This window comes from Calothrix sp. NIES-3974 (genome assembly GCF_002368395.1).
Lineage (GTDB): Bacteria > Cyanobacteriota > Cyanobacteriia > Cyanobacteriales > Nostocaceae > NIES-3974.
This window is the reverse complement of sequence record NZ_AP018254.1, coordinates 2,825,905-3,056,590: the sequence shown is the minus strand read 5'-3', so window position 1 is coordinate 3,056,590 and position 230,686 is coordinate 2,825,905. Positions and strand designations below refer to the sequence as shown.

Sequence of the window (230,686 nt, the reverse complement as noted above, 5' to 3'; positions counted from 1 at the left end):
GTAGCTGCTGGGGATCTAACTCCACCGACCGACATAAAGCTTGAAAAATCGACTCTTTGTCTCGTTCCGGTTGATAACCCTGCATAAACCGGTCAAATGCTGTCACCACCCCTAATCCGTAAATTGGATTGTAGCTAAAGTCAACATTTACTGACAAAAGGTGCATTTCCACCATCAACTCTTCCACAACCCGTCGATAAATGGTATTTATCGGACGAGTGTGGAGGGAATAGAAAGTTTTTTTTGTATCAGAGACTGTACGAACGTTATTCACAAAAATAATAGTTAAAGGCAACGTATGTATATTTTCGCTCGTACCAGCACTTTTGCCAAGTTTTAGTTAAGAGGATGTTTGAAAAGCCGATTTTAACACTTAACAAGCTCGTTTTTTGGCAGTAGGGAATCGGGAGAGACGGGACAGTCGCGTCTGCACAATTTTTTGGGGTTGATGAATTTTCTGATCCGAAATTCTGCCTCCTGTATCCTGTATCCTGTATTCTGTATTCTCATGTCCCAACCCAATGGTTCCCGAATTGAGCATCCTCGCTAGCTACATGAGTGGGGAATTTGAAAATAAACAACAAGCAATGGCAGAACCTGCTTGGTATGTGCATTTACGACTATGGCAAGTACCCGTACCATTGTTCACTGAAGATAGTGTAACCTTCTTTCTAGAGCAAGCGAATACAATTAACCTTGACCAACCCTATCGCCAACGCATTCTCCGTTTATATTCCAGCCAAGATCCAGATTTTCCCATCCAAGGTCAATATTACCAATTCAAAGACCCGGTTAGGGTCGCTGGTGCTGGGGAGAAACGGGAATTACTCGAATCCCTAACTCCTGAGTCGATTGTAGCCTTACCGGGATGCTTGCTAAATATTTCCTATCGCCAAACTGCTCTGGATCAGTACGAATTTTCTGCGACCCAACCACCAGAATGTCAATGCAGTTTTGCTTACGGGGAGAAAACTGTTTATGTTGCTTTGGGTTTTGAAGTAAACCCGACTGAACTCAAAACCTATGATCGGGGGATTGATCCCGTGACTGGGAGTGCGACTTGGGGAGCGATTATGGGACCATATTGCTACACCAAGCTCAACCAATTTTGAACAGAAAAGGTAAAAGAGAGAGCAGTTAGCTCTCTCCTGAAGGAAAAATACCCCAATTAATTTAATCTGAATTAACAGGGAGGTTCTGATAAATCCCCTGATTTAGACACGGGGGGGTAAAAACGCAACAGGGTTTTGAGCACCTCTACCAGCAGGATGGATTTCAAAGTGCAAGTGGGGTCCGGTACTAAATCCGGTACTACCCATTGCCGAAATTTGTTGACCTTGTTCAACTGGCTGTCCGGCTTGAACCATTATACGGCTATTGTGGGCATAACGGGTCAAGGTTCCATCGGGGTGGCGAATGTCAACTAAAAGACCGTAACCACCTCTGTTCCAACCAGCTTTTTCAACTACACCCGCAGCGGAAGCAACAATTGGCGTACCTACGGAATTGGCAATATCAATCCCACGGTGCATCCGACCCCAACGGGGACCAAACCCTGATGTGAAGGTTCCCCTCGCAGGCCAAATAAAACCACCACTGACGGGGGTGTTTTCATCAATGGTTCGCGGTAGATATCGATCAACTGCTGCCAAAGGTGGTAACTGGGGCGAAACAGTGATATTACGTGTGTCACCCAAGGATGGTGATTGGTTGACGCTGGGTACGCGAATTGGTACGTTTCCAGCGTTGCGACGATTCCATTCTGGGTTAATGGGTAGCTCTCTGTTGCTGGGCTGTGCTACTGGACGAGGTACGGGTATTTGTACCGGTGTAGCATTGTAGTTAAAGTAGTTGTTCGTCGGATTTTGATTCCGGGTTGGAGCCGCAATCCGGTTTTGACGTACTGTCGGTACGGGAATTGCAACGGGTCTTGTGTTTTCCCTTTGGGTGGGAACGGTGACTGAGCTTGTTCCTGCGTCAGGTGTGTTGATTGTGTTAGCAGTATTTCCAAATTGCTGATCGCCGGATTGCTGTTGACGATACTTTTGCCGTAGACGCTCAATTTCGGCGTGTAAGCTCTGTAAACCTTTGTCGGCTCTGGCTTGCTTATTGGCGTTCTTTCTCCGTTCCATTTCGATGAATACACGGGGAACAGGTGTATCGCCACCCATACCTGTATTCGCGTTTAGGGAAGTTTCCTCTGGGGTTGTAGATGCAGAGTTTGTAGATACGGGGTTAATTGATGCAGATGCAACTAGTGTGCTTGCAGGGATCACTATCGGCTGAATTTTGCTAGCAGCGACAGGAACCTGAGTATTAACTACTGTACTAACTACTTCCTGATGTTGTGTCGTAACCGGAATGGCTAACTTCTGACGGATTTGTAACTGATTGGGGTTGCTGATATTATTAGCAGCAACTAGGGCTGCAACGGATGTGCCGTTGCGATTAGCGATCGCGGCTAATGTATCCCCTGGTTTAACTTCGTAAACTTTTGTCGGTGCGATCGCAACTTCGGTCGTCGGTTCAGTGGTTTTTTGGCTCTCACCAGGCAATTGACGCAAATCTGATTTGACGGATTCGCCCACTGTACTGGTTTTGTTAGCGACCTCTACTTCTGGCGATTCTTGGTTTTCGCTAGAGTTGAGTGCTGCTAAACTGTTACGTAGGCGGTCAGATTTTTGCTGCAACTGCTTAATCGCATACTCCTGCTGGGCTTTTAGCTGGGCATCAGCTGGAGTTGATATACTAGATTTGGTAATCCCCACTACGTTTGTGGGGATAATAGCCTGGGGAGTTTTGATTTGTTTGGTTTTGGCGATCGCAGCGGTAATTCTTGCTCCCTTGGAAGCGACCTCTGCTTCTGTGTTCAATCCCGTTGGTGATTGACTTGTAATTCCCGACTGTGGGTATTGAGATGGCAAACTGCGAGCGGCAAATTGCCACTTTGCTCCAAGCCCAGGCATCTGTGAAGTTGCAACTGGTTGAACGACTACGGAGTTTTCTGGTGTACTCACTTGGGTCACACCTTCAGATTCCGCTTTCGCTGTTACAGGGTTTTTCACACTTAAGTCATCAGCAGCCGAGGTTGTGGAGGCAGTATTTTCATTGCCAACAGGTGCTGCTGCCAGGGCTTGGTCGCTTTGCCGAGTCACCAAAAGGCTGGTTGCGCCCATTGAGATTGCCAAGCCAATCATCGCAGCTTGGGTACGTTTGCGGCGAACACCTCCGCCTTCTTGTACGTTGCTATTTCCTACCGGAGTTTCTGCCCCAGTTGTATTCTCAAGCACAGCCTTTACTCTCTTTTTTAATGCTCGTTTCAAAGACGACCTCCTATGATCGCTAGCGCTTAACTGACCTCGATTTTTTCAGTCGGATACTAAAGTCAATGATTTGGATCACTACGAAAAACAGATCAAGATCACATTCACCAGAGATACTTAGGCAAGATTAACCTGCTTCTCTGTTTTAGACAAGTTCACATTAATCAGAAAATCTTAAATTTAATGTGAATTTATCTAATAATTCCTCACAACCACGTTACTGTGTCTTGCCTGTGACTTTTGAACGGATTTTTCTTGACCTTTCCGAAAAATCCCCAATTAACTGTGAATCGTTAATAACGGGGAGAAAATTCATCGACTCAAGAATAGCCGTTGGGGAAAGTCATTGTACTACAGCTATTGATATATTCACAGCTTTTACAACTAATCAGTCTTCCCACCAGGAGAATTTACGTTGATTACCCCTGAAAACACAACCGTATTCATTCGCAAGTACATTTACCTGGTAAAAAATGTTCGCTCCGGACAAAACGCTCAAAGGTTTTGCTAGTTATGGTTTTCAGGAGTTTTCCATGAGACGAAAATCCGGTTTGAATTTATAAAAGCTATGGCTAAACCCCTGCTTTTGCACAAACCATATATACGAATTTCTTATGGAAACGACCTCCATCCCATCAGTATTTATAACTAAGCAGAATATAATATGCTGCTGAAAGTATACTAACTATCAATACGGGTGAATGCACAGTCGCAAATCTGCGGAAATTTATGACAGCGCTCAGAATGTCTTGTGTTTCCGTTCTGTAATATTACTTAAATAAGCGCAATCCACTGAGATTTTTGACGATAAAAAATAACTTTTTGTGTAGAAAATACATCTATGTAAAGATGTAAACGGCGTACAAGCTAAAAATGGACTAAGTACAAATAAATACATCAAACCACCCATTTACTGGAGATACCCCAGATAGCGTCGAGCCTCAAATAAGCCCACAGCAACGCTTACAGACAAATTGAGGCTACGTACTCCCGACTCTTGCATGGGTATGTAGAGCATGGCATCACAGATGGCGATCGCTTCGGGGGGTAAACCACTGGTTTCGCTACCAAACAACAACCAATCATCGGGTTGGTAGGCAAACTGGGAAAAGTTGTAATTTCCCCTGACACTAAACCCTAAACACCTTCCCCCACGCTGTTTAAGGGTGGTGGCAAAGGTGTCTATGGACTCGTGTTCATAGAGTTTTACGTAGGGCCAATAATCTAAACCTGCTCGTTTAAGATAGCGATCGCTCAGTTCAAATCCCAGGGGTTTTATTAGGTGGAGTTCGGTTCCGGTTGCAGCGCAAGTTCGGGCAATATTGCCTGTATTCGGCGGAATTAAGGGATTTACAAGGACAACTTGGGGCATTAGTAAAGCAGGTCAAGAAAAAAAGCAAAGAAAATATAAAAACAATATAAATACTATTTTTAAATCTACCGTTGGAGAGAAGGCAACTATAGTTTTTATTAATCAATCGTAATGTTGGGTGATTGATTAGAATTTTAAAACGAAGAAAAATAACCCTGTAAACCTTTTGGCAAGGCTTTAGTTACAGAGTACACACTTTTGATGATGGCCGATTGTCGCCGAGTACACAATTAACTTTATGTTAAGAAATTGCCTGAGAACACAATTTTTCTTCTAATTCCCGTTCGCGATCGCTGAGTGTTGCGATCGCTTGCATCAAAACGCTACGGGTACTAAACCCAACTTTTTGCAGTTGTAACCACTTTTGAGCTTCGTTACCATCCCGGAGAATTTTTTGCAGTGGTGAAAGAAAACAACTAAAGCCGTTTTCCTTGGCAATAGGGTACACTTGTTCGTAAATTTCATTAATCCATTGTCGAGCGGACAAGGTTCGTCCGTCTTGCCAATGTTGCAATTGGGCATCTAAGCTGGTAGTGGCAGCACTAATCTCGTTGGCTGCGGTAATTGTCAACAGTTCTGCGGGAGAAAATTGACTATTCACCAGGGGTTCGAGTTGGGGGTCTGCCATCATTTGCAATAAACGCGCTTCCAAAAAAGCTGTAATCGCTAATAGGGCGATGGGGTCACTGACCAAATCACAAATCCGCAGTTCCAAACGGTTTAAATCATAGGGACGCTGATTACCGTTAGGACGGACTGAAACCCACAGATGGCGAACATTTTGCATAGTACCAGCCGCTAACTGAGCCTCTACCCAAGCAATATGGTCAGCATGACTGGCAAATAGGGGAACACGTTCTGGGGTTTGGGGAAAAACTCGCCATCGAGTAGAATGATAACCCGTAGCATGGTGATCGAGGAAGGGGGATGAGGCACTCAGGGCCAAAAATAAGGGAGCTTCTACCCGTATCAATCGACAAGCACGTAGGAGTAATTCTGGGTCATCTATTCCCACGTTGATATGCACACTCGCGGTGACTACCTTTGTCCCGTAGGTTTTTTCAATATAGTCGTGGTAAGGATTATTTGGGTCAGAACGTAGGAAGCGAGATGTATCACCTAATGATAATGTGCTACCAGGAATAATTGTGTAATTTCCCAGTTGTTGCAGATACTCCCGTAGTTTAATCCGAGGTTTTAATAGGCTACACAATAATTTTTCGTAACTATCCAGGGGAGGGGTAATATATTCCACATTACGACTATCTGGTTCACGGACAAACCCCTCTAAAGCCGCAGCAATTAGATGCGATAGACCAACAATGTCACCCCTGTGGGTACCTGTATACATTTCGACTTCAAAACCCTTTAGTAACACGAAAGTTAGTCTCCCCGGATTTGCTTACTTTCAAATTGTATCCAATGCAACGCTTTTTTGCACATTGGACATTTGTTTTAATTTTTTTATTTGCAAAGACGTAGCAACGCTAAGTCTCTAGATGATTTGGGTTTGAACAGACATTGAACATAAAATGTAAACAATTATTATATTTCATGCCCAAATTCACCAAGACCTAGATGGTTAACTGCTAACAGTCAAGCAACCAAATAGATGGTTAAAGTTTAATTTTCAACGGTCAACGGTCAACAGTCACCTGTCAACAAACCAAAAGAGAATACATCAACCTGCGAAATAATATTTATTTTCCCGTCAATTTCACTAAACCAATTCCCCCAAAGTAAAGAAATAACACTGCACCAGCGAGTAAACTTTGGGTCAGGGGGTCCGTCGAAGGGGTGAGGATTGCACCTAATACCACTGAACCAATCATCACATAACGCCATCCTGACAACATTTGGCTGGAACTGACAATTCCTAATGCACCTAACAACATCTGGATGACGGGTATTTGAAAGGTTAATCCGGAGCCAAATAGTAATAGGAGGATTAATTCAAAATACTTTTCGATAGACCACGATTGCTCGACGACATCAGCACCATAGTTGATAAAAAATTTCAGTGCTGCTGGAATGAGTGCGACATAGGCAAATACTAATCCCGCAAAGAAGAGAATACTGGAACCAAAAACCACGGGTGCTAGTAAACGTCGTTCCCGAAGGGTCAATCCGGGTAAGATAAAGCGAACGACTTGGTAGAGGATAACTGGACTTGCCACTAGTATCCCACAGTATCCAGCAACTTTGATGGACACAAAGAAAAACTCCCCAGGTGCAAGTTGAAGGAACTTTACCCCTTGTGCTGGTGCTTCCAATAGTTGGACAATTGGTTTAACGGCAGCAAAACAAGCGATCGCACCAATAACTACGGAGATTAAGCTGTAAAAAATCCGCAGTCGTAATTCTTCCAGGTGCTCGAATAGGGACATTTCCACTTCACCAGGAAGTTCGTCGAGGGGGTCATTCTCCAATGGCTCAATTTCGGGTTGAGTCAGGGGGGTAGTTGCTGATTCTAGTTCGCGTGAAGTTGTCATGAATCCACAAAGCAGCGTTGTTTGTTAACTATTGTATCTGGGACAGACTGTTAAAGAAAGGATATTCTCATCTCCATACTCTATAGAGAATGACTGTACGGCAATAGGGAGAGACGCGACATGTCGCGTCTATACATTTTCCTGTTTGGTTGTGTCCTGACAACATGGTGGACTAGCTTGTAAGTCAAGTGAGTAGGGATTAGTCTACATGTACTGCTTTTACCATTTCACGAATATTTTGATATATTTTCTCCCTTACTCCCTACTCCCGATAATAATTGATTTTTTTCCGGTTTTGATGGGTTAACCCCTGCATATATAAATAAATAGGGAAGTTATGTGTGTTGCCAGTAAGAGTGAATTTTACATTTGCATCAGGGCTAATTTATTTGGAACTGGAGATAATTTTTTATAGTCAATCCTACTCAATTAATCTTGATAGCAATAATACTAAGTTACCCACTGACAATTTTTAATTTCTTCGGCATCTACGATAATGTCAAGTAATTTGAGATTTTGGATTATGTGTCATTGGGTAGATATAAAGAGGGTGTTTGGCAACGAATCATATAATTGGGGATTTGAAATTTTGGATTATAGTCAGTTTTTTTGGAGTTGATGAATTTAATTATTTTAATTGTAGAAATTATGCAGAGGTTTTTCCATCATGAGAGTTTTTTATTTACTGATACTGACTTTGCCAATATTCTTGTGGCATTGGCAACAAGGTGTGAAAATGATTGCCAATTCCTCTTTGGAAACTGGGAAACGAGAAAGTGCAATTATTTTTAATTTGGATATGGCTGCACGGGATGAAAGACCTGCTGATTGTATCTACTCAGGTAGGTGTCGGGGTTAGATGTATTCCCATGATTTAGATTGTATACTTTACACGGTCACGAAATGAGCTTTTTATTTAGATGGTAATGTTTGCAAAGACGTAGTGTTGCGAAGTCTCCACCGTCAACAAACTAAAAGGTAAATATATCAGCGTGCAAAGTAAATGGGTAGGTGGTAAAAATTGTCGTTGAGATCAGGGAGTAGAGACGACACATCGGGTCGTCTCTACGCCGAATGAACGGTTGCGTTACGGTTTTATGTTTAATTGCACCTACCTAATTATGGCTAGATTGTATTTTTATGGGTTCGTAAGTGCTTGCTTCGTGACTTAGTTATTATTGCTATTTTTCCTTTTTTAAAAAATATTTTTACTGATTTATAATTTAAGTATTTATACTAAATATCGTTTTTGTTGATGTTAAATTTATCTCTTGTACTTGGGGATGCGGGTTTTCGACCCGCTTTGTTTATTAGCAAAAAGTTACGAAAAAGATAAAAATTTAAAAAATATTTTTGCTGTTCTCAAGCTTGTAATCAAAGCTTATATCATTTCACTCAAATTTTGATACATTTACTTTCCCTGCATCTCCTGCTTCCCGTCAGGTACACCAAAGTAAAACGGTATTATTTCTCCTTCGCTGTTGTTGTATTGATTATGCTGTTAAATTTAGAAAGATTTTATCAAGCGTGCAATCCCAGTAAACCTCTGGTGATGGGAAATGCGGCTGACCGTCAATATTATATTGATTTTGCTGATGTTCGGGGTGGTAAAATTATAGAAGCGCTGCTACGAACAATTACGAAAATTTCTCCCAATACACCGACTTGTCAGTTGTTTACTGGTCATATTGGCTGCGGTAAGTCAACGGAATTGCTGCGTTTAAAAGCCGAATTGGAACTAGAAGGGTTTCATGTCGTCTATTTTGAGTCTACCCATGTGCTGGATGTGGTGGATTTGGATGTGACGGATATTTTGTTGGCGATCGCTGGTCAGGTAAGTGAGAGTTTGGAAGGGATTAAAATTAATCTTAAGCCCAAATATTTTACGAAATTGTTTGGGGAGATTATCGATTTTCTGCAAACACCTCTGGATTTGGAGGTGGAAGGGGAATTATCGGTGGGAATTGGTAAAATTACCGCGAAAACCAAGGAAAGTCCCAATTTGCGGCGACGTTTGCGGGATTATTTGGAACCACGAACTGAAAATATCCTCCAGTCAATCAATCAGGAGTTACTACTCAAGGCTAATCAAGAACTGAAAAATCGCGGTAAACGGGGATTAGTCGTGATCGTGGATAACCTTGACCGGGTGGATATCCGCATTTTACCCTCCGGACGCACCCTTCCCGAACATTTATTTATGGATCGGGGGGAGCAGTTACGCAAACTCGATTGTCACCTGGTGTATACAATTCCCTTGGCTTTGACTTTTTCTAATGATGCGGTACAACTCCAACAACGGTTAGGAGGGGGTATATCTCCCAAGGTATTACCGATGATACCAGTACGCGATCGCTTTGGGGAAATTTTTCAGCCGGGTTTAGCGTTAATGCGACAAATGGTGTTAGTTCGCGCATTTCCTGACGTGGATGCGGTGGATCGGTTACAGTTAATTCAGGAGGTGTTTGATCACCAGGATACTCTTGACCGTTTATGCTTAATTAGCGGTGGTCATGTCCGGGATTTGTTAGGGTTGCTGTTTGACTGTCTACGGGAACAGGATCCACCCTTTGAACGGGAATGTGTGGAGTTGGTGGTTCAACGTCATCGCGATTTCCGTGCTAACCCCATTGATGGGGATGAGTGGGAATTGATTTTTCAGGTAGTACAGCAACAAAAAGTCAGGGGTGATGTGGAATATCATACCCTGCTGCGGAGTTTATTTATATTTGAGTATCGCGATCGCCTGGGTGCATGGTTCGCTGTCAACCCGGTTTTAGCTGAGACACAGAAGTTCAAATCATGGTTGAAACAAACCCAACACCAACAAGCATCTTAGCTGCTAATCAGCGTAGTCTCAAAAGTTTAGCACGGGCGATTACTTTGTCCCAAGGACAGTTTTCGCTAGTGTTTGCTGGTTGTAATTATGCTGATTTGCGCACCCAGGTAATCCAACAGTTACGGGATGAGTTACCACCGGGGTACAATTTACCGACGGTACAGGTTCCAAAGCGGGTAATTAGTTTATACAGCACCCTCCATAGCCAAATAGGTGATAGTCAACCCCAAGCCATATTTATTGTTGGTTTGGAAGGGGTGGAAAAGCTAGATGATTTTTTGCGGACTTTAAACCATGTGCGGGATGAATTTCGCAAACGTCACCAGTTTCCGATGGTTTTTTGGGTCAATGATGGGTTATTGCGGAAGTTACGGCGCATTGCTCCGGATTTTACCAGTTGGGCGGCGACTCCGATCCGGTTTGAAAAGACAACGGAACAACTGCGTTCGTTATTATCCCATAAAACCAATGATTTGTTTGCCAAAATTCTCGATATTTATAATTCCCCCCCAGAAGTTAAACCGAAACACCACCCCCATTCAACTTTAGGACAGGTGTGGGACTATAGTAGCGATGAGTTTCGTGCTGCGATTCGCGATTTGCAAGCACGGGGAATTGAGCTAGAACCGGAATTAGCTGCAAGTTTGGCCTTCGTGTCGGGTTTAGATGACTATGCTAACGACCGGATTCAGGAGGCTGTGGAGCATTTTCTCGCCAGTTTGGAGTTTTGGCAAGAAGGTAATCATGTTCCTGATTCCCCAGGGAAATTCGGGAAAAATAAGCCGGGAATTTGTCCAGAAGCACCCCCTCCGATTTTTGATTTTGATATTATTAATAACCCTGCCTACCCTCACCTGTTAAGGACGGGGACTGTATTGTATTACATTGGATTGTGTTACTATCGTCAAGCCGAACGTACCAATCCAGATTATCGTCGTTGTTGGGAAGCCGCTAAATCCTATTTTCAACGCTGTTTAGATGTATTTGAAACGGCTAATAGACCGGATTTAATGGCTCAGTTAATCGGTCAGTTAGCTGAAGTTCTCCAACACCTACGTCAGTGGGATGAGCTAGAAATCGTCGCTCAAAAGTCACAAAATTTACACCATACCTATGGTTCACCCATCCACCAGGCCTGTGATTGTGGATTCTTAGCCCAGGTAGCGGTGGAAAAATCCCGTTGGGTGCAAGCAACCCAGTTAGCGCGGGTAGCTCTGTGGCACATAAACGAAAGTATACAACAGCAGGATGACACCCCCAAACACCAATTTCCGCTCCTCTTAGCCCAGGTTTATCGGTTGCTGTTGGCCTATGCTTTGCGAAATCTGGGACGGGAAACGGGTGATGCGGAATACACAAAACAGGCTGAGGAACAAATTCAAACTGCCGTAGCCGAATTAAACCCAGCCCTAGAACTAAGTGATTTTCGCTACGATGTTTATCGTTATATTCGCTTACTCAGAAGATTGCGATCGCTTTATTTTGATGCGGGTAAGTATTTGGAGGCGTTTACGATTCGCCAACAACGGCGGTCGGTGGAACAACAGTACGGTTTACGGGCTTTTGTCGGGGCTGGGAGGTTGCAACCCCAGTACCAGGTGACGAATCCGGTTCTGGGTGCGCCAATGTCTACGGGGACGGTGGCTTTAGAAATTATCGCTTCCGGGAGACAACGGGATATTGATAATTTGATTGGACGCATTAGCCGGGCTGACCAAAAATTAACGGTAATTTATGGTCCTTCGGGGGTGGGTAAAAGTTCCACCGTTAGGGCTGGTTTAGTGCCCGCTTTACAAAATCGGACGATTGGCGATCAATTTGCGATTCCGATTGTGGTTGATGTTTATACCGATTGGGTACGGAGTTTGGGAGAGGCTTGTGCCGTTGTCAATCCGATGATTTTGAAGAGTGAAATAGAACTCTCACCCCCAGCGACACCGATTACCAAAGAGGGAATTTTAGAGCGGATTCGCGACAATGGCGAAAACAACATGATTACGGTGTTGATTTTTGACCAGTTTGAGGAATTTTTTTTCGCAGCCAGTCCCCGTAAGCAAATTCACGAGTTTGATGGTTTTCTGCGGGATTGTCTAAATATTCCCTTTGTCAAGGTAATTTTATCCCTGCGGGAGGATTATTTACACCATTTGTTGGAATTTAAACAGGTGGCATCTCTAGAAACCATTAATGATAATATCCTCGATAAACAAATTCTCTACCCCCTGAAAAACTTTTCCCGCGAGGATGCCAAAAGGGTAATTCAACAATTAACTGCGCGGCAACATTCCGTCAGCAATCAAACCCATTTATACCTGGCTCCCGAATTAGTTGATGCCTTGGTGGAGGATTTATCCAAAGAATTGGGGGAAGTTCGACCCATCGAATTGCAAGTGGTGGGTGCGCAACTTCAAGATGAACGGATTGTCAGTTTGTCTCGCTACGAGCAATTTCGCCCCAATAAGTTAATTGAACGTTATATCAGTGAGCTAATTTCCGATTGTGGTCCAGAAAATCAACGGGCTGCTTGGTTAGTTTTATACCTGCTGACCGATGAAAATCAAAAACGCACCCTGAAAACCCGTGCCCAATTGGCAACGGAATTGGCAGAATTGGAAGATGTGGACAAGCTGGAATTTATCCTCGAAATCCTTGTCCGTTCTGGTTTAGTGGTGCTGTTACCGGAGGTTCCCGAACGTTACCAACTGATCCACGATTATTTAGTAGAACTAATCCGTTCCTTCCAACAAACCGAACTGAGCTTCCAGGAGCGCTTGAAGGAACTACGTCAACAGGTTGCCCAACAGGAAGCCAAAATCGCCCAATTAAACAGTTCTCTGCGCCATAGCCACCAGGATAAAAAACAATTAACCCTAGTGAGTAGCTCTGGTAACGATTTACTCGCTGAAATCAAAGAACTACGGAAACGGGAAGAAACCAGTCGGGTAGAAATTGAGCGACTGCATGTGGAACTGGAACAGCAAAAACTGCAAGCAGAACTAGCAGAAACAGAAAAATTACGTTTGAACCAAGACCGGATGAATCGCGTTCTTAAAACCGCCCTCACTGCGGCGGTGGTGGGAATTGTGGTTTTAAGTGGGTCGATTAGTATGGCGGTCTACCAGTGGCATAAAGCTGTCCTCAGTGCCAGTATAGCCGCAAGTGCATCCAGTGAAGCCCTATTTGCCCTCAATAAGGATATTGATGCCCTCAAGGAAGGATTACGGGCTGGACGGAAGTTACAACAGGCCCTATTTCCCGATGCCGATAGTCAACAAAAAGTCCGGAGCGCCCTTTATCAAGCGGTGTACGGAACGCGGGAACGGGAAGGCAATCGCCTTGATGGTCATCGTTCCGGGGTAAATAGTTTAGCTTTTAGTCCCAATGGTACGATAATTGCCTCGGCTAGTAATGATTATACCGTGCGGTTATGGCGCACCGATGGCAAACTCTTACATACCCTGGAAGGTCATAATCTGCGGGTAACCAGTGTGGCTTTTCACCCTCATGGGCGATCGCTGGTGTCTGGGGGTGCGGATAAAGCCGTGAGAATCTGGAATATTGATGGCAAACTGCTGCGGGTAATTACTACTAAGGATGTGGTGAATGCCGTTGCCTTTAGTCCCGACGGTGAATTTATTGCTGCTGGTGGTGCGGACAATCGAATTCATATTTGGCGAACGAATGGGGAACTAGTAAAAACCCTAACGGGACATGGGGATATTATTCGCACTATAGCTTGGTCAAAGGATGGGGAAATCCTGGTTTCGGGGGATAATCAGGGAACAGTGAAACTATGGCACAGGAACGGTCGGGAATTGGCAACCTTGAGAGGACACAGTAAAGGTGTGCTTGCCGTTGCTTGGTCGGGGGATGGACAAACCCTCGCTTCCACCGGTTTGGATGGGACAATTCGCTTGTGGAATCGGCAAGGACAACCGTTACAAACCCTAACTGGACGTGGTGCCATCACCAGTGTCAGTTTTAGCCCCGATGGTCAAACCATTGCTTCCGGAAGTATGGATAACACAATTAAACTGTGGAGTTTGGAGGGGAAATTACTGGAAACTCTACGGGGACACGGTACGGCAGTCAACAGTATCAGTTTTAGTAATGACGGTCAAACCCTGGCTTCTGCAAGTGAGGATGGTTTGATCCGTCTGTGGCAGTGGAAATACGTACCCCTAGATAAAATTAATGCTCATGCCAAAGCGATTACGAAAATCAGTTTTGCCAGTGATGGTAAATTATTTGCCTCGGCTAGCGAAGATGGATTAGTTAAACTGTGGAGTGGAGATAGGCAGTTAGAAAGGGAATTCGCAGGACATCGGGGGGCTGTGTGGGATGTGAGTATTAGTCCAGATGGTAACAGAATTGCTTCCGCCAGTAGCGATCGCACGGTGAAAATTTGGAGTCGTGATGGTCAGCTATTACACACGTTATCGGGACATACAGATACGGTACTGAGTGTCGCTTGGTCAGCAGATGGTAAAACCCTGGCCTCTGCAAGTAAGGACCGACAAGTAAAACTATGGAGTGACAAAGGGGAATTATTACATAACCTCACAGGTCATGGAAATGCGGTGAATTGGGTTAGTTTTAGTCCCGATGGCAAATTGCTCGCTTCGGCTGGAGATGATAATACGGTGATAATTTGGAGTGCAAACGGCCAACTGATGCACAAATTGCCAAACCACGACCGTCCCGTATTTGGTGTGGCTTGGTCAAATAATGGTAAAATGTTGGCATCTGCTAGTTTGGATAGCTCCGTCAAGCTTTGGAAACCGAACGGTAACTATATCCGTACCCTCCGAGGAACAGGTGAGAGTTTTCTGGTGGTCAACTTCCATCCCCACAATTCCAGTCTTCTGAGTTTAAGCGAAGACCGTATCCTCCTATGGGAAGATAATGGCAAATTACAACTGATAATTAAATCTGACCGCAACGACCTCACCACAGCCAATTTTAGCGCCGATGGCAAAACCCTAGTCACTGGTAGCAACAACGGAACCATCACCTTCCGCCACCTCGATGATTCAACCGTCGAACATTTACTTAGTCGTGGATGTAAACTGCTACAGGACTATCTCCGTAATAGTATGCGAGTTTCCGACAGCGATCGCAATCTGTGTCCAGAGCAAAAATAGGTTTTTTTCTTTCTGTACGTGGTAAATGACGGCTACTTCTGCACGAAGTCGAATTTTCAATTCATATTTGTATTCAGCAACGCCCAAAAATTTTTATCCCCAAATTTTTTGTAAATTGAGGACAAAACCTGGTAAAACATTTTCCCCAGAAAGAGTTGAAGGTAATTTCAATACTTCCACATCTTGTCCCGGACGATAAATTTCTACTTCCTGGCTTTTTCGGTTAATCAACCAACCTAGACGACAACCATTTTGTATGTATTCCTCCATTTTGTCTTGCAATTTTTTCAAAGTATCAGAGGGTGACATAATTTCAATGACAAAATCAGGACATAAAGGAATAAATTTCTCTCTTTGTTCTGGACTCAAAGCCTCCCAACGGGATTTTTCTACCCAAGAAACATCGGGAGAACGGTCAGCACCTGAAGGCAAAGTAAATCCAGTTGATGAATCAAAAACTTCGCCTAGTTGATTTTGGTCGTTCCATGATGCTACCTGAAGAATTAAATTCACATTAGTTCTGCCTGTTTCTCCTCCTGTGGGTGGCATTATAATTAACTCTCCTTGGGCATTGCGTTCTAATTTTAAATCGGGATTTTCTTTACACAATTGATAAAACTGTTCTCTTGTCAGTTTAATTACAGAATTGAGGTTTAATGTAAGTGCTGTCATCGGAGTATCTCCCGTGTTTGTCTGCTGACTAGGTTAGGAACCTATATCCATTTTGACACCGCAATCAACAGGGATGATTAACTCGGATTTCTCACAAACTCCTAAAACTTTCAGTGAGTAGTCCGTGATGGGAGTAGTGGGAAAATTAACCCATTACTCAAGCCTTATCACTCCCTTGTGAGAAATGTAGGTTAACTTAATAGCATTTTGCTGTAATGCCTCAGTCCCTACAATATACCGCATTACTTGCTTAATTTCCTTCGCATCCAGAGCCAATACTTTAGCTGGATTTTGGATGGTCAACAATTGCGGATTATCCGTATTACATCCCTAAACCACATACAGTCAGTAGGATTCCCCTAATGCTATGCTTTTCGCCACTCGTTAACTGCTGAGAAAACTTCTAACCAGAATCTAAGCGATCGCTGAAAGAGTCAAAGCAAATTTTTAAAACAAGTATACTATAAAAAACAGGGATTTTATTAAATTTATTTATTATGATTAAGTGAAAGATAATTTTTATTTATTTAAAATCTTCAAAATGTGAAATGTACCAGATTCTGATACAAAAATGAACAAAGTAAATGTATTTAAAATATCATGCCCTACTTAAAAACATCTCCAGAAATTATTGCAACTATCTCCAGATTGAAAGCAGCAACAACTCTCTGGATTGATACGGAAGTAGCGGATTTCCGGACAAAAAAGCCTAAATTATCATTGATTCAAGTCTCCGACCGGCCGGATGATTTGAGTGGAGAGCATATTTATATTTTAGATATGTTAGAAAAACCGGATATTGTGGATATTTTTATTGAGCAGATTATGGTAGAACAAAATATCGAAAAAGTCTTCCATAATGCCAGTTATGATTTAAAATTTCTCGGTGGAAAAAAAGCACAAAATATTACATGTACGCTGGAAATTGCCAAAAAAATACCCTATTATTTGCTTCCGGTTGCCAATTATAAACTGGAAACCTTAGTCACAGAATTATGTAACTACCATGATATCGATAAATCAGCCCAAACAAGTGATTGGGGGTTTCGTCCCTTGAGTGATGGACAACTGGAATATGCCTATTTAGATTGTATCTATTTAATTCAGTTACATCAGAGATTAATCGAGTTAGCAACAGCAGCTAATCCTCAACCAGAAACTGAAGATTTGTCCCATTTAACAGCCAGATACCAGGAGATATCCACCCAATATAAGCTGTTAGCATCGGAAGTAGAACATCTGGAAGAGAGAATCAAAAAAGTTATGCAAGCTCAAGGGATAGCAGAGACAAATATATTTAAATTAACTTCCTATAAACGAACAACAACAAAGGTAAAATTTGCAGATTTAATGCGTGTTGTCACCAGCGATAACATAGATATAGATTTTCCCATTACCCTAACGCAACAACTGCAAGCAGAAATTGGTGAATCCCTTGCCAAAATGAATCCGGAAATCGAAACAAGTTCATCCGTAAGGTTAAGCATCAAACAGACAGATACAGATGGATAAAATCTATATGTAAATATGCAAATGATAAAAATTGAGTAATGGGTTAATTTTACCGCTACTCCCTATTCCCTACTCCCTAATCACTGAAAATTTCGGGTTAGTGAGAAATCCAGGAAAAGTATATAAAAATGAATTTAGTAATTTTTAGCCATTTTTACAGACAAAGATTGCAATCAAAATATAATATATTTCAGGACGAGGTGAACTCACGGGAACCTGGTTATTTCATCATCAAAAAAGGTAGAAAATGCAAAAATATAGGAACATGATTTTCCTGGTTAGTCTAATACTACTAGGAACATTCGGATGTAGTCAAAAAAATGATGTCCTGATTACGGAAATTGGTGTCACCTCAGCACCTGCTACTGTTAATCCTGGTAATATAACACCCGATTCTCCCCAAGCCTTTTATAATCGTGGTCAGCAATTACAAAGCAAAGGTAACTTACAGGGTGCATTAACTGCCTATAATGAAGCAATTAAGCGCAATCCCAAATTTGCTGCCGCCTATAATCAACGGGGACTGGTAAGATTTGATCAAGGCGATCGCGAAGGGGCGATCGCAGACTATGATCGATCCATTCAACTAAATCCTGCTAACCCTCTTGCCTATAATAACCGAGGAAACGCCCGTGCTGCTCAGGGAGACTATAACCGTGCAGTACAAGACTATGATGAAGCGATTCGTCTTGACCCCCGATACGCGGATGCCTATAATAACCGAGGAAACGCTCGTGCTGCTCAAGGCGATCGCAATGCAGCCATTAGTGATTATAATCGCGCCATTGAAATTAATCCTAATTATGCGATCGCCCATAATAACCGGGGAAACGCTCGTGCTGCTCAAGGAGATCGAAACGGTGCGATCGCGGACTATAATCGCGCAATTGAGCTAAATCCAAATTTTGCCGCAGCCTATAATAACCGAGGAAATGCCTATAGTGTCTTAGGTAACAAGGAAAAAGCAATTCAGGATTTACAACGCGCAGCAGAACTCTTTAAAAATCAAGGTAATCTCCAATTAAGTCGGCAAATTAATGCCCAAATTGAAAGTTTACAACGTTAATATAGACAGATTGTTTATTTTATTATCTCCCTGAATCTGATACTCAATACTCCTCACATTTTCAATTTTCCAACTACTTTCACCCACGCGAATCCGAATTTAACCAATTTTGTAGCAAATGATTAAGAATTTCCTCATACCTTGCAGTTGTTAACTCTGCTGGGATAAAATCCTCAACCAATAGAATATGGCTAGTCTGTTGCAAACAAATAGGAGCAATTACCTCTCCCACTTTTCCGGAAAAAGCCACCTTTGCCAAATCTGGATGTAAATTGCGACGATAAACAATACCTTCATAGCCACACGTTCGTCGTCTATTTTCAGAGATATCATATAAATGAGCCGCTTCATAAAAGCTCATCTCGGCTTCTTCTATTTGATAAAATATTTCCTGTGCCAGTAACTCATAGGGGACAACAATTTGATACAGCACAATTTGCTCAAATTCTCTGATATTTTCTTGAAAATACTGTTCTACCTGGTTTTTAAAAAGCTTTTCAGCTAACTTTTTCGTTAATAAATAACAGTAAATACTCTTCTCCCAATCCTCTGGACTCATTAACGCATCATTTAACCAGTTTAAGGTATCTTGAATATGGATTAATCGTTGAAGATAACGCCGTCTATCGGCTTCTATTTGTATTTCCTCTGGTGTAACAATCAGTTCTAATTCAGATGCTAGTTTCTGAATTTTATCTTGATAAATAATCTGATAACAAATATCCTTCAATTGAAAATTATATTTCAGCGTCGTGACAATTTCCTCCTCTGAAATCTGACGATTCTGAAAGGTAATCATAATTGCCCCCTAATCACAAAAAACATCGTCATAGGATTGTGGATTACCCCTATAGGTAAGTGCAGCTTTATCATAGACTAACCCTGCGTTTCTCACAAATTCCTCAAACTTACAGGGAGTAGGGAGTAGAAGGAAAATTAATCCATCACTCAAGACTCATAACTTACTCGTGAGAAATCTGGATACCCCCTACGTATCTATGGGTTTTGGAATTGAAACCCCATCTAACTTCAGGTGAAGATTGTTTTGAGCAGATTGATTGTAGTAATGAAACCCACTTAATTTGAAAATTGGCTCATCCTCGTGATGCAATGAGGAATTAAAATAAAAAACTTGACCACCGCGACCGACGAGAATTTCTCGTTGTAGGCATAAAAATAAAAATTGGCATAGAAATATTATAGGAAGTAACCGAATTACCAATCGAATCACCACCTAAAGTATTAATTCCTGCACTAGAGACAGGATGAATCATGAGATTTCTCAGGAATGAGAAAAAATTAAAATTACCACCAACAACTTCGGTTTCAGTTTTTTCTTCCACTTCTTCTAGATGCTCTAAGTCATGAATAATCATAGCTACTCTACTGATAATATTCCTCAATTTGAGATTTTTACTTTTTGATTATTAATATTATTTCACTAAAAATTAGATACATTTACCCCCCTGCTTCGCGTGAGCTATCAACCCTTGTTATCTCAGATTTTTATCTTTCGATATGTGGAGTTATCTTTTCAAATTATTATTAGTTTTTCGATAATTAATATCAACATAAATTACTCTCCCTGGAGAAACATCGCTATTTGCTAGTCTTCTCAGAAAGTGCCATCAGGATAAGCTTTGCGAGCGATTAACAACTATCCGATTGCGTTACCAGGAAACCTAACTTTTTAGTTTTTTTCATGACTGTTGAGGGGGGAGAAAACCCCCTCATAATCTGCTCTGCATAATTTTGGAGTAGATGGGAAGCTTTACCCATAATAACCAGCTATAGGTCTTCCTGATTGCATGTACTGAGGTCAATTTGAAATCAATCACAAATAACCTAAAAATTACCTCAGTCAAGCACATTCATTCGGAATTAACTGTCACCAAGCTCAATTAAACCATTGTTACCACTGATAAGTAACTACGGATTAGGTAGTCCTAAACCCAGCGCACCGACACTAAAGCTGCTAATATCAACAGTTACTCCGGTCATGTAGTTACCAGCACCAGTCGCATTCGCATAGTTTCCCATTGCAAAGCCTGTTTGTTGAAGGTTAAAACCTGCTATTTGTACACCAAAATCCCATCCACCTTCGAGGTTTTTACTATCTTCCACGGTTTCGAGATAGGTTAAATCAGAGATAATCATAAAATCCTCCAGTTGCTTTTTAACTATTTTGTTTGCATATTTCCAGGTGTTTGGGCAAACCAAACTAGAAGATATTTTTCGGAACATTTAAATAATATTTTCAGTATTGGATTGCCCATTTTTCATCAGCAATACACACGGTAGATACAAATTAATCTGAAAACTTGAGAGGATAACTGATAGCTAGGGAGTATTTTATAAACCTAAAGCAATCAATTGTCCGCTAGCACTTTGAATTAGGCTTGTCAATGCTGTAGATTGGTTAGCAGCACCACCAGCTCCAGCAACGTTAGCCATCGTTAAAGCAGATAGATTCGCAGAATGGGTTGCAAATTGTGCGCCGATGTTCAATCCACCTTCTACTTTTTTAGTATCTTCAACGGTTTCGAGATAGGTTAAATCAGAGATAATCATAACGCCCTCCAATCTTTAATTTTTCGTTTGTTTTATGAGCTTTATTTACTTTTTCAACTCTCTGGAGTTGATATTTATAATGTACATCTATTCTCGAAAACATGTAGCATTTATTACTGATTATGTCGCCATTTTGGCAGGTTTATCTAAGAGGATGTTTTAAAAGTCGATTTTAATACTTGAATTATCTTTTTTGGGAATAGGAAGAGACGCGACATGTTGCGTCTGTACTCTTGAAGGAATAATCAGCTTTGTAACCCCATGTCCAGAGTCAGGACGATAGTCAAAATAGTGATAATTAATATCTTGACCAACAACCTCTAATTTGAAATTGTTGAAATTGTTGAAATTGTAGAGATGTAGGGATGCTACGTCTCTACGATAATTGGGGTTTGAATACAAAATTGGAATAAACATAATTCATATCCAATTCTGCAATGCCATTTTTTTGGGTATCATTGTGTAGCTTGCTTGTTGCTCTCGCAGTGGGGAAAGAAGTGGAACTCGGCAATCTCAGCAAATCATTAAAATTGAAGATTATGAGATTCCTTCGTCGTTCCTCCCCACTTCGGACAAATTTTTATGTGGAACTTCATATTCAAACGGTATAAGCCTTGAGTAATGGCTTAAATTTCCTACTACTTCCTACTCCTTGTTCACTGAAAGTTTTAGGAGTTTGTGATCAATCCGAGTATATTGAGTCATCAAAATTTAACAAAAATAAATGGTAATTAGCAGCAATCAGCCTTCGGTGTGAGTTAGATTAAACAATAAAGGTACTGGAGTTGGTTTAGCCTATGTGTATTTGTGTCAACTGCCACTACGTAGACCGTTGCGTCACCTATAACGCGGTCGAAACTCAGCACCAACAACCCCATTTAACCGAAAGCCCTGATTTTGAACCAAATGAGCCAAGTATTAATGTCAATATTCGGACTAAAGGGGATGTGATTGAGATGGAATGGGATGTGGTGGGATGTTTGAGTTATAAGCAAGAAATGGGTAAGTGGTCGAAGTTGCGTCCGGGTGAGTTAGTACCAACGTGATGGTAGAGACGTAGCGATGCTACGTCTTGCTAAATAAAAAACAGTTACCAGCACCAGCTGATAACCGCAGGTTGATGAATACATTCAATACCGAAAATTAGGCCCACAGTATTAAACGTAACTCGTAGGGACTGGAAAGGAGTTCATGTTTAGGTAAAACACGCAAAGACAGACCCTGGAAACCTGAACTTTCATAGATAATATCGCCCGTATAAACACTTAATCCCTGGTCGCTGCTACCTTGGTAGTTCATTGCCACGGAGATAGCATTGACAATTTCGCCATTGGCATCGATTGCACCTTGATATAATTCAACACTCACATCCTGATTTGTCAATTCAGCTAAATCGATTTTGGCGGTAACACTGACGGTTTGGTTCACTTGGATATCATCACCCGCAGATACATCGACATCTTTGATTTTGATGTTGTACCAGTTATTAATTACCTTCATGCGCCAATTGGCCAGTTCTTTGACTGGTTGATAGTGATCTGCGGTGAGGGTATGGTAGCGATCGCTCGCTGGGAAGTAGGCTCTTTCGGCGTATTCCTGAACCATCCGTGCTGTATTAAAGAAGGGACAATTTAAGCGGATGGCATCTTTCATTTTGGCAATCCAATGACGGGGTAAATTATCCTCATCACGGTCGTAAAATAGGGGGATGACTTCTTTTTCTAATAGATCATATAAAGCATTGGCTTCAATTTCATCCTGGTAGTTGGGGTCATCATACATTTCCCCGTGACCAATTGCCCAGCCTGTGCGGACATAATCAGCTTCATCCCACCAACCGTCCAGGACACTCAAATTGGGCAAACCATTCATCGACGCTTTCATACCACTGGTTCCCGATGCTTCGCGAGGACGACGGGGTGTGTTTAACCACACATCGCACCCGGACACCATTAACCGGGAAATATACATGTCGTAATTGGGTACAAAAACAACTTGCTTTTGTAGATCGTGTTCGCGGATAAAATGGTTGATTTCGCGAATTAATTCCTTACCGGGGATATCCTTCGGATGGGCTTTACCAGCAATGACAAACTGTAATTTGCGGGTTTTGTCGGCGAGGAGAATTTTTTTAATCCGCTCCAGATTACGCATCCACAGGGTTGCCCGTTTATAGGTGGCAAAACGTCGCGCAAACCCAATTGTGAGCACATTGGGGTCTAGAACCTCCTGGGCTTGAGCAATTTCCATCGCCGAAGCACCGCGATCGCGTAAATGTTTGACCAGGTGTTCCCGCACATACAATATCATATCCAACCGACAGCGATCGTGATTGCGCCACAATTCTTCATCCGGAATTGCGCTCATTCTTTCCCACAGTGGACTATCGGAGGGAGCTGAAGACCAATTGGGACCGAGATAACGGTCGTATAATTCCTGGGTAGATTTGGCGACACAACTACGAGCATGAACTCCATTGGTAATGGCTGCAATTGGCACTTCTTCCACCGGTACATTTTGCCACAAACCCTTGAACATCTGCCGGGAAACAACCCCGTGCAACTGGGCTACCCCATTAGAAAAACCAGCCATTTTTAAAGCCAGAACCGCCATACTAAAGGGTGCCGATAAATCCCCCGTCTCTTCCCGTCCCAGGGCTAAAAAATGCTCCTTCGGTAAACCAAAAATATCCGCATAGTGTCCCAAATAATACAATATTTTATCCGGGGAAAACAAATCAATCCCCGCCGGAACTGGGGTATGGGTTGTAAAAATATTGGTGGAATTAACCAACTGACGCGCGGTGGGATAATCTAAGCCTTCCTCTTGAATTAAAATACGAATCCGTTCCAAGGCAGAAAATGCCGCATGGCCTTCATTCATATGGTAAGCCGTGACGTTATAACCTAACGCCTTTAACATCCGCACTCCACCAATCCCCAGCATAATTTCCTGGTGGATACGCATATCGATATCACCCCCATACAACTGGTCGGTAATATCATGGTCGTAGGGATTATTTGGCTCAATATTCGTATCTAACATGTACAAGGGTACACGACCAACCTGCACACGCCATACCCGTGCATAAACCGTTCTCCCCGGATAATCGACTGCAATCCGTAATTCCGAACCGTCGGGGTTACGCTCCAAGTGCAAGGGCATATTATAGAAATCATTGATGGGATAGCGTTCCTGCTGCCAACCATCCGCATTTAAATACTGGGCAAAATATCCCTGTTGATAAAGTAAACCCACACCTACCAACGGTAAACCTAAATCACTCGCTGACTTGAGGTGGTCTCCCGCTAAAACCCCTAGACCACCAGAATAAATCGGTAAACAATCAACTAAGCCAAACTCCGCCGAAAAGTAGGCATAGCACTCCTTGGGTTTGTTGCTACGTTGCTTTTGCGACCAAGTTCGTTCCTGCAAATAACCATCAAGTTGTTGCGCAGCACGATCCATCTGCGCCAAAAAACCCTCATCTTCCACAACTTCCAATAACCTAGCCTGGCTAATCGTTCCCAGCATTAGCACTGGGTTGTGATGGCTAGATTCCCACAAATCCGGATCTAAGCGACGAAATAAATCTTTCGTTTCTACATTCCAGTCCCAATGCAAATTATAAGCTAGCTTGCGTAACGGTTCCAGTCGCCCTGGAAGCGATGGAGATACATTAAAAGTACGAATAGGCTGCATAAGTTTTTCGCGAAATTCCACGTCGTGCTATGGGTATTGTTGACCGGATTCACCCATTCTTACCAACTATTTATACTCTTTTTATGATGATTCCTTGATTTTATTAATTTTTGTGAAAGATTCTCTGTTTTAGGTGAGGAAAGCAGATAAGCAAAGAAATAGAATCCAATACTTAACAAGTCTTGATGTATTTGGGTAGAGAATTATCCTCATCTTGGCTGGGTGATGTGTGGATGTAAGTAGGTTTGCTTATTATTCTTGTTGAGGCTTGAAGATCAGGGAGTAGTGAGGTAGTGAGTAGGGAGAGACGCGATATATCGCGTCTCTCCCTATTCCCTATTTACTGAAAGGGGTAAAATAATCCAAAATCCAAAATCCAAAATCTAAAATTATTCCTAAGCAAGAGTTTGATGTAGTTTTGATTAATATTTTTCCTGGGTAGGTAATTTCATTGGAACTTTATCTTTTGCTGGAAAACTCAAGATATATAAGTCTCTTAATTGATAAGTTACTCATTTAGGTTGATTGTCACCTGGGAATTACTAAGAATTGATGAACTCTTCACGGAATCCACCAATATTTTCATCTCAAACTATTCGTAAAGATTTTGTGTATCTCCGAAAAATAACCGATGGCAGATGATAATTACGGAATATAGTTGGTAATGAAAACTAAATAAAAATTGCTACTGGCTTTAGTAAGTAGACAAAACAAACAATTCAATCATTATCGATTAGTGGGTTGGAGATAGGCTGTAGAGATAGGGTTATGGGGCTGATTTTTAAATTTTTTTGACATAGCTTTGTTTGTTTGTACCACTTTGCAGAGTCCCTTAATCACAACTGGGATCAAAGGTTTTTTCAAGGTATATAAGGATGATTCTATTGTTTGCATTGATTTGAATCTAGGATTGAAATTCAGATATTTATTGAGTGTTTGCTGGAAGTGTGTTGGCATCGAGTTCAGGCGTAAATTCTACGGATTCAAGACTGCTGAGAGACTAACTTCACTACAGGATAATTTTATGGTTTTTAAAATTTGGCAAACAATCAATTATTTTGTGGCTCAATTCAATCAAATAAATTCACAAAATACACTTGTGGTTGCTGGAGGTGTGCATCTGAATTCGAGCCACTTTAATAACCGTAGTGCTAGTCACAATTGTGAGATTGCTTCCCCACGTCGCAATGACAAAAACCCCCATTTTGATTATGGACGACATTGGGGTATTAGTTATACACATAAATTCCAGCAATCAATCACTAACAACTTGTCTATTGGGGAAGCAAGGAGTGATGGGGATGACTTTGATACCAACATCGATGCCATTTTTGTTCCCGAACCGATTGACCAACCAACTCCTGTGGAACCAGTTGGTCAAAGCGATGACGATTAAACCAATGCCTTTAACATCGCTTGCAATTTCAATTGAATTTCGGCCAATTCCTTAACCGGATTAGAACCAGCAACGATACCAGCACCAGCATATAACCTCGCGCGATCGCAATCTATCAGTGCAGAACGTATACCGACGATAAATTCGCTATTTCCCTGAGCATCCACCCATCCTAAAGGTGCTGCATATAAACCGCGTTCAAAGGTTTCGTAATGACGAATTTCTTCACAAGCGATATTGCGATCAACTCCAGCAACTGCGGGTGTAGGATGAAGTTTAGCCACTACTTGGAGCGGATGTACCGATGGGGGAATTTTGGCATGGATGGGAGTCCACAGGTGTTGAATATTTGATAGCTGACGGATACGAGGTGTAAATACCTGGGGTAGTAGACCTAATTGGGATAGTTGTTGAGTGATAAAATCGATGACTAGGTGGTGTTCGTGGCGCTCCTTGGGGCTATGGAGTAAACGGTGGGCATTTTCCGCATCGATTTGGGGTGTTTGACCCCGTGGTGCGCTTCCAGCTAAGGCATCAGTGATTAAATGTTGGTTGCGAATGCTAATTAATCTCTCTGGACTTGCACCGATGAAGTATTGTCCTTTGCCGTTAGCAGTAGCGAAAATGTAGCAGTTAGGATGCAGATGACGCAAGTTGTTTAGGGATTGACAGAGATTAAAGGGTTTGACAAAATGAACGTCTAACACGTCTGCTAGGACAATTTTATGTAAACGTGCTTGAGCAATGGATGTTAACGCCGATGTCACCCCATCCTGAAACTTTTCTGGGTGGATGAGGGTTGCTTGGGGACATTGGGGATAGATAAATTGCTGGGGTAGGGTAATATATTTTAAAGATTGGATCTGCGCGATCGCATCTTCTAGTTCCTGGATGATACTCTGCAATTGAGAGTGGGGACTAATCAGGAAATTCCCGGTTAGTTGATATTCATGATGTTTCTGGGAAATGGTATAGCGAGGTAAAAAAACCGTCCCTTTGGGAAAGGGATAGGTAATCTCTTGACTATCATGAAAAAAGCTAAAACTACAAAAACAAAGTGGTTGAGCAAAATGTAAATCTGTATTGGGAAAAATGAAACTTTTACATTGATATTTTTTGAGAAACTCTTCAGCCTGCCTAAATCGGTCCCCCTTCGTAATTTCTAACTTTTTTATAGCATCAATTGCAACAATCGCCTCACAATTACTGGGATTCTGCCAATAAAAACTCAATTGATGGCTACACTTCCATTGCTCAAATACAACTAAAGGATCAACAGCAGGTATTTTGAAAGAAATGCTGACAATCTGTGTACAACTATGCTCAATACAATAGCCCTGAGTGGAAAATAGAAATTGATACAGTCTTTTATTATATACAAAAAAGTCAGAATGACATGGTGAAACTGTCATGGGTTCTTGGCAAATAGTAAATTTTTTTGAAGTTATCTTCCTAAAGTACGAACGAACATGGTCGTATTTCTACAGGTAACACAAACCGTCACCCTTTCACCACTAAACCTGGATTTCTCACAAGCTCATGAAACTTACAGGGAGTGGGGAGTAGGTAGTTGTGGGAAGATCAACCCGTTACTCGACGCTTACCGCTCACTTGTGAAAAATGCAGGTAAAAACCATATCTTCTAGCTTCGATGACTAAGAAAGAACACAGGATACAGGGAAAATGCTTTTCCACAGGGAACGATAATATATTGCCTTGGGGTCGATTGACTGCATCCAGGGTGGTTCCATACCCAAATCCACTAATAAATATCAGAATTTTACTTCGCTTCGTCCCCTTCCCCCTAACTCCAGATTCACTTACCACAAAAAAAGCGAAATGTGGGATGAAGTAAATAAATATTCAGAAAAAATCATTCAGCATAGCCAGAAATCCAGAACCTAAAATCCAATGACTATCAAATCAATTTCCTATTCCTCCAAAAACTTCCCCCAGAAAAAACTGTGGATAGCAGCAATTAAATTGCCGATGTATAGCGTGGCAATTATTCCTATCTGGGTTGGTAGCGCTATAGCTTACAGCCAAACAAAAATATTTAATACACAGATTTTTCTCACATTTGCGATCGCCGCAATTTTGATTTTAGCCTGGGAAAACCTGAGTAACGACGTATTTGACTCCGAGACAGAAATCGATAAAAATAAACACCATTCCCTAGTGAACCTCACCCGCAACAAGCAATTAATATTTTGGTTAGGAAATAGCTGTTTGCTCACCGGATTACTGGGAATTTTCGCGATCACTTGGTGGCAACAAGACCTGACGGTAATCGGTTTAATCCTGGTGTGCTGTATTCTGGGCTACATTTACCAAGGGCCACCCTTCCGCCTCGGATACCAGGGTCTAGGGGAAATTCTCTGTTTCTTTGCCTTCGGACCAGTTGCCGTGGAAGCTGCCTACTATAGCCAAGCCCAAAGTTTCTCCGCTGTAGCTCTAATTGCCTCCATCAGTGTCGGGATTGCCACTAGTTTAGTATTATACTGTTCCCACTTCCACCAAGTTGAAGATGATTTAGCTGCGGGGAAAAAATCACCCATCGTCCGATTAGGAACCCAGCGCGGTTCTTACCTTCTCAATTGGTTAACAGCCAGTATTTACGTGATTGGTATCATTTACGTTCTCGTTGGCGATTTTCCCTTGTTGACATTACTTAGTTGGATGAGTTTACCATTTGCCGTCAAACTATGTCTCCACGTCCATCGCCATCATCACCACCCGGAAATCGTCAGCAACAGCAAATTTATCGCCATTGGCGTTCATTTTTGGTACTGTTTCCTATTCGGACTCGGATTTATGCTGTGATTCCTGAATTGGTGAGAAGTCGGGTTTTAGAGAGAAGTCTGGATGAAATTAGATCATCTGGCAAAAAACCCAACTTCTATCAAGACATAGTGGGAGCGTGAGAAGTAGCTTGCTTCCCGTAGGGGTAACGCAACTCAAGGGGATTTATCCCCGCGTTTCCTCATTTGCCGCGTTGATTTTCAATATACTTTTTAACCACCTCAGTGCTAACTTGACCAGTTGACGCTACAAAATATGTTGGTGTCCACAAAGCAGGTAGTTTTTTTAATTCTGGAAATTCTTTTCTTAAATGGTGGGATGCTCGACCCTTAACCCATCTAGCAATATCTGCTGGTGCTTGTCAAAACCAGTGTTTGATGAATTAACGTGAATTCGACGGATTGTAAACGCTACAATCCCTGTGAATCAATGATTTCGCAAGTTAAGGTTTAAAGTAACCTCATCCATTAGTTGAGAACAAAGTCAATAACTGACTAATTCCAGGTTTAATGATTTTATTCTCAGCATACTAGGAGGTTTTTAAAAACTTCTATTTCCTACGAATAATACTGGACAAGAGTTTCAGGCTTTATAACTCATCGAACTCACGTTGAATTAATATCTCAAATTTCTATACTTGCTGGGTGGAGGGCTAAAGGTATTCACCGACTCAACAATCCCTAAAGCAATAAAATTAGTCAGCATCGCCGTTCCCCCATAACTCATCCAAGGTAAAGGTATACCAGCAACGGGTGCTAATCCCACATTCATACCGATATTTACCACTGTTTGGAAAACTATCATCGACAGTGTACCAATCGCCAACAGGGAACCAAAATTATCTTTGGCATTTTGGGCAATCATCAGCAAACGAATACAAATCAGTGCAAATACGCAAATCATGATAATCGCACCAATAAAACCAAACTCCTCACCCACAGCTGAAAAGATAAAATCCGTGTGCTGTTCGGGGACGAAATTCAATTGGGTCATTGGACCATTACTCAAACCCCGTCCAAACCATTCACCTGCACCAATAGCGGTTCGGGATTGGGCTTGTTGATATCCGGAATTTAATGGGTCAGCCTCTGGATTCAAAAAAGAGATTAAACGCCCTTTTTGATAATCCTTCAGAACATACTTCCAAATTAAAATACCAATCTCACCCCCCAGCATATTCATCAACCAAGCGCCAATCCCCCCAATACCAAATCTTTGCCAGGGGAGAGTTTTCCAACCGACTACACCCATTGCTACTGCCCATATTAAACCTAAAATACCGAAAGCTAAACCACCCGGTAAGGTGAGGGCAAATGGCCACTGAATACTAAGTAAAATTGCTGCCACAATGGGGGAAATCATCAAAATCAACCAACCTGGGTTAGCATTTGCCCAGTACAGCATTCCTAATACTATCGCTCCAAATACCAACGATGTGGCCAGGTCAGGTTGTTTAAAAATTAATGCCCAGGGTACAGCAGTGATTGCCAAGGCTCGAAATACTACCGATAAGCTAGAGGCTGTCGTTCTATGTAATATGGATGCTAGGGTAATAATCATGAATATTTTGGCGAATTCGGAAGGTTGAAACCGAAAAAAGCCAATTTGGAACCATCTTTGCGCTCCCAATTCTGTCTTTCCCAAAACCTCCACCGCAATTAGCAAAGCGATGGTCAAGCCATAAGAAACCCAATGGATTCGTTGTAGGTGTTCGTAACGTAATACAGCCAAAATCAAAGCGATAATCGCTCCAACTCCGGCTACGATTATGTGGGTGAGGAATTTTGGTACTTTTAATTCACCAGCTTGTATCTGACTCACAATTTGGCCGATACTAAGTTCACGAAGATAGCTAAGTTCGGTGCTGTAAATCATTAATCCGCCGAAAAGGCTAACACCCACCACCAGCACAAACAATAACCAATCCATTCTTTGCCAGGGTCGAAACCAACTATGGGAGCTAATATGGGATAGGTGGGATTTCTTTCTTAGTAACATTGTGCTAATTCAGACTGCAAGTAAGTTTTAGTATATATGGAGACAGAATCAAGACGAACAGTTAAAAAAACTGTTGCCTATTTCCCTGGGAGAAGGGAGATAAAAATTATAGTTATGTATGTCTCAAAAGTCTTCAGATAATTGGTTCTAAGCGCTGAACTTTCAGCGTTATGTCTGTATTCCTAGGTTGTTCCCCAGGAACCAGACAAAAATGAATTTTATTGGGATTTTGATGATTGTTATGTTAATGCCATAACTGATACCTTACCTGCGATCGCAAGAGCAACATTACGTAGTGCTTTCGCACTGGCTGATTCGGGTTCACCCACAACAATCGGTACTCCTGTATCCCCACCTATGCGGGCGGAAATTTCTAAGGGTATACATCCAAGTAGGGGTACTCCCAATTCTCCAGCAGTTTTGGAACCTCCACCAGAACCAAAAATATCATACTGGCGGTCAGGTAAATCTGGCGGTATAAAAAAACTCATATTTTCCACAATTCCCAAAACGGGTACGTTCATCTGCTGAAACATCCGTAAACCTTTGCGGGAATCCAGTAATGCCACGGTTTGGGGTGTCGTCACAATCACTGCACCAGCCATCGGTACAGCCTGAGTCAAGGTTAATTGGGCATCCCCAGTTCCCGGCGGCATATCCACAATTAAATAATCCAACTCTCCCCATTCTACCTGGTATAAAAACTGGCGAATAATCCCATTCAGCATTGGCCCACGCCAAATCACCGGCTGATCCCGGTCGATCAGAAAACCCATTGACACCAATTTAACTCCGTGGTTAAAAGCGGGTTCCAGAACATCACCCTGGGGAGTGGTACGCACCGCAACCTTCACATCCCCTAAACCCAACATGGTCGGGTCGTTCGGTCCGTAAATATCCGCATCCAGTAAACCAACCTTTGCCCCTGTTTGGGCTAAAGCCACCGCCACATTCACCGCAACCGTACTTTTACCTACCCCTCCTTTGCCACTAGACACTGCAATAATATTTTTTACCCCCGGAACCCCATTCCGGTCAGGTACTCCCTTTTGTTGGGGTGTTTCGGCGGTCACGTCCACCACAACTTCCTGTACACCCGGTAAGGTTTTAACTGCTTTTTGACAATCCTCCACAATAAATTCCCGCAAGGGACAAGCTGGTGTGGTTAAAACCAAAGTAAAACTCACCTTACCACCATCAATTTGCACATTGCGAATCATATTCAATTCGACCAAACTTTTGCGCAGTTCTGGGTCTTGCACAGGTCGTAACACTTCTAGGACTGCGCTGGTTTCAAGTGTCTTATTAATCATCGGTTCCCCTCACTGCCGCAACAGGCTTGACAAATAGTAATTTTTCTTAAATTATCTGGACAATAGTTCTTAATCCTCAATAATCTGCCAACTCAAAACCAAAATCCAGACTGCAAAATTTGACATGTGTTCTGGTTTACATTTGTTTACAAATTATTTGGGGACGAATCGCTATATTTGCATCTTATCGTTGTTATGACCTAGGGAGTACAGCCTCGAACCAGGTGTTAATTAAAGATTTTTATGTAAATGCAAACAAGTTAAAAATACAGAAGCGAAATCGAAATCTTAGAATTTGAGGTGAGAAGTCGGGTTTCGGGAAAAACGCGACTTCTGCTACCTTCCTCCTAAAAATCAAAACACTGGTCGCTGATGGATTTACGATGGGATACGGTTTTTTCGGTAGTATCTTCTACTGCACTAATTAAAGCACGGGCGACCTTATCGGCGTAGGGACGAGAAAATGACCAAATAATTGGGGAAAGCCAACCCCGTAATGTGACGGAGTAGGATAGATAACTTCCACACACGGTTGATTCGATACGGTAGGTGAGACGTTCTTCAATACCGGGAATAGCGAGAACACGAATACTAAGGAGTTCGCGGGGATTCACCCGTTCCACGAAAATACGGATGGGGATGGGGGAAAGCCGGGTAAAGGCTTGAAAGATGAGTCCTGGTTTAGGTACGAGTCCAGAGGGGACATTGGTACTTTTGAAAAGGGGATGCCAAGATACGTCAGCGAGGTCTACAACTTTTTGCCAGAGTTCATCGACCGATGCAGAACTAATTTCCTGATAAGTTCGTACCAAAGAGACACAAACTCGACGGCGTTTACGATGGATGAATTTGGATAACCAAGTTTGCATTTTGTCAATCTCTCCTCCTCTTATCAGTTATCAGTTGTCAGGGTTAGCTTCTGATTGACCGGATTTTATTTAGACAAAGAAGTTTCTTTTGTAGTTCGTGACTCCGTATCTCAAACCAGAATTCTGTTGCGTAACTATTTTGAACACCACGGAAGTAGTTTACGTAGGTAACTGTAATATTTATTTACATACCAATGTTTACATAAATTTAGATTGAAAAGAGCAATAAACGTACATAGTGATACACAATTTGAGGGAAAATGTTATTTAATTGCCTGATTAGGTTTTTTCTCTAATTACCTGGTCATTACTCAGTCGTGAATCGCTCAAAGTATGAGTCAGAATGGGCACGGAAGCAAATTGATCCACCCAGGTTTATTTTCTCACGGAAATGACGCTCAGGTGATTAGAGAAAGGGCGTAGTTGATCAGCGCGAGCTTCAAAAATTGTTTGGTAAAAATTGTAGTTTAGGTTCTGTTTAGGGTTTGAAAATATCTATGTTGACCAACTCCCAATCCCCAATTGCCAAGTCTGAGTCATTCCTACCACCAGCAGATGCGAAGGAGCGCGTTAGTCTTTTTATGCGTCAACTCCAGGATGCGATCGCCCAGGGTTTGGAGAAAATTGATGGTGTCGGTAAATTTCAGGAGGATGGTTGGGAGCGTCCCGAAGGAGGTGGTGGGCGATCGCGGGTGTTGCGGGAGGGTGCTATTTTTGAACAAGCTGGGGTGAATTTCTCCGAGGTCTGGGGAGACCATTTACCTCCTTCAATATTGACCCAGCGTCCGGAAGCTGCGGGACACCGTTTCTATGCCACCGGAACATCGATGGTATTACATCCCCGTAATCCCTACGTCCCCACCGTTCATTTAAATTACCGTTACTTTGAAGCAGGTTCGGTGTGGTGGTTTGGGGGAGGGGCGGATTTAACCCCCTATTACCCCTTTGCCGAGGATGCGAAGCATTTTCATCAGACCTTAAAAGCAGCTTGCGATCGCCACCACCCAGAATACTATCCTGTATTTAAACAGTGGTGTGATGAATACTTTTATTTGAAGCATCGCGGTGAAACTCGCGGAATTGGTGGTTTATTCTTCGATTACCAAGATGGTCGCGGACAGTTGTATCGAGGTCCCGACCCCAACGGGAATGCGGCCAAATACAGTCAGAATATAGGTGAAATCCCCCAACGCACCTGGGAAGAATTATTTGCCTTTGTTCAAGATTGTGGTAATGCCTTTCTTGCAGCATACCTACCCATAGTCGAACGCCGACACTCGATGGAGTATGGCGATCGCCAACGTAATTTCCAACTCTACCGTCGCGGTCGCTACGTCGAATTTAACCTAGTTTACGACCGAGGGACAATTTTTGGTCTCCAAACCAATGGACGAACTGAATCCATTTTGATGTCCCTACCACCTTTAGTACGCTGGGAATACGGCTACCAACCAGAACCCAATACACCAGAAGCCGAACTGTACCACACCTTCCTGAAACCCCAAGATTGGATTAATTGGCATCCCACCCAGGTATCGGAATTCGGTTCACAGGAACATTGAAGAAGTTTCGGATTTTTCCCTGATGCGGTTTATCTATAAAAGGTATAAAATTTTCCAGTAGAGTGGGTGGAAAATTTAGCTAGTCAAAAAATATATTGGTGTTGATGCAGCTACGGTGTAACTACGGTTGCCGTAGCTACTAAGTCAAAAACTTGATCCTACTAGTTTGGGTTGGCGGAAAGATCCAGACCATTTATCTGGTGACTATGCTCTGCGTGGTCACCCAGTAAATGAGGGCTACCGCTTTCGTTCACGAGGCTGGAGCCTCGCAGATTCTGCTCCCACGCGGAGCATGGGAGCTAGGGGAATGGTAGGCGTATTTCCGCCGACTTGTACTTGTACTAGTTTTTGTCATTGTGTAGCCCAACAGCAACATTTATCTTGACTGTCTAGTGTTTTTTACGGATTTTCCCCCCGATAGCTTGAATCGAGAAGCCAGGGATAGAGGTGAGTATTCCATGATTAATATCGAACAACAAACCCATACAACCGAAGATAATCATCCAGTTATCGTTTTGACTCCATCAGGTCGTCTAGACATCACTACTGCATGGCAATTTCGTTTAAAGCTACAAGAATGTATTTCCAAACTGAGCCATCATGTCGTAGTCAATCTTGGTCAAGTTAATTTTATCGACAGTTCTGGATTGACTTCCCTGGTTGCGGGAATGCGCGATGCCGATAAAGTTAAAGGTAGTTTTCGGATTTGTAATGTCCATCCCGAAGCCAAGCTGGTATTTGAAGTGACCATGATGGATACCGTATTTGAAATTTTTGAAACAGAAGAGGAAGCACTTGCTGGTATTCCCCGCAGTGTGGCAACCACATAACCGAAAATTTCTCAACTATCAAGCATCAGCTTGGTCTGTTCCCAGATCCGTCAAAATGAGCCAAGGTTCTATGTAATCCAAATTCCATTGAGTAAGCATTTGTAAGAGTCCCCCTTCTAGGGGGGGCTTTAGACCCATCCCTTGAAGTAAAGTTGATTCCAGAAAATTTGTTTTAAGGTAAGTGACTCGACCCGACCAAGATTTCCTGGTTGGTCAACGGAGGAATTCCATTTTTGGCGATTGGGAAACTCACAGGTTTGATCTGGAGACCTGCTCTACTGTGCGCGGTCTCCCAGTGAATAAAGGCTGCTCTACCACACTCATTTATAATTTATAAGGAAAGAGGAAGTCTTTTATCTTGGGTTTTCATAGGCAGCATCCACCATACTAATTTTCATGGGTGGGAAAAGGTTAGTTCGTAGTAGCGCTTTAACACCCTATATTAAACTTATACTGAAACATTTTCGAGGCTTAAACAGCCAAGTTATTGAATCGTTAATTCCGTTGATCCCAAATTCAGGTTAGGGAAATTAATTTTGATGGATATTGGTAGTGCGGCCATCCTGCCCGCGTTTGAGTTATAAAGAAATAAAGAATATATTCATTATTTTTATTTACCAAACTACCATTCCCCATCCCCAACCCATAACCTGACTTAATATATGCCAACACCGGAGGAATCGCAACAACAAAACCACAATCAAGGTCAAACTTCCCCTACCTGGGAAGTGGATATGGATAATGCTATATTTAGTTTCGCAGAAATTCAAGCTGAATTAAATTACAAACGCGCTCAAACTACCCTACATCATCTGGTTGAGAAATTAGATTTAACCCCCCGTGAATCAGCTGGACTCGAACAAGAAATTCAAGATTTAGAAACCATAGTCGAGAGACTTGACCGGATGGTGGTGCAAATAGCTGCTTTTGGAATGGTGGGACGGGGAAAATCCTCATTACTAAATGCCTTGGTTGGTCAACCTGTGTTTGAAACTGGTCCACTACATGGAGTCACCCAGGATGCACAGCGAGTTAATTGGATTATTAGCGAAGAAAATATTGGTGACAATAATCTGGCTTTACGAGTCCGAGTTGGTGGTACAGGGTCAGCCCAGGTGGAATTAATTGATACTCCTGGATTGGATGAAGTCGATGGCGAAACCCGCGCCCAGTTAGCTGCAAGTATTGCCAAACAGGCAGACTTAATTTTGTTTGTGATTTCTGCCGATATGACACAAATCGAACATGCGGCCCTTTCCCAGTTGAGAACAGCCGGAAAGCCGATAATTTTGGTGTTTAATAAAATTGATCAGTATCCAGAAACTGACCGCATGGCAATTTACCAAAAAATTCGTGATGAACGGGTGCGGGAATTAGTATCACCCGAAGAGATTGTCATGACCGCCGCATCACCCCTAGTACGGACACTAGTATCCTCTCCAGATGGCCAAAGACGGGTGAAAATGCGTCCTGGAAACCCACAAATAGATAATTTAAAGTTAAAAATTCTGGAAATTTTGCAACGGGAAGGTAAAGCTTTGGTTGCTCTTAATAGCTTGATTTATGCGGATACGGTAAACGAACAAATTATCGCCCGCAAATTGAGTTTACGGGAAGCAGAAGCTAATCGTTTAATTTGGCGAGCGGTGATGACCAAAGCTGTAGCTGTAGCCCTAAATCCGGTGACAGTTGTGGATATCCTCAGTGGTGCTGTTGTTGATATTGTGATGATTTTAGGACTATCGAAATTGTACGGCATTCCCATGACGGAAACCGGTGCGGTAAAACTACTACAAAGCATTGGTTTAAGTATGGGGGGAATTAGTGCTAGCGAACTAGTTACCAACCTGGGACTAAGTTCCTTAAAAACTTTATTAGGTGTGGCAATTCCCGCGACGGGAGGAGCTACCTTTGCTGTTTACGCATCCGTAGCAATTACCCAAGGTAGTGTCGCTGGTTTTTCCGCCTATGCCATTGGACAAGTAACAAAGACCTATTTAGCAAACGGTGCAAGTTGGGGTACGGATACACCCAAGGTAGCAATTAGTAAGATTTTAGCAACCTTGGATGAGACTTCAATTCTCAATCGGATTCGCGATGAATTGCAACAAAAAGTGGGAGCAGGAAAGTAATACCCTAAATTGGATTTTAGATTTTAGATTACCCCTTGGGAAGCCGCACTACGTCGGTCTACAAGTCTTGGGGTCAACCGTTTGCAAAAATGGGTTGAAATGCGATCGCAATTTTCGTAGCATCAGCTTTTTAGGACGATTTACTCTACAAACTGCACCAATCCCCATTTTCCATTGGTCAACCAATCTGCGTCGGTTGCTTGCACTTGTTGTAATATTGCTGGTTTAATTCCTGTGACAATTTCTGATTTGAGGGTGCGCAAAGCAACCATTGGTGCAGGTAGATAACAAATAATATCGGCTATGTTAGCAGTAAAACTCCATTTGCGGTCATCTAAAAGACGGCGATAATTGGCATCACCTTTGATAATTATCAAAGAGCTTTCAGCTAAATCGGTTTGTAAGGAATCAGTCAATTGCCAAAAGGCTAAGGGTGAAGTCCAAAAATAGTTATCTGTCAGTAATAAACGCCCTGATTTGATATATTTTTGTAGGCGATTACCAATTAAATTCATATCTGATTTGTTGACAGTCAGAAAGTAATTTATAGTTTCATTTACATCTTTAATCATGGCATCAGAAACAAAAGTTGGATGGAATTTCAGATGTAATTTAACTTGAGTGACTAATCTACTTTTTAAGAAAAAATCAACTAAACATAAATCACAAACTAACTCAAAAGCTGCATTATCAATGATAAAATCTACACGCGTTGATGCAGATTTATGTGAATTTAATAATAAATCAATGACTGGATGTATGTTATTAACTAATATATGAGATTCTTGAGATTGAACATCAAACTTGCTGCGATCACGTTCCTCTTGCACATCAGTAGAACCTGTATTTTTTTGAGTCCCATCATCTGCAACGGCTGACCACAAACTCAAATCAACTCGATTCCCCCAAAGGGAAAAATATAATAAGTTGGTTAATGCTGTAACTTGTAAGGTAGATTGCTGATAATTCCCTGCTAACCATCGGTTAACTTGTTGAGCAAGTTTAATTGTAGAATCCAAACTAGTTGTTAAACTCTGCTGCTTTTGAAGCGCAAAAGGGTCGATATTTTGCCATTGACCCGGTTGAAAATAGTTAGTAATACTCAGAATATAACGATAAAAATAGGTTTCTGCAAAAAACCAGGGTACATCCAGCCAACGCTTTTGCAGATAGGGTTGAATATATTTTTGCCAAGAAATAAAATCGGTTCCTGTATCATCTGCAAATGCTTTAATATGTCCAGAGATTAAATCTTTTGCTAGTTGCTCAAGGTCTTGATTAATCTCCAGAGGAAAATTATTCTCAGTAATTACCCTCCTTGCAATACGGGGCATTCGTTGTGTAATAGTTAACTCCGTAAAAGACCCGTCTTGGGATGCAATTAGCGGATTGGGTAAAGGTAGCTGGGGAATCGAATATTTTTTGGTCACGTAATTTGTAATTCGTAATTTGTAATTCGTAATTACGAATTGCTTGAATCCCTATTGGCAACATAGTTACTTAGGCGTAAGCCATGCCGCATCTGTCCTAGGGTAAGCTATTGTAAATGGCGAATTATCAATTATTCTAAGCAAAGAAATGGAAACTCAAGGACAGAATACAATTAAATTATAACAATTTACCAAAACAACCCTATTAATTCTGTATTTCTTTCCAACCTTCTAAAAATTGCTTCTTACACGGGAGTGGGGTGTAGTAGGAGAATCAACTCAATACTTAACGCCTACTTGTGAGAAATCTAGGTGTTGAATTATGTGATCTTCAATTAGTACCTCGTGTAATCGCTGAATTAGCTAGACTTACACCTGGTAATTTCCGGGAAAAATAAAAGCGATCGCGTTTTCCATTTTCCCCCTTGGTGGGTCTTTATGGCTCAGACTATTAAGGAATGTTGCTTTCTGCTCCACATATGAGACGAGGGTAACGGCCATGGTTTATGTTCAAATTTAAGCCATGAGTTAGAATGCCCTATGTATAAGCCTTTTCTGGAGTTGTTGGAAAAAGAGCTTTATCAGCGATTTGATTTACAACCGCGACCGATTCCCCCCGGATTAGCCCATAAGGTTAGCGATCGCGGTCGGAATCCAGCGACAATCAGCAGTTGGTGCTATGAGTGTCCGCAATTACGCAAAATTCGCTATACCTATATTGATGCGGGTGAAAGTGCGCAAATTTTTAATAGTGTGATTTACCCTAGTTATGAATATGATTTACCACTTTTAGGGATTGATTTTTTATCTTTTGGTAAAGTTAAAAACTTGGTTGTACTGGACTTTCAACCTTTATTTACAGATAAAGTATATCAGGAAAAATATATTGAACCATTGAAAATATTACATGATAGATATATTGATTTAGCTCAAAACTTGGAAATGAAGTTTTATGATGCGAATCGATATTTTTCTAAGTATTTACTATTTGCAAAAACCGATGCGGAAACTGTCAGAACTAGAGTTTTTACTGCCTTTCAAGACTATTTAAGTTTGTATTTGCAAATGCTAGCCCAAGCAAAACCACAAACCTCATTTGATGACATCGCCCGTATTCGCAAAGCCCAGCAAGATTATGACCAATACAGTGCGGAACGAGACCCCGCTTCGGGTTTGTTTAGCAGCTATTTCGGTCATGAATGGTCAGAAAGGTTTTTGTATGAGTTCCTGTTTGAAGATGCTGTTCCCTTGGCTGTTGCAACTAGATAGGATAAGTGTGGTGCGGGAGTAGGACAAAATTATCTATCCTAGTGGGCTGTGACGCATTTAAGTTGTATATTCACTATTAGTGGATGGCTGTAAGTAGGTGGGTGGTGAAAATTGTTGTTAAGATCACGGACAGACGCGATATATCGCGTCTGTACAGGGGTAAGGCTTTTCATTGAATGATTGGTTATGTGGTTTGATGTTTAATTACACCTACCTACTTACCCTGAAGGATGGGTTCTCTTGGTCGCAAGCTTGTGGTGACAGCAGCGAAGTTGTACTACACACGTCTACACCTATAACAAGACCCTAGGTATTTATGTAATTGATACAAGTTTTAGCTGATTCAGATTTGGAGACGCAGCAAGGCTACGTCTCTATAATAATTTTTAAGTTTCAATTGGTTTTTAAAAACACCCTAAATAATCCCAAATCACCAAGATGTTATACCAACCATTTTTAGACTACGCGATTGATTACATGCGATCGCGTTTGCATTTATCCCCCTATCCCATTCCCCCAGGATTTACGGAAAAATCCGCTATCACCGGAAAAGGTAAAAATACGGAGACTGTCCTCACCACCAGTCATGCTTTCCAAACCGATAAACTTCGCCAAATTCGTGCAGCTCATGTACAGGGAGGAAAAGCTTTACAAGTTCTCAATTTTGTGATTTTTCCCCGTCTAAATTACGATTTACCATTTTTTGGTGCGGATTTAGTCACCCTACCTGGTGGACATTTAATCGCTCTTGACATGCAACCTTTATTCCGAGACAATCCCACGTACCAAGCAAAATATACCGAACCAATATTACCAATTTTTCACCAATTCCAACCCCATCTACCCTGGGGAGGGGATTTTCCAGAGGAAGCAACGCCTTTTTTTTCCCCGGCTTTTTTGTGGACTCGTCCCTCGGAAACTTCTACAGTCCAAACCCATGTATTTGAAGCTTTTAAAGCTTATCTACAAGCTTATTTAGATTTTGTGGATACTGCAACACCAGTTACAGACCCATTGTACTTGGAGCAAATCGAAGCTGCTCAATTGCGATATTTACGCTATCGTGCAGAAAAAGATCCAGCACGGGGTATGTTTAAACGATTTTACGGTGAAGAATGGACAGAGGAATATATTCACGGCTTCCTGTTTGATTTAGAGCGTCAAAAACCTCTTCCTAGTAGTTTGGCCACCCAAAAGTGGGCGGTTCAGCCTTAATATAAAGGCGCTATCCCCACAGGGTTGTCGTAAACTAGCGCAACTACCTACCTTTTCTCACCTATCAAAGTTTAGGAAATGTGAGTGCTTCTTACATATATATCCGTGTTCCCCATGTTTTGACAATTAAAAAGCTTGAACCCACTCTTTAATTGTATATTCAGTCCAGATATTATGTTGCCAATAGGGGTCATTTTCCACTAATTGGCGCACAGTTTCCTCGCTATCAGCTTCATAGATAGCAAAGACTTTGGTGACATCTTTGGTGGGGCCGATGGTAACGAGTACACCTGTTTGTTTTTGCTGTGCTAATCCATCGAGATGGGCTTGGCGATAGGGTGCGCGCTTTTCCAGTACATCTTCGCAATAGCTACCCCACATAATGTATTTTGTCATAAAAGCTCCAAAGTTTTGCAGATGAAAATTTTTTGTCACAATTAGATTTCTTGTTCAATGATGGGGTAATACGATGATATTCGACTTTTTCTACCCCCACATCATAGTATATTTTTTGTAAGAGTTTGCACTTACTAGTACAGCTTGGCGGAAATAAATCAACCATTTAACTCATTTAACTTTTTACTTTTGCCTGTTTGTACTAGTAACTTGGAGTCCCTTAAGCAAAGCCGTCCTCTAAGGACGGGGTTTCTACCCAAATTTCTGATGAACTACGAAACAGCACGCAAAGTTCTCATTGAACAAACACACTCTCACGGGGAAAACCCTGATGCTTTACTGACGCGGATGCAACAGGGTAAACCTCCCATACCTGGACAAATTACATCGATTTTATTGGCGCTGAAAGTTGTAATGGAAGCCCTTAGAGATATGGATACCATTGATAAAGAGTTGGCCTATACTCTGTATCAATTGACGGTGAAAACCCAGCAATTATTCGCATCCGGAATTCGAGCAGGAGTAAGTTGGCCACCCCTTCTGAAGGAGGATTTAATCAGGATTAGTAATACCTGTGAAAGTATTTTTGCCGGAGAGTAGAGACGACCCGTCGGGTAGTCTGTAGAAAACCAGGGTCGTCTGTACAGGAAGAATACTTACCGATTTCGTAGTTCAGCTTCCAGTTTGTCAAGGTCAGACTTAAGAAAAACTGTCATTTGTCCGCTATGGGATTTCCCTTCCCGTGGTTGAGCTATTTCCATCCAGTAGGCATAGCGATCGCCTACTCGTAGTTCTCCTTGTAAGGCTTCACGAATGGGGGTTCTAGCCATTCTTGCAGAATTGATGGCGCTCAGGTTAGGGTAGCTATATATAACTTGAGCGCGTTGAAAATCTTGATAAATATCTAACCCATAAATTATCCGTAGTGATTCCTGTAAACGGTTAAAATTGATCCCGTTAATGGCATCAAACATGGCAATCCGTTCCGAACGAATCCGACTGCGATCACGACTGTAGGTAATTTTCCCTGGAGGAAGGACGGAAGCTTGAAAACTAAAGCGTTGTGCAGCAGTATCACTTTTGGTCACAAATAATTTTTCCCCGGTTTTCGGACGTAGGGTCGGATGAGCTTGAATCCAAGCTGTTACTTCTTCGGTTCGCTGTCCTGGTAACGCATTCGCTGTAGTTGGTAGCAATAAGGATGTTAAGGAAATCAGGAAACCCTGTATCAGTAATTTCTGTGTCATTTTTTTGTCAGATTATTTACCTGTATATAGGTTTCCCTTTTTTCAATTATCTTTATCAACGTCGGGTCGTCTCTACTCCCGATTCCCTTTTTGTAAACGTTTCAGGGTTTCTTGAATCGAGGCGATCGCAAATTCGGATATTTGCAAGTTTTGGCTAGTAATAACTTCTAGGGTTTTCTGAAAGTTATCGATCAATTGGCTAATTTCTGCTGCTGATAAGCTGGGAATATGTTGCTGAAGGTAAGCTCCAATTATCCCGAAATTCAGTATTGTGGTTGTTAATATCTGGGTGTCCGATGTGGTTAATATCTGCATTAATACATCTATACTTACAGGAATTTGCTTACCAATTTTGACCAGGCTTTTAGCTGCGTTAATGCGTACATACACGTCCGGGTCGTTGAGGGATAGGGTTAAAGCGATGATGCAATCGCTACAGGTGCAACCAAGTACACACCCAAAAGCCTCCGCAACCGCAGCGCGGACGCGGGAATCTTGGTCGTTGGCGGTGGTAATCAAAGATGGTAATATATCCTTGTCTGTGGCAACGGTAGCTAAAGCCAAAGTTGCCTTGGCGCGAACCTTGGGATTGCGATCGCTGAGTGCATCGATTAAGGCTGATGTCGCATGGTGGGCTGATTTTCCAATACGAGCGATCGCATCAGCAGCATTTCCCCTGACCCATTCGTCATCGTCCTTTAAGGCGGCAATTAAAGCGTCAACGGCAAAAATAGCCTTTTCTCGAAAACAGCCGAGTCCAAACGCCGCATGGGCGCGAACGTAGACAGATTCATCCCTGAGTACCTTAACTAAAGCTGGAACCGTTTCGATAGCGGAACCAATTTTACACAATGCTTCAATGGCTGTCACCCGAATCACCGCATCTTCATTTTCTAACAAATCGATTAATGCAGGAACTGCGATCGCGGCTTTTTTACCGAGATTTCCCAAGGCGACAATGGCATGGTAACGTAGGTCACTGTGGGATAAAGTGACTATCAGGGTGGAAACTGTTGCGAGAGTTTGGTTTTCAGTTGATGGTGAAACGGGTAATGGGTGGTTATTTGTATTGACACGAACCTGTGCGTTATCACTGACAAACGCGTTTTTCAGGATTTTCAGCAGTTGCTTGAGCAGATTCTTCATACATCGGAACGCTGTTGTGATGATGGTCGATTGCACACCTTCCCGAAAGCTTGATTTATCTTGTGTTATCGCTTTTTGCTCAATACCACGCAAACAGAACAGAAAGTTACTTGTTTTTCGGTAAAAACCAATATTTAACTGTCCTGAATCTTGCACAAGCTGATTACAATCGAGTTTGCAGAGCCAACTATAGAAAATATTTATGAATACCTCTGCTTACTACCTACTCTGTCTCTATGGCATGGCACAACTTTAGCAATTATCGGTAAGCTTTCACCCATGTAGATTGCACAATCATATTGACCGTTAACTGTTAACAATTAACAGTCAACAAAACCAAGAAGTAGCTATGCAAATTAGATGGGTTTTCGCTTCAGGATTTATATTGAGTTTTGTTTCAGGTAAACTATCAACTTTTATATTCTTTCTTTTATACAACTTGTTCGCCAAAAATTACGCAAACCCCCAAGCCAAAATAAATATTTTTTTCAAAAGATAATTAGACATGATTAAATCAACGAATTTGGATACATAGCAATCCGATTTAAGTTGTGAAAAATAGCGCACTGTTGACTCATGTCGCGTCTCTCCCTATTGCCGTACAGACGCGACATGTCGCGTCTCTTCCCATTCCCAAAAACGATAATTCAAGTATTAAAAATAACTTTTTAAACAACCTCTAAGAGCAGACACTAGTTCAGGAATCAAATCATATCCGTACCACAACCATCATCAAGATGAAGTCAAAACCTGCGTGGGTTTTTTCTTGCTGTATGAACGGGAAAAATAACTTACTGCAACACCCAAACATCAAAAACTGCCAAAATGGCAGTTATATTTATTGGTAATGACAAAAAATTCCCATCTCCTTACTGACTATTACGGCTATAGTAAGTTGTTTGCGGATAAATACTCAGGATGTGATTTCCTACCTCAAAAAATAAACCATCACTCTCATCACGGGATATTTTTAAATTTGGATATTTAATAATTAATTCCTCCCCATCCATAACCTGTTGACCCATGACATCACTAAGAGAATCCGGTAGAACCCCCGTCGCACCAATATAAAATATCAACGGCGAAATCAATTCGCGATATGTCCTTTCTATATACTCCTGCAAATGGGTATATGCCGTTGTCAAAGCCGCTACCGTTTCTGCTTTTTTTCTACTATCACCATGATATTGAACCGGGAAAGTATGGATAAGGGAACCCATCCCCATGGGAGCAAATTCGGTTTTGATAATATGCAGTGATGCTAACCCCAAAAATTCGTCGAATATCGACTTCACAAACAAATCAATAGCTGTTATTTTGCGCCGTTTAGTCAGTTTTTTTGACTCAAACTGGATATTTTCTGACCATAACATGGACATATTTCCATTTGCGAAAATCTCACCTGTTTCTTGGTCATAGACATCATAGTACTGATGGAAAAACTGATTTGCACTTTTGAGTTGACCTAGGTGCAGAATCATGGAATTACCCAATTCAATTCGATAGCGCTGACGTATAGCTGTATTTCCAGTAACTAACCCAGATAGGGGATGTTGCTCTGGTTGGTGGGGAAAATTAACATATAAGTTCGGCGATAGATAATGATTTCTCAACTGCTCAGTTTGACGCGGAATCCATTTTATCGACTCGTTTTTTAGACAAGCTTTAATCATCCCCATCAACACTTTTGCCACTAGGATTTGTGTTAATAGACCATCGGGGATAGTATATTGACTATCAAAATTTACCAACGGTAAATCACCCAGAAAAACTGTATATTCTCGTTCAAAATCAAAATCGGCAGATGCGGCAATTAGATTGTAACGACGCAACCAATCAAACACAGCTTTGTTACCAATTTTGATACAAAGGCTGGAAATATTTAATTGCCCATCGCGGACAATTGTATAACTATTAAATTGGTTGAGATTATCTAAAAATGCCCCAGCAACATCTGCAACAGGTGTATTGTCTTCTTGTTTGAGTAAACGTACCCGTCGTTGAATTAACAGATTCATGGTCGCACTATGGTGATTATATACCACCTTTCCCATCCGAACATAGGGATGGGATGGAGAATAATCGATATATTCAGTCTTTAACCAGGTTTTTTCCCCGGATTTAAGTAAACCATAAACCTGTTTAATTCCGGTTCTTTCGTAGTTAGTTTGTAACTGCTGTTGATTCAATAATATATGCTGACGATGCTGAGATAAAAATTCCATCACCTCAACTACAGATACAGCAAATTTACCCCTGATATTTGCACAGGGAATACCAATTTCATGATTGACCAATTTTTCCGGATGAAATAGTATCTGTTCTAAATCGTAGGCTAAAACCCGTAGTCCTGTTTTACTTAATGCTTTGACCTGGGAATGCTCCCATAATGTCACATTTCCCGTACTATAAAGTGCGTACTTGGCTAAATTCAATTTCCCATCTGCTAATAATCCCCTCGCGAAAGCATACACCGCAGAATGGTTTTGCTGACAGGGTATTCCTAAATTATCATATTCATCCCCACTCAAGCTTTTAAATCGGTAAATCATTCCCGTTAAACTTCCCTGGGATTTAGCTACCTCCAACACCCAACCCGGTATCTGCAAATCACCCTGACTTCCACAGATTTTCTCCACCGCACTCAATACCAACACCTGATAACAATAACCCGATTCTTTTGGTACTACCCCATCTGTGACTATAAAGGGTGCAATATCTACACAATAATAACCATACACCTCTCCCCCTAATTTGTACAATCTAAACTTAATTTGGGATTCCCCATCCCCAATTTGGGTAACTTTAATTCCACTCTTTGGTAGCTGTACCATTTTTGCCATTCCCCCTGATCTATGGTAGATATGCATCGAAATTATTGCTGGTTTTTTGAAGTGCAGGTATCTTCACCAGTTTGATTTTTATAGTATTATTGTACTACTTGACCAGGGGAATGTCAAATGATAGGGTGAGTATGATAGTTCTCAAACGTCTCAGTCGGTGAGGGCTATTGCCTTTATTCACAAGGCAGAGCCTCATAGATTCCGCACCCACGCGGAGCATGGGTGCCGGGGAAAATAGGAGTTTTTGTGACTGTTTGACTAATCCCACAAATAGAATTTGTGGATGTTACGTCAATGTTGATTTCCACTTATTTCCCGTAATACTTTCCCTAAGATATCCACAGCAACTTGGATTTGTTCGCGGTTGATGATTAATGGGGGACAAAAACGGATGGCAGCTTGACCACAGCCTAGTAATAATAATCCGTGGGAGAAGGCCATTTGCAAAATGCGATCGCGTAATTTGCGATCTAGTTCCCCGTTCTCATCCTTGAGGTCTACTGCTACCATCAATCCCTTTCCTCGTGGTGGGGAAAGACAAGCAAATTGTTGATGTAATTCCCCTAAACCAGCTTGCAGATATTGTCCCATTTCCTTAGCATTGGTCATTAATCCACTGGTTAATAAATCCAGGGTCGCAATTCCTGCTGCACAAGCAACCGGGTTCCCTCCAAAGGTGGTTGCGTGGGAACCGGGAGGCCATGTCATAATTTCTGGACGTGATAAAATGGCCCCTAAAGGTAAACCACTGGCAATTCCCTTCGCACAGGTGATAATATCCGGCATGACACCCCAGTGGGAAATGGCAAATAATTCCCCTGTCCGTCCCATTCCCGATTGGACTTCATCCACTACCATCAAGATACCATAGCGATCGCAAATTTCCCGAATTCTTGAGAGGAAACCATCTTCAGGGACAATGTAACCACCCTCCCCCTGAATCGGTTCAACGACAATTGCAGCCACTTCATGGGCTGGTATAATTGTCTGGAATAGGTGATTTTCCAGGTAATCTAAACTTGTGTGGGTTCCGTAGGGAATATGGGTAATACCTGGTAATAGGGGGCCAAAATTAGCCCTTTGCACGGTTTTGGAACCCGTTAAAGACATGGCTCCATAGGTGCGTCCGTGAAATGCACCTAAAAAAGCAATTACCAACTGTCTACCAGTATAGTACCTAGCTAACTTAATGGCTCCTTCGTTGGATTCTGCACCCGAATTGCTAAAAAATACCCTTGCTCCATGGGGAAAGGGAGCTAAATTCGCTAACCTTTCGGCGAAAACCACCATCGGCTGATAATAAAAATCAGTTCCCGACATGTGTAATAAATTTTCCGACTGGAGTTGAATCGCTTTGACCACATCCGGATGACAGTGACCAGTCGCTGTCACCGCAATCCCCGCAGTCATATCTAAAAACACATTCCCATCCACATCCTCAATCATACACCCCTCACCACGAGCGACCACCAAAGGGTAATCCCGTGTGTAGGATGGAGAAGTCACCAAGCGATCGCGTTCTACCCAAGCTTGGGCACGCGGTCCTGGTAAACTGGTAATTAACTGGGGTATTTGTGGTAAATGTTTATATTTAGGAATACTAATCATTGGTTGAGAATCAGAATAATATGAATTTCAATAATGGGATACAACGATTAATTATCTTGCTCCAGGTTGTGTAGTTAAAAGTATGTAGGTGTTGCAAAAATAGATGTATTATTTTTATTCTCTAAGTCAAATTACATTCTGTTACAAAGGTGACTAATTGTTCCTTTTTGATTGTGTCAAAAAACTCAGCACACCCAAAACCTCCTTCTTGTATATAGTTTCCCAAGCAAGTGAAATACAATCCCAAATGCGCTCCAAAGTGCATCCTTCCTCGTAGTCAAGCTTCCCGTAGGGTAGTTTTCCGGAAAGAAAATCTTCCCAGCAACTTCTCTCCGATATCCTTACGGTGTAAACACAATTACTCGAATCACATTATCAACAACCCCACCCTAACCCTCTCCGAAATCGGGGAGGGAACAAGAATTGAGTGGGTGCATCTACTTTTGGAAGAAACATAATTTATTGTTCCCACTCCCTATTCCCCACTCCCAATTAATCTATGAAATACGGGTTAGCGCTGCATACAACCACCCCTGAACTAGGTTTAGCAATCAATCAGTTGACGGAAGCAACAGAAAATTTCGTGATACTGCGATCGCAAGTTTGGCATTTACAACGGGAAGTATCAAATTTATTACACCAATATTTACTAGATTTTCTCCCACCCCAAACCTGGCAAGATTTAGGACTAATTGCCGTCGCGGCTGGTCCTGGTGGATTTACGGGAACTAGAATTGGAGTGGTAGCAGCACGTACCTTTGCTCAACAGTTAGGTATACCCGTATTTACCATTTCTACCTTGGCTGCCTATGCATGGCACATCAGTCAAAAAAGCTTACAAACACTACCAAATCAGCAAAATATCCTGAATATTGCGGTACAAATGCCAGCCCAACGGGGACAATTATTTGCCGCCATCTATCAAATTAATGTACAACAATCGCAAATGACACCGATTCTATCGGACAGTGTATTTTCCCCCTCCGCATGGCAAGAATACCTGGATCATTACCATGATAACTATCAATTAGTGATCGCGACATCTGGATTAGCTGCAACCGTCACCAGTATTTTACAATTAGCTACTTGGGAATATCAACAAGGTAAGCGTCCTCACTGGTCACAGGCTAAACCATTTTACGGACAAAATCCAGTTTAATCAGGTTTCGGTAAATATGCATGTTTATGCAATTATTCAGGATGTTTAAATCGATTGCTTAAAAGGCTTTTTAGAATTTCTAGTAATACTTGTTTTTTTTTAATTTAACCTGAGAATATTCACCTGAGTAATTGTGCGTAAATTAAATTATTTTCTAGAAGAATATCTGTAGTTTTACTGAACCGTGATCACAAAGTTAATTTATCGGTCATTCCCTTAACAACTTTTGAGGAATCAAGATAAAATATACTAAGTAACAACGCACTGGAGGGTGACAATCTAGCTTCAAAGCTTTATGCAGCAAGGATTATAGAATAGTGATATACATGATTGTGTTAAGCTTCGCTTATTGCCTAGCAACTTCTCTGGAGTATTGCCTTAAAAATACAAATAAATTCAAAACCAAGTTCAACGGAAAAATAAATAATATATCAATCAAGCTGGAAAATGAAGTTTATCTGTTTATCTTTTGATGGCATAGGCTTAAAAATATTGCTGCATCCTAGTTTCAGGAGTTTTCGTCACCCCTTCAGCAAGACGCATCTAATTTATCCCAACATTTAATTTAATTGTTGACTGTATTTCCGGTCAGCAGTTAGTGATAAACACATTGAATATATTGATTGAATATATTGAATGTATAAATTAAATGCGTACAGCTTATCCATTTATTACTGACAAATAATTACCAATCATTATATGCAAAATCCTTATCAAACCCTGGAAAAAAATGAAGTGATGGCTTTAGGAAACTCACTACGGGAAATCAAAACCCAGTTAGTTAAACAACCTTCCCAAACAGGAATACGACGAGTTTGGTATCAGGGAGAAGAACCCTATTTTGATATTATTTTTGAATTGGAAGAGGAGGAAATCACTTGGTTCGAGTTTACACTACGTGGTAAATCTGCATCCTGGGATCGACGTAAAAAGGTTTGGCAAACTGGGATGACAAATGAATTACAAATGCATGATGTGAGTTTTTATGCTGCGAGTAAGACGATTGAGACTGATAAACTAATTGACGTTGAGTTTTTGGCTGTAGTTAAATCAATTTTACAAACGCGATCGCAGGAACCAATTTTTGCCCAGGTGTTACAATTACTTCCGGTTTTACCTGCTGAAGGTTGAGTTTTCCTTAAAATGGGGTTGGGGTTTTTAAATGTACTTTTTCACCGAATTGGGGATGAATAAATTCAATTTCCCTTGCATGTAAACAGAGACGATGATATTGGGAGTTCGGACTATAGAGTTGATCTCCTAAAATTGCCGTACCTAATCCCTGGGGATGGACAGCGTGAACTCGTAATTGATGTGTTCTTCCAGTAATCGGTCGAAATTCAACGCGAGTTAAGTGATTTTGAATATCCACTAGATGGACATAGGTAATACTTGGTTTACCCCATAACCAATTAACTTCCTGATAGGGTCGATTATCTGGGTTTCCCCATAATGGTAATTCAATGGGATTTTTCAGTCCTGGAACATTCTCCACAACACCATCAAGTAAAGCTTCATAAACTTTGGTGACTGATCTTTGTTGAAATTGTTGACTTAGTTGACGATAGGTATCGAGATGACGTGCAATTAATAAAATCCCCGAAGTCTCGAAATCCAATCGGTGAACAGCCAAAAAATTGTTGCCATCACCATAGTAATTACGAATTCGACTGAAAACACTATCTTGGGTATGTAAATAGCGTCCCGGTACAGATAATAAATTAGCAGGTTTATTAATGGCGATTAAAAACTCATCCTCGTAAATAACTTCCAGGTGATGGGAACTGGAAACAGCATTTAATCCAGAGAGCAGAAAACCCATAATCGGTTGACACCTTTCTACACAAGCACCATAAAAATTACCAGGGATTTTGTCTGAAGTTGGTTGACCCCACCAGAATTCCGCCATTGCGATCGCTTTGAAACCACGTTTTGCTGCATAATGGAGTAACTTGGGTGCGCAACAATCACCCGTTCCCGTTGGTAAACCTGATGGCTGAAGTTGTTGGAGTGTTTGCGACTGTCCCAGGAAGTTCATCAAGGTATAGGTCGCGTGCATTTGGGTTTGTAATTGTCGCGAAAGTTGTTTTCGTTGTTGTTTTAAAGTGTGAATTTTTTGGTCTGCCTGCCGTATAATCTCCTGTAAGGGTATAATTAGGGCATCACGTTCTTTTTTGAGTACCTTACGTTCAATTCCATCCCGACAACTTGCATCCGCTAACTCTGCTAAAGCTTGGTCTAATTGGCTACCTGTAATGGTTTTTAAAAACTTTTCCCTTTGTTGATGTCGTTGTTGTTTGCGTTGTTGATGTAACTGATTCAGAACTAATAGTTTTTGGCTAAACTGTTCCTGTAAATCTTGATATTCTTGTCGTTGGGGAATATTTTCAAGTTCCAGAATTTCCTGTCTAATCGCTTCCAACTTGCGTAATACTTCCACCTCATCCGCAACAACTTCCTCCCGTCCAGGAATTGGTGGAACCCAACCCGGAACCTGACTACAACCATTTAACAACCCAGAGAAAGCCTTGAGAACTCTTTGCTGTCCCTTTGCCGATTCGACAATTAATACACCATACATTTTCCCTTCCTGATTGTACTCTGGAGCAGTACCTAACTGCTGCATTAGTGATTTTGCGATCGCTTCTGCTAAACTAGTCCGGGGAAGTCGTAATAATTCACCAGTAGTTACACAATATCCTTGATAATAATAACTAGGACTTGAATCCGGTATAGAGGCAATATCAGGAATAAAATCCGTCAGCAAGTACTCCATAATATCGTTCTAGGAAAAAATTCCCTACAAACAACTTTCCAACCACTTCCATAAATCTGTCAACACCTCTAGATAATTATCATCATCCTGCAACTCATGATAACTATCTGGATACTCCTTTAGCTCTTTCCTCTCCATAGTTAACTGCTGAAAAATTTGCCGATTTCCTTCTGGAAATATCACCTGATCCGCACCTGCAATCACCATTAAAAACGGTAAATCCAACTCTTGAATATGCTGTTTCACCCAATCTTGAACCCGAAAAAACTCACTTGCTAATCTTGCTGTTCCCAAACTATGCCTTAATTTATCCTGTCGATAGGTTTCTACCATCTTCGGGTCTCGAACCGCTAAACTAAAATCAATTCCCGTACTCAAGGAAAAACGCGGATAAACCCGCGATAAAATTTGTCCCAGCAAAATTTTCCACGGAGAAACCGTTGATTTACTCAATGCGGGTGCAAAGGTAATTAAACCAGATAGGGATTTAGCTATCTCTGGATGACGCAACACAAAATCTATTGCAATTAACCCCCCCATACTATGTCCTAACAAAAAACAGGGAATACCAGGATTTTGGACTTGAATTAGCTCTAAAAAGAATTTAATATCTTGACGATATTCATCCCAACTATTGATACAGCACTTTCGAGGTAAATGAGGTACACTTGTTATTAGTGCATCAAAAATTAAAATGAAACCCTACTCAATCGATTTACGAGAAAAAATAGTAAGTGCTTACGAAAAGGGTGATACATCAATTCGAGGAGTAGCTGTGCAGTTTGGTATAGCAAAAAGCTATGTGCAGAAGCTAATCAGGCAAAAAAGATTGGAAGGGCATCTAGAACCCAAAAAGCAAGGTGGAGCAATGAAGGGTAAGCTAGATGATTACGGTAGCGAATTAGCAGAAATGGTTCAAAGTTACCCGGATTTAACTTTATTGGAATATTGCGAGTATTTTGGAGAAAAATATAACATTTGGGTGTGTGCAAGTGTGATGTGTTGTGCATTGCAAAAACAAGAATTAACTCGAAAAAAAAGACTTTACGTAGCAGCCAAGCGAAAACAGAAAGAGTCCAAAAACTGAGATTAGAATATTGGGAGAAAGTAAAACACATAGACCCAGAAAACCTTGTGTTTATAGACGAAATGGGTGTTTTGCTTGGTTTGACTAGAACTCATGCTCGAAGCGATCGCGGGAGTAGAGCTTATGATTTTAAACCATATTACCGAGGTGCAAAAATAAGTGTAATTGGAGGAATTAGCTTCAAAAAAGTCTTAGCTGTGATGACTTTAAATGGCTCAATGAATGGAGAAGCTTATAAAGTTTTTGTAGAGCATTTTTTACTTCCACAATTATGGGTTGGTGCAGTCGTTGTAATGGATAATCTGCCAGCACATAAAGTCGAAGAGATTAAGCCTTTGATTGAATCTGTAGGAGCAAGTGTTCTTTATCTATCTCCTTATTCCCCTGAATTTAATCCAATTGAACATTGGTGGTCACAATTAAAAGCGTTCTTAAAACAGTTTTCTCCTAAAAGTGCATCTGTAGTTGATGGTTTAATTAAAATTGCACTGACATTAGTTGATCCAAAGCATCTAAAAAATTGGTTTACTAATTGTTGCTACTGTACCTCATAAACCTCGAATCTGCTGTATAACCCTGTTGTCCAGGAGATTTACCGTGTCCCCGTAAATCAATCGTATAAATACCAAAACCATGAGGAAGTAGATACTTACTAATATTGCCATACATCCCCCCATGTCCACCTAAACCATGTACAATAATGAGAATTGCTCGAATAGGTGTTTCCGGCAACCACATTTGATAGTATAACTGGGTCTGATCAAAACTGCGAAAAAAGCTTTCTTGGTAGGACATGTCTGACTGGTGATATGGAAATAAAATTAATTTTGAATCTCCTGTCGGAGTTAGGGATTAGTGGTCTGTCCCATTAATTTTAATGAGTAAAGAAAGGCATGTAGTAGCGCTCATAGGGCCTTTCAGTTTGTAAGATGTGTGTATAATATTCTCGATGACGACTACTATACAAATGTCTATTTTTCGCGAAATCAAACCCTTTAATACCTGTGTAATTGGTGCAAGTCAAGGAATTGGTCTCGGTTTTGTCAAATACTTACTCACATCCCATCAAAACAACCAATTATCAGTTAATCATATTTACGCCACCTATCGTCAAGATGATTCCGCTAGGGAATTATTAACTTTAGCAGCAACCAATCCCGAACAAATCACCTGTTTACGAATGGATATCACCGATGAAAACCAAATTGCAATGGGAATGCAATGTATCCGTAATCAGGTGCAAAAACTTCATTTTGCCATTAATTGTGTGGGAATCCTCCATGAGGAAAATCTCCAACCCGAAAAAAGTTTACGACACCTCAACTTTGATAATTTAACCCGTTATTTCCAAGTTAATAGTATTGGTGGGGTATTACTTGCAAAACATTTATTACCTCTATTCAAACACCAAGACCGTAGTGTATTTGCAACTATTTCCGCAAAAGTTGGTAGCATCGGTGATAATTTCTTAGGTGGATGGTACGGTTATCGCGCTTCTAAAGCTGCTTTAAATATGCTGATGCGCAATGTTGCAATTGAATATGCACGCAGCTGTCCGAAAAGTATTGTCGTCACCCTCCACCCCGGTACAACTGATACCCGTCTTTCCCAACCTTTTCAAACTAATGTTCCTCCAGAAAAACTATTCCCTGTTGAACGTACTGTCAGTCAATTAATGGCAGTAATTCAAGGCTTAAAACCGGAAAACAGTGGCCAGTTCTTTTCCTGGGATGGTAGTAATTTACCTTGGTAGGGAAAAAATTAAAAGTCCCACTGGGTATATCCCAGTGGGAGATATAGTCGTGTTACAGATATTAATTATTCGCAATAATTTTTTATTGTCTGAATTAACATCTATTGTGGTAGAGTTAAAATGAATCACAAAGAAAGACCCTATGGTGCCAGGACATCTACCTTTCCTCTGGCTTTTTTCTGCTAGATTTTATTTTTTCACCTAGTGGAGTCAAAAAATCCTGCTTTCGTCTTTAATTATACAGTAATACCCCTAAAGAAAGCAATCGGAATTCAGTAAATTGTGATTTTGACTGCATTGATTCTTACTTAGAGACTTACATATTCGTGAGGGGTAAATTAGATTTTGATATTTTCTGTTTTTTGCCACCACGACCTAGGAAATCCATGCATCAATCCTGACCTTATCTTATAAGCTTAGACAAAAAATCAGCATCTGACTGATATGGATGCTACATAATTAGGATTTCTTCAGATTTATCCTCTAGACGGTGAATAATTGTAATTTTTGCTTGGATCGTTGATGTTTGAAGGACAGGTTATGGAAAAACTAACAAGAGAGTTTTACCGGTAACGCGATCGCAAAGTTGTGAAAACCTACTGCGTCTCTCCCGTCAACCGTGACCTATCAACATAAAAAAGGGGAAATACATCAGCGTGTAAAGTATACCAGCTAAAAAGTAGCGGTTTCACTGTTTACCAAGCGAACGCGACTAGTTTGATTTGCCATAACTTCCACTGTCGAGTAGCTACCATCACCAGCAAAGGAATTTAAATAGAGGTCTTCACCATACTGGGCAAATAGGGTATATTTACCCGGAGGTAGTTCCACAAAAAATCTGCCTTGATTATCGGTTTTCACCTTTTGTAAAACCTGAAACTGTGATTGAATCTGGCTAATTGGGATTCGTGGTGATGTTGCGGGGATGGTATCAGCAAATATCCATACTGTGGTTTCGACTGGTTGGGGGGGAGTTCGCTGTTTGGTTGTCCCGATGGTTGGCATTTGATCACCTGTGATTTGAACGACTTCTCCTTGAATGCCTTGTTTTTCCGATGATTTGACTTCTGTTTGTTCACTCATAGGTTGAGATCGGGGTTGGGGTGTATCATTCAAGTTGGTACTACTGCGATCGCTGATATCATCGACATTTTTACATCCCATTAATAAAAATAGGGAAATAATTATACTGAACAAAAATAATCGATGTGGTCGGAATAATGCCATCGGTTTACTCCACTGATAACAGGATACGGATATCTTTCCCTTTTGGTTGATTGACAGTTGAGAGTTGACCTTTAAGTATTAACTATCTCAACCACAAGCTCAGTTGACGTACCTTGAAAGTATATCTTGGAATTGGCGGTCAGCAAAAGGCAATAGGTGAGAGATTTTTGTGATTTTAACTAACCATTGGCTTGTAGTCCTTGACATTCGCTACACAAACCGAAAAACTCTAAGGTATGGTAAAAAATATTGAATTTGTGGGATTTTTCCAACTGTTGCTCTAGGTTGTGGACAGGACATTGGGGGATAGGAATGGAAGTTCCGCAGCGTAAACATGTTAAGTAATGTTCGTCTTTTTGGGTAAGATTATATACGGCTTCTCCATTGGCAAGGATTCTCACCTGTACCATCCCTTCTAATTTTAATGCTTCTAGGGAACGATATACCGTTGCTAAACCCATACTTTGATTGCGGTTGCGTAGTTGAATATAAATATCTTGTGCGGATATATCTTCTTTGAGGGTTTTAAGTAAGTTTAAAATTTTTTCTTGACTACGGGTACGGATCATTTTCCTATATCCTGGTTGATGATGTTTTACTATTAATTACAGGACTTACTTAAGTGGCATATTATTTTTAGTTCCTAGTGAGGACTTTAGTCCTCAAAGTCAGCGCAAACAACAAATCAGGATTTTGATGACACTTGCATAAGTCCTAAATTATATTCAGATATTTTAGTGCAAATTTATACTGTTTTGTTGACATAGGGCTGTTTTGGTCGGAATTTTGGTATTTCTTTCTCAGAGGATGTTTTAAAAGTCGATTTTATTTTAACAGTACAGTTTATAACGATAAATATGCCCTTTGAGCCTATTGACTGTCTTCAATAAGTGGTTGATCAGGTATTTCTTGACACTTGACCAACATCTTCTCAAGATGTTGCTTGTTCAATAAAGTCACCTTTTTATTTTATGATGACATTGCAGCTAGATTTTTTGGTAATTTGCTACCGAAAAGATATAGGATGAGCGTAGCAGGATTTTGAACAAAGTATGCCCGTGCGAAGAACCTACCGAGCGAAAATTGTGGTGACATTACGTCCTTCTGTCCTCGACCCCGCAGGAACTGCTGTCCGGTCGGGATTGGAAAAGTTAGGCTATGGTAATGTCAGTCAAGTACGAATTGGGAAACATATTGAGTTAATTATCTCTTCTAGTGATGAAGCTAGTGTACGTCAAGATTTGAATTTTATTTGTGATCAAATGTTAGCGAATCCCGTGATTGAAAATTATAGTTTTGACTTGGTTGAGGTGGAATCTCAATCGGGAGTTATTTAGTTACTAACCGGAATTTCTCATACATCCTTCTAACTTTTTGGGAGTGGGGAGTTGGGAGTATTGAGAAATGTACAATTGCCAAAAGTAAATATTTATTTCCAAGTCATTGACAAAGTATGAAATTTGGAGTTTTAGTTTTTCCCGGCTCGAATTGCGATCGCGATGTGGCCTATGTCACCCGCGATATCCTCCAGCAACCAACACGCATGATTTGGCATCAAGAAACCGATATCACCGATGTGGATGCCGTTATTATACCGGGAGGTTTCAGTTTTGGGGATTATTTACGCTGTGGTGCGATCGCCCGATTTTCTCCAGTGATGGCCCAGGTGGTGAACCATGCCCAACAGGGTAAACTGGTTTTGGGAATTTGTAATGGTTTCCAAATCCTGACGGAGGTGAAGTTGTTACCGGGGGTGCTAGTTCGCAATCGGGATTTACATTTCATTTGCGATCGCGTTCCTCTGGTGGTGGAAAATAATCGTTCTCCCTGGACACAAGCTTACGAAAACGGGGAGGTGATCACCCTACCGATAGCCCACGGGGAAGGATGTTACCATGCCGATCGGGAAACCTTGCGATCGCTGGAAGAAAATGGCCAGGTGGTGTTTCGCTATCATGGTGAAAATCCCAATGGTTCGTTAAATAATATTGCCGGAATTTGTAATAGTACGGGAAATGTGGTAGGAATGATGCCCCATCCAGAAAGAGCCGCAGATCGGATGTTGGGAAGTACTGCCGGATTGAAAATGTTTGCGGGGTTACTAGAGAAAGTAGCGGCAATGGTATAGATTATGTAGGTAGAGACGCGACATGTCGCATCTGTACAGGAATAGGGAATAGTTTTAACCCTACGGGTTCCACTTTTTACAAAACCGAAAAAAATTACAAATGCCAGGTTTTTAAGCCTAATAACCTATCTGGAAAGCACTTTTGACAACTAAAATCCCCTTAATTCCTTGTGAAATATAGAGACGCGATACATTGCGTTTGTACTATCTTTCAGCAAGCCCCAAGTAGTTAGCCCCAAAAAAATTAACAAAAAGCATGACACAGCAAAAATCTTCCCAATCACTCCAGCGTCAATTGGGAATGTTAGGAGCGATTACCCTGGGTTTAGGGTCGATTGTTGGCGTGGGTGTGTTCGTGAGTGTTGGGATTGCAGCTGGTGTCGCCGGACCAAGTGTAATTATAGCCGTTGCGATCGCAGCCCTGGTAGCAATATGTAACGGATTAAACAGTGCCCAACTCGCAGCCAGCCATCCTGTCAGTGGTGGAAGTTATGAGTATGGTTACAAATATCTCAATCCCTGGTGCGGATTTACCGCCGGGTGGATGTTCCTCGTGGCTAAATCAGCATCAGCAGCCACTGCGGCTCTTGGTTGTGCAGGATACCTGTTGAACCTTTTGGGTCTATCTACTGGTAATTACTTAGTACCGACAGCTTTTACTATTGTAGTTATACTTACCATAGTTGTACTAGCAGGAATTAAACGCTCCAACATCGTCAATATCGTTATTGTTTCTATTACCCTATTTTCCCTACTGTTTTTTATGATTACCGGTTTACCCGTGGTGTTATCATCCGGCTTAGATAACTTCACACCCTTTTTCCCCAGGGAGAATGATACCAGTAATCCCATCGCTGCCATATTACAAGCTACCGCACTCATGTTTGTGGCATATACAGGTTACGGTCGAATAGCCACAATGGGAGAAGAAGTCAAAGACCCCCGACGCACCATCCCGAAAGCTATGATTATTACCCTGGGGATTACCATGTTTTTCTACATCAGTGTGGTGCTTGTCGGTATTGGTGCAGTGGGAGCGGAAAGATTTGGTACAGTCACCAGCGAGCAAGTTGCACCCCTAGAAATCGCTGCACGTAGTTTTAATATTCCGGGAAGTCCGTTAATCATGGCAGTTGGAGCTGTCACAGCCACATTAGGGGTATTGTTAAACCTTATTTTAGGGCTATCACGGGTATTATTGGCAATGGGTCGTCGTCAAGATATGCCTAGTTTTGTTGCTCGTTTAAACAAATCGAGAACGACACCCTATATTGCAGTGTTGATTATGGGTACGGCGATCGCGTGTTTAGTGCTGATTGGTGATGTCAGAACCACTTGGTCATTTAGCGCCTTCTCGGTATTAATTTACTACGGAATTACAGATTTATCGGCATTACAGATTCCCGAATCACAAAGACTTTACCCCAAATGGATTGCTGTCATTGGTTTATTGGCTTGCTTTTTCCTTGCTTTTTGGGTCGAGCAGAGAATTTGGTCGATTGGCTTAGGATTAATCCTGATAGGAATCCTCTGGAAAGCTATTTTTGGTCTTACAATACGTGATTAGGACAAAATAGGGAAGATTATCTTTGGTGAAACCCTATCCAGTTTGAGAACTATAGTTCTTATTCGTGATTATGAGATTATGCTTCCTGACGCTGCAATGACGAAGAACTCCAGTTTTGATTATGGACGAAGTTTACTTCGAGTTGAGAGGGTGGGGATGAGGTTCATCGAACTCACGTTAATTTCCCGCGAATTGAACGGGTAGTTCGAGAGGGATTGAACCTAACATGCCCTTACGGTAATCTGTTAGTAACTGTCTGGCAGCCCGTTCCACATCGCCGTTATACTTGTGATCAGCTAAAGCGTGGAGATATTCGTCCCCAGTCAGATTACCAGGTTCTAATTCGTAGCGCGATCGCAATGGTTGTTTCGGTAGGTATTCCGGGTTAGTGGCTTCCAGATAGGTAATAATATCTACTAATCCAGCTGCGATTAACTGTTTATCATAGGAAGCTTCACCAATATCATCACAAATAGCCAACTTGAGAGCAGCTTCTTGGTCTTCTAGCTTCGCGGGAATAACTCCCGGTGCATCCAGTAAATCCAATTGGTCAGATATACGTACCCAGCGTAATTGTCGGGTGACACCTGGACGAGCAGCACTTTCAACCACCCGTCGATTTAAAAGTCGATTGATTAAAGCCGATTTCCCCACATTCGGAAAACCAATCACCACCGCACGGATGGGACGGGGTAACATCCCCCGCGACTTTCTCCGTTCATTTAGGGATACTCCCGCTTCTTGAGCGGCTTTAGCAACAGCATTCACCCCTTGACCCTGTTGGGCATTGGTAAAATAGGGCACTTCATCATGACTTTGAAACCATTTTTCCCAAGCTTGACGCACGACAGGTAAAACCATATCGAAGCGATTAATCACCAAAATGCGCGGTTTATTACCTACCCATTCAGGAACATGGGGATGATGGGTGGTTATGGGTATGCGTGCATCCCGCACTTCCAAAACAACATCAACCTTTTTGAGATTTTCCTGTAATGCTTTTTCAGCTTTGGCAATGTGACCGGGATACCATTGGATGAGGTTTAATTTGTAGTTCTGCGTTAATCCCATAGTTGTATCCTGCTTTGCGAACGCAGACCCATGACTTCTATGATTATAGCATGGATTTTTTGGTAAGTAAAAATAATTCGTAATTACGAATTACGAATTATCAATTAGTTTGAATGGTCTGCTGATTTCCACCATCTTTTACTGGTAACGGAAAGAAGTTTTCTCGCAGTCGTTTGTATAATTGGTCATGATCAATTATTCATCATTCATACATATTACTGGTTAACTTGTGTGGGTCGCTAACCAATTTTCTAAATCAGTGATCGCATTAAAATCCAATAAAGCCTCACCCAAGTCCTCCAACTGGGACACCGATAACCGTTGAATCCTTTCCTGCAACTGAGGAGTTAAAGTTCCGACACGACGATGAAGTAAGCCTACTACCATTCTACAGGCTTCTTCCTGTTTTCCAATTTCTTGTCCTTCAATTCGTCCTTGACGTTGCCAACTGGTAACAGTTTCCATAACTTCTTCCTCTTCCCGCAGGCTATTACGTAGCTTATTCCCACGTAGCAGGTATTACAAATTACGTACGCGAAGCGTTGCCGCAGTCTATTACGTAGACGCGAAGCGGCTTGCCGTAGGCTATTACGCATTACGAATTACGCATTACGCATTACGAATTATTATCACTTGCATAAGTAGTCAACCAATTTTCTAGGTCTGCGATCGCATTAAAATCCAATAAAGCCTCACCCAAGTCCTCCAACTGGGACACCGATAACCGTTGAATCCTTTCCTGCAACTGGGGAGTTAAAGTTCCGACACGACGATTGAGTAAGCGTACAACCATCTCTCGTTTTCCTTCAATAAGTCCTTCAATTCGTCCTTCAATTCGTCCTTGACGTTGCCAACTAGTCACAATTTCCATAACTTCTTCCTCCTGTGTTGGTTCGATACTAGCAAGTTGTTGACGGAAAATTGCTTCTTCCTGGGGGTTTAAATCCAAGTAAACATCGATAAACTGGGATATTTGCTCAATTTGTGCTGGATTTAATCCTAAACTCACCAATAATTGCAGTGATGATAATTTCACCCTTGGACGTTCTTGTCTGTCCATGCGCATTTTGGCTATTAACGCACTCGCAACCGGGTTCGGTGTACTGACAAAATCCCGCCAATCTAGCTGGTTTAATTGTACTACTCTGTAGTTAAATTCTAAAACTTTCCAGTCAGGAAATTCCACTGTGTAGCAAGTTGGTTCTGGTGTTCGCGGTGAGTCGTGGGAATAGATGACGATGGGGTAAATTGGCAAACCGTATTTTTCATGTAGTCGAGCAAAGTAGACAAACATTCGTGCGTTAAAATCAGATTGACTGGAGGATTGGTGTTCGACGTGGATGATGAATAGGGAATCTTGATTTTGGAAACGGACACGCACCACTAAGTCGGCGATTTTCTTTTCCCCAACAGTCACATCTGTAAATATCTCCTGGGGGAGAAATTCGATGGTTTGTGGTTGCCAATAGGTGCAAATATCGGGGAAAAATAGCTGGATAAACTCTGGAAAGAAGTTTTCTAGCAGTCGTTTGAATAATTGGTCATGGTCAATCATTCGTTTATATTACTGGTTAACTTGTATGGGCAGTCAACCAATTTTCTAAATCAGCGATCGCATTAAAATCTAACAAAGCCTCACTCAAGTCTTCCTATTGGGGTAGTGATAGCTGTTGAATCCTTGATTGCAACTGAGGAGTTAAGGTACCGACACGACAATTGAGTAGGCGTAAGGTGATTACAGTATAGTGGGTCATGGGGGATTTTCCTCCCAACAGTCATGGAAGAAACTAAAAACAGAGGTCTGCTGGTAACGCAATCGGACGGTTATTAATCGCTGGAAAAGCTTACCCTGAGAGAAGTTTCCGGGAAGATATGTAGTGTTAATTGGCGAAACAAAATAATCACAATGAAGTAGCAGGTAAAAGCACGAAACCAAGATATTACTTGCATCTTTTCCCCATCACTCCTTTTTGCGTCGTTCCTCCTCCCAAGCCTTGAGTAAATCGGGACGACGCTGACGGGTGCGCGCAAGCTGTTGTTCAAACCGCCATTTGGCGATCGCTGCATGATTTCCTGATAATAAAACATCCGGTACTCGCCATTCGCGAAACTGAGCCGGACGGGTATATTGGGGATAATCTAATAAATTATGCTCAAAACTCTCGGCTTGCAATGATTCCACCTTTCCCACAGTCCCAGGTAACAGGCGAATTACCCCATTAATGATGGTCATCGCTGGAATTTCCCCCCCGGTAAGGATAAAATCTCCTAAAGACACTTCCCGTGTCACCAAGTGCAAAACCCGCTCATCTACGCCTTCGTAGTGACCGCAAATGATGACAAGTTGGTCATAATTTGTTGCCAATTCCCGTAACAAGGATTGATTGACGGTTTCCCCCTGGGGACTCATCAAAATCACCTCTCGACGTGGTAAAGTCGGCAGCGACTCCACGGCTGCAAAAATCGGTTCGGGTTTCATCAACATACCCACCCCCCCACCATAGGGTTCGTCATCAACCTTACGGTGTTTATCGGTGGTAAAATCGCGAGGATTGACAAAATTCACTTGGGCAATATTTTTGGCCAAGGCTTTACCAATCAGTCCCGAAGCCAGAACCGATGTAAAACAATCAGGAAATAGCGTAACTATATCAAAGCGCACAGTAATTCGTATTCAAGGACACTAATCTGGAAATTGTCAAGTCGAAACAATGGGTGTTTATTTTGTGGCTAACACAGACAACATAAGTCCATATTCTCAAGCCTGAGATTGCAAGTTATTTATTTCCCCGTGTCATAAACGTTTTAGCGGTAACTTAATTTATGTTTAAATATTCTCACATGTAAATTCAAGCCACGAACATCATCTACTGATTTGCCCAGGCAATTCAGCCCCCATGATGGCGTGCAAGATAATTTATCACAATCACACGGTTAACAACTTCCAGGATGCATCCAACCAACTCCAGAAATTCCAGTTTGTGAAAACCTGCTGACCCCAGCAGCATTTTGACGATTGGGAAACTGTGAACAAGTGAACGACAAGTTTGTGGACTGAGGGAAATATTTTTCCTCGTTCCTGCTCTGGGTTAGACACCCGCAAACAAAATACTATATTGGCACAATCCAAATTGTGCGCTTATCATTGGTGGTTTGAATGTTAAGTTCTGTTTACAAAAAAAAGGAATCGGGGTAATTATCTAGGGAACAGCGCAGGGGAAATGAAATCTATCGTGACTCCATTACTTCCTACCCCACCGAAAAATCCGATAACAGAAACACTAAACCATCCATAACGAGGAAAACCCAACCAAACAAACTTGTTTAGCTCACCTGAAGTTGTTGACAGGAGAAACCAAATGCAGCAATTGAAAGCTAAATGGCTGGAGATGAGGACACCCCAAGCAACAAAAACCGCCGTTCTGGTTATCGGAGGCGCAGAAGACAAAGTACACGGACGCGAAATCCTCCGCACATTTGTAGCTCGTTCCGGTGGAACTGATGCCTACATTACAATTATTCCCTCAGCATCGCGGGAACCTGGTATCATTGGCGGACGCTACATCCGTATTTTTGAGGAGATGGGAGCGCAAAAGGTCGAGCTATTGGACATTCGCGAGCGCGACCAATGCGAAGACCGTCACTTCCGAGAATCATTAGAAAACTGTACGGGGCTGTTTTTAACAGGTGGCGACCAATTGCGACTATGCGGTGTACTATCGGATACTTCAGCGATGGAAATCATTCGCCATCGTGTGAAGACAGGGCAATTGACACTAGCAGGAACTAGTGCTGGAGCTGCTGTGATGGGGCATCACATGATTGCTGGGGGTGGAAGTGGAGAGTCCCCAAATCGCTCTTTGGTGGATATGGCTACCGGGTTGGGTTTTATCCCCGAAGTGATAGTCGATCAACATTTTCACAATCGCAATCGCATGGTGCGCCTGGTGAGTGCGATCGCAGCCCATCCTGACCGTTTGGGTATTGGGATCGATGAAGACACCTGTGCCATGTTTGAACGGGATGGGTGGATGCAAGTGCTGGGTAAGGGTAGTGTCACCGTTGTTGACCCAACCGAAGTCACCCACACCAATGAACCCCATGTAGGGGCGACCGAACCCTTGACAATTCATAATATGCGCCTGCATATTCTCAGTCATGGCGATCGCTATCACCTCTATCAACGAACAGTTTTACCTGCAACCTACCGAATTTCCAGCTGACGGGGGTGCGTATAACAGGTTACACTCTTGTTTGGCCGCATCTTTTTGACCTACACCAGCTAGTTAGGATTAGGAGCGGGCATACCCCCGATGTCTATCCCGCACAACGGGAACACAACAAGGCGTTTCCCCAGACTAACAAGCTAACGTAGATACATAATAGCGAAAAACTGTTTATCAGGAACAGTTAGCGGCTGATTCCAATATGAAACTAGAATATTGACTCCGAATCTCCATCTACCTATTCCCATGAGAATCCTCAAAATCCAGACCTTACGCGGTCCCAACTACTGGAGCATTCGACGCAAAAAGTTAATAGTAATGCGCCTCGACCTAGAAAATCTAGCAGACACGCCATCAAACCAAATCCCCGACTTTTATGAGGGATTGGTGGAGGCACTGCCTAGTCTGGAGAATCATTTTTGTTCCCCTGGCTGTCGTGGTGGATTTCTCATGCGCGTGCGCGAAGGTACCATGATGGGACATATTGTCGAACATGTTGCATTAGAGCTACAAGAACTCGTCGGTATCCACGTCAGTTTTGGACGCACCCGCGAAACTGCAACGCCGGGAGTTTATCAGGTTGTATTCGAGTATGAGCAGGAGGAAGCAGGCAGATATGCAGGTCGGGCCGCAGTCAGATTATGTCAAAGCATAGTCGATCGGGGTCGCTATCCCAAAGCGGAATTAGAACAAGATTTACAGGATTTGCGTGACTTTTGGCGCGATTCTGCCCTCGGTCCGAGTACGGAAGCCATCGTCAAAGAAGCAGAAAAACGTGGCATTCCCACCATGCAGTTAGGGGCAAGGTTCTTGATTCAACTTGGATACGGCAGTAATCAAAAGCGTATCCAAGCAACAATGACGAATCAAACGGGTATTTTAGGTGTGGAGTTAGCTTGCGACAAGGAAGCGACTAAACGCATCCTGGAAGAATCCGGGATTCCTGTTCCCCGAGGAACGGTGATTAACTTTTTAGATGACCTAGAGGAGGCAATTGAGTACGTCGGTGGCTATCCGATTGTGATTAAGCCCCTCGATGGTAACCACGGACGCGGGATCACCATTGATATTCGCTCTTGGAATGAAGCGGAAGCAGCCTATGATGCAGCCCGTCAGGTTTCCCGTTCGATTATCGTGGAGAAGTATTATACTGGCCGTGACCATCGGGTTTTAGTTGTCAATGGCAAGGTGGTCGCCGTAGCCGAAAGGGTTCCGGCTCATGTGGTGGGTGATGGCAAATCAACGATTAATGAGTTAATCGAACACACCAATCGTGACCCGAATCGCGGTGATGGTCATGATAATGTGTTGACCAAAATTGAACTAGACCGGACAAGTTACCAGTTACTTGACCGTCAAGGTTATACCCTGAATACGGTACTCAAGGAAGGAGAAATTTGTTACCTGCGGGCAACAGCCAATTTAAGTACAGGCGGAATTGCCGTAGACAGAACCGATGAAATTCACCCGGAAAATGTTTGGTTAGCCCAGCGTGTCGTGAAAATTATTGGTTTGGATGTGGCTGGAATTGATGTGGTGACATCGGATATCAGTCGTCCCCTGCGAGAAATGGATGGCGTAATTGTCGAAGTGAATGCAGCCCCTGGTTTCCGAATGCACATTGCCCCCAGTCAAGGGATTCCTCGTAATGTTGCCGGTGCTGTGATCGATATGTTGTTCCCCCACGAAAGTGCTAGTCGCATCCCGATTTTAAGTGTGACCGGAACTAATGGGAAAACCACAACCACCAGACTTTTGGCACATATTTTTAAGCAAACAGGTAAAGTTATTGGTTATACCACAACCGATGGTACTTATATTGGCGATTATTTGGTGGAAGCGGGAGATAATACTGGACCCCAAAGTGCCCAGCTAATTTTGCAAGACCCCACAGTAGAAGTGGCGGTGTTGGAAACTGCCCGTGGAGGGATTTTGCGTTCAGGATTAGCCTTTGAAGCCGCCAACGTTGGTGTGGTTTTAAACGTGGCGGCTGACCATTTAGGCTTAGGTGATATTGATACCATCGACCAGTTAGCCCATCTCAAGAGTGTGGTTGCCGAAGCCGTTTATCCCGATGGTTATGCGGTTTTGAATGCCGATGACCCCAGGGTGGCTGCAATGGCGGAAAAAACCAAGGCAAATATTGCCTACTTCACGATGAATGCCGATTCTGGGTTAGTGCGGGAACATATCCAAAAAGGAGGTGTGGCGGCACTGTATGAGAATGGGTATATTTCCATACTTAAGGGGGATTGGACACACCGGATTGAGCGGGTAGAAAACATTCCTTTAACAATGGGTGGACGGGCACCATTTATGATTGCCAATGCCTTGGCAGCTTCCCTAGCTGCATTTGTACAAAATGTATCCATTGAGGAAATTCGCTCTGGTTTGACCACATTTCGGGCTTCAGTGAGTCAAACTCCGGGACGGATGAATTTATTTAATTTAGGTAATTACCATGCTTTGGTGGATTATGCCCATAATCCCCACAGTTACGAGGCTCTAGGTGCATTTGTGCGTAACTGGAATTCCGGCTCACGCATTGGTGTGGTGGGTGGTCCTGGGGATAGGCGTGATGAGGACTTTATCACCCTAGGTAAATTAGCAGCCGAAATTTTTGACCGAATTATTGTTAAGGAGGACGATGATACTAGGGGAAGACCTCGTGGTTCGGCAGCTGATTTTATTGTTCAGGGAATTGAACAGGTGAACCCGGACATTCGCTATGAAACCATACTGGACGAGACCGAAGCTATTAATACAGCTTTGGATAATGCTCCCGATAACAGCTTAGTGGTAATTTTACCGGAAAGCGTTAAACGGGCAATCCATTTGATTAAATTGCGTGGAGTCGTCAAGGAGGAAATCCAACAGCAAGCAATTAATACTACTCAAGATAGTCAGGTAGGGGTGACATCCCCAGTTGTCAATCGGTTGTAAGCAGCAGGTGTGAAGAAGGAAAAAACTTCTTTGCACCTGAAAAATAGGGTTTAGGATACGGGAGACAGGAGGAATACTGTTGATAATCTTGCCATACTTCTACGGAGTCACTTCTTTTTGAGAACTAGTGCTACGTATGTCCACGCGATCGCGTTTCCCTGTATCAGAGACGAAAATGGGTTCCTGTTGCCGAACCCGAATCAAAGACTTTTGGCGATAAACCCTAAAATAGGGCTTGCTGAAAAATAGTAAAGACGCGATATATCGCGTCTCTCCCGACTCCCTACCCTCATAAAAAGACTTTTGGCGATAAACCCTAAATACTTCACTTTTTGACCGCAATGGCTTATGCTGATGACAGACTGAATTAAAATGTAATATCTGTGGGTAGAACTCGCGAACCGCTAGTTAGTCTAATGCTGTACCATGCCTTTAAATGGTCAGTGGTCAGCCCGATGCTACATACGTACTTTCGGGGACGTATTTATGGTGCGGAAAATGTTCCCCAGGAAGGGCCTTTAATTGTAGTTAGTAATCATGCCAGTAATTTTGATCCCCCCATTGTTTCTAACTGTGTGGGTCGTCCTGTTGCCTATATGGCAAAAAAAGAATTATTTGACGTGCCAGTTTTAAGTGCGGCAATTAAATTGTATGGAGCTTATCCAGTTAGTCGTGGGAGCGCAGATCGAGCGGCAATTCGTGCGGCTTTAGAATATTTAGAAAATGGTTGGGCTGTGGGAGTTTTTCTCCAAGGTACACGTACCCCCGATGGCAAAATCACCGAACCCAAACGCGGTGCGGCTTTACTTGCAGCCAAATCCCAAGCACCCCTTTTACCAGTTTGTTTGTGGGGAAGCGAGGAGATTGAAAAACATGGTGGTTTACCCCGTTCCGTTCCCTTGACTATTCGCATTGGCGAAGTTATCCCACCACCCCCATCAGGAGATAAACATGAACTGGAAACAGTGACCCAAAGCTGTACGGATGCAATTAATGCCTTACATGAGTTGGGAAGATAGAAAAAATTCTGTTAACCGTTGACTGTATCAAAAATCCATAGCCCGCAGGGCTTCTCGCAGAGTAATCTCAAATCCAAAATCCAAATGGGTGACTTACATACAGAATTACAAGAAAGTTTAGATGAAGCCGAATGGAACTGGCTGATTCCCCACGCTCAAAGGGATGCGGTGATTGTTGTGTCAGATACATTAAACCTAGTAGATGTGGGATTTGCCATCGCCAGCGATCGCATTCATGAGGTAAATCTTTGGATCGATGAAGCTTTGATTAGCAAACCTTCCCACGAACAACTAGGAGAATGGAATCTCAACCGGGAAAAACGCTTTAATACCCTAATTATTCAACCCTATGTTTTGATTCAAGAAAAATGAGTAATTAGGGTCTGCTGTTTGCGTGCAAGCGCGCTAGCTGTAAAAGTCTTTTCATGAAGGTAGGGAACAGGGAGTAGAGACGACCCGTCGGGTCGTCTCTAAAGGTAATTAAAGGTAATATTTTTAACCCAACTATTCCATTTTTCACAAGACCCAAAAAATTAAAAATGCCAAGTTTTTAAGCCTTGCACACCTATTTGGAAAGCACTTTTTGTGACTAAAATCCCGTCAATTCCTTGTGTAAAATATAGGTGTAAAATATAGAGACCTGATATATCGCTTCTTTACTATTTTTGCTGCCAGCCCTAATTATGAAATAGGGTGAGTAGGGAACAGGGAATAGCCGATATGTACTGCTTACACCAGGACCAATGAAATTGGTTTTCCCCAACTCACTACTTTTTACTCCCCACTCCCTTTCACCTCAATTTGCTGAGGGTTGGATGGTTTTTTCTCCACCGTTAAACCAGTGGCTAACCAGAGGATGGAGCGGACTCCATCGCGGACGCTTTTTTCGATGGGTTCGGGTTTGGTTTGCTGGGAAGGTACTGCAACTGGTTGAAAATTGATCCCGCGGCTGCCTAAGATAATTTCTGCAACCACACTCGCGCGACGGATGTGGTAATCGGAGGTGATTAAATAGACGCTTTTGATTCCTCGTTGCTGAAGTTTGTCAACGGTGGTAGTAAAGTTAGCAACCGTATCTGAGGCTTCTTTATCAAATTCAACTCTGTGACTTTCGATTCCTTGATTGATAAAAACTTTCCGGGTAATTTCTTCGGTTCCATCTCCACCTCCAGAAATTAAAATCGGCAAATTAGGATGTTGACGAGCGAATTTGGCGGTGAATCGCTCGCGTTCAAGTTTTGCGGTGGAACCACCTAATACCAAAATTGCCTGGGGTTTAGTCAATAGTCCTTGAACTTCTTTGTAACCCCAGAGTGATAATAGGGGTAGAATCAGGATGAGATACCGCAGTGAGATTCCTTTCACAAGTAGTCTAATCAAGGTTAGCTCGCATTCTTGAAATTAAATAATACTTGGGTTGTGAAAAAGATTAATAATCAGGTTTAACTTAATTGCCGTACCAATTAGACTTTGCCAATACTTTGTTAATGGCCGCCCAATTTAGACAACTATTTTTAGCAAAGGATGTCCAAAAGGACATGGGGGGTCAAACCCTTGAAACAGAATTATTTTATCGGTAAATGATACTAAAACCAAGCATCGGTCATTACCTTATACAATTTTGGATTTTGGATTACCGTAGAGACGATCCGTCGGGTCGTCTCTACTATGGATTTTGGATTACCTTATGACTCGACCACATTAATTGTTAGGTGTTAGAAAAAGCACGTAATGCAATTTTAGATTTTGGATTACCGTAGAGAAGACCCGTCGGGTCGTCTCTACTATGGATTTTAGATTACCCTATTACTCGACCACATTAATTTTTAGGTGTTAGAAAAGGTACGTAGTTGCCCTAGTCTACGACAACCCTGGGGGTATAGCCCTCTCAAGTAAAGCTTTTTCGGAGCCAGAGCTACTACTACAAACCCTTCAAAACCTATGTGGTCGAATACTAGCCTACCGTGGGTGCGACGCACAGAAAAATAGAGAACGGTTTTGTCTCGGACGAGTTTTTGGCAAAAAAGCGGGACTGGCCAGATTTGAACCGGCGACCTAGCGCTTAGGAGGCGCTCGCTCTATCCAGCTGAGCTACAGCCCCAGATATTAGCTAAATTTAGCTGAATATTTAGTATTACTCATCATAATACGACTTCTAGCTAGAATGCCAGGAATCTGTCCAAGGTTGACCACCTATTTCTAATCCACAAGTTTGACTGTGGGCAGTCAGGATAATTTTTGGCTTGCTGCCACTGAATTCATAAAGTTGTAAATTTAACATTCCCCGCATGGTGTCTCGACAACAGTAGATCAAGCCGTTGTGGGTGGGGGCACGGAGGGGTGTGCCGGGATGGTCGGTTGTACCGGTGAGGACAACCTGGTATTGGGGGTTTTCTGCCTGCATGTACCAGTATCCCCAGGGGGAAATGTGCCACTGGACTTTGCCGTTCCAAGGTACAAATTCGTAGAATTTACCGCGATAGTGGATTCCCACCATTGCGACGGATTCCATCCACCACAACACACCGCGTTTTCCCCCTCCAGCAGTCAGGGCTAGGTCTGGTTCGTTGGTAAAGCTATTACAATTAAGCCAAAACCACTTTTGGGGAAATGCACCGCCCCAGTTTTTTTCACTGTAGGCGGGGGCGTTGGTAAATTCGTACCTGGTTCCGTTCCAATCAATCCAACCGGTAGCCAGACCGTGGGCCATGAGGATTTGCCATCCTGGCTCAAATATTTGTAATGAGGATAACCAGCCTGCCGTTGATTGTTGGCTTTTGTTTGGGTCTCCCCAGTAGTAAATGGGTTGGATTTGGTATTGCCAACGACAGTAATTGCCTGTACCGGGGTCGTGAATTATGCCTTGATTGAGGGTAGCTGTGGCTTGATAGCCTGTTTGGATATGTTGCTGGAATAGGGGTGGGGGTAGATAGGTGGGTGGTTGGGTCAGTTGGGTTTTTCCCCAATGTCCCAGGGCTAATTTGTCCCGGTCAGCCCAAAATGTGGTGACATCGGGAAAGGTGCGACAGAGGTATTCATCATTGGGTGCGAGAATTTGGGCTGCACCACCGCTATGGGGTTGACCTCCCCAGGGATCTTCGATGGAGTACATGAAGGCGAAGGTTTGCTGGATTTCGGGGATGGTGACTCGGTAGTACCATCCTTCAAAGAATCTTTGGGTTCTACCATCCCAGTGGTAGCCACTGTGAGGTGTTTGCTGTAACAGAAGCTGATTACTGTCAGTAGTTAGCATGGGTATGGGGTTCGGGGAGGAGATAGGAGATAGGAGAGAAGAGTTAATTATCTATAGAATATGAGCTTTTCCGGAGGATACAGCTCACAGCTAATACTGGATTTGGAGCGAGGAGTGATCAGCCTTGAGTAATGGGTTGATTTTTCTACTACTACTTCATGTGATTAATTTTAATGGGGAAAAGGCACGTAGTAGCGCTTTAGGGCTTCATATTAACGCTTTTTTGGGTTTGGGGCTAAAGCCTACTACTAACCCCTGATAAATAATTTTAGGAGTTTGATCCAAATCCAGGTTAAATGGTGAAACTGTTAATCTGGCTACAGATTGCATAGTTTTTTTCTAATGTTTTTATTAATGTTTTTTTGAATTTGGTTATAGATATAACTTTAGTAGTGCCATCTTGATTTAATTTACCCGACAATGGACAGAGCTTGCTATGATTTGGTTTTGTTGATTTGCTGGGTTATTGGCAAATTAGCGATCGCATTTCCAAATTATTTTTCTCCCAGGGTACTTTTGGCAGTTCTACCGCTACATGATTGGGTGTTGATGCGATGATGGATTGATTGCTTGCTCATCACTGTTAAAGATGGGTAGGTTCCGGCGATTAATTATACAGGGAATCCAAAATCCATAGTAGAGACGATCCGACGTGTCGTCTCCACTTGATGGTACAGAGCAAACAGGTTTATTTGTGGTGTCAATTCATGATGCGTGTGTAAAGGCTAATGGAGTAATCCCCAATCCCCAGTCAAACCCCCCAGGTTGATCTACGAAGTCGATTCCTGAATTTCTCACAAGTAAGCGGTAAGTATTGAGTTTTTAGTTGATTCTCTGACTAAACCCTACTCCCGACTCCCTACAAGTTTTAGGGACTTGTGAGAAGTCAAAGAATTCATAGATGCCTGTCTAATAAGCGATCTATGGCCAAATTAATCCAAAATCTAAAATCTAAAATTGTTTGAAATAATGCCATGACAAAGCGCCAGATACTCGAATTAATTGAATATCTTTCCTGGGGTTTCTCCGGTTGGGGGGCTGTTGCGGCATTGATTAGCGGGGATTTATCCTATGCTGTGATTCCTCTAATGTTTACTGTTGGTTTTAATTTGCTGAGTCAGCAGCAGTATAAGCGACTACATTTGCGCCATGAGCGGGAGATTGAGGATTTAGGTAGAAGGATTAATTCCGGGGGGGATAATTGGGGGGAGGAGTATGCTCGGCAAATTGAGCAGTTAAGTTTGACGCAGCAGCAGACTTTTAATGCCATTAATCAACGGTTGGCTCAGTTGGATGTGCGTTCCCAACAGTTGAGTGCGAGTCTTAGTTCTGGGGGGACGGATGGACAAACCCAGGCTAGTAATCAAACTTTGAATCAACGGTTAGCCCAGGTGGATAGTTTAGCACAACAGTTGGCCCAGGTGCGACAAGTGCAACAACAGAATTTGGTGGAGGTGGAGCGGAAAATTGATGAGATTAAACGGTTTTTACAAACCCATCAAACCCAACTTCCTGGGTCTAGTAATGAGGCGGCAATTAAACAAGAATTAGCGACGATACAGGAACAATTTGCGGCCTTACAAAACCAATTAAAACAATCTGGAAGTAATCAAAGATTTAGTCAGTTGGATGGGTTAAATCAGCAAGTGGTGGCCCTTAAACAACAGGTGGATGATGTGCGTAAAGCTCAACAACAAAATATTAGTTCCTTTTCCCAGCGATTATCTCAAGTTGATGTTTTACAACAGCAATTAGCTCAAATTCAAGGGGATATCCAAGCTTGGCGTGATGACCAAGAACGGGGGATGGAAGCACTCAATCAGAAGCTTTCCCAGCAAGTTATGACGACAAATAAATCGAATTCTCAAATTCCGGCCAATATTGCTCAAAGGTTAGGACAATTAGATAATTTAGCTCAGGTGGTACGCTCCCAGCAACAACAATTTGAGGAGTTTCAAACGACCCAGCAGCAAAGTTTACATATGCTGAATCAAAAGTTATTTCAATTGGATGAGTTGGTGCGTGGACGTTTAATTAATAGTAATTCCCAGCACAATTCTCGCAATGGAGATAACAGTATTTTGTCGGATTTACAGCAACAAATGCAAACCACCCAGGTTAATTTTGAGGAATTGCGTCAAGCGCAACAAAAGAGTTTTGATGTGATTAATCAACGTTTGGCTCAATTGGATGCATTAGTACGTCAATTTGATGCACGGACAAAATCAGGGTCTGTTGCAAGTGAGGATGTCTCCAGTTTAAATAAAGCTCAACAACAAACCGTCCAAACCCTGAATTCATTAAATTCCCGGATTTCCCAAGTGGATGCAACTACCCAAAAATTGGGGGATATGACCCGACAGGAAATTGGAGAATTACGTCAGGCGATCGCAGAATTAAAATTACAGGTGGAACAGTTATTTGCTGCTTCTTCTTCCCCTACGACTAACCGTCGTCAACCTCTTCCTGGAAATCCCCCAACTAACGATGTCCCTGAAGGAACGGTTATTATCCCCCCAGTACCAACTCCCACTAGTCCACCTGCAATTATTCCTCCTACCCCAAATCCAGTATCCATATCTTCCCCAAAGGTTCTCCGGGGTCATGATGATCGGGTGTTGTCCCTGGGATTTAGTCCGGACGGGAGAAAATTAGCAAGTGTGGGGGTGGGTAATCAAATTCATATTTGGTATTTAGACCGGGATGAACATCGGGTATTTAGCGATGATGGGAAAACATCTACCAATGACAGTATTAATTCCATTGCCTTTAGTCCGGATGGTACAATGGTTGTTACCGGTGGCGATGACCGTTTAGTGAAATTGTGGGATGTATCTACAGGCGAATTAATTCGCACTATCCGTGGTCACGATAGTAAGGTGTATAGTGTGGCTTTCCATCCTGAAGGGGATATGTTAGCTAGCTGTAGTCGCGATCGCACGGTGAAATTGTGGTCAACGGCTACGGGGAGGGAACTGGAAACCCTACGCGGTCATACCGATGATGTGATTGCGATCGCCTTTAGTCCCAGGGGAGAAATTATCGCCAGTGGTGCTGGTGGTTATGACCAAAGTATCAAAATTTGGCATCTGGAACAACACAAGTTTCTGACTATTGCGAAACATACCGATAATGTCTGTGCTTTAGCTTGTAGTCCCGATGGCAAAAGCTTTGCTAGCGGTAGTTGGGATACCACAATTAAACTGTGGTTTCTCGATAGTGGTAAGGAAATTATGTCCCTATCTGGACACACCGACCATGTGTATGCGATCGCCTTTAGTCCCGATGGTCGAATGGTTGCAAGTGGAAGTCGGGATAAAACGGTGAAGCTATGGAGCTTGGATACGGGGACAGAAATCCGTACATTTACGGTACATGATGATGACGTGAATACAGTCGCCTTTAGTCCCAATGGTCGCTATTTGGCTACAGGTAGCAGCGACCATCTGATTACAATTATTCCGTTGTCGGAAATTCTCGGTTCCGGAGGAGGAGGTAGACGTACCCAATTACCAATGCGGATACGTTCTAATGATTAATTGGTTGTTTAATGGGTAAACTAATAATAAATTCGCTTCCCTCTCCTGGGTGGGAATTGACCTCGATTTTACCTTGGTGTTTTTGAATGATTTGATAACTTACGGATAATCCTAAACCAGTTCCTTTTCCTACTGGTTTGGTGGTAAAAAATGGATCGAATATTTTTTTTATTATCTCCGGTTCAATCCCGATACCATTATCTTTAATTTTAATTTCCAGGGTGTCCTGGTCGGTAGAGGTAGTACTAATTAATATATGTTTATTTTGCTGCTGTGGGTTTGTCTCTAAGGCATCAATGGCATTACTGATAATACTCATAAATACTTGATTTAGTTGAGCCGGATAACACAGAATTTTAGGAATATCACCAAAGTTTTTCGTAATTTTAATCCCACATTTAATTTTTTGACTCAAAATTAATAAAGTACTTTCTATACCCTCATTAATATTAACTTCTTTCTTTTCTGCTTCATCTAAACGGGAAAAATTACGCAGTGATGTGACAATATTCTTTATTCTTAAAGTTCCTTCCCGCATTGAATCAAACACTTTCGGTAAATCCTCCGCTACAAAATAAATATCTAACTCTTCCGCAACCGCCACAATTTCCGGATGGGTATGGGGATAATGATGGCGGTATAAATTCAACAATTTCAAAATGTCTTGACTGTATTGGTGGGCATGGGCTAAATTACCATGTATAAAAGTAGCAGGATTATTGATTTCGTGAGCAATTCCCCCAACCATTTGTCCTAAACTCGACATTTTTTCCGATTGAATTAATTGCTGTTGAGTGTTTTTCAACTCATCTAGAGTCGCTTCTAACTCCTCGGTTCTGAGTTTTACCTGAAGTTCTAAGGTGTCACGGGAAATTTCTAGTTCTCGCAGCATTTTTTGGATTTTTTTGTCTATGGGCTTGGCGATTTTTCCACTAAAAAATATACCTAGAGATATAGATAAACCAATGCCCATTAGCATGGATATTATCGTAATATGGAAAGAATCATAAATACTATCGACTGCTTGCTTTTGTAATTGCAGATTGTAACTTTGTACCTGATGAAATAAAGAATTCAAATCCTGCTCTAATATTTCACACTCTTGATCTAATTCTTTTTTTTGATTAGTAAGATGTTGATGATAAACTAGAGCAATGTTGACTTTTTTTTGATAGGAGTTATCTGTTTGTTTGGAATTTGCTAGGCGATTATTTTCTCCCCGTGGGTCAATAATACCAAGATGATGAAATTCACTTTCTAAATCTAGAAAATATCTCTGCTGATTTTGTCTTCGATGCCAGCTTTTGACCAGTTGTTCATATAGTTTTTGCTGAGATTGTGTTCGGAAATCACTTTTGTTGATTTCTGCAAAAACCTGTTTAACATCATCTTCAGCCTTCCCAATCTTTTCTAGAGCTAGCTTGCGAGTCTCCGCATTTAATTTATAGTCTAATAAAGTAGTTTCGGCGGCTTCCATTTTCGCTTTTGCTTCCTGAATCACCCACAATTTATCAATTAATGGTAGACGCTGTTCACTAAATGTCAAAATATATTGACTAAGTTGATAATTAGTTTTCAAACCCACTAAACCAACTATTAATATGAGGATTCCCATTGTTAAAAAAGCCGCAAGAATCCGTAAGCGCAAGCTCAATTTTGATAACAGCATATAAATTTTCTCTAGCCAACAAAAACTCTTATTTACGAATACAAGTGATTAACCTTGACACCAGACTATTATTTAATAGTTGAAAAAGAATATAGATGTGCATAGATGTGCCATCTGTCCAGAGGATATTCAAAATGCCTTGATTCGGGACTTCCAGCTTGCGACAGCACTGACAACATCTCAATTTTTCATAGATCAAACCCTATGCTGATATACTGCTCCCGCTTATTATTCCCGCTAACTAAATCAAAATCTAAATGTTTGTAAATTTATTGGCGAAAAATTCTGTGGAAATTTTGCTGATTCAACATCAAAACTAGTAGAGACGTAATATATTACGTCTCTACAATCATTTGATATATTTAACACCTCCACATATATTTGAATTTAGCAGTCCTTGATCTATTGGTGACAATTTCCTGATTTCGCAGAATCTACCTATGGAAACCTCGTCTATACCTAGCATCAACACTCAAACCTGCAATTCCCATTGTGAGATTAATCCAAAAACATACGCTCTTCTCCGACAATCTGCACCAACTGCTGATTCTATCCCCCATACACCCAGATATTTCCCCCTACACCAGGGACGCTACGAAGTTAAGCCGGGGATGTATAGATTCGGTTATGATTTTGGTAATGGGGATGGGGATCGACATCTATTTCAAATTGATGCAAGTTTTGATTTCTACCATCAAACCAAGTTAACTGCGCGTCGGGAAAACCTTTACAAATACTTTCAAACCTGTAATTACGCTGATAATATTAACAGGGAAGTCATCAAACTGATAGTTTCTCGCTTATTAAGCGAATATCCTCAATATTTTCACCGGGAAGATTTACCCACAGGTGATTTTGCACTCCATTGTCTTCTCACCCAGGAAACTCTGAATTTTGATCAGCAAGGGTTTTTAAAAACCGTTTCACCAGCAAACCCCATTCCCAAATATACCTATGGATTGGATGCGATCGCCTGTCAAATTCAAGAGGATGTCACGGTTATTTGTCGCCATCCAGACACTGGTCAAAACTGGGTGAGTGCTATTCATCTATGTTTTCCCAATCATTGGTCAGCAGCAGCAAAAATCGGTCAAGATTTTACCACTATACATCAACCAGTGGCAGAAATTGCACCGATAAATCGACGCGCAGATAGTTTAGTCAAAGGGATGATTTATGGTCAACCAATGGTTCGCTTTGCGTGGGGAATCAGTACCGATACCTATTTGAATCACCATCCAGAACCAGCACCAGGGTTTGATGCGCAATTTTGGTCTGGACGCAGGTTTTGTCTTGATCAACCCCAATTATATCTCCGCATTGAACGACAAGTGATTTGGGGTTTACCACAGGTTCATGCTGCTTTGTTCACAATTCGCACCTATTTCCGAGATTGCGCTGTAATTTGTCAAGATATCCATCTTCGCAATCAATTAATTAGTGCGATTAAGTCAATGAGTCAGGAATCTCTGATTTATAAGGGTTTATCGGTAAGTAAAGGGGATATTTGTCGGTGGATGGAAGGATTTTAGATTTGAATTCTTACTCTATATCCCAGTTCCCAATTCCCTAAAAACATGGAAAATTTCATGGTTGATGGGTTGGAAGCGAACTTCCTAAACCCAACCGAACCATAAATTTTGAGCAAAAAGTGAATCCATCACACGATTCACCTACACAAACAAGTGGAACTATAAATACTATACTGTTGAGACAAAAAACAGATAATGACGGATTTTTCACAATATTGTCACCAACAGCAACACGCTCAGTCTATCTAAACCGACGTTTGCGTCGTGCTGCAACAGCTTTACGTTTGCGTTTTTCTTGGGGGGTTTCAAAATGTCGGTGATATTTGACATCTGCTAAGATTCCAGCTTTGGACACTTGGCGTTTAAACCGACGTAGTGCTGATTCGATTCCTTCGTTTTCTCCTAAAACCACTTGGGTCATTCGTATTCCTCAATTATTTATACTTTCTATTTTGCCATTCCTCTTGCGAAAATGCGACAGGAATTTATTTGCTGACGGGAAGATGTCGCTTGAATCTTAACATCTCTCCTGCGATCGCCATTTCTAAATTTTTCGTTAAGGGAATTAACGTATATTTTGATGACGATAACGGTTCCCTATTTTAGCAGATAGGGCAAGTTTTACATGCGATCGCCCGTCGTGAATTATTTTCATCCTAAATCTTTGTGGATGAAGGGTTTAGCATCAGCACCGGTATAAGTGGCGACAATGTGACCATCGCCAGTCATTTGATATTTATAGGTGACTAATCCTTCTAAACCAACGGGTCCACGGGGTGGCATTTGTTGGGTACTAATACCGACTTCGGCTCCAAAGCCGTAGCGATAACCGTCGGCAAAGCGGGTGGAACAGTTATGAAACACTCCCGCAGCATTGACTAAACCCATGAATTGGTTGGCGGTTTCAATATCTTCGGTAATAATGGCTTCGGTGTGTTTGGAACCGTAGGTGTTGATATGGGCGATCGCGTCTGCGGTGGTATCGACGATTTTAATGGCTAGGATTAAATCACTGTATTCGGTTTGCCAATCTTCTTCCGTGGCAATACCGATGTTGGGAAAATTGGTTAATATTGCCCTTGTTTGTTCGTCTCCCCGTAATTCTACTTGGGCATTTTGTAAAGCTGTGGCGATACTCGGTAAAACTGTGGGAGCGATCGCGCGATGAATTAGAAGAGTTTCGATAGCATTACAAGCTGCTGGATACTGGGTTTTGGCATCGAGGGTAATGGAAATGGCTTTTTCCAAATCCGCAGTTTCATCGATGTATAAATGACAAATACCATCGGCATGACCCAGTACAGGGATGCGGGTGTTTTCTTGGACAAAGCGGACAAAGGCATTGGAACCACGGGGAATAATTAAATCCACGTATCGATCTAGTTTTAATAATTCCAAAGTTTCTTCCCGACTAGTTAACAATTGCACCACATCCGGGTCGATGGTGGTGGTAGCTAATCCGGTTTTGATGGCTGTGACAATTGCTTCACAGGATTGAATTGCTTCCTTTCCCCCTTTTAGTATTACCCCGTTCCCCGATTTAATTGCCAAAGCTGCAATTTGAATCGCAGCTTCCGGACGAGCTTCAAAAATCACCCCTAACACACCCAAAGGACAAGTAACCCGTTTTAAAATCAACCCCTTATCTAACTTCCGGTGAATCTGACACACACCCAGAGGGTCAGGAATTTTGCCAACATCTCTGACCCCGGCGATCGCATCGCGTAATTTATGTTCGTCTAGTTGTAAACGTTTATAAAGGGGTTTTGCCAAACCAGATTCAACAGCGCGATCGCAATCGGCCGCATTTGCTGCTAAGATATCTGCTTGGGCTGAGGATAATGCTTGGGCGATCGCTTCTATGGCTTCATTGCGAGCAGCTGTGGAGCGCAAAGCTAACTTTTGGGCTGAAGAACGAGTTTTGTGGGCAATATCCACAAGGGAAGACGAACCTATCACAGAAGCAGTCATAATAATCGGGCGAGATGGGAAGTTTTGGCATATATCATTTTACCAGGTTTGGTTGCGACGTTATTTATTCCTCGATGAATGAAATCCCCCGTAGAGATGACCCGTCGGGTCGTCTCTACCAATAATCCCAATTGTCGGATTGTCTCTCAAATGATCAAAATTGTTGGGTCGTCCGAATTCAAATTGCTGTCATTTCCAATTTCTTTCCCGTTCATCAAAATCCTCAAATTGATTTTCTTCCTGATTATTTAAATCAGTTTGATTCTGCTTTTTCTGTCGATGAATAATCTGAAAATAGGAAAAATTCGGAATAATTTTCTGGCAAAATTTGATAATTGTAGTCATCATAATTTTCAGTAATTTTAATTAAAATCAAGGATATTTTCCGACTGTTAAATCAACGAAAAATACCGAGTAATGTCAGCAAGTTACAAGTATCATTTACCAGGCAAAATCTGTGTAGTGAAATACTACTAAAAATCTCCAGTTTTAAGTCAGTTCCAGCCGACAACAAGTCGCTACGCGTTTACATATTGTTTTGACGTAAGCAAACAAGAAAATATTTTATTTCTACTCCCTAATCCCCACTTCCTACTTCCTCCGCATCAAGTGAGTTTATCCAACAATATTAGTTGTTTCTGAGTTATTTTCTCTTCGGTAAGAAGCTATCAACTAAACTCTCCCTGAAAACAAAATTCCCTATCCTACTTTCCATCAAGCTGTGTATCCATTCTCAACTTTACCTTATATTCAGGAACAATTCTGTCTACTATTTGTCTTGACCAGATGAGTTGACACGGACTCAGCATAAAATGAATTTTGTCCGGATCACACCGCAAATATGCGGAAAATTGCTGCAAGCAAGAAGGAGGTCAGGATACAAAACCCTGTTAAGGACAGAATACTCCATGTATACATCACTTGTCCTGAGTACAAAGCACAGGAATATCTGAATCTAAAGATGCAAACTAAGAGTTAATAAATTCTGACTCCTGCATTCTGTATTCTTTCTTGTTCAATTCAACTGTCGCGAATAAATCACACACATGAGATTAAGTCCAGTCGTCATACCTAGCGTTGTTGGTATTACCTTACTTACCAATCCTGTTCATGCTGCACAGTTAGAATCATGGAATTTTGATGCTGCAAAAAACCAAATACATATTACCACCACTTCTAAAACCCAACCCCGTGCATTTTTAATTGCAAATCCAACCCGTTTAGTTGTTGATTTACCGGGAACAAATTTAAATAGACAAACCGTTCGTCGTTCTATTACGTCACCTCAAATAAAAGAAATTCGTGTTGGTCAACCCAACCCACAAACAACTCGATTTGTCGTAGAACTTGCACCAGGTTACACCCTTGCTGCTGATAGATTATCAATTCGTGGTGATTCCGCATCTCACTGGATTGTGAATTTTAACTCCATTCAACCTGGTAATAACACAATTCCCACCAACCCAGATGAACAAATTCCAGTTCCAGTGGGAAGCATTTCACCCTTTGCTGGAGTTGTTTCCCTTGGTAGTGAAATTACTTCCCTCAGTTCACGGGTCAGGTCTCTACTCAATTCATCCCGTTATCAACATCTTGATGCTGGGTTCTTTTTCCTAGATATGGAAACAGGTAACTATATCGACCACAACGGGGAAAAAATCTTCCCAGCTGCAAGTACAATCAAATTCCCCATTTTAGTGGCTTTATTTCAAGAAATTGATGCAGGACGGGTGAAACTGAATGAAACTCTGACTATGTGTCGTGACTTGATCACCGGTGGTTCGGGAAATATGCAATATCGACCAGTAGGAACAAGGTTTAGTTTGCTAGAAACCGCAACCCAGATGATGACCGTCAGCGATAACACCGCGACGAACATGATTATTGATCGACTAGGTGGGTTAAACCGACTGAATCAACGCTTTCGCAGTTGGGGGTTACAAAATACTGTGATGCGCAATATGTTAGGAGATTTTGGTGGAACTAATACCAGCAGTGCGAAGGATTTAGTCCGATTGGGTGCATTAATTGCAAATAATCAGTTACTAACAGCTTCCAGTCGTTCACGGGTTTTGGATATCATGTATCGTGTCCGTAACCGAAGTTATTTACCATCTGGTTTAGGTAGCGGTGCAAGGATTGCTCATAAAACTGGAACCTTAGCAGCTTTGGTGGGTGACACGGGAATTATCCAAACCCCTTCCGGAAGACGCTATTTAGCGGGTATATTTGTCCGTAGACCCCGTTGGGATGACCGGGGTGTGGAATTAGTCCGTCAAGTTTCCCAAATTTTCTACGGTCATGTGAATCAAACTCAAGTTACTAGTCGGTAAATTATTAATGGGATTTATTCCATGTTTCGCAAAATTTTAGGGAATAGGTAGTAGGGAGTAGGGACGACCCGTCGGGTCGTCTCTACTCCCGTCTCCTTCGATTCAAAATCCAAAATCTAAAATGGTCTTAATTCGTCCAGCAACTGCTTCCGAAATTTGGACAATCCGCAAACTGGTATTGTCAGCAAAACTAGATATGACCCAATTGCGATCGCAGCAGTTTTTAGTCATCGAATTCGATGGAAGGATTATTGGCTGTGGACAGTTACGCGAATTTCCGGATGCACAAGAATTAGGAAGTTTAGTCGTTGTCAAAAAGTATCGTCAACAGGGTTTGGCAACGTTACTCATTCAGAAATTATTAGAAATTGCGACAAAACCTGTTTATTTAGAATGTTTAGGACAAAAGCTGGCTGATTTTTATACTCATCGTGGTTTTGTTGAAGTAGATTATCACCACTTACCAAGTTCTTTACAAGCAAAATATAGGTTAAGTCACATTACAAAAAATATCATTCACCTTCCAGTCATGTTTATGTATTATGAAAATAATTCGTAATTTGTAATTCGTAATGGACTATGGCAACGCTTCGCGTACGTAATTTGTACAAAGTAACGTGATTTTGATGAGTTATAAAGCCTGAAATTCTTGTCTAGTACCAGTATCATTTATAGAAAATAGAAGTTTCTAAAAACCTCCTAGGATGTTGAGAATAAAATCATTAAACCTGGAATCAGTCAGTTATTGAGTTTGTTCTCAACTAATGGATGAGGTTACTTTGAAGCTTAACTTTCAAAATCATTGATTCACAGGGTTTGTAGCGTTTATAATCCGTCGTAGCTCGCTACGACCTAGGAGTATTCACGTTAAAGTAATCCAAAATCTAAAATCCAAAATCAAAAATCCCCTCATCCTTTCCCACCAGTGAAAGTGACACCTTCAATAAAATAACGGTTGAAAAATGCATAGATAACTAAAGCTGGTAAGGTAAAGACCATTGAAGCTGCCATGATATAATTCCAGTAACTTATATATTGCCCTTTAAAGCTATTTAATCCCAGGGGTAAGGTAAACATTTCTGGGTCAAATAAAATTACTATTGGTAATAAAAAGTTATTCCAACTACTCATAAAAATAAAAATGGCTTGAGCTGCAAGGGCTGGTTTTGCTAGAGGTAAAACAATATGACGAAATATCTGTAATGGATTTAATCCGTCTAAAGCCGCAGCTTCTTCTAGTTCACGAGGAAAGTTAATAAAGAATTGCCGCATCATAAAAATAAATGTGGCATTTACCATAAAAGGAATTATCATTCCTTGATAGGAATTGAGCCAACCCAAGGTTTTAAGAATTAGAAAATTTGGAATTAGGGTGACTTGGACGGGAACAGCGAGAATTGCAATAATTAAGAAAAAAATTAACTGCCGACCGGAAAATTTTAATCTGGCTAGGGCATATCCTGCCATTGAATTAAATATTAAATTTAAAATGGTAGTACTAACTGCAATCACTACACTGTTAAATAACCACCGCCAAAATAATGGCTCTTCTAAGAATATTTGCCGATAGTTGTCTAGGGTAAAATTTTGGGGAATAAAATTAGGGCTACCACTGGTAATTTCAGCTAAGGTTTTAAAGGATGCTGAAAGTGCCCATAAAAAGGGAATTACAGTTACAATCCCATAAATACTTAACAGCAGGTAAAGTAATATTTTTACGGAGAAAAGTGGGCGAGACATAGGTAAAAGTACAATAATGCTAATTAGTTTTTGGGAATGGAGAACAGGAAATAGGGAATAATTTTACTCTTAATTATTTCTGCTTTCTGGGGCTTCAATCAATCACTTTGTACAAAAATTTTCAAGTTTCTTAGCAACTCTCAATCACAGCAAAAAAACTTATGCCTCATTTTCGGGTAATATCAACTCAGAAGACAAAAATATCCGTTTCTATGCCTTTGTCGCAAGTTGTGTTTGAGTGGCATAGCAAAATCACACACCCCAGAATACTCCTAACTTTCTCCAAAGACAATGGCAAAGTGGCAACAAGGCGAATTAATCGAACTGGAAATTACTGACCTCACTGATACCGGTGATGGTGTCGGTAAATGGCAGGATGAAAATGGTAATCATCGGGTTGTATTTGTCCCCGACACGGTTCCAGGCGATCGCATTTTCGCTCGATTGGTTTTTGTCAAACCGAGTTTTGCCCGGGCTAAAATTAAAGAATTGTTACAATCTTCTCCTCACCGCATTCGCCCCCTCTGTATTGTCGCCGATAAATGTGGTGGCTGTCAGTGGCAACATGTAGATTATCAATTCCAATTGGCTGCCAAACGGAATCAAGTCATCCAAGCTCTGGAGCGGATTGGTGGTTTTGTTTCTCCACCCGTCGATCCGGTACTAGCTGGTGAGGATGGGTTTAATTATCGCAACAAAGTTACCTATCCTGTGGGACGTTCTGCCACCGGAAAGTTAATTGCTGGTTACTACCAAAAAGGTAGCCATCAAATTGTCAATCTCAATCAATGTCCAGTTCAAGATCAACGCTTAAACCCTCTATTGCGGGAGATGAAGCAAGATATACAAAACTTGGGTTGGCCAACTTACGATGAAAAGACCCATTCTGGACTGATTCGCCATTTATGTTTACGTATAGGTCGCCGCACAGGAGAAATATTGGTCACTCTCGTAACAAAAGAGTGGAATATACCAGATGTTGGGTGCATAGCACAAGAGTGGTTAGACCGCTATCCCCCATTAGTAGGAGTGATGTTAAACCGGAATAGCGAACGTACAAATACTATCTTTGGGGATGAGACCCGTTTACTTGCGGGTCAACCTTTCTTAAGGGAAAGATTTGCCGGATTAGAATTTCAAGTTCGTGCAGAGACATTTTTTCAGGTTTATACAGAAACGGCTGAGGCACTCGTGCAACAAATTCAAGCGCAATTAAGTCTACAAGGAGAGGAAACACTACTTGATGCCTATTGTGGCATTGGGACGATGACTTTGCCACTGGCGAAATTTGTCAAGGAGGCGATTGGGATAGAAGTACAGCCACAAGCAGTGATGCAAGCGCAATTAAATGCCCAATGCAATAACATTGAAAACGTCACTTTTCATGTTGGGACGGTGGAAAGGTTATTAACAGAATTATCAATCCGACCAGATATTGTTGTACTTGACCCACCCCGTAAAGGATGCGATCGCGCCGTCATTGATGCCCTATTAGATTATAAACCGCAACAAATTGTCTATGTCAGTTGTAAAGTTGCCACCTTGGCACGCGATTTAAAATTACTCTGTCAAGATGGAATATATAGGTTAACGCGAGTTCAGCCAGCAGATTTCTTCCCCCAAACCGGACATGTGGAAGTTGCGGCATTTCTTGTGTTATCACATTTGTCAGGAGGAAAACATTCCTTCACAAAAACTCGAATTTCCGATTTGTAGCGTAGTGCATAGTAAAAATGCTAAACTTGAATTAAGCTAAAAATATAATTGATTTTGGTTAAAGAAATTCAAGTTGCATCATCTAAACAGTTGATGAATTGGATTGTCCCCATTGAAAACAAGTTAGATTTCGATGATTTCCAACCTCTTGGGATTTTTTCTCGGCTAAGTAAAATACTTGCTGCCTATTAACATCAAACTCTACTTTTTTCAACCCCACAATTTCATTTCATCCTTTGCTCTAGATGTGCCCTAGCATTTTCAAAACTTAGTTGTAAAGACGTAAAGTTTGAAGGCAATATGACCACCTCAACCTGAATCAGGGTGCCTGTGACAGCAAACTGATGTCTCGCTAACTCTGAAAGCTATGGGGTTTTCTGAAGTGATTACTATTTCGTTTCGTCCTGTTGGACGCAATTGGGGCACTATAAGTTTCGCCTCTACACTGTATCTTTGTCCGATTCTCGATTTACTACTAACCGATATTCCGAAGAAATTACAGGCTGAACTGCGTTTAGGGTTGCAAGAAGCGCTCGTAAATGCAGCCAAGCACGGTAATAACCTCGACCCCGGTAAAAAGGTAGTTGTGAGATTTTCTTTGGTTGACAATCAATATTGGTGGATTATTTCCGACCAAGGTAATGGTTTTAGTCCCGATATTGAATGCGATCGCGAGTCATCTGATCAACTGCTACCACCGGAAGAGTCAGAACATGGCCGTGGCTTGTGTATTCTTCACCATATTTTCGACCAGGTAGAATGGAATAAGACGGGGACTGAGCTACGTCTGTGTAAGCAGCTAGAGACTCGTCCGCGTTTATTCGCCAAAGCCCTGCACTAGAGTCATATATACTAACTTGATTTTTCAGTTAATCCCAGTTATTTCACATTATTTTCCAATTTTGTCTTGTTTACGGTGTTGATGTGTTGGTTTAGCTAATTTTAACCATAGTTTTTGTCAGTGAGTGTTTGCTGGCAAACAAATATCTCTTAAGTTAGCAGTTAGCCTTTGGTTTTTTTGATGAAGCCAAAGGCTAATTTAGTTAGCGATCGCCCAGTGGGAGGTAAAGATTATTGGTTTCAGTTGGAATTACAGGCTGATGCCTACCGGACATTACCTAACCTAACATTTAATACCCTAATTATTCTATTAATCTAACATACATAAAACCGTCCGACAAAGACCTTGCTCTAGATCCAGTTTTTTGGTACACAAATGAATAGAGGCGCTACAAGTAACGCCTCTACTGGATTTTGGATTTTAACATTTTGGATTTCCCTAAATATAACATAGCTTTGGAAAAAGTGGTAGGTCTTTTGAAAAAAAAATCAAAAAAAGTAAGCGCTAGAGACATGTGGCAGACATTCACAATATCCGTAGCTGACTGGCTACGTCCCTTTGCTTGATGTACTGTTCATATTTTGATTCGATTAAGATTGCGTTCGTGTTTTCCCATACAGCTGTTTTCTGTATACTTTGTTTGGGATGTGTGTGAAGAATAGCAAATTCAGTATTTACGCGGAAAATCTCTGGAAAAGGATATTATATAAGTGATTGAATGAGGTCGAAAAACATCAGAAATTTTTCCCCAATAATCAAAAAAATCTATACATTTGCCAAGAATTTCGTCGGTATATCTCGGCAGAAAATAAGTATTTTACGTCACAAAATTGTGTATTGAGTATGGCCAAGCGATCGCTGCAAGCATCTGTAGAGGGGATTAGAAAAGCGCGTCAAGCCTTTAAACGTAAAGGTTGGACGCAGGAATATTTAGCAGCAGAAGTTGGGTTAGAAACCCGTCAACCGATTTGGAAGTTTTTTTCTGGGAAACCGGTGGATCGGCAGGTTTTTCATGAGATTTGTTTTGTTTTGGAGCTAGAACCAGAGGAAATTCGTCTCCACGATGACAGTGATGTATCAGTGCAGGACGACGGTTCTAGTAGTGGTACGGTGATTCCCCTACCACCAATTTCCGGAACAGAATCAATGGGTATATCCGCAAATCCAACCCAAATCCTGGATGCACAAGTACAACATGTCCGGTCGATTTTGACAGAAAAAATCCAACATCAATGTGGGTGGTTACGGTTGTTGGATGTTGCTCGTCCGTTGAGTTTGGATGAGTTATACGTGGATGTAAGAATAGTGGAAGAGGTTTCCAGCCATCGCTGGTTGAATTTAGCCACTATTCAAACAGATGACCATCAAGGTTGGGAAAGGCTGAAAGTACAGGTGGATAATTCCCCCTCCACCGCGAACCATGCTCATCTTTTAGCCAGCGATCGCAGTTTACCCATGAATGGGATTGAGGTGGTGGAAAATCATCCTCGGTTAATGGTGTTAGGCAAACCCGGTGCGGGGAAAACCACATTTTTACAAACGATCGCCATCAAATGCAATCAGGGAAGTTTTAAAGCTGATTGTGTACCAATTTTTATTAGTTTGAAGCGGTTTGCCGAAGCAATTACCCCAACTAGTTTATTGGAATTTATTGAACGGGAGTTTAGCGAATCCGGTTTATCTGCTGAGAATTGGCACAATTTTTTCATCTGGGGACGAGCAGTAATTTTACTGGATGGATTAGATGAAGTCGGTAAAAATGCTAACAACTGGGTCGTACGGGAAATTTGTACATTTTGCGATCGCTACTATAAAACCCAGGTGATTGTTTCCTGTCGAGTTGCAGCTCAACTTTACCAATTCCAGAATTTTACAGCCGTCCAAATTGCCGATTTAACCCCAGCGCAAATTTTTAATTTTGTCCAAAGATGGTTTTACTCGGTTGGTAAACTCTCACCTCAGAATGCCAGTGAAAAAGCAGAACAATTTATCCAGAAACTGGAATTACCAGAAAATTATGCCATTCGTGAACTAGCCACCACCCCAATTCTGTTAAATTTAATGTGTTTGGTGTTTAGTTCATTAGGTGATTTTCCCAATGCTCGCGCCCAACTGTATAAACAAGGTTTAGACTTATTACTGGTACGATGGGATGAAACACGGGGTATCACCAGAGACCAAACCTATCAAAATTTATCCCTGCAAGATAAAATTAGGATTCTCAGTCGGATTGCAGCTGTCACCTTTAACAACGGGGATTATTTCTTTTGGGAAAGCCAAATCAAACAAGCAATCGGGGATGTGATCCAAGAAATTCAGGGAACTCCCATTGATGCCAATGCCTTAGAAATTAACTGTCAAGGGATTATTAAAGCCATTGAATCCCAACATGGATTATTGCTGGAACAGGGACGGGGGATATATTCCTTTTCCCACCTCACCTTTCAAGAATACTTCACCGCCTGGGAAATTGCCCTCAATTCCGATCGACAAGCCCTAAATAACCTAGTTAACCATCTATGGGAACCTCGATGGCGTGAAGTTTTATTGCTAACTGCTGGCATGTCACCCCAAGTGCATTATCTATTTGAGTTAATGCAGCAGCAAATGTATACCGTGCGTAACTCCTCACCCCAGCTAGGTAAATATTTGCAATGGATTCACAACAAAGCCCAATCCCTGCGCCAAGGCGAAAATCCCACGGCAATCAGGGCATTTTACTACACCTTAAGTTTACCATCCTTCCATCCCCTAGCCGGAGATCAATCCCTAGCTTTAGCCATCGAACCCAAATTTGCCGTTGATTTAGGTCTAGAAATCGGCTTAGATATGGCCCTACGCCATGCTGTAGCCCTAAGTCAAACTATTATCCCCGAAATCTTTTCCCAAAGGATTATTGCCCTGCGGATGGCATTAGAATTGGATGGATTAGCCCAAATTGACCCCGAACTCCACCAAATCATCCAACGGCTACTTGCTCAACTACCCGACAACAAAGCCGAACGGTCTGAACTCAAAACCTGGTGGCAAACCCACGGAATTACCTGGACAAACGAACTGCGATCGCAGTTAATCCAACATCGCCAAATCGGTTACAATTGGCAAATTACCCCCCAGGAATCCGAGTCAATCCAGCAATATTGGCAAGTTTGTAAAATTATTCATGACTGTCTACTCTGTGCTGTCAATCTCAGTCCAAATCAATCTCAGGCAATTATGGACAGTTTGTTTAATCCTAATTAGGGAATAGGAAAAAAGAATGCGACAGATGAATTTTGTTGGTAGAGACGTAATATATTACGTCTCTATTAGATGTGTTGCTAGTCGAACTGTTTTTGGAATCGGTATTATCAGGGGTTGGGGTAGGTGATTTCTGGAGAGACGCGATATATCGCGTCTCTACGATTATTTTGGGTTTACGAATTTTCTGATCCAAACCGTATTGGTACATCATTTAAATTTTAAAAGGTCTGTTCAAAACCGCTTTCACGACTTTATCCTGTATTCTTGAATTATGCTGTCAAAGGGTGACAGCACATTACCCAGCTTTGATAATGGCTATTCCCCATTCCCCATTACCAACTCCTCACTCCCTCATTTACAACCCCAAAAATGCACCTAATTCTCTACAGTAAACCTGGATGCCATTTGTGTGAAGGATTACAGGAAAAACTCACGCAAATTCAAACTATCAAAATTGACTTAGAAATACGTGATATTACCACTCAAGATGATTGGTTTCAAATGTATCAATACGAGATACCTGTATTATTTATCGTCAATCCAGACAATCCTCAACAGATGCAAATGATACCCCGCCCATCTCCTCGTACATCCGTATCTCAACTGGACAAAATTCTGCAAAGGTATCTCTAGGTATTTGTATATAAAAAAAAATAGGGCAGAATAGGCGCAAGTAATGCAAGAAATGTGTGTGACGAGGTTTTCAGCATGAAATTGCGGGAATTGCTTGTTGGTATTAACGGGATTGAGCAACTAACTGACCATCCGGGTCTGGATGGGGAAGTAACAGGTTTGACAACGAATTCCCATGCGACGCGAACAGGGGATGTATTTATTGGAATGCCGGGAACTCGTGTTGATGGCGGAGAATTTTGGCCAAGTGCCATCAATGCGGGGGCGATAGCGGCAGTAATTTCCCCAGGTGCAGCCGAAAAAATGCCACCAAATGGTGATGGGTGTGTGATTGTAGCTGAGGATATGACTAGGGTTTGTGCTGAGTTAGCGAGTAAATTTTATGGCTATCCTGGTCACAAACTAAAATTGGTGGGGGTGACGGGTACTAATGGTAAAACTACGACAACCCACTTGATTGAACATTTTTTGAATGCAGCCAATTTAAATACGGCTTTGATGGGGACTTTGTATACCCGGTGGAAAGGGTATAGTAAGGAAGCGACCCATACGACACCTTTTGCGGTGGAATTACAGCAGCAACTCGCTTTAGCCAAGGAAGCAGGGAATGAGTATGGGGTAATGGAGGTGAGTTCCCATGCTCTAGCTCAAGGAAGGGTGTTAGGTTGTCGATTTGAAGTGGCTGTTTTTAGTAACCTGACCCAAGACCATTTGGATTACCACAGGGATATGGAAGATTATTTTGCAGCTAAATCCTTGTTATTTAGTCCTGATTACCTCCAGGGTCGAGCAATTATTAATGCTGGGGATAGCTACGGTCAACGTTTACTCACAGCTTTAGGTACAGATAAAGCCTGGAGTTATAGCGTTAATGATGAAAGTGCTAATCTCTGGATGAGTGATTTAAGTTACTCGGCAACTGGGGTCAGTGGTACTTTACATACTCCCAAGGGCAGTTTTGGATTCAATTCACCCCTTGTCGGACAATTTAACCTCGAAAATTTACTGTCAGCCGTTGGTGCAGCATTACACCTCTGTGTGGATTTAGAGGTCATAGCCCAAGCCATTCCTAATTTTCCCGGAGTTCCAGGACGGATGGAACGGGTGCAGGTGGATTCCCATCAAGATATTAGCGTGATTGTGGATTATGCCCATACTCCCGACAGTTTAGAAAACCTGCTGAAAGCCTCCCGTCCCTTTATTTCCGGGAAAATGATTTGTGTATTTGGTTGTGGTGGAGACAGAGACCGTACCAAACGTCCAAAAATGGGTAAAATTGCGGCGGAATTAGCAGATGTAGCCGTTGTCACTTCTGATAATCCCCGTACCGAAGACCCGCAACAGATATTAGACGACGTATTAGCAGGAATACCTGATGGGGTGAATCCTACCGTAATTTGCGATCGCGCGACTGCCATTAGAACGGCAATTTTACAGGCGCAACCCGGTGATGGGGTATTACTTGCAGGAAAGGGACACGAAGATTATCAAATTCTCGGTACGGAAAAAATCCATTTTGATGACCGAGAACATGCAAGGGATGCTTTATTAGTCAGAATGAAGCAATTCTAATTATCAAAAATCATAATTAATCATAATTGTAGAAACGTAGCGATGCTACGTCTCTACGATTGATGATGAATTCACGTTAATTCCCATTGCGATTAATGCGATAAACGTGTACCAAACGATTCAACCAAATTGTTTCCCCCTCCCATTTCATGCCGATTTTTTCTAATACTCGAACCGAAGCTTGATTTTCCGGTTCGACTATTCCTAATATATAATCCAAATTTAAAACATTAAATCCATATTCAATACAAGCTCTAGCCGCTTCCGTGGCAATTCCTTGTCCCCAAAATTCTGGTGCAAACCTGTATCCTAATTCGTTTTCCAGTTTGCCATCAATTAACTCGACCCCAATCCCACAATAACCGATTAATTGATGGGTTTTTTTCGTGATTACAGCCCATTTTCCGTATCCCCATTCAGCATAGGATTCCCGATAACTATGCACTTTGATGGCGGTCATTTCCCTATCCAGGGGAGGAGTTGGGGAAAACTTCATCACTTGGGGATGGGCAAAAATAGGTGCAATTTTATCGATATCTTGTTCACAGAATTCCCGGATAATTAAGCGTTCGGTTTCCTTAATTATTTTCTGCTCCTGATGGTTTTTATCTCGAATTTGAGAGGATTTAGCTATCGTAATTTTCGCAGTTTGTAAACTGGGAATATTCGCATATCTCAGCAATAATTGTTTTTTTGTCAACCACCACAGCAACAGCAAAATAATAGCATGAATCACCAAGGTAATTTGAGCATAGGGTTGAATCTGAAAATCATAAATTGTTAACCAATCCCCCTCAAAACCAGAAAAAGAAAACAACGGATAAATCACCAAGGAAAAAACTAACTGAACAATCCCAAAGGTGTACAACAACTCCTTGCCAATATCAGTTTTGACCCAAAAGATTCCCAGTAAAGCCAAAAAACCCAACAAAATCGAAACTAAATTCCCACTAAAAGCAATCCACCAAGACTGTGCAGGAAGAAAATCCCCCCTCGCAATCACATAACCCCAAAATACCCGCCAACTAAATTCAACCACCGTACCACCAACTTGCCAAGTAGCGATCGCATGACCCACCTCATGGAAAAATACCCCCACAGGCACTAAAATAAATACGGCCACCCGTTGCAGCAAAAATCGATCCTTAACTGTCACCTGTCCATCCCAAAAGGAACCCCAACCACGTCCCAGTCGAATCAATGTATCCACACTGAGAACCGTATTAATCGCTGCGAAAAAATCTAAGGAAGGTTTGTCAAACACAATCGGATTATTTCCCCTCTCTTTGAGGATGTTTTAAAAGTTGATTTTAATACTTGAATTATCGTTTTTGGGAATAGGGAGAGACGCGACATGTCGCTTCTGTACGCTCGAAGGAAAAATCAGCTTGATAAACCCATGTCCAGGGTCAGGACGATTGTCAAAATAGTGATAATTAATACTTGACATACATCCTCTTTGCCTGCACTCCTCCATCCTAACTAACAGGACAGACAATGCCACTCCCTTTATCTATGAAATAAATCCAGTTTTTCAAGGGACTTGTCCACAATTAGAACCGGTTTTACTAGATGGATACCATTGGTCTACAAATAGAACCTGTTTGCCTTTGCTTTTACTAACCATTCCAGAATTTGTAAAAACTCGCCAATAGCTAGGTCTGATATTTTTCTCCACCCAAGATGCTGCATTCCTTTTTGGGAAATGTTGTTTACTCGCCTTCTTCATAGGGTTCAGAGACCGTTTCAGAAATTAAAGACGATTTTCAGCTACAACTACTTGAATTTAGCGTATTGTGCGAATCTGCAATTGGTGAGATAGAAAAGACCTATACATGACATCAGATTTTTATTATGAATTTTCAATTCTGCAAAATTAGCAATCTCCTGTAGAATAGGATTTAATTTTTATCAAAAAACCCTAGTAATACCGTTTTACTTTGGAGTTGATCAGTAGGTAGGTGCAATTAAACATAAAACCGCAACGTAACCGATGATTCGGAGTAGAGACGACCCGACGGGTCGTCTCTACTCCCTGATGGGTCGTCTCTAATCCCTAATCTCAACGACAATTTTCACCACTCACCTACTTACCTGACGGGGAGCTTTCAGAAGCAGGGTCAGAAAATGTATCAAAACCTGAGTGAAATGCTATCACACAAACATCCTTCAGAACTATGAAGTCAGCTAGCTATACTGAATCAGCTAAAACCCATATTAATTGCATAACTACTCTATGGGTTGTTAACTGTTAATGGTTAACTATCAACGGTGAGTAAGCCTACAATTTACGATTAACAAGTAGCTACTCCGTGGGTAATTCCTGAATTGCTCCCTAATTCCCTAATTATAAATTTATAATCGCCAAACCAGATGAACGAACAAACCATTTACGACCAAATTTTAGGTGAATTGACTTGGAATGATGACGATGAATGTTGGGTCAGTCAGGTTCAATTTAACTTAGAACATAGGGTCAATATTACTGTTGATCCAGAAGATGATGAAACTGGTGCGATTATTTTGATGGCAAGACAGTATTTTGTCAAACTCCAAAATCAAGAGGAGATGCATATCCGTCGTTGTATTGCTGAGGAATTGTTAGCTAACTATAACGATAACTGGAATAAAGGTGAAAATATTTCCATACATCAGTTTATTGACATGATCAAACTAGAAGATATTGTCTTTTACGCAAATGGAATGATTCAACTTTTCTATCACGACGGAGATTTATTCGCTGGTCATTGTATTGTGGCATCGATTGATGGACAAGGGGTTTATCAAGGTGCTGCTTTGTTGAGTTAGATTTTGGGGAAATATTGAGAGGCTGTTGAAAAAGTCATTTTTCATACTTGAATTATCGTTTTTGGGAGCAGGAAGAGACGCGACATGTCGCATCTGTACGGCAATAGGGAGAAACGCGACATGTCGCGTCTGTACTCTCGAAGGAAAAATCCGCTTGATAACCCCACCTCCAGGGTCAGGACGATGGTCACAATCGTGATAATTAATACTTGAGAAACATCCTCTGAGGATACGGGAGTTTAAATTAAATCTAGTCAGTATCCTTAAGGTCGTTCGAGAAAATCATAGTCCTGGGTTCTGGGAATGGATAATTTGCGCGATCGCTCATACCGCTTTACTTGAGATTTGATGCCTGATGGGAAGCTTTGTAATGGTAAATTTACCCTTGCAATTACAACAATCAAGTTCAATCTAGATATTTATCACCTCAAATAAACCAGAGCCAACTTGATTTATCTCAACTTGGAATTCAATTCCAAAAATTCTAAAAAAGGGTTGATTAATTATAGGGGTTTCTGTTAGTATTGGTATGAGGCTTCAAGGGCCTAATAGACCCTAATGTATGAGAATGATAATCACCTATAGGGGTGTAAGCCGCTCACCGTAAGTCTTTGAAACAAAAAGGGCTATGGGTTTTACCCCGCATTGGAGGATATTCTGGGTATTAGCATTTAACATTTTTTGGTAGGTTTTGCCAGGAGAACCCCATATCACTTCGCAAAAGTGTTGATATATTGTCTTTTTGGGTTTTCAAGGCACTTCTGATGCCGTTTTACTTTGGATTTGATACCTGACGGGGAGCTTTCGGGAGCAGGGGAAGAAAATTTATCAAAATTTGAGTGAAGAATCAAATAGCATCAGTTATTGCCAGGAGCGATCGCGAGACCAATCAAAACGCTCAAATTATTAACACTGGAACACTGGATATCCGCCATCAGTACATGTATGATGTTACTAGATTGATGTTTGGCAAACCGAAGCGAGGGCTAAAACCTGGGGGGGTTCTGCCAAAATCGCCAGAGCCTAGACAAGATAATAATTACAGCGTTTTGAAATTTCGGTTTATTGATATTTTATATCAATAAGCGCGGCTGAAATGAGGTCATTTTTTCGATCTGTCAAAACTGCTTCTGCAATCCTTATTATTCTGTAAGGGTTCTAGACGGCGGACTTGAAACATTACGATTCCCGGCAACGGGATTGAAACATCGAAACAACTTATTAAAATCAACCTTAGAATATCTTGAAGCATTACGATTCCCGGCAACGGGATTAAAACTGGAGGTCCTTCCATACTTGAAACCTTACGATTCCTGTTCACGGGACTGAAACTCTCAGACAAGCAAAAACAGTTCCCAAGAGAACACGCGATCGCGCCCACATAATTAGGTTAAATTACCAAGGTCAGAGCAGCATGAAATCGTTATCGGTCGAAAGGATTGGCGGGACTTTGGGAGGAAAAGGTCGCGGAGCAAAAAAATGGGCAGAGGAAGATTTTCGATATCTCGAAAATTGCCTGGATACATACCAAAGAACACATAAATAAGTAGGTGCAATTAAACATAAAACTGCAACGTAACCAATCATTCGGCGTAAAGACGACCCGACGGGTCGTCTTTACTCCCTGATCTGAACGACAATTTTCACCACTTACCCCCTACAGACGCGATATATCCCGTCTCTACTTACGATATTAGGGATTGAAACGCGATCGCTTGATTCATCCCCTCAATGTAGATAGGGAGATTCTTCCTTCAAAGCTTTCCGCGCTAACTTAACGTAGGTTTTCACCGTTTCGTAGGCTATTTCCATATCGGTGGAGATTTGCAGCAAGGAATCCCCCATTTCCCTCCTGGCTAAAATTGTCGCCCATTTTGCTGCTATATCCCTAGCTCGGTGTCCTCCCTGTCGTTTGCGTTGCAGGGTAAAAATCTCGGTTAAATCTTCGATACGTTTGGCTAATACCGATTCGATATCGGGGACTTCCTGTACCGATTGGGATGACCATCCTAAACGGGTTTGTCCCAACCCAAAGGTGGTTTTGTGTCCGGTTCCGCAGTAGGGAGCGAAATTGCATAGGGCATAAAATAAACGATAATAATCGGGATTTTGGTTTGCGGTTCGTGCTAAACCGAATTCCACTGACCCTGTAAATCCAGTCACCGCACCTTTTTTCCCCGCAAGCACCTTTTGGGAGGAAATGTGGTGACGGTTGACAATCACTTGTTCATCAATCCAATTAAGAAAATCATCCCCATCCACAGGTAAATTGGAAAAATCATTCCACCGTCGCAGATAGCTTTGGAAAATATTGAAGGGTACAGGTAGGGGAAAGTGGTGTTTTTTGCGACGGAAACTGGTGGGACTAAGAAAATGTAGGGATATAGTACCACCGATATGGTCTTGATGGAGTAATTGGGAATAGGTAGTTTGAGGATGAGCAATGCGACAGGACACAATTTTGAGGGGAATATTGCTCAGTTCCAGATGGGTAGGCAAATTATTTACCCAAGTTTGCATCCAACTTGTCACCCTTGGCGACAACCCCGTCACATACCAATGATAAATGCGATCGCTCAACAGTTGGATTTGGGTTCCGCTACTGACAATATCCCCATCCAGGAGGGAGATGGTAAAGGGTTTTTCTGATTCTCCATCGTGGAGGTATGCAGACAAATCCGGATCGATATTGCGAACACAATTGAGAAACCAAGCATGTAAACCCGTGGAATATTGGGGATAGACCGCAGCATTGACGGGAGGCACTAAAGCAAATTCTAAACCGATAATTTCGGTTTCATCTGACCAGGTGAGGGAAAAGGGATTGGAAGAGGATTTTTTTGGGGTAGGACTGCGAGGCATAATTGATTTTGGATTTTGGATTTTTGATTTTGCGGAAAGTTGGGGAAGAGAAGTTACCGGGAAGATTTTCTTCTTACAAAGTTCTACGGGAGGAGTATCCCCCCGCAGACTTTGCGCTTTTCGGTAAACTTCGGGGGAGATTTATTCTTCCACCAAACTTTCCAAGACGGATTTTGGATTAGACATTTTCGACAAAGAAACTCCAATCCTTTTGTAGTAAGGGCTAATCCTGCATTTCTCACAAGGGAGTGATAAGCCTTGTGTAGTGGGTTGATTTCCTGCTACTCCCTACTCCCCACTCCTACTCACTGAAAGTTTGAGGAATTTGTGAGAAATCCGGGTAGTATATTATTTCTGGAGATGTCTATTGATTTACAAAGTAATCCTGTATATCTAAAAATTACACCATAGCCGATGAGAAAACGTTTTTTATTAGTGCAAAGCAGCCTTTTTTTCAGCTATTCTTCCCTCTCCACAACTCCCTTTTATCTACTGTATCCTGTATTCTATATGCTGCTATAACAAGAATCTCCACAAATAGAAATCATTATGGCTGGACACAGTAAATGGGCAAATATCAAACGGCAAAAAGCTGTAGTTGATGCGAAAAAAGGTAAAACCTTCACACAAATATCACGAGCAATTATAGTCGCTGCACGCAATGGAATCCCTGACCCTGCGGGGAATTTTCAACTCAGAACCGCCATCGAAAAAGCCAAAGCAGCAGGTATTCCTAATGATAATATAGAAAGGGCGATCGCTAAAGGTGCTGGAACCCTAGAGAGTGATGCTGCTCTCGAAGAGATTCGTTATGAGGGCTATGGACCTGGTGGTGTAGCAGTATTGGTGGAAGCACTGACTGATAATCGTAATCGTACTGCTGCGGATTTGCGGACGGCTTTCAGTAAAAATGGCGGTAATTTGGGAGAAACTGGTTGTGTGAGTTGGATGTTTTCCCAAAAAGGTGTTTGTATCGTTGAAAATGTCAACAATGAGGATAAGTTATTAGAGGTGTCCCTAGAAGCTGGTGCAGAATCCTATGAGATGACCGATAGTAGCAGTGCAGAGGTATTTACAGATATTGCGGGATTGGAAACCTTGAATCAAACCCTGAAAGAGGGTGGTTTTCAAGTGGTGGAAGCTGAATTACGCTGGATACCCAGTAATTTTGTGGAAGTCACTGACCCAGACCAAGCGCGATCGCTCCTGAAAATGATTGACATGTTGGAAGGGTTGGATGATGTGCAAAATGTCACTGCTAATTTTGAAATGGCTGAGGATTTGATGAACGCAATGGCTTGATTTGATTTCTCGATAAATATCGGGACTGGGGAGTTGGAATTTGGGAGGAGTCTACGTGTACTGTTCAGCGATCGCAGTCCTAAATGATTTGTAAAATCTTACATCTAGGTTTGTTGACAGTAAACAGCTATACCCGCATTTCCCACAAAACTCTAAAACTCACAGGGAGTAGGGAGTATAAGTAAAATTAATCCGTTACTCAAAGCTTACAAGTTACTCGTGAGAAATCCAGGTATAGACGTAGACACGGGTAGCGCAACCTCTCTAGGAGAAAACTTCCCCTAGGGTACAGCCAAAACCAGTATTTCTTACTACTTAGAGGTTATTTGTCAAGTATTAATTATCACTATTTTGACTATCTTCCTGACTTCAAGAGTACAGACGCGACATGTCGCGTCTCTTCCCATTCCCAAAAATTTTCAAACATCCTCTTAAATCGGATTGCTATCAAATGGTTTTCTGTATTCTGTTTCCGATTCCTTTCTGTGTTAAGAAATCAAGGCGCTAAAGCTTAACTATGTGCCTTTTCTTAGCTATCAAATTAATATAGTCGAAACTAGTAAATACTCAATAAATATACTCAAATACAAGTTAAGTATGGCAAATCACACTTAATATGTAACTATTTATGTTAGCTTCAAAATACAATAGTTAATCTCTCAATAATCTCCCATCAAAATGACATCTCAACTGTTGAACGCACGTTACCAGATAGTGAGAGTTCTCTGTGCCGATGCAGTCCGGGAAATATTTTTAGGTATCGATAAATATCAGCAAGATGCAGGTTTATACCTGATAAAAAAGATTGGTGAAATTCCCCATAATTATCAACTGAATTGCAGTAATTATTTACAGGAAATTTTCGATTTTTTAAAGGATCAACAGGATTTAATGAATCGGGTATATACAAAGCATCAAACTGTACAAAGAATATCGGATTTTTTTGTCGAAAGTCAGCAATTATTTGTCGTTCAAGAATATATTCAGGGTAATTCCCTAGCAGCAGAAATTAGCAGCAATATTTTTAATGAAAATCAGGTAATTGAGTTACTGTTAGAAATCAGTCACAGTCTCCAAACAATTCATCAACAGGGTTTGATCCACGGTAACTTAAAACCAAATAATATTATTCGCAGAGAGTCTGACCAACAACTTGTATTGATCGATTTTGTAAATATTAATGATGCGGTGATTCATCGTGCGAAAAATATCGAGTATATACCGATGGAACAGTTGCATGGAAATCCCCATCCTGGTAGTGATATTTATGCTCTAGGTATTATAATTATTTCCGCAGTCACGGGATTACCAGCAAGTCAAATTGCAGGGGAAGACAGTCCACGTAATTTATTTACTGGGGAACTTGTTTGGCGAAGGTATAATTCACAAGTTAGTTCTCGATTAGCAAAAATCGTGAATAAAATGGTACGTCTGGACTACCGTCAACGTTACCAAAGTGTGGATAATATTATCAAGGATTTAGGGAAAATTATTCATCCTTCTCCTCCTCCTCACAAGGCTTGGTGGAATCGATTCAGTCCTTGGTTTACTACTGGGAAATTACTGTTAATTGCAGCATTAATAAGTGCAGCAATTACTGGAGGATACTTTTATTTTACCACTCCTACTGACAATGTGCAAAAATCGCAAAACTTTATCAATCAAGCTGTAGATAGTTATCAACAAGGCAACTATCAAAAAGCAATCATAGAATTAAACCAAGCCATAAAATATAATCCGGAATCATCCATTGCCTACAATTTACGGGGTGACGCTTATTATCGTCTGGGAAATTATCAAAAATCTCAAATTAACGCCAGTGAAGCAATTCGTCTCAATCCCCAGGATGCGAATGCATTATACGACAGAGGTTTCGCATTGTACAAACTAGGAAACTTTAATGGTGCGATCGCAGATTTCAATCAAGCGATTCAACTAGAAGCTGATAATGCTAATTATTATTACGGACGGGGATTAGCACGGGGTAAAATTCGGGAAATTCAAGGAGCAATTACAGATTTTTCGCAAGCAATTTCTTTAAACTTTCAATTTGAACCGGCATATCTAGAAAGGGGTAAACTTTACCGCAAACAAAGTTTATATCTCCAAGCCATAGCTGATTTTAATCAAGTAATTAGTTTCAACCTTGAGAATATTGATGCCTACTATGAGCGAGGATTTAGTAAATACCAAATTCGAGAATTTCAAGCAGCCATCAAAGACTTGAATCGGGTACTGGAACTCAAACCAAATATAGCCAAAGCTTACACACTTCGAGGAAATATTTACCTGGAACTAAATGAGCATCAAAAAGCAATCAATGACTTGAATACTGCGCTTGCAATGGAACCCAAATCCAGTGAAATCTATCGACAACGAGGTAAATTTTACTTAGAAACAGGTCACATTGAACTAGCTATTCAAGACTTAAATCAAGCAATTTCCCTCGCTCCCAAAGATGCGATCGCCTATAATTTCCGTGGTAATCTTAAACAAGAACAGGGAAAATTTCAAGCCGCACTACAAGATTATCAGCAAGCAATTCAAATCAATCCCGAATATGCCAAAGCCTACTATAATCGCGGTTTAGCCAACATGACCCTAGGTTACATTCCCAACGCGATCGCAGATTTTGAAAAAGCTGCTGCACTCTTCCAAGACCAAGGAGAAAAACAAGACTATCAAGACGCGATCGCGAAACTGAAAAGTCTCAAACCTAACTACCCGCATTTCTCACAAAACCCTAAAACTCATGGGGAATAGTCCGTGACGGGAGTAGAAGGAAAATCAATCCGTTACTCAAGGCTTACAACTTATTATATTGTTTACGCTAATGCTTACTACATATCAGGAGCTGTAACCGTTGATTATTCTAGTTTCATTTATTGCAAAGTACAAGATAATCGATATTACTCATGAGAAATCCAGGACTAGGGTCTGCGGAAAAAGTTTTTATGTACTGCTTACACCAAAAACCGTAGATGTGCGTAGCGCAGCTTCTCTTGGAGATGAAAGTGATTTTTTCCCCACTCCCTCCGTATCCAACGAGGGAATCGGAAGTAGTTAGGAGAATCAAATCAACACCCACCGCTTACTTTTTCATGCGTAGATAATTTAAAACAGTAGCAGCATGTTCCTTCACTTTCACCTTTGTCCAAATATGAGCAATTGTTTGTTCCGGTGAAATCAAAAATGTGGAACGCTCAATTCCCATATACTCCTTACCCATAAATTTTTTCAGTTTCCACACACCATAAATTTCCGCAATTTCATGATTCGGGTCACTGATTAAGTTAATCCTCAAATTATGCTTCTGAATAAACTTACAATGGGATGTTTGAGAATCCGTACTCACTCCGATGATTTCCGCATTTAATTCCTGAAAATCCTGCACATATTCACTAAAATCCTTCGCTTCTGTTGTACAACCCGGTGTATTGTCTTTCGGATAAAAATATAAAACCAACCACTTCCCCCCAAAGTCGCTCAGTTTAACCCTATTTCCATTTGCATCTACACCACTAAATTGGGGTGCTAATTGTCCGACTTTAATTGCTTCCGTCATCTCGTTTTATATCTTATCCATAAGCATTTATACAGCAGCATACCTGATTGTTGACCATCAGGGAAAGAATTTGCGGAGGTTCCTAAATGCAATATTTAATAATTAAAAGTAGAAACCAAAGCCCGAACTTGAGCAGCTGATTCCTGCTGGAGTGCTTCCGAGGCAATGATTTCTGCTTCAGTCAAATTCAGACGGGTAATAGTTTGTTTGAAAGCGGGAATAGCTTTTGGGGTCAAACTAATTTCCTGTAAACCTAAACCTAACAGGATGGGTGCAGCAACTGGGTCAGAACCGAGTTCTCCGCATAAACCGACGCGAATACCAGCCTTGCGACCGGCAATAATGGTTTGAGCTACCATTCGTAAAACTGCGGGATGGAGAGCATCAGCGAGGTTAGCAACTTGGGGATTGGTGCGATCGCAAGCCATGACGTATTGACTGAGGTCGTTGGTACCGATGCTGAAAAAATCTACTTCTTTAGCAAGTTGATCGGCAATGATGACGGCAGAGGGAACTTCAATCATAATGCCGACTTCGATGTTTTCGTCAAATTCAATGCCTGCATGGCGGAATTCATCTTGAATCCCGCAAAATGTGGCTTTTGCCGCTCGTAGTTCCCCTAGGGTGGCAATCATGGGAAACATGACTCGAATTTTACCACTACGGCTAGCCCGTAAAATTGCCCGCAGTTGGGTTTTAAATAATTCCTGTTTATCTAAACAAAAACGGATACCCCGCCATCCTAAAAATGGATTGTTTTCCTGGGGTAAATCTAGATAGGGTAGGGGTTTATCACCTCCCACATCTAGGGTGCGAATTGTCAAGGGACGCTCACCTAAGATTTGTAAAATAGCTTGATAAATTGATAACTGTTCATCTTCACTGGGTGGTTTCTTGCGGTCAAGATAAATAAATTCGCTGCGCAATAATCCTACCCCTTCCGCACCGTTACTGACAGCCACCTCCGCATCCGCTACACCACCAATATTTCCGTATACATGAATGCGAACACCATCAATTGTTACCGCTTGGTCATAGGCTCGCCGACGAGCGCGTTGTTGAGCAGCTTGCCAAGCTTGACGTTTGGCTTCCAAACTCGTAACTACTTCCGGGTCTGGTTCTATCCAAACATTACCCGTTTCCCCATCTAAAGCCAACAGGGTTCCTTCCGGTTGCTGTAAAATGCTGCTGGGGATACCCACGACCGCCGGAATGCCTAAACTACGGGCAATAATTGCCGTGTGGGACATGGCACTACCAGCGGTTGTACAAATCCCCAATACCAAGTTTAAATCCAATTGGGCCGTATCGGAAGGGGTTAAATCCGTTGCCACCACAATCGACGGTTGGGTTAAATGTAAATTCTTGGGAGCGGTTCCCAATAAAATGCGTAACACCCGTTCCCCCACATCAATCACATCCGCAACCCGTGTTTGCAGATAACTATCCTCGTGAACCCGGTACTGATTCGCCAATTCTTCCACCACCCCTTGCCAAGCGATCGCTGCATGGAAACGCAGGGTAAATATCTGCTCTTTCACTGCATCCAATACTAACGGGTCAGCTAAAAATAATAAATGGGCATCAAAAATCGCTGCTTCCGAATCCCCTATTTGGGTTGAAGCTTGGGATAACAACACCTGAATTTCCTGTCGTGCAGTTTCAATTGCTTGCTGTAAACGCTGCCATTCCCCGGACGGATTATCGGTATGGTAGTTTTGGGGACTTAACACCGGGGGATTGTGGAAAAACATCGGTGTCATGCGTACACTCGCAGCACTGGCAAACCTGGCAATCGGTGCGATCGCTACACCCGTTGAAGCGGGAATTCCCTGTAATGCCGACTTCTGCACTTCCTGGGTATCAACCCCCCTTTCCTCCCCATCTGCTGCTAACTCCGATGCTGACCACAGGGTCGATGCATCCTCACCAAAATTACTCGCTGCCAATTCCCCCAAGGCTGCTAATGCCTCATCCGCATCCACTCCCTGAGCGCAAATCCCCAATTCATGACCGTGACGTACCCCCAACATCGCCACCTGGTTGATACTATCTGCCCGGACATATTCGGTTTTACGAGTGATATTTCTGACTTTGATTTGAGATTGAAAGCTGGCAGCTAAAGCCACTAATTGGGCTGCCGGACGAGCATGTAGTCCCAGACGATTACTGACTTTTACATGTATTTCTTTTTCTGTAAATTCTTCCCCAATTGACAGATTCCGATTTTCCCCATGCTGAGGGTGATTGTCATCCACCCCCAATTGCATCGCCTTCACCCTTAAAGCACCCTGAGCTTCCGCCATTACCTGGTGAATATCAGCACCCGTCGCTGCTGCAACTGTGGCCGCGATCGCCCCTTCAACTAAGGGAGCTTCACATAAATATACATTGCGTCGTTGTTCCTCGCTCAAAAACTCCAACGCCATTTCCGCACTTAATAAAGCACTACCCAAATCCATCAACACCAACACACCCGCATCGGTGTAAACAGATTCAATTGCTTGCTGCACTTGTATCGCATCCGTACCCAAAGGATTATCCCCATCCTCAATACCAGCTGCTTGGGCTAAGGGAACCTTCCCTTGCACCATTTGTGCAGCCAGTTCACACACTCCCTGAGCCAGTAACTTACTATGACTAACAATGACAATTCCAACCACCACTACACCATCAACCTGAATGAGAGAGGTTTGCCAATACTGTTACTTTAAGTGGTCAAGCCAATTATTGCATCCGCAACTGCTACATAAAGAATACATATTATTTTGGCGATCGCATCTGTATCACTAATTAATGTTGCAAAAACTGGATGAAGTTGTAGAATATTTAGCGTCCGTGTGGAAGCAGATCAACATCCCATGTCCCACCATCCTCTACGCTACCCGACCTTGGAACCTCAAGTAAAATACCCCAGCGTTGAACGTTTACGCAGCTTTGCGCGACTTTTGGACCGAGCATTCGTCATTCCCGGTACCCAGGTCGGGATTGGACTTGACCCCGTGATTGGGTTAATGACGGCATTTGTACCTGGTGTTGGTGATTTTGTGGGTTTAATGCTGTCATCCTATATTGTTTTAGAAGCAGCACGTCTTGGTGTACCGAGAGCAACTCTAGGAAGAATGGTGAGTAATATCCTGATTGACTCGGTTGTTGGTGCTATTCCCTGGATAGGGGATATTTTTGATTTTGCTTGGACTGCGAATATCAAAAATATGCAGCTGTTAGAAGACCATCTCAAGTTTCCTAGCCAACGTCAAAAAGCTGATAAACTGTTTATAATTGGTATCTTAAGCGTATTATTATTGGTTGCGATCGCTGTTGTGGCCATGTCTGTTATCCTCGTTCGAGCCGTATTGTCTTTGTTTAGTATGTAGGAATATTAGAATGCGGTTGTCAGGAGATTGGAGTTGGTCGCCAATCTGGATTTCTCATGAGTCAGCTATCAGTCTTGCAGTACAGCATTAATTTTCCTTCTACTCCCCGTAGGTTTGAGAAATTCGTGAGAAATACAAGTTTAGGGATTGTTGACAGCCAACCGTCAACAATAAGTGAATACACAATTCAAGTGCTTAACTATAAATCTCCATGAGTGATTGGTGGTATAAAACATTTCCCGAAGGGCGTAAAAATGTCATTATTCAAGATGCCAATGATTATCCAGTACAAATAGCCTATGGGGAGGCTGGTACTGGAGTACCTGTATTTTTACTACATGGGGTTGGAAGTTGGAGTTATAACTGGCGTTGTAGCGTCAAGCCGTTGTCACCCTATTTTCGGGTGATTTGTTGTGATGCCAAAGGTTACGGGTTTTCCGAAAAGCCATTGTCGCGTCGGGAACAACCGGGACATCAAGTGGTGGAGTTAGCACGGGTGATTGAGTCATTGTGTGATGAACCCGTGGTGATTGTGGCGGAATCCTTGGGAGCTTTAACTGCGATCGCTGTCACTCAAACCTATCCCCATTTAGTATCCCGGTTAGTGGTGGTAAATGTACCAATTTTTGCGAATCGTCTTCCCCATTGGGGAATGTCCTTGTTAGCAAAAACCCCTTTGGAAGTGATTCACGCAGTGGATACGTTGCGTTTACCCTATTTATTTGCACCTTTGGTGCGGGAAATCATGGCCATTGAACGTCGCAATCTTCTCCATGACCCGAAAAGTTTGACTGCTGAGGATATTTATTGGATTACCTACCCCTATATCGAGTTACCTGGGACTTTGACCAAGGTTGCGGAGGAATTGCAAATAGCTATCCGCGAAATTGAAAAATATCAAGCAGGTAAACCCAATTGGTTGCAAACCATTCAATCTCGATTGTCGAGTATCAAAATTCCCGTCTTAATTTTGTGGGGGGAAAATGACACCTGGTTTCCCCATTACCACGGTTTAAAGTTACATCAATGTTTACCCAATTCCGATTTACATATTTTACCTCGGTGTGGTCATGATACTTCTTTTGACGCATCCGAATTGGTAAATCAAAAGATTCTCTCGTTTTTGCAAGATTTGGCATAGGAGGAGATAGCATACAGAAGTCGAGTCTCTTTTTCAGAAAAAAAAGAGGGTGAGAGGAGGCATACTGGTTACCTCGTTCTCACCCTGGTACTCACTGCTGAAGCGGTAGGGATTATATTTTAGATACTGTTATTTTGGGGGCTAATGTGGGTCAATGACAGTACCTAGAAAACATAATCCCACGCAGTAAGCACCAATCTTGGTTATTCTAAAATCTGGTAAAATATTTAATGAATAAATTGCGTGAATTTAAGAAAAGAAATAATGGTAGATACACGCAATTTGTGCAATCGTTTCTGCCGTCCTTAACCGTTATTTTTAACTAAGTTAAGGGTTAAATGCACCTCGATAACAACACCCTTGAAGTCGTTTATCTTTTAACAAGATAACCAATCACTTTGTTATTGAGTTGCCAAATTGGCAAGTTTTTAAAAATCATGAAAATCTAAAAATAAGATAAATATGATATTGAAATAAATTCTAAATTTATCAGGGAAAATTTAATTGATTTTGTCCAGCCAAAACATTTTTTGTGAGGGAAGTGTGAGCGTTATGGAATTACAGCAGAGGATGCAAAAAAGCGGTAATGGAATTTTTGTCAATACCTAATCAGGTTTCTATAGTGATGAAACCCTGACATATTAAACTGAGACTATCTGAGATTTTGGATTCTGAAAGGAAAGCAGAAATTGGTCTATACCAGTTTTATTTTGTAACTAGGGCTTGCTGAAAAACAGTAAAGACGCGATTATCGTGTCTCTATATCTTGTAAAGCCTTAGAGGGGATTTTAGTCGCAAAAAGTGCTTTCCAAATAGATATATGAAGCTCAAAAACCTTGCATTTTTAATTTTTTAGAGCCAAGCAAAAGTGGAATTTTTAGGTTAAAAATATTCCCTACTCCCTACTTCCTGTTGGTAAGACTATATTCAAATTATGATTTCATGCTTGCGAAGAAAATCAGCAAAAAGTATACGAGCAAACAAATTTATTTCCTGTTTATTGATATGTAAAAATGAGGTTTATTCAAGAAACCCTGCTTTTAGGAGAAAAAACCAACTTCTGAATCTTCTCAACCAACTACTCCAGCAGATAAGTTATCAGGGGTTCGTAGTTGTGGCTCTAGCCTCAAAAAAGTTTTAATATAAAGGCGTTATACCCGCAGGGTTGTCGTAGACTAGCGCTACAGCTTTTTCTCACCCATCAAAATAAATGTAGTCGAGTACTACATTTCAAGAAATTCCCAACTCCCCTTGACGTAATTTCGCCACCATTTCTGCTCTTGCAGATACTCCTAATTTGCGAAACATTCTTTTGAGAGCTTGTTTGACAGAATTTTGGGTAATCCAGAGTTTTTCGCCAATTTCAGCATTTGTTAAACCCTGTGCGACGAGTTCGGCAATTTCCAATTCGCGGGGTGTAAGACGATTGGTAAATTCAGAAGGGGAATTTTTCTGGGGTTGGCTGCGTAATGTAGCAAGTTTAGCAGACAGGTGGAGACAAAGGGCACTTAAATCAGTTAAATCGTTGGTATTAAAGGCTGGATAGCCACTAGCACGGGCTAAATTGAGCGTACCGATTAAACGTCCGTCACAGACAATTGGACCACTCATAACGTGAGCATGGTCATCGCGGGGACATAGTAATTGCCAATCCCCTGCGGGTAAAATTAAAGCTTCGTGAGCTGGTGCGTGACGTTCAAAGACAAATTGTCCAATGGGATTGTCCTTTAAACAGACATCGGGGATTCCTTGGGAATTTAGGGTGACTTCTGGTTGTTCGTCAAACAGATAAATACCCCAGCGTTGCACCTGGAAGTAACCCTCAATTGTGGCGGTGAGGGCTTGACGTAATTCTACTTCAGTTTGGGATTGTGCGATCGCTTGAAAAACAGTTTGTAGTTCGTTCGCCATCTTCCAATCTCGAAAAAAATCGGGATAATCTATTGATGTATCATCCCGTCGTCTTTAATGTTAACAAATTTATCCTGAAGAAGAAGACGGAATACAGGAGACAGGATACAGAATAAAAGTATAGACAACGCGACTTTATGGGAAGTCGCGCTACTCACATATACAGGTCGTCTGTGTTGAATATTTTCCAGTCAACGGTCAACTATCAACACCACAACCTATAAAAACCAACCATAGGAATGTAAACCCTTACCCAAGAGATTTACACCTAAATAACAAACCCAAACAACAACAAAGCCAGTTGCTGCTAAAATAGCAGGACGACGACCTTGCCAACCCCTGGTAATGCGAGCATGAAGATAGGCTGCAAATACTAGCCAGGTAATTAAAGCCCAGGTTTCCTTCGGGTCCCAGCTCCAGTAGGAACCCCAAGCTTCATTTGCCCAAACTGCACCTGCGATGATACCAATGGTGAGGAGGGGAAATCCTAAACCAATGATTCGATAACTAATATTATCTAAGGTTTCTGCCAAACTTAAACGTTGGGGTGATAATTTGGGATTATCAAGGATGGTGGTATTTCCAGAAATGACCGAAGTTTCCACTAAATTCAAGACTGCGGTACTAGCATTCCCATTGCCGTTACTTTGATAGCTAGCTAATCCGTTACCGTTATTTTCCGCATTTAATCCTAAATCTTCCAGCACAACTTCCCCTGCTTTGCGAAGTTGATACCCATTGCGACGAAATCCACCAGCACCGAAGGAACTACCCTGGAGTTGAATATTTTCACCCTTGGTCACGACTAAAAATGCGATCGCCAGTAATGAACCCACCATCAACGCTGCATAGCTCAACATCATCACACTCACATGCATCATCAACCAATTTGATTTGAGCGCAGGAACCAAGGGTTCGGAAACTTGCATCTCCTGGGGTAAGGAAAGGGTTGCAAATGCTGTAATCATCATCCCCACCGGAGCTGTAAACACACCCACTAAACGACTACGGGTATTAAATTCAGCCAGCAAATGTACAGCAGTGATACCCCAAACCAAGAAAAACAATGACTCGTAGAGATTACTCAAAGGAAAATACCCCCCCTCCAACCACCTTGCTCCCAACAACGAAGCTATTGATAAATTTGCGATCGCTATTCCTGCTGTACTTAACCCCTGGAGGTAAGGTATGTTTGGAAACACAGCCCCCACCCAATAGGCAATCATTGTCAAAAATAATACTGCGAATGCACTGTTGTCTAACCAGTTTTCAAGTACAACCAAATCCATAAAAGTGTGTTCTCCCCAAGTGACTTCCTAAATTTCATGATAGCTAGTCTCTCATGAATATCTTGACTTGACCAAGTATGTAGAAAATCGTTCACCCCAAAATCCCCACCAGCAACCTTCTCCCTGTCAATATCAAGCTAGTGTTCCGTATATTAGCTATTGTAAGTCCTTATAGTTCTGAAGAGGGTAAATAGGGAGTAGAGACAACCCATCGGGTTGTCTCCAGGGGAGTAGAAATGAACTATTTTCTTGTTTGGTTCTATCCACACGGCATGGGGGACTGACTTGAGGATATCTTTTAATTACAAATAGTATTTTGGTTCAGGATTGCATCTTCAAATAATTTTAGTTGAATTCCCGGCAGAGAATATATCTTATTTTTAGAGCAATCTTCAATATATTCAAGAATACAACCAGCAACATACTCAGCTAATTTAACAGGTACTCCATTGCCGATCATTTGCTCTAAATCTGATTTATTACCCCTAAACTTGAATGTATTGGGAAATGTTTGAATATAACTGCATTCAATTGTAGTTAATGGTCGCAACTTCTCATTGATTTCGCAGACATCTCCTTCATGTTTTTGATAATTTTTGGGAATTGGACGATTCACTCCTCGTACTGTTGGACTCGGTTCATAGATACTAAAAATAGCCCTTCTTTTATAGCTTCTGGGATGACGATAAAAGTACTCGATACCTAAACTATCACCTAAATAATCAAAAATCGTCATTGGCTTCTTCGACTGTTTTTTTGTCAAATATAAACTTAGACAATCATCTTCCCCATCAAGCTGACCAATCAAAAAGTATCTCTTTCTCGCTTGAGGAACTCCACAATAGCTAGCATTGAGAATTACAGAAGTTAAACCATACCCACTATTTCTAAATACATCTAAAGCAGTTTTAATCACATGACTTTTGGCGATTCTATCGACATTTTCCATGACAAACCAACTAGGTTTTACATGGGAAATAATGTTGGCAAAACTTAGAGTCAAGTTCGCTCTTCCAAGGCTTTCATCTCTTTTTCCTGCACTTGAAAAATCCTGACAGGGTGGTCCACCAATAATAACATCGGGATTAAACTGGGCAATAATTTCACAAGCTTTATTATCGGAAAGGTCTTGATTAAAAATTGGGTGTTGAAAGTTATCTTGATAAACCTTAATTGCCGGAGACCAACAATCAAAAGCCGCAACTAGGCTAAACCCAGCATTTTGGAATCCCAGTGATAAACCTCCACAGCCACAAAATATGTCTACCGTTCTCATTATACAAATTTCAATAATCAAGTTTAGTCTGAAAATAAATCGGAAGAGTTATAAATTATAGCATCAAATCTCCTCTCTGGACTCAATAAATTTTGAGCGCCGCCGAGAATAATTCTTCTTATTTCGTCTTTCTTAATTCTTGGTTGTTTTAATATCTCTGATTTCATGTAAGCATGGGTTACTCTACCACTAACAGCAAATGCTTTATCATTTTTTGTGTTGTATGACAATGTGTCTATTATTCTTCTATGATTAAAAGAACCGCTAATACTAAAATCATATATCATTCTGAATAGCCAAACAATAGTTCGGGTATGTCTAGTGATAGTTCTGATTCGTCCAAAAGAACTGATTTTCTGTTTAGATAGGTCTATAAATAATCTGGTAAAAGCTAAATCACTCTAAACAAAAACATCTAAGCAGTTTTCTGAAAGTCGCGGAGATTTTCCTTCAGTTTTCCAAATAGGCTGCATTAGAAAAGGTTGCTGGGATTCTAAGATTGCAAGCACAATTTCATCTATGATATCAATCATGCTTGGAATGTAGGGTATTATATAATTAGGCTCTGTCCAATCAGTGATACTAGCAAATTTTTCACCGATTAAATTCTCGATAAAAGAAGAATTTACTCTCAATTTTTCTACGATACTGCACGCCAAATAAACTATTGTATCTGGTCTGACAACAATTTCACAGCCATATAAATCCTCTGATAAGTCACATGTTGTGTTGTCTGGTAAGGCTGTTAGTTTTATTTCAATTGCCTGCAAACAAGCTCCTATCTCTTTTGCCTGTATAACTAAATCAACCCCTGGAATATTCCCAATTAAATACTTCTGGTATGGCGTAAATTAGGTTTCAAAGGCATAAAATAAATTTTCTGAGTCGGGTTCTATTCCGTACAAATTAGCAGTGCTAATACTAGAATGTTCAACATTTAAGTTGGAATTAAGCCGAATATATATATTTTCAAGATTCTGATGATATAAATAGGAACAAAGAGAAGCTGGGAAAGAAGAATTAAAGCAATTTTTCCCCCAAGACTCTCTCTGTATAAAATCTCGATTTGAATATTTTAAGCCAAACAAACCGGGCTTTTGACTTTCTGTCATTTTTATGAATACAATTGTTATGTGGATTAAATTAAAAGTGGAATAAAAGTAGCTTCTCTCTGTGCATACATGAAAAGCTTAGTATAACTCAAAAAAATTTCAACTATTATGTAGAATTTGGTAATTTTACTAGTTAATTTTCCGTTCTGTCACTAAGGTCAAACTTGTCCATTCTCCTTTATCGTTATAACTGCGAATCAAACGTTGCCGTAAATCAGGTTGAATTAACCACCCTACTTCTAAAAATAGGGATTGATTGAGTTGAGCTTTGACAGGAAATGTCGCAGAAGCTCCATCAGGTAACATTAAAACCTGGATGGGATTGTCTGGATTTTTGTTAAAGGTTAATTGGGTACGGTTACTGTTAATAGTTGCGGTGGATGTAATGGTGGGATAATTACCAAAATTAATACTTTGGATGAGTTTTCCAGATAAATCTAATTGTAAATTCATCGTAGTTTGATAAACATTTGGTTCCCGTAAATCAGGATAAATTGTAATTGCTTCTCCTTCCCATTTTCCGAGTAAGGCTTCGATTGTTAATGGGGGACGTTCATCGAGTTGAGTTCCTTCGCGATATTCCCGAATTAAGGTTAATTTGCGCAGATGGTTATTAATATCAAATAGTTGTACAATCCGCAGACGACGGTTTTCGTGGATAAAACCAAATTCGGCTCCAAATTCGCTAAAGGGGGAAAATTGAATTGCTCCTTGGGAAAATGCACCATTTTCAAAAAATAATAAACTTTTGGCAAGAGTGCTAAATTCTAATACGAGGTCTTGTAAACCTTCCCTTTGCAGTGTTAATCTTGCTGATTGATGATTATTTAGGCTTTCTAAGGTAAGACGACTAGGTATATCTTCCAGTTGCTCACCGCTGGGTGAAAATTGGGTGAATGAACCAACCCAGATACCCAGATTTTTTAAAAAGGATTCCCATTGAGATAACATAAATTAATTTTGGATTTTGGATGTTAGATTTTGGATTTTAGATTTTAGATTTTGGATTGATGAATGTTATATTTTGATTTTAAATCTGGAAATACACTCTTTCAAGGATTACAATACATGCAGTTTGCTGGGTCAGCAAATTCCTCCCCATCGGGATAATTTTGCACAGACTTAAATTGACATTTTTGACATTCATATATAACTGCTTGAGTTAGTAGGGTCGGAGCGGAACAAGCTGCACAGGGTAAACCGGGTATTCTTTTGGTAATACTAAAACCTGGTGTTCCACATTGGGGACAACAACTTTTGAGTTTGTTGACGAGATTTTGTGCTGCTTTGGCGATATTCTGCATCCGAGTCGGATTATGCATTGCTCGCATATCTGTTTCTAGATGAACTTGTCCCGTGGGAGAATTTTGTAATCCCCAATTTACAGCTTCGATTAATTCTGCTTCGCTGGTAATACCCTTAATAATTTCGCTTTGATTATCGGGATTTTCTTTGAGCATTACCACTAAACCATGCTGGGGAAAGCCGATTTTCTCAGCAAATTGCTGCGCTTCTGTCACTGATGTAATTATCTGATGATTGTGATTGGTTTGGGTGGATAGTTCCTCTGCGATGATTTCTAAATCGTTTTCGTGGTCGATCAAAATTAGGATTTCTCGATTACAGGGAAGATAGGGGATATGGGGGTGGGGAATAAAACTACCTTCACTGGCGATCGCAATCTTGAATCCAGTCACTTCGATGGCTTTTTCCGCTTTGAGTCGTGCTGTTTCGATTTGTGTACCTACTCGTTTAATATCGCGGGTAAATGTACCGAAAATATCCGTATTGAAATTATCTGGAACAATGATTTTCAGACCTAATTCGGTTTCTAATGGGGGTGCAATGGCTATTTCTTTTTGATGCATTGTTCCTAGTACTGCAACCCGATTGGCAAAGAATGGATGGTGGTTCATGATTTTTACCCCTCGGAGACGACCTAACGGGTCGTCTCTGCTAAGTTATTGTTTTATGCTTGCTGTTGAGGTAGTTCGGAAATTTGTGCTAATTCCTTTTCTTTGTCTAAACGTCGTTTGCGTGCATAAAGTTGAATTGTCACAGCCATGAGCAACACTAATCCAAAAATTAACCAGGTAGTTATATCCGCAGGTAGATTATTTTTGAAGATCACTAATAGGACAATCACTACTAGTAATACAGTGGGTGCTTCGTTCATTGCTCGCATTTGTTTACTTGTCCATTGACAAATGCCTTGCTCTAGCTGTTTCATCAATCTTGCGCACCAGAAATGATAACCCAACAGTAAAGCGACAAAACCAAGTTTATAATGTAACCAAGTTTGTTTGAGAAAATCCGGTTGGGTGACTAATAAACCGATTGCACAAGCAACTGTAACAAGCATACCGGGAGTGGTAATAATCCCATACAGTCGCTTTTCCATGATGGTATATTGCTTTTTGAGAATGGATCGAGCTGGTTCTGTTTCCTGTTCTGCTTCGATGTGATAGATAAACAGACGTACAAGATAGAACAATCCCGCAAACCACACAACTACACCGATGATGTGAAATGCTTTGAACCAGGAATATGCCATTTACCTTTACCTACCTTATTTTTTTAGCTGTCTGAGAATTTTCTTGTAATTTGTTTCTTGTCTTAACTTATAAGGTTATACCATTTTGGATTCGAGATTTTGGATTGGGAACCCCTTGTTTAATCAGGGTTTCATCGTTTCATCTTTTTTATGGGTAATTGCTATGGAGATAGAAGTTCCCACTCTATTCCCTGTTTCCCATTCCCTGCTATATACAAAATTTATGCTTTGTTTCTTCTCCTCAAGCAAAGAGAATTATTCAAAACACCTATACTGACAGAATCGATGGATAATTTATTCTTTTATTGTAAGTAATTAAACTGATACTGTGTGCAACTTTTGACAAATCAAATTAGTGTCACTCCTCCCATTCACAAAGGGTTTAAGCAGGGTTAGATTGAATGACATAAATAAAAAAAAATCATTACTCGTTCATTACTTGGTGTAATTTTGTGCATCTGCGGTTTCAGTGAGGACAAGTGAAAATAATGGTAAAGACTGCAATGAATAAAATGCAACAGATTAAAACCAAGCTGTTCAAATTAGCAGAATTAGATAAAAGTTTAAAATTATTCGGTTCCCAATCCCATTCCTATTGTTTAAACCCTTGTATTAGTCCTGGGGAGCTAAATAATTTTGAATCCCGTTATGGTGTTACCTTACCACAGGATTATCGTCAGTTTTTGTTAGAGGTTGGGAATGGGGGAGCAGGTCCAGGGTATGGTTTATTTAAATTAGAGGATGAAATTGTAACAGGGGGAAATGATACGGAAGATAGGGAATATCAACGGTTAGCTCAACCTTTCCTATTAAAGTCAATGTGGGATGGGGAGGAGGAAAATGACCAGAATATCAATGCTCAACAAGCACGTCAAGGAACAATTGCGATCGCAACCTATGGTTGTGGTGTGGATGCTTTGTTGGTGGTGACGGGAGAACAACGGGGTCATATTTGGATTGATGACCGCAGTAATGATGGGGGTATTTATCCATTTTCCAGTGAGTGTTGTGCTTTTTACCATGATGACCCCTATTCCCTAGAAACCGTTGATGATACTGCTGCTCTGTCTTTCTACGATTGGTATCAGGATTGGTTAAATCGTTATTTGGTGAAATTTTATGCTGTGTAGCAGTCGTGCAATTTTGGATTTTGGATTTTAGATTTAAAAATTACAAATTAGCTCATTTCTCCTCCCCCTCCCTACTCCCCACTCCCCATATTAAGATTTACTTCGGGGAAGGGAAAACCAAAATCTCGCTCCTCCAGTGGGACTTGGAGTATATCCAATTTTACCTCCCCACCGTTCGACGGTGATGCGACAAAAATACAGTCCTAAACCGATACGACCACTTTTGTGTTGTCCTTGACTGAATTTTTTGAATAGATGGGGTACAAGGTCTGGACTGACTCCCCGACCTTCGTCATCGATGGTGAGGTGAATAAATTCCGGGTCGGGGGTAAGGGTAATGGTAACGGTAGAGTGGGAGGGGGTATGACGAAAGGCATTTTCTGCTAAGTTGGTAATTACCCGTTCTAAACGTTGGCGATCGCCGATTACTTTCCAGTCTGTCACCTGGGGGTCGTACACCAGGTTGATTTTCACTTTGTTGAGTGCATAGACTGGTGTTAGCAGTTCGATACATTCCTGGGTGACATGTAAAATATTCGGTGCGATCGCTCCGGGTTGGGAAAATTTTTCCAGGGAATTAACTTCAGCGGAAAATATTTCTAACACTTCCCGGACGAGGATTTCTTGTTTAATGGATTGTTTGCGTCCGATTGCTAATCTTTCTCGTCCTTTTGCGGTCAGGTTTTCCATTTCTAGTAAAGCTAAACAGCAATTAATCCCACTTAACTGACCAGCAATATCATGAATAATACAATGAATTAAAATATCTTTTTTTTGATTTTCTTTGACTAATTGGTTATAGGAAAGTTGGTTTTCTCGTGCTTTTTGAATAAGTGCTTGTTTTTCCCGATAATTATCTTCAGCAAATTCAACTAAGAGAATTTTGCGTTCATCTAAAATTACGGCTGAAGCTTCTAAATAATATTCATCACCATTTAAATCTATTTCTGTCCAAAATCCCGATTTCAGCGGATGTCCGGTGGGATTTTGCCAATATGCTTCCGCATCAATTAAAAAGTTTTCTAAAAATGGGATATCTTCTTGACTTATTAGAACCTTCATCCCAGTCGAAATATCGCGTGGACACACCCTTTCTAACCAATGAGGAACGGTTCCCTCGATTTGAAAAACACCTTTGCGCAAGCGTTCCAGGACTAAAATATTCAAAGTCGCAAATAAACGACTAGCAAACGTTTCGTTCATCACCACATCATTCCCCATTGGTTTTTGGATTTTTGTTTGAGTGTAGGAATTCAGAATATAGAAGTCAAGTCTTTATTTACTTTTCATGATAATCTTTTGCAAATTGACGTATTATAAAATACAATGGCATCCATTAATGGTTAGGTCAATAATATTGAGAATAAATTTTCAGCTACTTTCAGTCAATAGGATTTAGTTAAGGGTAATTGTCGGTTGGATAGAACGCAGTAGAACCTAACAAAAATGATAGGTCAAATAAGTAATACTGTTTTACTGGAGAAATGGTGTGAACCCTCAACAACAATAAATCGAAAATTCATGAAAATACTTTAATTACTCATTCTATAAGAATTTTATTGCTGGTTTATGGTACAGAAAATGAATAATTACAGCAATCCTATTTAAGTCGTGAAAAATAGCGTGCTGATGACTGTTAACCGTCAAGTGTCAACCTTTAACAACCCTACATGTCAGATTTTACAAATCCTGCTCGGACTGCTGTGTGAATGGACATTGATTGATGCACCTCTAACGTTACTTCAAAGCGGGAAAACTGCGCAACACAGTAGTTCTCCAACAGATACAATTCAAGACTTTCAATTCTAACTGAACCGTATTGTATTCATTCTACTAAATCACCAGTGCAAAATGCTAATTTACCTACTCCCTACTCCCAACGATTTAAAACCTGGGATATTTTTTCGTTTGCTAAACTTTTATTATTGGCTTGTTGTTGAATTAGGGAAAGTTGCATTTCATCTAATGTTGCATCTAGTAGTATCACCCAATCACCCTCAGCAGAAGGAAACATATGTAAATCTGCACAGATTCCCTCATCTGTTTTCACGCGAGGAATAAAAACTGGTGTATCTTCCAAAGGTAAAAGACCTTCGAGAAAAAATACCTTTTGAAAAACATTTGCCCCTTTAGTTAAATTTTTTACTCCATAATCAGTTAAATTTCCTCCCCAACTTTCAATCTGTCCGCTTTTTTTGACCAATAAATAAGCAAGGGAACGATTTTCCCAGAGTAAGTTTATCAGGTACGTCACAATTGGTTTTGGGACATCCAACATGTCATTCTTCCATAATCTTGTCTGCTAAAGTTTGGAAAACTTCCTCAACTCCATCACCTGTTTTGGCGCTTGTTTGAATTACTATCCATCCTTGTTTGGTTAATTGTTCAATCTCTTCGTTTTCAATATCCCATTCATCAACTAAATCGGCTTTATTTAAGACCATTACAAAGGGTATATTTCCTAAACTATCCTCAACTCTTTGTTTTAAAGCAAAAGCAACATCTAAAGTATTATGCCGAGTTCCATCTACAACTAATAAATAGCCAGAGGAACCGCGTAAATAGGATGTATGTACCTTTTGGAATTCATCTTCTCCATATAAATCCCACAAAATCAAATTTAATTCCTTGCCATGAGTGAAAACAGTCTTTTTATCAATTTTTACCCCAACCGTAGTTTGGTAATTTTCTGAAAAAATACTGCGTACAAATCTGGCGATGAGGCTGGTTTTCCCAGTTGCAAATGCGCCGACCATACACACTTTTTTCTGAAGCATAAATTTAGATGATATGATTGTTGAGTTGCTTGAATTTTTTAAGTTGATTATTCTATTTGAGTTAACTATTGTCTTGGTGTTAAGAAGATATTAAAGGTGACACGGCGATTTTTTGGTGCTTGTATCAGAGATTGATTTACTTCCACTGGTTGTTGGGAACCAACACCACTTATACTAATACTTTTGGGGTCGATTCCTCCATTAATTAATCGTGTGGCGATCGCTCTGGCACGATTTTGACTCAAGGGTTGATTCAGTGTATCATTACCGGTGGAGTCTGTGTGTCCAGTTATTTCCAGTCTGACCTGATAATTTAACTGGGAGGCTATTTGATATATTTCCCGCAACTGGGTCTGAATCTGGTTAAATTTACCCTCCTGGTCGGCTAATAGCTGGGTTGACCCCTCCACAAATAGTAAAACCTCCTGTTCTAATTTTGATTTGTATTGATTCAGCCTTTCTATATCTAAATTTTGTACTTGAGAGTCATCATATCCATTAATACCAGGAATCGTTGACCAAATGGCACGGGTGTTGTTAATCCAAGTCTTGGGTGCAAACCCTCTAGCGGTCATTTTTCCTTGGGAATCGATATCTATTTGCACGCTGGAGGGGGGATTAATCCGTGCTGCAACCCTTTTGCCAATCATCTCCGGTTCCAGGGAAATAAATGGCTTCCACCTGGTGACAACGGATTGGGGATCAATTTGTGCATCTGCAATTAATTGATTGATTTCCCCTGCTAAAGGGTCACGCATTCCTTCAATTACAAGCTTTCCCCAACCCTTTTGGGCTTTGGTAATCACAAAACCCGGTTGATTGCGAATTCGGGTCAACAAGTTTTCCCAGCGTAGATGCGATCGCCAACCCAGAAACCCCCAATATCCTAATGCGATCGCAATTAATCCCAAAAAACCCAAGGCATAAGCACGACGTTGATTGGCCTGCTTTTTGTACCGAGCTTCTAAACAAGGTTTCAGTAAATACTCTGTTCCCTCAAAAATTTGGGTATCACCATCAAATTCTAATAAAGCCCGGTTAAATTGTAAATGAATTTTGCCTAAAGCTGTCTGAAACACGGAGCGCAATTCCAAAGGAGCATTACCGCGAATAATTCCTGCTAATACCGCATGGGGAGAAGCTTCCACCCATATCGTCAACTCCCCAAATTGCAGTGATTGTAATCCCTCGCTTTGATCGACTCGAAAGGAATCCCGCATAAAATCCTGAATCGCGGTCAACATCGCTGAAACTAAATCCGGGTCTTGGGTTGTCACCTCTGAGGCGAACAAATGTTTTAGCAGCAAACCAGTGTGTCGATGAATTAAAAATACCTGCTCGACTCGGTAAACCAAGGTTCTTAGTAGGACTATTTCCGCAAAAGTTTTCCCCGTCCGCTTTGCTTCCAAGCGCCATTGTAAACTTTGTGGTGACAAACTGTGTTCCAGAGCTTGATTCAAAGATTGAATCATTTCCCCCAAAGTATTGGCAACGGCTTTCCGGGTTGCAGGAACCACAATTGGAAAAATTGCTCCCGACAACACCTCCACATTTTGGTCCACGGATAGCTGAATGGCTTGCTCTACCGTGGAAACCATTACCTCCCCTAGCATACCATCCTGTTGACTCCGCAACCTGACAGCTTCCGGAAGCAGACGTGCGATCGCTTCTGGATTCGCGGTTGATTGATTTAATAATTCATACAACTGCTGGATTTGCTGTCCATCCAATCCTAACAGTAACCGACGCAACTCTTCAATTTCGGCAACTTCTTGAAAATGATTCTGATTATTGGCTTTTTCGGACGGAAATTGCGGTAAAACTCGATTTTGAGTCTGGTTATCCATAGATTAAATGTAATTTATCTGTCCTTAACCAGGAGACAGGAGATATATACGTGTAGGTGTCTTTGTTTTCTACTTCCTATTTCCTATTATTCGGTGGTTGCAAACGATGGGTTGGACTATTAGGCTGTTAACTTAGATTTTGATGGATATTACTAGATAAAACCACAATGTAACCAATCATTCGGCGAAAAGCCTTACCCCCGTACAGACGCGATATATCGTGTCTCTCCCTAGTACAGACGCGATATATCGCGTCTCTTATGGGACTAGAAGTCCATATTGGGATTATAAAAATAATATTCCATAATATTTGATTTTGATGCACTACTATACTTTACTTTGCACGCTGATATTCCGATTTCAATTATGAAAAATATCGGTTTTGGCTGTACCCTACGGGATGAATTCACCGATAACCGATAACAGTTAACAACCCGACATGCGCGTAAAGTATAGTTTGTGCAGAGGAAGCTGATTCAACTTTGACTATTTAAGCGGATTGCCAACTCATTTAACAGTGCTGCTAAGGTGGAACGGTCTGTTTTTTGGTGACGTAAATCCTTCGATTCCCGTTCTAACAAGGCAATAATTTCCTCGTATTTTTGCTGAATAGTGTCTTGTAAAGTTTTTGACTGATTAAACAACTGTTCCCGTAATTCCCGTTGACTGCGATTTGCAAACTCTTCTACCTGAGAAATTTTATCATCTAAACCGGATTTGAGGGTTTTGGTTTCCTCACGCAACAATTGGACAGAGCGATCGCGATCGCTGTATTCATTTTTGATTTGGGTGGTTAGGGATTCGACTTCCTGTTTGAGGTAATTTTCCAAGGAATCTAACCGACTACGGGTTTCATCTCGTAAGCTTGCACATTCTTTGGCTAACTTCTCTTCTAAGCGGGTAAACCTGTGATCAAAATCACGGACTTGATTGCCAAATAAAATATCCCTCACCTTATCGAGACTATTCATCTCGCTAGCAATTGGTTTTACCGTCGAATTATGATTGTTCGCTTCGCTGAAAGAATGGGAATTAGAGTTATTTTCCTGGTTGTGATTTTCGGTTTCGGTTGGATTCATTTTTTTTACCTCTTTTTATCATGGCTAATCGAGGGATTACTTCCCGTTTTCAAGATAGTTATTATCTGGGAGATAGATGCAAGTCAAAGGGTATCAAATAAATCTTGACTTTCACAAAGTACTAATTATACAGCAGATTCGAGGTTTATGAGGTACAGTAGCAACAATTAGTAAACCAATTTTTTAGATGCTTTGGATCAACTAATGTCAGTGCAATTTTAATTAAACCATCAACTACAGATGCACTTTTAGGAGAAAACTGTTTTAAGAACGCTTTTAATTGTGACCACCAATGTTCAATTGGATTAAATTCAGGGGAATAAGGAGATAGATAAAGAACACTTGCTCCTACAGATTCAATCAAAGGCTTAATCTCTTCGACTTTATGTGCTGGCAGATTATCCATTACAACGACTGCACCAACCCATAATTGTGGAAGTAAAAAATGCTCTACAAAAACTTTATAAGCTTCTCCATTCATTGAGCCATTTAAAGTCATCACAGCTAAGACTTTTTTGAAGCTAATTCCTCCAATTACACTTATTTTTGCACCTCGGTAATATGGTTTAAAATCATAAGCTCTACTCCCGCGATCGCTTCGAGCATGAGTTCTAGTCAAACCAAGCAAAACACCCATTTCGTCTATAAACACAAGGTTTTCTGGGTCTATGTGTTTTACTTTCTCCCAATATTCTAATCTCAGTTTTTGGACTCTTTCTGTTTTCGCTTGGCTGCTACGTAAAGTCTTTTTTTTCGAGTTAATTCTTGTTTTTGCAATGCACAACACATCACACTTGCACACACCCAAATGTTATATTTTTCTCCAAAATACTCGCAATATTCCAATAAAGTTAAATCCGGGTAACTTTGAACCATTTCTGCTAATTCGCCACCGTAATCATCTAGCTTACCCTTCATTGCTCCACCTTGCTTTTTGGGTTCTAGATGCCCTTCCAATCTTTTTTGCCTGATTAGCTTCTGCACATAGCTTTTTGCTATACCAAACTGCACAGCTACTCCTCGAATTGATGTATCACCCTTTTCGTAAGCACTTACTATTTTTTCTCGTAAATCGATTGAGTAGGGTTTCATTTTAATTTTTGATGCACTAATAACAAGTGTACCTCATTTACCTCGAAAGTGCTGTACTTTTGAAGAAATTAATATTTATTAATTATAGAATTCATTTTGACACTCCCCTATTCTAAGCACCTTTTACGAAAATGATACAGCCCATCAAGTAAATTCGTAATTTTTTTCTTGGCTGTAACATTTAATTTGTAACATCTGTGTCTGCCTATCTCTAATGGGATTGACACACAGGTTGATTTATTGTAATCGAGCTAACACTGTCATTGACAATATTTTTATCTTTACTATGGAGACTCTGCTGGAAACAAAAATACTAAAATCACAGAAGATTATTATATGATGAAATTCTCGCTCCAGACCCAAAAATTTTCATTCAGATGTAAATAGCTCTTCATCACGCAGTTTAATTAACTCCTGCTGGGAAATACCTAAAATTTTAGCTAAGGATGGAATCAAACTATCATCAATGCCGTCACCCGCGTAGAGATTACCTAAATCAACACTAGAAAGTTTAAAGCTCTGACAAAACCCAGCAAAATCCTTGTCATTCAGGTTTAATTCTAACTGTCTTTGTTGTAAACGTAAAATAATTCGTTGGGTTCCCGGTTGGGGATGTAAACAACTTTGAATATATTTAGCTACGACTTGCTCAACTTGTTGTAAATCCCCTCCCGATTGACGTACCAAATCCGTACAAGCTTTAGTAAGAGCTTGATTCAGGGTAGTTTCCGCGTGTAAATAACTCATCAATCGATCGGCATAATCTTGTCGCAAAAATCCGGCGATCGCCCCTTTATAATAAACGGGTAGGTAGTTATCGTGAATCCCGATTTGCCAATCGATTCCCTGATGATTGATTGCCATAGCTACACAAAAAGTCCCTGAACTGTATTAAATCGCTTGATTTTTGCTCAATTACGGTTATGGCACAATCAAAACTGCGATCGCAAGCGCATTTACTAGGAAGTAAACATTATTTTTAGTTGAGTTGAAGTTTCGTTATGATCGCTAATCCCCAGTCTTCATACATGAGTCCCCAAGAATACCTAGAATGGGAAAAAACCCAAGAAATCCGTCACGAATACATTGACGGAGAAGTATTCGCAATGACCGGGGGAACCAAACCCCACAACCGCATTGCTTTTAACTTCGGTACGGAGTTGGATGATTATTTAGCGGAGAAAGGCTGTGAATTGTATATTTCCGATGTCAAAGTCCAAGTATCCCCCTCTGGACCCTACTATTATCCCGATGTCGTCGTCACCTGCGACCCCAGAGACAAGGAATCCATCGATATGGTACAGTACCCGTGCTTAATCGTGGAAGTCCTTTCCCCCTCCACCGAAGCCTTTGACCGGGGGAAAAAATTTACTCGCTACCGTCAATCCAGTAGTTTACAAGAATATGTTTTAATTGAATCCGAGCAAATCGGTGTGGAATGTTTCCGTCGCAACGAAGAAGGTTTATGGGTTTTACATACCTATGGAGAAGAGGATAATTTAATTTTGGAGAGCGTGGGAATGACGATTCCCGTTTCTAAATTGTATCGACAAGTTAAATTGGATGTAAAAGCAAAAAATTAAACCTTTCCTCCTTGTGAACTAGAACCACAGAGCGAAGCTAGGTGACAGAAAATTTGCTAACTTGATCGGATAATGAGTTTATATTCCGAGTGGATTTACCTTGGCAAATTTATGAATTATCAAAAACTTGATCCTTCCCTACTAATGGCACTGAATCAAGTTGAGGAACCTAACCTTCCCCAGCTAGTAGTGTTTATCCATACCCAACAACCATTGGAAGCCTCTGCGTTAGATATGTTAGCAAATCTCGGCATCAGTGATAATACTAGCCAAAAAGATGTATTTACGGCAACCTTATCAACAGTGTCCCTATCCCAGTTAACTGAACAAAGTTGGGTGAAATACGTTAAATTGTCCCAAAAATTACACCTACGCAATTCTCCATTCTCCTAGCTTTAGTATTTTTACTAAATATAAATGTATCAAAAACACAAATATTTTCTTCAATAATGATACAAGTGTTATATTTAACACATTAAATTGCATTAAAACTTAACCAAACACATTTATCGATCCCCCTTACCAGTAGGTACAGAGCATCCTAAACTGTAGGTGGAGTTGAAAGGCAGTCGGGAGAAACTCAAGTGAAAAACGTATTATCAATAATTCTTGGTGGTGGTGCAGGAACACGCCTTTATCCACTGACAAAATTGCGTGCAAAACCAGCAGTTCCAGTTGCGGGGAAATATCGCTTAATAGATATCCCTGTGAGTAACTGTATTAATTCCGAAATTTATAAAATCTATATCCTGACACAGTTCAACTCAGCATCTTTGAATCGTCACATTGCTAGAACCTATAGTTTTGATGGTTTTAGTGAAGGATTTGTGGAGGTGCTTGCAGCGCAACAAACCCCGGAAAGTCCGAGTTGGTTCCAAGGGACTGCGGATGCGGTGCGGAAGTATCTATGGCTGTTAGAGGAATGGAATGTTGATGAATACCTGATTTTATCCGGAGACCATTTGTATCGGATGGATTATCGGGATTTTGTCAAGCGTCATCGGGAGACAGGTGCGGATATTACCCTGTCGGTAATTCCCATCGATGAACGTCGTGCATCGGATTTTGGCTTAATGAAAATTGATGATTCAGGTCGAATCATTAAATTTAGTGAAAAACCCAAGGGTGATGCATTGCGGGAAATGCAGGTAGATACCACTGTTTTGGGTTTGACTCCAGAACAAGCGAAAATGCAGCCTTATATTGCTTCAATGGGGATTTACGTTTTCAAAAAAGAAGTTTTGATTAAGTTGTTGCGGGAATCCCTGGAACGTACTGATTTTGGTAAGGAAATTATTCCCGATGCATCTAAGGAATATCGGGTTCAAGCCTACCTGTTTAATGGTTATTGGGAGGACATTGGAACAATTGAATCCTTTTACAATGCTAATTTAGCTCTGACTCAACAACCCCAACCCCCCTTTAGTTTCTACGACGAACAAGCACCCATTTATACCCGTCCTCGGTATTTACCACCTAGTAAATTACTAGATTGTCAAATTACCCAATCGATTATTGGCGAAGGTTGTATCCTGAAAAATTGCCGGATTGAGCATTCTGTTTTAGGAGTGCGATCGCGGATTGAATCAGGAGCGATGATCGAAGATTCCCTATTGATGGGTGCGGATTATTACCAAGCATCGGCGGAACGTCAATGTAGTTTGGAAAGGGGGGAAGTTCCCGTGGGAATTGGAACGGATACGATTATTCGTCGAGCGATTGTGGATAAAAATGCTCGCATTGGTCACGATGTGAAAATCATCAATAAGGATAATGTTCAAGATGCGGATCGGGAATCCCAGGGATTTTATATTCGCAACGGAATTGTTGTCGTCTTGAAAAATGCTCTCATTCCTGACGGGACGATTATTTAATTGCTTTGCTCACCAGGATTAAGCAAGTGATTCTGTGTTTTTGTGTAAAGGATTGAGGTGAAGCTAATTTGGATTTTGGATAACTTTTTCAATACCGATCAAGAGCGATAAATTAAAAAGAGGATAGGATGCTAAAAATATTCTGACTTTTTTATTTTTGCTAATCGCTGATTGATTTGAAAAACGGAGAAAAATCCAAAATCGAAAATGCCTAATCCTTTATACAGCTTTTTAATCGGCATTCCGGGAAGTGGAAAATCAACCTTTGCCAGAAAATTAGCCGCAGCCAATCCCCACAGTTACGTCATTTCTACCGATGCAATTCGAGCCAAATTATACGGAGATGAAGCAATTCAAGGTGACTGGTCAGCAATTTGGTCTGAAGTCAAATATCAATTTGAGTTTGCTTATCAGCAAAAAAAATCAGTTATCTATGATGCTACAAATTTCCATCCCCTCTACCGTCAAGAATTGATTACCACTGTCCGTGAAATTGGTTTTTCATCGATTACAGCTATTTGGCTCAAAACTCCTATTTGGCTGTGTTTAGCACGCAATAAAAAACGTCAGCGCCAAGTTCCGGAAGCAGTAATTTTGAGTATGTATCGTCATCTTCGGGATACACCACCCCAGACAAAAGAGGGTTTTGATGATTTGATTTGTGTACAAGAATTTTAGAGACAGGAGAAAGGAGACAGAAAATAGGGTGTTGATCAATTTGGGCATGAATTATAACTATTTACATTCTGTATTAGAACCAAAATCATTGTAGTAGCAATGCTACGTCTGTCATACAAAAAGTACTCCCAACTCACTTTTTACATAATGATTCGTAGCTATCAACTACAGGATCGACCATACCTAGTGAAATTCATGGCACTGCTTCAGCAAGTAGAGTCCAGTTGACATCAAAATCGATCTGTTCCTGGGGAAATCGCAGATGGACACTTTCGATATCTGGAGAATATTACGCGATCGCAAACTGGTAAAATATTTGTAGCTCGATATTCTGGGGAAATAGTCGGTTTTCTAGTTTGTTTCGTCGAACAGTTAGATCAGGAAGATTTGCATGTAGTCGAATCAGAGCGAAAATATGGCTATATCAGTGACCTCTATGTTTCCCCATCCATCCGCAAACAAGGAGTCGGTATTGTATTGATGCAAGCTGCGGAAAGTATTTTCGCAATTTCGGCTTGAAAGTGATTCGTGTTAGTGTACTGACAAATAATCATCCTGCTACTAACTTTTATACACAAGTTGGCTATCAACTCTAGGAAATTGTGTATGAAAAATATCTTTATATAACGTGAATTCGACGAATTATAAACGCTACAATCCCTGTGAATCAATGATTTTGAAAGTTAAAGTTTAAAGTAACCTCATCCATTAGTTGAGAACAAAGTCAATAACTGACTGATTCCAGGTTTAATGATTTTATTCTCAACATCATACTTGGAGGTTTTTAAAAACTTCTATTTTCTACGAATGTTACTGGACAGGAGTTTCAGGCTTTATAAATCATCGAACTCACGTTTATATATATAAAAAAATCCCCTGAATCGGGGATAGTAATGTGTTGCAAGATGTATTTTCCAGCCGTAAAAATTAAATACCCTATCCCTTACTGTTTTCCTTCGGGAGTTGATGCATTTTGGTGAGCAGGGAAAGCAGGGAAATCAAAATTTTTCTCAAATGGTAGTAGAATGATTTTTAAAAGTTGTCAATCAAGACTTTGTGAATCATTGTCTTGGTTACAGCAAAATTTGTTGTTCTAGACTACTCCCAATTCCCCACTCCCTACTCCCAAAAAAAAGAAGTTAAGTATTAAAAATAACTTTTCAAACAATCTCTAAGGAAGTGCAGGAACATCAACTTGGACAGGAACCTGGATTTGAATATTAGGACCTTTGACACCCGTTGGGTTTTGTCCAGGACCTAATATTTGGGTGCTATTACGAACTTGATCGGCATTCCCTGAACCTACATAGGTTTGAGTACCTGTGTGTACTGATGTATTATTGTAGCAATCGGGATCAATGTGTTGATTGCTATTGTTGACTTGGTTGGCTTTGCGATCGCGACTGTGAACGGCGATTTGGTTACTGACATCAAGGGTCATGCACACAGCTTTTGCTGCGGGTGTCAAACTAGGAATAAAACTTGATACTGCTGAAACTGAGAATAAACCAATTAGTAACCGTGAAAAATTCATTATTTATATTCTCCTAGTGGTGAAGTGCAAAATCGAGGTAAAGCAGAAGTGGAGATAGGTGTGTACTTAATGATTCGTAATACCCGCTACGCAGGAAGCAAGCTACATAATTCCTAGTTTAAGGAGGAACAGTAATTCAAAATATCTTCCTGTCTCCCGTCTCCTGCATTTTCTTAATTACAAATTCGTGTCACGGACGATGTGGAAACCGTATTTCTACCAATACGAGTGGTGCGACTGTAGCTGTTACTGCGACAGCGATGGGGGGTGTAAACACGGATACGTTCTCGATAATGGAAACGTCGGGGTTGGGTGGTGCGAATATTAACACCGCCTTCGCTACCAAGGGACATTTGTACATTAGGGGTTTGAATATTCAGTTGATTCGCCGATGCAATACCGGTGGGTATTGCTATCATTGATGCGATCGCAAATAAAATAAAAGATTGTTTAGCAGGCATAGCTGTATCCCTCTCTTGATAGAATGGTTGATTGGCAAAAGCACCCATCAAAACCCGTAAACCGTGTCTACTGGGAAATAAAGTGAGTAGTGAGTAGGAATGAACTTACTTTTTACTCCTAAAAACCAATTTCAAAAATGATTGTGACAGAAAAGCCAATATTTCACAGTCTAAAATCTAAATTGGTATAACACCCCGTTCTCCCTGCTTTAGTAACAATATTGAGCGCGTAGTGCATCTATTTGTGCTTGGGTGGTTGCTTGGGAACCACTGATATTCACACTATTACCATGACCAGCGACAAATGCTCCCTGGTTCAGATTTTGCTCAGAACTTTGGGATTGGGAACCGGAATAACCATAGTGACAGAAGGGATAGTTCCCTTTTTTGCTTTGGTATTGATTGGTGGTTTGGGTACCGTTGATATTTACCGAGTTTCCAGAACCCTGGATGACGCTAGTTTGATTCATGTTTTGCGAAGAACTTTGTCCAGCAAAAGCAACTCCAGGAGTTATAATTAGGGAGGCTGCTAAAAAGCAAAAGGTGTAAATCTTTTTCATTTTTGTAGACCAATAAAGTTGTGTGTTGAACAGGTTAAGGGTTGATTTCTCAACTGGTTTAACCTGTTTTTTGTTTGTAAATTTGACTAGTGTCGATTGTTAAATATATGCCTAGTAGTTGCTTAGAAACCGTAGTAGTAGGGTGAGCAACCAGCGTTTTGATATTGACCATTACTAGTATTGGCCGCAACCCCATTCGCATTCCCGATACCTACATTTCCAGTGGCAATTCCAGTTCCCGCAACGTTACCTTGAATTTGGTTTCCTGTTGCACACCAGGGACTACCATATTGGTATTGACCTTGATTGCTGTTAGTATTCGAGATAACACCATTTACGTTACCAACACCCGCGTTACCAGCAGAAATATTAGTATTGGAAACATTACCTTGAACTTGGTCTGCTAAAGCTGCGGGAGCCATTGCCATTGCTGCTAAAATACCGAGAGCAAAAGATTTCTTCAACATTGTCTATACCTCAATTGATTTTGGATTTTGGATTAATTTGAGTGTTTGGGAAATCGGAAAAATCCCGACTCCCAATTCCCTATTCCCTCTTAAAAAGGAAATGCGCAACTAGCTACTTGGGTTTGTCCGTTGCTTGTGTTAGCGTTTACACCAGAAACGTTACCGAAACCAACGTTACCTGCTGCAACTCCAGTTCCCGCAACGTTACCTTGAATTTGGTTGCTGGATGCACAGAAGGGACTCTTATACTGGGATTGGTACTGGTCAGATGTTGTGTTAGATACAACACCATTCACATTCCCGACACCACTGTTAACTGTGGAAATTTGGGTGTTGGAAACATTACCTTGAATCTGGTCAGCAAAAGCTGCGGGAGCCATTGCCATTACCGCTAAAACACTGAACGCAAAAGATTTCTTCAACATTTTCTATACCTCAATTGATTTTGGATTTTGGATTAATTTGAGTGTTTGGGAAATCGGAAAAATCCCGACTCCCAATTCCCTATTCCCTCTTAAAAAGGAAATGCGCAACTAGCTACTTGGGTTTGTCCGTTGCTTGTGTTAGCGTTTACACCAGAAACGTTACCGAAACCAATGTTACCTGCTGCAATTCCAGTTCCTGCAACGTTCCCTTGCACTTGATTCCCTGATGCACAGAAGGGGTTGTTATATTTGTCTTGGTATTGTCCTGAATTGGTGTTAGATACTACTCCATTCACGTTGCCAACACCGTTGTTACCTGTTGTGATTTGGGTGCTGGATTGATTTCCTTGCACTTGATCGGCTAATGCTGCGGGAGCTATTGCCATTGCTGCTAAAATACCGATTGCAAAAGACTTCTTAAACATTGTTGTAGACCTCATTAGTGTGTGATTTAAGTAAATTTGCTGTTAACAGAGGTGTAAAAGCTGAATTCTTTTTTTACTTTTGCAACCCCTGAATTATTCAACCAAAGATATTGGGTGTAATTCCGCAAAAAAAATGCATGTCTGCTGAATTTTTGCAGTCACGCGCTTAGTAGGGGAAATAGGGGAACCCACAACCCGCATTTTGAACTTGGCTGGTATGGGAACCAGTAGCGACTCCAGTGACGTTGAAATGACCAACGTTAGCAGTTGCGACACCGGTGTTGGTGCTAGAACCTTGAATCTGGTTTCCAGAAGCACACCAGGGATTACCATATTTATTTTGGATTTGGGTGGTGCTGGAGTCAGAAGTCACACCAGTAACATTACCATTACCCACATTCACGGTGGAAATATTGGTGTTGGTGACGCTACCTTGAACTTGGTCTTGAGCAAAAGCCGCAGTTGGTGCAATCATCATTCCCGCAGCTACTAAGCCAAAAAATGTTTTTTTCAGCATCTTTGATAAACCTCGTTAGTTGTGTGTTGTTAGGTTAGTTAGTTAATTCAAACCAGAGAGCAAACACCCGATAACCCATTAGTCATATAATCTTGCGATCGCTGACGACCCGATCTTTGAGTTTGTTTTCGGTGTTTTCCAACAATGGGAACTACATTTTCTGTTTTTACCATTCCGGATTTATCTCTAAATTAGGCGAAAATATAAAACTTACGCTTTAACTGCCCTCCGTGAGATGCTTCCGTAGATTCACTTCCGTAAATCCACCTGCATCTCTATACTTAAAAGTTTTAACCAAAGTTATTTGGTGTGTCAAGCCCTTTGGGAAAAAAATTGGGCGTAATTTTTTTTTGGTGTTACGATTGACCACATATCATAGAACTAGAAAGAATCAAAAATAGAAGTGCTGCTGTGAAAAGGAAAGCAAAGCCACGGATTGCCATTTTGCGTGAACAAGCGGGTTTAACCCAGTTGGAGCTATCGCGTTTGGTTGGCGTGACTGAGAGTACAATTCAAAATTGGGAAAGTGGTAGAACTGGAATTGACCATATCCAGCGTATTATTAAGTTTTGTCAAGCTCTGGGTTGTAGAGTCGAGGATTTAATTGAATACGTAAGCGAAGAGGAATTAGTTCCAGAAGTACCCAAAAAACCGCGTACCTTGAAAGAAGTGCAAAGTTTACTCGGGACCGACGATCGATCGATAGAAGTTCCGAGTTCCAACCAGCAAGAGCGGGGGATGGATAAAATTGGAGTTGAAGGGAGCAGGGAGTAGTGTAACGTTTCTTAAACTGCGGCTTTGACGGAGACGGTGGTTTGGACTTGGGTTTTTACGGATTGATTGGGGAGATGTTTATCAATCATGGCTAGGACTTTATCACCGATAATGGGTTTAGTCATAAAATCGGTTGATCCGACAGCTTTAGCTCTAACTCGGTCAAATAATCCGTCGCTACTAGTGAGGATAATCACTGGGATATTGGCGAAACTGGATATGCGTCGTATTTGGGAGCAGATTTCATAGCCGTTGATCACTGGCATAATCAAATCCAAAAAGATCAAATCAGGTTTATTTTGGATGAGGGTGGGTAAGGCTTGGATTGGATCGGAAATTTTGATGAATCGCATTCCGTTGCTGACGATAATCCGTTCCATGAGGTGGCAAATTTGGGGACTATCGTCAATACAAGCAATTAATCGACTGCTGGAGGGGACTGGTGGTGCAACATTAACTGGTGTAGTTTCTGAACTTGTTGCTGCTGGTGACAGGTCAGGAATGGGAGTTAGTTCGATTAAACCTTTGAGGATATGCGATCGCAGGGAAGCAGTAATTTTAACTACCTCCTGCTTCATTTGTACACTTAGGTCTCGTAAACTATTTTGTCCATTAATAAATTTGGCTAAATTTTGATACACTCCAGAACTAACGACCCGTTGAAGTTCATTCGGTTGACGAATTATGGGTGCGGAATCAGGACAAAATGATTCTAAACCAGCAGAATACCAAGCTTGCCATTCTGAATCTGTACGGCGAATAAAAGCCTTCGTGCTGGTAAATGTAATTGGTAAATCTAAAGAGATTTGCGGGTTCCTAATGTAATTAATTTTTTCTTGATTACGATTAGCTATTTGAATCACATCAAATAATAATTCTTGAATCACACTATCAGCGATTGATTCCAACTGTTTGGGTTCAATTAAGCCTTTTTTAAAACAGTTAACTAACAGTTGAAAATCCCAATGACTCAAAGGGGAAGGAAGGTTTTTGATGGGGATTTTAGCAAAGGGAATTTGGGAAGGGTGGGTAGTTAATTGACGGCGTAATCTGCGGTATGGATGCATTCCACCTGTAGCCCATGTAATGCGACCTAAGCGATAATAAAACCTCCACTGTTGACCACTATCAGCATGAAATTCTAAGACACCCGTAAATTTATTTTGGGCACATTCATCCAACTCTTCAAAGATATAATGGATTTGCTCATGGGCAGAATACATGTGAACGCTCCCTGGCTCGAATAAATATGATTTATGATTATGGATTAGTGTGTTGAATAGTATTATTTAACGATATATTCAGAGAAATCTGATTTGAATCTTGAAATGACTTGCCTTGATAGGGAACAGAGGTATACCCGGATTTCTCACAAACTCCTAAAACTTTCAGTGAGTAGGGAGCGGGGAGTAGGGAGTAGTAGGAAAATTAACCCATTACTCAAGGCTTATCACTCCCTTGTGAGAAATGTAGGTATAGTTGGTTTTGGTTTAAAAACAAAATATGAATTCTATAGCCATCATGGGAAATGATATCCAGCTTCTTCTAGTCAGGTGATATTGAAGATGTATCTAACAACTATAATTCCCTGATTTATGAAAAAAACAATCATTTACCTGTCCAGAAAATCCTCCTTGAACTTGAATCAACAGGTGATGAGCGAAAATCACATCTTTGACCTGCATATTGAAGAATTTTAGAGGATTTTAGTCAGGATTGATATTTGTGAAAATGACTATATTCCCATAAATCATAACCTAACTCATAATCGCTATCAACCTGTAGAAAACACTGACCATTGAGAGAGAGACAAAAACACATATTCATTGCATCATATTGCCGAATTATGTCACGGAGTGAGCAGGGGATGGGGGGAAAGAAAATGTATCGAAATTTGGATGAAATGGTATTAGTCTGCGGCAAAACTGCGCGTACCTCCAGAGCAATCTCAAATCCATAGACACGTTGGCGAAAGCCATGCCTTTAGGCTAGCGGATTCCCGAAGGATAATCAAAAATCTAACATCCTCAAATCTTTGCAAGATGTGAATATTTTGGGTGATAGGATGAATTCCGGGTTAGTGTGGAAAACTGGTAAATGATTTAATTATACTTTCCACGTTCATAAATTGAGCTTTTCGTTTTAGACGGTTAATGCAGAGGTAGCATTGTGATGTATCTGCTATAACCTGTAAACTGCCAACAAAGCAAAAGGGAAATATATCAGCGTGCGAAGTATATCCATGACCTAATACATTGCGAATTTTATGGATGGACGCAAGATAGAAAGTATATATACCGATGGAGCATGTACGGGGAATCCGGGACCAGGGGGTTGGGGTGTAGTTGTATACCATGATGATGGCTCCGTCCATGAATTAGGGGATGCAGCCAAACAAACAACCAACAACCGGATGGAAATGCAAGCGGCGATCGCGGCTTTAGAATATTTACAAGCGTCCGGACAATCAGAACCAGTCACCCTCTACACCGACAGCGAATATTTAATTAACTGCGTCACTAAGTGGTTACGCGCTTGGAAAGCGAGAGGGTGGAAAAAAGCCGACGGAAAACCCGTACAAAACCAAGATTTACTGGAAATCCTCGACCATTTAAACTCATCCCAGCAAATTCGGTGGCGACATGTACGCGGTCATGCTGGTAATATTGGTAACGAACGTTGTGATGCGATCGCGCGCGGATTTGCTACTGGTAAGTTACCTAGTCTGCGGCAGGTTGGTGATACCAATTCCCACAGCACCGTGGTCACTACAGATTGGCCAAATGTAGCAAATATATCGGAATTTGCTGCCAACTCGACCATAATTAACAACAAGACCACCGAACACATATCAATTGCTACTGACACACCATCTCTACGAGAAACCTCGCGGAGCGCGTCTACAGCAGACACAAACATGATGGAGACCACTATTTCAACCAATCAGAATGATTATGTTTCCCGCGAAACCCGTGTATCCCAACTTCGTCACCTCGTGGAAACCCTACGCATGGCGGATGAAATTGCTGAAAAAGGATATTTAATTAGTAGTTCAGAATTAGCTGATTTAATGGATATCCACCCTAGTGCTGTTACTAGTCGGGGAGACCAATGGCGTTGGCGTAATTGGATTGTCTCTCGTGTCCGTCGCGAAGGCAATCAAATTCTCTGGGAATTAGAACGCGGTGATTCCCTCAAGGAAGAAGAAACGAATTAATTTTCAATTAGGGTCTGCGAAAAAAGTTTTTTAGTAAGGGTAGGGAACAGGGAGTCGGTAGAGACTACCCGTCAGGTCGTCTCTACAGGGAATAGTTTTAACTCAACAATTCCACTTTGTCATCTCTACGAGAAGCCGTGCTACGCGCGTCTCAGACTGCAAAAAATTATAGATGTAAGGTTTTTTGAACTCCATACCCCTATTTGCTTGCACTTTTGACGCGATCAGAGTTTTACTCTTTTTCCGCAAGCCCTAATTAATTCCTAATTTGAGATTTCATCCATAACTTCTTCCTCGCCAAGATTTCGGTGTACGGAGGGCAGAAATCATAATTCGTAACACAGCGAGGGGATCGGCTAGGGGAGAAAGCCAAAATAGCCAAGCAAATTGAGCTTGAGTACGGTCATAGGAAGGAGCGATCGCAAATAATAGGGCAAACCTAATTAATAACAAAAATCCGTTTAAACCCACTAACAAGTTAATCGGTAAATCGGCGGAGGGGAACCAAGGTAAATAAGTCAATAATAAGATTAGTGGTAATCCCTGTGTCGCAACTAATAGCCAAATATCTCCCCAGGTTTGTGTTCTTGAGGAAGCATCTTTTAAATCTAAACTTCTCCCCCATTCCCGCCAAGTTTCCCAAGCTCCATCATACATCCGAACTTTGAATACTTTTGCACCATCGAGAAAACCCACTTTAAATCCTGCACTGGCAATATTACGAGCCAATGTCACATCATCACAAAAGGAACCCTTGGCACTAGTATATCCACCCACTGCTTCTAGTACAGACCGTTTACACAAAAAACATTGACCATTAGCCATGACCCTTTCCGGTGTATCCGCATTAATCCCAGTCGGGTCAAACCGATATAATAAGGTCATCAATAAAGCTGGTTGTAACCAACATTCCCCCGGATACTTTAAAATAAATTGGGGAGATAGGGAAACCAAATCGTAACCTTGTTTTTGGGCTGTTTTCACTAATCCTGCAATCAATCCCGGTAAGGGTTGGGTATCCGCATCCATTCCCAAAAACCACCGACTCTGGGGAGATATGGACTTAAATCCATAATTTAAAGCCCAAGGTCTACCAACCCAACCTGTTGGTAAAGGGTCATCGGTTATCACCTGAAAACGGGGGTCATGGGATTGCATTTGTTTCACTAATTCCGGTGTCCCATCCTGGGAATTGCTATCAACGACAATTACCTCACGAACTTCATAACTCTGCTGACTTAAACCTTTTAATAGAGGTTTAATTCTAGCTGCTTCATTTAAGGTCGGGACAACCACACTCACACAACCTAAAATATCAACAGTTGCAGCTTGAGGTTGAATTGGTGGTTGACGACTTGGACCTTTAATTAGACGTGCAAGTAAAATCGCCACTGCGGGGAACTGTAAGCATACCAAACACAATGCAATACCACTGACAAAAATGTAAAAATCTTCCACTGAAAAAATCTAGATATTTGAATTATACGATTTGATGGTTGGAAACCATTACTGTTTTAATTTTAGGTTCTATAGCGCTGGGTTTGAAAATAGTTTTTTATTTTTTTGATTGCGGGAGCGGAAAAACTAGTACAGAAAGGTAAAAAGACAAAAAAGTACCAATGTATAAGATGTTCAATGAGCTGACTTTAAATAGTAGATTTATTCCTTGCATACTGTCCTAAAATACAATACGGTTCAGATAAGTGAATATTTTTCAGAAATTTATGGCGAAAAGCATTGTTACTAAGCATAATCTCTTTCCTGCTTGCTCCTTAACTAAACGGTCTTGTACAAGGATGTTCTCTAATTTTAATTTTTTATCTCCTCTATCCTGTATTCTCAATTTCATCAACCTAAATAAGCTTTTTTCACCCGTTCATCATTAATTAACTCAGAGGCTTTCCCCGTTAAAGTAATCGCACCAGCTTCTAAAATATATGCCCTATCAGCAATTTTTAAAGCTAAATTAGCATTTTGTTCTACCAATAAAATTGTCACACCAGTTGTCCGCAAATTTTCAATAATATTAAATATTTCTCTGACAATAGCGGGGGCTAAACCTAAACTCGGTTCATCCAACAATAATAACTGGGGACGACTCATTAAAGCACGAGCGATCGCTAACATTTGTTGTTCTCCACCACTAAGGGTTCCTGCTAATTGATAGCGACGTTCTGCTAAACGGGGAAAAATATTAAATTGATGGAGGATATCTTCCCGAACTAGTTGGCGATTCGTTTGGGTATAGGCTCCTAGCATGAGATTATCATATACCGTTTGTCGTGCTAGCACTCGCCGACCTTCGGGGGAATGGGCAATTCCTAATTTGACAATTTGGTGGGGTGAACGCTGAGTAATATTGCGTCCATTGTAAATAATATTACCACTGCGAGGTTTAATAATTTTGGAAATTGCCCTTAAGGTTGTGCTTTTACCTGCACCATTCGCTCCAACGAGGGTAATGACTTCGCCTTTTTCAATATATAAATTAATATTTTTCAGTGCCTGAATACCACCATAATTAACGGATAAATCTTGAATTTCTAGAATTTTATAAGCTGACATAAACCATCTTTTTATTTTGGATGTTTGATTACTCTTCGGTTGATCCGCACTACGTGCGTCTAGAGCTTTTGGATTATTAATGATGTTGGATTTTAGTATTAATAAACCGTTAACCGTTAACAAATTTCTCCTGTCTTACCAAATTATTCATTTCCCAGATAGGCTTCAATCACTGCGGGGTTGTTACGAACCTCTTCAGGAACACCGAGAGCAATGAGTTGGCCAAAATCGAGAACAGCAATGCGATCGCATAATCCCATCACTAATGGTACATGATGTTCAATTAAAATGATGGTTAAGTTAAATTTTTGACGGATTTCGCGGATAAATTCGCTTAATTCACTTTTTTCACTGGGATTCATCCCTGCTGCGGGTTCGTCTAATAATAGGATTTGTGGTTCTAGTGCTAAAGCACGAGCAATTTCTAAACGACGTTGCTCTCCATAGGATAAACTATTGGCAATTACTTCCGCACGTTGCTCTAAACCAACCATTTTTAATAGTTCCCATGCTTTTTCTGCATTACTTCTCTCTTGTCTCGATGCGGATGGAAATCCTAAAATTCCTGTGAATAAATTTGTTTGAATATGCAAATGTCGTCCAATTTTAATATTTTCTAAAACTGATAATTCACCAAATAACCGAATATTTTGAAATGTACGGGCTATACCTTTAAATGCTATTTGATGGGGTTGATTTTGAGTGATATTTTGACCTTGATAAATCAACTTGCCACTGGAAGCGGGAATTAAGCCTGTAATTAAGTTAAATAAAGTTGTTTTTCCGGCTCCGTTTGGACCAATTAAGCCAAATATTTCTCCTTTATTAACCCTAAAGGATACTTGATTGACCGCTATTAAACCTCCAAATCTACGTGTTAATTTCTCAATTTCTAAGATTGTACGATTACTTGAATGTGCATCTAGCATTTGATTTTTGATTTATTTCACAAAAATTATCTTCTCCATTAATTCATTTAGATTTTAAATTTTCAACCTCCCCCCTATTCAAATCCAGAGTGTATGATTCTCTCTATTCACACCATAAGGTTTGTCAATCTTAGTTATTTATACCATGTGTTCACCGATTGCGGATTTGAGTCAAATCCAACCCTGATCAATGCTTAAATTGAGAGTTGATGTCAGTCTGAGGATTACAGCCACAGGTCACACAACGCTGCTAGAGTTGATGCACGCTATTAGGATATCCTGCTGAATTATCGAAAGATTCAGGATAACAAGGACAAGATAAATTTCCACTTAAGCAGTCCTAACCGATTTGTGAAATCTTACATATAGGGTTGTTAACGGTTGACAGTTGACGGTTAACAGTCATCAGTCCACGGCACGCTATTTTTCACGACCGAAATCGGATTGCTGTAGATATTGCATGACTTTCCAATAAAACAGTTTACATGTAAAGTAATTACAAGGCGATGGAGCTCGCCACAACCGCCTTTTTTATTTTTACATACTCAATATTCGATAAAAAAGGCTAATGGCTCCTACTTTTCCGACTTGCTGCGGAATGGTAGGGCTATTGGTGTTCAACTTCCGTCAGCAAGTCACGCTTACCCATTTACTTTGAAAATTGCGTGATGTTAGAAAGCTTTATCCTGATCTTGCTGATTGGCTTTTTCGTGGGACAGATTGCCCGAAGGCTGAAAATCCCGGCCTTAGTAGGCATGGTTTTGACCGGAATTATACTGGGACCTCAAGTTGCTGACCTAATCAGCCCTAATGTACTAGCAGCATCTACACCTTTGCGAACGATCGCTGTCATGGTAATTTTGATGAAGGCAGGGTTAGGTTTAGACCGAGAGAAACTGGTACAACAAGGAACGGTAGCACTACGATTAGGATTTCTACCCGCGGCCTTTGAAGCTGTAGTAATTGCCCTGGCTGCTATGTGGATTTTAAATTTCGACTTTCCCACGGGGCTACTGCTGGGTTGTATCATTGGAGCAGAGTCGCCGGCAGTAATTGTACCGGGAATGCTGCGACTGAAAAGTTTGGGTTGGGGAGTTACTAAAGGTATACCCGATGCTATCCTTACTGGCAGCGCCTTGTCAGATGTGTTACTACTACTAGTATTTAGTCTGCTACTGAACTTTTTGGCACAAGGAGCAACTTCTGAGGTAAGATTACCCTTTGGTTTAACTTTGAGTGCAATTCAACTCTTGCCTCTGCAAATTATTAGCCAAATTGTTTTGGGAGTCGTCCTAGGTGTAGTAACAGCCAGGCTTTTAGTGTCTTTGTTGACCAAGCAGAACTGGACTCAAAATGCTGTGCAGGATAGTTTAGTTGCCGCGACTTTAGCGTTGTTGCTCGTAGTGCTGGCAGAAAAATTCCCCTTCTTCTCTGGGTATCTGGCAGTCATGGCGACAGGATTTTTCTTGATTGAGTTAGATGCTCCTTTAGCACGTCGGTTACGTTCTGGCTTCGATAGCCTGTGGACAATAGCAGAAATCGTTTTGTTTGTGTTGTTAGGGGCAAGTATTCAGTTACAAGTGTTAGAAAAAACCCTAGTTCCTGGATTAGTGATTTTAGGAATTGGGACGCTGATGGGACGGGCTATAGGATGGTATTTGTCTACATTAGGAAGTAACTGGAATCGCCGAGAGCGAATCTTTTTGCTACCAGGGAACTCTGCTAAAGCCACTGTGCAAGCGGCAATCGGCGCAATTCCCCTAGCACAAGGTATTCAGGGTGGAGAGACAATTTTAGCGATCGCCGCTTTATCCATCCTGGTGACTGCACCCTTGGGAGCTTGGGCAATTCCTACCTTTGCACCCAAATTGTTAGAGAAGGGTGAGGTCGATCCGACAAAAGTAGCGATCGCTCGGCGGATTGTTATACTAGCGGCGGTTGATACCTCACCTCTAGCTAGTCAGGTATTGACTAAAACTGCCGATCTTGCTCGTCGTAGTGATGCCGAAGTAATTGTATTGCATATCATTCGTACCAATGATTCTCAAGGAGTAGAGCATCTACAAGAAAAAACTCGACGACTTTTAGCAGACATCCGCCATCAATTCATTGCAATTCCAGGTTCAATTCCCGAAGAAATTATCCGTGTTGCTCAGGACTATCGAGTTGCTGAAATTGTTATGGGTAAGCGAGGACATCAGCTTTGGGATCAGGTTCTGGTTGGTTCTGTATCTCAAGCGGTGTTGGAATCGAGTTCAATTCCTGTCATTATAGTTGAGGATGATCGTATTGGTATGCTGTAAGCAAAATCTTCAAAGCAAGGTAGGTTGTCTCAATATCGGGTAAGGCGATTGGCATACGGGCAAAACCGCCTTTTCCCATTTGACACATCTGCACAAATTTAATTGCTGATTCCAGGTAAGGAATTTCCATCTTTAATAGATTACTAGCAAAGATGCCAGCGTAAACAATGTCCACACTTGTAGATAAACCATCGACTGTGTTAGTGAAACCAGTTTCTTTCACCTGAAGTTGTTCAATGAAGTGTCGAGTGTCATCTAATTGGGTCAAATCGTAATCCAATTCCTGGAGAACAGCTAAACTCCAATAGGTTTCCATTAAATTGGGTTTGATGCCAAAGCCACCCTCATTATTTAGTTGCAAAATATATTTAATAATGTGTTGCTTTTGGGGTAAATCTCCCCAAATCTTTTTTGTGCGGATTTGACGTACTAGCCATTTTTGAGTTATACCCATTTCCGTGGCATTGGTTTGTGCTGGTAATGGGATATCAAATTGCGCGATCGCTTGTTGCCACTGGTTCACTGAATCCTTGACACCGAGGCAATACAGGGTATAAAGGGGAAAATACAAATAATTGAAGGCTGCTTGTGAGATGCTACCTTGAGGCGAAATATCAAAGTTTTTCTGGACTTGATTCAGCAGAGAGTGCAGGTAATCCCATAGCTGGTGGCGATTAGGTGGTTCTAATCCTAAAGTTTGCAATGCGGCAACAGCAAAAAAAGTGTCACTAGCATTGGGTTCTTCTAGGTATTCCATTTTGTAAGCAAAGAAACCACCGTTAGCACACTGTTTGCTGTGTAAGTATGCTACAGCACTGGCGATCGCGGATTCGATTTGTAGTGTTTTCATCAGATTCGGAAGGTTTGACAGTTGTTGGGACTAATTAAATTTTGCTGACATGCGTGAAAAATTGATAGCATAAGTCTGCTAGAAGTTAAAGATGTGTTTCAGATAGGCGAAAACCTGCGTCCTTGCTTCATTTCTGCCTGAAAAGCCACGGGGCTTTCAGTGTCATTTTCTGTAATGTAGATATCGGAGTAGCTAAACTTCGCAAACAGGTTAAAAAAGCTCAAAACCCATGACAAGAAAAATATTAACTGGACTGAGTTCACAAGCTTACGAACACCCTTTTGATAGCAAAGCCTTAGCTGCTCTAAAAAAAATACCTGGTGTTTCTTTGCTGATTAAAAAAATTAATGAGTATGGTATCGATCGCTTACTGAGACTGCAATGTCTTGGTAGTGAAATCAAAATCACACCCCGAAATTTTCCCCAATTGTATGAGGCATTTGTAGAAGCCTGCGAAATTCTTGATATTGCCCCACTTCCTGAGTTACATCTGTATCGAGGTACAGGCCACATTGAAACTCATATTGTTGGGGTAGAAGAACCTATTGTCAGTATCAATTTAGAAGCAATGGAGTGGCTAACAAGGGATGAGTTAGTTTACGCCTTGGGACATGAAGCTGCTCACATTAAGAGCCAACATTTAATTTATCATCAAATGGCGATTGTCATGCCCGTTTTAAAAGATTTGATGAGCAGCAGTACATTAGGATTAGGTGGCTTGGTGGCTAGTGGTATGGAGTTGGCTTTATACAATTGGCGTATGATGGCCGAGTTAACTGTTGATCGTGCTGGTTTGCTAGCTTGTCAAGATACTAAAGTCGCTATTAGCACACTCATCAAAACAGCAGGTTTACCTGGAGAATATTTGAATGATGTTGTCATAGAAGATTTTATGGCTCAAGCCCGCGAGTTTTCATCCGATAGTTTTGATGGCGTAGATCGGGCAGCAAAAGTATTAAGTTATACTAACAATCAACTTTCTTGGGCTGTTATGCGTACTCATGAATTATTGAAATGGATTGAGTCAGGAGAATATGAAAATGTACTGGAACAAAAAAAATTAGAGACTCCGGAGACAAAAGAGGGATGGAATTTTTTGTCTTCCTGGTAAATAGGGGACTAGAGTAGGATTGTTGAATGTTAACAGTTAACAACTTCAAGTTTCCTTGCGCAAAGTCAATGATCAAGATTGATGTTCTGCTGGTGCAGTGACGAAGGCGATCGCCTAATTAGCGAACAAACCTCTATGATGGCTCCGACGGCGAATCACCCATTTCTTAATTTCCATTGCCCAAAAACCAACGGTGCTAATTACCAAACAGAGTATTAACTCTTGTGTAGACAATGGCTGTGTCTGGAAAAGCGATCGCAACCAAGGAATATACACAACTGCAAGTTGCAAAATCAAGGTCAGAGCCACTGCTGCTAAAATGGGTTTGTTACCATAGGTGATTACCGTACCCATGTAAACCATATTATGGCGAACTGACAAGTCAGCGCTGGGGCGATCGCCTAATGGTAAATCAGCACCTTCTACAGGTAGGCTGTTTTTCTCAACCGCTTCCGATTCCCCCGTGAAAGCAGATTCCTGGGCCATCAAATTAATGCTTTCCAGTAAACGGCAGTCCGCAGGTACTAAATCTCCAGCTTCCAACAGTATTAAATCTCCAGGCACTAATTTTCGGGCAACAATTTGTTCCCAGTGTCCCTGACGACACACCCTCACCGTGGGTACGGCTAACTTTTTTAAGGCAGCAAAAGCCATACCAGCCCGATATTCTTGATTGAATCCTAAAAGGGCATTGAATACTACAATTGCTAATATGGCGATGGTATCTTTATAGTCACCTAAAATACCGGAAATTACTGCCGCAGCAATCAAGACAAGAACTGTTGTGGCAGTAAACTGCTCCCAAAGAATCTGCCAGGAAGTTTTACCGGGACGTTCTACTAACTCATTTGCCCCATAATGTGCCAGACGACGGTTGACTTCCTCATGACTCAAACCATAGAAATCAATCGTACCTAAGTTTTGTAAAGCTTGTGCTGCATCGATTTGGTGCCAGTTACTCATAAGTCGTGGAAGATGAAGAGGATGCAGGAACACCGATTTTCTTAAATTTCATAGCTTGCTGCTTGCGAAAAGCGAGCATCCAGAATTACAAATTTGTATTACGGGTGCATGATCAACTACACTTATTTGTTCATGGATAAGTAGGTGAGTGGTAAAAATTGTCGTTAATATCAGGTAGTAGAGACGACCCGTCGGTTCGTCTGTACGGGAGTAAGGCTTTGAGACGAATGAACGGTTGCGTTGCTGTTTTATGTTTAATTGCACCTACCTACTTAACAGTATCTAAGAAAACTTAACCTTTAATATTTACTATTTTTCAACCATCTAGGATTCACTAAACCCTGGGGAAAAAAGATAGTTCCCAATACAATCAGTAAACCAAAAATGATTAATCTACCATCACGTAAAAACTGAGCTAACCATAGCGGTAAACCACCCGTATCTGCTAATCCCCGCAACATCTCTGGCAAAGCGGTAAATAACATACCTCCCACCACCGCACCTAAAAATGTCCGGGAACCACCAATCAATACGAATGTCAAGTAAATAATACTAGCATCAAATGTACCTTGACGAGCATTCCATGTATTTAAAAAATGGGCACTAATTACGCCCACAATTCCTGCTAAAACGGCTCCCAAAGTAAATGCTAACACTTTATAATAGGTAGAGTTAATTCCGATTGCCCCAGCTGCTAATTCATCTTCGCGAATTGCGGTTAATGCTCTCCCCACTCGTATCCGTTCTAGGCGATAAATTAGAACCATACTAATAATCAACAAAGGTAAGGCAATCCACAAATATTCTAAAGGACTCGCAAAGGGTTGGGGAATCCCAAAAATCCCCACAGCACCACCAGTTATCTCTAAATTCAACGCCATCACCCGCAAAACTTCGACAAAAGCAATGGTGGCGATCGCTAAATAAATTCCCCGTAGTCTTAATGCTGGAATCCCCACTGCTACACCTAATAGGGCTGACATCAATCCAGCTATTAGCATTTCTATCAGTATAAAATAGATGGGGAATAAACCACCCTCACTCGGAAATACTTGAGTGGATAAAATCGCTGCAACGTAACCACCTAAAGCATAAAAACCAGGACTTGCCAAAGATAATTGCCCTGCCATCATCGGTAAATATAAGGACAATCCCAGTAAAGCTCCTAATACCATTGATACGATTAAGGAACTATAGACAGAAAGGAACGCTTCCATATTAAGTGAAAATAAAAAGATATATTTAGGATTAGTTATATCTTGCACCTTTCCGGTAAATAGGTAAATAATCAGCAAAATGGTGATTATTTTATCTCACCGTTGATGTACTGTTTGTAGTCCATTTTAATTAAGTTCACTTCCCCAAGGTGCAAAATCTCGTGTAAGTTGCGAGAAAGTTGATAAATAACCCTGGAAAACATCTTCTAATAACTAGATCCATCTTTGTGTAGAAAAATATAACCCTTTCCGTTTTTTTGCGGTTGGGCAATTAAATCATCATCAGGGTAATTTACTGTATCATTTGCACTTCTGTCACCAATCTCTAAATACATAGCCATATTGGTCGATTTATTCACCAAATGATGTCCATTCGCTTCTCCTTTAGGAAAACCAGCAGCCATTCCTGGAGTGAGAATCCTTTCACCCCCATTGGTAATTAAAGTCAATTCTCCTGCTAAGATATAAATAAACTCATCTTGCTGGGAATGGTAATGACGTAATGCGGATGCACTACCTGGCAGCAGGGTGACTAAGTTAACACCAAAATTTTGCAGTTGGGCAAAATCACCTAATCGCTGACGGATGCGTCCAGCTACTTTGGTTTGAAATTCTTGGGGATAACGGGAACCTGATTCCTGCGGTACTTCTTGGGGATCTATAATCATACCATGTAAATCTAACGTTTAATGCTTTCCCCTAAACGGGTAAAACGAATTTCGATTCGTCGTCTACTACTATCCGCTACACGCACTCCTTGGGGAGGATTCGCTAAATCTCCATTAGGTAAAATTAATTGTGCTGCGGAATAGGGACGAAACTTGACATTTTTCATTTTATTTTCTTGGATTTGGATCTTCTGTAACAATTTCACCACTGCAAGCGATCGCATTAATCCTAAGTCAGCATTAGAACCAGCTTTGAGTAAGGTATCTATATTGGTGGTTGCTGTAGTAGATTTTGCCGCAGTTTCTAAATTATCATCTAAATTACTAGCTGCAAACCCAATAGATTGTTCGTCCGTATGACCAATAATTTCTACCAAATTAATATTATATTTTTGAGTGTTTTCATCAATTAATTTCACAATTTCATCTTTAATATATTTTTCCATTCTCGGAGAAATTTCAGCACTATTCGGGGAAAAGCGAAAGTTTTCATTATCTCTGATTTCAATCAATGGAGGTGTTCCTTGGTTGTTCGCTGATAATTCTGCAATTTTCACTTTTGTTGTCACAACTACCATAAAAAATAACAACAAAATTATCATGAAAGCATTGGACATTAAGTCGGTAAATGCTGACCAAATATTCACTTCCTCACTTTCATTTATTTTGTGAATATATTTTCCCATTATCCATACCTAAGTTATCATCATTAAATTTCATAAAAAAGATTACTTATAATACAGTAGTCAAAAACTAAAATTTACTAAATTAATAAATTTCGCTAATTTTTCTGGGAAAAGACATTCAACTCTGCTCTGAGTTTTCCATTGCCTGCCATACTATTTTAAATAGCTCGAATGAATACCTGGACATTTGATGCAATTTTATTCAACAGAATAAATTACCATTTTAGGGAGAACTATCACTTAAAGAAGAATTTTTCATCGTTGTTGCAAAACTCCTTAATGTCGATATTTCTCGATGCATCTGCTCTAAATTTTCCACGCATATTCTCAGTTGAACCAAATTTTCCTTCAATGAATACCCTAAATCTAAATTGAGAGTATCCACCTTAAACCCCAATTGATTCGTATAACCCTCCCAACTACGCAAAAAATCTTGATTATTTTTACCCAGTTGAGTAGAAACAGCAGCAATTTCCTGTTTCATTACTTGGGTATATTGATTAACTTGTGCTAATAATTTCTGTAAAGATTCTTCCACAACCACCAAGCTTTCTGCTTTCTGAGATATCCTGGCTTCTAATTGATGAATTTGATTGATTGCAGAAGCAAAACTATTCGCTCCCTTTTCAAGTTTGGGGATAATTTCAGCCAAAGACGTTTGATTTTGAGATTCTAATTGTAAAACTTGCAGGGAAGTTTGATTCACAGTTTCTATTTGTTTTTCGACTTGGAGTAAAGCTTGACTAGCAGATTTCATCTCCAATAGTGCATTTTGAATTAAATCACTAGTTTTCGCTAAAGTTGTCGCTGATTTAGAAAAGTTTTTTTGCGTATCACTTAAATCTTTAGTCGCAGCTGATAAAAGTTGGGGAAAGTCACTTTCAGCAAAAGTATCTGCTGCTTGCTGAAAAATTAAAGCTTTCTCTTCCAAACTATCAATAGCTAGTCTAAACTTATCCCCAGCACCGGATATGGTACTAGCAGATTCTAAAAATCTCTCATAAACCCTTTGCGCTAGTTCACTGGCTTTTTTATTTCCTTCCAATATTTGATTGGCTACAGTTCCCATCGAATCTTCAACAGCACGTCTAACTGTTTTACCAAAATTAGTTAAAAACTCTTCCTGTTGGGAAACCATTTTATTAACAATTTTATCCAGACGACTATCTCCCTGAACTTGTGGTTGGTAAATATTCTCCAGATAATCTTCTAAGTAACTGAATAGTTGATATTTCAGTAAACTTGTGTTTTTCCAAGCATTAAATAACGTTAAAATTGAACTAAATAATAATCCCATCAAACTGGTGACAAAAGCGATACTCATCGCAGTTAGCGGTCTTTGTAAGCTTTTTAATATTTCTTGATTAACTGGATTAGACTGAGATTGAACCGCAGCACTCAATTCCTGGGTCAAAATTGATAAATTCCATGTAATCCCTAAAAATGTACCAAATAACCCAAATGCTAATAACAAATTTGGTAATAATCGACAAAAATAATCTATTTGGTCATAGGTAAATTTCCCTAGTTTTTCCCGACTATAAATTTGTTCAATAATTGCAACTGTATTAACCTGATCTAATTGATAACTAGCATTTTTAAATCTACTAATAACTTCATTGACAAATTTTGATGGTGTGACCGCTTGATTACCATGAATCAGCTTACGAATCATGTCATTTTTTTGATTTAATTTTGCATATAGACCTGCACGTAAATACATGGCGACTAAGGAGGGTATGACAATAAATACTATTATTGCCAAAATTAATTCTGGGGGATAATTAGAAAGAATTTGCATCTTCTATATTTTACTGATAGTGAATAATTTAAGAAAATAGAACCTAATTTTACACGTGCTGTAATTCACATTCATGATAATGGATATTTCCTGATTATTTTCTGTCTTTCCCGTTCATACTCTTCTTCTGTCAAAATACCATCCTTTAAATCTTGTTTCAGCAATTCTAATTCTTCGCGTCTTCGCTCCCGATTACTCGCGGTGTCAAAAATTTTTGAGAAACTCGATTAATCTCAGAGGAAAACCTGCATACTCGTTGACAATTAAAATTTCATCATCAGCTTGGGTCGCTTTCAAAACACTCGAACTGATTCCTAAATCTTGTTCAACTAGAGATTTAAATGTCTTGATTTCCGGTTCATCTGTATCTTTAAAGCCAATTAATTTACTACTTTTAGCGGGATTATCACGAAAATAGGGGTCACTTTTATTCAAAGATAATAAAACTTCAGCCTCATCCATAATTTGTCTTAACCTTGTTGAACGCTTGGTTGGAGAATATTTGTCCAGAAAGCGCTTGACGACGGAATTGGCTATATCAATATTACGGGATTGAAAAAAGTCGTTGATTTTTAATTCAATTTCTTTCTGTAGTTGATAAATCGAACCACGTTCTCGATGAACTAAACTCAATAAAGAATGTTCTTGATAATTTTGATTTGTTACCTGAGTACTAATTAATACTAATTGCCGACGTAAATCCGATTCTGGTAATAAAGCTTGATAGCATTTGTCAATATCATCGTCATCAAAAATAGCCTCTCCACTCATCTCATCAAAATTCAGTTGTCTTAATTCCTGTTCCTGTTTCTCATAAACCGTCTGTAAATCTTCGATTAAACTTTTAAATGTACCGATGATAGTGATTCTATCCTCGACAAATTTTTGTAAACTATTGATGATTTTCAATGATTCTTGCAACACAACTAAATCAAAGTTATGTTTAATTAATTCACTGACCTCACGAATAACCCTCCTGAGTTCAGCTTGAATTTGATTATTTTTATTAAAAGCCATAAATCCTGGCTTCTGTTCAATTTCATCAATAATAGCCTCCGTATCTCGCCATTTTTTCTCAATGTCTTCTAGACGTTTATTACCACCAAAATTAGTAATTTCTTCTATTAAATTCATTTCATAATTATGCAATTCATGCTGCAAAGCATCTAACCAATCACGAGCATTTTCAATGGCAAAATTTGGCTCATTAGGATTAAGTAATCTCTGTAAAAACTCATCAATATTTGCTTGTAATTCCTTACCTATATTCGGAGCATTTTGCTGCACCCTTGTCAACCAAATACCTCGACTATTTTCTGTTTCCCCTGGTTGAATTTTCCGAAACTGTTCACGAATCTGTCTCGGTATTTGCTGGTAGATAGCTCGACGATCATCGCGATTTTTACAATCGTTAATTAGTCTATCTAAATTATTTCGCCAAGCAATCATACTGGAGCCAAAAGTCTTATTATTCTCCTGGACAGACTCCCCTAATTTTTTGATAATTCCATCTTTTTTTACCAAATCATCATGCCAATTAAACTGGATGAGAAACTGTTCTTTTAAAGTGAGTGGATCAGGGCTTTGTCCTTGTCCACGAAGCCAAAATTCAATCAGGGTACAACCAACACGAGTTAAGGCAATTCTGACAATGCGATCGCGGGGAAAATAAATGGCTGCTAAACCAAAAGTTAAATAGCGTTGAGTATTTGGTCGAGGGTGTTGATCTGGTTGAATCATGTGTTGCAAAAAGTTATCACGATTACCCTTGACGACGGGTGCTAATTCCCCAGAAAAATCTAAAGCTATTTTGTGTGCAATGACGTTACATAATTTTCCTTGGGTTAATATTTGGTATTCTCCAACCGTTTGATGGGAAACTAAATAGGCATAATCAAAAGGTGGACGTTGTTCCTGAACAGTCACCACATTTTGAATATCATAAACAGCATTAAATTTCGTTCCCGGACTGCTGTAATAATCTAATTCCTTCAATGCAGCATAAGTATTTGCACTCATGCTCGGTGTATCACCATATAACTGGGGACTAATCACTAAATAACCGACAATCTGCACACTTTGACTTCCATACAAATTTCTCAACGCATAGGCAATATCTAAAAACATTCCACTCCCCGTACCACCACACAGAGAAGCAATCACAAAAATATTTAACCCCGCTTCCACCTTTAAACCCCTTTGCAACAACAAACCCTCATGTCCCCTGGTACGTCTCTCTGCTGTTTCAATCGCGGTTTTAATCTTTTGATAATTATGGAAAAAAGCCAATCTTCCTACAGGTCTGATTCCTTTTGCACCTTCTTCAATCGCTTTAATATTTCTTACTAACTGGGGAGGAAACCATCTGCCAATATGGTCATAGGGACCGTGACGAGTATACTCAGAACGTCTTTCCAATCCCTGGACAAACATCGTCACTTCGCTGGAGGTCATTGTTGCTGTGACTTTTTCTGCTTCTCGAAAGCTTAAGTCCACACCACGATAAATACTTCCTGTCCGAATACCCGTCACCTGGGTTGCAGCTTTATCGGTATCAATATGAACGAAACTCACAAGGGGTAAATTACTTAAATCCTTTTCCCGATCGACGATTAAACGTCTAATCCGCATCAATACATCTCGACCCGTACCACCCAATCCAATACAAATGGTGCGGTTAATTCCTTTCGATTGCTCATTCATATTTTTCGATACCATAATTATCCCCCTGAAATTATTTTTTGATTTTAATCACGATTTCGTAATCACGATTTTTAGTATCTGGACAGTTCATCCGAAAGCGTAAACTTGATATTAAAGTCTTGGCGGAAATTTCCTTACCATTTAAATAGATTGGTGCAGTATGCGTCGGAATTAAGAATAAATTTTCCCCCTGACGCTCTAAATAACCTCTAACTTCAGAACCGGGACAATCAATCGAGTCAATACACTGGGAATTATGTTCGGTTGCACCAATGGCAATTCTTTTATTATGGGGTAATCGACATTTTTGGTCTTCTGGTTTTTCGGTGACTTCAAAATCAACTACCAGTTCCCATTTTCTCTGCAATTTTAAAGCTTTAAATACACCAAATAGAGTTAATAATAAAACTCCTATTGAGACTAATCCCGGTAGCCATAATTGTCTGATTACATAAGTTGTTACTAAACATGTATTTGTCCTACCAGGTGCTGGGGTACAAAATTCCTGAACAGTCGGAGCAATATCGACCACACTCAGCTGAAAATTCTCAATTTTTCGCGAACGTTTATGAATGGGTAAAGCCTGAATCCAAGCTTCTCGCTGCTTACTTTCCAGGGAATCAGCAATCCGAAAAGGGCTTTGTGCAGGAGTTTCAATCCAAGTTTGTGAGTCGATTCCTGCTGATTTTCCAATTGGTGCATCGGTCACCCAAACGACTGATTGGGGTTTGATTGGTTGATTTTGTTGCAGTCGATTTTGGTTGATTTGAGCTAGTCCCTGGTAAATAGTTAATTCAGCTCTTTGAATATCTGTATTTGCCAGAGTTGGATCTGATTTAAAATTAATTTGCTCTAAAATTTTTTCAGTACTTGCTGATAAGTCATTTGTAAACTTAACTGGTGTTCCCAGTGGATTTGAGAGGGTATGTCCGGGTGGAAGTCCAACATCTGAACCGAAGGGAATAATATACACCAAATCCCCTGGTTTGAGGCTATCTTTGACAATTTGATGCAGGAGGGCACGTCCTTCATCATTGAAGCCAACACTCTCAGTTAAATCAATCGCTAATACAACATCTCTCCCAGGATGCAAAATTGATACCAACTCTAGACCGGTTTTTTGAGGTGCTGTTAGTGGTGTATTTCCCGGAGTAACTTTTACTTCTTGATTCTTGGTCACGGAAATTTTATTATAGATACTTGAATATTTAAGTTAATATATTTAATTTCAGTTAAGCAGCAGGTTAACGCATCATAAAAATAACCGTCTCAGTAACTTACACGAAAAATATCGAGTACTCTGTATTGAAATTTTAAACTAACATATCTGTATTTTTATACTAAGAATGATTAAGAGGTTGTTTTCAAAGTGATTTTTAATACTTAAATACCTATGATTAGGGAGTAGTCGATAATAGTAACTATGTGGTCAGTAAAGTATTTATCGATACATTCTGAATATCCTCTAAGACAATCAAAGCAAACATAATTTACGTGTCAAGATCGACGGAAATTTAATTGTCAAGTTATCAAAACAAATCACTTTCACCGATAAATAGGCTGAAGCCGCATTTCTCACAAAACCCTAAAACTCACAGGGAGTAGGGAGTAGAAGGAAAATCAATCCGTTACTCAAGGCTTACAACTTACTCGCTCAAAATCCAGGTTAAGGGTATCAAATCACTAGTACTTTATGTTACATTATAGGAAGTAATCGCCCTAAGTAAGTAGAGAATTAATACGGAAAAGAGATAAATACTAGATAGGACTCATATTTGATTTCTGAAAACCCCAACTACTCTGAAGCTTGTCGTACAAGGCTTTATTTCTCAGTATACTCAACAAGATTCAAGTACGATTCCTACTATATAGCATTTCTCAGTCTAGTAAGATACATCAGAACCCCTCCCCAACCCTCCCCGATATCGGCTATCCATTAGTCACATCTTTCTTAACAAAGTCTGAAAAGCGATTATAGAAATGATTTCAGTAGAGGGATTAAGCATTAAGATTAGACAAAACTCAGAAAGTATGCATTTAGATTTGATGGGCTAGCTTCCAAGTTACGGCGATATCGTGCAATCGTCGTAACCCTCTCCAAATCGTCTTGACTCCAGGTTCCCCATCACCTTTACGACCCAGAAAACCACCTAGTCGAGCAATCATTCGTACAGCTTCTCTTAATGTTGGTGGCTGATCTGGTGGAATTGGGTTTTTGTTCACACTTACACATAAAGATTGCCATTCAACTGTAGTTAAAACCGTTTCACAACTTTGTTCTGGATTATCCCTTGCTTGGTAAGTTAACCATAATAATCGCCATGCCACAATCGAATATGTCGCTAATGCCATTGATAGGCGTTTTCCTGTCTCCAGTTGTAATTCCTCGATTCGACAACCGCTTTTCAATGTATAGTGATAACGCTCGATTAACCAACGATATGTATACCATTCAACACATTTTACCGCATCTTCAAGGCTATTAATTTCCAATGTCGTTAACAATAACCAACTGATTGGTTTTATCTCCGATGGTGGACTCTTTTCTTCTGCTAATATCACCTGTAGTTTTACTGGTTTACAAAGCGAACGCCCGAGCTTATTTTTTGGTACTTCTATTTCAACTGTTTCGTATCTAATTGTTAGTTTTGCTATCCTTTCTGGTCTTTCTGGATTTCTTCTTACCTTGACTTCTACTTCTCCCTGAGTTGGACTTGACCTGATCGCCTCATGTAGATAATTCGCTGTATGGCTAACTTTTCTATTATGAGTTCCTCTGATTAGTAAGTGGCTATTTTCTGGTCTTTCCTGATTAAATAAATCAAATATATCTGCTTCTGAGTCTGCTACTGTTATGATTTTTATCTTTTCTGGTAGTAATTTATTTGTTCTCTCTAGCCCTTCCAACCATCTTTGGCTTTCTTTTTCTTCTGTTTGTCTTTTTCTACGTGTTTTTGCTATTCCTAAATCTTCGATATTTCTTGACCATACTTGTTGGTCTATTACTCCCAGTGGAACTCCTTTTATGCTTGATAATAACGTTGAATGTACTTTTAATCCTAAACTTTTTCTCTGGTCTAGATATCCAATTCCTTCTGTTGCTGGATGACTTGTTACATCCATATTTGTTGTGTCTTGTATTGCTAATACTATCTCGTGTTCTTTTGCCCTTTCGATTGTACTTTTGATATGTCCATTGCTTATATCTGATGGTTTTATATACGGCGAACTCCACAAATCATATGCTGCTGTTGTCGCTGCTACGCTCCCACATGCTTGAGGTACACTCGATGTTGGTTGTGCTGCTAAATCTTCTACCATCTTTATCAAACGCTTGTTTCGCCGTTTATCTCCCAAATCCAAGTGCTTCAATTCCCTTGCTGCCCATTTTTCCATTTTTTACACCCTATCTTTCCTCTCTCAAAACTATACCTATCAAGCCTTTCGTCTTCTTTTAAGTATTTTTACTTTTTGTTAAGAAAGATCCGGGTAATGGATAGGGGGAGGGTGAGCTTTGGAGCGCAGGTAGGGTTGTATTTCACTTGCTTGGGAAACGCTATATTGTCATCCTAAACACTTGAAATATTCATGCAATACAATTGATGCTACATTATTCCCCTGAAATCAAAAATGTATCCGGGAGATGAAGACTTTTGATGCTGAATCCCTGACAATGAATCAGGAAGTGGAGTCGTATTCTCATTATGGTGGAGCAAGATTTTTCCGGACAAACTGTACGTGGTTTGTTTTTCAAGGGTCAAAATCTCAGGTACGCGAATTTTAGCAATGCGACCGTGGAGATGGCTGACTTTAACCATGCGATTCTCCAAGATGCTAATTTTGAAGGTGCGACGCTACAACAGGCTAATTTACAGTATGCTGATTTACAAGGGGCTAATCTTCGTTATGCCCATTTATCGTTTGCAAATTGTCAATTTGCCAATTTTCAAGATGCGATTTTGCAAGATGCAACCCTACAAAGTGCGGATTTACAGAATGCGGATTTGCAAAATGCGGATTTAGAGAATGTGAGAATGGCTTTTTCTAACTTAGAAAAGGCGATGTTGCAAGATACAATGATGCGTTATGTTGACCTGCAACAAGCTAATTTGCAGGAAGCTGTTCTGCAACGGGCTAATTTAGAAGCCGCAAATTTTAAAAAAGCGAAATTACCAGAAGCGAATTTTCAACAGGCTAATTTGGAAAGGGCAAATTTTCAAGAGGCAATGTTGGCTAAAGCAAATTTACAACATACTAATTTAGTTAAAAGTAACTTTCAGCAGGCTATACTTCAAAAAACAAATTTTCAGCAAGCGAATCTGGAATCTGCAAATTTTCAGGGTGCAAATTTAGCTGACAGTAATTTTCAGTTAGCTAATATTCAAAAAGCCACTTTCCAAAGTGCTAATTTGCAACGAGTGGATTTACAAAGAGCCGAATTAGAAAACGCTAAGTTTCAATTTGCTGATTTGAGTAATGCGAATCTTCAACATGCTAATTTGAAATATGTGAACTTTCAAAGCGCTAATTTACAAGGTGCGGATTTACAAAGTGCTAATCTCCAGTATACACGTTTGCAATTCGCCAATTTACAAAATACTAATTTACAAAATGCTGATTTACAAGGTGCGGATTTGCAGGGTGCGGATTTGACTGGAGCAAAGTATTTAAAAATTTCACAGATTCAAGCTGCTAAAAATTGGGATAAGGCTAAGTATAGTGAGGAGATAATAAATTTATTGGATTAGAGCAGTGAGTCGGAAAAGTTATTGCTTCACCTAAACTACATAATTTGGTGAAAACTACAACCCTGTTTTCCAATTACGCAGACTCAATTTCAATATAAGTTGAAGAATGTAGAGGCAGAGCTTAGGCTGTGTACTTTGTGCCTTTTTTGGGGTCGCAAATTCATGCACAAACCGTGACAACAAACTTGTTCCAATACTCCGGCTGTTGAAACTCTGCTTCCTGATTTGAGGTAGAGCCTCGTGAGATGCGTCCCCACGCGGAGTATAGGGACGAGATAAAGACTTTTTCCGCAGACCCCATATAAACATCATAAATATATAAACATAAAAAAAGAGTCGGTTGTGTTAGCCGCTCTTTTGAATTGTTCTAGTTGTATTGAGTAATAGATGGCGTTTTCTTTGGTGTTTCCGTTGCTCTCGAAATTTCTTGGAATTTACTGTCTTTTTCTGCCTAGAAATTAACATAGTTTTGCAACTCTCCAGTGCGAACCATATTCAGCGAACCTGTCGAAGAATAGAAATATTTATTTAATTTATTTATGCAGCAGTTTCTAACCAATCGTAGATTTGCTCTAATTGGTCAAGGGTAATTAGGCCATATTGCCACAAGATCATTGGTAGTGGACCGGGGTCTTGTTGGCTATGACGGAGGGCTACTGATATGGAAGCATGGGAAATTGCCAAGTCTTCCTGTAAAAAATCAATCAAACGGGAGTAATTTGATGGTGACATTTGTAACTCACCTCCTTGCGTAGTATGTATTGTCATATATTTGCCTGTTGTCATTTAACGGGATGTTGCCAGTATTTGATCTGTCACTATTATTTAGGTTAATTGGGAATCAATTTGCAGCATTTTTTATGTTAAATTAATATATTTTGCGGAAGCTTAACAAAATTATCATCTCGATAATTTTTATAGGTATGTAAAATGGCTATTAGCTACACAAAATCACTATTTTGCTTCGGGACTGAGACAGTTTCTAGCTATTGATGATGTACAATTTGTCCTCTCCATATTCCGGAATTCTTCCTGCTTATATTTCAGGATTTAGACGAAAATCCATATATACATACCCTTTGATGTATATACTGTGAACTTATAAGTTAGATAATTTTGCGCTTGACCTGTCACTCTCCTAATTTCATCCCAAGGGGAAGTAAAGTTAGTGCTAGCAGTGGCAGAATTGGATGATTTTCGGAAATTTACGATTAATTTTGCAGAGCCATTTAACCTACTGATTTGGAATTAGTGTAGGTAGGCATATGCAATTTTGACAGCGATGAAAAGTGTTTGACCCTACAAAGATATTTATACACCTATACTCGCTCATTCACTTTGATTTTGATCTACTTCCAAAGTTATAAATTTTCAACAAATTCAGTAGGGCTGCAACGAAACTAAAAAATTTAGGGGTCTGATTTTGACTATTGGAAATATTAGCCTGAGAATATACTTTTTTACAAGGTCTATAAGTTGTTTTGATGATTAAAGTTCAAAACCCTCATTTTACAAATAGTTGGGAATTAACTATTTTTTCTGTCATGGGATAAATACTATGACGCAGAGTCATTAATGATACATTCATTTTCTTGGCAAATGACGAATAGTAATGCGATCGCCGACTTTGAGTTGTAGTTCAGCTGCTCGACCACTCCGTAGTTCAATCACCTGGTCAATGGGGGTATTCGGTCCATAGGTGGGACAGCGATCGCTTTGACAAGGGGGGACGGAGGGGGCAATATACTTGATTTTCCCTTGGTGGAGAAATATCATATCCAAGGGGACGGGGACATTTTTCATCCAGAAGTTGACGGGTTGGGCTGAGGGAAATTGAAACAGCATCCCCCGATTGTCTGGTAAAGCAGGACGATACATTAATCCCATTGCTTGCTCTTGGGGTGTGCGAGCAACTTCCAACTCGATGCGTATACCCCGTGGAAGGATGGCGATCGCCGAAATTGGTAAAATTTGCCCTTGGGGTGTGGGTGTGACCGTGGGTTGGGATGTCAAGGGAGGGTTTGCAGGTGTGGGAGTTCCACAACCGATGAGTAGCCAACTCAAGATTAAGGCTAAGGTTGGTGAAATAGGTAATCGATTCATGGGATTTTGGATTGGTAATCTAAATTTGTTGACGGTTGACTTTTAACAAGATTGAAACAGAATAATACCAATTTGAAAAAATAGGACAGATGAATTTTCAACAGACGTAGCATTGCTATGTCCCTTGTCGAACCTTTGTTTGCATCGGTATAAGTAGTCTATCTCTTCGAGAGGGGTAGGTATGAATATAAAAATATTTTCTTCCCCTGCTTCCCTTGCTTACCTCTACCCGTCAATTTTGGTCTGGTCGAGTACTAGCGGTCTGTTTACCGGATAGGGGGTCAAATACCCTATGGATTGACCAACGGTATCACATATTTAGGAGTTTGTGTCCTGGTGGGAAATTACTAGCGACCAAAAAATCATCTGAAATTCACTAATAGACAATCGTCAACCCTCAAACCAAAATCGTCAAGGTGGAAATTTCTCATTTACATGAATTGAAAGTGTAGACGAGTAGAAAATAGTGAGTAGTGTAGACCCATAGCAAATCTACTGGAGGATATCGGGAAAACGACTTTCATACTTTCTGATCTCAGCGGTACATGTAGGCTGACTTGAAAGTAAGTAGTCCGTAATGGGAGTAGGGAAGGGAAAAACCACTTTCATCTCCAAGAGAAGCTGCACTACGCGCATCTACGGCTTTTGGTGTAACCATTATATATAGGCTACTTACTCCCTGGAAGTTTTAGGGATTTGCTCCAGATCCGGGTATTGACTTTTAGGATTCTCGTAATACGTAACCTACACCACGTACAGTTTGAATCAGACGTTTTTGTCCTTCGTCTTCAATTTTCAGTCGTAAATAGCGAATATAAACCTCAATCACATTTGATTCACCCATAAAATCGTAACCCCAGACATTTTCGAGAATCTGCTCTCTAGTAAGAACTTCGCGGGGATGTTCCATTAAAAACTTTAATAGTTCAAATTCTTTCATGGTTAAATCAATTGCGCGTCCGTTGAGGATGGCTCGACGGGTTGCGACATCTAAAACTAAATCCCCAAATCGCAATTGTTCACTGCTTTCCGTTTCTGGTTTGAGGTATAGACGAACTAAATTGAGAAAATCTTCTGAACGGTAGGGTTTGAGAAAATAATCATCCGCACCTGCTTCTAAACAAGCAACACGATCATCAACGGTATCCCGCGCCATCAATACCATAATTGGCATCCGTTTTCCCTCACAACGAATACTTTTGCACAGAGATAAACCCGATTCACCAGCCAGCATACGATCGATCACAATTAAAGCTGGTTCGCGATCGCGGCTAGATTGTAAACCAATTGCGGCATTGTTTGCAACTGTAGCTTCGTAACCAGCTTCTCTCAGGTCCGATGATATCTGGTTAGCGAGGGTTTCATCGCTTTCTATCACTAAAACACAGGGATTGTGAGCAAGCATGATGATTTGATCAACGTCAGTATAGTATTGTCACCCAAAGTAATTATTATAGGTGTAACAATTCTTCGCTTCATCTATTTTTAATTTTTTTTCGGATTGAAAATCGGTATCTACCAAATGGGAAAGGGGGAAGCGTCAGTTGGGAGTGCTGATTAGCTGATTGATGGGTGATTATGTCCCTGTAAAAAAAATCCCAGAGGAGAATAATTGTATTTTTTGTTAGTCGCTATACTTGATTATGTTTATTGCCATAAATGGCTTTTCCCTAACAGCAAAAATTATTTTTTAGATAGATTGTCTTATCGGAAAGTTTTATCGCCAACTGAATTATATTCCACAATTTAATTCTATACCAAATTTCGGAAGATAATTTCTATATATTCTCGAAAAGTCTTTTAAATAAGCTTTATCACTCCATAACAGTTATAGATATACTCAGAGAAATCAGAGGTTATTAGTATCATTATATCCACCGACATCTCCCATTTAATCCGTTGATTAATGGATTGTTATTCAAGAACCAATTATTAGATAAAAAAGCTCAAAAAATATGCTCCATTTTTCGTTTTTTTATTCACAATAGAATCAGAAACCCTAAAAAATTGCTGTAGGTGTCTGCAATTGAAGGCTCGAAATCTTATTACTATCCTTGCCATTATCCCGATATTTTTGGCAAGCTGTACTTTGCGCAACTCCCCCCAACAACAAAACTCTCCCTTCTCCGACCGGGACTCCAATGATGACCTGCGTTCCCGAAGAGATTCCAATTCACGAGATGATTTTTCCGACCGGTCACGAGACGATTTTCGAGATGATTCCCGCGATCGCTCACGAGATGATTTTCAAGATGATTCCCGCGAGCGATCGCGAGAATTTCGTGACTCCCGTGAATTTGGCGACTCGAATCGCAATCAAGACCGTCGCTACCGTAACCACAACTGTCGTAACCGATAATGATATTGGTAAAATGTGACTAAATCAACATAAAAAACAAAAATACCAGGAAGACTCTCCTGGTATATATTCTTAATAACTCCTAACTAACTCCAACAAGTTCGTATATCAAGTTGAGAGCTAAAACTACACTTTAGCAGTAGCTTTGCTAATTGCAGCACTAAGTTCACCCTTGGCATACTTAACCGCAAACTCGTCAATCGACACTTGCTTAATCTTGCTTGCGTTACCAGCAGTACCAAACTGGTTGTAACGGTCAGCACAGACTTTTTGCATGTATTTAATCGAAGGTTTGAGGAAGTGACGAGGGTCAAATTCCTTGGGATTAGCAGCTAATGCTTCCCGAACAGCAGCAGTAATTGCCAAGCGGTTGTCGGTGTCAATATTTACTTTGCGCACACCGCTCTTAATCCCTTTTTGAATTTCTTCTACAGGTACACCGTAGGTCTCAGGAATCGTACCACCGTACTGGTTAATTAGAGCAATTAAATCTTCAGGTACGGAAGAAGAACCGTGCATTACCAAGTGGGTGTTAGGTAAGCGACGGTGAATTTCTTCAATCCGGCTAATCGCTAAAATTTCTCCCGTCGGCTTACGGGTAAACTTATAAGCACCGTGACTAGTACCGATTGCTACCGCTAAAGCATCAACTTGGGTTTGTTCAACAAAATCAACTGCTTGGTCGGGGTCGGTTAAAAGCTGGGAGTGGTCTAGTTTTCCTTCAAAACCGTGACCATCTTCCTTGTCACCCATACCGGTTTCTAAAGAACCTAAACAGCCAAGCTCACCTTCTACACTCACACCCAATGCATGGGCTACTTTCACCACTTCACGAGTAACATTGACATTATACTCGTAGCTTGCGGGGGTTTTGGCATCGGCTTCCAGGGAACCATCCATCATCACACTGGTAAAGCCATTTTTGATTGCTGAATAGCAGGTTGCAGGTTCATTCCCGTGGTCTTGGTGCATAGCAATGGGAATATGGGGATAGGTTTCCACCGCAGCTAAAATCAAGTGACGGAGGAAGTTTTCTCCTGCATAGGACCGAGCTCCACGAGATGCTTGTAAAATCACAGGGCTATCGGTTTCTTGAGCAGCTCTCATTATTGCCTGAATCTGCTCCATGTTGTTGACGTTGTAAGCGGGAATGCCATAACCATTCTCAGCCGCGTGATCCAATAACAGCCGCATTGGTACGAGCGCCATAATCCAAATTCTCCTAATGTGGTTGTCAGCTAGTCGGTTCTTTGAAGAGCGTATGTATTACGCTAATCTTAAGATTTTCTGAACTTATAGGAAATTATAACTACTCCTGTGTGCTTATGTTGAAAAAAGTTAATTACTAATTGCATCAGATTGAGTTGGCGATCGCCCTACCTCCATCGATTCAATTTTTACCAGTAGTCCCGTCTTGGCCAATTTAGTGTTGCCGTCTGTAAACTCATTCATAACTTACTTTCACAAAAGATTAAGTTTTGTATGCAACCGTTACCAAGGAAGGATATGTAATTTATGTAACTTTACCCAGACTGTTGTCGGGGATTTGTTCATAAACTACCCATAGACGTGATTAAATGTTTTTATGGGTCGCCTGGGATTCGAACCCAGAACTAATCGGTTAAAAGCCGAGTACTCTACCATTGAGTTAGCGACCCGCTGCCTTTTTTCAAGGCTATATTAGCTTACCAATATATCTGTAGATTTGTAAAGGGGTTAATCAGAGAAAATTCCCATCCAGTCGAATTGAGGTGGTGTAGGTGCTGTCAGGACTGAGTTTGATGATATTTTCTCCGGTGTTGATGGCATTGCGTGGTCCAGTCCAAGGTTCGAGACAATAGAATTCCTTGCCTTTGAGAGTCCAAAATACCAAGGTGGCAAAAACACTGTCAAACGTAAGTGTTAATTGCAGTTTGCGGCTATTGTCAGTGACGGTAGCAGCGTGTTTGGTTAACTGTCGAAAAGCCACGTCAATTTCCTCCCGTTCAAAGTCGAAGTTACCAGCAAAAGGATGACTTTGCTTAGTTTTTTGGTCTTGGTATTCAGTTGCAGGAATATCAAACACAAGTTGATTTTTGTCGGTTGTCAAAAAGTAGGGGTGGAAACCAGCCGAAAAAGGCATGGTCGTGGATGACAGATTTTGGTACTTTTGCTGAATTTCCAGGCAATTCTCGGTCAAAATATAGGTGAATTCTAAATGAAAATCAAAGGGGTAGACCTGTTTCGTTTCGGAGTTGCTATCGAGGGTGAGGGTGAGGGATGCTCCCTCCTGGGTAGACTGATTGCTGACAGACCAGGGTAAATCCCGCGCAAATCCATGTTGTTTCAGGGTATAGGACTGACCGTTATGGGTGTAGGTGTTATCGGGTAAGTTACCGCAAATCGGGAATAAAATTGGATTACCACCCCTCACACTCAGACTAGGGTCACGAAAGCGTTCCTCATCCAAGTAAAAAATTTCCTGACCTTGAATTCGCCAACGGGTAATAATTCCTCCCCGTTCTGGGACAACTTCCAACTGGGAATTATTAGTACTACAACTGAGAATGTAGGTGAGATATTGGTTCTGTTGTTGGGAAATGGAAAACATGAATTGATTTGGGATTTTAGATTTTGGATTTTGGATTTTGGATTTTGGATTCAATCTAACGTGAGTTGGATGAACTTCAAGCAATGTTCAAGCGACGAAAGTATGTATTGTCCGTAAATCTAAGAGGATGTTTGTCAAGAGTCAATAAATACTTTATCAACCACTTCTTGAAGAGAGTAAATAGGCTCAAACGGTATATTTGTCGTGATCAACTGTACAGACGCGACATGTAGCGTCTCTCCCGATTCCCTTCTACCTGTAGAGACGACCCGACGAGTGGTCTCTACCCCCAAAAAACAAGCTTGTTAAGTATTAAAATCGACTTGTAAAACATCCTTTAAGAAATATGGGTAGAAACAACCTGACATCTACTTTGTAAAGACGACCCGATGGGTCGTCTCTGGGAAATAGGAAATAATACAATACGATTCAGTAAAAGATAACTGTAGGTTGGGTTGAGAGGCTTTGCGTAGACTGTTGATTTTGTGGAAATTTACCCATAAGTTCACACAGTTTTTGTGATGATCTCGTCCCGATGCTCCGCGTGGGGACACATTCTGAGAGGGCTACTGCCTCAAATCAGGAAGCAGAGCTTCCCTATATGTATCAACAGCCGGAGTATGGGAACAAGTTTGTTGTCACGGTTTGTGCATGAATTTGCGACCCCAAAAAAGGCACAAGGTACACAGCCTAGGCTCTGCCTCTACATACTTCAACCCAACCTACCCAGTAATCAAGCTTTGAAGTCTAACTGAACTGTATTGGGAAATAATGGTCATTCTTTCGGATGAGAATAATTTTTATTTGGCTAGAAGTTCGATTTTTCCCTTGAGAAAGTCGGGATTCCAACTTCATCAAAAAATACTTTGCACAGTCAATAAATGAACTTTTCCTGTAGATGCTTAATCTTTGAAGAGACGTAGGTAGGATAGCTACGTCTTTACTGTCAACTGTCAACACATCAAAACCTATTCGTCTTCAGCAAAAATAAAGCGATAGAGTTCGCTGGGGTCTGGTTCCGGACTAGTTTCCGCAAATTCAACCGCGTCATCAACCACTGCTGTAATTTTTTGATCGATGGCTTTAAGTTCCTCAGAGGTAGCAAGTTGATGTTCCACCAAGTAGGTGGCTAATTTTTTAATCGGGTCACGGGAAAACCAAAATTCCTTTTCTTCCTTAGCTCTGAGTTCGTCTGGGTCTGCCAAGGAATGACCGCGAAAACGATAGGTTAAGGCTTCAATTAAAGTTGGCCCTTCTCCTGCACGCGCACGTTTAATGGCTTCCTTGGCAACTGCATTCACCGCGAGGACATCCATCCCATCAACTTCTACACCAACCATGTTGAACACACTAGCTTTTTTGTAGATTTCCGGGTCAGAAGTCGCACGTTCGTGGGCCATCCCAATCGCCCACTTATTATTCTCGACGACAAAAATAATCGGTAATTTCCACAGTGCAGCCATATTTAAGGTTTCAAAAAACTGCCCATTATTAGCTGCTCCATCACCAAAAAAACAGGCTGTCACTTGGTCTGCACTAGTATCACCCATTACTTCCCGGCGGTATTTAGTTTGGAAAGCCGCTCCCGCAGCAACGGGAATACCTTCAGCGACAAAGGCATAACCACCGAGTAAACGATGTTTGGCGGAAAACATATGCATGGAGCCACCCCGTCCCTTACTACAGCCAGTAGCTTTGCCGAACAGTTCTGCCATGACCTCCCGTGCTGGTACTCCAGAACTGAGGGCATGAACGTGGTCACGATAGGTACTTGATACGTAATCTTCCCCTGGTCGCATGGCTTTAATTACACCCGATGATACGGCTTCCTGTCCGTTGTACAGGTGAACAAAGCCGAACATCTTACCGCGATAGTACATCTCCGCACACTTGTCTTCAAAAAAGCGACCGAGAACCATGTCTTCGTATAAAACGAGACCTTCTTCGCGAGTGATGGGAGTGGAAGCAGCGTTAAATTTTGGTAATGTGCGTTCTTGAACCATTCTTTTGAGTTTATCTATCCTGTGGTAAATCTAAAGTTACCATATCAATAAACGGTTAACTGTTAACTGTTGACCCTTAACTCAATTCTTCTGTCTTCTGTCTCCTGTATTTTAACTACGCATTACCGCATCTAATAATTTATCTGCTCCAAAACGAATTACATCCGTACAGGGTAAACCCGTTTCCTCTTCGGTTTGGGCGATCGCTTGTTGTGCTGCCATCTCATCTAAGTGGTGAGTATTTAAAGCTATGCCTACCACTGGTACTGCTGCAAAGGCTCCCGCACCCCGTGCTACCATTTCATATAATTTAATGACTTCGGTTAAAGGGGGGAATGGGTACACCTTCAATCACTTCCGTTTGACCTGCTCGGTGGACGAGAATCATTTGGGTCGGTTGGGAACCGCGAATTAAAGGTAAGGTGGCAGTAGAGCCAGGGTGTAAAAGGGAACCTTGTCCTTCGATATGCAAAATATCGTAATTCTTGCCGTAACGCATCACCACCCCTTCCACAGCACCAGCAGCATAGTCTACGCGCACCGCATCCAGGGGAACCCCATCCCCTTCTAACATCAATCCAGTTTGTCCAGTGGCTAAAAATTTGGAACGCCATCCCCGCAATCGGCAAGCCCAGTGCAATTCCAAGGAGGTGGACATTTTACCGACTGACATATCAGTACCGACGGTCAAAACACGGCGACAGGGAAGTGTGCGAGCTAGGGCTTGGGCAATACCTAGATTACTCGGTTCTTTGCGGACATCCCAAATGACTTGCCCAGGTTTGAGGAGGGTTTTGAGTTCGGGGATATTGGCTAGTGGAGTATGTAAACCATTGACAATGGACATTCCCGCTTTTAACGCATCCTTTAATTCATGCCAATAATCATCGGGAATCATCCCTCCTTTGGGAGCAATCCCGATTACTAAAACCTGGGGTTGGAACTGTAAGGCATCGGCAACGGAAGCCACAATGGGGACATCACGCTGGATTCCTGTTAGTTCTGTCAAGTTTTTACCTGCACATTCAATATCAATGACTGCTACTAGAGGGGCTTCGCTATAACGTAGCAAGGATAATCCTGTTTTGCCCAGTCGGCTTTGAATACCGCCATGTAAGAGAATTGCAACTTTTTGATTAAGTGCCAGCCGCACAGTGTTCTACTCCCAATCCAGAAGAATTATTTGGAACTACACGCCCTTGGTGGAGAATTGCTCCACGAAAAGGGTCATTAACTAGATTAAGATGACTGTCCAAATCTAGATAGTCTGCGAGGGGAGATAGTTGGGCTGCGGCTGTATTGGTTAAAGCACTATCGGAATAGCAACCAAACATCACCTGTAGGCCACAGGCACGAGCGACTTGAATCATTTGCATCGCCGGAGTAATACCACCGCATTTCATTAATTTAATGTTAATGCCGTCGATATGGGCTGCTAATGCCAGAATATCACCGCTATGGCAGCAACTTTCATCCACAAATATTGGTAAGGGCTGATTTTGTTTAACTTGGCTTAATTTTGCTTCCTCTCCCCTCGCCAAGGGCTGTTCAATATACCTCACCCCAAAATCCGCCAACCACCGACCCATTGCGATCGCATTTTCTACGTCCCATCCCCCATTGGCATCTACTAGTAGTTCTTGGTGGGGGGCAACTTCTTTGATGGCTGTGAACATTTGTTGATCGGCAATGATTCCCTGGGGGTTTCCCAATTTGATTTTCAAGACTTGAATATCAGCAAATTCTAACCAAGCTAAAGTTCTTTCTTGGGCAGCACTAGGGGTGTTGATACCAATAGTCACCGAGGTGGGTTGGATTTGCTGGATATCCAACCCCCAAATTCGCCATAGGGGTAAACCCACACTTTTACCAAACCAATCGTATAATGCCACATCGATGGCTGCTTGAACTGAACTTGGTAGATGGGCTTGGGCCATTTTCACCCCAATTTCCTGGCGTTGGTAAGGGGTAAATGGCTCTAGTTCGGGAATAAATTCTTTGAGGGCTGTTTCTATCATTGCCAGCGTCACCGGCTGTCCTTGGGCACGGAAGGGTGACGCTTCCCCCCATCCTTCAATCCCGTCATGGATGATTTTCAGCCAAATATTTGTACTGGCAGCTGTGGTTCCATAGCTAATTTGCAGGGGAAAACGTTTATTAACTGTGAAGGGTTGGAATTCAATTTGCACTCTTTTTTCTTGATGAAGAGTAGGAATACAGAATACAGGATACAGGATACAGGAGGGAAGGGAAAGAAGGAGTTTTTTTGTAATTAGGTATTAGTACTCGTGCAAAATAAATTGTACCTTTAGGCAAGGGAATAGGAATATTATGCATAGGCACTTCAGTTGCGATCGCAATCATGCATTCAAAAGAGACAGACTTAGCAATGCTACGTCTCTACCCCTATCCCTCTGGATTGATTAGTTATTTAAATCTGTGAAAATGCCAAATTTGTACAGACCCCCAGTTCTTCGACTTATTGAGAAAAATCTGGACTCTATTCTCAATATTAATGCTATAGATTCTCATATTTTCACGAAATCATGAGACTTTCAGGACTGATTATTGACATCTTGACAAATCCCAGATAGCATATAGTATATTGCCGCCGGAGCTATAAAAACTAAACAGCATGGTCATCCAAAAGCATTTTTGAGCCTTTGAAGTAGTGTAAATATGTGATGCGAGCGACCAAGTTTCTGCATAAAACAGGCTAGTACAGCGCGGCGTAAATACACCTACCTTTCCCCTCGCTCCCATGCTCCGCGTGGGAGCAGAATCTCCGAGGTTCCTGCTTCGTGAATGAAGGCAGAGCCTTCAACTCATTAAGCGACCACGCGGAGCATGGTCACTAGATAAAAAGTTAATACTCAGTTTATTTCAGCCAACCTGTACTAGAAGCATGTTTCCCCAATCAAATATAAATAAAAAGTAAAAATATTTGAGTTATGACTGAAAATATAGTTAGACTCCCAATATTTTAAGGTGTTGAGTTTAGATGCGGGGGTCTGTGAAAACTAGTACGAGTCTGCGTAAATATCCAGACCATTTATCTGGTGAGTATGCTCTGCGTAGTCACCCAGTACATGAGGGCTACCGCCTTCATTCAAGAGGCGGGAGCCTCCCACTCTTAAACTCCCACGCGGAGCATGGGATTCAGGGAAATGGTAGGTGTATTTATGCCATGCGGTACTAGAGATAAAGACTTAAAATCATTCCCTACCCGATAAAGGTTTCCTGACCCCACTAAAAGACTTTTTTCCGCAGACCCTGTTTTAGTACTACAAACTCAATATTTTTTGATTTAAAAGTGGTCAAGCGAAACAAATCTAAAATTAATCAAAATCCAAAATCCCCAATTCTTTGTCAGAACAGATTCAACCAAACATTAAAATCTACACAGAAGCACAACGCGGTACTACATGGCTAGCTCAATATGGCGGTGTAATGCCAGTGTTTATTTGTGTGCTAGGATTTACAGCCACAGCGCGGATTGAGGGGATTTCCGCAGCAGGAAAAACCCCCCAAGACCGGGAATTTACTGCGGCTGCGGATGCCGAATTTTTATATTACGGCATCAATCATCGACCGAAATATCCCTTACCACCCTTAACAGCCGGAGTTTCGCCAGTATTTATTACCCGTGCAGTTACAGAAAATCTCCCCATCCCCACCTATATTTTCAATGCCGGATTATCGATAGCTAACCCTTTTAGGGGAATTATTGATTTACAAGGCACTTCAGCTCAATGTTTAACCACAGGTAAGGCAATGGATTTAGCTGTGGTAGAACATTTATTTCATCAAGGATTAAAGTGGGGTGAAAAACTCAGCCACAGCCCATCCCGACCCCAATACCTAATTATTTCCGAATGTGTCGTTGCTGGAACCACCACCGCTTTAGCCGTGTTGATGGGTTTAGGAATTAATGCCATCGGCAAAGTCAACAGCAGTCATCCGGTTTGTAACCACGAGCAAAAATTACAAGTTGTCCAAACCGGCTTAAATCAGATTTCCCACCTGAACCATATTCATCCCTACCAACTCGTTGCCGCCGTTGGCGACCCAATGCAAATTGTGGTTGCAGGAATGGCGATCGCAGCCAGTCGTCATGGTGGTGTGATGTTAGCGGGGGGAACCCAGATGCTAGCAGTATATGCCCTAGCAAGAGCGATCGCATCAAGGGAAAATCTTCCCTGGTATCCAGACAACATCGTCGTTGGTACAACTCGCTGGGTTGCCGAAGACCCCACCGGAGCAACCGTCGAACTAGCCGAAATGATTGGCACATCCTACTTGGATACTCCCCCTCTATTAGCTACCCAATTAAACTTTACCCACTCCCGTTTTCCCCAACTCCAAGCCTACGAACAAGGATTTGTCAAAGAAGGTGTCGGTGCTGGTGGTAGTGCGATCGCTTCCCATCTTTTGGGAAATTGGCAAAATAATCAACTTGTTGCAGCAGTGGAAAAACTCATCGTTCAATATAAATCAATACGGTAAAGATAACTGTAGGTTGGGTTGAGGCCTTGCGTAGACTGTTGATTTTGTGGACATTTACCCATAAGTTCACACAGTTTTTGTGATGATCTCGTCCCTATGCTCCGCGTGGGGACGCATTCCACGAGGGCTACTACCTCTACATTCTTCAACCCAACCTACCCAATAATCCGGCTTTTAAGTCTAACTGAACTGTACTGTATTGCAATATAAATTATCCGATTTTGGATTTTAGAGACGACCCGACGGGTCATCTCTATTTTTGCCAACAATTAGCGGAGAAATTGCCGCATCATGCAACCTCTCCGCATCAAATCACAACTAAATTCACAAAATCCAGGACTTTAACTCGAAAAACACAATTAAATCAGATTTAAGAACTAATTCGTTTAATCAGTAACTGCTCCTCCAAAGCCGCAATTCGGTTATAAGCAGCCGTTAATTGGGCTGTTAAACGTTGAATTTGCACCTCTGGAGTCAGGCTTCTATCACCACCTTGGAGATTTGTATCTGAATACACACCATCTGCCAAAATGTCCTTATGTTCCATTTCGGAATTAAAGCTAATATGCCCTTTAAAGTGGTAATTAGGTGTATCCTCTTGACGATGGGAATTACCACACTCGGCAATACTTTCAACCTGACATTCCGACAAAATGCTCGACACTTTTTGGTCAAGCTGCTCAATCAGACGGGAGAGAACATCGAGTTTATGTCCCAATGTTAACACCTGTTCTTGTAATGAATCCATTTAATACCCTCATGGGCTGTTTTTCTCTATAGTATTCAACCTCTCTGTATCGTTAAGCATACTTATGAATTATTTAATTTTTAAGATTTTCCTTTGATTTGAGAGATGAAAATCATTATTTCTTCATAATTCGTCATTATTTTCTTATTTTTCTCGGAAACATTGATATAGTCAGGAGTTTAGGGTAATGGATAGGTAGGAAGAGCTTAGTTATGTAGGTCATTAATTTGAGTCGAGTCACTAGAAGCTCAAAAGCTAGGATGAGTAAGGGTCATAGTACAAGATAACAGTCCAATACATAGATGCTCTGATGTTCAACAGTTATGGGCAAAGTGGGAACAAATGGAGTTGTATATCTTTTTTCTACCTAAGTATTGTTCGGAGATGAACCCGATTGAATTGGAATGGCAACATCTCAAAAAAGATGAATTATCAGGACAAATGTTTGATGATGAATTAGACCTTGCCTAGGCTGTAATTAACGGAGTTCAAGCTAGAGGAAAGGGAGGAAACTATAGGACAGAACGTGTTAAATTTTACTCAAACAATTCTCCTTAACTAATCGTTACATAACTGCAAATTTTTCCGCCGACTTACTTAGCCTGCGGCAACGCTTCGTGTACGTAATTCGTAATACTAATTTTTTCTAATTAGGCAACGGATGGAATCTAGGAAATCATGCATGTTTATAGATATATCAACTTCAAAACAGAAAAGTTTGTCGAATCGTCCAGACATAAATTGGGTCATTATTGGCATTATGTTCTGGATTAATAATTAAATAAGCACCAGGGGTAATATACATATTCTCATTAATTCGATAACGATAAAAAGCCTCCAAATGCCAAGTTGTATCTGGGTCTTTCCTTTCATCTAAATCGGTTTCTACCACCCTGGGAGGTTGACCAACCACAAAACCCAATAAATTACCCTGACCACCAATATCATTTAACCCGAAAGTCACAGCCCAAGTGGAAATTTTTGCCCTATCTCCCTGATTTTCCCCAGATTCAGCCTTTGCATCGATCAAACCCACCCAACCCGATAAAGTAGCTTTGCGATTCAACCGATAGGAAGCTTGGATCCCATACGCATTTGCAGTTGTTGGATCACCGTCAAAGGGGTCATTGGCAAAATCGCTACCCTTACCCGTATCCAAAGTATTATAGGCGCGAATATAGGTCAGACCCAAACTTAGTTTATCAGTGGGAAGCAAACTTAATTGGGCGATCGCGCCATATTTACCTCCACCAATCCCCTGTTTTGGGTTATTTGGTTGACCCCCAGCCATATATCCTACCGCTAAACGCACCTGGTCACTAAATCGATACTCCATCCCGACACCAGTTCCACCTCCGAAGTCATAAATTGCCGACTTTTCACTAAAATTAGCAATATGACCAATTGCGCTATTGCCAACGGGTGAATTGAAGCTACTCGTAAAAGCAGTTAAACTCCCACCTTCAGTGGAAACAAATACCTGTAATTTCCTAGTTGGTCGAAATTGATAGCTGAGTTGACTAATTTCCCAATTATTGCGACTATCCCCAGCAAAGGATAAATTCGCCATATCCGTATCCGTCACCCGATTAAATCGCGTACTGTTTCTTGCTAATAAACGTATTCGCAATCGGTCTTTTCCAATGAAACTACTATCCAAGTTCAACTCAGTCCGATGGCTAAACACCACATTCCCATCGACATCATTCCCACCAAAACCACTCAACCCAAAAATAGCCTTTCCCAGTAATTGGGTCGTGGTGGAAAAACTTGGTATTTTTTCTAGTTTCGATAACCTGTCTCCTACAGGTTGTAACCGGGGAGTAACTTCAGCTAACTCCTGGGAAAACTCTGTTTGCAACTTACGAATCACCGCTAACTCTTCTTGAGTTGCATAATTTTCCCTCGTAGTCTGAATTATCTGATTCACCCTCTCCCAGCAACTTGCAAAAGCAGCAGCAAATTCATACCGACTTAGACTCCGATTACCTCGGAAGGTTTGATCCGGATATCCCGCAATACAACCATAACGTTCCACTAGAGATTGTAAAGCCTGAAATGCCCAATCTGTAGGTTGCACATCCGCAAGTTGATTCACCGATGTCACTGGTACTTCTGCTTGAGGTTGACTAGTATTTGTCTGCTGATATGGGAAAGTTTTTGAGGGAGTATTGTTATTTTCTGTCTTACTAGGAGTAATCTCCAATTCCATTCCCTGAGCAGAAGCAATATTTATCGCTTTTGTAGAAGCTAGTATAAAAACACTACAAAAAAAGATGATTGTTTTATATAATACAATTGGTTTGTATGGGCAATGGGTAAAACCTGTCATAATGGCAGTAATTAATGAGTAGTTTTTGATTCACCTGTCCGCAGAATTGGACATGTATAATAATTTGCATTTTGGAATTATTTTATGTAACTTAAAATGTTCACCCTAGCTACTAGTTTTAAATACAACTAAGTGCTAATGAAACAATATTTTCCTAAAATCCTTCTCCCCAAGTAAAATAAGTTGCTGGGACTTGTGATTGATTCTACCAGAAAATTTTGGCCGGGTATAAAAAAAGGTGAATTTCAGATGATAGTAATGGATTATTAGGACTTATGCAGCTGGCAGATTTAAGTATCCATGCATAATTAATTGTGTATTGCCATTACTAGCTCATGTTTCTGTGAAGGAGTGTGCAGCGTTAGCTTGGCTATGCTTGGTAAAAGTGACTCAGGGAAACGATTTTGTCCTCAGCGTTTGAGATTGCTTCGTAATGATACAAATAATCTTGCATACCCACTTATCAGTCTAGGGTATGCGTCACGCACTGACGAACATTCGGAGAATACCATCAATTCTGAACATCGCCAACGCACCTGTACATCAAGAAAATTAACGATATTTGATGGGAACTAATTAGCAAAAGTATGATAAACAAAGGGTGTGAATACGAGAATCAGAAAATAACTATGAAATCTACTTTTAAGCTCTTTCCAATTGCTATTACAGCATCAGTTGCATCCTTATTAACAATACCACCATCTGGTAGTGTCGCTTTACCAAGTGATGATAGTCAAGCTGTCAACTCTCAATTGAAAGACAAAGAATATTTATCCCTTGTGAGTGTCAGAGCTAACGAAATTACTGTCGGGACGAGAAATACTGAGTATTATTTTACAATCAATATACCCAAATCTTCCCACTCCCTGCAAAAAGTTAACATAGCTCAACGGGGTGGATATGATATTATCAGATTTCATCAGCAGCGTATTCGCGCTTATGTTATTGGTGAAATCAGAAAAGAAATTAAAATTGCCAACATAGAACCAGAATCCCAGGGAATTTCCATCACCTTTGCAGAACCTGTGGAACCAGGACAAAGATTAACAGTGGTCATGGGAGTGAAAGAAAATCCTCTCAACGATGGAAATTATTTATTTGTGGTCACGGTCTTCCCCGAAGGAAAATTAGACATGGGTCAATCTTTGGGTGTAGGGAGATTACGAATTACTTCTGTACTTTAAAGGGTGTATATGATGGAGGGAGTCCCTCAGAAACGTCTTGCTAAAATTGCTCGAATATGGGGAATAGCAGTTGCGATCGCGGCGGGTTTTAGGGCTGTTGTTTGCCAACTTTCCCTTGCTTCCAGTTGGTTTAGCCATCCTTGGAGGTGGGGATAACTATCCAAATCAAACCCCATGAAGGGTAATGAAGAAACAACCGTTCCCGCAACGATATCTCCCAAGGTTAGCTGATCATTCACAAAATAGGTACGTCCATCCAGCAAGTTTTCGTAGAATTGCATCACCGTCAGGATTCGTTGGCGAGCATCATCTATTTTACCAGCATCCACATCCAATCCCACCAACTTTCGAGTTAAGGGAATTAATGCTGGTTGCAGTTCACCAACTGTCACCATTTTCACCATTCGCACAGTTGCAATTTCTTCAGCTAGATGGGGTATTAAAGAAGGTGTAGGATACTTAGCTTCTAAATAATCCAAAATAGCCAGGGATTCCACCACCCGCAACCCATGATCAACAATTACAGGAACCCGTTGCAATGGGTTAATTGCTGTAAATTCGTCACCAAATTGATCCCCATCCAGCTTGACCAAGACTGCTTCAAAGGGAATTTGCTTCTCCAGTAATGTCACCCAAACTCGACGGGCATTCATCGAAACCGGATTGTAATAAAACTTTAGCATGGTGGTTCGGGAGATAGGGAATCTGTATTGTAGCAATTTAGGTATGGGCAATAAAGGAATTACACAACCCACCAGCGCGATCGCCTTGTAGTAGTTTTCAGGAATTAGGGTGTCTCATAGTAATTCTGGTTGCGTTCAGAAATTTTTGCCACCTGTACAATTCGCTTGTCAAGTTGTTGATTAATGGGGGAGTGAGAACTAATATAATCCATGACTACATCTGCTAGCAGAAAACCTGTATCAATTTGATTTTTCCCGCTTTTAAAAACTTCGTAACCATCCCCACCATTGAGCAGAAAGTTATTAGTAATTACACGATAGGTAGCTTTTGTATCCAGGGGTTGATAGTTGCCATCAGCATTTTGTACTTGAATAGATAAAATACGTTTTCCTGGAGGAGCTTGGGGATTCAACTCAAACCGTAGTCCTGCAACCTGGGGAAAACGTCCTTCTCCATTTTCAATTGTACTCACACCGTTCTCTAGCGCTTCCCTCAGTTGTACACCAGTTAAATCAAGTCGAGCAATTGTGTTCAAAGGGTAATACTTCCAGGACATTGCCAACGGTTATATCTCCAATGGGAATGCTGCTGCGAATACCTCCACCATTTATAATTACGACTTGAGCGCCATCTGGACGGGTTTTATCAAGTATGGCATCTGCGATCAAGTTACCCAGATTAGTTTCTTGGGTACGTATTTTAGCCCGGTCTCCATCGAGGGTGACAACTGTTTTGCCAATAACTTTTTGTCTTAGTGCTTGAATTGGGGCTGCAAACTGCTCTAATTTTTGCTTAAAAGCTGAATCAGGTGCAATCTCTTGACTCACGGGTGTGGGGGAACCTTGCCAAGAAATTACGTCACCCCGAGAATCAAACCTCACGTGAATATCTCCTAAGTATTTTCCCCACTCCCAATCAGTGACAATCAGTACTTCTTTGCCATTTGGTGATTTCTCCAGGATGGGATAGGGAACAGTTGCACCTGGCATATTCCCCAAGGGTGTATGGGAATGGCCACCCACAATTATATCAATACCGTCAACTTGCTGGGCTAATTTCCGGTCAGCCTGGATACCGATATGGGTCAGAGCGATTATTTTGTTGACATTTTGACTGGTTAAGTCTGTAACTGCATTTTTTGCAGCGTTAATCGGGTCGGTGAAGGTGATTCCATCACCTGGGTTGGAGAGAATCGCTGTTTTTTCTGTAGTCAGTCCAAAGATACCGATTTTTTCCCCATTAAGTTGTAAAACAGTCCAAGGTTTGATCTGATTAGCCAGGGGTGAGGTTGGAGCGACCTGGATATTAGCAGAAATGAGGGGAAATTTAGCTTTGCGGACAAAATCAGCTAATACCTGTTGTCCACGATCAAATTCATGATTACCGAGGGTAGCTAAATTGTAACCCAAGTCATTGTAGAAGGATAAATCTGCTTGACCGAGATAGCGATTAAAATACAAAGTTCCTTGAAAAATATCACCCGCATCTAATAATAAAAGTGGTTCCTTTGTCTTGGCATTTTCTGCACGGATTTTGTCAATTAGGGTCTTGCGTCTGACAATACCACCCAATTCCTCTTTGTTAAAATCAATTGCTTCTAAATGGGCATGGTGGTCATTGGTGTGTAGGATATGTAAGGTAAAATCGGCTGATTGAACAATGGTAGAAGTAATTGCATAGGAAACTAAAACAACGATACCTAGAATTAAACCTAGAAACCATAGCCGAGATTTACGCATAGGGTTATCTTCAAAATGGGAAGGATGGGGTTGTAATTAGAATAATACTTTTAATGGAATCATCGAAAAAGACGTAGCAGTGCATAATTGGAAAAGACGTAGCAGTGCTACGTCTCTATGGGTCTGTTGCAATTACAATTTCAATTGGGATGGAATTTAATTTTGTTGTTTGGCATCACGCTGTTTACTTACCCAACCGGGTTTGATAACTTGTTGAGGACGAGCAATTACTAAACAATCATCGGATACATCCGTGGTGACAGTAGAACCCGCAGCAACGTAAACATCGTTACCTAAAGTCAAAGGAGCAACTAACACCGAATTAGAACCCGTACTTGTGCGATCGCCGATTTTGGTTTTATGCTTGTTAAAGCCGTCATAATTAGCTGTAATTGTACCTGCACCAATATTTACTTTGGTTCCAGTGGTGGCATCGCCAAGGTAGGATAAATGGGCGACATTGGTTTTATCCCCTAACTGGGTATTTTTTAACTCCACAAAGTTACCAATTCGACAGCCCATACCAACCTGCGCCTGACCACGTAGGTGAGCATAGGGACCAATTCGACTTCCAGATGCCACCAGACTATCGGTAATTACGGAATACTTAACGGTGACATTCTCCTGGATTTCACTGTTCTCAATTAAACAACCTGGTCCGATTCGACAGCCTGTTTTAATTACGGTATTTCCCCGCAGGTGGGTTTGTGGTTCAATAGTGACATCTGGTTCTAACTGAACATTTTCATCAATGGTCACACTACTAGGTTCAATAATTGTCACCCCAGCAGCCATCCATTCAGATTTGATCCGACGCTGTAAAATTTCATAGGCTCCAGCTAACTGGATGCGATCATTAATACCGAGAATCTCTTGGGAGTCCTCCACATCAACCGCCATCACTGGACTAACTTGGGTGACAGCATCGGTGAGATAATATTCGCCTTGAGCATTATTTGCTTGCAATTCTGGCAACACCCGTGCTAAATCTTGCCAGCGAAAACAGTAAATTCCCGCATTTATCCGTCGATTTTGTTTTTGGGCTGGGGTACAGTCCTTATCTTCAACAATTTGCTGGACAACATTTTCACCGTTACAAAAAACCCGTCCATAGCCTTTGGGGTCAGGGAGGTAGGCTGTTAAAATTGTCGCTGCATTTTGGTTTTGTTTATGGGTTTGCAGAAGGTTTTTCAGGGTGTCGGGACGCAATAGGGGTACATCGCCGTTTAAAATCAGTAAATCCCCATCATAACCCTGTAAATGGGGTAATAACTGTTGGATTGCATGTCCCGTACCTAATTGTTGAGTTTGTTCCACAAATTCCAGATCCGGGATTTCCAACAATGCCGTTTTCACAAGTTCGGCTTGGTAGCCAACTATGACCATGCGTCTGGATGGAGAAAGTGGCTCCACGCACCGCAGAACCCGCTCTACCAGCGAAAAACCACCAAGGGGGTGTAAAACCTTGGGGAGGCTAGATTTCATCCGTGTACCGCGTCCTGCGGCCAAAATTGCGACAACTACCATAATGCGCCTTGGCTTTTGTAATATTTTGTGTGAATGAGCTTCGATTCGAGTTTAAGCCCAAATCATACCGAAATACCTCTACCAGGAAAATGTTTCTTGCTTACAATTAATTAGCTCCTCTCCCCCAATTCCTTTCTTGTTAATGGGGAGTGGGGAGTAGGAATGAACTATGTTTGTAGGGAGTAGAGACGACCCACCGGGTCGTCTCTACTCACGACTCCCTATTTCCTGGTATTTCTCAAAAGCGAGTACGAATAAATTCGGTAAATTTAGCCATTAATTCGGGATTTCGCCAGCCTTTAGCTGTTTCTGCTGCCATTATTTCCAGTGCTGCGGTTGGTGTAAATGCTTGTTTATAGGGTCTTTCGCTAGTTAAAGCGTCGTAAATGTCAATGATTTGAAAGATTTGTGCTAGGTATGGAATTTCATTACCCTGGAGTTGGTCTGGATAACCCATCCCATCCCAGCGTTCGTGGTGATGGCGAATGATGGGAATGACACCGCGCATACTTCGTAAGGGTTTACAAATAGCCTCACCAATTAAAACGTGACGACGCATGATTTCCCATTCCCCATCGGTCAATTTACCCTGTTTGAGGAGAATTGCGTCGGGAATACCAACTTTACCAATATCATGCAGATATCCCCCCCAACTTAAATCCCGAATTTGAATACGGCTTAACTGTAAGTATTCGCCAAATTCCTGTCCCAGTTTCACTAATCTTTCACAGTGATCCCCAGTGTTGGGGTCGCGGCTTTCAATGGCTTTTGCAATCGAAAATAATACTTTTTCCGCATGGTCTAGATCCTCATTTAAACGTTTTTGCTCTACCAAGGACTTGACCCGTGCGGCTAATTCCAAACGGTCAAAGGGTTTACTGATAAAATCGTCCGCACCTACTTCTATACCACGAATACGCGATCGCCGATCGTTTAAAGCTGTAATAAAAATAATTGGAATCAGTCGAGTTTGCTCATCTTGTTTAATCCGTTGACAAACTTCAAACCCATCCATCCCCGGCATCATAACATCCAGTAAGATTAAATCGGGCTGATTTTGAGCCACAATCTCCACTGCGGCAATACCACTGTCCACCTCAATTGTCTCATAACCTTCCATCGCCAACAATGCCACCACAGTCATCCGACTTGCAGCATGATCATCGACAACGAGAATCTTGGCGGAATCTCCATCACAATTATCCGCATTTGATTTGTTTTTACCAGTGGCATTTGCTAGGGAATAGCTACTGCCCGAATTCATGAGAGAATTCACCTCAGAGGGGATTGCTTCTGTCCGCTTTAAAGCCATACTCTGCACTGATGCACCCAATGAAAACCCTTGCATCGCTCTTAATCCTACAGCATTATCTAAGTTAATAAAACCGTGAGAATTAGCAGGTATCAGTCCTGTTAATATCTCTACTGGAAGTTTTTGTTCATAATTGGATGGGTCAACCACAAAGGCGCTCCAAATTATTCCAATCAGATTTTCGGATGATTTTTTTATAGTGTCTAGATTATTATTTTTGCCTGCTTTCAGTCGTAACTCTATTTGTGCAAGTTAACTGGATTCTTAGTGCTAGTAGCATTCCTCACGGGTATGATATTTATTTATTCCCGAACAGGAGTTAGAAAATCATGAGAAAATCATTGAACATCTTTCTTATTATTATCCTTTTATATCAATATTCAATCAGGTTTTATACGGAGATTTTTCGGAGGTTGTTTGAAACGTCAGATGCGGTATAATTTTCACCTGATAATTGGGCTTCACTATGACGGCAAATCAAAGGTTTAGAATCACACTGAGATGGCTTACTATCTCCAGTTTCAGGTCAGATTAATCTTGAAAAACACCCTCTAAACATAGTTATATTTGCCCAGCACATTCACTGTCAATATCCATGTTTTTTGCTTTTTTTCTCGATAAAATTATTTAGTCGATTCTACTTATGTGCTTTCCCTATCAATAGATTTACTCACATTTACCCTCCCTTGTAAATAACTATAAAATTATCCACTATTCCAACGTTTACGCCAATGGGATGTTGGTTCTAAGTGGCAGTTTTCTTGTTCTTGTTGTCGTCTGGAGATAATTATTTCCGGTGATGCAGATAAACTAGGGTCACGGTAGGGAACCGCAGCTTTGGTGTGTAAATGTTCAATTTCTGATTGGGAGAGATTATATTCTTTCGGGATAGGAGAGATAGCAAAATTAGGAATATCAATCATTTGTCCGTGCATATATTGATGATTTTTTTGTGGATTTTGATGGTCTTTTACTGATACTAAATCCTGCTGAGGATATGCAGCAATTGTACCAGGTGTTTTTCTGCCCACAGGAGGCGTAGAACCAATGACTAAACCAGCATTTAATAGGGCTGTACGTACAGCAGCAGCACAGGAATATGTTGCTAACCAACCATTCTTACCTAAACATTTTGCCACCATTGCTATAAATTCAATTGTCCAAAGTTGGGGACAACGGGGTGGAGAAAAAGGGTCAAGAAAAATTGCATCGGCGGAAAACCCAGATGTAATTACCTGTTGAATGGTTTGTCGAGCATCACCTAATGATAAAATGACATTTGCATTTGATGTTACAGATTTTTGGTCAAAAGCAACTTGCTTGATAATATTCTTTACATCTCTTGACCAATTGTCAAATAAATGATGTTGAATAGCCGCTTGAGGAACCCTTTGATCCAGTTCCAAAGCGATAATTTCCACTGTACAATTGGGATTTGACTGCCAAATAGTTTCTAAAGCCGCAGCAGTGTTATATCCTAGACCGTAGCAAATATCCAAAATTCGCAGATGGGTTTTGTGGGCTTGCTGGGTCAAATTTGTTGGGACAGCAAACTTGAGAAAACTTTCTTGACGCGCACCAAAGTGACTATGGAATGATTCCGCAAATTCTGGCGAAAAAAATGTAAAAGAACCATCTGCGGTCAACAGGGGTGAAAAACTCTCTGACTTGGACATTTTTCTTGTAAAGAAAGAATAAAATCAGAATTAAACACTTTGATACAGTTATATTATTTAATACTGAATTTAATACTGATTTTCAGTAGCAAAAATCTATTTAATTGGGTTCATTGGGGATTTTTATGGTTAATCACCCGGCAGTTGTGTCAGTACAATGGCTGAAGGAGAATAGGGATAATTCGTCCATTGCGATCGCAGATTGTCGTTTTTCCCTTGCTCAACCCCAGTTAGGTCGGATGGAATACGAACAAGGTCATATTCCCGGTGCTTTCTATTTAGATTTAAATCAAGATTTATCCAGTCCTGTGGAGAAACACGGAGGAAGACACCCCCTCCCCCATCCCAACACCTTTGCGGCCAAATTATCGACCTTGGGGGTCAATTCTCCCCAAACCCTAGTGATTGCCTATGATGATTCCCGTTTAGCTTTTGCTGCTCGTTTGTGGTGGTTATTGCGCTATTTCGGACATCAACGGGTTGCTGTGTTAGATGGAGGGTTTAGCGCTTGGCAAAAAGCCGGGTATCCCGTCGAAACGGAAATACCTCAATTTACTCCTGGTAAATTTATACCCCACATCCAACCGCAAATGGTAGTTGATTATACTTATGTTCAAGAACATAAAGATTTAGCAGGTGTGAAATTAATCGATGCTCGGGAACGCGATCGCTATCTCGGAAAACACGAGCCAATTGATCCAGTAGCCGGACATATTCCTGGTGCGATTAATTACCCTTGGCAAACGGTTACTGATGAAACCGGTTTTCTTCGTCCCCTAGCAGAACAGCAAGCTAGATGGGAAACTATTAGCGATGAAGAGGAAGCGATCGCCTACTGTGGTTCGGGAGTGACAGCCTGTGTAAATTTACTCTCTCTCGAATTAGCTGGTTTCCGCAATACCAAATTGTACGCAGGTAGTTGGAGTGATTGGATTAGTTATTGAGGAGATAGGAACAGGATGCAGGAGAAACCTAATTAACACCCAATACAGTTCAGTTAGACTTAAAAGCCTGATTATTGGGTAGGTTAGGTTGAAGAATGTAGAGGTAGTAGCCCTTGTGGAATGCGTCCCCACGCGGAGCATCGGGACGAGATAATCACAAAAAATGTGTGAACTGATGGGTAAATTTCAACAAAACCAACAGTCTATGCAAAGCCTCAACCCAACCTACGGTTATCTTTAACACCAACCGTATTGAATTAACACCTGACAATCGAGAGTTTCAATAATCCAAAATCGAATAATCCAAAATCTAAAATCCAAAATTGAATAATCCAAAATCCAAAATCCAAAATTGAATAATCCAAAATTGAATAATCTAAAATCGAATAATCCAAAATCTAAAATCCAAAATCTAAAATCGAATAATTTGTCTTTCCGTACAGACGTAGGTTAACTGTCTGTCCCAAGGTTCGATGGGTAACTCATGAAGGAGGGCGAAATCAAAAAGAATACCGATAGAAGGGATTGTTTGCCACTCAGGGGAAGCGAACATACGGTCGTAATATCCACCTCCGTAGCCTAGACGATAACCACGGCGATCGCAAGCGACACAGGGGACTAAAATTAAATCGACCTGGTTAGGTGTTATGATGTTTGCATCTGTGGTTGGTTCTAGAATGCCATAGCGACCAGTTTGGAGAGGGTCTCCGGGTTTCCACTCCCACCAAGTCATTTGTTGACCGACACAGCGAGGGAATCCCCAAATTTGCTGGGAATTGGTGAATAACTGGTGTAGGTTTGGCTCGTTTTGAATACTAAGGTAGGCTAGAACCGTTTTGGCTTGGGTCAAAACTGAAAAGCTTTGTAAATTTTGACAAATCAGAGTACTTTTGCTTTGCCAATCATCCCTTTTTAGTTGGGAACGGGTTTTTAAAAACTGACTACGAAGTTGATTTTTAGTTTGAGTTTCTACCATTTGGACTCAACAATTGGTAAATTCAACCAAGCACTAATTTCTTTTGCTAACCATTCCCGTTCGGCAATGGTCAAATTACTATAACAGTCAAAGTCAAAATCTTTAAATATTTTGTTTCGACTTCCAGGTTTATTTTTGGTATCCAAAATTAAATTTTCTTTAATCCCCGTATTATACACATCTACAATCATTGTAATTTTCTCTAAATAGTCGATTGGAATCCTTTTCTGCCAGAAATTCCAGGCGAATAATTTATTAATTACATGTAAGTTCTTCTGGGTAAAAATTAAGTGAGTGCGCTTGTATAAAGCTAAAAGTACGAGGAGAATTAAAATTGCGATCGCGCTCAATTGTAATAAAAATACAAAAAGCCCCACCATCGATAGGGGGTAGGTAAAAATGGAGCCAGATACAAAATTTGTGCCAATTGCAAAGGGAGCAATACACGAAATTAGAGCGATTAAACCTGTGCCAAAGCCTGTGGGAGGAAGGATAATTTCTAATTTTTCATCTGTTTTAAATATTTGAATTTTTGTCCCAATGGGTACAGTTTTTTTTGCTTCATATTTCAAATTTTTCCTAACTCTAGGTGGTGGATTATCGATTGCCTCCTGAGCAATTTTTGCCGTCTGAAAACGTCGGTCAAGACTAGGTTCAATCATCCATTCTAACCAGTCACCAAATCTTTGACTAACCTTGGCTACTTGACGAAATTGAATACACAAATTGTTTTGTGGTAATTCAGTTGGATGTAAACCTGTAATTAAATAAATTAAAGTGGCCCCTAAGCTGTATAAATCAGATGCAGGTTTAGCCCTTCCGCCAAATTGTTCTGGTGGCATATATCCGTAGGTTCCAACAACAGTAATTGTTCCACCTTCTTGGTGAGCAAGATTTTGTACTGACCCAAAATCCACTAAATAAACATCACCAACATGATGGGCTGAACGATTTTTGAGTAATATATTACTAGGCTTGATATCACGGTGAATAATCGGTGGTTGTTGCTGATGTAAATAGTCCAGAATATCTAATAAAGATTGGGCTAATTGCATCACTTCCTCTTCACTAAATCTGCGTCCTGCTTGTAATTGTTGTTCTAATGATTTAGCATCAACATAGGTTTGCACTAAGGCAAATCCTTTATCATTCTCTGTCTCAAATTCAAAGTAATCCAGATATCGGGGAATGGCAGGATGGTTAATTTGTTTGAGAGTTTCCGCTTCCCGTTCAAATAACTTTAAATCCTGCCAATCAAAGTCTTTCCCTAAGTATAATATCTTGACTAAGACTTTTGCTTGAGTTTGTATGTCCTCAGCTAAAAAGGTTCTTCTAGCAGTCTGTCTACCTAGTTCATTAATAATTTTATATCGGTTATTGAACAATTTTTCAGACATAAGTAACCTATATATACTTTGTTTTCAGAAATAGTCAGTATCAGATGATATTTTAAAAGTCGATTTTAATACTTAAAAATCTCGTTTTTCGGAATTACAGATGAACCTTTGAGTCATCTGTATAGGATATGTCGCGTCTATACAAGAATAGTTGATAATTAAAATGTACCGTTGTAGCCCATTTCCTGTCTGCAAAAAGTGGTTGATACTTCCTAAATATTTTCTCCAGGATACACAATACCCATAAATAATTATGACTCCTAACTGCTGAAGGATTTCTCGGTCATCTAAACTTTAAAAATAGGTATTTTACCGTTCCCTAGTTTAATCTAGCAAAACTGATATCTTAATCATTAAAAATGATTACGATTGATTACGATTATTTCCCGCTATCACTCGACATTCTTTTTCATACCAGCGAGCAAAAGATTGACTAATAGCACCCATACTTAAGCCAGTAATAATAGATGGAGTAACCACAATAAAAATCAAATGTCTCAGATGGTTAGAAATCGAGCTTTCTGTAAAGGGGAAAATACTACTCGTCGAACTAAAATAAATAACGGCAACGGCAATACTGATTGTCGTTGTTGTTAAACTTAAAATACGCTGATGGAGATTTGTATTACGTAGGGGATAAAAGAAAAATCGTGTAATCAAAGCATTTAACAAACCGTTAAAAACTGCCAAGGGGAAAGCAATCATCCCCCCAATAAATGACCCCATAATCGTACCAATAAATGGCAAAAAAACACTTGCATACAAACCTGCACAAATCGTCACCATCCCCCCACCAAAAATTATGGTACGGGAAATGGCGACTAAAAACAACCACCAAGTATTGACCCGTTTACTGGTTGAAGTTTGATGGGGAGTAGGAATATATTTATTTTCAAGTGCAAATAATGCTTCTGCTGCTGAATTTAGCCGTTGTTCTTGACTTGGTTCGGTTAACCATTGTAACCAGGTGATAAAATCAGGACTAAAATTAACTAACTTTTCAAAATCAATTTTCATCTCCTTTTGGGGTAAATCCGCAGGATGAATCCCTGTTCCTAATGTAATCAATGTTGCACCTAAACTATATAAATCCGATGCAGGACTAGCGTAACCACCAAACTGTTCGGGTGGCATGTATCCATAAGTACCAACTACTGTAATCGTTTTTCCCGCTTTACTGGCTAAAGTTTGGACGGAACCAAAATCCACTAAATAAACTTGACCAATTCCACCGGCGGGATTTTTCTGTAGAATGATATTACTTGGCTTAATATCACGATGAATGACAGGTGGATGTTGAGCGTGTAAATAAGTTAGTAAATCCAGCAGTTTTTTAGCAATAACCTTTAGTTCTTTTTCCGTAAAAACCTGTCCTGATTGAATGTATTTTTCCAAAGATTTACCATCAACGTAGGTTTGAACCAGAGCGTAATTTTTCTGTTTTGTATCTAGTTCTAAGTAATCAATATAACCAGGAATAGCTGGATGGGAAAGACTTTTGAGGGTTTCAGCTTCTCGCTCAAACAACTTTAAATCTTCCCAGGTAAAGTCACTGCTAAAGGATAGTAACTTAATCACAACCAAGTTACCTGTGTTTTTATCCTGTGCAAGTAAGGTTCGTCTTCCAGCCTTTTTTGCTAGTTTTTGTCTGACTACATAGCGATTTCCCAGTATTTCCTCGTTCATTTCCCATCCCTAACCACAACTATTTCTGTTGTAACCCATATTTCTATTTAGTTACACTTAGGATACAGGTAATTCCGGATAAGACTGGGTAAAGCATTGGCTAACTTTTCTCTGTTCACTTTTATGATTGCTTGTAGAGGATGCAGCAAAATTTTGAGGAAAATCAAATCTGCTTGACTCAGTTGACTTTTTAAGTGATTTTGGTAGAATTCAGGTGAAATTATTAACAAGTAAGTGTTATTGCATATAAGAGACCTTTCTTTTTCTAGGATAAAAATACTAAATGTTTGATACATCAAGTAAGCTTTTTCTAGATTGTTCACGAGTGGGGGATAATTGTTCAGTAATCGTTTGATTGTCCTGCTACTCCTAACTTCCTCCTTGTTGAAAGCTTCAGAAATGTGTTTTCATCCGGGTTTTCAGTCTGTTTCGTCACTCTTTGAGGGAATCCGAAATCTCAAATCACAAATCCACAATTATCAGATGAAATCTAATTATTCACTTCAACTATTTATCAAAATCGTTATTCTTTGCCTACCAATTTTTGCCTGTACACCTGATAATTCCGGAGAAAATCAGACAACGGGAAAAGTCACTGTCGGTTCCAAAGGATTCACAGAACAAGATATTCTCATGGAACTACTTGCGCAACAAATTGAGAATAAAAGTAGCCTCAAGGTTGAACGTCGTCGCTTCAACAGTGCATTAGTCACCCATAATGCGATCGCATCTGGAAAAATTGATGTTTATGTGGAGTATACAGGAACTGCACACGTGGCCATTCTCAAACAATCAACTATTACTAACCCTCAAGTTGTTTATGAGCAAGTTAAACAAATTTATGCTCAAAAGTACCAATTGGAAGTATTACCAGGATTGGGGTTTGAAAATACATTTGCGATGATAATCCGTGGGGAAGATGCTAGCAAATATAATTTAAAAACTATTTCTGATATCGCTAAAGTAGCTCCTAAATGGCGACCTGGATTTGGTTATGAGTTTGTAGAACGACCAGATGGTTTTCCGGGATTAGTGAAAACCTATAATTTAAAATTTGCCCAATCTCCTAAATTAATGGATTTGGGATTAATCTATCAAGCATTATTACAAAAAGAAGTCGATTTAGTGAATGGAAACTCCACTGACGGTCAAATTGCTAGATTTAATTTAGTTGTCCTCGCCGATGATAAAAAATATTTTCCCCCCTATGAAGCTGTCCCCATAGTTCGCCAAGAAACCCAGAAAAAATATCCCCAATTAAAAACTGCTTTGGAACAACTCAGTGGGAAAATTTCTGCCCAGCAAATGCAAACATTAAATTACCAAGTTCAAGAGGAAAAAAGGGATGTGAAGCAAGTTGTCAGGGATTTCTTGAATCAAAAATTTTCTGGAAAATAGGTATTTAAATAAATAATTCTGAATTATCTGATTTGCTTTTCTTCTCACTCAATACCCCCTTACCCGGATTTCTCACAAACTCCTAAAGCTTTCAGTGAGTAGGGAGTAGTAGGAAAATTAACCCATTACTCAAGGCTTATCACTCCATTGTGAGAAATGTAGGCTTATTCATAATTCATAACATCAGTTCGAGTTAAGGCTATTTCATAATGCTTTCTACGAGATAGTCAAGTTTATAGCTAAGAGGATGTTTGTCAAGTATTAATTATCACTCTTTTGACTATCGTCCTGACTCTAAGCATGAGCTTATAAAGCTAATTTTTCCTTCGAGACCAATCCCTATTGCCGTACAGACGCGACATGTTGCGTCTTTTCCCATTTCCAAAAACGATAATTCAAGTATCAAAAATGACTTTTTAAACAACCTCCAACGATGTAATCGGTGTTTCAACTAACTCGAACTTTGGTTATATCTATCTTGTCAGGTAAATATCATGCAGATAAACTTATAATTAATGTAATTAGGAAAGCTTGACAGGCTGAATTTTGGGATTACTCATAGTTTTTGTAAAAGTATGACAATTAGCGAAAATAACTAGTAAAAAAAGCTAAAGTATACAGTAATTACCCCTATCGCTCCCTGCTAAAGCCTTACTATGCAAACCCTGCTCAACAATCGCTATCAGGTGATTCGGACACTGGGAAGCGGTGGATTTGGAGAAACATTCCTTGCAGAAGACACCCAAATGCCTTCCCACCGTCGCTGTGTGATCAAACAACTCAAACCCATCCAGAATAACCCGCAAATTTACCAACTGGTGCAGGAAAGATTTCAAAGGGAGGCAGCAATATTAGAAGATTTAGATCAGGGGAGTGACCAAATTCCTTCTTTATATGCTTACTTTCAGTCAGAAGGTAAGTTTTATGTAGTCCAGGAATGGATCGATGGCGATACTTTAGCAGCAAAGATTGAACAGCAGGGGATACTGAGTGAAAGTACTGTCCGGGAAATTTTGGTTAGCCTGTTACCAGTTCTAGATTATGTCCATAGCAAGCGAATAATTCACCGCGATATTAAACCAGATAATATTATTTTACGTCACCGGGATGGGAAACCTGTACTAATTGATTTTGGTGCAGTTCGGGAATCGATGGGAACAGTGGTAAATTCCCAAGGTAATCCCACCAGTTCGATTGTCATTGGTACACCAGGATATATGTCGAGTGAACAAGCAGCAGGTAGACCTGTCTATTCGAGTGACCTATATAGCTTGGGAATGACTGCAATTTATCTATTAACAGGGAAACAACCACAGGAAATGGAAACAGATCCCCGGACAGGGGAAATTATTTGGAAGCAATACGCTTCCCATATTAGCCCGATATTCAAAACAGTAATTGATCAAGCGATCGCCTATCATCCACGCGATCGCTATCCTACCGCCAAAGATATGTTAGCTGCTTTGCAAACTGGTGCAGTTACTTTTCCTGCAAGCACAAGTCGTGTGAGTCCATCTGCTTCCCCGCAACCAGTAAATCCAACTAATCCCCGGAAAAATATATTTGTTGGTAGTTTAATTGGAGGTGGTTTAGTTTTCATCGCTGGGATGATTGGTTTTGCCATCAACAACAATCAACAATCGGTAGTGCCATCCCCACCTTTACCAACTACCGCAGTAGCTGATAATTCTGATAATAGTTCATCTGCAAACACCACACCAGAACCCAGTCTTTTGAACCCCTCTCCCACAGAAAATCCCCCTGATCCTCCGACATCCACACCAGTAGGTAGACCCTATTTAGGTGTACGAATGGTGACAATGACACCAGAAATTCGAGACAAGATTAATAGTGAATTTAACCTGAATCTAACAGCAGATAGTGGGGTTTTATTGGTTGAGATTGTTCCCAATTCTCCAGCATCTAGCGGTGGATTACGTGTCGGTGATGTGGTGCGTAGTATTAATAATCAAACTGTGAATACGGTTGAAGAATTACAAAAATTAGTTGCTAATAGTAGAATCAATATCCCCTTACCAATTACGGTAGAACGTAACGGAGAAACAATCCAAATTACGGTTGTTCCCTCCGAACAACCAACCCAACCGCAGACGAACAAACAAATTGAACAACCATCATCTCCAGAAGCTACACGTAGCAGGGTTGCACCAGAAACCGCCATTCAAAATTATTATGACTATCTAAATCGGGGTGAATATCAAACTGCTTGGAATCAACTATCCCTCCAACATCAAAGTAATACCGAATCCCATCCCAATGGTTTTAGTTCATTCACGGAATGGTGGGAACAAGTTACAGATATAAATTTTCAGAATTTCACAAATAGCCAAGAAAATAACAAAACAGCAATTGTAGAAGCTCAATTATCTTATACAATCAAAACAACAGGTCAAAGAATATCCGGAACTCGACGCTTCTCATTAATTTGGGATTCCTCATCTCAAAGATGGTTGATTGATAAAATAGAACGAGTTTGACTGAAATCTTGCACCTTACCAGTAAATACGTAAATACTCATTTTAGATCCATAATAAATGGAAGTATCCCAAATGCCTAAAAACATATTCCGTCATTGCCTTGCTTGATCTGCGATCGCTTTGCTGAAGCACCCTTCGGAATCAAGCAACATTTCCTAACTTGAAAGCGAGTCGGGATAAACTACTTTCATGGATTCTGGTGTAATCGTTACATGACAACTACTCCAGCGAATAAGCAAGCTACGCAATGACTATCCCTAACTTGGTAAATTTGCAAAATTGGAGTACTCCCTAATTAAGTGGGTAGGTGTGAAAAATTGTAATTAGGCTTGAAAGCAAAAGGATTGGAAAAACTGTTCGGGATGTATACTAAATGAACGTGAGTTCGATGATTTATAAAACCTGAAACTCCTGTCCAGTAGCATTCGTAGAAAATAGAAGTTTTTAGAAACCTCATAGGATGTTGAGAATAAAATCATTAAACCTGGAATCAGTCAGTTATTGACTTTGTTCTCAACTAATGGATGAGGTTACTTTAAACCTTAACTTTCAAAATCATTGATTCACAAGGATTGTAGCGTTTATAATTCGTCGAATTCACGTTAAATGACGACCAGCCAGCAGCTATCATGAAAAAAGCCAGGAAACCGAGAAACTATAGGCACAGTAACGTTCACATCATCATTGCTACGCCACACCCACCTATCCCCTACACTTTCCGGTTCTCGACTTATTCCTCTGTTTCCCCTGTTACTCCCTCCGCATCGGGTGGTACAATGGCAACTCCGGTAATGGCATCGTCCTCGTCTAAACGCTGAACACGAACCCCAGTTGCAGAACGGGATTGAATCGAAATTGCATTCACAGCCTGACGAATAATAATCCCCCGACTGGTTACCATCATGATTTCGTCGTCGTCGTTGTTGACAATGTGCAGGGTTGCCATTGTGTCCTGATTTTTCAGGTTTTTGAATTTCGTCGCCATTATCCCCTGTCCAGCCCGATTTTGTAACCGGAACTGAGCTACGGGGACGCGCTTACCATAGCCATTACTAGTAATAATTAATACCCACGGTGGGGCACTGTTGCTATTACTTGTTTCCGTACTTTCTGCCGCTTCTTCCGTTAGGGATTCCTCGATGTCTCCGGCTTCGGTTCCATCCACTTCCTGATGTAATCTAGCCAAAACTGCTGCGGGGAGTATGTCCATTCCCACCAATCTATCATTAGCTTTTAATTTCATGGCCCTGACTCCTCTGGTTGCTCTCCCTAAAGGACGCAGTTGTTCATGGTTACAACGGAAATGAATCGCCATCCCTTGCAGGGAGCCGACTATCAGACTATCCTCTTCTTTGGCTCGTCGCACCCACCGCAGTTGATCGCCTTCTTCTAGGGATATGGCAATTAAACCGTTGGCGCGAATGTTACTAAAGGCTGATAGTTCGGTTTTCTTAATAAAACCGCCGTTGGTGAGCATGACCAGATACTCTTCACTGGTAAATTCTGATACTGGGACGATGGAGGTGATTTTTTCTTCTTTGGGGATGGGTAGCATTTGCACGATGGGGGTTCCCCGACTTGTCCGTGAACCTACTGGTATTTGGTAGGCTTTGAGGCAATACACCACACCCCTTTGACTGAAGAAGAGAATGCTGTCATGGTCGCAACAGGACAGAAAATGTTCGATGTTATCATCTTCTTTAACTTTGGCTCCGGCTTTGCCTCTGGTGGCTCGATTTTGGGCTTCAAAGGTATTTACGGGCATCCGTTTGATGTATCCTTGTTCTGTGAGGAGTATAATCGCTTTTTCGTTAGCAATTAAATCGGTGTCATCTAGTTCCCCTTCTGCATGGGTGATGACGGTGCGACGGGGTGTGGCGAAGCGTTCTTTGAGTTGTTTAACTTCTGTTTCGATAATTTCTAAAATCCGTTCCCGTCGCGCGAGAATGTCTCGTAAATCGGCGATTTGTACTTGTAACTGTTCGTGTTCCAGGCGGATTTTATCGGCTTCGAGGGCTGTGAGACGGCGTAGTTGCATTTGCAAGATTGCGTCTGCTTGGACTTCTGAAAGTCCGTAGGTAGCAATTAATTCACCTTTGGCGGTCGGTGTATCGGCGGCACTACGAATTAGCTGAATAATTGCATCTAGTTGAGCAAGGGCAATTAATAATCCTTGCAATAGATGGTCTCGTTCTTCGGCTTTGCGCAGTTCGTAGCGAGTACGTCGGGTAATGGATTCAACTCGAAAATCCAGAAATACCTGCAAAAATTGCTTGAGGGTGAGAACTTGTGGTTCACCATTAACTAATGCCAACATGTTGGCACCGAAGTTGGCTTGTAGGGGTGTTTGTTTGTAGAGGTTGTTGAGGACAACACGAGGATAGGCATCCCGTTTTAATTCGATGACGATGCGCATTCCGTCGCGATCGCTTTCATCACGAATATCGGCAATCCCTTCAATCCGTTTGTCGTTGACTAATTCGGCTATTTTTTCAATTAATGCGGCTTTATTGGTTTGATAGGGTAGTTCGGTAATAATTATTGCCTCCCTATCTGGTCGTCCCCGTTGCTCAATGGTTTCAATGTTGGCAACTCCCCGCATCGTAATCGATCCACGACCAGTGGTGTAGGCTTCTTTGATGGCTGCAACACCCAAGATTTGTCCACCCGTAGGAAAGTCGGGGCCATGTATATATTGCATTAACTGCAAACCCGTAATTTCAGGGTTGTGAATTAATGCCACTAACCCATCAATTAGTTCACCCAGGTTGTGGGGAGGGATATTCGTCGCCATTCCCACGGCAATTCCTGATGAACCGTTGAGCAGTAACTGGGGAAGCCTTGCGGGTAATACCGTTGGCTCCTGCTGAGAACCGTCGAAGTTATCAATGAAATCTACTGTTTCCGACTCAATATCCTGGAGCAGGGAAGCACTAGTTAAAGCCTGTAAGCGACACTCTGTGTAGCGCATCGCCGCTGGAGGGTCATTATCAATTGACCCAAAGTTACCATGTCCGTCAATTAAGGGCGCGCGCATGGAAAAATCTTGAGCCATCCGCACCAAGGCATCATAAACTGCCGTGTCCCCGTGGGGATGGTATTTACCCAATACTTCACCGACAACCCGAGCGCATTTACGGAATGGTCGGTCAGAAGCTAACCCCAATTCGTGCATGGCATACAAAATCCGTCGATGCACGGGTTTGAGACCATCCCTCGCATCTGGTAGTGCCCTACCTACAATTACGCTCATGGCGTATTCCAGATACGACCTGGACATTTCGTTCCGCAGATCCGTGGGGATAATCCTCTCCTGAGAGGTTGCCATAACCTTACAAACTCCGAAAAACTAAATTTTTACCCTTTGGGAGGGCAAGCGATATTATTCTTAAGCTTATTTGAATAATTGCTGTATTCTCTGTCAAATTATAGCATAATAATTGCTTGTTTTTGGAGATATTCACCTATGGGGATCCGATTTGGTTTTTGCATCTATCTGTTGGGTTTAGGGAGTGGGGAGTAGGATGTAGGGAGAAGAAACTTGACTAAGTTTTGTATCCACCAGCGCTAGCTACGCCAACAAGGTTAAAATAAGACTTCTATATCCTTGATATTAGATGATTTTACGAGATTTTTGTGGGGGTTGTTAGTCAGTTTTTTTTCAGCGATTTTTTCCTGTTTTGCTGGTTGATATTTAGCAGCGATTTCTCTGTTGATTGGGATTTGATATTGAGGGTTTTATTGTTTGTTTCAAGCTAATTTATTGAGGGTTTTATATTTGATATTTTGGCTGGTTTCTACAGAAAATCACAATATGGTCAAACTCCTATAAATAAGAAATTATGAGTAGCCATAACCCAGTCTACGCGTCTTGCAAAATCAAATATAGCTATCCGATTTTAGTCGTGAAAAATAGCGTGCCGTTGACTGATGACTGGTGACTTTTAACCGTCAACCGTCAACTATCAACCGTTAACAACCCTACATGTAAGATTTTGCAAATCCCGCTCGGACTGCGATAGTAATCCTGGAGAGGCGATGTATCGTGTCTCTATTTCTGATACAATTTACAAACTACGACTTGGTGCGATCGCAAATTCAGTTTCTGGCAGTTTCTGCAAAAAATAATTATGGTGGCAATTATCTACTCCGATGAGTTTCTCCATCATCAAACCGGAGTTTATCATCCCGAAACACCTCAACGTTTATCAGCCATTACCGCAGCCTTACACACAGCAGATTTTGCCAACCAATTGACTTGGTATTCCCCCACACCCGTTGACCAACGTGCCATCATTCCCTTGCTCACACAAGTCCACACACCGGAATATATTACCAAAGTCAGGGAAATCGCGGAAACGGGAGGTGGATATATTGACAACGAGACCCCCGTATCACCCCAAAGCTATGATGTGGCATTATTAGCCATCAGCGCTTGGTTAGATGGGGTTGATCTGGTGATTCAAACCAACAAACCTGCGTTTGTGTTAGCCCGTCCTCCCGGACACCACGCAGAACCAGAAACAGGGATGGGATTTTGTTTATTTGCTAACGCTGCGATCGCAGCATTATATGCCTTAGAAAAACCGGAAATCAATCGGGTGGCCATCCTCGACTGGGATGTCCACCACGGGAATGGAACCCAGAAAATTGTCGAAACCAACCCCCACATAGTCTATTGTTCCCTTCACCAATACCCTTGCTATCCTGGAACCGGAAGACATACGGAAAAAGGACTATACAATAACGTTTTAAATATTCCCCTTCCTCCCGGTAGCAGTACACGCAGTTATGAAACTGCATTCACCAAGTTAGTTATCCCTTTTTTACAGGATTTCCAACCTGATTTACTAATTATTAGTGCTGGATACGATGCGAATGCAGACGACCCCCTGGCAAATATTAATCTCCAACCAGAAGATTATGGATTATTTACTCAATATTGTTTGCAAATCACACCAAGAATTTTACTAGGCTTAGAAGGAGGATATGATTTGCATTCCCTGTCCCAGTCGGTGGTGGAAACTGTTGCTGCTATCCTCAAGGTGTAATGGGATTTTGGATTTTGGATTACTCTCAAAGGATATTTTACGTATATTATATAGGGCTTGCTGAAAAATAGTAAAGACGCGATATATCGCGTCTCTAGATATACCGCGTCTCTAGATATCACAAGAATTAGAGGGGATTTTCGTCACAAAAATTGCTTTCCCAATAGGTATGCAAGGCTTAAAAAACCTGGCATTTTTCATTTTTTGGGTCTTGTGAAAAGAGGAATAGTTGGGTTCAAAGTATTCCCGATTCCCGACTCCCTATTCCCTACCGTCACAAAAATACTTTTTCCGCAGACCCTACATATATCTTGGAGAAAAACTGACTTCCCAAGCCGCATCTAGATTAACAACTACACCCCCATTTGTGATAAACTCAGTTGTGGTGGCGACTTCACCATCCATCCACCACAGGGCTGTTTTTCCAGTAGACTGATTGTACCATAATAAATCTGCTCGACCATCGCCATTATAATCGGCGGCGGTTTCAATTTGCCAACCTTGGGGGACTCGAATCCGTATTGAGTTTTTATCCTCAATAAATTTACCAGTGATTGTAAACTTACCTTCGTTATCCAATGTATTGGTATCTAGATTCCAAACAGCACTTTCCCCATTGGCTTGATTTTGCCAAATAATATCCTGTTTCCTATCACCATCGGTGTCACCAATAGCTTTGATTTGCCAACTTTGGTCAGCAACTGTTTCGATAAATCGAGCTTGTTTAACTTGCGCAGCCTCCATCAACCAAACGGCATTTTTCCCATTTAATTGATTACGCCAAATGATATCAGCTTTTCCGTCCCCATCCACATCACCAGCAGCTACCATTTTCCAACTGGGTTCACTAACGGTACGGATACTGAGGAACTGACCATTCACCTGGAAACCATCCATCAACCAAACCGCATTTTCACCGGTGTTATAATTACGCCATAAAATATCATCTTTACCGTCTCCATCAAAATCTGCTGCACTCACCATTGTCCAGTCTGGAGTTGCAGAAATAATAAACTGTTGGGAATCTCCCCCTAGGACATTCAGACCATCCATTAACCAAATGGCATTTCTCCCAGTACTGATGTTCCGCCAGAGAATATCAGCTTTACCATCTCCATTAAAATCTCCGGAGGTGATGATTTGCCAATTCCCATCTGTGACTGGGGGATTAATAAACGCAGCATCTGCGATCGCAAAATTATCTAATTTCCAAATAGCGTTTTCTCCGGTTGTATAATTACGCCAGAGAATATCGGCTTTGCCATCTCCATCAAAATCGTGACGGGTATTGGTTTGAACTGTAGCGACCAACTTAACTACAAACCCATCTGTATCTCCTGCACTTTGTTCCGGTGTCCCATCCAGGTTTAAATCCACCTCACCCTGGAAGTAACCCGTGACAAACACATTTTTCTCTCGGTCAACAGCAATCCCCACACCAACTTCAACACTTGTACCACCAATGGTTTTTACCCAGTTAACTTTGCCATTACTAGCATTTTGCTGAATCACAAAAACATCACTCGAACCAGCATTGGTGACCGGATTACCATTGTTAGCAAAATCAACAGTACCCTCAAAATAACCAGTGGTATACACATTACCATAGCTATCAAGGGCGATCGCATATCCAACATCAGAAGCTGTTCCCCCCATTGGTGTCACCCATACCAAACTACCATCACCACCCCGGTATTTAGCGACAAAGATATCATCTTGACCCTGGGAGTTGGTGAAGTTTCTATTCCCGAACCAATCCACCGACCCATCGAAGAAACCAGTGACATACACATCACCCCTTGTATCGACGGCAATATCATAACTGTAATCAAAACCCCTGCCACCAATCTGTCTTGACCAGACAACATCACCGCTCAGGTTATACTTAACAATAAATCCATCAATTTCACCAGCACTTCTCAGGTCAATTGTTCCATCACCATTCAAATCAATCGCACCTTGAAATTCACCAGTCACGTAAACATTTCCGCTACCATCGACGGTGACTCCATAGCCATAATCATAACCAGTCCCACCAATTTTTCTCCCCCAAACAACACTACCATCACTCGCATTTTGCTTAATTACAAAAGCATCACTCAAACCATTGCTAACTTCTGGAGTTCCATCCCCATCTAAATCCACTGAACCATTAAAAGTCCCAGTGGTGTAAACATGGCCATTATCATCGACGGAAATGGCAAAACCACCATCAAAACCCGTTCCCCCAATGCTTTTAGACCAAATCACATCACCATTTTCCCCACTATGTTTGAGGATAAAAATATCAGCAAACCCCTTACTAGTTAAGGAATTCCCCTCTCCACCTAAATTCACCGTACTTTGAAAATAACCAGTGGTGTAAACATCCCCATTACCATCGACGGCTATTCCATAACCAATATCACCTCTGGTTCCACCAATAGCTTTAACCCAAGCAATACTCCCATCCTGTCCATTTTGCTTAACTACAAATACATCACCCGTATTAGCATTAGAAGTAATTGTTCTACCATCTAAGGTGACGCTTCTGCGGAATTCTCCAATGGTATAGACATTACCAACCTGGTCTACCACCACCTCATAACCAGCATCAAAAGCCGTACTACCAATTGTTCGCACCCAGTTAGGATTGGGGAGATTGGCATTTGTTTCGGATAATTTGATACCTTCACTAAGTTGTAGAGAAGATGCTTGCAAAGGTAAAAAATTGTCAGTTTCTAAGGGATTATTGTCTTCGGCAATCGATTTGAATTTAGAGATACCGGATAAAGTTGTAGATAGGGCAAACGATTCAGATGAAAAGTTATCTAGCATAGATTAATACTGGCAGATTTGGCTACCAATATTAAAACCGGATGAATCATACCTGTGGCATCAGTATTAATACTGGGTTGAGGACTGTTGGTAGTGAACCACCCAAGGATTTGAGATTTTGCGGAAAGTCAGGGAAGAGAAGTTACCGGGAAGATTTTCTTCTTACAAAGTTCTACGGGAGGAGTATCCCCCCGCAGACTTTGCGCTTTCCGGTAAACTTCGGGGAGATTTATTCTTCCACCAAACTTTCCAAGACGGATTTTGAATTTTCAGATTAACTGAGGTGAGAAGTCAGGTTTTTCTCCAGGGATGTTTATCGGAACCAGCTAGAACATTTTAGACTAAGTTATTGCGCATTGAGCTTGTATATTCGCTATATTGTTGACAGTTGATTGTTTACAGTTGAAGGGAAACCGTTAGCAGTTAACAGTTAAAAGTCAACAAGCCATAAAATATTTAGATATTTAGGCAAATTTATGCAATGAATATGTGTTTTATACCAATTTTAGATGAAACTGCATCTAATTTTTTGCGTGTCATTACCTAGCTTGCTTATTGCTATCACAGTGGGGAAGAAAGTGGAGCGCATCAATCTCAGCGAATCGTTAACATTGAAGATTATGAGATTGCTTAATCGTTCCTCCTTGCTTCAGATAACTGGTGATGTGCAACTTCACATGAAAACGGTACTAGCCAATTGTCTGACGGGGTATGGGGAGCGTAAAACCCCATAGATAGCCTAAATTAGAGAATACAAGCGTTCCCCAAATAATTCGTAACCTGCAATTAGAAGTTTTTAATTACAAATTACGAATTACGTAGCTTGCTTCCCGCGTAGCGGGTATTACGAATTACGAATTAAAAATCCAATGACAGCACCTACCCTTACCCAACTTCAAGCTCAAATCATCACTTCAGAAGCATTTCGTCCCTACGGACAAGTGATTACCCCTAGTGCAGATGGTAAAGCTTTTGATTTGGAAGATGCTCAATTAGAACTAAGTCAGGGAATTCCCAGGTTTTATATTATGCGCTTACACCGACGGGGATGTCGTTTCCATCGGATTACTCGTCATCTCAAGTGTACCCAATGCTTGGGTTCCCTGGGAGGGAAAGAGTGGTTAATTGCTGTTTGTCCACCCGACAGTAGTGTAGATGTACCAAATTTACAGGCAATCAAGGCTTTTCGGATTCCGGGGGATTGTTTTATTAAGTTAAATGTGGGAACATGGCACGCTGGTCCCTATTTTCAGGATGATGTGGTGGATTTTTATAATTTGGAATTGAGCGATACAAATATTACAGACCACTTCACCCATGATTTTTTGTCAACCCAGGGGTTAGAGTTTGAAATCATTTGATGGTGCTAGCACATCAAGTCCAGGGTGCAGGAGTTGAACCTGCCTAGGGCGAATTATGAGTTCGCTGCCTCAACCGCTCGGCCAACCCTGGATGTTAACGAAGATATAATATAACATATATTTTACCGATTATGGGGATAAAGTTTCATTGTTTTTTTCTAGCTAGTCTCCGATAATCGTTGGGAAACCATCGTTATTAGCGTTCGGCGAAGCCAAACCATGTAGTGTGAACTCGACACCAAACGTCCAATTATAGTTAATTCTTGACTTGAAGGTGAGTCGGGAATAATCCGTGAAGGGAGTGGGAAAAATCACTTTCATCGGTTCTGGTGTCAGCTTTATATTTAGGCTACTCCCCGCTCCCTATTAACAAGCTAGTACCGCGCGGCGTAAATATACTTACCTTTTCCCTCCCTCCCATGCTCCGCGTGGGAGCAGAATCTGCGAGGTTCCTACCTCGTGAATGAAGGCAGTAGCCCTCGCTGACTAAGTGACCACGCGGAGCATGGTCACTAGATCCACGAAGCATGGTCACTAGATTCGGGGAATATGGTCACTAGATCCACGAAGCATGGTCACCAGATCAGGGGAGCATGGTCACTAGATCAATATCCCTCCCTCCCATGCTCCGCGTGGGAGCAGAATCTGCGAGGTTCCTACCTCGTGAATGAAGGCAGAGCCTTCAACTGGCTAAGTGACCACGCGGAGCATGGTCACTAGATTCGGGGAACATGGTCACTAGATCAGGGGAGCATGGTCACTAGATCAATATCCCTCCCTCCCATGCTCCGCGTGGGAGCAGAATCTGCGAGGTTCCTACCTCGTGAATGAAGGCAGAGCCTTCAACTGGCTAAGTGACCACGCGGAGCATGGTCACTAGATTCGGGGAATATGGTCACTAGATTCGGGGAATATGGTCACTAGATCCACGAAGCATGGTCACCAGATCAGGGGAGCATGGTCACTAGTTCAGGGGAACATGGACGCTAGATTCGGGGAACATGGACACTAGATCAAAAGTTAATACTCGGTTTATTTCAGCCAACCAGCACTAGTCTCCCATCTTGTTTGGACACAGCCAAATAAGAAAATAGTTTATTCCAACTCCCAACTCCGTATTTACAGGCTAAAATCAATGGAAATCTGCTTGTCCGGTATCAATGTATCAAGACTAAACTAATTGTTAATTTTTCAGGTTTATGAAAATAAATTCTACGGTTCTGCTGACGTTAATTCTTTTAGCCCTAATGTTAGGAGCAGGTTCGGTCAGTGCAATTTTGGGGTTTGACATCGGTAGTAAGGCTCTCAAGGGTGTGACAACCCCAGATGCACGACCAACGACTAAGTTTACCAACTTAGCGAATAATAGCCAAGCTGGTGTGGCTTTACTACGGGAGGAGGAAATCTTAAAAACAGTTAAAGCTCGGATTGAAGGGAAAACAAAGGCTGCAAAAACTGAAAAGCCAAAGGAAGAGGATGAAGATTTAATTGCGAAAACAGAGAATGTGGCAGAAAAACCTAAAGAAACAGAAGAAAAACCTCAAGCGGGTTTCCCGATTAATACCGAAGCTGATGGAGTGACTTTTTCGGTACAGTCGGCTAGGTTTTCTGGGGGTGATTTGATTATGCGGGTGAAAATGCAAAATAATTCTCAAGAACCGGTGCGTTTTTTGTATAGTTTTTTGGATGTGACCGATGATAAGGGTAGGGCTTTGAGTGCTAGTACTGATGGATTACCGACGGAGTTAGCTGGAAATGGACAGGAAGTGTCTGGTACGATTAGTATCTCTGCTTCCTTATTGGATGATGTGAGTAAAATCTCTTTGGCATTAACTGATTATCCTGCTCAAAAATTGCGCTTGGAATTACAAAATATTCCAGTGTCGCGATAGATAACAGCAGTTATGTAGATAATTGTTGATCGTCAATCATTGACTGTATGAACTATAGTCGAGTTTAATTAGCCGCAGTTAGGTTGGATATACTTTGCAAGCTGATATATTCCCTTGTGGTTTGTTGACAGTTAACAGGTGAGATTTATCCTTTAAGCATTGATCATCTAAACAAAAGGCTCATTGGTTTACCGTGTAAAGTATATTACCTAATAGAGGTAATTACCGGATGAAAACTTTCCTTTTCGGTCAAGATGCTTGGCTTCGGGTAAATTCCTGGGAATCCTGCAAAAGCGAGAATCTCTACCCATCACAGGGTTGGGGAGTATCAAGAATGTTGCGAATAACTGCGATGGGGTGGCGATCGCTATTAGCTCATAATTATTTTACATAATTATTTTTTTCATGGGCGCTCTTGTGCGAGTGGTTTTGCAAACGTGATTTGGACAGATATCGGACTGCGATTTTTATCAGTGTTGCTGCTGATTGCGATTAATGCTTTTTTTGTGACGGCTGAATTTTCGGTGGTGACTGTGCGGCGATCGCGGATTCATCAGTTGGTTCAAGCTGGAGATATTGAAGCGATCGCGGTGAAACGTTTGCAAGATAGTATCGATCGACTGTTGTCAACTACTCAGTTGGGGATCACTCTGTCGAGTTTGGCATTAGGATGGATTGGGGAAAGTTCGATTTCTGTGGTAATTGATTTTTGGTTACAGTTTTTACCCCTACCGATTCGTCTGAATAGATTTGTTTCCCATTCCTTAGCAATTCCGATTTCTTTCTTTTTAATTGCCTATTTACAAATTGTTTTAGGGGAATTATGTCCAAAATCTGTGGCAATGCTCTATTCTGAGCAATTAGCACGGTTTTTAGGCCCTTTTATCAGGCCAATTGTGCGGATATTTAGTCCTTTTATTTGGGTTTTAAATAATTCTACCTGGTTACTCTTAAAATTTTTTCGTATTAATTACAACGATAAGGTATGGCGATCGCCTGTCACCCCGGAAGAATTACAATTGATTATTGCCACGGAACGGGAATCAACGGGTTTACAAGCTGAGGAACGGGAATTACTGAAAAATGTGTTTGAGTTTAGTGAAGTTCGTACCCAGGAAATTATGGTTCCCCGGACTCAAATTATTTCCCTCCCGAAACAAGCTACGTTACAAAACCTATTGTGGGAGATGGCAAAAACAGGTCATTTTACCTATCCGGTTATTGGCGAATCCCTGGATGATATTCGTGGTGTTGTTTATTTTCCAGACCTCACAAAACCGTTGGCTTTAGGAAAAATTACACCGGAAACCCAACTGCAACCGTGGATGCGTCCTGCAAGATTTGTACCCGAACACACACCGTTGCATGAATTATTACCCATGATTCAGCCAGAAACACCACCGATGGCAATTGTTGTTGATGAGTTTGGGGGAACGGTGGGGTTAGTGACGATTAAGGATGTGATTGCCCAAATTATTGGCTCTACTGGTACTCCCAGGGATGTAAATGGCTTACTGATTCAAAATGTGGATAACAACACGTTTTTAGTCCAAGCTCAAATTAATTTGGAAGATTTTAACGAGATTTTGCAGGTGGATTTACCTTTGGCGACTGAGTACCAAACCTTGGGTGGTTTTATTTTATCCCAATTGCAAAAAATGCCCAACCGTGGAGAAGTTTTTATTTACCAAAATTTAGAATTTACGGTTGTTTCTGTCGTTGGACCAAGATTACACCAAATTCAAGTCCGTATATTGTAGGGTATGGGGTCTGTTAATCCTAATTCTTGAAAAGCTGCTAATCTTAGTTGGCAAGAATCACAGACTCCACAAGCAACCTCTCCCCCTTGGTAACAGGACCAGGTTAATTCCCAGGGAACACCTAATTTATTACCAAGTTGAATAATTTCCGTTTTCCGCAGGTCGATCAAAGGAGTAATAATCTCAATCGGTTTACCTTCCCGACCCTGCTTGGTTCCCAAGCGAAACACCGATTGCATGGCTTGAATATAGTCAGGACGGCAATCAGGGTAGCCAGAATAATCCAAGGCATTAACTCCAATATACACCCGTTCTGCACCGTAAATTTCCGCGTATGCCAGGGCAAAGCTCAGAAAAATTGTATTCCGTGCAGGTACGTAGGTGATGGGTATGGATTGAGTCATTTCCGATGGAGTGCGGTCAGTGGGGACATCCAACTTATCATCCGTTAAAGCCGACCCCCCCCACTGTCGCAAATCAAACTCGACAACTGCATGGTGAACCACACCCGCAGTTTGAGCAATAGCTTTTGCTGCTTGCAATTCACGACGATGACGCTGGTGGTAGTCAAAGGAAATGGCATAGCAATCACAACCGTCAGCGATCGCTTGATAAAGTACCGTTGAGGAATCTAATCCTCCTGATAATAAAATAACAGCCCGCATTGAGATTTTAGATTTTAGATTTTGGATTAATTAGCACCACATTAATTTTGATGGGTGGGAAAAGGTTCGTAGTAGCGCTAGTCTAGGACAACCCCACGGGTATAGCTCTTGATATTACAACTTTTTCATCGCTCCAGCCACAACTACAAACCCCTCATAACCGATGTGGTGGAATATTCGGTGCGATCTTCGCAGCAAAGTTGTGCGACTTTAAGTATACTTTGCTGCACACCCTTCACACCTTCGCTAAAGTCACCATTTCCGCTTGATCTTGATATTTTCCTTGACGGGTATCATAACTAACGGCACAGGGTTCCCCTTCTAAAAATAATAACTGCACCACCCCTTCCGATGCATAAATCCGACAATCTGCACTGGAGGAATTGGAAAACTCTAGGGTTAAATGTCCCCTCCAAGCAGCTTCTGCTGGTGTAAGATTGGCAATAATTCCACATCTGGCATAAGTAGATTTACCAATACAAATTACGGTAATATTTTCTGGCACACTTAATCTTTCTAATGCCACACCCAAGCCGTAGGAATGGGCTGGAAGGATAAAATAATCACCATTTTCCCCGTGATGTAGCTGACTAAACTCTAAATTTTGGGGATTAAAATTTTTGGGGTCAATCACGGTTCCCGGTATATGCCGAAAAATGCGGAATTCCTTGGGGGAAAGGCGAATATCATACCCGTAGGAAGACAAACCATAACTAATCACACCTTTAAATTTGGTTTCATCCTGCTTTACCTTCCGTATCAAACTTGGTTCAAAGGGAGAAATCATACCCTGTTGAGCCATTTCCTTAATCCAAATATCGTTTTTGATCACGTTTTTACTGGAATCCCACTGCAACACTCAGAATAAAATAAATTATCATATTTGGGGAGTAGGGAGTAGAGACGACCCGTCGGGTCCTCTGTACAGGGAGTAGCCTACATGTATTGCTGACACCAGAACCTATGAAATGAAAGTTGTTTTTCCCCATCCCTGGTCTCTTGTCTTGCCATTTGCGTGTCTACACCTTCAAGTTAGTCCCCCATGTCCTTTGGATACGACCAAACAAGAAAACCAATCATTCCCACGGACTATTCCCTACTCCCTGTTCCCGATTCTCAAGCAATAAAATCCAAAATCGAATGATAGCCATGAGTGGAGAATATACCCTGGGAAATATCAGTCCTCTAATCCCTGCTGGTGATGATTTGGAAAGTGCGATCGCTTTCTATGAACAAAATTTGGGTTTTCGGAAAGTTCACCAAGAAGGTAATCCCATCCACATGGCCATCGTTGAACGGGATCAGGCGAAAATATTTTTAATTAAAAATAGTGATTCCCAATTAGCCCAGTCCACTTCTTTACGAATTTATGTTAAAAACATTGAAAACTATTATCAAGAGTTAATGGGCAAGTCCACAGAAATTATCCATCCTCACGGCGAATTAGAAACTAAACCGTGGGGGATGAAGGAATTTGTAGTCCTGGATTCTGCTGGAGTATGCCTCACTTTTTATGAACCAGCCAATGAATAGGTACTATTCTTGCCTTCCCTATTATCCTATCTAGGGTCTGCGGAAAAAGTCTTTTCGCGAGGGTAGGAAATTGGGAGAGACGCTATATGTCTCGTCTCTACTATTTTTCAGCAAGCCCTATCTACATAAGTTTTTATTTATTATTGAAAATTAATATATATACACTTCAGCTTATTAAAAATATACAGCAATAAATTGACTGAACTCAACAATTTTGCGTAGTATTGATGTGATAGTTAATTGAAAAAGATATTCATTAAACTAGAGAAATAATTGCAAAGCTGCGGAGGATAGGGTATGGGTTGCCATGATTGTCCGAGTAACTGTCATGCAAAATCTCACCAGCGTTCCCGATTCTGGAATTTTTTCCGGAACAAACAACCCCAACCACTCAAAAAAGCCCAAACTCAGGGAGTTGTAGCCTTAGTAGGGATGCCGAATGTGGGCAAAAGTGTGCTATTTCATGCTTTAACAGGCAAGTATGTCACCGTATCTAATTATCCAGGAACAACAGTGGAAATTACTCAGGGAGTGATGACTTTAGGGGAAAATTCTCTGGCGGTGATTGATACACCTGGGATGTATTCATTCTTACCAATAAGTGAGGAGGAAAAGGTTGCTCGGAATTTGTTATTGAACCAGGTGATTGACGTGGTAGTGCATGTGGTAGATGCTAAGAACCTGGGTCGAATGCTACCTCTGACATTTCAGTTGATGGAAGCTGGGTTTAGGGTGGTGTTGGCAATCAACATGATTGATGAAGCGCAGCAACTGGGAATGAAGGTGAATTCCCAGCACTTGCAGATGGAGTTGGGTATCCCGGTGATATTAATGTCCGCAACCACGGGAAAGGGCATAAAAGAATTAAAAGCGCAGGTAGGTGAATATGTTAACAAATCAGCTAGCTTATCCCCAGCCTATTGAAGATGCGATCGCGGATTTAGTTCCCTGGTTAGAAAATCTCTCCTCTGGTTTTTCTCTGCGTAGTCGGGCATTATTACTATTACAGCGTGACGAAGAAGCATGGCAGACCTTACCGGAGAATGGACAGACAAAATTGGTAGAGATTATCAATCGCACAGAAACAGCTTTGGGGGATTCAATTACGAGTGTAGTAGCGAATACGCGTCAACAGTTAGCATGGAATTATGAGCAACAGAGTGTTGTTCAGCCTACAAGTACCCATCAACCCCTAAGTGAATGGTTACATAAACTTGTGATTCACCCTTTAACAGGGTTGCCAATTTTGGTTTTAATCATTTACTACGGTGTTTATAAATTTGTTGGTGAATTTGGAGCAGGGACTTTAGTTGATATTATTGAAACTTTCTTTGAAGAGAATATCAATCCGGTTGTGAACCATCTTGCCAAAGTAATTTTTCCTTGGCAACCTTTACAGGATTTAATCGGCAATGATTATGGGATTATCACATTAGGAATTCGGTATGCAGTGGCAATTATCTTACCAGTAGTTGCTACCTTCTTTTTGATGTTTTCAATTTTAGAAGATAGTGGCTACTTACCCAGATTATCACTGTTAATTGACCGTTTATTTAAAGCCATTGGTTTGGAAGGAAGGGCTGTAATTCCGATGGTTTTAGGTTTAGGTTGTGGAACCATGGCCACCTTGGTGACAAGAACCCTAGAAACCAAACGGGAAAGACTAATTGCCACCATTTTATTAGCATCAACTGTACCCTGTGCAGCGCAATTAGGGGTAGTTTTAGGTTTACTATCCCAGAGCGCTACAGCTTTGAGTCTCTGGATCGGATTTATGGTTGCCATATTTATTGGCATTGGTTTCTTGTGTAATCGGCTGCTTCCCGGAGAAAAACCATATTTTTATATGGAAATCCCTCCTTTGCGCCTTCCTCGTATCAGCGCAATTATCAAAAAAACCTACATTCGTCTCAAATGGTACTTTGGTGAAATTCTGCCGTTATTTATTTATGCTTCCGTAATTATTTGGATTGGCAGATTAACAGGAATTTTTGATTTTTTGATCCATCTTCTCCAACCAGTAGTCGCTGCATTAGGATTACCTGAATCAACAGCACAAGTCTTTTTATATGGTTTTTTCCGTCGAGATTATGGTGCAGCCGGTTTATTTGATTTACAGCAGCAAGGAGGATTAAATCATCATCAACTAATTGTTGCTGCTATTACCTTGACATTATTTATTCCCTGTATTGCCCAATTACAATTCATGATTAAGGAACGAGGTGTAAAGGTAGCAACACTGATTGCAGTTTTTGTATTTGTTTTTGCCTTTATAATGGGTTTTGTGGTAAATCAATTCTTGAATTTTGTCAATTTTAGGGGATAGATAAATGTTAGAAACTGGATTTAAAAGTGTGAGTGCTTCAGTTGCTTTAATGCGTCCAGGGGAATCAGGAATTGTCACATCTTGTCATAGTCATGACCATCATATTCTCAAAAAACTCATGGCAATGGGAATTATTCCCGGAATATCGCTTAAATTAGAACAGTCTTTTCCGGCTTTTGTGATTAAAGTTGGCAATACCCGTTTAGCATTTGATGTGGAGATTGCCAAAGCCATTTATGTACGGATTCAGTAAGTGGGATGAATGATATTATTATCCGTTGAGGATGTGTTGACTGTTAACAGTTAACGGTTAACAGTCAACATTCAATATCGATATTTTGCAAAACTGAGTTAATTTTTTTCTGCGTGGGTATAACAGTTTTTCGGACAGATTTTAGCACAAGCTTCACAGCCAATACAGTTTTCTGGATGGGCTACAACCATGACTTTTTTTTCGATTTCGTCATCATCTTCATCTTCGACAAATTCACCTTCTTCGTTCATGGGTCGTAATTCTAAAACGTTATGTCCACAAATTTTAAAGCATCGACCGCAACCAATACATTTATCTTGATCAATTGCTTGCGCAAATTTAGGTGTCCAAGTTTTGCCGCCGAAGGTTAATCCTGTTAAAGTAGCCATAATTCACCTACAAAATACTAATTCTAGATATCTCAAAATTCTCTAGTTACTTCTGATATTAATAAATCATTTATTTTGTCAGAAAAAGTTAATCTATGACATTTAATACAGGTTTTTAATTTGAGCATCTGCCTTCCGAAAAGTCATCTTTTTAAAACTTAATTTAAATTAAATGAAAGATTTTGTCAAGAAAATACTATTTGATTTAGGCTGATTTGTTTTGATTTCTCAATCTATGATTTTTTTAATTTTGCTGTAGTTATCTACTTTTCGTTATATCTTGCACCTTACCAGTAAGTACGTAAATTACTATCTTGCTAGTGATTTATTAATCTTACTATTTGTGTTGTCTTTGTATCCCATTTCCATAAACTTGTCTTTCAAAGGAAGGAATCACAGTCTAGACATGTCTTATCTTAATCGATTCATGGGAAAATACTGAGTTAAATTGATTTTTAATTTGTCTATAATGTAATATATGTTTCATCACAGTTCCTGATTAAAATTATTAGAAAATAATCTTATTAGTCTTCAAATTTAAACTTAAAGATGCAAACTTGTAACAATATATTAGTATTAAATCGTTGTCGAGTAGACAAAGACTAGAATCAGAAAAGTATCCTGACAATACACTATTTTCCTAATTACCAGATTTAGCGAAATTAGGAGGCAAGACACCTATCTCATGACCATAAAAATAAGTCGGAAAGCTTTTGATATTATTCCCAGATATTAATTATTTTTACTAATGATAAATATCACACACTTAAAACTTTTGCTGTCTGGAATAAATCCAGATAAACTTATCAATCATTGTTGGTATTTAGATGTAAAAACCAATAAAATTGCAGCCTCGACTCACGATATCAAATACTAAGACATGGCTCATCCATAACATTCTTAATACTATTTTTATGAAATATTTAAAATTGCCAAAAAGTTCAAACAGGCTTAGAGGTTAATAACCTGAAATAGCTTCCCTGGGATGATTTATTTTCAGAATAGAGAGTCATTCAACAGATGGCAATTGCAATTATGAAAAATTGCCATGAATACGAAAGTGTGGTGAGGAGTCGAATCTAACGAACAAAATTCAGGGGAGACAATCATAACTCGGATTTCTCACAAATTCTTCAAACTTTCAGTGAGTAGAGAGTAGGGAGTAGCAGGAAAATAAATCCACTACTCAAGGCTTATCACTCCCTTGTGAGAAATGCAGGATAAACATAGTCAGCCATCTCAACCCGAAATGTGGCAATTAAATTATGCCTTATACAATACCAAATAACAGTTGTGTGAAATGTGACCACTGCTTTGCGCAAATCGAGTGTCCAACGGGTGCAATTAAAAAAGAAAATGAGCAATTCTGGATTGATCCTGCTGCTTGTAACAATTGTGTAGGTTTTTATTCCCAACCTCAATGTGCGGTTGTGTGTCCCGCACATTTACCAATACCGTTACAGGTGAAGCGAGGACGCTGTAAGACCGAACCGCGTCAGCTGACAAGTCCCGATCTATTTGCCAATGGTATAAGTAATCCGTTTGCGTCGGCAATAGTGGTTTGGGAAGCGTGTAATGTACTTGCGCAACGTCAATCTTTACAGTGGGAAAAGGATGCGGATGGAAACATCTGTTATCATCGGACGGTGAATCAAGGAAAAAGCGCGATCGCATTTCATTTAGCGACCAAAACCGATGAAATGTGTTTAGCGCAGGATATGACTGCGGTGGAAACCTTAGATATTCGAGCAGCTGCGGTCAATTTAATTTTTGCTGCTCATGCAATTGGTTTGACAAAACCGTGGAAGGATGAATTTGTCATTGATGACCGACAACTGGAAAGTTATCTCGGATTAGATAAACGCAAAGACCTGAATAAAACAGCAAAGTTGGTTTTGATGCAAACTTTGGTGAATCAAGTCTGTCAATTAGTTACTTCCATTGATTGGTCTCCGCAAGGAAGAATTCCCGGTTTTCAGTTTACCAAGTCCCGAATTTGGAATTTGACCCGAACCCAGCGCTATTTCCAAACGGATGCATCTGGTTGTAAGTATTTAATCGGCTTAACTTTTACAATTCGTCCGGGAATTTGGACAAAATACTTCTTAAATCAGCAAGAATGTAAACAAAGAACAGCTTTTTATCAATATGGTAGTTTACCAAAATCCTTACCAAGTACAATTATGAGTATTTGGCAGCAGCATGAAGGAACAGCGAGATTAATGTTGTGGTTGTTGTTTAAAACCAAAATGGGTAAGGAACAGCGAATTACTGTCCCGACTTTATTAAGGGTAGCCTATGGTGAGGACAAAATTGCTGCTGCCTATCGTCAACGTGATGAAAGAAAACGTTTATTACGAACTTTTGAAAGTGATTTAGAAGTTCTCAATCATTACGGAATGAAACCGAAATTTGATCCAGTGACCTATCCACCTAATATTCAACCTTTATGGGCTAAATTAGTTGATATTCCTGAAGACCCCGATGAAGCAATCGAGTTTTGGATTAATGACGCTAGTGGTGATGGTTGTTTAACTAATGTTGCACCCAGGGGAAAGTGGAATTTATTGATGAATGCACGAATTTTATCATTTGATTTACCACCAGAATTGGAAGCACAATTAAAATCGATTCACCAAAAACGACAGCACAAAAAAAACCGAAAAAAGAATAAACTCACAACTGGGTTATTAGGGGAACAAATTACCCAAGCAAGAAAAAATTTGAATTTATCCCAACGTGAGTTAGCTAAACTTGCTGGTAAAAGTCAAAGTTGGATTCGGGATATCGAAAAGGGTCGTCTGAAAGCGAAGTTGGAAGACCAAGTGAAGTTACGTGAGGTGTTAGGAATTGCGGGATAAATAGGAAACAGACATATTACATGTAGAGACGCGACATATCGCGTCTCTCTGCTTGAAAATTAATTATCAGATAATTTGATTGGGAATACCCAATCCTGATATTTTGGCTCCCGATTTTCAGTAATTGCTGTCAAAATATCTTTTAATTTATTGGTAATGATTCCTGGGGTTGGTAGTTGATAACTTTCCACCTGTTTGACGGGGACAACTTTGGCTGCGGTTCCAGTTAAAAAGACTTCATCGGCAATTAATAATTCCGATTTGTCTACGGGACGTTCAATCACTTCTATTCCTAAATCCTGAGCAATTGTAATTACACTTTCGCGGGTGATTCCTTCTAAAATATCTTGGTCAAACCCAGGGGTAATAATTTTGCCGTGACGCACAATAAATATATTCATTCCCGAAGCTTCGCTGACTTTTCCTTGGGAATTCATTAAAATTGCTTCGTCAAATCCAGAGTTTACAGCTTCAGTTTTAGCAAGGGATGAGGTAATATAGGCTCCGCTAATTTTACCCCGCAAAGGGAAACTAATGTCACTTTGACGTTGCCAAGAACTAATCCGACATTTAACTCCTTCTGGGGGTAAATAATCTCCTAATTCGATTCCGTAAAGGGCAAAGTCTTTGTCAATATTATGCAATCTGGGTGCAATTCCCAGGTCTGAAGTGTAAACCAGGGGACGCATGTAAAATGATTTATTTGGTTGATTTTTTTTCACGAAATCAACGATAATTTCCTGAATTGTTACTGCTGGAATCTCAAAATTCAGCAGTTTGGCACTTTGGCTTAAACGCTGACAGTGACGGTCAAGACGAAATAATAGTATGGTCTTCGGGTCTTGAGGGTCGGGAATACCGCGCAATCCTCCAAATGCTGCTGTTCCATAGTGAAGGGCATGAGTAGCAATGGATACATTGGCTTCGGCAAAGGGGATGAATTTGCTTTGGAGGTAGGCTATCGGTAAAAAGTTGTTCATGAAAGATGCTGTTGTCAGGCGATTTTGATATTTTGGTCTAGGAAGTTGCTAAAGAGGGTAAGACCTGGATTAAACATAGCATTTCTTGGCTATGTCAGACTCACAAATATGGATTATTGTCTTGGGGAGAATGGGGATGGGACTATTGGGGTGGGGTGGAGAGGCTTTGGATTTGTTGGCTAAAGTAATCTTGATTATGTTGGAGAATCCGAGCTATTTCTAAGCCTTTTTGAAAGGCTGTTAAGGCTTGGGGTTTGTTTTGTTGTTGCAGGTGGATTTCGCCGATTTGTTCGTAGGCATTCATGACTTCGTAAAGGTTGGCTGCACGGGTTTCGGCTTCGAGGAGAATTTCGCTGGTTTTGAGTGCGTCATCTAGTTGTCCTTGTTTGCGGTATAGGGCTATGAGTTGACGCAGCACTTCCCCTGCGGTTGCGTATTGTTCGTTTTGCCAAGCGATGGTGTAGGCGATTTGGTAATTTTCAAAGGCTTGATCCAGTAAAGCGGGATTATCTTTCGCCAGGGTTTCCAGGTCAGCCGCGATCGCAGTTCTTAATCGAGGTATATCTACTATATTATTTTCCTGTTGGTATAGTTCGACTAATTTGGTTTTGATTTCTACTGCTTGTTGGGGTTGCTTTCCTTGGTCGTATATATAAGCAAGTTGTCTGAGGTTGGCAATTATACTTTGTCTATCCCCTGTGGCAGTAATTTTATTCAGGATTTCCCTATAGGTGTTGGCTGCGTTGGTATAATCAAACCAACTCATGTGGAGATCACCTATTTGCCGCAGGGTCGTTAATTCTGCCTCGGTTCCCCTGACACCGGCTAATACCTTGGCGAGGGCTTCTAGGGCTGGTTTGGGGGAACGTACCGCTTGAAATGCATTGGCTAACCCTCGCCACAATTCTAGGTCGTTATTTTGGGTTGTGGTGGCGTTATTCAAGATTTTTTGTAATCTTTGGGTAATAAAAAACACTTGTTCCCGGTTGGGGTCGCTCCAGGCAATTTGACCAACGCGAGTGAGGGCTTGGACTTCATTGTTTGCACCTAAATATTTACGTAGTCTTAATTCGCGGTTCCAGGTTTCATAGGCGGAAACTTTATCTCCACTTTGATATTTAGCGATCGCTTCCTGGTGGAGACTATCTAGGGCTGTATTTAAGCGTTGTGCTTCCTCCGGTGTCAACTGCTGGTTGGGTTTGGGTGGATTGGGGAGGAGAGGGTCTTTTACCCGCAATTCGATGGGGTTGGGAGGAAATTTATCTGGGGACGAGGTGCGTTGGGCGATCGCTGGATAGGTAGTAAATAGTAATACTAACCAACTAATACTAATAGTTTTGACCGTGAGATGCTGCATTTGGGGGTAAACCATTTCCTTATCCTTTCCCGACAAGCTTTGACTAGATTGAAGACGATGTTTTTCACGAAATTCTCCCCACCCCCTATTCCCTGTACAGACGACTCGACAGGTCGTCTCTACGGACTATCCAACCAAAACCTATCCGTTGCATGATGTGTTGACTGGGTATTGTCTGTATGGTTTGCCTATACCATCGAGCAAATTTGGATCGAACACTATGGTCTCAGTCACTCCGCAGCAGGGCTTTGATGCAATCGTGATTGGTTCGGGGATTGGGGGATTAACTGTGGCAGCGATTCTAGCCAAACTCCAGGGTAAACGGGTATTGGTGCTAGAACAACATTTTACACCTGGAGGGTTTACCCATAGTTTTGAGCGTCTGCAAAAATTTCATTGGGATGTGGGATTGCATTACGTTGGAGATATGGGAGAGGGTAGTACGGGTAGAGCGGTGTTCGATTATATTACCAATGGCCAGTTAAAATGGCAAAAAATGCCTGATCCGTTTGAGAAGTTTGTCTATCCAGATTTTACCTTTGCTGTCTCTGCTGACCCTTTGCGTTATCAAGCTGATCTTATTCAACTATTTCCCGACGAACAGGTGGCGATTCGCCAATATTTTCGTGATGTGAAGCAGGCTGTACTGTGGTTTGGGATACAGACGATGCTGGAGTTGTTTCCCAGTTGGTTGCATCCCCTACTCAAACCGATTATCCACCGTTTTGGCGCAATTGCCAGAGAAACAACCCAGACATACTTAGACCGCAATTTTCAAGATATACGTTTGCAAGCCTTACTTACCTCCCAATGGGGAGATTACGGTTTACCTCCATCAGAAAGTTGTTTTGGTGTTCATAGTCTGATTGTCAGCCATTATTTGCACGGTGGTTGGTATCCAGTGGGTGGTGGTCAAGCGATCGCAAAATCAATTATGCCGGTGATTGCCCAAACTGGTGGTACTATACTTACCCAACGACGTGTGACGGAAATTTTACTCCACGAAAATACTGCCATCGGGGTCAAGGTCGAAAAACCCAATTCCCTACCAGAATATTATTATGCTCCCATTGTGATTTCCGATGCTGGAGCATTTAACACCTATTTACACCTCATCCCCCCTAGTTACCCCCTCCCCTACCGCGACTCCATTCGCGCTTTTCCCAAGGGTAATAGTATGCTGACTGTATATCTCGGACTGAAGGAAAGTCCGGAAAAACTGGGATTTCGCGGCGAAAATCACTGGATTTACACCTCCTACAACCATAACGCCGTCCCCCTTGCTTCTCCCCTCACCTTCACACCACCATTCTGTTACCTCTCCTTTCCCTCCCTCAAAGATCCACTCGCTTCCGCACATACAGCCGAAATTATTGCCCATGTGAATTACGACTTTTTCCGACAATGGCGTGAACAACCTTGGCGACGACGGGGAACCGATTATACCCAACTAAAACGACAAATTACGGAATCCTTAATTCAACTGGTAGAAAAACACTACCCCGGTTTCCAGGATTTAATCGAATATGCCGAACTTTCCACCCCCTTGAGTATAGAATACTTCGATGCCAGCGATCGCGGTGCTGTTTACGGTATTCCCTGTGTTCCCGAACGCTTCGATCAACCCTGGATTGGTGCGAAAACCCCCATCAAAAACCTTTATCTCACTGGAACCGATGCATTTTCCCTCGGTATTATGGGAGCAATGATGGGAGGTGTGAAAACAGCAGGTTTGATTCAAGGACCCTTTGGCTTTGCAAAAATTATGTCCACAATTATGCAAAATGCTGCAAGAACAAGTAACCGAAACCCAGAATTACAAGTGAGTCGGGAGTAGGGAGTTGTGTAGACGCGTAGCGTCTAGTCTACGACAACGCTGCGCGTACCCGTAGGGTGTAGTAGGAAAAACCACTTTCATCAGGTTCTGGTGTCATCTAATTTCACAAAAATTTTGATCCCTTTTCTCCCCATCCTTCCCCTACTCACCACTCCCTATTCCCTGATGTTTTGATGGTTTTATCAGATATCTGGACAATATTGACAACAATTACAAATTAAAAACAATCAATACATTCTCACGACTTCCTCACAATTATGAGGTTAAGTAGAAAATGCACAAAGCTTAGATTTGCAAATGAAAAGTCACTCACACCCGAAATCTTCTAACCCCAGCGTTCAGTTGGCCATCTTTGCGGTTAGTCTAATTGATGATGCTGTTATCCTCGGAGGTTCGCAAATCGGTTTACATTTACGCTGGTTACACTGGCTATCACCGGTTATCTTGGTTGGCATGTTTATTTACATTTCGCTACAAATCTTAGATTATCTTTGTCAACAAGCTTAGTAAGGGAAGGGAGTTGGGAATTGGCAAATAGGTGGTGTTGCTGAATCGTAGACGTGATACATCACCTCTTGCTTGCTTGATTACGTAGATTAATAAACATTAAACACATTACATTGAGTGTAATCACTTAAGTGGCGGTAAATACATTTTTGGCAACAAAAGTGTTTTCAGAAAAGGATTACAGCTAGATTTAACGCCATATTTAGATAAATTATTACCTAAATGCAGGTGATTTAAATCACAATTGTCTTTGCTTCTCATCACAACCCTTAAATGACCCATGTCAGACTCAATTGCTGGTAAATAGTCGATATTAGATGGAGAGAAATAGTATTTGATCGATAAAATAGGTATATACTAAGATGATCCGCGATTTAGTTGATTCTGCCTTTCAAACGGGTTACATGAGTGTTGAGTCAGAAGGTTTGATTCATCAAGTTCTCATCAGTAAAAGTTATCGACAAGAGGATATGCAAGCTTTAGTCAAACTGTATGATGCCATGCGTGCTGGTCAAATTAAACGGGAAGGAACATCGTCCCAGTTGTTGCAGGTTCTACAAAAGTTGAGGGATGCTTAAGCAAAAGACTTCCAGAATCCCTAGTTACGAGAATCAAGAATTTTCGTTATCTAAAAATTATTTAAACCATAAATAAAGTTTGTATGAACTTCCGGCTGGAGATCAACCCCAAGTCCCCTTCAAGCAATTGGGGCTATTAAGCTGCAAATACCTTGCTGCTATGACTTTGAGATTATAGATACCACCGGGTAAATTTGACAGTTGAGCAATTTTCATGTGGTCAAATCACGACAAAATTATTATCTTGTTGCGGATAGACCTATGGCTATGGCAAAGAATGAGCTAAGATCGGATACATAACCGGGAAAAACAGAAGCTAAGTCCCCGAGTTTCCAACGATGCCAATGACTAGAAGTAGACGACTCAAACAACCGCAGCTAAAGCTTGTGTTGCAGTATTATCTACTACATAATGGTAGTAAATACTTGTATGCAATGGTTAATCGGAGCCGAGAGTATTGGAAGAAGTTGTGTTACTTCGATCCCGAAGTATATAAGCTGAAAAATATGACCAGCCATTGATGGCATTGGCTTGATGCATCAATCGTTGATCTGTGATCCAAGATATTCGCCAAGTCACTTAATTATCCACAGGTCTTGGACTTGGGTCAAATCTAATACTTGCTAGTACTTGCGAAATTTTTAGATTCACCAAATCAACGAGAAATGCCAACCACTGGAACTCCCTTAATTTAAAATGCGTCAGCAAATCCTAGAAGGGTACTTTTGTTTTATTTCGAGACGGAGAAGCTCCTCCAGGTAATTATAGCTGTACGCAACAAGCTCAGAATATAACATAGTTAAAAAAGGCAGAAGCAGTAGATGCTACACCGCAAGATTTATCAATTGTGCTGTGATGGGCGGGAGGTATGCGTGTTCTTGCGGGACCAGCAACGCTGGATTGAACGCGCTCGCATCATCGATATTGAAGGGGATTTAGTCACCCTTCGATATGAAACCGAGGAAGAAGACGAAACTTGTTCTTGGGAAGAAATGGTTCGCCTGGAAAGTATTGGTTCTGTCACACAAAAGCTCGCGTCCGTACCTCGTGGGAATGTAGAACCTTTATTAACCGAAGATTGTCCGGAAAGCGAACGTATTCATAACCGCTTCCCAGATTCCAATCCAGAATAAATCCGGAATCATGGGATTTTGGATTTAGCAAGCAAGCTGGTGTGTATGCCACCCTAGCATCCTTTCTGGGGTGGCTCCAGGGATACATCTAATACATTTGATTGCTCTTTCACCAAGAGCAGGGTAAGTCTTAATAACGGAATATTTGCTCAACTAACTTTCAACCTGTTTCTAGTAACTTCAAACTCCTTCCCATCCTTGGGGAGGAGTTTGGAATTTCTGGAAGCTTTTTCCCAACTATAATCTCCTATTCTCCGATAAAGATATAATACCTAATAGTATATATATCATTAGTTTTTCTAAACTCGTGAAAAAAGCACATCCAGGACACCGTAGTCGTGATACCGACTGGCGGTTATTTTTACGGCTTCTACCCTACGCAAAACGCTATCGCCGCAATTTAATCTTGGGGATGGGGTTGTTGATTCCGATTGCGATCGCGAATGCAGTTCAGCCTTTGTTGATTGGGCAGGTGATTTCTTTAATTCGTGGTGAGGCGAATACCTACGAGTTTTTACGTAATTTACCACTAGCGGAAGGATTACGGCTATTAGAGGTTTTATTGGTGGTGACCGTGGCAATTCGCCTACTGCTGAATGGTTATCAAGGATACCTAATTCAACGGGTGGGTCAACAAATTACGGCGGCGATTCGAGAGGATTTATTTACCCACGTCACCTCTTTGGCGGTGAGATTTTTTGACCGTACTCCCGTGGGTAAGTTGATTACCCGTATTACCAGTGATGTGGAAGTACTGGGTGATGTTTTTTCTACTGGAGCTATCGGGATTATTGCGGATATATTTTCGATGTTGGTCATTGCCGGATTTATGTTTTCGGTGCAATGGCAACTTGGTTTGATGTTATTGTTAATTTTTCCCCCAGTTTCGGCGGTCATTATTTACCTCCAAAAGCGCTTTCGAGCAGCAAACTATGAAGCGAGGGAAGAATTATCCGAATTGAACTCCCAACTACAGGAAAATATTACAGGTATAAATGTTGTTCAGTTATTTCGTCGAGAAAAATTTAATGCGGAGTTATTTCGGACTGTAAATCAACGCTATGTCCAAGAAGTAGATAAGACAATTTTCTTTGATTCGGCTGTTTCGGCTACCATTGAGTTAATATCCCTACTTGCGATCGCTTTAGTTCTCTGGGTGGGTGGTTCCCTGATATTACGAAAGCAATTGGAGTTTGGGGTATTATCGTCGTTTATTTTCTTTGCTCAGAGGTTATTTGAACCCCTGCAACAATTTGCAGAGAAATTCACGATTATCCAAGCTGGGTTTACCGCGATGGAACGGGTGACCAGTATTTTGGATGAACCAATCGAAATTCGGGATTTAGAATCAAGTTCACAAAATCGCGATCGCTTTTCCAGACGAAATTCCTTTGAGCATGATTTTGAGTTTGGTTATATTGACGAAATTGTCAATAATTTAGAAGCAAAGGTTAGTAATGGCCATGCAAAGGGGGGAGAAATTCGGTTTGAACATGTTTGGTTTGCCTATAAGGATGATGATTATGTGATTAAAGACTTGGATTTTGTGATTCGTCCAGGGGAAAAAATTGCTTTGGTTGGGCCAACCGGAGCGGGAAAGAGTTCTATAATTCGTTTATTATGTCGTTTATATGAGCCGACAAAGGGAAGAATCTTAGTTGATGGGGTGGATATCAGGGAAATACCCCAAGCAGATTTACGCCGTTATATGGCGATAATTTTACAGGATGGTTTTGTCTTTGCAGGTGATGTTAAGGGTAATATTACCTTGGGAGACGGCTATGCTTTTACAGAGGTGAAACAAGCAGCTGAGAGAACAAATATTGCCCAGTTTATTGAGCAGCTTCCTGAAGGTTATGATACCCAATTACGGGAACGAGGAACAAATTTATCCAGTGGACAGAAGCAGCTTTTAGCCTTTGCTCGAGCAATGATTCGCAATCCACAAATCCTAGTTTTAGATGAAGCAACGGCTAGTTTAGATGTGGGAACGGAAGCATTAGTACAATCGGCTTTAAATGAATTATTAATTGACCGGACGGCGATTATTATTGCTCACCGTCTATCAACAATTCGCAATGTGGACAGAATTTTTGTCCTGAAACGGGGTGAGTTAATTGAGCAAGGTAGCCATCAGGAATTAATCCAGCAAAATGGTTTATATGCGACTTTACACAAGTTGCAACTGTTGGGGACGGTGACTTAATTTTTGTGGAGGAGACAGGAGATAGGGGGTAGAATTACAATATCAAGCTGGTAAATCCGTGATTAATTCATGGGAATACCCCTGTGGGGAAAGATGTAACATGTTACGTCTCTACTTGCAATTGCAATTTTTTCCTCCCACTTACTGAATAGTATTATGGTATTGCAAGACCATTTTCACCCTCCTCTTTCTCTACGTCGTCATTGGCACGCTTTTCACAATGCTTGGGCTACCTATATTGCTTCCTATCTCAATTCTTTGCTACCAAATGGTTATTTTGCGGAACCGAATGTGCAGTTTGGAATTGAAATTGATGTCGCTGCATTTTCCGATGATGGACAGGAGTTTGCGGATCAAGATAGGGTCGTTCGTTTACCAAGTGATTTTTCCTACAATTGGCAACCTACACCTCCACAACAAAGTTTACCTTTTCTGCCAACAACTGAAGCTGTCGAAATTAGTATTTTTAATACTGAAGCCGGGCTAACTTTAGCGGGTGCAATTGAACTTGTTAGTCCTGCAAATAAAGACAGAGCTTCCCCTTGTCAGGCTTTTGTTGCTAAATGTGAAACCTATTTAAGACAGGGAATTGGTTTAGTAATTATTGATGTTGTTACGGTCAGAAAAGCAAATTTACATAATGAGTTATTAAAGAAAATAACTAGTGGTGATTTTGTGGTTTTGAATAGCGATTTGTATGGTACATCCTATCGGGTAATTGAATCGAATCAGGAAGTAAAATTAGATATTTGGCAACAGGAAATTTCCGTTGGTGCTGCATTACCGACGCTACCACTATGGCTCAGGGGTAATCATTGTTTTCCGTTGGAATTAAATGCAATTTATGAGCGAACCTGTAAAGAACAACGCATAGTTGTTAATAGTGCGTGATGGGGGAATACGGGATACAGGAAATTAAGGGCTGAAAGGTTGTTTAAAAAGTCATTTTTAATACTTGAATTATTGTTTTTGGGAGCAGGAAGGGACGCGACATGTCACCTCTGTACTCTCGAAGGAAAAATCAGCTTGATAACCCCATGTCCAGAGTTAGGACGATAGTCAAAATAGTGATAATTAATACTTGAAAATCATCCTTTGATGCAAAATTAAATATGTATTGTCACTCCTCAACAGATTGCTAGATATATTTTCAGACATAATCAACAATGATTACCAATCTGATACTATTCAACTACTTCTGCTTGCTCAGGTTTTTCTGATATATTTTGAAGTGCCATAATTTGCTGTTGAAGCTGATGATTTTCTACTTGCATAGCTTGCAATTTGGTTTGTAATTCTTGATTCTCCTGACGAAGTTGAATCACTTCTGGATTATCGATGGGGAAACTAAATTTTTGGAGAAAATCCCCTAGGGGTAAGGAGAGAGTTTGGGAAATTTGTTGCAGTTCGCTAATTTTCAGATTACTAATATTACCATCCCGTAATTCCCAGAGGGTGGTGTCACTAACTCCAGTTTTCTGTTTGAAAGTTTGCCAATTACTAATTCCAGCTTGACGCATTAATGGTAGTAGCTGTTTGTCCTGATTACCTTGGGTGTACAACAAGGTAAATATCAACTTTAAAATTACGATCGCAATCAACAAAACAATGACTGCAAACAGTAATACCAGTACCCAGTTAATTACCGTCACCGGTCCAGGAAAAAGGTCAACTTTCTGTGCAGAAACGGCTTTACGGCTTGCCTTCCCGAATAGTTTAGCAAACAAATAGAGATTTGCGATCGCGGGATGGATAGTTAGCAAATTCGGAAAGTTGGTACTGAGATAATTCTGTAGCATTTTTCTCTATTTTCGCGTCGTTTGATATTTTAACCTGTTTCGTCTAATTTCCCATCTGTCCCGAATACACTTTAAAATCAATTGTGGATAGTTAAACCCGATCCATTTTGAGATTGCGTCCTCATAATCCTACGGGAAGTTGTGACGTGTCTACGCAATGACGAAAACTTCAGTTTTGATGATGGACAAGATTTAATCTACAAATCTCACACCCAAATTTTGCCAATTCTATGGAGGAGTGGTTGATAAATTTACGTAATTTCATAACTCGACAATTTCTGATTGTCCCCAATTGGTTATTATCGGTGGTGATAATTACGTTGGTATTGGGTACGGGATTACGCTTTACCAATCTCGATTTCCAGCTATTTTCCCATGATGAAGCCTATACTTTGTTGAGGGTTACTGGTTACACAACTACAGAAGTTCAAGAGCGTATTTTTACTGGTGAAATTGTCACCCAAAACACCCTTATCCAATTTCAAAATCTCAAACCTAATTCCCATTTTACTGACACTATAAATTCCCTAGCACTAGAAGACCCCCAGCATCCACCGTTATATTATTTACTTGCACGGATTTGGGTGCAAATTTGGGGTAGTTCTATTTTTACTATTCGCTGTTTCTCCGCCATCATTAGTTTAGCTGTATTTCCAGCGATGTACTGGTTGTGTCGGGAACTATTTAAGGTTCCCCATAGTACTGCAATCATTGCGATCGCATTAGTCGCTGCTTCTCCTCTTCAGCTTTTGTTTGCTCAGGAAGCACAGGAATACGGTTTAGGAATGGTCACGGTATTATTTGCAAGTGCTGCTTTGTTGCGAGCGATACGTTTAAATGGAAGCAAAGTATCACAAATTACAAAAATCTGGAGTTGGGTGATATATGCATGTTTAATAGCTATCAGTTTATACACGCTTTTTTTCAGTATATTCGTGGTGGCTTTCCAGGGAGTGTATATATTGTGTAACTAAAAGTTGAGAATTATTAAAATGTCTACCAGGACAAGCAAAGAAATATGTTTAGATAACTATTAAGAAGCCCAAAAACACTGCCAATACTAAACATGGTTACATCTTTATCCAAACCAGAATTATCACGGGGAATTAAATCACCAACCAAAGAAACCCTGTTAACACCCCGATTTTATACAACTGATTTTGATGGCATTGCCGAAATGTCCATATCTGCTGACCGTGCTGAAATTGAGGCAATTGTCGCTGAATTAAAAGCCGATTATAATCGCCACCATTTTATCCGTGATGAGGAATTCAAACAGTGCTGGGATAATCTACCTAATGATAAAAAAGTTGCCTTTATCGACTTTTTAGAACGGTCTTGCACATCGGAATTTTCCGGCTTTTTGTTATTTAAAGAACTATCCCGTCGTCTGCAAAAGAAAAACCCTTTATTAGCTGAAGCATTTAGCTATATGGCCAGAGATGAAGCTCGTCATGCTGGCTTTTTAAATAAAGCAATGGCTGATTTCAATCTCTCCTTAGATTTAGGCTTTTTAACCAAAAACCGTACCTATACATTCTTTCCCCCTAATTGGATTATTTATAGCGTTTATCTCTCCGAAAAAATCGGTTATTGGCGCTATATCCTCATGTTTCGTCATCTAGAAAAACACCCCGAATACCAGTTTTATCCCCTATTTCGCTACTTTGAAAGCTGGTGTCAAGACGAAAATCGTCACGGTGACTTCTTTAAAGCCCTCTTGCGATCGCAACCCCAAATGTGGAACAATTGGAGGGCTAGACTATGGTCGCGCTTTTTCCTGTTGACCGTATTTGTCACCCATACTTTAACAGTGTTGGAACGTGCTAATTTCTATAAAGCAGTCGGTATCGATGCCCGTCAATATAATCTAGAAGTAATTGAAAAAACTAACGAAACTGCTGCACGAGCATTCCCCACGATTTTAAACACTAAGCATCCCGACTTTTTCCGTCGTTTAGAAGCTTGTTCCGATAGCAATTTCAAGTTGAAATTACGAGAAATTCAAAATAGTAACACTGACAAACCCAAAATTATCCAATGGGTGGAAAACCTACCATTGATGGTGTCAATTATATGGCATATGCTATGTCTATTTTTGATGAAACCCATCGATGCCGAAGAAATCCGTGATACAGTTTATTAATCGTCTGATTAATTCCTGCTAAATCTGATAAATTTCGGTGAAAATTCGGGTTTTTGAACCAGTCTTGATGAAACAAGATTATTTTGCTCAAAACCCGAATTTTTGATGATATCTATTCATCCATCCTAAAAGTAAAACACTATTCACTAACCATCATCGCTTTTTGCACAGCGAAACCCAGCAAAAATTTGTCTGACGGATGGATAATACCAATTACGGAAACTTGCACGTAATGACCATTGACGGGTTGCAAAACTACTTCCCTTCAACACCCGGTGTTTATCATCAAAATAAGCTTGAGAATAACCAGGATAGGGATAGGGTCGAAATTGGGGATAGGGAGCAAACCAGGATGCTGTCCATTCCCACACGTTTCCTAAAGCATCATACATCCCGTAGGGACTTTTACCATCTGGATGAGCATTCACAGGTGATGTTCCATGAGCAAGGGTATTTTCATCTGTTCCCAACCCTGCAAGATTAAAATTACAGTATTTTTGACTAGGAGCTGCTTCCCCCCAGGGATAGGTATAACTAGTTTGCATATCCGCATCCCAACGAGCTGCTTTTTCCCATTCCGCTTCCGTAGGTAAACGTTTACCGACAAACTTCGCAAAAGCTTCCGCTTCATACCAACTCACCCCACATACCGGATGGTTGTCTTCAGCAACACAATCACACCAATACAACGGTTGATTCACCCTTTCACTTTGTAACCACTTCCATCCTGAATCTGACCACAACTCTCGATTTTCGTATCCCCCTGCTTCCATAAATTTGCGAAACTGTCCCCGTGTCACCGGATAAGCATCGATGTAATAGGTATCTAGATAAACTCGATGCTCCCCTTTTTCATTATCGAGCGATCGCATATCATTGCTACCCATGATAAATTCCCCTGCAGGAATTTTCAGCATGGTGTCCCCATCCACCAATTCCGATTTCACCTCCCTTGCTGAGGTATTTACACTATTTCTTCCATTCGGAAATATGGCACAACAATTGTGATTTTTTTCTAACAACTTCAACACCAACAAAATGGTTTCCCCATGTTGACTTTCGTGCTGAAGTAAGAATTGCATTAATTCCGCTGAAATATCCTGATTGTTTAAACACTTGATCACCCTCTCCCTGACCGAATCCAGTAAATCCCGTGTCTGCTCAATACTCGGTAAATTTACCCTCTCCGATTTTGGTAAACCATCAGCTGCATATAATCGCGTATTTTCTGGGAAAATTGCATCTCGATGACCACAGCGTTTAAGTAGCCATAAAGACTCTATATAGGCAATGTGACCAAAATGCCAACCAACAGGACTAAAATCCCGATGAGCTTGTGACTTAAAAACTTCTGGATTCACATTCGCCAACATTGTTAGGGTTTGTTGACGACACCTTTGCAATTCATCCATGATTTTATGTTTTAAATTATACTGTTTGGCTACGAATGTCACACTTGTCTCCCAGACGGATGATACTGTTTTCTGAAAATGACTGCCAATCACCTCTAAATAGCGGTTCGGAAGCAACAATAACTGAATTCGGAAACTCCTCAGTATGCTGTATCCAATACAACGATGGAGCCGGTGGATTAGTTGTATAACGCGCTGCCACTAACTCCTGTCCATCACTAATGACAACATTGATCTGAGCGTTAGTTTGACATTCTTCCGCCCAAGCCTGTAAATCCAATAAGGTAGAATGCAAAGCAGTTTCAACTGACCAATCTGGATTTGCTTGCAAGTAGTTCAGAATCAGTGCCAAAATATGTTCCGAGTCTGTACTTCCACCAATCCAGCTATATATTTCATTACTTAAAGTTGCACGTATTTTCCGGTATAATTTTTGTCGAAAATTATCAATTCTTCCATTGTGGATAAATAATAAGTTTTTGTAATTAAAGGGTTGAGAATTACTTAAGTCCAAAGCTTGTCCAGGTGTTGCACTGCGCACATAAGCCAATAAACAGTTGGATTGAATAAAGCGGCTCAAACCCGGTAAATTTACGTCATTCCAAATCGGTATGGTGTGACGGTAGCTAAAAGCTTCCCCATCAGAACCGTACCACCCCACCCCAAAACCGTCTGCATTCACCACACCGGAAATCATTTCCCGTGGTTGATAGCTCTGAACCACCAGGGAATGTTGTGGTTGATACAATAGCGGATAAAGGGGTATTTGTTTCCCCAGGTAGGCGAGTAAACGACACATTGTTACTTTATATGTGATTTAAATTACTATTACTCAATCACTGTGTAAGTTTAAATATTTAGCATTTATTGGAGGTAAAGTCAAAATATACACTTTTGGACTCCACTTGCCGAGGTTGAGGGTAATTTGCCGCAGTCTTGTGGGCGATACAAGTATAGATGGGGTAGTTTGCCCTAACTGCTACAGCTATACTCGCCTTAATTACGGAATTATTTGTTTGATGTAGTGTAAATAATATAACGAAAATCTCGAAGAGAGGAAAAATAGTTAAATTAATTACTTGAACATCCACTTATACTGAGTTATCTGAAGTATCAAACAGCATATTCCCCGATTTAAGTCATAAATCTGGATAATTCTTCTTAAAATCTTTATGTAAAAACTGATTTTCTCGGTTTAATCTCGTATTTAGACGATTAAAAGCATTTGCCCCTGTTGTGGAACAAATTAATGATTAAATCAATAATTCAACAAAATTTTCACAAGATTTGGATTAAAAAATTTTGGCAACAAACTACGTCTATATATAGCAGTCCGAAATGATTTGCCAAATCTTACATCTAAGGTTGTTGACTGTTAACGGTTGACACTAAACAGCCATAGACCTAGACACGTGTAGCGTGACTTCTCTACAAGAATACTTCTCCTAGGATACAGCCAAAACTAATATTTTTCACTACTTAAATCGGATTGCTATAGTTCAATCACCTTCCCGATTCCCCACTCCCTACTCCCTAAAGGTTTTGAGGGTTTGCTGTAAATATGGGTTTTGTGTTCCCTATTGTAATAATTGACAAGATGATTTTTAGAGAATCTCTGATTGTCATCAAGAAAGCTTTCAGCGAGCAATAGGATGTGTAATTTATGAAAAATTCCTTAATTATGCAAATATATCCCTATCGTCACCGGGGAATATGGGTATTTGATGACGCACAAATTGGTTTTTCCCAAGAACCTTTTGTCGGTGGTGCGCCAGAAATTATTGATATTTTAGTTCGAGATATACCCACCGTTGATGAAGGGTTTCGGTTGCTGTTTTCAGATACTCCTTTTTTAGGTTATCAAGCGGAATTAATTTGGATGCGAACCGAATACAGTGGTCAATGGTATTGCTGGATTGAAAATAAAATCGAAAGTTGGTTTTGTCCTTCCTTGTTAGGGTATTTTGATCAACCACCTAATCGTATTTACTGTAAAGCTGAAAGTCTGTATTTTTGATGGTTAGGGAGTGGGGAACAGGGAATAGAAAAATGAAAGTGGTTTTTGCCTACACCCTACTCCCTCTGTATCAAGGGAGTAAGTTTGCTACTTATTTGACAATCTTAAAAAAAATTTAACAGCCTCAACTAGGGTGTCTATTTCGGATTTGAGGGTGAAATAATGGACGCAAGCACGGACACAATTGGGGTGAGCAATGGTGCGGAGATAAATCCTTTGGGATTCGAGTTTTTTGACTAGATGGCTGTGAATTAGGGGGTCGTTACTGTCAATTTGAAAAGAGACTAAACCGCTTCGGGGTGGGGAAGTTAGTAACAATTTAACCTGGGGTATTTGTTGAAGTTGTTCCCAAAGGTAACGGCTATTGGTGCAAATTTGTTTGTGACGTTGATTGGCATTTCCCCATTGCTCATGAACTGCGATCGCACTGACCAAACCCTGCCATAATGGATAATCGGAGGTGGCGATTTCGTATTTACGTCCATCGCGATGCCAACCTGTGGGCTGACCGTTGATGTCTGTGGGAGTGCTGCGCCAACCGACGAAGGTCGGACGTAGTGTTTCCTGTAATTCCCGACGGACATATAATCCCCCTAAACCAGCTGCACCACACAGCCATTTATGACCAGTAAAGGCATAGAAATCTACCCCTAAACTAAATAAATCTAAAGGTAGAACCCCCACCGATTGCGCTGCATCCACTAACAAACGGGTTCCATTTGCATTACAAAGTTGGGCAATGGTGTCTAATTCCAAAACTTGCCCTGTATTCCACAATACATGACTCACAACTACTAATCGAGTTTGCGGACGCAGGTGTTCCGCAATAATTTGGGGTGGGTCTCCCTGATTGCAGGTTGCTAAAATCGGACAGGTCGTCACCTCTACACCAAAACGACGGGAAATTTCTTGGGCGATCGCTACCACCGCATGATGTTCGCAGTCGGTTAATAGTAAATGGTCGCCTTTTTGCCAATCAATCCCCCACATGGCAATATTACAACCGACGGTGACATTTTCTGTCAAAGTAATAGTATCTGGGGTGACACGCAATAAATCAGCTAAAGCTGTCTTCGTTTTCTCGGTTGTCTGTTCAATCCACGGTACCATCGAATTACTAAAGGGACCTAGTTCCTGGATTTGCTGATGGGCTAGAAATATGGCATCAATCGCTGCTTGAGGCATAGTTCCTTGTCCGCCATAATTAAAATAGAACTTGTTTTTGAGTCCAGGAAATTGGTCACGATGGGAATTCATGGGGAATGGAAATACAGGATACAAAATACAGGATACAGGATATAGTTCCGTTCTAAGGATTGGCGGAAGGGAGATAGGAACTATTGAAGGATGGAATGGATAATAACCTAAGTTGCTATATCTTGGCCCACCGTCCCCCGAATTTGATACAAAAATTAGGTTTTTGAGTGATTTCAAATACACTAAAATCTGGTTTTATACTGGTAATAGGGCGTTTTTTTGTTCAAAAATACCCTGAATGGGATTTGGGATTTGAGATTTTGGATTTTAAAATGCACTTATATACCATTTCACTCAAATTTTGATACATTTTCTTCTCCTGCTCCCAAAAGTTCTCCCCTACTTCCCACCCCCGAAAGTCTTAGCCTGGATTTTGAGCGAGTAAGTTGTAAGCCTTGAGTAACGGATTGATTTTCCTTCTACTCCCGTCACGGATTACTCCCTATTCCCCATGAGTTTTAGGGTTTTGTGAGAAATCCGGGTTAAATACCTCCTGTCTCCCGTATTCTGGAAACGCTAATCATTATGTACTTTGGAAGTAACCACAATGCTCTCTAACTAGTCTGGCTAACAACTAAACAGCTAACCGCTTGAATATATATACCTCCGCTCCCCTGATATCCTGGATTCTGTCTCCTGTTCCCTATATTCCCAACCGAAAATTCGCCAGCCATCAAATGTTCATAAATGCCGAGCTATTGTTACAATATCAACGCTGTCAACGCCGTTCCTACCTAGATGTTCGTTATGATGTTCAGCGTCGAGATGCACCGACTGACCTACTAATCAAACTCCAAAATGATCGGCTTGCTCGTCAACGGCAAATATTAACGCGGTGGAGGTATTCTCGTCCCCAATCTCCCCATCAAAATCGAACTGCTGCGATCACGGAAACAATTGAATTGATGCAAAGGGGGACGGATTGTATATACGATGGTACTTTAACTATCCGCTATGGA

General features: G+C 41.0%; 188 protein-coding genes, 3 tRNA genes, 6 pseudogenes and 1 riboswitch (2 of these 198 running past the window's edge). Of the genes and pseudogenes, 83 read left to right on the top strand and 114 right to left on the bottom strand.

Features of this window, described 5'->3' with window-relative positions; translation table 11 throughout:
- Positions 1-274 carry the 5' portion of a photosystem II biogenesis protein Psp29 gene (gene psb29 / locus CDC37_RS12180; protein ID WP_096626139.1) on the bottom strand. The gene continues 440 nt to the left of window position 1, outside the view, so the window shows 274 of its 714 coding nt (coding positions 1-274); it begins with the start codon at positions 272-274; the stop codon falls past the left edge of the window.
- A 247-nt stretch (positions 275-521) separates the two neighbouring features.
- Here psb29 and CDC37_RS12175 point away from each other — a divergent pair, with 247 nt between their 5' ends.
- Positions 522-1,112 carry a chromophore lyase CpcT/CpeT gene (locus CDC37_RS12175; protein WP_096622214.1) on the top strand — a complete coding sequence of 197 codons (591 nt, stop codon included), beginning with the start codon at positions 522-524 and terminating at the stop codon, positions 1,110-1,112.
- A gap of 102 nt (positions 1,113-1,214) precedes the next feature.
- Here the strand turns inward: CDC37_RS12175 and CDC37_RS12170 are convergent, their stop codons facing one another.
- From CDC37_RS12170 to tatC, 4 genes are all read right to left on the bottom strand, one after another.
- Positions 1,215-3,290: a peptidoglycan DD-metalloendopeptidase family protein gene (locus CDC37_RS12170; RefSeq protein WP_231943043.1), complete on the bottom strand. Its 2,076-nt coding sequence runs from the start codon at positions 3,288-3,290 to the stop codon at positions 1,215-1,217.
- A gap of 943 nt (positions 3,291-4,233) precedes the next feature.
- A complete protein-coding gene (locus tag CDC37_RS12165) occupies positions 4,234-4,695 on the bottom strand; it encodes a tRNA (cytidine(34)-2'-O)-methyltransferase (protein ID WP_096622211.1) in 462 nt (153 codons plus the stop codon).
- A gap of 241 nt (positions 4,696-4,936) precedes the next feature.
- Positions 4,937-6,073 carry a glutamate--cysteine ligase gene (gene gshA / locus CDC37_RS12160; RefSeq protein ID WP_096622210.1) on the bottom strand — a complete coding sequence of 379 codons (1,137 nt, stop codon included), beginning with the start codon at positions 6,071-6,073 and terminating at the stop codon, positions 4,937-4,939.
- Between the two features lie 322 nt (positions 6,074-6,395).
- On the bottom strand, positions 6,396-7,187 hold the full coding sequence (gene tatC, locus CDC37_RS12155) for a twin-arginine translocase subunit TatC (protein WP_096622208.1): 792 nt from the start codon (positions 7,185-7,187) through the stop codon (positions 6,396-6,398).
- A gap of 667 nt (positions 7,188-7,854) precedes the next feature.
- Between tatC and CDC37_RS12150 the strand changes: the two genes are divergently transcribed.
- The 3 genes from CDC37_RS12150 to CDC37_RS12140 all read left to right on the top strand — a co-directional run bounded on the left by CDC37_RS12150 (position 7,855) and on the right by CDC37_RS12140 (position 15,170).
- On the top strand, positions 7,855-8,046 hold the full coding sequence (locus tag CDC37_RS12150; protein WP_096622206.1) for a hypothetical protein: 192 nt from the start codon (positions 7,855-7,857) through the stop codon (positions 8,044-8,046).
- Between the two features lie 636 nt (positions 8,047-8,682).
- Positions 8,683-10,026, top strand: coding sequence for a P-loop NTPase fold protein (locus CDC37_RS12145; RefSeq protein WP_096622204.1), 1,344 nt, complete (start codon positions 8,683-8,685; stop codon positions 10,024-10,026).
- On the top strand, positions 9,990-15,170 hold the full coding sequence (locus tag CDC37_RS12140; RefSeq protein ID WP_096622202.1) for an nSTAND1 domain-containing NTPase: 5,181 nt from the start codon (positions 9,990-9,992) through the stop codon (positions 15,168-15,170). Before CDC37_RS12145 ends, CDC37_RS12140 begins: the two co-directional genes overlap by 37 nt.
- A 93-nt stretch (positions 15,171-15,263) precedes the next feature.
- On the opposite strand, the gene CDC37_RS12135 is transcribed toward CDC37_RS12140, so the two are convergent.
- On the bottom strand, positions 15,264-15,842 hold the full coding sequence (locus tag CDC37_RS12135) for a Uma2 family endonuclease (protein ID WP_096622200.1): 579 nt from the start codon (positions 15,840-15,842) through the stop codon (positions 15,264-15,266).
- A gap of 600 nt (positions 15,843-16,442) precedes the next feature.
- On the opposite strand from CDC37_RS12135, the gene CDC37_RS12130 reads away from it, so the two are divergent.
- Both CDC37_RS12130 and CDC37_RS12125 read left to right on the top strand, forming a co-directional pair.
- The gene (locus tag CDC37_RS12130) at positions 16,443-17,354 is read left to right on the top strand and encodes a ribonuclease D (RefSeq protein WP_096622199.1); all 912 of its coding nucleotides are present in this window, start codon (positions 16,443-16,445) and stop codon (positions 17,352-17,354) included.
- A 247-nt stretch (positions 17,355-17,601) separates the two neighbouring features.
- A complete protein-coding gene (locus CDC37_RS12125) occupies positions 17,602-18,420 on the top strand; it encodes a tetratricopeptide repeat protein (RefSeq protein WP_096622197.1) in 819 nt (272 codons plus the stop codon).
- A 79-nt stretch (positions 18,421-18,499) separates the two neighbouring features.
- On the opposite strand, the gene CDC37_RS12120 is transcribed toward CDC37_RS12125, so the two are convergent.
- From CDC37_RS12120 to CDC37_RS12105, 4 genes are all read right to left on the bottom strand, one after another.
- Complete coding sequence (locus tag CDC37_RS12120; RefSeq protein WP_096622195.1) at positions 18,500-19,219, bottom strand: peptidylprolyl isomerase; 720 nt, start codon at positions 19,217-19,219, stop codon at positions 18,500-18,502.
- A 319-nt stretch (positions 19,220-19,538) separates the two neighbouring features.
- Positions 19,539-19,796 carry a hypothetical protein gene (locus tag CDC37_RS12115; RefSeq protein ID WP_096622194.1) on the bottom strand — a complete coding sequence of 86 codons (258 nt, stop codon included), beginning with the start codon at positions 19,794-19,796 and terminating at the stop codon, positions 19,539-19,541.
- A 553-nt stretch (positions 19,797-20,349) separates the two neighbouring features.
- Positions 20,350-20,577, bottom strand: coding sequence for a hypothetical protein (locus tag CDC37_RS12110; RefSeq protein WP_157780731.1), 228 nt, complete (start codon positions 20,575-20,577; stop codon positions 20,350-20,352).
- Between the two features lie 195 nt (positions 20,578-20,772).
- On the bottom strand, positions 20,773-20,991 hold the full coding sequence (locus tag CDC37_RS12105) for a hypothetical protein (RefSeq protein WP_096622192.1): 219 nt from the start codon (positions 20,989-20,991) through the stop codon (positions 20,773-20,775).
- A 797-nt stretch (positions 20,992-21,788) separates the two neighbouring features.
- Between CDC37_RS12105 and CDC37_RS12095 the strand changes: the two genes are divergently transcribed.
- Positions 21,789-22,037, top strand: a complete 249-nt coding sequence (locus CDC37_RS12095) for a Ycf34 family protein (protein WP_096622189.1) — start codon at positions 21,789-21,791, stop codon at positions 22,035-22,037.
- A 97-nt stretch (positions 22,038-22,134) separates the two neighbouring features.
- Here the strand turns inward: CDC37_RS12095 and glgP are convergent, their stop codons facing one another.
- The gene (gene glgP / locus CDC37_RS12090; protein WP_096622187.1) at positions 22,135-24,693 is read right to left on the bottom strand and encodes an alpha-glucan family phosphorylase; all 2,559 of its coding nucleotides are present in this window, start codon (positions 24,691-24,693) and stop codon (positions 22,135-22,137) included.
- A 1,024-nt stretch (positions 24,694-25,717) separates the two neighbouring features.
- Between glgP and CDC37_RS12085 the strand changes: the two genes are divergently transcribed.
- On the top strand, positions 25,718-26,089 hold the full coding sequence (locus CDC37_RS12085; RefSeq protein WP_096622185.1) for a hypothetical protein: 372 nt from the start codon (positions 25,718-25,720) through the stop codon (positions 26,087-26,089).
- Here the strand turns inward: CDC37_RS12085 and CDC37_RS12080 are convergent.
- Positions 26,086-27,501 (bottom strand): isochorismate synthase, encoded by a 1,416-nt coding sequence (locus CDC37_RS12080; RefSeq protein WP_096622183.1) that lies wholly within the window; start codon positions 27,499-27,501, stop codon positions 26,086-26,088. The two genes, CDC37_RS12085 and CDC37_RS12080, sit on opposite strands and share 4 nt — an antisense overlap.
- Before the next feature lie 499 nt (positions 27,502-28,000).
- Between CDC37_RS12080 and menA the strand changes: the two genes are divergently transcribed.
- Complete coding sequence (menA, locus tag CDC37_RS12075; RefSeq protein WP_096622182.1) at positions 28,001-28,912, top strand: 2-carboxy-1,4-naphthoquinone phytyltransferase; 912 nt, start codon at positions 28,001-28,003, stop codon at positions 28,910-28,912.
- Positions 28,913-29,072: 160 nt separating this feature from the next.
- On the opposite strand, the pseudogene CDC37_RS12070 reads toward menA, so the two are convergent.
- From CDC37_RS12070 to CDC37_RS12055, 4 genes and pseudogenes are all read right to left on the bottom strand, one after another.
- Positions 29,073-29,246: pseudogene (locus CDC37_RS12070) on the bottom strand (IS200/IS605 family transposase); the annotation flags it as partial.
- 260 nt (positions 29,247-29,506) lie between these two features.
- A complete protein-coding gene (gene rodA / locus CDC37_RS12065; RefSeq protein ID WP_096622180.1) occupies positions 29,507-30,889 on the bottom strand; it encodes a rod shape-determining protein RodA in 1,383 nt (460 codons plus the stop codon).
- Positions 30,890-31,128: 239 nt separating this feature from the next.
- Positions 31,129-32,202: an Mrp/NBP35 family ATP-binding protein gene (locus tag CDC37_RS12060; RefSeq protein ID WP_442861036.1), complete on the bottom strand. Its 1,074-nt coding sequence runs from the start codon at positions 32,200-32,202 to the stop codon at positions 31,129-31,131.
- A 347-nt stretch (positions 32,203-32,549) separates the two neighbouring features.
- The gene (locus CDC37_RS12055; protein ID WP_096622179.1) at positions 32,550-33,071 is read right to left on the bottom strand and encodes a polyketide cyclase / dehydrase and lipid transport; all 522 of its coding nucleotides are present in this window, start codon (positions 33,069-33,071) and stop codon (positions 32,550-32,552) included.
- A 497-nt stretch (positions 33,072-33,568) separates the two neighbouring features.
- On the opposite strand from CDC37_RS12055, the gene hemF reads away from it, so the two are divergent.
- The 3 genes from hemF (at position 33,569) to CDC37_RS12040 (ending at position 37,595) form a co-directional block, all read left to right on the top strand.
- Positions 33,569-34,633, top strand: a complete 1,065-nt coding sequence (gene hemF, locus CDC37_RS12050) for an oxygen-dependent coproporphyrinogen oxidase (protein ID WP_096622177.1) — start codon at positions 33,569-33,571, stop codon at positions 34,631-34,633.
- Positions 34,634-35,091: 458 nt separating this feature from the next.
- Complete coding sequence (locus CDC37_RS12045; protein ID WP_096626135.1) at positions 35,092-35,463, top strand: STAS domain-containing protein; 372 nt, start codon at positions 35,092-35,094, stop codon at positions 35,461-35,463.
- A 662-nt stretch (positions 35,464-36,125) separates the two neighbouring features.
- Positions 36,126-37,595: a GTP-binding protein gene (locus tag CDC37_RS12040; protein ID WP_096622175.1), complete on the top strand. Its 1,470-nt coding sequence runs from the start codon at positions 36,126-36,128 to the stop codon at positions 37,593-37,595.
- A 140-nt stretch (positions 37,596-37,735) separates the two neighbouring features.
- Here CDC37_RS12040 and CDC37_RS12035 read toward each other — a convergent pair whose 3' ends face one another.
- Positions 37,736-39,025, bottom strand: a complete 1,290-nt coding sequence (locus CDC37_RS12035; protein WP_231943041.1) for a damage-control phosphatase ARMT1 family protein — start codon at positions 39,023-39,025, stop codon at positions 37,736-37,738.
- 369 nt (positions 39,026-39,394) lie between these two features.
- Positions 39,395-39,526: a hypothetical protein gene (locus CDC37_RS25515; protein ID WP_255408800.1), complete on the bottom strand. Its 132-nt coding sequence runs from the start codon at positions 39,524-39,526 to the stop codon at positions 39,395-39,397.
- Positions 39,527-39,565: 39 nt separating this feature from the next.
- Between CDC37_RS25515 and CDC37_RS12030 the strand changes: the two genes are divergently transcribed.
- Together CDC37_RS12030 and CDC37_RS12025 are read left to right on the top strand one after the other, a co-directional pair.
- A complete protein-coding gene (locus tag CDC37_RS12030; protein ID WP_096622174.1) occupies positions 39,566-40,294 on the top strand; it encodes a 15,16-dihydrobiliverdin:ferredoxin oxidoreductase in 729 nt (242 codons plus the stop codon).
- A 438-nt stretch (positions 40,295-40,732) separates the two neighbouring features.
- Positions 40,733-41,509 (top strand): phycoerythrobilin:ferredoxin oxidoreductase, encoded by a 777-nt coding sequence (locus tag CDC37_RS12025; RefSeq protein ID WP_096622172.1) that lies wholly within the window; start codon positions 40,733-40,735, stop codon positions 41,507-41,509.
- Positions 41,510-41,635: 126 nt separating this feature from the next.
- Here CDC37_RS12025 and CDC37_RS12020 read toward each other — a convergent pair whose 3' ends face one another.
- A complete protein-coding gene (locus tag CDC37_RS12020) occupies positions 41,636-41,905 on the bottom strand; it encodes a YciI family protein (protein ID WP_096622171.1) in 270 nt (89 codons plus the stop codon).
- Between the two features lie 267 nt (positions 41,906-42,172).
- On the opposite strand from CDC37_RS12020, the gene CDC37_RS12015 reads away from it, so the two are divergent.
- A complete protein-coding gene (locus CDC37_RS12015) occupies positions 42,173-42,505 on the top strand; it encodes a Dethiobiotin synthetase (RefSeq protein ID WP_096622169.1) in 333 nt (110 codons plus the stop codon).
- 56 nt (positions 42,506-42,561) lie between these two features.
- Here the strand turns inward: CDC37_RS12015 and CDC37_RS12010 are convergent, their stop codons facing one another.
- From CDC37_RS12010 to CDC37_RS11995, 4 genes are all read right to left on the bottom strand, one after another.
- Positions 42,562-43,152, bottom strand: a complete 591-nt coding sequence (locus tag CDC37_RS12010; RefSeq protein WP_096622167.1) for a hypothetical protein — start codon at positions 43,150-43,152, stop codon at positions 42,562-42,564.
- A 72-nt stretch (positions 43,153-43,224) separates the two neighbouring features.
- Positions 43,225-44,454 (bottom strand): HEAT repeat domain-containing protein, encoded by a 1,230-nt coding sequence (locus CDC37_RS12005; RefSeq protein ID WP_096622166.1) that lies wholly within the window; start codon positions 44,452-44,454, stop codon positions 43,225-43,227.
- A 713-nt stretch (positions 44,455-45,167) separates the two neighbouring features.
- Entirely contained in the window at positions 45,168-47,132 is a 1,965-nt protein-coding gene (locus tag CDC37_RS12000; RefSeq protein WP_157780729.1) for a VWA domain-containing protein, read from the bottom strand.
- 300 nt (positions 47,133-47,432) lie between these two features.
- Complete coding sequence (locus tag CDC37_RS11995; protein WP_096622163.1) at positions 47,433-48,749, bottom strand: acetyl ornithine aminotransferase family protein; 1,317 nt, start codon at positions 48,747-48,749, stop codon at positions 47,433-47,435.
- Positions 48,750-49,248: 499 nt separating this feature from the next.
- Here CDC37_RS11995 and tsaB point away from each other — a divergent pair, with 499 nt between their 5' ends.
- Together tsaB and CDC37_RS11985 are read left to right on the top strand one after the other, a co-directional pair.
- Positions 49,249-49,908: a tRNA (adenosine(37)-N6)-threonylcarbamoyltransferase complex dimerization subunit type 1 TsaB gene (gene tsaB / locus CDC37_RS11990; RefSeq protein ID WP_096622162.1), complete on the top strand. Its 660-nt coding sequence runs from the start codon at positions 49,249-49,251 to the stop codon at positions 49,906-49,908.
- Positions 49,909-50,607: 699 nt separating this feature from the next.
- A complete protein-coding gene (locus tag CDC37_RS11985; protein ID WP_096622160.1) occupies positions 50,608-51,039 on the top strand; it encodes a hypothetical protein in 432 nt (143 codons plus the stop codon).
- A gap of 7 nt (positions 51,040-51,046) precedes the next feature.
- Here CDC37_RS11985 and CDC37_RS11980 read toward each other — a convergent pair whose 3' ends face one another.
- Both CDC37_RS11980 and CDC37_RS11975 read right to left on the bottom strand, forming a co-directional pair.
- Positions 51,047-52,684 carry an RluA family pseudouridine synthase gene (locus CDC37_RS11980; protein ID WP_096622159.1) on the bottom strand — a complete coding sequence of 546 codons (1,638 nt, stop codon included), beginning with the start codon at positions 52,682-52,684 and terminating at the stop codon, positions 51,047-51,049.
- A gap of 24 nt (positions 52,685-52,708) precedes the next feature.
- On the bottom strand, positions 52,709-53,323 hold the full coding sequence (locus tag CDC37_RS11975) for an alpha/beta fold hydrolase (RefSeq protein ID WP_255408928.1): 615 nt from the start codon (positions 53,321-53,323) through the stop codon (positions 52,709-52,711).
- Positions 53,324-53,378: 55 nt separating this feature from the next.
- On the opposite strand from CDC37_RS11975, the gene CDC37_RS24920 reads away from it, so the two are divergent.
- Positions 53,379-53,771: a helix-turn-helix domain-containing protein gene (locus CDC37_RS24920; protein ID WP_096619923.1), complete on the top strand. Its 393-nt coding sequence runs from the start codon at positions 53,379-53,381 to the stop codon at positions 53,769-53,771.
- Positions 53,669-54,325: an IS630 family transposase gene (locus CDC37_RS24275; RefSeq protein WP_330220810.1), complete on the top strand. Its 657-nt coding sequence runs from the start codon at positions 53,669-53,671 to the stop codon at positions 54,323-54,325. The genes CDC37_RS24920 and CDC37_RS24275 overlap by 103 nt, the downstream gene beginning before the upstream one ends.
- Here CDC37_RS24275 and CDC37_RS11960 read toward each other — a convergent pair.
- Positions 54,300-54,566 carry an alpha/beta hydrolase gene (locus tag CDC37_RS11960; RefSeq protein WP_096622156.1) on the bottom strand — a complete coding sequence of 89 codons (267 nt, stop codon included), beginning with the start codon at positions 54,564-54,566 and terminating at the stop codon, positions 54,300-54,302. The two genes, CDC37_RS24275 and CDC37_RS11960, sit on opposite strands and share 26 nt — an antisense overlap.
- A gap of 172 nt (positions 54,567-54,738) precedes the next feature.
- Between CDC37_RS11960 and CDC37_RS11955 the strand changes: the two genes are divergently transcribed.
- Positions 54,739-55,524: an SDR family NAD(P)-dependent oxidoreductase gene (locus CDC37_RS11955; RefSeq protein ID WP_096622154.1), complete on the top strand. Its 786-nt coding sequence runs from the start codon at positions 54,739-54,741 to the stop codon at positions 55,522-55,524.
- Between the two features lie 672 nt (positions 55,525-56,196).
- Here CDC37_RS11955 and CDC37_RS11950 read toward each other — a convergent pair.
- Positions 56,197-56,751, bottom strand: a complete 555-nt coding sequence (locus tag CDC37_RS11950) for a hypothetical protein (protein WP_096622152.1) — start codon at positions 56,749-56,751, stop codon at positions 56,197-56,199.
- 179 nt (positions 56,752-56,930) lie between these two features.
- Positions 56,931-57,320, bottom strand: a complete 390-nt coding sequence (locus tag CDC37_RS11945; protein WP_096622151.1) for a Fur family transcriptional regulator — start codon at positions 57,318-57,320, stop codon at positions 56,931-56,933.
- 489 nt (positions 57,321-57,809) lie between these two features.
- On the opposite strand from CDC37_RS11945, the gene purS reads away from it, so the two are divergent.
- The 3 genes from purS to CDC37_RS11930 all read left to right on the top strand — a co-directional run bounded on the left by purS (position 57,810) and on the right by CDC37_RS11930 (position 60,446).
- Complete coding sequence (gene purS / locus CDC37_RS11940; protein ID WP_096626131.1) at positions 57,810-58,088, top strand: phosphoribosylformylglycinamidine synthase subunit PurS; 279 nt, start codon at positions 57,810-57,812, stop codon at positions 58,086-58,088.
- A 116-nt stretch (positions 58,089-58,204) separates the two neighbouring features.
- A complete protein-coding gene (gene purQ / locus CDC37_RS11935; protein WP_096622149.1) occupies positions 58,205-58,879 on the top strand; it encodes a phosphoribosylformylglycinamidine synthase subunit PurQ in 675 nt (224 codons plus the stop codon).
- 256 nt (positions 58,880-59,135) lie between these two features.
- Entirely contained in the window at positions 59,136-60,446 is a 1,311-nt protein-coding gene (locus CDC37_RS11930) for an APC family permease (RefSeq protein WP_096622148.1), read from the top strand.
- Positions 60,447-60,623: 177 nt separating this feature from the next.
- On the opposite strand, the gene ylqF is transcribed toward CDC37_RS11930, so the two are convergent.
- The 5 genes and pseudogenes from ylqF to trmD all read right to left on the bottom strand — a co-directional run bounded on the left by ylqF (position 60,624) and on the right by trmD (position 64,179).
- Positions 60,624-61,517 carry a ribosome biogenesis GTPase YlqF gene (ylqF, locus tag CDC37_RS11925; protein WP_096622146.1) on the bottom strand — a complete coding sequence of 298 codons (894 nt, stop codon included), beginning with the start codon at positions 61,515-61,517 and terminating at the stop codon, positions 60,624-60,626.
- A gap of 222 nt (positions 61,518-61,739) precedes the next feature.
- Positions 61,740-61,982, bottom strand: coding sequence for a DUF4351 domain-containing protein (locus CDC37_RS11920; RefSeq protein ID WP_096622145.1), 243 nt, complete (start codon positions 61,980-61,982; stop codon positions 61,740-61,742).
- Positions 61,983-62,133: 151 nt separating this feature from the next.
- On the bottom strand, positions 62,134-63,072 hold the full coding sequence (locus CDC37_RS11915) for a DUF4351 domain-containing protein (RefSeq protein WP_096622143.1): 939 nt from the start codon (positions 63,070-63,072) through the stop codon (positions 62,134-62,136).
- 16 nt (positions 63,073-63,088) lie between these two features.
- Positions 63,089-63,271, bottom strand: a pseudogene (locus CDC37_RS25780) (DUF4351 domain-containing protein).
- Between the two features lie 206 nt (positions 63,272-63,477).
- On the bottom strand, positions 63,478-64,179 hold the full coding sequence (gene trmD, locus CDC37_RS11900; protein ID WP_096622140.1) for a tRNA (guanosine(37)-N1)-methyltransferase TrmD: 702 nt from the start codon (positions 64,177-64,179) through the stop codon (positions 63,478-63,480).
- A 697-nt stretch (positions 64,180-64,876) separates the two neighbouring features.
- On the opposite strand from trmD, the gene CDC37_RS11895 reads away from it, so the two are divergent.
- On the top strand, positions 64,877-65,740 hold the full coding sequence (locus CDC37_RS11895; protein WP_096622139.1) for a cyanophycinase: 864 nt from the start codon (positions 64,877-64,879) through the stop codon (positions 65,738-65,740).
- Between the two features lie 249 nt (positions 65,741-65,989).
- The gene (gene cphA / locus CDC37_RS11890; RefSeq protein WP_096622137.1) at positions 65,990-68,686 is read left to right on the top strand and encodes a cyanophycin synthetase; all 2,697 of its coding nucleotides are present in this window, start codon (positions 65,990-65,992) and stop codon (positions 68,684-68,686) included.
- A gap of 99 nt (positions 68,687-68,785) precedes the next feature.
- Here cphA and CDC37_RS24265 read toward each other — a convergent pair whose 3' ends face one another.
- Positions 68,786-69,028 carry a hypothetical protein gene (locus CDC37_RS24265; protein WP_157780728.1) on the bottom strand — a complete coding sequence of 81 codons (243 nt, stop codon included), beginning with the start codon at positions 69,026-69,028 and terminating at the stop codon, positions 68,786-68,788.
- Positions 69,029-69,069: 41 nt separating this feature from the next.
- On the opposite strand from CDC37_RS24265, the gene CDC37_RS11885 reads away from it, so the two are divergent.
- The gene (locus tag CDC37_RS11885) at positions 69,070-69,705 is read left to right on the top strand and encodes a lysophospholipid acyltransferase family protein (RefSeq protein ID WP_096622136.1); all 636 of its coding nucleotides are present in this window, start codon (positions 69,070-69,072) and stop codon (positions 69,703-69,705) included.
- An 84-nt stretch (positions 69,706-69,789) separates the two neighbouring features.
- Positions 69,790-70,077 (top strand): DUF2288 domain-containing protein, encoded by a 288-nt coding sequence (locus CDC37_RS11880; RefSeq protein ID WP_096622134.1) that lies wholly within the window; start codon positions 69,790-69,792, stop codon positions 70,075-70,077.
- Positions 70,078-70,479: 402 nt separating this feature from the next.
- On the opposite strand, the gene CDC37_RS11875 is transcribed toward CDC37_RS11880, so the two are convergent.
- Complete coding sequence (locus tag CDC37_RS11875) at positions 70,480-71,070, bottom strand: YdcF family protein (protein ID WP_231943411.1); 591 nt, start codon at positions 71,068-71,070, stop codon at positions 70,480-70,482.
- An 86-nt stretch (positions 71,071-71,156) separates the two neighbouring features.
- Here CDC37_RS11875 and CDC37_RS25510 point away from each other — a divergent pair, with 86 nt between their 5' ends.
- Positions 71,157-71,285, top strand: a complete 129-nt coding sequence (locus CDC37_RS25510) for a hypothetical protein (protein WP_255408920.1) — start codon at positions 71,157-71,159, stop codon at positions 71,283-71,285.
- Between the two features lie 447 nt (positions 71,286-71,732).
- Here CDC37_RS25510 and CDC37_RS11870 read toward each other — a convergent pair.
- Together CDC37_RS11870 and CDC37_RS11865 are read right to left on the bottom strand one after the other, a co-directional pair.
- Positions 71,733-71,806, bottom strand: a tRNA-Arg gene (locus CDC37_RS11870).
- A gap of 54 nt (positions 71,807-71,860) precedes the next feature.
- Positions 71,861-72,958 carry a tocopherol cyclase family protein gene (locus CDC37_RS11865; protein ID WP_096622133.1) on the bottom strand — a complete coding sequence of 366 codons (1,098 nt, stop codon included), beginning with the start codon at positions 72,956-72,958 and terminating at the stop codon, positions 71,861-71,863.
- Between the two features lie 974 nt (positions 72,959-73,932).
- Between CDC37_RS11865 and CDC37_RS11860 the strand changes: the two genes are divergently transcribed.
- On the top strand, positions 73,933-76,497 hold the full coding sequence (locus tag CDC37_RS11860; RefSeq protein WP_096622131.1) for a WD40 repeat domain-containing protein: 2,565 nt from the start codon (positions 73,933-73,935) through the stop codon (positions 76,495-76,497).
- On the opposite strand, the gene CDC37_RS11855 is transcribed toward CDC37_RS11860, so the two are convergent.
- Positions 76,487-78,166, bottom strand: coding sequence for a sensor histidine kinase (locus CDC37_RS11855; protein ID WP_096622130.1), 1,680 nt, complete (start codon positions 78,164-78,166; stop codon positions 76,487-76,489). The genes CDC37_RS11860 and CDC37_RS11855 overlap by 11 nt on opposite strands.
- A 440-nt stretch (positions 78,167-78,606) precedes the next feature.
- Here CDC37_RS11855 and CDC37_RS11850 point away from each other — a divergent pair, with 440 nt between their 5' ends.
- The gene (locus tag CDC37_RS11850) at positions 78,607-79,698 is read left to right on the top strand and encodes a heme-dependent oxidative N-demethylase family protein (RefSeq protein ID WP_096622128.1); all 1,092 of its coding nucleotides are present in this window, start codon (positions 78,607-78,609) and stop codon (positions 79,696-79,698) included.
- Positions 79,699-79,939: 241 nt separating this feature from the next.
- On the opposite strand, the gene rpsU is transcribed toward CDC37_RS11850, so the two are convergent.
- The 3 genes from rpsU to CDC37_RS24260 all read right to left on the bottom strand — a co-directional run bounded on the left by rpsU (position 79,940) and on the right by CDC37_RS24260 (position 82,017).
- On the bottom strand, positions 79,940-80,119 hold the full coding sequence (gene rpsU / locus CDC37_RS11845) for a 30S ribosomal protein S21 (protein ID WP_096622127.1): 180 nt from the start codon (positions 80,117-80,119) through the stop codon (positions 79,940-79,942).
- A 230-nt stretch (positions 80,120-80,349) separates the two neighbouring features.
- The gene (locus CDC37_RS11840; RefSeq protein ID WP_096622125.1) at positions 80,350-81,669 is read right to left on the bottom strand and encodes a glutamate-5-semialdehyde dehydrogenase; all 1,320 of its coding nucleotides are present in this window, start codon (positions 81,667-81,669) and stop codon (positions 80,350-80,352) included.
- A gap of 189 nt (positions 81,670-81,858) precedes the next feature.
- Positions 81,859-82,017 (bottom strand): hypothetical protein, encoded by a 159-nt coding sequence (locus CDC37_RS24260; RefSeq protein ID WP_157780727.1) that lies wholly within the window; start codon positions 82,015-82,017, stop codon positions 81,859-81,861.
- A 698-nt stretch (positions 82,018-82,715) separates the two neighbouring features.
- Here CDC37_RS24260 and CDC37_RS11835 point away from each other — a divergent pair.
- Positions 82,716-84,002 carry a serine hydrolase gene (locus CDC37_RS11835; RefSeq protein WP_096622123.1) on the top strand — a complete coding sequence of 429 codons (1,287 nt, stop codon included), beginning with the start codon at positions 82,716-82,718 and terminating at the stop codon, positions 84,000-84,002.
- A 121-nt stretch (positions 84,003-84,123) separates the two neighbouring features.
- Positions 84,124-84,561 (top strand): GNAT family N-acetyltransferase, encoded by a 438-nt coding sequence (locus tag CDC37_RS11830; RefSeq protein WP_096622122.1) that lies wholly within the window; start codon positions 84,124-84,126, stop codon positions 84,559-84,561.
- A gap of 350 nt (positions 84,562-84,911) precedes the next feature.
- Here the strand turns inward: CDC37_RS11830 and CDC37_RS11825 are convergent, their stop codons facing one another.
- The gene (locus CDC37_RS11825; RefSeq protein WP_096622120.1) at positions 84,912-85,742 is read right to left on the bottom strand and encodes a carbohydrate ABC transporter permease; all 831 of its coding nucleotides are present in this window, start codon (positions 85,740-85,742) and stop codon (positions 84,912-84,914) included.
- A 291-nt stretch (positions 85,743-86,033) separates the two neighbouring features.
- Here CDC37_RS11825 and rlmD point away from each other — a divergent pair, with 291 nt between their 5' ends.
- The 6 genes from rlmD (at position 86,034) to CDC37_RS11800 (ending at position 93,747) form a co-directional block, all read left to right on the top strand.
- A complete protein-coding gene (rlmD, locus tag CDC37_RS11820) occupies positions 86,034-87,458 on the top strand; it encodes a 23S rRNA (uracil(1939)-C(5))-methyltransferase RlmD (RefSeq protein ID WP_096622119.1) in 1,425 nt (474 codons plus the stop codon).
- A gap of 382 nt (positions 87,459-87,840) precedes the next feature.
- On the top strand, positions 87,841-88,299 hold the full coding sequence (locus CDC37_RS11815; protein WP_096626125.1) for an ATP-binding protein: 459 nt from the start codon (positions 87,841-87,843) through the stop codon (positions 88,297-88,299).
- Between the two features lie 180 nt (positions 88,300-88,479).
- On the top strand, positions 88,480-88,617 hold the full coding sequence (locus CDC37_RS24255; RefSeq protein ID WP_157780726.1) for a hypothetical protein: 138 nt from the start codon (positions 88,480-88,482) through the stop codon (positions 88,615-88,617).
- A 396-nt stretch (positions 88,618-89,013) separates the two neighbouring features.
- Entirely contained in the window at positions 89,014-91,542 is a 2,529-nt protein-coding gene (locus CDC37_RS11810) for an NACHT domain-containing protein (RefSeq protein WP_231943408.1), read from the top strand.
- 369 nt (positions 91,543-91,911) lie between these two features.
- Entirely contained in the window at positions 91,912-92,175 is a 264-nt protein-coding gene (locus CDC37_RS11805; RefSeq protein ID WP_096622115.1) for a glutaredoxin family protein, read from the top strand.
- Between the two features lie 75 nt (positions 92,176-92,250).
- On the top strand, positions 92,251-93,747 hold the full coding sequence (locus CDC37_RS11800) for a UDP-N-acetylmuramoyl-L-alanyl-D-glutamate--2,6-diaminopimelate ligase (RefSeq protein WP_096622114.1): 1,497 nt from the start codon (positions 92,251-92,253) through the stop codon (positions 93,745-93,747).
- 76 nt (positions 93,748-93,823) lie between these two features.
- On the opposite strand, the gene CDC37_RS25225 is transcribed toward CDC37_RS11800, so the two are convergent.
- On the bottom strand, positions 93,824-95,011 hold the full coding sequence (locus CDC37_RS25225) for a M50 family metallopeptidase (protein WP_231943406.1): 1,188 nt from the start codon (positions 95,009-95,011) through the stop codon (positions 93,824-93,826).
- A gap of 257 nt (positions 95,012-95,268) precedes the next feature.
- A pseudogene (locus tag CDC37_RS25220) lies at positions 95,269-95,454 on the bottom strand (zinc ribbon domain-containing protein); the annotation flags it as partial.
- A 666-nt stretch (positions 95,455-96,120) separates the two neighbouring features.
- On the opposite strand from CDC37_RS25220, the gene CDC37_RS11785 reads away from it, so the two are divergent.
- The gene (locus tag CDC37_RS11785) at positions 96,121-96,555 is read left to right on the top strand and encodes a DUF2262 domain-containing protein (RefSeq protein ID WP_096622112.1); all 435 of its coding nucleotides are present in this window, start codon (positions 96,121-96,123) and stop codon (positions 96,553-96,555) included.
- Between the two features lie 263 nt (positions 96,556-96,818).
- Here CDC37_RS11785 and CDC37_RS24250 read toward each other — a convergent pair whose 3' ends face one another.
- Positions 96,819-96,959: a hypothetical protein gene (locus tag CDC37_RS24250; RefSeq protein ID WP_157780725.1), complete on the bottom strand. Its 141-nt coding sequence runs from the start codon at positions 96,957-96,959 to the stop codon at positions 96,819-96,821.
- Between the two features lie 435 nt (positions 96,960-97,394).
- Between CDC37_RS24250 and CDC37_RS11780 the strand changes: the two genes are divergently transcribed.
- On the top strand, positions 97,395-97,640 hold the full coding sequence (locus CDC37_RS11780; protein WP_096622111.1) for a hypothetical protein: 246 nt from the start codon (positions 97,395-97,397) through the stop codon (positions 97,638-97,640).
- Positions 97,641-98,283: 643 nt separating this feature from the next.
- Here CDC37_RS11780 and cas6 read toward each other — a convergent pair.
- A complete protein-coding gene (gene cas6, locus CDC37_RS11775) occupies positions 98,284-99,417 on the bottom strand; it encodes a CRISPR-associated endoribonuclease Cas6 (RefSeq protein ID WP_096622109.1) in 1,134 nt (377 codons plus the stop codon).
- A 549-nt stretch (positions 99,418-99,966) separates the two neighbouring features.
- On the opposite strand from cas6, the gene CDC37_RS11770 reads away from it, so the two are divergent.
- Positions 99,967-100,719: a YebC/PmpR family DNA-binding transcriptional regulator gene (locus CDC37_RS11770; RefSeq protein ID WP_096622108.1), complete on the top strand. Its 753-nt coding sequence runs from the start codon at positions 99,967-99,969 to the stop codon at positions 100,717-100,719.
- A gap of 678 nt (positions 100,720-101,397) precedes the next feature.
- Positions 101,398-103,482 (top strand): tetratricopeptide repeat protein, encoded by a 2,085-nt coding sequence (locus tag CDC37_RS11765; RefSeq protein WP_096622106.1) that lies wholly within the window; start codon positions 101,398-101,400, stop codon positions 103,480-103,482.
- A gap of 328 nt (positions 103,483-103,810) precedes the next feature.
- Here CDC37_RS11765 and bcp read toward each other — a convergent pair whose 3' ends face one another.
- Together bcp and ptsP are read right to left on the bottom strand one after the other, a co-directional pair.
- Positions 103,811-104,284, bottom strand: coding sequence for a thioredoxin-dependent thiol peroxidase (bcp, locus tag CDC37_RS11760; RefSeq protein ID WP_096622105.1), 474 nt, complete (start codon positions 104,282-104,284; stop codon positions 103,811-103,813).
- A 95-nt stretch (positions 104,285-104,379) separates the two neighbouring features.
- Positions 104,380-106,947 (bottom strand): phosphoenolpyruvate--protein phosphotransferase, encoded by a 2,568-nt coding sequence (ptsP, locus tag CDC37_RS11755; protein WP_096626121.1) that lies wholly within the window; start codon positions 106,945-106,947, stop codon positions 104,380-104,382.
- A gap of 198 nt (positions 106,948-107,145) precedes the next feature.
- On the opposite strand from ptsP, the gene CDC37_RS11750 reads away from it, so the two are divergent.
- Positions 107,146-107,661, top strand: coding sequence for a DUF4112 domain-containing protein (locus CDC37_RS11750; RefSeq protein ID WP_096626119.1), 516 nt, complete (start codon positions 107,146-107,148; stop codon positions 107,659-107,661).
- Between the two features lie 211 nt (positions 107,662-107,872).
- Positions 107,873-108,802 carry an alpha/beta fold hydrolase gene (locus tag CDC37_RS11745; protein WP_096622103.1) on the top strand — a complete coding sequence of 310 codons (930 nt, stop codon included), beginning with the start codon at positions 107,873-107,875 and terminating at the stop codon, positions 108,800-108,802.
- 1,230 nt (positions 108,803-110,032) lie between these two features.
- Here CDC37_RS11745 and CDC37_RS11740 read toward each other — a convergent pair.
- The 7 genes and pseudogenes from CDC37_RS11740 to hemJ all read right to left on the bottom strand — a co-directional run bounded on the left by CDC37_RS11740 (position 110,033) and on the right by hemJ (position 116,944).
- Positions 110,033-110,713 (bottom strand): LuxR C-terminal-related transcriptional regulator, encoded by a 681-nt coding sequence (locus CDC37_RS11740; RefSeq protein WP_096622102.1) that lies wholly within the window; start codon positions 110,711-110,713, stop codon positions 110,033-110,035.
- Positions 110,714-110,931: 218 nt separating this feature from the next.
- Positions 110,932-112,002: a c-type cytochrome biogenesis protein CcsB gene (gene ccsB / locus CDC37_RS11735; protein WP_096622100.1), complete on the bottom strand. Its 1,071-nt coding sequence runs from the start codon at positions 112,000-112,002 to the stop codon at positions 110,932-110,934.
- 298 nt (positions 112,003-112,300) lie between these two features.
- Positions 112,301-113,299: a DNA cytosine methyltransferase gene (locus CDC37_RS11730; protein ID WP_330220843.1), complete on the bottom strand. Its 999-nt coding sequence runs from the start codon at positions 113,297-113,299 to the stop codon at positions 112,301-112,303.
- 2 nt (positions 113,300-113,301) lie between these two features.
- A pseudogene (locus tag CDC37_RS24915) lies at positions 113,302-114,390 on the bottom strand (HindVP family restriction endonuclease).
- Positions 114,391-114,519: 129 nt separating this feature from the next.
- Positions 114,520-115,341, bottom strand: a complete 822-nt coding sequence (locus CDC37_RS11720) for a DUF3598 family protein (RefSeq protein ID WP_096622098.1) — start codon at positions 115,339-115,341, stop codon at positions 114,520-114,522.
- A gap of 101 nt (positions 115,342-115,442) precedes the next feature.
- On the bottom strand, positions 115,443-116,306 hold the full coding sequence (locus CDC37_RS11715; RefSeq protein ID WP_096622096.1) for a DUF6671 family protein: 864 nt from the start codon (positions 116,304-116,306) through the stop codon (positions 115,443-115,445).
- A 53-nt stretch (positions 116,307-116,359) separates the two neighbouring features.
- Positions 116,360-116,944, bottom strand: a complete 585-nt coding sequence (hemJ, locus tag CDC37_RS11710) for a protoporphyrinogen oxidase HemJ (RefSeq protein WP_096622095.1) — start codon at positions 116,942-116,944, stop codon at positions 116,360-116,362.
- A gap of 488 nt (positions 116,945-117,432) precedes the next feature.
- Here hemJ and CDC37_RS11705 point away from each other — a divergent pair, with 488 nt between their 5' ends.
- Positions 117,433-118,074, top strand: coding sequence for an SMI1/KNR4 family protein (locus tag CDC37_RS11705; protein WP_231943404.1), 642 nt, complete (start codon positions 117,433-117,435; stop codon positions 118,072-118,074).
- A 90-nt stretch (positions 118,075-118,164) separates the two neighbouring features.
- On the opposite strand, the gene CDC37_RS11700 is transcribed toward CDC37_RS11705, so the two are convergent.
- From CDC37_RS11700 to CDC37_RS11665, 8 genes are all read right to left on the bottom strand, one after another.
- Entirely contained in the window at positions 118,165-119,277 is a 1,113-nt protein-coding gene (locus CDC37_RS11700) for a sensor histidine kinase (protein ID WP_096626117.1), read from the bottom strand.
- Positions 119,278-119,944: 667 nt separating this feature from the next.
- On the bottom strand, positions 119,945-120,352 hold the full coding sequence (locus tag CDC37_RS11695; RefSeq protein WP_096622092.1) for a hypothetical protein: 408 nt from the start codon (positions 120,350-120,352) through the stop codon (positions 119,945-119,947).
- Position 120,353: 1 nt separating this feature from the next.
- Positions 120,354-120,851 carry a Rab family GTPase gene (locus CDC37_RS11690; RefSeq protein WP_096622091.1) on the bottom strand — a complete coding sequence of 166 codons (498 nt, stop codon included), beginning with the start codon at positions 120,849-120,851 and terminating at the stop codon, positions 120,354-120,356.
- Between the two features lie 65 nt (positions 120,852-120,916).
- Positions 120,917-122,698 carry an OmpA family protein gene (locus CDC37_RS11685; protein WP_096622089.1) on the bottom strand — a complete coding sequence of 594 codons (1,782 nt, stop codon included), beginning with the start codon at positions 122,696-122,698 and terminating at the stop codon, positions 120,917-120,919.
- Between the two features lie 476 nt (positions 122,699-123,174).
- Positions 123,175-123,777, bottom strand: a complete 603-nt coding sequence (locus CDC37_RS11680; RefSeq protein ID WP_096622088.1) for a hypothetical protein — start codon at positions 123,775-123,777, stop codon at positions 123,175-123,177.
- A 145-nt stretch (positions 123,778-123,922) separates the two neighbouring features.
- Positions 123,923-124,564, bottom strand: a complete 642-nt coding sequence (locus CDC37_RS24235; RefSeq protein ID WP_197707004.1) for an IS630 family transposase — start codon at positions 124,562-124,564, stop codon at positions 123,923-123,925.
- Positions 124,477-124,869, bottom strand: a complete 393-nt coding sequence (locus CDC37_RS24910; protein ID WP_096620491.1) for a helix-turn-helix domain-containing protein — start codon at positions 124,867-124,869, stop codon at positions 124,477-124,479. Before CDC37_RS24910 ends, CDC37_RS24235 begins: the two co-directional genes overlap by 88 nt.
- A 369-nt stretch (positions 124,870-125,238) precedes the next feature.
- Positions 125,239-125,733 carry a hypothetical protein gene (locus CDC37_RS11665; protein WP_096622086.1) on the bottom strand — a complete coding sequence of 165 codons (495 nt, stop codon included), beginning with the start codon at positions 125,731-125,733 and terminating at the stop codon, positions 125,239-125,241.
- A gap of 137 nt (positions 125,734-125,870) precedes the next feature.
- On the opposite strand from CDC37_RS11665, the gene CDC37_RS11660 reads away from it, so the two are divergent.
- The 5 genes from CDC37_RS11660 to CDC37_RS24905 all read left to right on the top strand — a co-directional run bounded on the left by CDC37_RS11660 (position 125,871) and on the right by CDC37_RS24905 (position 129,523).
- On the top strand, positions 125,871-126,452 hold the full coding sequence (locus CDC37_RS11660) for a Uma2 family endonuclease (RefSeq protein ID WP_096622085.1): 582 nt from the start codon (positions 125,871-125,873) through the stop codon (positions 126,450-126,452).
- A gap of 111 nt (positions 126,453-126,563) precedes the next feature.
- Positions 126,564-126,845 (top strand): hypothetical protein, encoded by a 282-nt coding sequence (locus tag CDC37_RS11655; RefSeq protein ID WP_096626115.1) that lies wholly within the window; start codon positions 126,564-126,566, stop codon positions 126,843-126,845.
- A 191-nt stretch (positions 126,846-127,036) separates the two neighbouring features.
- Positions 127,037-128,326 carry a glucose-1-phosphate adenylyltransferase gene (locus CDC37_RS11650; protein ID WP_096622083.1) on the top strand — a complete coding sequence of 430 codons (1,290 nt, stop codon included), beginning with the start codon at positions 127,037-127,039 and terminating at the stop codon, positions 128,324-128,326.
- Between the two features lie 207 nt (positions 128,327-128,533).
- Positions 128,534-129,004, top strand: a complete 471-nt coding sequence (locus CDC37_RS11645) for an AAA family ATPase (protein ID WP_096622082.1) — start codon at positions 128,534-128,536, stop codon at positions 129,002-129,004.
- A gap of 255 nt (positions 129,005-129,259) precedes the next feature.
- Positions 129,260-129,523, top strand: coding sequence for a GNAT family N-acetyltransferase (locus CDC37_RS24905; protein ID WP_197707079.1), 264 nt, complete (start codon positions 129,260-129,262; stop codon positions 129,521-129,523).
- 652 nt (positions 129,524-130,175) lie between these two features.
- On the opposite strand, the gene CDC37_RS11635 is transcribed toward CDC37_RS24905, so the two are convergent.
- The 7 genes from CDC37_RS11635 to CDC37_RS11605 all read right to left on the bottom strand — a co-directional run bounded on the left by CDC37_RS11635 (position 130,176) and on the right by CDC37_RS11605 (position 133,393).
- Positions 130,176-130,538: a hypothetical protein gene (locus tag CDC37_RS11635; RefSeq protein WP_157780723.1), complete on the bottom strand. Its 363-nt coding sequence runs from the start codon at positions 130,536-130,538 to the stop codon at positions 130,176-130,178.
- A 173-nt stretch (positions 130,539-130,711) separates the two neighbouring features.
- On the bottom strand, positions 130,712-130,999 hold the full coding sequence (locus CDC37_RS11630; protein WP_157780722.1) for a hypothetical protein: 288 nt from the start codon (positions 130,997-130,999) through the stop codon (positions 130,712-130,714).
- A 209-nt stretch (positions 131,000-131,208) separates the two neighbouring features.
- The gene (locus CDC37_RS11625; RefSeq protein ID WP_096622077.1) at positions 131,209-131,559 is read right to left on the bottom strand and encodes a hypothetical protein; all 351 of its coding nucleotides are present in this window, start codon (positions 131,557-131,559) and stop codon (positions 131,209-131,211) included.
- A 122-nt stretch (positions 131,560-131,681) separates the two neighbouring features.
- Complete coding sequence (locus CDC37_RS11620; RefSeq protein ID WP_096622076.1) at positions 131,682-132,026, bottom strand: hypothetical protein; 345 nt, start codon at positions 132,024-132,026, stop codon at positions 131,682-131,684.
- 89 nt (positions 132,027-132,115) lie between these two features.
- Positions 132,116-132,451 (bottom strand): hypothetical protein, encoded by a 336-nt coding sequence (locus tag CDC37_RS11615; protein ID WP_096622074.1) that lies wholly within the window; start codon positions 132,449-132,451, stop codon positions 132,116-132,118.
- Positions 132,452-132,540: 89 nt separating this feature from the next.
- Positions 132,541-132,876 carry a hypothetical protein gene (locus tag CDC37_RS11610; RefSeq protein ID WP_096622073.1) on the bottom strand — a complete coding sequence of 112 codons (336 nt, stop codon included), beginning with the start codon at positions 132,874-132,876 and terminating at the stop codon, positions 132,541-132,543.
- Positions 132,877-133,042: 166 nt separating this feature from the next.
- A complete protein-coding gene (locus CDC37_RS11605; protein WP_096622071.1) occupies positions 133,043-133,393 on the bottom strand; it encodes a hypothetical protein in 351 nt (116 codons plus the stop codon).
- A 411-nt stretch (positions 133,394-133,804) separates the two neighbouring features.
- Here CDC37_RS11605 and CDC37_RS11600 point away from each other — a divergent pair, with 411 nt between their 5' ends.
- Positions 133,805-134,167 carry a helix-turn-helix transcriptional regulator gene (locus CDC37_RS11600; RefSeq protein WP_096622069.1) on the top strand — a complete coding sequence of 121 codons (363 nt, stop codon included), beginning with the start codon at positions 133,805-133,807 and terminating at the stop codon, positions 134,165-134,167.
- Between the two features lie 11 nt (positions 134,168-134,178).
- On the opposite strand, the gene CDC37_RS11595 is transcribed toward CDC37_RS11600, so the two are convergent.
- Entirely contained in the window at positions 134,179-135,390 is a 1,212-nt protein-coding gene (locus CDC37_RS11595; protein ID WP_096622068.1) for a response regulator, read from the bottom strand.
- 1,043 nt (positions 135,391-136,433) lie between these two features.
- On the opposite strand from CDC37_RS11595, the gene rnhA reads away from it, so the two are divergent.
- Positions 136,434-137,384 (top strand): ribonuclease HI, encoded by a 951-nt coding sequence (rnhA, locus tag CDC37_RS11590; protein ID WP_096622066.1) that lies wholly within the window; start codon positions 136,434-136,436, stop codon positions 137,382-137,384.
- A 276-nt stretch (positions 137,385-137,660) separates the two neighbouring features.
- Here rnhA and cruG read toward each other — a convergent pair whose 3' ends face one another.
- From cruG to CDC37_RS11575, 3 genes are all read right to left on the bottom strand, one after another.
- Entirely contained in the window at positions 137,661-138,842 is a 1,182-nt protein-coding gene (gene cruG / locus CDC37_RS11585) for a 2'-O-glycosyltransferase CruG (protein WP_096622065.1), read from the bottom strand.
- Positions 138,843-139,232: 390 nt separating this feature from the next.
- Positions 139,233-139,949, bottom strand: coding sequence for an ABC transporter ATP-binding protein (locus CDC37_RS11580; RefSeq protein WP_096626113.1), 717 nt, complete (start codon positions 139,947-139,949; stop codon positions 139,233-139,235).
- Positions 139,950-140,092: 143 nt separating this feature from the next.
- Positions 140,093-140,878 (bottom strand): ABC transporter ATP-binding protein, encoded by a 786-nt coding sequence (locus CDC37_RS11575; protein ID WP_096622063.1) that lies wholly within the window; start codon positions 140,876-140,878, stop codon positions 140,093-140,095.
- 493 nt (positions 140,879-141,371) lie between these two features.
- A riboswitch (Fluoride riboswitch) is annotated at positions 141,372-141,463 on the top strand.
- An 83-nt stretch (positions 141,464-141,546) separates the two neighbouring features.
- On the opposite strand from CDC37_RS11575, the gene CDC37_RS11570 reads away from it, so the two are divergent.
- Positions 141,547-143,181 (top strand): cation:proton antiporter, encoded by a 1,635-nt coding sequence (locus tag CDC37_RS11570; RefSeq protein WP_096622061.1) that lies wholly within the window; start codon positions 141,547-141,549, stop codon positions 143,179-143,181.
- Here CDC37_RS11570 and CDC37_RS11565 read toward each other — a convergent pair.
- On the bottom strand, positions 143,147-144,031 hold the full coding sequence (locus CDC37_RS11565) for a prenyltransferase/squalene oxidase repeat-containing protein (RefSeq protein WP_096622060.1): 885 nt from the start codon (positions 144,029-144,031) through the stop codon (positions 143,147-143,149). The two genes, CDC37_RS11570 and CDC37_RS11565, sit on opposite strands and share 35 nt — an antisense overlap.
- A 229-nt stretch (positions 144,032-144,260) precedes the next feature.
- Here CDC37_RS11565 and CDC37_RS11560 point away from each other — a divergent pair, with 229 nt between their 5' ends.
- Positions 144,261-145,142, top strand: coding sequence for a M48 family metallopeptidase (locus tag CDC37_RS11560; protein WP_096622058.1), 882 nt, complete (start codon positions 144,261-144,263; stop codon positions 145,140-145,142).
- Positions 145,143-145,256: 114 nt separating this feature from the next.
- Here CDC37_RS11560 and CDC37_RS11555 read toward each other — a convergent pair whose 3' ends face one another.
- The 8 genes from CDC37_RS11555 to CDC37_RS11520 all read right to left on the bottom strand — a co-directional run bounded on the left by CDC37_RS11555 (position 145,257) and on the right by CDC37_RS11520 (position 156,576).
- The gene (locus tag CDC37_RS11555; RefSeq protein ID WP_157780721.1) at positions 145,257-146,105 is read right to left on the bottom strand and encodes an HAD-IC family P-type ATPase; all 849 of its coding nucleotides are present in this window, start codon (positions 146,103-146,105) and stop codon (positions 145,257-145,259) included.
- A gap of 299 nt (positions 146,106-146,404) precedes the next feature.
- Complete coding sequence (locus CDC37_RS11550; protein WP_096622056.1) at positions 146,405-147,322, bottom strand: branched-chain amino acid ABC transporter permease; 918 nt, start codon at positions 147,320-147,322, stop codon at positions 146,405-146,407.
- A gap of 206 nt (positions 147,323-147,528) precedes the next feature.
- Positions 147,529-147,990, bottom strand: coding sequence for a cupin domain-containing protein (locus CDC37_RS11545; protein WP_096622055.1), 462 nt, complete (start codon positions 147,988-147,990; stop codon positions 147,529-147,531).
- An 11-nt stretch (positions 147,991-148,001) separates the two neighbouring features.
- Positions 148,002-148,676: an OmpA family protein gene (locus CDC37_RS11540; RefSeq protein WP_096622053.1), complete on the bottom strand. Its 675-nt coding sequence runs from the start codon at positions 148,674-148,676 to the stop codon at positions 148,002-148,004.
- A 223-nt stretch (positions 148,677-148,899) separates the two neighbouring features.
- Positions 148,900-150,477, bottom strand: a complete 1,578-nt coding sequence (locus CDC37_RS11535; protein WP_096622052.1) for a hypothetical protein — start codon at positions 150,475-150,477, stop codon at positions 148,900-148,902.
- Positions 150,478-150,681: 204 nt separating this feature from the next.
- Entirely contained in the window at positions 150,682-153,195 is a 2,514-nt protein-coding gene (locus tag CDC37_RS11530; RefSeq protein WP_096622050.1) for a tubulin-like doman-containing protein, read from the bottom strand.
- Between the two features lie 16 nt (positions 153,196-153,211).
- Complete coding sequence (locus CDC37_RS11525; RefSeq protein WP_096622048.1) at positions 153,212-154,360, bottom strand: vWA domain-containing protein; 1,149 nt, start codon at positions 154,358-154,360, stop codon at positions 153,212-153,214.
- Positions 154,361-155,217: 857 nt separating this feature from the next.
- The gene (locus tag CDC37_RS11520; RefSeq protein WP_096620005.1) at positions 155,218-156,576 is read right to left on the bottom strand and encodes an IS4 family transposase; all 1,359 of its coding nucleotides are present in this window, start codon (positions 156,574-156,576) and stop codon (positions 155,218-155,220) included.
- A gap of 308 nt (positions 156,577-156,884) precedes the next feature.
- On the opposite strand from CDC37_RS11520, the gene CDC37_RS11515 reads away from it, so the two are divergent.
- Entirely contained in the window at positions 156,885-157,928 is a 1,044-nt protein-coding gene (locus CDC37_RS11515) for a pentapeptide repeat-containing protein (protein WP_096622047.1), read from the top strand.
- Positions 157,929-158,465: 537 nt separating this feature from the next.
- On the opposite strand, the gene CDC37_RS11510 is transcribed toward CDC37_RS11515, so the two are convergent.
- The 3 genes from CDC37_RS11510 to nblR all read right to left on the bottom strand — a co-directional run bounded on the left by CDC37_RS11510 (position 158,466) and on the right by nblR (position 161,439).
- Positions 158,466-158,696, bottom strand: coding sequence for a DUF2949 domain-containing protein (locus CDC37_RS11510; RefSeq protein WP_096622046.1), 231 nt, complete (start codon positions 158,694-158,696; stop codon positions 158,466-158,468).
- Between the two features lie 816 nt (positions 158,697-159,512).
- A complete protein-coding gene (locus CDC37_RS11505) occupies positions 159,513-160,031 on the bottom strand; it encodes a DUF192 domain-containing protein (protein ID WP_096622045.1) in 519 nt (172 codons plus the stop codon).
- Between the two features lie 721 nt (positions 160,032-160,752).
- Positions 160,753-161,439, bottom strand: a complete 687-nt coding sequence (nblR, locus tag CDC37_RS11500; protein ID WP_096622043.1) for a response regulator transcription factor NblR — start codon at positions 161,437-161,439, stop codon at positions 160,753-160,755.
- Between the two features lie 666 nt (positions 161,440-162,105).
- On the opposite strand from nblR, the gene CDC37_RS11495 reads away from it, so the two are divergent.
- Complete coding sequence (locus tag CDC37_RS11495) at positions 162,106-162,390, top strand: hypothetical protein (RefSeq protein WP_157780719.1); 285 nt, start codon at positions 162,106-162,108, stop codon at positions 162,388-162,390.
- A gap of 126 nt (positions 162,391-162,516) precedes the next feature.
- Here CDC37_RS11495 and fba read toward each other — a convergent pair whose 3' ends face one another.
- From fba to CDC37_RS11465, 6 genes and pseudogenes are all read right to left on the bottom strand, one after another.
- Positions 162,517-163,599 (bottom strand): class II fructose-bisphosphate aldolase, encoded by a 1,083-nt coding sequence (gene fba, locus CDC37_RS11490; protein ID WP_096622040.1) that lies wholly within the window; start codon positions 163,597-163,599, stop codon positions 162,517-162,519.
- 377 nt (positions 163,600-163,976) lie between these two features.
- Positions 163,977-164,048, bottom strand: a tRNA-Lys gene (locus CDC37_RS11485).
- Between the two features lie 62 nt (positions 164,049-164,110).
- Positions 164,111-164,980, bottom strand: a complete 870-nt coding sequence (locus CDC37_RS11480) for an aldose epimerase family protein (RefSeq protein WP_096622039.1) — start codon at positions 164,978-164,980, stop codon at positions 164,111-164,113.
- Between the two features lie 968 nt (positions 164,981-165,948).
- Positions 165,949-166,983: a pyruvate dehydrogenase (acetyl-transferring) E1 component subunit alpha gene (pdhA, locus tag CDC37_RS11475; protein ID WP_096622037.1), complete on the bottom strand. Its 1,035-nt coding sequence runs from the start codon at positions 166,981-166,983 to the stop codon at positions 165,949-165,951.
- A gap of 111 nt (positions 166,984-167,094) precedes the next feature.
- Positions 167,095-168,136 (bottom strand): annotated as a pseudogene (locus CDC37_RS11470) (DUF1611 domain-containing protein).
- Complete coding sequence (locus CDC37_RS11465) at positions 168,120-169,172, bottom strand: dipeptide epimerase (RefSeq protein ID WP_096622036.1); 1,053 nt, start codon at positions 169,170-169,172, stop codon at positions 168,120-168,122. Before CDC37_RS11465 ends, CDC37_RS11470 begins: the two are co-directional and overlap by 17 nt.
- Before the next feature lie 1,177 nt (positions 169,173-170,349).
- On the opposite strand from CDC37_RS11465, the gene cobT reads away from it, so the two are divergent.
- The gene (gene cobT / locus CDC37_RS11460) at positions 170,350-171,489 is read left to right on the top strand and encodes a nicotinate mononucleotide-dependent phosphoribosyltransferase CobT (protein WP_231943402.1); all 1,140 of its coding nucleotides are present in this window, start codon (positions 170,350-170,352) and stop codon (positions 171,487-171,489) included.
- A 370-nt stretch (positions 171,490-171,859) separates the two neighbouring features.
- Here the strand turns inward: cobT and CDC37_RS11455 are convergent, their stop codons facing one another.
- Entirely contained in the window at positions 171,860-172,237 is a 378-nt protein-coding gene (locus tag CDC37_RS11455; RefSeq protein ID WP_096622034.1) for a hypothetical protein, read from the bottom strand.
- 273 nt (positions 172,238-172,510) lie between these two features.
- On the opposite strand from CDC37_RS11455, the gene CDC37_RS25775 reads away from it, so the two are divergent.
- Entirely contained in the window at positions 172,511-172,708 is a 198-nt protein-coding gene (locus tag CDC37_RS25775) for a transposase (RefSeq protein ID WP_197707078.1), read from the top strand.
- 232 nt (positions 172,709-172,940) lie between these two features.
- On the opposite strand, the gene CDC37_RS11445 is transcribed toward CDC37_RS25775, so the two are convergent.
- Entirely contained in the window at positions 172,941-174,449 is a 1,509-nt protein-coding gene (locus tag CDC37_RS11445; RefSeq protein WP_231943400.1) for an iron uptake porin, read from the bottom strand.
- Positions 174,450-175,198: 749 nt separating this feature from the next.
- Here CDC37_RS11445 and CDC37_RS11440 point away from each other — a divergent pair.
- The gene (locus CDC37_RS11440; RefSeq protein WP_157780718.1) at positions 175,199-175,753 is read left to right on the top strand and encodes a DUF2808 domain-containing protein; all 555 of its coding nucleotides are present in this window, start codon (positions 175,199-175,201) and stop codon (positions 175,751-175,753) included.
- 26 nt (positions 175,754-175,779) lie between these two features.
- Here the strand turns inward: CDC37_RS11440 and CDC37_RS11435 are convergent, their stop codons facing one another.
- From CDC37_RS11435 to CDC37_RS11415, 5 genes and pseudogenes are all read right to left on the bottom strand, one after another.
- Positions 175,780-176,436, bottom strand: a complete 657-nt coding sequence (locus CDC37_RS11435) for a glutathione S-transferase family protein (protein ID WP_096622030.1) — start codon at positions 176,434-176,436, stop codon at positions 175,780-175,782.
- 104 nt (positions 176,437-176,540) lie between these two features.
- A pseudogene (locus tag CDC37_RS11430) lies at positions 176,541-178,176 on the bottom strand (bifunctional metallophosphatase/5'-nucleotidase).
- Between the two features lie 156 nt (positions 178,177-178,332).
- Entirely contained in the window at positions 178,333-179,703 is a 1,371-nt protein-coding gene (gene glmU / locus CDC37_RS11425; RefSeq protein ID WP_096622028.1) for a bifunctional UDP-N-acetylglucosamine diphosphorylase/glucosamine-1-phosphate N-acetyltransferase GlmU, read from the bottom strand.
- A gap of 238 nt (positions 179,704-179,941) precedes the next feature.
- A complete protein-coding gene (locus CDC37_RS11420; protein WP_442861075.1) occupies positions 179,942-181,165 on the bottom strand; it encodes an HD domain-containing phosphohydrolase in 1,224 nt (407 codons plus the stop codon).
- A 554-nt stretch (positions 181,166-181,719) separates the two neighbouring features.
- Positions 181,720-182,691, bottom strand: coding sequence for a tRNA (5-methylaminomethyl-2-thiouridine)(34)-methyltransferase MnmD (locus CDC37_RS11415; RefSeq protein ID WP_096622027.1), 972 nt, complete (start codon positions 182,689-182,691; stop codon positions 181,720-181,722).
- A 125-nt stretch (positions 182,692-182,816) separates the two neighbouring features.
- On the opposite strand from CDC37_RS11415, the gene CDC37_RS11410 reads away from it, so the two are divergent.
- A complete protein-coding gene (locus CDC37_RS11410; RefSeq protein WP_096622025.1) occupies positions 182,817-183,635 on the top strand; it encodes a sulfurtransferase in 819 nt (272 codons plus the stop codon).
- Between the two features lie 412 nt (positions 183,636-184,047).
- Here the strand turns inward: CDC37_RS11410 and CDC37_RS11405 are convergent, their stop codons facing one another.
- The 3 genes from CDC37_RS11405 to CDC37_RS11395 form a co-directional block, all read right to left on the bottom strand.
- Complete coding sequence (locus tag CDC37_RS11405; protein WP_096622024.1) at positions 184,048-184,611, bottom strand: 5-formyltetrahydrofolate cyclo-ligase; 564 nt, start codon at positions 184,609-184,611, stop codon at positions 184,048-184,050.
- Positions 184,605-186,008 (bottom strand): serine/threonine protein kinase, encoded by a 1,404-nt coding sequence (locus tag CDC37_RS11400; RefSeq protein ID WP_096622022.1) that lies wholly within the window; start codon positions 186,006-186,008, stop codon positions 184,605-184,607. The genes CDC37_RS11405 and CDC37_RS11400 overlap by 7 nt, the downstream gene beginning before the upstream one ends.
- A gap of 363 nt (positions 186,009-186,371) precedes the next feature.
- Positions 186,372-187,694 (bottom strand): protein kinase domain-containing protein, encoded by a 1,323-nt coding sequence (locus CDC37_RS11395; RefSeq protein ID WP_096622021.1) that lies wholly within the window; start codon positions 187,692-187,694, stop codon positions 186,372-186,374.
- A gap of 483 nt (positions 187,695-188,177) precedes the next feature.
- Between CDC37_RS11395 and CDC37_RS11390 the strand changes: the two genes are divergently transcribed.
- Both CDC37_RS11390 and CDC37_RS11385 read left to right on the top strand, forming a co-directional pair.
- The gene (locus tag CDC37_RS11390; RefSeq protein WP_096622019.1) at positions 188,178-189,092 is read left to right on the top strand and encodes a glycine betaine ABC transporter substrate-binding protein; all 915 of its coding nucleotides are present in this window, start codon (positions 188,178-188,180) and stop codon (positions 189,090-189,092) included.
- Between the two features lie 656 nt (positions 189,093-189,748).
- Entirely contained in the window at positions 189,749-191,590 is a 1,842-nt protein-coding gene (locus CDC37_RS11385; RefSeq protein ID WP_096622017.1) for a protein kinase domain-containing protein, read from the top strand.
- A gap of 730 nt (positions 191,591-192,320) precedes the next feature.
- Here the strand turns inward: CDC37_RS11385 and gyrA are convergent.
- Entirely contained in the window at positions 192,321-194,918 is a 2,598-nt protein-coding gene (gene gyrA, locus CDC37_RS11380; RefSeq protein WP_096622016.1) for a DNA topoisomerase (ATP-hydrolyzing) subunit A, read from the bottom strand.
- Positions 194,919-195,720: 802 nt separating this feature from the next.
- Here gyrA and CDC37_RS11375 point away from each other — a divergent pair.
- Positions 195,721-196,641 carry a histone deacetylase family protein gene (locus tag CDC37_RS11375; RefSeq protein ID WP_096622014.1) on the top strand — a complete coding sequence of 307 codons (921 nt, stop codon included), beginning with the start codon at positions 195,721-195,723 and terminating at the stop codon, positions 196,639-196,641.
- 300 nt (positions 196,642-196,941) lie between these two features.
- Here CDC37_RS11375 and CDC37_RS11370 read toward each other — a convergent pair whose 3' ends face one another.
- On the bottom strand, positions 196,942-199,458 hold the full coding sequence (locus CDC37_RS11370; protein ID WP_096622013.1) for an FG-GAP-like repeat-containing protein: 2,517 nt from the start codon (positions 199,456-199,458) through the stop codon (positions 196,942-196,944).
- A gap of 118 nt (positions 199,459-199,576) precedes the next feature.
- Here CDC37_RS11370 and CDC37_RS24225 point away from each other — a divergent pair, with 118 nt between their 5' ends.
- Both CDC37_RS24225 and CDC37_RS11365 read left to right on the top strand, forming a co-directional pair.
- A complete protein-coding gene (locus tag CDC37_RS24225; protein ID WP_157780717.1) occupies positions 199,577-199,723 on the top strand; it encodes a hypothetical protein in 147 nt (48 codons plus the stop codon).
- Between the two features lie 604 nt (positions 199,724-200,327).
- Positions 200,328-200,819: an ureidoglycolate lyase gene (locus tag CDC37_RS11365; protein WP_096622012.1), complete on the top strand. Its 492-nt coding sequence runs from the start codon at positions 200,328-200,330 to the stop codon at positions 200,817-200,819.
- A gap of 18 nt (positions 200,820-200,837) precedes the next feature.
- On the opposite strand, the gene CDC37_RS11360 is transcribed toward CDC37_RS11365, so the two are convergent.
- Positions 200,838-200,910, bottom strand: a tRNA-Ile gene (locus tag CDC37_RS11360).
- 1,108 nt (positions 200,911-202,018) lie between these two features.
- Between CDC37_RS11360 and CDC37_RS11355 the strand changes: the two genes are divergently transcribed.
- The 3 genes from CDC37_RS11355 to CDC37_RS11350 all read left to right on the top strand — a co-directional run bounded on the left by CDC37_RS11355 (position 202,019) and on the right by CDC37_RS11350 (position 204,471).
- A complete protein-coding gene (locus tag CDC37_RS11355) occupies positions 202,019-202,711 on the top strand; it encodes a hypothetical protein (RefSeq protein ID WP_096622010.1) in 693 nt (230 codons plus the stop codon).
- 229 nt (positions 202,712-202,940) lie between these two features.
- Positions 202,941-203,105: a hypothetical protein gene (locus CDC37_RS24220; RefSeq protein WP_157780716.1), complete on the top strand. Its 165-nt coding sequence runs from the start codon at positions 202,941-202,943 to the stop codon at positions 203,103-203,105.
- 43 nt (positions 203,106-203,148) lie between these two features.
- Positions 203,149-204,471 (top strand): hemolysin family protein, encoded by a 1,323-nt coding sequence (locus tag CDC37_RS11350; protein WP_231943398.1) that lies wholly within the window; start codon positions 203,149-203,151, stop codon positions 204,469-204,471.
- Here CDC37_RS11350 and queC read toward each other — a convergent pair.
- A complete protein-coding gene (gene queC / locus CDC37_RS11345; protein WP_096622009.1) occupies positions 204,453-205,136 on the bottom strand; it encodes a 7-cyano-7-deazaguanine synthase QueC in 684 nt (227 codons plus the stop codon). The two genes, CDC37_RS11350 and queC, sit on opposite strands and share 19 nt — an antisense overlap.
- Before the next feature lie 235 nt (positions 205,137-205,371).
- On the bottom strand, positions 205,372-205,968 hold the full coding sequence (gene dcd / locus CDC37_RS11340; protein WP_096626105.1) for a dCTP deaminase: 597 nt from the start codon (positions 205,966-205,968) through the stop codon (positions 205,372-205,374).
- A gap of 308 nt (positions 205,969-206,276) precedes the next feature.
- Between dcd and CDC37_RS11335 the strand changes: the two genes are divergently transcribed.
- The 4 genes from CDC37_RS11335 (at position 206,277) to CDC37_RS11320 (ending at position 209,248) form a co-directional block, all read left to right on the top strand.
- Complete coding sequence (locus CDC37_RS11335) at positions 206,277-206,669, top strand: glyoxalase superfamily protein (RefSeq protein ID WP_231943396.1); 393 nt, start codon at positions 206,277-206,279, stop codon at positions 206,667-206,669.
- A gap of 297 nt (positions 206,670-206,966) precedes the next feature.
- Positions 206,967-207,593: a FeoB small GTPase domain-containing protein gene (locus tag CDC37_RS11330; RefSeq protein ID WP_096622007.1), complete on the top strand. Its 627-nt coding sequence runs from the start codon at positions 206,967-206,969 to the stop codon at positions 207,591-207,593.
- On the top strand, positions 207,556-208,995 hold the full coding sequence (locus tag CDC37_RS11325) for a ferrous iron transporter B (RefSeq protein ID WP_096622006.1): 1,440 nt from the start codon (positions 207,556-207,558) through the stop codon (positions 208,993-208,995). Before CDC37_RS11330 ends, CDC37_RS11325 begins: the two co-directional genes overlap by 38 nt.
- Positions 208,996-208,999: 4 nt before the next feature.
- Positions 209,000-209,248, top strand: coding sequence for a FeoA family protein (locus CDC37_RS11320; protein ID WP_096622004.1), 249 nt, complete (start codon positions 209,000-209,002; stop codon positions 209,246-209,248).
- A 98-nt stretch (positions 209,249-209,346) separates the two neighbouring features.
- Here the strand turns inward: CDC37_RS11320 and fdxB are convergent, their stop codons facing one another.
- Positions 209,347-209,637 carry a ferredoxin III, nif-specific gene (fdxB, locus tag CDC37_RS11315; protein WP_096622003.1) on the bottom strand — a complete coding sequence of 97 codons (291 nt, stop codon included), beginning with the start codon at positions 209,635-209,637 and terminating at the stop codon, positions 209,347-209,349.
- Between the two features lie 1,265 nt (positions 209,638-210,902).
- Here fdxB and CDC37_RS11310 point away from each other — a divergent pair.
- Positions 210,903-212,498, top strand: a complete 1,596-nt coding sequence (locus tag CDC37_RS11310) for a helix-turn-helix domain-containing protein (RefSeq protein WP_096622001.1) — start codon at positions 210,903-210,905, stop codon at positions 212,496-212,498.
- 59 nt (positions 212,499-212,557) lie between these two features.
- Here the strand turns inward: CDC37_RS11310 and CDC37_RS11305 are convergent, their stop codons facing one another.
- Complete coding sequence (locus CDC37_RS11305; protein ID WP_096621999.1) at positions 212,558-213,478, bottom strand: branched-chain amino acid transaminase; 921 nt, start codon at positions 213,476-213,478, stop codon at positions 212,558-212,560.
- Positions 213,479-213,620: 142 nt separating this feature from the next.
- On the bottom strand, positions 213,621-214,850 hold the full coding sequence (locus CDC37_RS11300; protein ID WP_231943394.1) for a tetratricopeptide repeat protein: 1,230 nt from the start codon (positions 214,848-214,850) through the stop codon (positions 213,621-213,623).
- Positions 214,851-215,055: 205 nt separating this feature from the next.
- Here CDC37_RS11300 and CDC37_RS11295 point away from each other — a divergent pair, with 205 nt between their 5' ends.
- The 6 genes from CDC37_RS11295 to CDC37_RS11275 all read left to right on the top strand — a co-directional run bounded on the left by CDC37_RS11295 (position 215,056) and on the right by CDC37_RS11275 (position 221,987).
- Positions 215,056-216,672 (top strand): phytoene desaturase family protein, encoded by a 1,617-nt coding sequence (locus CDC37_RS11295; protein WP_096621998.1) that lies wholly within the window; start codon positions 215,056-215,058, stop codon positions 216,670-216,672.
- A 297-nt stretch (positions 216,673-216,969) separates the two neighbouring features.
- Positions 216,970-217,179: a hypothetical protein gene (locus CDC37_RS24215; protein WP_157780715.1), complete on the top strand. Its 210-nt coding sequence runs from the start codon at positions 216,970-216,972 to the stop codon at positions 217,177-217,179.
- Positions 217,180-217,541: 362 nt separating this feature from the next.
- Complete coding sequence (locus CDC37_RS11290) at positions 217,542-217,757, top strand: hypothetical protein (protein WP_096621996.1); 216 nt, start codon at positions 217,542-217,544, stop codon at positions 217,755-217,757.
- 821 nt (positions 217,758-218,578) lie between these two features.
- Complete coding sequence (locus tag CDC37_RS11285) at positions 218,579-218,890, top strand: DUF6679 family protein (RefSeq protein ID WP_096621994.1); 312 nt, start codon at positions 218,579-218,581, stop codon at positions 218,888-218,890.
- A gap of 289 nt (positions 218,891-219,179) precedes the next feature.
- Positions 219,180-221,096, top strand: coding sequence for an ABC transporter ATP-binding protein (locus CDC37_RS11280; protein ID WP_096621993.1), 1,917 nt, complete (start codon positions 219,180-219,182; stop codon positions 221,094-221,096).
- Between the two features lie 156 nt (positions 221,097-221,252).
- On the top strand, positions 221,253-221,987 hold the full coding sequence (locus CDC37_RS11275; RefSeq protein WP_096621991.1) for a DUF4058 family protein: 735 nt from the start codon (positions 221,253-221,255) through the stop codon (positions 221,985-221,987).
- A gap of 293 nt (positions 221,988-222,280) precedes the next feature.
- On the opposite strand, the gene CDC37_RS11270 is transcribed toward CDC37_RS11275, so the two are convergent.
- Positions 222,281-222,895: a helix-turn-helix domain-containing protein gene (locus CDC37_RS11270; RefSeq protein ID WP_096621990.1), complete on the bottom strand. Its 615-nt coding sequence runs from the start codon at positions 222,893-222,895 to the stop codon at positions 222,281-222,283.
- A gap of 230 nt (positions 222,896-223,125) precedes the next feature.
- Between CDC37_RS11270 and CDC37_RS11265 the strand changes: the two genes are divergently transcribed.
- On the top strand, positions 223,126-223,869 hold the full coding sequence (locus CDC37_RS11265) for a glycosyltransferase family 39 protein (protein WP_096621988.1): 744 nt from the start codon (positions 223,126-223,128) through the stop codon (positions 223,867-223,869).
- 92 nt (positions 223,870-223,961) lie between these two features.
- Complete coding sequence (acsF, locus tag CDC37_RS11260) at positions 223,962-225,041, top strand: magnesium-protoporphyrin IX monomethyl ester (oxidative) cyclase (protein WP_096621987.1); 1,080 nt, start codon at positions 223,962-223,964, stop codon at positions 225,039-225,041.
- 146 nt (positions 225,042-225,187) lie between these two features.
- Here the strand turns inward: acsF and egtB are convergent, their stop codons facing one another.
- A complete protein-coding gene (gene egtB / locus CDC37_RS11255; protein ID WP_330220842.1) occupies positions 225,188-226,495 on the bottom strand; it encodes an ergothioneine biosynthesis protein EgtB in 1,308 nt (435 codons plus the stop codon).
- On the bottom strand, positions 226,470-227,252 hold the full coding sequence (gene egtC, locus CDC37_RS11250; protein ID WP_096621985.1) for an ergothioneine biosynthesis protein EgtC: 783 nt from the start codon (positions 227,250-227,252) through the stop codon (positions 226,470-226,472). Before egtC ends, egtB begins: the two co-directional genes overlap by 26 nt.
- Before the next feature lie 864 nt (positions 227,253-228,116).
- On the opposite strand from egtC, the gene CDC37_RS11245 reads away from it, so the two are divergent.
- Positions 228,117-228,470 carry a DUF6717 family protein gene (locus CDC37_RS11245; RefSeq protein WP_096621983.1) on the top strand — a complete coding sequence of 118 codons (354 nt, stop codon included), beginning with the start codon at positions 228,117-228,119 and terminating at the stop codon, positions 228,468-228,470.
- 87 nt (positions 228,471-228,557) lie between these two features.
- Here the strand turns inward: CDC37_RS11245 and CDC37_RS11240 are convergent, their stop codons facing one another.
- On the bottom strand, positions 228,558-229,727 hold the full coding sequence (locus CDC37_RS11240) for an aminotransferase class V-fold PLP-dependent enzyme (RefSeq protein ID WP_096621982.1): 1,170 nt from the start codon (positions 229,725-229,727) through the stop codon (positions 228,558-228,560).
- Positions 229,728-230,404: 677 nt separating this feature from the next.
- Here CDC37_RS11240 and CDC37_RS11235 point away from each other — a divergent pair.
- Positions 230,405-230,686: the 5' end (the start) of a TM0106 family RecB-like putative nuclease gene (locus tag CDC37_RS11235; RefSeq protein WP_096621981.1), read on the top strand. The gene runs 1,287 nt beyond the window's last position; only the first 282 of its 1,569 coding nucleotides appear in the window; it begins with the start codon at positions 230,405-230,407; the stop codon falls past the right edge of the window.

What these genes read in the sequence shown, in the direction of transcription:
- bcp (WP_096622105.1), bottom strand. Translation starts at nt 104,284, where the DNA reads ATGACGGAAGCAATTAAAGTCGGACAATTAGCACCCCAATTTAGTGGT.
- CDC37_RS11415 (WP_096622027.1), bottom strand. Translation starts at nt 182,691, where the DNA reads ATGTCCAAGTCAGAGAGTTTTTCACCCCTGTTGACCGCAGATGGTTCT.
- CDC37_RS11825 (WP_096622120.1), bottom strand. Translation starts at nt 85,742, where the DNA reads ATGTCTCGCCCACTTTTCTCCGTAAAAATATTACTTTACCTGCTGTTA.
- tsaB (WP_096622162.1), top strand. Translation starts at nt 49,249, where the DNA reads ATGAAATACGGGTTAGCGCTGCATACAACCACCCCTGAACTAGGTTTA.
- purQ (WP_096622149.1), top strand. Translation starts at nt 58,205, where the DNA reads ATGAAATTTGGAGTTTTAGTTTTTCCCGGCTCGAATTGCGATCGCGAT.
- CDC37_RS11520 (WP_096620005.1), bottom strand. Translation starts at nt 156,576, where the DNA reads ATGGAAAAATGGGCAGCAAGGGAATTGAAGCACTTGGATTTGGGAGAT.
- CDC37_RS11290 (WP_096621996.1), top strand. Translation starts at nt 217,542, where the DNA reads ATGATCCGCGATTTAGTTGATTCTGCCTTTCAAACGGGTTACATGAGT.
- CDC37_RS11275 (WP_096621991.1), top strand. Translation starts at nt 221,253, where the DNA reads ATGGTATTGCAAGACCATTTTCACCCTCCTCTTTCTCTACGTCGTCAT.
- tatC (WP_096622208.1), bottom strand. Translation starts at nt 7,187, where the DNA reads ATGACAACTTCACGCGAACTAGAATCAGCAACTACCCCCCTGACTCAA.
- CDC37_RS24255 (WP_157780726.1), top strand. Translation starts at nt 88,480, where the DNA reads ATGAAGCCAAAGGCTAATTTAGTTAGCGATCGCCCAGTGGGAGGTAAA.
- CDC37_RS11715 (WP_096622096.1), bottom strand. Translation starts at nt 116,306, where the DNA reads ATGAACCACCATCCATTCTTTGCCAATCGGGTTGCAGTACTAGGAACA.
- CDC37_RS11720 (WP_096622098.1), bottom strand. Translation starts at nt 115,341, where the DNA reads ATGTTATCTCAATGGGAATCCTTTTTAAAAAATCTGGGTATCTGGGTT.
- CDC37_RS11570 (WP_096622061.1), top strand. Translation starts at nt 141,547, where the DNA reads ATGTTAGAAAGCTTTATCCTGATCTTGCTGATTGGCTTTTTCGTGGGA.
- acsF (WP_096621987.1), top strand. Translation starts at nt 223,962, where the DNA reads ATGGTTACATCTTTATCCAAACCAGAATTATCACGGGGAATTAAATCA.
- CDC37_RS11745 (WP_096622103.1), top strand. Translation starts at nt 107,873, where the DNA reads ATGAGTGATTGGTGGTATAAAACATTTCCCGAAGGGCGTAAAAATGTC.
- CDC37_RS12130 (WP_096622199.1), top strand. Translation starts at nt 16,443, where the DNA reads ATGCCCTACTTAAAAACATCTCCAGAAATTATTGCAACTATCTCCAGA.
- CDC37_RS11480 (WP_096622039.1), bottom strand. Translation starts at nt 164,980, where the DNA reads ATGTTTTCCATTTCCCAACAACAGAACCAATATCTCACCTACATTCTC.
- CDC37_RS11395 (WP_096622021.1), bottom strand. Translation starts at nt 187,694, where the DNA reads ATGAACGAGGAAATACTGGGAAATCGCTATGTAGTCAGACAAAAACTA.
- CDC37_RS11245 (WP_096621983.1), top strand. Translation starts at nt 228,117, where the DNA reads ATGAAAAATTCCTTAATTATGCAAATATATCCCTATCGTCACCGGGGA.
- rodA (WP_096622180.1), bottom strand. Translation starts at nt 30,889, where the DNA reads ATGTTACTAAGAAAGAAATCCCACCTATCCCATATTAGCTCCCATAGT.
- CDC37_RS11265 (WP_096621988.1), top strand. Translation starts at nt 223,126, where the DNA reads ATGGAGGAGTGGTTGATAAATTTACGTAATTTCATAACTCGACAATTT.
- CDC37_RS25515 (WP_255408800.1), bottom strand. Translation starts at nt 39,526, where the DNA reads ATGGCCGTTACCCTCGTCTCATATGTGGAGCAGAAAGCAACATTCCTT.
- CDC37_RS11455 (WP_096622034.1), bottom strand. Translation starts at nt 172,237, where the DNA reads ATGGATTCATTACAAGAACAGGTGTTAACATTGGGACATAAACTCGAT.
- CDC37_RS11385 (WP_096622017.1), top strand. Translation starts at nt 189,749, where the DNA reads ATGCAAACCCTGCTCAACAATCGCTATCAGGTGATTCGGACACTGGGA.
- CDC37_RS11740 (WP_096622102.1), bottom strand. Translation starts at nt 110,713, where the DNA reads ATGGCGAACGAACTACAAACTGTTTTTCAAGCGATCGCACAATCCCAA.
- CDC37_RS11840 (WP_096622125.1), bottom strand. Translation starts at nt 81,669, where the DNA reads ATGACTGCTTCTGTGATAGGTTCGTCTTCCCTTGTGGATATTGCCCAC.
- queC (WP_096622009.1), bottom strand. Translation starts at nt 205,136, where the DNA reads ATGCGGGCTGTTATTTTATTATCAGGAGGATTAGATTCCTCAACGGTA.
- CDC37_RS11610 (WP_096622073.1), bottom strand. Translation starts at nt 132,876, where the DNA reads ATGTTTAAGAAGTCTTTTGCAATCGGTATTTTAGCAGCAATGGCAATA.
- CDC37_RS11680 (WP_096622088.1), bottom strand. Translation starts at nt 123,777, where the DNA reads ATGAATCCAACCGAAACCGAAAATCACAACCAGGAAAATAACTCTAAT.
- rpsU (WP_096622127.1), bottom strand. Translation starts at nt 80,119, where the DNA reads ATGACCCAAGTGGTTTTAGGAGAAAACGAAGGAATCGAATCAGCACTA.
- CDC37_RS11830 (WP_096622122.1), top strand. Translation starts at nt 84,124, where the DNA reads ATGGTCTTAATTCGTCCAGCAACTGCTTCCGAAATTTGGACAATCCGC.
- CDC37_RS11530 (WP_096622050.1), bottom strand. Translation starts at nt 153,195, where the DNA reads ATGGTATCGAAAAATATGAATGAGCAATCGAAAGGAATTAACCGCACC.
- ylqF (WP_096622146.1), bottom strand. Translation starts at nt 61,517, where the DNA reads ATGGGATTAACGCAGAACTACAAATTAAACCTCATCCAATGGTATCCC.
- CDC37_RS11595 (WP_096622068.1), bottom strand. Translation starts at nt 135,390, where the DNA reads ATGTATTCTGCCCATGAGCAAATCCATTATATCTTTGAAGAGTTGGAT.
- CDC37_RS11645 (WP_096622082.1), top strand. Translation starts at nt 128,534, where the DNA reads ATGCCTAATCCTTTATACAGCTTTTTAATCGGCATTCCGGGAAGTGGA.
- rlmD (WP_096622119.1), top strand. Translation starts at nt 86,034, where the DNA reads ATGGCAAAGTGGCAACAAGGCGAATTAATCGAACTGGAAATTACTGAC.
- CDC37_RS11285 (WP_096621994.1), top strand. Translation starts at nt 218,579, where the DNA reads ATGCTACACCGCAAGATTTATCAATTGTGCTGTGATGGGCGGGAGGTA.
- pdhA (WP_096622037.1), bottom strand. Translation starts at nt 166,983, where the DNA reads ATGGTTCAAGAACGCACATTACCAAAATTTAACGCTGCTTCCACTCCC.
- CDC37_RS11770 (WP_096622108.1), top strand. Translation starts at nt 99,967, where the DNA reads ATGGCTGGACACAGTAAATGGGCAAATATCAAACGGCAAAAAGCTGTA.
- ccsB (WP_096622100.1), bottom strand. Translation starts at nt 112,002, where the DNA reads ATGGATTTGGTTGTACTTGAAAACTGGTTAGACAACAGTGCATTCGCA.
- CDC37_RS11880 (WP_096622134.1), top strand. Translation starts at nt 69,790, where the DNA reads ATGGGTGACTTACATACAGAATTACAAGAAAGTTTAGATGAAGCCGAA.
- CDC37_RS11660 (WP_096622085.1), top strand. Translation starts at nt 125,871, where the DNA reads ATGATCGCTAATCCCCAGTCTTCATACATGAGTCCCCAAGAATACCTA.
- CDC37_RS11655 (WP_096626115.1), top strand. Translation starts at nt 126,564, where the DNA reads ATGAATTATCAAAAACTTGATCCTTCCCTACTAATGGCACTGAATCAA.
- CDC37_RS12150 (WP_096622206.1), top strand. Translation starts at nt 7,855, where the DNA reads ATGAGAGTTTTTTATTTACTGATACTGACTTTGCCAATATTCTTGTGG.
- CDC37_RS11575 (WP_096622063.1), bottom strand. Translation starts at nt 140,878, where the DNA reads ATGCTAGATGCACATTCAAGTAATCGTACAATCTTAGAAATTGAGAAA.
- CDC37_RS12020 (WP_096622171.1), bottom strand. Translation starts at nt 41,905, where the DNA reads ATGACAAAATACATTATGTGGGGTAGCTATTGCGAAGATGTACTGGAA.
- CDC37_RS11370 (WP_096622013.1), bottom strand. Translation starts at nt 199,458, where the DNA reads ATGCTAGATAACTTTTCATCTGAATCGTTTGCCCTATCTACAACTTTA.
- rnhA (WP_096622066.1), top strand. Translation starts at nt 136,434, where the DNA reads ATGGATGGACGCAAGATAGAAAGTATATATACCGATGGAGCATGTACG.
- CDC37_RS11400 (WP_096622022.1), bottom strand. Translation starts at nt 186,008, where the DNA reads ATGTCTGAAAAATTGTTCAATAACCGATATAAAATTATTAATGAACTA.
- CDC37_RS12040 (WP_096622175.1), top strand. Translation starts at nt 36,126, where the DNA reads ATGCCAACACCGGAGGAATCGCAACAACAAAACCACAATCAAGGTCAA.
- CDC37_RS11895 (WP_096622139.1), top strand. Translation starts at nt 64,877, where the DNA reads ATGCAGCAATTGAAAGCTAAATGGCTGGAGATGAGGACACCCCAAGCA.
- CDC37_RS12095 (WP_096622189.1), top strand. Translation starts at nt 21,789, where the DNA reads ATGTGTATTTGTGTCAACTGCCACTACGTAGACCGTTGCGTCACCTAT.
- CDC37_RS11635 (WP_157780723.1), bottom strand. Translation starts at nt 130,538, where the DNA reads ATGAATTTTTCACGGTTACTAATTGGTTTATTCTCAGTTTCAGCAGTA.
- CDC37_RS11555 (WP_157780721.1), bottom strand. Translation starts at nt 146,105, where the DNA reads ATGAGTAACTGGCACCAAATCGATGCAGCACAAGCTTTACAAAACTTA.
- CDC37_RS24260 (WP_157780727.1), bottom strand. Translation starts at nt 82,017, where the DNA reads ATGATGACTACAATTATCAAATTTTGCCAGAAAATTATTCCGAATTTT.
- CDC37_RS11980 (WP_096622159.1), bottom strand. Translation starts at nt 52,684, where the DNA reads ATGGAGTACTTGCTGACGGATTTTATTCCTGATATTGCCTCTATACCG.
- CDC37_RS11240 (WP_096621982.1), bottom strand. Translation starts at nt 229,727, where the DNA reads ATGAATTCCCATCGTGACCAATTTCCTGGACTCAAAAACAAGTTCTAT.
- CDC37_RS11615 (WP_096622074.1), bottom strand. Translation starts at nt 132,451, where the DNA reads ATGTTGAAGAAATCTTTTGCGTTCAGTGTTTTAGCGGTAATGGCAATG.
- CDC37_RS11405 (WP_096622024.1), bottom strand. Translation starts at nt 184,611, where the DNA reads ATGGTAGAAACTCAAACTAAAAATCAACTTCGTAGTCAGTTTTTAAAA.
- CDC37_RS11435 (WP_096622030.1), bottom strand. Translation starts at nt 176,436, where the DNA reads ATGCTAAAGTTTTATTACAATCCGGTTTCGATGAATGCCCGTCGAGTT.
- CDC37_RS11295 (WP_096621998.1), top strand. Translation starts at nt 215,056, where the DNA reads ATGGTCTCAGTCACTCCGCAGCAGGGCTTTGATGCAATCGTGATTGGT.
- CDC37_RS12015 (WP_096622169.1), top strand. Translation starts at nt 42,173, where the DNA reads ATGAACTACGAAACAGCACGCAAAGTTCTCATTGAACAAACACACTCT.
- fba (WP_096622040.1), bottom strand. Translation starts at nt 163,599, where the DNA reads ATGGCGCTCGTACCAATGCGGCTGTTATTGGATCACGCGGCTGAGAAT.
- CDC37_RS12030 (WP_096622174.1), top strand. Translation starts at nt 39,566, where the DNA reads ATGTATAAGCCTTTTCTGGAGTTGTTGGAAAAAGAGCTTTATCAGCGA.
- glgP (WP_096622187.1), bottom strand. Translation starts at nt 24,693, where the DNA reads ATGCAGCCTATTCGTACTTTTAATGTATCTCCATCGCTTCCAGGGCGA.
- CDC37_RS12045 (WP_096626135.1), top strand. Translation starts at nt 35,092, where the DNA reads ATGATTAATATCGAACAACAAACCCATACAACCGAAGATAATCATCCA.
- CDC37_RS11320 (WP_096622004.1), top strand. Translation starts at nt 209,000, where the DNA reads ATGTTAGAAACTGGATTTAAAAGTGTGAGTGCTTCAGTTGCTTTAATG.
- CDC37_RS12055 (WP_096622179.1), bottom strand. Translation starts at nt 33,071, where the DNA reads ATGCAAACTTGGTTATCCAAATTCATCCATCGTAAACGCCGTCGAGTT.
- CDC37_RS11440 (WP_157780718.1), top strand. Translation starts at nt 175,199, where the DNA reads ATGAAATCTACTTTTAAGCTCTTTCCAATTGCTATTACAGCATCAGTT.
- fdxB (WP_096622003.1), bottom strand. Translation starts at nt 209,637, where the DNA reads ATGGCTACTTTAACAGGATTAACCTTCGGCGGCAAAACTTGGACACCT.
- CDC37_RS11945 (WP_096622151.1), bottom strand. Translation starts at nt 57,320, where the DNA reads ATGATCCGTACCCGTAGTCAAGAAAAAATTTTAAACTTACTTAAAACC.
- CDC37_RS12175 (WP_096622214.1), top strand. Translation starts at nt 522, where the DNA reads ATGGTTCCCGAATTGAGCATCCTCGCTAGCTACATGAGTGGGGAATTT.
- CDC37_RS11580 (WP_096626113.1), bottom strand. Translation starts at nt 139,949, where the DNA reads ATGTCAGCTTATAAAATTCTAGAAATTCAAGATTTATCCGTTAATTAT.
- CDC37_RS11850 (WP_096622128.1), top strand. Translation starts at nt 78,607, where the DNA reads ATGGAAACCTCGTCTATACCTAGCATCAACACTCAAACCTGCAATTCC.
- CDC37_RS12085 (WP_096622185.1), top strand. Translation starts at nt 25,718, where the DNA reads ATGGTTTTTAAAATTTGGCAAACAATCAATTATTTTGTGGCTCAATTC.
- CDC37_RS12025 (WP_096622172.1), top strand. Translation starts at nt 40,733, where the DNA reads ATGTTATACCAACCATTTTTAGACTACGCGATTGATTACATGCGATCG.
- CDC37_RS12165 (WP_096622211.1), bottom strand. Translation starts at nt 4,695, where the DNA reads ATGCCCCAAGTTGTCCTTGTAAATCCCTTAATTCCGCCGAATACAGGC.
- CDC37_RS12105 (WP_096622192.1), bottom strand. Translation starts at nt 20,991, where the DNA reads ATGATTATCTCTGATTTAACCTATCTCGAAACCGTTGAAGATACTAAA.
- cphA (WP_096622137.1), top strand. Translation starts at nt 65,990, where the DNA reads ATGAGAATCCTCAAAATCCAGACCTTACGCGGTCCCAACTACTGGAGC.
- CDC37_RS11540 (WP_096622053.1), bottom strand. Translation starts at nt 148,676, where the DNA reads ATGGGAAAATATATTCACAAAATAAATGAAAGTGAGGAAGTGAATATT.
- CDC37_RS12120 (WP_096622195.1), bottom strand. Translation starts at nt 19,219, where the DNA reads ATGATTACCTTTCAGAATCGTCAGATTTCAGAGGAGGAAATTGTCACG.
- CDC37_RS11620 (WP_096622076.1), bottom strand. Translation starts at nt 132,026, where the DNA reads ATGTTGAAGAAATCTTTTGCTCTCGGTATTTTAGCAGCAATGGCAATG.
- CDC37_RS11865 (WP_096622133.1), bottom strand. Translation starts at nt 72,958, where the DNA reads ATGCTAACTACTGACAGTAATCAGCTTCTGTTACAGCAAACACCTCAC.
- CDC37_RS11690 (WP_096622091.1), bottom strand. Translation starts at nt 120,851, where the DNA reads ATGCTTCAGAAAAAAGTGTGTATGGTCGGCGCATTTGCAACTGGGAAA.
- CDC37_RS11510 (WP_096622046.1), bottom strand. Translation starts at nt 158,696, where the DNA reads ATGACAATACATACTACGCAAGGAGGTGAGTTACAAATGTCACCATCA.
- CDC37_RS12060 (WP_442861036.1), bottom strand. Translation starts at nt 32,202, where the DNA reads ATGATTAATAAGACACTTGAAACCAGCGCAGTCCTAGAAGTGTTACGA.
- CDC37_RS11625 (WP_096622077.1), bottom strand. Translation starts at nt 131,559, where the DNA reads ATGAAAAAGATTTACACCTTTTGCTTTTTAGCAGCCTCCCTAATTATA.
- CDC37_RS11545 (WP_096622055.1), bottom strand. Translation starts at nt 147,990, where the DNA reads ATGATTATAGATCCCCAAGAAGTACCGCAGGAATCAGGTTCCCGTTAT.
- CDC37_RS11750 (WP_096626119.1), top strand. Translation starts at nt 107,146, where the DNA reads ATGTCCCACCATCCTCTACGCTACCCGACCTTGGAACCTCAAGTAAAA.
- CDC37_RS11805 (WP_096622115.1), top strand. Translation starts at nt 91,912, where the DNA reads ATGCACCTAATTCTCTACAGTAAACCTGGATGCCATTTGTGTGAAGGA.
- CDC37_RS11270 (WP_096621990.1), bottom strand. Translation starts at nt 222,895, where the DNA reads ATGCTACAGAATTATCTCAGTACCAACTTTCCGAATTTGCTAACTATC.
- CDC37_RS12125 (WP_096622197.1), top strand. Translation starts at nt 17,602, where the DNA reads ATGCAAAAATATAGGAACATGATTTTCCTGGTTAGTCTAATACTACTA.
- CDC37_RS11860 (WP_096622131.1), top strand. Translation starts at nt 73,933, where the DNA reads ATGACAAAGCGCCAGATACTCGAATTAATTGAATATCTTTCCTGGGGT.
- CDC37_RS11310 (WP_096622001.1), top strand. Translation starts at nt 210,903, where the DNA reads ATGCCTTATACAATACCAAATAACAGTTGTGTGAAATGTGACCACTGC.
- CDC37_RS11855 (WP_096622130.1), bottom strand. Translation starts at nt 78,166, where the DNA reads ATGCTGTTATCAAAATTGAGCTTGCGCTTACGGATTCTTGCGGCTTTT.
- CDC37_RS24215 (WP_157780715.1), top strand. Translation starts at nt 216,970, where the DNA reads ATGAAAAGTCACTCACACCCGAAATCTTCTAACCCCAGCGTTCAGTTG.
- CDC37_RS24920 (WP_096619923.1), top strand. Translation starts at nt 53,379, where the DNA reads ATGAAACCCTACTCAATCGATTTACGAGAAAAAATAGTAAGTGCTTAC.
- CDC37_RS11995 (WP_096622163.1), bottom strand. Translation starts at nt 48,749, where the DNA reads ATGATTAGTATTCCTAAATATAAACATTTACCACAAATACCCCAGTTA.
- CDC37_RS11785 (WP_096622112.1), top strand. Translation starts at nt 96,121, where the DNA reads ATGAACGAACAAACCATTTACGACCAAATTTTAGGTGAATTGACTTGG.
- CDC37_RS11410 (WP_096622025.1), top strand. Translation starts at nt 182,817, where the DNA reads ATGGTTAATCACCCGGCAGTTGTGTCAGTACAATGGCTGAAGGAGAAT.
- hemJ (WP_096622095.1), bottom strand. Translation starts at nt 116,944, where the DNA reads ATGGCATATTCCTGGTTCAAAGCATTTCACATCATCGGTGTAGTTGTG.
- CDC37_RS12135 (WP_096622200.1), bottom strand. Translation starts at nt 15,842, where the DNA reads ATGACAGCACTTACATTAAACCTCAATTCTGTAATTAAACTGACAAGA.
- CDC37_RS11800 (WP_096622114.1), top strand. Translation starts at nt 92,251, where the DNA reads ATGAAATTGCGGGAATTGCTTGTTGGTATTAACGGGATTGAGCAACTA.
- cas6 (WP_096622109.1), bottom strand. Translation starts at nt 99,417, where the DNA reads ATGCCTCGCAGTCCTACCCCAAAAAAATCCTCTTCCAATCCCTTTTCC.
- CDC37_RS11835 (WP_096622123.1), top strand. Translation starts at nt 82,716, where the DNA reads ATGAGATTAAGTCCAGTCGTCATACCTAGCGTTGTTGGTATTACCTTA.
- CDC37_RS11960 (WP_096622156.1), bottom strand. Translation starts at nt 54,566, where the DNA reads ATGTCCTACCAAGAAAGCTTTTTTCGCAGTTTTGATCAGACCCAGTTA.
- CDC37_RS11950 (WP_096622152.1), bottom strand. Translation starts at nt 56,751, where the DNA reads ATGGCATTATTCCGACCACATCGATTATTTTTGTTCAGTATAATTATT.
- gyrA (WP_096622016.1), bottom strand. Translation starts at nt 194,918, where the DNA reads ATGGCAACCTCTCAGGAGAGGATTATCCCCACGGATCTGCGGAACGAA.
- CDC37_RS11535 (WP_096622052.1), bottom strand. Translation starts at nt 150,477, where the DNA reads ATGCAAATTCTTTCTAATTATCCCCCAGAATTAATTTTGGCAATAATA.
- CDC37_RS12145 (WP_096622204.1), top strand. Translation starts at nt 8,683, where the DNA reads ATGCTGTTAAATTTAGAAAGATTTTATCAAGCGTGCAATCCCAGTAAA.
- CDC37_RS12140 (WP_096622202.1), top strand. Translation starts at nt 9,990, where the DNA reads ATGGTTGAAACAAACCCAACACCAACAAGCATCTTAGCTGCTAATCAG.
- CDC37_RS11560 (WP_096622058.1), top strand. Translation starts at nt 144,261, where the DNA reads ATGACAAGAAAAATATTAACTGGACTGAGTTCACAAGCTTACGAACAC.
- CDC37_RS24220 (WP_157780716.1), top strand. Translation starts at nt 202,941, where the DNA reads ATGAAAACTTTCCTTTTCGGTCAAGATGCTTGGCTTCGGGTAAATTCC.
- CDC37_RS11375 (WP_096622014.1), top strand. Translation starts at nt 195,721, where the DNA reads ATGGTGGCAATTATCTACTCCGATGAGTTTCTCCATCATCAAACCGGA.
- CDC37_RS12115 (WP_096622194.1), bottom strand. Translation starts at nt 19,796, where the DNA reads ATGATTATTCATGACTTAGAGCATCTAGAAGAAGTGGAAGAAAAAACT.
- CDC37_RS11765 (WP_096622106.1), top strand. Translation starts at nt 101,398, where the DNA reads ATGACATCTCAACTGTTGAACGCACGTTACCAGATAGTGAGAGTTCTC.
- egtC (WP_096621985.1), bottom strand. Translation starts at nt 227,252, where the DNA reads ATGTGTCGTTTACTCGCCTACCTGGGGAAACAAATACCCCTTTATCCG.
- CDC37_RS12080 (WP_096622183.1), bottom strand. Translation starts at nt 27,501, where the DNA reads ATGACAGTTTCACCATGTCATTCTGACTTTTTTGTATATAATAAAAGA.
- CDC37_RS12000 (WP_157780729.1), bottom strand. Translation starts at nt 47,132, where the DNA reads ATGGTACAGCTACCAAAGAGTGGAATTAAAGTTACCCAAATTGGGGAT.
- CDC37_RS12110 (WP_157780731.1), bottom strand. Translation starts at nt 20,577, where the DNA reads ATGATTATCTCTGATTTAACCTATCTCGAAACCGTGGAAGATAGTAAA.
- glmU (WP_096622028.1), bottom strand. Translation starts at nt 179,703, where the DNA reads ATGGTAGTTGTCGCAATTTTGGCCGCAGGACGCGGTACACGGATGAAA.
- CDC37_RS11305 (WP_096621999.1), bottom strand. Translation starts at nt 213,478, where the DNA reads ATGAACAACTTTTTACCGATAGCCTACCTCCAAAGCAAATTCATCCCC.
- CDC37_RS11325 (WP_096622006.1), top strand. Translation starts at nt 207,556, where the DNA reads ATGTTAACAAATCAGCTAGCTTATCCCCAGCCTATTGAAGATGCGATC.
- CDC37_RS11985 (WP_096622160.1), top strand. Translation starts at nt 50,608, where the DNA reads ATGCAAAATCCTTATCAAACCCTGGAAAAAAATGAAGTGATGGCTTTA.
- CDC37_RS11565 (WP_096622060.1), bottom strand. Translation starts at nt 144,031, where the DNA reads ATGAAAACACTACAAATCGAATCCGCGATCGCCAGTGCTGTAGCATAC.
- CDC37_RS11515 (WP_096622047.1), top strand. Translation starts at nt 156,885, where the DNA reads ATGGTGGAGCAAGATTTTTCCGGACAAACTGTACGTGGTTTGTTTTTC.
- CDC37_RS11355 (WP_096622010.1), top strand. Translation starts at nt 202,019, where the DNA reads ATGAAAATAAATTCTACGGTTCTGCTGACGTTAATTCTTTTAGCCCTA.
- CDC37_RS11335 (WP_231943396.1), top strand. Translation starts at nt 206,277, where the DNA reads ATGATAGCCATGAGTGGAGAATATACCCTGGGAAATATCAGTCCTCTA.
- CDC37_RS11955 (WP_096622154.1), top strand. Translation starts at nt 54,739, where the DNA reads ATGTCTATTTTTCGCGAAATCAAACCCTTTAATACCTGTGTAATTGGT.
- CDC37_RS11330 (WP_096622007.1), top strand. Translation starts at nt 206,967, where the DNA reads ATGGGTTGCCATGATTGTCCGAGTAACTGTCATGCAAAATCTCACCAG.
- CDC37_RS12010 (WP_096622167.1), bottom strand. Translation starts at nt 43,152, where the DNA reads ATGACACAGAAATTACTGATACAGGGTTTCCTGATTTCCTTAACATCC.
- CDC37_RS11930 (WP_096622148.1), top strand. Translation starts at nt 59,136, where the DNA reads ATGACACAGCAAAAATCTTCCCAATCACTCCAGCGTCAATTGGGAATG.
- CDC37_RS11695 (WP_096622092.1), bottom strand. Translation starts at nt 120,352, where the DNA reads ATGTTGGATGTCCCAAAACCAATTGTGACGTACCTGATAAACTTACTC.
- CDC37_RS11550 (WP_096622056.1), bottom strand. Translation starts at nt 147,322, where the DNA reads ATGGAAGCGTTCCTTTCTGTCTATAGTTCCTTAATCGTATCAATGGTA.
- CDC37_RS11685 (WP_096622089.1), bottom strand. Translation starts at nt 122,698, where the DNA reads ATGGATAACCAGACTCAAAATCGAGTTTTACCGCAATTTCCGTCCGAA.
- hemF (WP_096622177.1), top strand. Translation starts at nt 33,569, where the DNA reads ATGTTGACCAACTCCCAATCCCCAATTGCCAAGTCTGAGTCATTCCTA.
- CDC37_RS11505 (WP_096622045.1), bottom strand. Translation starts at nt 160,031, where the DNA reads ATGAATCGATTACCTATTTCACCAACCTTAGCCTTAATCTTGAGTTGG.
- CDC37_RS11920 (WP_096622145.1), bottom strand. Translation starts at nt 61,982, where the DNA reads ATGGAAACTGTTACCAGTTGGCAACGTCAAGGACGAATTGAAGGACAA.
- CDC37_RS11365 (WP_096622012.1), top strand. Translation starts at nt 200,328, where the DNA reads ATGACAGCACCTACCCTTACCCAACTTCAAGCTCAAATCATCACTTCA.
- CDC37_RS24910 (WP_096620491.1), bottom strand. Translation starts at nt 124,869, where the DNA reads ATGAAACCCTACTCAATCGATTTACGAGAAAAAATAGTAAGTGCTTAC.
- CDC37_RS11665 (WP_096622086.1), bottom strand. Translation starts at nt 125,733, where the DNA reads ATGGCAATCAATCATCAGGGAATCGATTGGCAAATCGGGATTCACGAT.
- CDC37_RS11300 (WP_231943394.1), bottom strand. Translation starts at nt 214,850, where the DNA reads ATGGTTTACCCCCAAATGCAGCATCTCACGGTCAAAACTATTAGTATT.
- CDC37_RS11390 (WP_096622019.1), top strand. Translation starts at nt 188,178, where the DNA reads ATGAAATCTAATTATTCACTTCAACTATTTATCAAAATCGTTATTCTT.
- menA (WP_096622182.1), top strand. Translation starts at nt 28,001, where the DNA reads ATGACTATCAAATCAATTTCCTATTCCTCCAAAAACTTCCCCCAGAAA.
- CDC37_RS11705 (WP_231943404.1), top strand. Translation starts at nt 117,433, where the DNA reads ATGGTAAAGACTGCAATGAATAAAATGCAACAGATTAAAACCAAGCTG.
- CDC37_RS11445 (WP_231943400.1), bottom strand. Translation starts at nt 174,449, where the DNA reads ATGGAATTGGAGATTACTCCTAGTAAGACAGAAAATAACAATACTCCC.
- CDC37_RS11915 (WP_096622143.1), bottom strand. Translation starts at nt 63,072, where the DNA reads ATGATTGACCATGACCAATTATTCAAACGACTGCTAGAAAACTTCTTT.
- CDC37_RS11700 (WP_096626117.1), bottom strand. Translation starts at nt 119,277, where the DNA reads ATGAACGAAACGTTTGCTAGTCGTTTATTTGCGACTTTGAATATTTTA.
- CDC37_RS11605 (WP_096622071.1), bottom strand. Translation starts at nt 133,393, where the DNA reads ATGCTGAAAAAAACATTTTTTGGCTTAGTAGCTGCGGGAATGATGATT.
- CDC37_RS11630 (WP_157780722.1), bottom strand. Translation starts at nt 130,999, where the DNA reads ATGCCTGCTAAACAATCTTTTATTTTATTTGCGATCGCATCAATGATA.